Origin of the sequence: Pseudomonas sp. DCA-1 (assembly GCF_046523955.1) — a bacterium.
Lineage (GTDB): Bacteria > Pseudomonadota > Gammaproteobacteria > Pseudomonadales > Pseudomonadaceae > Aquipseudomonas > Aquipseudomonas putida_Y.
The window spans coordinates 3,745,842-3,972,253 of sequence record NZ_CP169881.1 but is presented as its reverse complement, the minus strand read 5'-3'; the positions used below and the strand labels follow the sequence as shown (position 1 = coordinate 3,972,253).

195 protein-coding genes, 1 tRNA gene and 4 pseudogenes (2 of these 200 cut by a window edge) are annotated in these 226,412 nt (G+C 62.8%); 115 read left to right on the top strand and 85 right to left on the bottom strand.

All coding sequences use genetic code 11. The features are described from left to right. The 5 genes from pepN to ACE4QZ_RS18645 all read left to right on the top strand — a co-directional run. A protein-coding gene (pepN, locus tag ACE4QZ_RS18665) for an aminopeptidase N (protein ID WP_021784066.1) crosses the window boundary here: on the top strand, positions 1-2,508 show its 3' portion. 150 nt of this gene lie to the left of the window's left edge; the window shows 2,508 of its 2,658 coding nt (coding positions 151-2,658); its start codon lies off the left edge, out of view; it ends in the stop codon at positions 2,506-2,508. A gap of 271 nt (positions 2,509-2,779) precedes the next feature. Further along, the gene (locus ACE4QZ_RS18660) at positions 2,780-3,820 is read left to right on the top strand and encodes a WD40/YVTN/BNR-like repeat-containing protein (protein ID WP_053870476.1); all 1,041 of its coding nucleotides are present in this window, start codon (positions 2,780-2,782) and stop codon (positions 3,818-3,820) included. After that, on the top strand, positions 3,817-6,216 hold the full coding sequence (locus ACE4QZ_RS18655) for an efflux RND transporter permease subunit (RefSeq protein ID WP_410480113.1): 2,400 nt from the start codon (positions 3,817-3,819) through the stop codon (positions 6,214-6,216). Before ACE4QZ_RS18660 ends, ACE4QZ_RS18655 begins: the two co-directional genes overlap by 4 nt. Before the next feature lie 65 nt (positions 6,217-6,281). Then, entirely contained in the window at positions 6,282-6,572 is a 291-nt protein-coding gene (locus ACE4QZ_RS18650; RefSeq protein WP_021784063.1) for a DUF5629 family protein, read from the top strand. Then, positions 6,538-7,668, top strand: a complete 1,131-nt coding sequence (locus ACE4QZ_RS18645) for a lactonase family protein (protein WP_223271112.1) — start codon at positions 6,538-6,540, stop codon at positions 7,666-7,668. Before ACE4QZ_RS18650 ends, ACE4QZ_RS18645 begins: the two co-directional genes overlap by 35 nt. 119 nt (positions 7,669-7,787) lie before the next feature. On the opposite strand, the gene ACE4QZ_RS18640 is transcribed toward ACE4QZ_RS18645, so the two are convergent. From ACE4QZ_RS18640 to ACE4QZ_RS18600, 9 genes are all read right to left on the bottom strand, one after another. Next, positions 7,788-8,381, bottom strand: a complete 594-nt coding sequence (locus tag ACE4QZ_RS18640; RefSeq protein WP_021784061.1) for a glutathione S-transferase — start codon at positions 8,379-8,381, stop codon at positions 7,788-7,790. Continuing rightward, the gene (locus ACE4QZ_RS18635; protein WP_410480112.1) at positions 8,378-12,022 is read right to left on the bottom strand and encodes an AAA family ATPase; all 3,645 of its coding nucleotides are present in this window, start codon (positions 12,020-12,022) and stop codon (positions 8,378-8,380) included. Before ACE4QZ_RS18635 ends, ACE4QZ_RS18640 begins: the two co-directional genes overlap by 4 nt. After that, a complete protein-coding gene (locus ACE4QZ_RS18630) occupies positions 12,019-13,257 on the bottom strand; it encodes an exonuclease SbcCD subunit D C-terminal domain-containing protein (protein ID WP_021784059.1) in 1,239 nt (412 codons plus the stop codon). The genes ACE4QZ_RS18635 and ACE4QZ_RS18630 overlap by 4 nt, the downstream gene beginning before the upstream one ends. Positions 13,258-13,665: 408 nt before the next feature. Next, positions 13,666-15,297 (bottom strand): BatD family protein, encoded by a 1,632-nt coding sequence (locus tag ACE4QZ_RS18625; protein WP_331245215.1) that lies wholly within the window; start codon positions 15,295-15,297, stop codon positions 13,666-13,668. Next, positions 15,294-17,009 carry a tetratricopeptide repeat protein gene (locus ACE4QZ_RS18620; RefSeq protein ID WP_274148055.1) on the bottom strand — a complete coding sequence of 572 codons (1,716 nt, stop codon included), beginning with the start codon at positions 17,007-17,009 and terminating at the stop codon, positions 15,294-15,296. Before ACE4QZ_RS18620 ends, ACE4QZ_RS18625 begins: the two co-directional genes overlap by 4 nt. Further along, the gene (locus tag ACE4QZ_RS18615) at positions 17,006-18,082 is read right to left on the bottom strand and encodes a vWA domain-containing protein (RefSeq protein WP_021784056.1); all 1,077 of its coding nucleotides are present in this window, start codon (positions 18,080-18,082) and stop codon (positions 17,006-17,008) included. Before ACE4QZ_RS18615 ends, ACE4QZ_RS18620 begins: the two co-directional genes overlap by 4 nt. Continuing rightward, complete coding sequence (locus tag ACE4QZ_RS18610; protein ID WP_003247240.1) at positions 18,075-18,569, bottom strand: DUF4381 domain-containing protein; 495 nt, start codon at positions 18,567-18,569, stop codon at positions 18,075-18,077. Before ACE4QZ_RS18610 ends, ACE4QZ_RS18615 begins: the two co-directional genes overlap by 8 nt. After that, positions 18,566-19,510: a DUF58 domain-containing protein gene (locus ACE4QZ_RS18605; protein ID WP_028698037.1), complete on the bottom strand. Its 945-nt coding sequence runs from the start codon at positions 19,508-19,510 to the stop codon at positions 18,566-18,568. The genes ACE4QZ_RS18610 and ACE4QZ_RS18605 overlap by 4 nt, the downstream gene beginning before the upstream one ends. Before the next feature lie 4 nt (positions 19,511-19,514). Continuing rightward, on the bottom strand, positions 19,515-20,474 hold the full coding sequence (locus ACE4QZ_RS18600) for an AAA family ATPase (protein WP_003247242.1): 960 nt from the start codon (positions 20,472-20,474) through the stop codon (positions 19,515-19,517). Between the two features lie 230 nt (positions 20,475-20,704). Between ACE4QZ_RS18600 and ACE4QZ_RS18595 the strand changes: the two genes are divergently transcribed. Continuing rightward, positions 20,705-22,012: a T6SS phospholipase effector Tle1-like catalytic domain-containing protein gene (locus ACE4QZ_RS18595; protein WP_021784054.1), complete on the top strand. Its 1,308-nt coding sequence runs from the start codon at positions 20,705-20,707 to the stop codon at positions 22,010-22,012. A 36-nt stretch (positions 22,013-22,048) separates the two neighbouring features. On the opposite strand, the gene ACE4QZ_RS18590 is transcribed toward ACE4QZ_RS18595, so the two are convergent. From ACE4QZ_RS18590 to ACE4QZ_RS18575, 4 genes are all read right to left on the bottom strand, one after another. Next, positions 22,049-23,266, bottom strand: a complete 1,218-nt coding sequence (locus tag ACE4QZ_RS18590) for an MFS transporter (protein ID WP_021784053.1) — start codon at positions 23,264-23,266, stop codon at positions 22,049-22,051. A gap of 60 nt (positions 23,267-23,326) precedes the next feature. Then, the gene (locus ACE4QZ_RS18585; RefSeq protein ID WP_274118705.1) at positions 23,327-24,541 is read right to left on the bottom strand and encodes a benzoate/H(+) symporter BenE family transporter; all 1,215 of its coding nucleotides are present in this window, start codon (positions 24,539-24,541) and stop codon (positions 23,327-23,329) included. Between the two features lie 149 nt (positions 24,542-24,690). Beyond that, complete coding sequence (locus ACE4QZ_RS18580; RefSeq protein WP_410480111.1) at positions 24,691-25,578, bottom strand: dihydrodipicolinate synthase family protein; 888 nt, start codon at positions 25,576-25,578, stop codon at positions 24,691-24,693. A gap of 44 nt (positions 25,579-25,622) precedes the next feature. Beyond that, on the bottom strand, positions 25,623-26,405 hold the full coding sequence (locus ACE4QZ_RS18575; RefSeq protein ID WP_021784050.1) for an aldolase: 783 nt from the start codon (positions 26,403-26,405) through the stop codon (positions 25,623-25,625). Positions 26,406-26,650: 245 nt separating this feature from the next. On the opposite strand from ACE4QZ_RS18575, the gene ACE4QZ_RS18570 reads away from it, so the two are divergent. The 3 genes from ACE4QZ_RS18570 to ACE4QZ_RS18560 all read left to right on the top strand — a co-directional run bounded on the left by ACE4QZ_RS18570 (position 26,651) and on the right by ACE4QZ_RS18560 (position 30,737). Next, positions 26,651-28,198, top strand: coding sequence for an AMP-binding protein (locus tag ACE4QZ_RS18570; RefSeq protein WP_103462813.1), 1,548 nt, complete (start codon positions 26,651-26,653; stop codon positions 28,196-28,198). A 14-nt stretch (positions 28,199-28,212) separates the two neighbouring features. Further along, entirely contained in the window at positions 28,213-29,379 is a 1,167-nt protein-coding gene (locus ACE4QZ_RS18565) for an acyl-CoA dehydrogenase family protein (RefSeq protein WP_021784048.1), read from the top strand. A 104-nt stretch (positions 29,380-29,483) separates the two neighbouring features. After that, the gene (locus ACE4QZ_RS18560) at positions 29,484-30,737 is read left to right on the top strand and encodes an MFS transporter (RefSeq protein WP_274118716.1); all 1,254 of its coding nucleotides are present in this window, start codon (positions 29,484-29,486) and stop codon (positions 30,735-30,737) included. 12 nt (positions 30,738-30,749) lie between these two features. Here the strand turns inward: ACE4QZ_RS18560 and ACE4QZ_RS18555 are convergent, their stop codons facing one another. Then, positions 30,750-31,694: a LysR family transcriptional regulator gene (locus ACE4QZ_RS18555; RefSeq protein WP_021784046.1), complete on the bottom strand. Its 945-nt coding sequence runs from the start codon at positions 31,692-31,694 to the stop codon at positions 30,750-30,752. A gap of 214 nt (positions 31,695-31,908) precedes the next feature. Between ACE4QZ_RS18555 and ACE4QZ_RS18550 the strand changes: the two genes are divergently transcribed. Genes ACE4QZ_RS18550 through ACE4QZ_RS18535 form a run of 4 tightly spaced genes read left to right on the top strand, consistent with a single transcriptional unit; the run spans position 31,909 to position 35,767 of the window. Further along, positions 31,909-33,762 (top strand): DUF1302 domain-containing protein, encoded by a 1,854-nt coding sequence (locus ACE4QZ_RS18550; RefSeq protein ID WP_021784045.1) that lies wholly within the window; start codon positions 31,909-31,911, stop codon positions 33,760-33,762. Positions 33,763-33,784: 22 nt separating this feature from the next. Beyond that, positions 33,785-35,095 carry a DUF1329 domain-containing protein gene (locus tag ACE4QZ_RS18545; protein ID WP_021784044.1) on the top strand — a complete coding sequence of 437 codons (1,311 nt, stop codon included), beginning with the start codon at positions 33,785-33,787 and terminating at the stop codon, positions 35,093-35,095. Beyond that, positions 35,095-35,481, top strand: a complete 387-nt coding sequence (locus ACE4QZ_RS18540) for a YidH family protein (RefSeq protein ID WP_021784043.1) — start codon at positions 35,095-35,097, stop codon at positions 35,479-35,481. Before ACE4QZ_RS18545 ends, ACE4QZ_RS18540 begins: the two co-directional genes overlap by 1 nt. After that, the gene (locus ACE4QZ_RS18535) at positions 35,474-35,767 is read left to right on the top strand and encodes a DUF202 domain-containing protein (RefSeq protein ID WP_021784042.1); all 294 of its coding nucleotides are present in this window, start codon (positions 35,474-35,476) and stop codon (positions 35,765-35,767) included. The genes ACE4QZ_RS18540 and ACE4QZ_RS18535 overlap by 8 nt, the downstream gene beginning before the upstream one ends. Positions 35,768-35,795: 28 nt before the next feature. Here ACE4QZ_RS18535 and ACE4QZ_RS18530 read toward each other — a convergent pair whose 3' ends face one another. Beyond that, positions 35,796-37,757, bottom strand: coding sequence for an alkyl/aryl-sulfatase (locus ACE4QZ_RS18530; protein WP_135192614.1), 1,962 nt, complete (start codon positions 37,755-37,757; stop codon positions 35,796-35,798). Between the two features lie 101 nt (positions 37,758-37,858). Next, positions 37,859-38,782: a LysR family transcriptional regulator gene (locus ACE4QZ_RS18525; RefSeq protein WP_103443919.1), complete on the bottom strand. Its 924-nt coding sequence runs from the start codon at positions 38,780-38,782 to the stop codon at positions 37,859-37,861. 84 nt (positions 38,783-38,866) lie between these two features. On the opposite strand from ACE4QZ_RS18525, the gene ACE4QZ_RS18520 reads away from it, so the two are divergent. From ACE4QZ_RS18520 to ACE4QZ_RS18500, 5 genes are read left to right on the top strand one after another with little or no spacing between them, the layout of a single operon-like run. Beyond that, on the top strand, positions 38,867-40,105 hold the full coding sequence (locus ACE4QZ_RS18520) for a 3-hydroxyacyl-CoA dehydrogenase (RefSeq protein WP_021784039.1): 1,239 nt from the start codon (positions 38,867-38,869) through the stop codon (positions 40,103-40,105). Beyond that, a complete protein-coding gene (locus tag ACE4QZ_RS18515) occupies positions 40,102-41,877 on the top strand; it encodes an acyl-CoA dehydrogenase C-terminal domain-containing protein (RefSeq protein WP_410480110.1) in 1,776 nt (591 codons plus the stop codon). The genes ACE4QZ_RS18520 and ACE4QZ_RS18515 overlap by 4 nt, the downstream gene beginning before the upstream one ends. 33 nt (positions 41,878-41,910) lie before the next feature. After that, the gene (locus tag ACE4QZ_RS18510; protein WP_021784037.1) at positions 41,911-43,074 is read left to right on the top strand and encodes an iron-containing alcohol dehydrogenase; all 1,164 of its coding nucleotides are present in this window, start codon (positions 41,911-41,913) and stop codon (positions 43,072-43,074) included. Continuing rightward, positions 43,074-43,526, top strand: coding sequence for an acyl-CoA thioesterase (locus ACE4QZ_RS18505; RefSeq protein WP_021784036.1), 453 nt, complete (start codon positions 43,074-43,076; stop codon positions 43,524-43,526). Before ACE4QZ_RS18510 ends, ACE4QZ_RS18505 begins: the two co-directional genes overlap by 1 nt. After that, positions 43,523-44,707 (top strand): acetyl-CoA C-acyltransferase, encoded by a 1,185-nt coding sequence (locus ACE4QZ_RS18500; RefSeq protein ID WP_021784035.1) that lies wholly within the window; start codon positions 43,523-43,525, stop codon positions 44,705-44,707. Before ACE4QZ_RS18505 ends, ACE4QZ_RS18500 begins: the two co-directional genes overlap by 4 nt. Before the next feature lie 79 nt (positions 44,708-44,786). Here ACE4QZ_RS18500 and mtlD read toward each other — a convergent pair whose 3' ends face one another. Continuing rightward, positions 44,787-46,910 carry a bifunctional mannitol-1-phosphate dehydrogenase/phosphatase gene (gene mtlD, locus ACE4QZ_RS18495; protein WP_021784034.1) on the bottom strand — a complete coding sequence of 708 codons (2,124 nt, stop codon included), beginning with the start codon at positions 46,908-46,910 and terminating at the stop codon, positions 44,787-44,789. 469 nt (positions 46,911-47,379) lie between these two features. On the opposite strand from mtlD, the gene ACE4QZ_RS18490 reads away from it, so the two are divergent. The 3 genes from ACE4QZ_RS18490 to tcuB all read left to right on the top strand — a co-directional run bounded on the left by ACE4QZ_RS18490 (position 47,380) and on the right by tcuB (position 51,057). Then, a complete protein-coding gene (locus ACE4QZ_RS18490; RefSeq protein WP_410480461.1) occupies positions 47,380-48,300 on the top strand; it encodes a LysR family transcriptional regulator in 921 nt (306 codons plus the stop codon). A gap of 143 nt (positions 48,301-48,443) precedes the next feature. After that, a complete protein-coding gene (gene tcuA, locus ACE4QZ_RS18485; RefSeq protein WP_021784032.1) occupies positions 48,444-49,898 on the top strand; it encodes an FAD-dependent tricarballylate dehydrogenase TcuA in 1,455 nt (484 codons plus the stop codon). Continuing rightward, positions 49,879-51,057: a tricarballylate utilization 4Fe-4S protein TcuB gene (tcuB, locus tag ACE4QZ_RS18480; RefSeq protein ID WP_021784031.1), complete on the top strand. Its 1,179-nt coding sequence runs from the start codon at positions 49,879-49,881 to the stop codon at positions 51,055-51,057. Before tcuA ends, tcuB begins: the two co-directional genes overlap by 20 nt. 57 nt (positions 51,058-51,114) lie before the next feature. Here tcuB and ACE4QZ_RS18475 read toward each other — a convergent pair whose 3' ends face one another. Beyond that, a complete protein-coding gene (locus ACE4QZ_RS18475) occupies positions 51,115-52,008 on the bottom strand; it encodes a LysR family transcriptional regulator (RefSeq protein ID WP_021784030.1) in 894 nt (297 codons plus the stop codon). A 146-nt stretch (positions 52,009-52,154) separates the two neighbouring features. Between ACE4QZ_RS18475 and ACE4QZ_RS18470 the strand changes: the two genes are divergently transcribed. The 4 genes from ACE4QZ_RS18470 (at position 52,155) to ACE4QZ_RS18455 (ending at position 57,355) form a co-directional block, all read left to right on the top strand. Further along, positions 52,155-53,234, top strand: coding sequence for a 4-oxalomesaconate tautomerase (locus tag ACE4QZ_RS18470; RefSeq protein ID WP_021784029.1), 1,080 nt, complete (start codon positions 52,155-52,157; stop codon positions 53,232-53,234). Positions 53,235-53,307: 73 nt separating this feature from the next. Next, on the top strand, positions 53,308-54,615 hold the full coding sequence (locus ACE4QZ_RS18465) for a dicarboxylate/amino acid:cation symporter (RefSeq protein WP_103443922.1): 1,308 nt from the start codon (positions 53,308-53,310) through the stop codon (positions 54,613-54,615). Between the two features lie 114 nt (positions 54,616-54,729). Further along, on the top strand, positions 54,730-56,034 hold the full coding sequence (locus ACE4QZ_RS18460) for a CitMHS family transporter (RefSeq protein WP_021784027.1): 1,305 nt from the start codon (positions 54,730-54,732) through the stop codon (positions 56,032-56,034). 67 nt (positions 56,035-56,101) lie between these two features. After that, the gene (locus ACE4QZ_RS18455) at positions 56,102-57,355 is read left to right on the top strand and encodes an OprD family porin (RefSeq protein WP_021784026.1); all 1,254 of its coding nucleotides are present in this window, start codon (positions 56,102-56,104) and stop codon (positions 57,353-57,355) included. Positions 57,356-57,407: 52 nt separating this feature from the next. Here ACE4QZ_RS18455 and ACE4QZ_RS18450 read toward each other — a convergent pair whose 3' ends face one another. From ACE4QZ_RS18450 to ACE4QZ_RS18430, 5 genes are all read right to left on the bottom strand, one after another. Continuing rightward, on the bottom strand, positions 57,408-57,656 hold the full coding sequence (locus ACE4QZ_RS18450) for a CsbD family protein (RefSeq protein WP_021784025.1): 249 nt from the start codon (positions 57,654-57,656) through the stop codon (positions 57,408-57,410). Positions 57,657-57,785: 129 nt separating this feature from the next. After that, positions 57,786-58,265 carry a redox-sensitive transcriptional activator SoxR gene (gene soxR, locus ACE4QZ_RS18445; RefSeq protein ID WP_028698043.1) on the bottom strand — a complete coding sequence of 160 codons (480 nt, stop codon included), beginning with the start codon at positions 58,263-58,265 and terminating at the stop codon, positions 57,786-57,788. Positions 58,266-58,397: 132 nt separating this feature from the next. Beyond that, complete coding sequence (locus ACE4QZ_RS18440; RefSeq protein WP_331245220.1) at positions 58,398-59,276, bottom strand: RHS repeat-associated core domain-containing protein; 879 nt, start codon at positions 59,274-59,276, stop codon at positions 58,398-58,400. 365 nt (positions 59,277-59,641) lie between these two features. Further along, positions 59,642-60,382: a GntR family transcriptional regulator gene (locus tag ACE4QZ_RS18435; RefSeq protein WP_021784022.1), complete on the bottom strand. Its 741-nt coding sequence runs from the start codon at positions 60,380-60,382 to the stop codon at positions 59,642-59,644. 687 nt (positions 60,383-61,069) lie between these two features. Beyond that, positions 61,070-62,065 carry an IS110 family transposase gene (locus ACE4QZ_RS18430; protein ID WP_410480109.1) on the bottom strand — a complete coding sequence of 332 codons (996 nt, stop codon included), beginning with the start codon at positions 62,063-62,065 and terminating at the stop codon, positions 61,070-61,072. 1,078 nt (positions 62,066-63,143) lie between these two features. On the opposite strand from ACE4QZ_RS18430, the gene ACE4QZ_RS18425 reads away from it, so the two are divergent. Further along, positions 63,144-64,067, top strand: a complete 924-nt coding sequence (locus ACE4QZ_RS18425; RefSeq protein WP_172402883.1) for a LysR family transcriptional regulator — start codon at positions 63,144-63,146, stop codon at positions 64,065-64,067. Here ACE4QZ_RS18425 and lysA read toward each other — a convergent pair. After that, positions 64,057-65,295: a diaminopimelate decarboxylase gene (gene lysA, locus ACE4QZ_RS18420; RefSeq protein WP_021785505.1), complete on the bottom strand. Its 1,239-nt coding sequence runs from the start codon at positions 65,293-65,295 to the stop codon at positions 64,057-64,059. The genes ACE4QZ_RS18425 and lysA overlap by 11 nt on opposite strands. 123 nt (positions 65,296-65,418) lie before the next feature. Here lysA and ACE4QZ_RS18415 point away from each other — a divergent pair, with 123 nt between their 5' ends. Further along, positions 65,419-66,324, top strand: a complete 906-nt coding sequence (locus tag ACE4QZ_RS18415) for a LysR family transcriptional regulator (RefSeq protein ID WP_021785504.1) — start codon at positions 65,419-65,421, stop codon at positions 66,322-66,324. 65 nt (positions 66,325-66,389) lie between these two features. Here ACE4QZ_RS18415 and ACE4QZ_RS18410 read toward each other — a convergent pair whose 3' ends face one another. After that, positions 66,390-66,743 (bottom strand): hypothetical protein, encoded by a 354-nt coding sequence (locus tag ACE4QZ_RS18410; protein ID WP_014591821.1) that lies wholly within the window; start codon positions 66,741-66,743, stop codon positions 66,390-66,392. A gap of 275 nt (positions 66,744-67,018) precedes the next feature. On the opposite strand from ACE4QZ_RS18410, the gene ACE4QZ_RS18405 reads away from it, so the two are divergent. After that, positions 67,019-71,884, top strand: coding sequence for an NAD-glutamate dehydrogenase (locus ACE4QZ_RS18405; protein WP_021785503.1), 4,866 nt, complete (start codon positions 67,019-67,021; stop codon positions 71,882-71,884). A gap of 114 nt (positions 71,885-71,998) precedes the next feature. Here ACE4QZ_RS18405 and ACE4QZ_RS18400 read toward each other — a convergent pair whose 3' ends face one another. After that, positions 71,999-72,817, bottom strand: coding sequence for a pyruvate, water dikinase regulatory protein (locus tag ACE4QZ_RS18400; RefSeq protein ID WP_021785502.1), 819 nt, complete (start codon positions 72,815-72,817; stop codon positions 71,999-72,001). 191 nt (positions 72,818-73,008) lie between these two features. On the opposite strand from ACE4QZ_RS18400, the gene ppsA reads away from it, so the two are divergent. The 8 genes from ppsA (at position 73,009) to ACE4QZ_RS18360 (ending at position 81,212) form a co-directional block, all read left to right on the top strand. Beyond that, positions 73,009-75,384 carry a phosphoenolpyruvate synthase gene (gene ppsA, locus ACE4QZ_RS18395; protein WP_410480108.1) on the top strand — a complete coding sequence of 792 codons (2,376 nt, stop codon included), beginning with the start codon at positions 73,009-73,011 and terminating at the stop codon, positions 75,382-75,384. Between the two features lie 102 nt (positions 75,385-75,486). Beyond that, positions 75,487-76,479 (top strand): alpha/beta fold hydrolase, encoded by a 993-nt coding sequence (locus tag ACE4QZ_RS18390; RefSeq protein WP_031322849.1) that lies wholly within the window; start codon positions 75,487-75,489, stop codon positions 76,477-76,479. Between the two features lie 205 nt (positions 76,480-76,684). After that, positions 76,685-77,176 (top strand): ribonuclease E activity regulator RraA, encoded by a 492-nt coding sequence (rraA, locus tag ACE4QZ_RS18385; protein ID WP_021785500.1) that lies wholly within the window; start codon positions 76,685-76,687, stop codon positions 77,174-77,176. Positions 77,177-77,203: 27 nt separating this feature from the next. Beyond that, on the top strand, positions 77,204-78,199 hold the full coding sequence (locus ACE4QZ_RS18380; RefSeq protein WP_021785499.1) for a zinc transporter ZntB: 996 nt from the start codon (positions 77,204-77,206) through the stop codon (positions 78,197-78,199). Positions 78,200-78,286: 87 nt separating this feature from the next. Then, positions 78,287-78,559, top strand: a complete 273-nt coding sequence (locus tag ACE4QZ_RS18375) for a hypothetical protein (RefSeq protein ID WP_028697557.1) — start codon at positions 78,287-78,289, stop codon at positions 78,557-78,559. 2 nt (positions 78,560-78,561) lie between these two features. Further along, a complete protein-coding gene (locus ACE4QZ_RS18370) occupies positions 78,562-79,386 on the top strand; it encodes a mechanosensitive ion channel family protein (protein ID WP_003248659.1) in 825 nt (274 codons plus the stop codon). A gap of 113 nt (positions 79,387-79,499) precedes the next feature. Further along, a complete protein-coding gene (gene sigX, locus ACE4QZ_RS18365) occupies positions 79,500-80,066 on the top strand; it encodes an RNA polymerase sigma factor SigX (RefSeq protein WP_003248665.1) in 567 nt (188 codons plus the stop codon). Between the two features lie 111 nt (positions 80,067-80,177). Next, positions 80,178-81,212 (top strand): OmpA family protein, encoded by a 1,035-nt coding sequence (locus ACE4QZ_RS18360; RefSeq protein ID WP_003248667.1) that lies wholly within the window; start codon positions 80,178-80,180, stop codon positions 81,210-81,212. 86 nt (positions 81,213-81,298) lie between these two features. On the opposite strand, the gene cobA is transcribed toward ACE4QZ_RS18360, so the two are convergent. The 5 genes from cobA to ACE4QZ_RS18335 all read right to left on the bottom strand — a co-directional run bounded on the left by cobA (position 81,299) and on the right by ACE4QZ_RS18335 (position 87,387). Then, on the bottom strand, positions 81,299-82,039 hold the full coding sequence (gene cobA / locus ACE4QZ_RS18355) for a uroporphyrinogen-III C-methyltransferase (protein ID WP_021785497.1): 741 nt from the start codon (positions 82,037-82,039) through the stop codon (positions 81,299-81,301). A gap of 27 nt (positions 82,040-82,066) precedes the next feature. Beyond that, positions 82,067-83,737, bottom strand: a complete 1,671-nt coding sequence (locus ACE4QZ_RS18350) for a bifunctional protein-serine/threonine kinase/phosphatase (RefSeq protein WP_021785496.1) — start codon at positions 83,735-83,737, stop codon at positions 82,067-82,069. A gap of 9 nt (positions 83,738-83,746) precedes the next feature. Further along, positions 83,747-84,958: a nitrate/nitrite transporter gene (locus ACE4QZ_RS18345; protein ID WP_410480107.1), complete on the bottom strand. Its 1,212-nt coding sequence runs from the start codon at positions 84,956-84,958 to the stop codon at positions 83,747-83,749. Between the two features lie 623 nt (positions 84,959-85,581). After that, complete coding sequence (locus ACE4QZ_RS18340; protein ID WP_003248677.1) at positions 85,582-86,157, bottom strand: ANTAR domain-containing response regulator; 576 nt, start codon at positions 86,155-86,157, stop codon at positions 85,582-85,584. 15 nt (positions 86,158-86,172) lie between these two features. Beyond that, positions 86,173-87,387: a CmpA/NrtA family ABC transporter substrate-binding protein gene (locus tag ACE4QZ_RS18335; RefSeq protein ID WP_103443925.1), complete on the bottom strand. Its 1,215-nt coding sequence runs from the start codon at positions 87,385-87,387 to the stop codon at positions 86,173-86,175. 137 nt (positions 87,388-87,524) lie between these two features. Between ACE4QZ_RS18335 and ACE4QZ_RS18330 the strand changes: the two genes are divergently transcribed. After that, positions 87,525-88,547: a quinone-dependent dihydroorotate dehydrogenase gene (locus ACE4QZ_RS18330; RefSeq protein ID WP_021785461.1), complete on the top strand. Its 1,023-nt coding sequence runs from the start codon at positions 87,525-87,527 to the stop codon at positions 88,545-88,547. Positions 88,548-88,689: 142 nt separating this feature from the next. Here ACE4QZ_RS18330 and rmf read toward each other — a convergent pair whose 3' ends face one another. After that, positions 88,690-88,905, bottom strand: a complete 216-nt coding sequence (gene rmf / locus ACE4QZ_RS18325; RefSeq protein ID WP_003248687.1) for a ribosome modulation factor — start codon at positions 88,903-88,905, stop codon at positions 88,690-88,692. Between the two features lie 561 nt (positions 88,906-89,466). Here rmf and rlmKL point away from each other — a divergent pair. Next, complete coding sequence (rlmKL, locus tag ACE4QZ_RS18320) at positions 89,467-91,659, top strand: bifunctional 23S rRNA (guanine(2069)-N(7))-methyltransferase RlmK/23S rRNA (guanine(2445)-N(2))-methyltransferase RlmL (protein ID WP_021785460.1); 2,193 nt, start codon at positions 89,467-89,469, stop codon at positions 91,657-91,659. 94 nt (positions 91,660-91,753) lie between these two features. Further along, entirely contained in the window at positions 91,754-94,144 is a 2,391-nt protein-coding gene (locus ACE4QZ_RS18315; protein WP_410480106.1) for a diguanylate cyclase, read from the top strand. Positions 94,145-94,248: 104 nt separating this feature from the next. On the opposite strand, the gene dacB is transcribed toward ACE4QZ_RS18315, so the two are convergent. The 8 genes from dacB to ACE4QZ_RS18275 form a co-directional block, all read right to left on the bottom strand. After that, complete coding sequence (gene dacB, locus ACE4QZ_RS18310; protein WP_021785459.1) at positions 94,249-95,703, bottom strand: D-alanyl-D-alanine carboxypeptidase/D-alanyl-D-alanine-endopeptidase; 1,455 nt, start codon at positions 95,701-95,703, stop codon at positions 94,249-94,251. A gap of 202 nt (positions 95,704-95,905) precedes the next feature. Next, positions 95,906-96,250 carry a YggL family protein gene (locus tag ACE4QZ_RS18305; RefSeq protein WP_021785458.1) on the bottom strand — a complete coding sequence of 115 codons (345 nt, stop codon included), beginning with the start codon at positions 96,248-96,250 and terminating at the stop codon, positions 95,906-95,908. 41 nt (positions 96,251-96,291) lie between these two features. Beyond that, positions 96,292-99,924, bottom strand: a complete 3,633-nt coding sequence (locus ACE4QZ_RS18300; RefSeq protein ID WP_021785457.1) for an ATP-binding protein — start codon at positions 99,922-99,924, stop codon at positions 96,292-96,294. Between the two features lie 8 nt (positions 99,925-99,932). Further along, positions 99,933-100,550 carry a response regulator transcription factor gene (locus tag ACE4QZ_RS18295; RefSeq protein ID WP_021785456.1) on the bottom strand — a complete coding sequence of 206 codons (618 nt, stop codon included), beginning with the start codon at positions 100,548-100,550 and terminating at the stop codon, positions 99,933-99,935. 282 nt (positions 100,551-100,832) lie between these two features. After that, entirely contained in the window at positions 100,833-102,164 is a 1,332-nt protein-coding gene (locus tag ACE4QZ_RS18290) for a deoxyguanosinetriphosphate triphosphohydrolase (RefSeq protein ID WP_021785455.1), read from the bottom strand. Between the two features lie 75 nt (positions 102,165-102,239). Beyond that, positions 102,240-102,569 (bottom strand): hypothetical protein, encoded by a 330-nt coding sequence (locus ACE4QZ_RS18285; protein WP_003248704.1) that lies wholly within the window; start codon positions 102,567-102,569, stop codon positions 102,240-102,242. Next, complete coding sequence (locus tag ACE4QZ_RS18280; protein ID WP_021785454.1) at positions 102,566-102,940, bottom strand: phage holin family protein; 375 nt, start codon at positions 102,938-102,940, stop codon at positions 102,566-102,568. Before ACE4QZ_RS18280 ends, ACE4QZ_RS18285 begins: the two co-directional genes overlap by 4 nt. Positions 102,941-102,949: 9 nt before the next feature. Then, positions 102,950-103,264, bottom strand: coding sequence for a YqjD family protein (locus ACE4QZ_RS18275; RefSeq protein WP_021785453.1), 315 nt, complete (start codon positions 103,262-103,264; stop codon positions 102,950-102,952). Between the two features lie 312 nt (positions 103,265-103,576). Between ACE4QZ_RS18275 and ACE4QZ_RS18270 the strand changes: the two genes are divergently transcribed. The 5 genes from ACE4QZ_RS18270 to ACE4QZ_RS18250 all read left to right on the top strand — a co-directional run bounded on the left by ACE4QZ_RS18270 (position 103,577) and on the right by ACE4QZ_RS18250 (position 107,109). Beyond that, positions 103,577-104,785 carry an ammonium transporter gene (locus ACE4QZ_RS18270; protein WP_021785452.1) on the top strand — a complete coding sequence of 403 codons (1,209 nt, stop codon included), beginning with the start codon at positions 103,577-103,579 and terminating at the stop codon, positions 104,783-104,785. A gap of 234 nt (positions 104,786-105,019) precedes the next feature. Next, positions 105,020-105,259, top strand: a complete 240-nt coding sequence (locus ACE4QZ_RS18265; protein WP_010953106.1) for a glutaredoxin family protein — start codon at positions 105,020-105,022, stop codon at positions 105,257-105,259. A 108-nt stretch (positions 105,260-105,367) separates the two neighbouring features. Further along, entirely contained in the window at positions 105,368-105,799 is a 432-nt protein-coding gene (locus ACE4QZ_RS18260; RefSeq protein ID WP_021785451.1) for a D-Ala-D-Ala carboxypeptidase family metallohydrolase, read from the top strand. A gap of 65 nt (positions 105,800-105,864) precedes the next feature. Further along, positions 105,865-106,173, top strand: coding sequence for a transcriptional regulator (locus ACE4QZ_RS18255; RefSeq protein WP_103443928.1), 309 nt, complete (start codon positions 105,865-105,867; stop codon positions 106,171-106,173). Positions 106,174-106,224: 51 nt separating this feature from the next. Continuing rightward, positions 106,225-107,109 carry a pseudouridine synthase gene (locus tag ACE4QZ_RS18250; protein ID WP_021785449.1) on the top strand — a complete coding sequence of 295 codons (885 nt, stop codon included), beginning with the start codon at positions 106,225-106,227 and terminating at the stop codon, positions 107,107-107,109. Positions 107,110-107,207: 98 nt separating this feature from the next. Here the strand turns inward: ACE4QZ_RS18250 and ACE4QZ_RS18245 are convergent, their stop codons facing one another. Both ACE4QZ_RS18245 and acnA read right to left on the bottom strand, forming a co-directional pair. Beyond that, complete coding sequence (locus ACE4QZ_RS18245) at positions 107,208-108,479, bottom strand: methyl-accepting chemotaxis protein (RefSeq protein ID WP_410480105.1); 1,272 nt, start codon at positions 108,477-108,479, stop codon at positions 107,208-107,210. 250 nt (positions 108,480-108,729) lie between these two features. Further along, the gene (acnA, locus tag ACE4QZ_RS18240; RefSeq protein ID WP_021785447.1) at positions 108,730-111,471 is read right to left on the bottom strand and encodes an aconitate hydratase AcnA; all 2,742 of its coding nucleotides are present in this window, start codon (positions 111,469-111,471) and stop codon (positions 108,730-108,732) included. Between the two features lie 224 nt (positions 111,472-111,695). Here acnA and rlmM point away from each other — a divergent pair, with 224 nt between their 5' ends. From rlmM to pdxB, 3 genes are all read left to right on the top strand, one after another. Further along, a complete protein-coding gene (rlmM, locus tag ACE4QZ_RS18235) occupies positions 111,696-112,760 on the top strand; it encodes a 23S rRNA (cytidine(2498)-2'-O)-methyltransferase RlmM (RefSeq protein ID WP_003248725.1) in 1,065 nt (354 codons plus the stop codon). A gap of 356 nt (positions 112,761-113,116) precedes the next feature. Further along, on the top strand, positions 113,117-113,359 hold the full coding sequence (gene tusA / locus ACE4QZ_RS18230) for a sulfurtransferase TusA (protein ID WP_003248727.1): 243 nt from the start codon (positions 113,117-113,119) through the stop codon (positions 113,357-113,359). Between the two features lie 60 nt (positions 113,360-113,419). Then, a complete protein-coding gene (gene pdxB, locus ACE4QZ_RS18225) occupies positions 113,420-114,562 on the top strand; it encodes a 4-phosphoerythronate dehydrogenase PdxB (RefSeq protein WP_410480104.1) in 1,143 nt (380 codons plus the stop codon). A gap of 114 nt (positions 114,563-114,676) precedes the next feature. Here the strand turns inward: pdxB and ACE4QZ_RS18220 are convergent, their stop codons facing one another. Next, a complete protein-coding gene (locus ACE4QZ_RS18220) occupies positions 114,677-114,850 on the bottom strand; it encodes a PA1571 family protein (RefSeq protein WP_003248731.1) in 174 nt (57 codons plus the stop codon). 210 nt (positions 114,851-115,060) lie between these two features. Here ACE4QZ_RS18220 and ACE4QZ_RS18215 point away from each other — a divergent pair, with 210 nt between their 5' ends. The 3 genes and pseudogenes from ACE4QZ_RS18215 (at position 115,061) to ACE4QZ_RS18205 (ending at position 118,612) form a co-directional block, all read left to right on the top strand. Further along, positions 115,061-116,824 carry an ABC transporter transmembrane domain-containing protein gene (locus ACE4QZ_RS18215; protein WP_410480103.1) on the top strand — a complete coding sequence of 588 codons (1,764 nt, stop codon included), beginning with the start codon at positions 115,061-115,063 and terminating at the stop codon, positions 116,822-116,824. Positions 116,825-116,944: 120 nt separating this feature from the next. After that, a pseudogene (locus tag ACE4QZ_RS18210) lies at positions 116,945-117,679 on the top strand (methyl-accepting chemotaxis protein); the annotation flags it as partial. A 165-nt stretch (positions 117,680-117,844) separates the two neighbouring features. Then, positions 117,845-118,612: a methyl-accepting chemotaxis protein gene (locus tag ACE4QZ_RS18205; RefSeq protein ID WP_373939451.1), complete on the top strand. Its 768-nt coding sequence runs from the start codon at positions 117,845-117,847 to the stop codon at positions 118,610-118,612. A 107-nt stretch (positions 118,613-118,719) separates the two neighbouring features. On the opposite strand, the gene ACE4QZ_RS18200 is transcribed toward ACE4QZ_RS18205, so the two are convergent. Both ACE4QZ_RS18200 and ACE4QZ_RS18195 read right to left on the bottom strand, forming a co-directional pair. Continuing rightward, positions 118,720-118,796 (bottom strand) — tRNA-Pro (locus tag ACE4QZ_RS18200). A gap of 80 nt (positions 118,797-118,876) precedes the next feature. After that, complete coding sequence (locus tag ACE4QZ_RS18195; RefSeq protein ID WP_003248738.1) at positions 118,877-119,098, bottom strand: YgdI/YgdR family lipoprotein; 222 nt, start codon at positions 119,096-119,098, stop codon at positions 118,877-118,879. 187 nt (positions 119,099-119,285) lie between these two features. Between ACE4QZ_RS18195 and moaB the strand changes: the two genes are divergently transcribed. Together moaB and glp are read left to right on the top strand one after the other, a co-directional pair. After that, positions 119,286-119,825: a molybdenum cofactor biosynthesis protein B gene (moaB, locus tag ACE4QZ_RS18190; RefSeq protein ID WP_103443931.1), complete on the top strand. Its 540-nt coding sequence runs from the start codon at positions 119,286-119,288 to the stop codon at positions 119,823-119,825. After that, complete coding sequence (gene glp, locus ACE4QZ_RS18185; RefSeq protein ID WP_021785441.1) at positions 119,809-121,035, top strand: gephyrin-like molybdotransferase Glp; 1,227 nt, start codon at positions 119,809-119,811, stop codon at positions 121,033-121,035. Before moaB ends, glp begins: the two co-directional genes overlap by 17 nt. On the opposite strand, the gene ACE4QZ_RS18180 is transcribed toward glp, so the two are convergent. Beyond that, positions 121,024-122,271: a glycosyltransferase family 4 protein gene (locus tag ACE4QZ_RS18180; RefSeq protein ID WP_274148093.1), complete on the bottom strand. Its 1,248-nt coding sequence runs from the start codon at positions 122,269-122,271 to the stop codon at positions 121,024-121,026. The two genes, glp and ACE4QZ_RS18180, sit on opposite strands and share 12 nt — an antisense overlap. Before the next feature lie 256 nt (positions 122,272-122,527). On the opposite strand from ACE4QZ_RS18180, the gene yegS reads away from it, so the two are divergent. Continuing rightward, positions 122,528-123,415: a lipid kinase YegS gene (gene yegS, locus ACE4QZ_RS18175; protein WP_274148094.1), complete on the top strand. Its 888-nt coding sequence runs from the start codon at positions 122,528-122,530 to the stop codon at positions 123,413-123,415. Here yegS and ACE4QZ_RS18170 read toward each other — a convergent pair. The 3 genes from ACE4QZ_RS18170 to ACE4QZ_RS18160 form a co-directional block, all read right to left on the bottom strand. Beyond that, positions 123,399-124,058 carry a response regulator gene (locus tag ACE4QZ_RS18170; RefSeq protein ID WP_021785438.1) on the bottom strand — a complete coding sequence of 220 codons (660 nt, stop codon included), beginning with the start codon at positions 124,056-124,058 and terminating at the stop codon, positions 123,399-123,401. The two genes, yegS and ACE4QZ_RS18170, sit on opposite strands and share 17 nt — an antisense overlap. Further along, on the bottom strand, positions 124,048-124,944 hold the full coding sequence (locus ACE4QZ_RS18165) for a sensor histidine kinase (protein WP_410480102.1): 897 nt from the start codon (positions 124,942-124,944) through the stop codon (positions 124,048-124,050). Before ACE4QZ_RS18165 ends, ACE4QZ_RS18170 begins: the two co-directional genes overlap by 11 nt. A 366-nt stretch (positions 124,945-125,310) precedes the next feature. Then, positions 125,311-125,820 (bottom strand): histidine kinase, encoded by a 510-nt coding sequence (locus tag ACE4QZ_RS18160; RefSeq protein ID WP_103443934.1) that lies wholly within the window; start codon positions 125,818-125,820, stop codon positions 125,311-125,313. A gap of 351 nt (positions 125,821-126,171) precedes the next feature. Between ACE4QZ_RS18160 and ACE4QZ_RS18155 the strand changes: the two genes are divergently transcribed. Together ACE4QZ_RS18155 and ACE4QZ_RS18150 are read left to right on the top strand one after the other, a co-directional pair. Beyond that, positions 126,172-127,107, top strand: a complete 936-nt coding sequence (locus ACE4QZ_RS18155; RefSeq protein ID WP_021785435.1) for a chemotaxis protein CheV — start codon at positions 126,172-126,174, stop codon at positions 127,105-127,107. A 55-nt stretch (positions 127,108-127,162) separates the two neighbouring features. Continuing rightward, positions 127,163-127,966 (top strand): MOSC domain-containing protein, encoded by an 804-nt coding sequence (locus ACE4QZ_RS18150; RefSeq protein WP_021785434.1) that lies wholly within the window; start codon positions 127,163-127,165, stop codon positions 127,964-127,966. A 111-nt stretch (positions 127,967-128,077) separates the two neighbouring features. Here ACE4QZ_RS18150 and ACE4QZ_RS18145 read toward each other — a convergent pair whose 3' ends face one another. Further along, positions 128,078-130,003 carry a transglycosylase SLT domain-containing protein gene (locus ACE4QZ_RS18145; RefSeq protein ID WP_135192527.1) on the bottom strand — a complete coding sequence of 642 codons (1,926 nt, stop codon included), beginning with the start codon at positions 130,001-130,003 and terminating at the stop codon, positions 128,078-128,080. Positions 130,004-130,223: 220 nt separating this feature from the next. On the opposite strand from ACE4QZ_RS18145, the gene ACE4QZ_RS18140 reads away from it, so the two are divergent. Continuing rightward, a complete protein-coding gene (locus tag ACE4QZ_RS18140) occupies positions 130,224-132,152 on the top strand; it encodes an ATP-binding cassette domain-containing protein (RefSeq protein WP_021785432.1) in 1,929 nt (642 codons plus the stop codon). 107 nt (positions 132,153-132,259) lie between these two features. Here the strand turns inward: ACE4QZ_RS18140 and ACE4QZ_RS18135 are convergent, their stop codons facing one another. Next, positions 132,260-132,700, bottom strand: a complete 441-nt coding sequence (locus ACE4QZ_RS18135) for a universal stress protein (protein WP_021785431.1) — start codon at positions 132,698-132,700, stop codon at positions 132,260-132,262. Between the two features lie 109 nt (positions 132,701-132,809). Between ACE4QZ_RS18135 and ACE4QZ_RS18130 the strand changes: the two genes are divergently transcribed. From ACE4QZ_RS18130 to ACE4QZ_RS18100, 7 genes are all read left to right on the top strand, one after another. Beyond that, positions 132,810-133,247: a hypothetical protein gene (locus tag ACE4QZ_RS18130; protein ID WP_021785430.1), complete on the top strand. Its 438-nt coding sequence runs from the start codon at positions 132,810-132,812 to the stop codon at positions 133,245-133,247. Positions 133,248-133,764: 517 nt separating this feature from the next. Further along, positions 133,765-135,912 (top strand): fatty acid oxidation complex subunit alpha FadB, encoded by a 2,148-nt coding sequence (gene fadB, locus ACE4QZ_RS18125; protein ID WP_410480101.1) that lies wholly within the window; start codon positions 133,765-133,767, stop codon positions 135,910-135,912. A 31-nt stretch (positions 135,913-135,943) separates the two neighbouring features. After that, positions 135,944-137,119 (top strand): acetyl-CoA C-acyltransferase FadA, encoded by a 1,176-nt coding sequence (fadA, locus tag ACE4QZ_RS18120; protein ID WP_010953128.1) that lies wholly within the window; start codon positions 135,944-135,946, stop codon positions 137,117-137,119. 76 nt (positions 137,120-137,195) lie between these two features. Further along, positions 137,196-137,447, top strand: a complete 252-nt coding sequence (locus ACE4QZ_RS18115) for a DUF1653 domain-containing protein (protein ID WP_021785428.1) — start codon at positions 137,196-137,198, stop codon at positions 137,445-137,447. Between the two features lie 100 nt (positions 137,448-137,547). Beyond that, complete coding sequence (topA, locus tag ACE4QZ_RS18110) at positions 137,548-140,157, top strand: type I DNA topoisomerase (protein WP_103443938.1); 2,610 nt, start codon at positions 137,548-137,550, stop codon at positions 140,155-140,157. Between the two features lie 187 nt (positions 140,158-140,344). Beyond that, positions 140,345-140,860 (top strand): DUF6586 family protein, encoded by a 516-nt coding sequence (locus tag ACE4QZ_RS18105; protein ID WP_410480100.1) that lies wholly within the window; start codon positions 140,345-140,347, stop codon positions 140,858-140,860. Positions 140,861-140,910: 50 nt separating this feature from the next. Next, positions 140,911-141,144: a hypothetical protein gene (locus ACE4QZ_RS18100; protein WP_003248777.1), complete on the top strand. Its 234-nt coding sequence runs from the start codon at positions 140,911-140,913 to the stop codon at positions 141,142-141,144. Between the two features lie 50 nt (positions 141,145-141,194). Here ACE4QZ_RS18100 and sulA read toward each other — a convergent pair whose 3' ends face one another. After that, complete coding sequence (gene sulA, locus ACE4QZ_RS18095) at positions 141,195-141,671, bottom strand: SOS-induced cell division inhibitor SulA (RefSeq protein WP_103462799.1); 477 nt, start codon at positions 141,669-141,671, stop codon at positions 141,195-141,197. A gap of 13 nt (positions 141,672-141,684) precedes the next feature. Then, positions 141,685-142,293 carry a transcriptional repressor LexA gene (gene lexA, locus ACE4QZ_RS18090; protein ID WP_010953131.1) on the bottom strand — a complete coding sequence of 203 codons (609 nt, stop codon included), beginning with the start codon at positions 142,291-142,293 and terminating at the stop codon, positions 141,685-141,687. A gap of 282 nt (positions 142,294-142,575) precedes the next feature. On the opposite strand from lexA, the gene ACE4QZ_RS18085 reads away from it, so the two are divergent. Together ACE4QZ_RS18085 and nagZ are read left to right on the top strand one after the other, a co-directional pair. Beyond that, positions 142,576-143,283, top strand: a complete 708-nt coding sequence (locus tag ACE4QZ_RS18085; RefSeq protein WP_021785423.1) for a TetR/AcrR family transcriptional regulator — start codon at positions 142,576-142,578, stop codon at positions 143,281-143,283. A 189-nt stretch (positions 143,284-143,472) separates the two neighbouring features. After that, positions 143,473-144,471: a beta-N-acetylhexosaminidase gene (gene nagZ / locus ACE4QZ_RS18080; protein WP_323600589.1), complete on the top strand. Its 999-nt coding sequence runs from the start codon at positions 143,473-143,475 to the stop codon at positions 144,469-144,471. A gap of 114 nt (positions 144,472-144,585) precedes the next feature. Here the strand turns inward: nagZ and ACE4QZ_RS18075 are convergent, their stop codons facing one another. Genes ACE4QZ_RS18075 through mfd form a run of 3 tightly spaced genes read right to left on the bottom strand, consistent with a single transcriptional unit; the run spans position 144,586 to position 151,939 of the window. Then, positions 144,586-147,903 (bottom strand): DEAD/DEAH box helicase, encoded by a 3,318-nt coding sequence (locus tag ACE4QZ_RS18075; protein ID WP_323600580.1) that lies wholly within the window; start codon positions 147,901-147,903, stop codon positions 144,586-144,588. A 4-nt stretch (positions 147,904-147,907) separates the two neighbouring features. Beyond that, entirely contained in the window at positions 147,908-148,480 is a 573-nt protein-coding gene (locus tag ACE4QZ_RS18070) for a CsiV family protein (protein WP_410480099.1), read from the bottom strand. Between the two features lie 9 nt (positions 148,481-148,489). Then, positions 148,490-151,939 carry a transcription-repair coupling factor gene (gene mfd, locus ACE4QZ_RS18065; protein WP_410480098.1) on the bottom strand — a complete coding sequence of 1,150 codons (3,450 nt, stop codon included), beginning with the start codon at positions 151,937-151,939 and terminating at the stop codon, positions 148,490-148,492. Between the two features lie 167 nt (positions 151,940-152,106). Here mfd and ACE4QZ_RS18060 point away from each other — a divergent pair, with 167 nt between their 5' ends. The 3 genes from ACE4QZ_RS18060 to sthA all read left to right on the top strand — a co-directional run bounded on the left by ACE4QZ_RS18060 (position 152,107) and on the right by sthA (position 156,347). Further along, on the top strand, positions 152,107-153,570 hold the full coding sequence (locus ACE4QZ_RS18060) for a glyceraldehyde-3-phosphate dehydrogenase (RefSeq protein ID WP_021785419.1): 1,464 nt from the start codon (positions 152,107-152,109) through the stop codon (positions 153,568-153,570). Positions 153,571-153,749: 179 nt separating this feature from the next. Continuing rightward, positions 153,750-154,748 (top strand): FAD:protein FMN transferase, encoded by a 999-nt coding sequence (locus ACE4QZ_RS18055; protein ID WP_031322837.1) that lies wholly within the window; start codon positions 153,750-153,752, stop codon positions 154,746-154,748. A gap of 204 nt (positions 154,749-154,952) precedes the next feature. Continuing rightward, positions 154,953-156,347: a Si-specific NAD(P)(+) transhydrogenase gene (sthA, locus tag ACE4QZ_RS18050; RefSeq protein WP_021785418.1), complete on the top strand. Its 1,395-nt coding sequence runs from the start codon at positions 154,953-154,955 to the stop codon at positions 156,345-156,347. Between the two features lie 48 nt (positions 156,348-156,395). Here sthA and ACE4QZ_RS18045 read toward each other — a convergent pair whose 3' ends face one another. Both ACE4QZ_RS18045 and ACE4QZ_RS18040 read right to left on the bottom strand, forming a co-directional pair. Then, on the bottom strand, positions 156,396-157,112 hold the full coding sequence (locus tag ACE4QZ_RS18045) for a glycerophosphodiester phosphodiesterase (protein ID WP_021785417.1): 717 nt from the start codon (positions 157,110-157,112) through the stop codon (positions 156,396-156,398). A 31-nt stretch (positions 157,113-157,143) separates the two neighbouring features. Next, positions 157,144-157,728 carry a PilZ domain-containing protein gene (locus tag ACE4QZ_RS18040; protein ID WP_021785416.1) on the bottom strand — a complete coding sequence of 195 codons (585 nt, stop codon included), beginning with the start codon at positions 157,726-157,728 and terminating at the stop codon, positions 157,144-157,146. A gap of 93 nt (positions 157,729-157,821) precedes the next feature. Here ACE4QZ_RS18040 and ACE4QZ_RS18035 point away from each other — a divergent pair, with 93 nt between their 5' ends. From ACE4QZ_RS18035 to ACE4QZ_RS18025, 3 genes are read left to right on the top strand one after another with little or no spacing between them, the layout of a single operon-like run. Then, positions 157,822-159,072, top strand: a complete 1,251-nt coding sequence (locus ACE4QZ_RS18035) for a lipoprotein-releasing ABC transporter permease subunit (RefSeq protein ID WP_021785415.1) — start codon at positions 157,822-157,824, stop codon at positions 159,070-159,072. 7 nt (positions 159,073-159,079) lie between these two features. Beyond that, the gene (gene lolD, locus ACE4QZ_RS18030) at positions 159,080-159,763 is read left to right on the top strand and encodes a lipoprotein-releasing ABC transporter ATP-binding protein LolD (RefSeq protein ID WP_172402812.1); all 684 of its coding nucleotides are present in this window, start codon (positions 159,080-159,082) and stop codon (positions 159,761-159,763) included. A gap of 60 nt (positions 159,764-159,823) precedes the next feature. Further along, positions 159,824-161,065 carry a lipoprotein-releasing ABC transporter permease subunit gene (locus ACE4QZ_RS18025; RefSeq protein ID WP_021785413.1) on the top strand — a complete coding sequence of 414 codons (1,242 nt, stop codon included), beginning with the start codon at positions 159,824-159,826 and terminating at the stop codon, positions 161,063-161,065. A gap of 39 nt (positions 161,066-161,104) precedes the next feature. Here ACE4QZ_RS18025 and cinS read toward each other — a convergent pair whose 3' ends face one another. Both cinS and cinR read right to left on the bottom strand, forming a co-directional pair. Next, on the bottom strand, positions 161,105-162,457 hold the full coding sequence (gene cinS / locus ACE4QZ_RS18020; protein WP_021785412.1) for a two-component system sensor histidine kinase CinS: 1,353 nt from the start codon (positions 162,455-162,457) through the stop codon (positions 161,105-161,107). Beyond that, positions 162,454-163,134, bottom strand: a complete 681-nt coding sequence (gene cinR, locus ACE4QZ_RS18015) for a two-component system response regulator CinR (RefSeq protein ID WP_014753919.1) — start codon at positions 163,132-163,134, stop codon at positions 162,454-162,456. Before cinR ends, cinS begins: the two co-directional genes overlap by 4 nt. Before the next feature lie 202 nt (positions 163,135-163,336). Between cinR and ACE4QZ_RS18010 the strand changes: the two genes are divergently transcribed. Together ACE4QZ_RS18010 and queF are read left to right on the top strand one after the other, a co-directional pair. Continuing rightward, a complete protein-coding gene (locus tag ACE4QZ_RS18010) occupies positions 163,337-163,864 on the top strand; it encodes a plastocyanin/azurin family copper-binding protein (protein ID WP_021785411.1) in 528 nt (175 codons plus the stop codon). Between the two features lie 68 nt (positions 163,865-163,932). Then, a complete protein-coding gene (queF, locus tag ACE4QZ_RS18005; RefSeq protein ID WP_021785410.1) occupies positions 163,933-164,763 on the top strand; it encodes an NADPH-dependent 7-cyano-7-deazaguanine reductase QueF in 831 nt (276 codons plus the stop codon). Positions 164,764-164,795: 32 nt separating this feature from the next. Here queF and ACE4QZ_RS18000 read toward each other — a convergent pair whose 3' ends face one another. Continuing rightward, a complete protein-coding gene (locus ACE4QZ_RS18000; protein WP_003248815.1) occupies positions 164,796-165,059 on the bottom strand; it encodes a DUF4404 family protein in 264 nt (87 codons plus the stop codon). A 122-nt stretch (positions 165,060-165,181) separates the two neighbouring features. Next, a complete protein-coding gene (locus ACE4QZ_RS17995; protein WP_021785409.1) occupies positions 165,182-165,745 on the bottom strand; it encodes a hypothetical protein in 564 nt (187 codons plus the stop codon). A gap of 201 nt (positions 165,746-165,946) precedes the next feature. On the opposite strand from ACE4QZ_RS17995, the gene ACE4QZ_RS17990 reads away from it, so the two are divergent. Beyond that, positions 165,947-166,654 (top strand): VacJ family lipoprotein, encoded by a 708-nt coding sequence (locus tag ACE4QZ_RS17990; RefSeq protein ID WP_021785408.1) that lies wholly within the window; start codon positions 165,947-165,949, stop codon positions 166,652-166,654. Between the two features lie 34 nt (positions 166,655-166,688). Here the strand turns inward: ACE4QZ_RS17990 and ACE4QZ_RS17985 are convergent, their stop codons facing one another. Beyond that, positions 166,689-166,988, bottom strand: coding sequence for a PilZ domain-containing protein (locus ACE4QZ_RS17985; RefSeq protein ID WP_021785407.1), 300 nt, complete (start codon positions 166,986-166,988; stop codon positions 166,689-166,691). A 271-nt stretch (positions 166,989-167,259) separates the two neighbouring features. Here ACE4QZ_RS17985 and rssB point away from each other — a divergent pair, with 271 nt between their 5' ends. Both rssB and rssC read left to right on the top strand, forming a co-directional pair. Then, complete coding sequence (rssB, locus tag ACE4QZ_RS17980) at positions 167,260-168,444, top strand: two-component system response regulator RssB (RefSeq protein ID WP_021785406.1); 1,185 nt, start codon at positions 167,260-167,262, stop codon at positions 168,442-168,444. After that, on the top strand, positions 168,441-168,923 hold the full coding sequence (rssC, locus tag ACE4QZ_RS17975) for an anti-sigma factor antagonist RssC (RefSeq protein ID WP_021785405.1): 483 nt from the start codon (positions 168,441-168,443) through the stop codon (positions 168,921-168,923). Before rssB ends, rssC begins: the two co-directional genes overlap by 4 nt. Before the next feature lie 75 nt (positions 168,924-168,998). Here rssC and ACE4QZ_RS17970 read toward each other — a convergent pair whose 3' ends face one another. The 3 genes from ACE4QZ_RS17970 to dusA all read right to left on the bottom strand — a co-directional run bounded on the left by ACE4QZ_RS17970 (position 168,999) and on the right by dusA (position 173,122). Then, the gene (locus ACE4QZ_RS17970; RefSeq protein WP_021785404.1) at positions 168,999-170,849 is read right to left on the bottom strand and encodes an alkaline phosphatase D family protein; all 1,851 of its coding nucleotides are present in this window, start codon (positions 170,847-170,849) and stop codon (positions 168,999-169,001) included. A gap of 179 nt (positions 170,850-171,028) precedes the next feature. After that, complete coding sequence (tal, locus tag ACE4QZ_RS17965) at positions 171,029-171,955, bottom strand: transaldolase (protein WP_021785403.1); 927 nt, start codon at positions 171,953-171,955, stop codon at positions 171,029-171,031. 156 nt (positions 171,956-172,111) lie between these two features. Then, entirely contained in the window at positions 172,112-173,122 is a 1,011-nt protein-coding gene (dusA, locus tag ACE4QZ_RS17960) for a tRNA dihydrouridine(20/20a) synthase DusA (protein ID WP_101196186.1), read from the bottom strand. Positions 173,123-173,216: 94 nt separating this feature from the next. Between dusA and ACE4QZ_RS17955 the strand changes: the two are divergent. Then, positions 173,217-173,494 (top strand): annotated as a pseudogene (locus ACE4QZ_RS17955) (site-specific integrase); the annotation flags it as partial. Positions 173,495-173,741: 247 nt separating this feature from the next. On the opposite strand, the gene ACE4QZ_RS17950 reads toward ACE4QZ_RS17955, so the two are convergent. Then, positions 173,742-174,653, bottom strand: coding sequence for a LysR substrate-binding domain-containing protein (locus ACE4QZ_RS17950; RefSeq protein WP_084850433.1), 912 nt, complete (start codon positions 174,651-174,653; stop codon positions 173,742-173,744). 134 nt (positions 174,654-174,787) lie between these two features. Here ACE4QZ_RS17950 and ACE4QZ_RS17945 point away from each other — a divergent pair, with 134 nt between their 5' ends. The 5 genes and pseudogenes from ACE4QZ_RS17945 to ACE4QZ_RS17925 all read left to right on the top strand — a co-directional run bounded on the left by ACE4QZ_RS17945 (position 174,788) and on the right by ACE4QZ_RS17925 (position 177,172). Further along, complete coding sequence (locus ACE4QZ_RS17945; RefSeq protein ID WP_021785394.1) at positions 174,788-175,087, top strand: hypothetical protein; 300 nt, start codon at positions 174,788-174,790, stop codon at positions 175,085-175,087. 28 nt (positions 175,088-175,115) lie between these two features. Further along, positions 175,116-175,724 carry a glutathione S-transferase gene (locus ACE4QZ_RS17940; protein ID WP_021785393.1) on the top strand — a complete coding sequence of 203 codons (609 nt, stop codon included), beginning with the start codon at positions 175,116-175,118 and terminating at the stop codon, positions 175,722-175,724. Positions 175,725-175,800: 76 nt separating this feature from the next. Further along, positions 175,801-176,430 carry a glutathione S-transferase family protein gene (locus ACE4QZ_RS17935; protein WP_021785392.1) on the top strand — a complete coding sequence of 210 codons (630 nt, stop codon included), beginning with the start codon at positions 175,801-175,803 and terminating at the stop codon, positions 176,428-176,430. 85 nt (positions 176,431-176,515) lie between these two features. Next, positions 176,516-176,641 (top strand): annotated as a pseudogene (locus ACE4QZ_RS17930) (site-specific integrase); the annotation flags it as partial. A 222-nt stretch (positions 176,642-176,863) separates the two neighbouring features. Next, positions 176,864-177,172: a chorismate mutase gene (locus tag ACE4QZ_RS17925; RefSeq protein WP_012053142.1), complete on the top strand. Its 309-nt coding sequence runs from the start codon at positions 176,864-176,866 to the stop codon at positions 177,170-177,172. A 45-nt stretch (positions 177,173-177,217) separates the two neighbouring features. Here the strand turns inward: ACE4QZ_RS17925 and ACE4QZ_RS17920 are convergent. After that, a pseudogene (locus tag ACE4QZ_RS17920) lies at positions 177,218-177,508 on the bottom strand (LysE family translocator); the annotation flags it as partial. Positions 177,509-177,730: 222 nt separating this feature from the next. Here ACE4QZ_RS17920 and ACE4QZ_RS17915 point away from each other — a divergent pair. Then, complete coding sequence (locus ACE4QZ_RS17915; protein ID WP_021785389.1) at positions 177,731-178,294, top strand: TetR/AcrR family transcriptional regulator; 564 nt, start codon at positions 177,731-177,733, stop codon at positions 178,292-178,294. Then, a complete protein-coding gene (locus tag ACE4QZ_RS17910) occupies positions 178,291-179,265 on the top strand; it encodes a DMT family transporter (protein WP_021785388.1) in 975 nt (324 codons plus the stop codon). The genes ACE4QZ_RS17915 and ACE4QZ_RS17910 overlap by 4 nt, the downstream gene beginning before the upstream one ends. A 74-nt stretch (positions 179,266-179,339) precedes the next feature. Here the strand turns inward: ACE4QZ_RS17910 and ACE4QZ_RS17905 are convergent, their stop codons facing one another. The 5 genes from ACE4QZ_RS17905 to ACE4QZ_RS17885 all read right to left on the bottom strand — a co-directional run bounded on the left by ACE4QZ_RS17905 (position 179,340) and on the right by ACE4QZ_RS17885 (position 182,675). Then, the gene (locus tag ACE4QZ_RS17905; RefSeq protein ID WP_084850432.1) at positions 179,340-180,179 is read right to left on the bottom strand and encodes a GyrI-like domain-containing protein; all 840 of its coding nucleotides are present in this window, start codon (positions 180,177-180,179) and stop codon (positions 179,340-179,342) included. 128 nt (positions 180,180-180,307) lie between these two features. Then, positions 180,308-180,697, bottom strand: a complete 390-nt coding sequence (locus tag ACE4QZ_RS17900) for a GFA family protein (RefSeq protein ID WP_080671174.1) — start codon at positions 180,695-180,697, stop codon at positions 180,308-180,310. An 81-nt stretch (positions 180,698-180,778) separates the two neighbouring features. After that, positions 180,779-181,483 carry an SDR family oxidoreductase gene (locus tag ACE4QZ_RS17895; RefSeq protein ID WP_021785386.1) on the bottom strand — a complete coding sequence of 235 codons (705 nt, stop codon included), beginning with the start codon at positions 181,481-181,483 and terminating at the stop codon, positions 180,779-180,781. A 99-nt stretch (positions 181,484-181,582) separates the two neighbouring features. Further along, the gene (locus ACE4QZ_RS17890) at positions 181,583-182,476 is read right to left on the bottom strand and encodes a LysR substrate-binding domain-containing protein (RefSeq protein WP_021785385.1); all 894 of its coding nucleotides are present in this window, start codon (positions 182,474-182,476) and stop codon (positions 181,583-181,585) included. 40 nt (positions 182,477-182,516) lie between these two features. Next, positions 182,517-182,675, bottom strand: a complete 159-nt coding sequence (locus tag ACE4QZ_RS17885; protein ID WP_157829277.1) for a hypothetical protein — start codon at positions 182,673-182,675, stop codon at positions 182,517-182,519. Positions 182,676-182,689: 14 nt separating this feature from the next. On the opposite strand from ACE4QZ_RS17885, the gene ACE4QZ_RS17880 reads away from it, so the two are divergent. The 10 genes from ACE4QZ_RS17880 (at position 182,690) to ACE4QZ_RS17835 (ending at position 193,785) form a co-directional block, all read left to right on the top strand. Continuing rightward, a complete protein-coding gene (locus ACE4QZ_RS17880) occupies positions 182,690-183,244 on the top strand; it encodes a helix-turn-helix domain-containing protein (RefSeq protein ID WP_021785384.1) in 555 nt (184 codons plus the stop codon). A gap of 27 nt (positions 183,245-183,271) precedes the next feature. Continuing rightward, entirely contained in the window at positions 183,272-184,618 is a 1,347-nt protein-coding gene (locus ACE4QZ_RS17875) for a glutamine synthetase family protein (RefSeq protein WP_021785383.1), read from the top strand. Between the two features lie 72 nt (positions 184,619-184,690). Beyond that, positions 184,691-185,464, top strand: a complete 774-nt coding sequence (locus ACE4QZ_RS17870) for a gamma-glutamyl-gamma-aminobutyrate hydrolase family protein (RefSeq protein ID WP_021785382.1) — start codon at positions 184,691-184,693, stop codon at positions 185,462-185,464. A gap of 69 nt (positions 185,465-185,533) precedes the next feature. Then, complete coding sequence (locus ACE4QZ_RS17865; protein WP_410480097.1) at positions 185,534-186,892, top strand: aspartate aminotransferase family protein; 1,359 nt, start codon at positions 185,534-185,536, stop codon at positions 186,890-186,892. A 183-nt stretch (positions 186,893-187,075) separates the two neighbouring features. After that, entirely contained in the window at positions 187,076-187,630 is a 555-nt protein-coding gene (locus ACE4QZ_RS17860) for a helix-turn-helix domain-containing protein (protein WP_010953167.1), read from the top strand. A gap of 123 nt (positions 187,631-187,753) precedes the next feature. Further along, on the top strand, positions 187,754-188,269 hold the full coding sequence (locus ACE4QZ_RS17855) for a ProQ/FinO family protein (RefSeq protein WP_021785380.1): 516 nt from the start codon (positions 187,754-187,756) through the stop codon (positions 188,267-188,269). A gap of 401 nt (positions 188,270-188,670) precedes the next feature. Further along, entirely contained in the window at positions 188,671-189,153 is a 483-nt protein-coding gene (locus ACE4QZ_RS17850) for a formate dehydrogenase subunit gamma (RefSeq protein ID WP_028697582.1), read from the top strand. After that, positions 189,147-190,706 (top strand): formate dehydrogenase beta subunit, encoded by a 1,560-nt coding sequence (locus ACE4QZ_RS17845; RefSeq protein WP_021785378.1) that lies wholly within the window; start codon positions 189,147-189,149, stop codon positions 190,704-190,706. The genes ACE4QZ_RS17850 and ACE4QZ_RS17845 overlap by 7 nt, the downstream gene beginning before the upstream one ends. Beyond that, the gene (gene fdhF, locus ACE4QZ_RS17840) at positions 190,703-193,585 is read left to right on the top strand and encodes a formate dehydrogenase subunit alpha (RefSeq protein ID WP_021785377.1); all 2,883 of its coding nucleotides are present in this window, start codon (positions 190,703-190,705) and stop codon (positions 193,583-193,585) included. The genes ACE4QZ_RS17845 and fdhF overlap by 4 nt, the downstream gene beginning before the upstream one ends. Continuing rightward, on the top strand, positions 193,582-193,785 hold the full coding sequence (locus tag ACE4QZ_RS17835; RefSeq protein WP_021785376.1) for a formate dehydrogenase subunit delta: 204 nt from the start codon (positions 193,582-193,584) through the stop codon (positions 193,783-193,785). The genes fdhF and ACE4QZ_RS17835 overlap by 4 nt, the downstream gene beginning before the upstream one ends. Before the next feature lie 114 nt (positions 193,786-193,899). Here the strand turns inward: ACE4QZ_RS17835 and ACE4QZ_RS17830 are convergent, their stop codons facing one another. Then, a complete protein-coding gene (locus tag ACE4QZ_RS17830; protein ID WP_021785375.1) occupies positions 193,900-194,763 on the bottom strand; it encodes a universal stress protein in 864 nt (287 codons plus the stop codon). Positions 194,764-194,917: 154 nt separating this feature from the next. Here ACE4QZ_RS17830 and ACE4QZ_RS17825 point away from each other — a divergent pair, with 154 nt between their 5' ends. Next, positions 194,918-195,535 carry a tRNA-(ms[2]io[6]A)-hydroxylase gene (locus ACE4QZ_RS17825; protein ID WP_021785374.1) on the top strand — a complete coding sequence of 206 codons (618 nt, stop codon included), beginning with the start codon at positions 194,918-194,920 and terminating at the stop codon, positions 195,533-195,535. Positions 195,536-195,557: 22 nt separating this feature from the next. Here ACE4QZ_RS17825 and ACE4QZ_RS17820 read toward each other — a convergent pair whose 3' ends face one another. Continuing rightward, entirely contained in the window at positions 195,558-195,878 is a 321-nt protein-coding gene (locus ACE4QZ_RS17820) for a YqjD family protein (protein WP_028697586.1), read from the bottom strand. A 127-nt stretch (positions 195,879-196,005) separates the two neighbouring features. Here ACE4QZ_RS17820 and ACE4QZ_RS17815 point away from each other — a divergent pair, with 127 nt between their 5' ends. Further along, complete coding sequence (locus tag ACE4QZ_RS17815) at positions 196,006-196,269, top strand: hypothetical protein (protein ID WP_003248880.1); 264 nt, start codon at positions 196,006-196,008, stop codon at positions 196,267-196,269. A 20-nt stretch (positions 196,270-196,289) separates the two neighbouring features. Here the strand turns inward: ACE4QZ_RS17815 and ACE4QZ_RS17810 are convergent, their stop codons facing one another. Next, positions 196,290-196,769, bottom strand: coding sequence for an LEA type 2 family protein (locus tag ACE4QZ_RS17810; RefSeq protein ID WP_021785372.1), 480 nt, complete (start codon positions 196,767-196,769; stop codon positions 196,290-196,292). A 131-nt stretch (positions 196,770-196,900) separates the two neighbouring features. On the opposite strand from ACE4QZ_RS17810, the gene ACE4QZ_RS17805 reads away from it, so the two are divergent. Both ACE4QZ_RS17805 and ACE4QZ_RS17800 read left to right on the top strand, forming a co-directional pair. Further along, complete coding sequence (locus tag ACE4QZ_RS17805) at positions 196,901-198,025, top strand: sigma-70 family RNA polymerase sigma factor (protein ID WP_028697587.1); 1,125 nt, start codon at positions 196,901-196,903, stop codon at positions 198,023-198,025. Between the two features lie 228 nt (positions 198,026-198,253). Continuing rightward, positions 198,254-200,680, top strand: coding sequence for a TonB-dependent receptor (locus ACE4QZ_RS17800; RefSeq protein ID WP_021785370.1), 2,427 nt, complete (start codon positions 198,254-198,256; stop codon positions 200,678-200,680). Between the two features lie 126 nt (positions 200,681-200,806). On the opposite strand, the gene ACE4QZ_RS17795 is transcribed toward ACE4QZ_RS17800, so the two are convergent. Further along, complete coding sequence (locus ACE4QZ_RS17795) at positions 200,807-201,697, bottom strand: LysR family transcriptional regulator (RefSeq protein WP_021785369.1); 891 nt, start codon at positions 201,695-201,697, stop codon at positions 200,807-200,809. Between the two features lie 102 nt (positions 201,698-201,799). Between ACE4QZ_RS17795 and ACE4QZ_RS17790 the strand changes: the two genes are divergently transcribed. From ACE4QZ_RS17790 to ACE4QZ_RS17765, 6 genes are all read left to right on the top strand, one after another. Continuing rightward, positions 201,800-202,879: an extracellular solute-binding protein gene (locus tag ACE4QZ_RS17790; RefSeq protein ID WP_021785368.1), complete on the top strand. Its 1,080-nt coding sequence runs from the start codon at positions 201,800-201,802 to the stop codon at positions 202,877-202,879. Positions 202,880-202,904: 25 nt separating this feature from the next. Beyond that, positions 202,905-203,870: an agmatinase gene (gene speB, locus ACE4QZ_RS17785; protein WP_021785367.1), complete on the top strand. Its 966-nt coding sequence runs from the start codon at positions 202,905-202,907 to the stop codon at positions 203,868-203,870. Between the two features lie 233 nt (positions 203,871-204,103). Further along, on the top strand, positions 204,104-204,421 hold the full coding sequence (locus ACE4QZ_RS17780) for a hypothetical protein (RefSeq protein WP_021785366.1): 318 nt from the start codon (positions 204,104-204,106) through the stop codon (positions 204,419-204,421). A gap of 22 nt (positions 204,422-204,443) precedes the next feature. Next, the gene (locus tag ACE4QZ_RS17775) at positions 204,444-205,589 is read left to right on the top strand and encodes a PQQ-dependent sugar dehydrogenase (protein ID WP_021785365.1); all 1,146 of its coding nucleotides are present in this window, start codon (positions 204,444-204,446) and stop codon (positions 205,587-205,589) included. Between the two features lie 42 nt (positions 205,590-205,631). After that, entirely contained in the window at positions 205,632-206,738 is a 1,107-nt protein-coding gene (gene zapE, locus ACE4QZ_RS17770; protein WP_021785364.1) for a cell division protein ZapE, read from the top strand. 13 nt (positions 206,739-206,751) lie between these two features. Further along, positions 206,752-207,333: a DinB family protein gene (locus tag ACE4QZ_RS17765; RefSeq protein WP_021785363.1), complete on the top strand. Its 582-nt coding sequence runs from the start codon at positions 206,752-206,754 to the stop codon at positions 207,331-207,333. A 75-nt stretch (positions 207,334-207,408) separates the two neighbouring features. Here ACE4QZ_RS17765 and ACE4QZ_RS17760 read toward each other — a convergent pair whose 3' ends face one another. The 6 genes from ACE4QZ_RS17760 to yegQ form a co-directional block, all read right to left on the bottom strand. Further along, positions 207,409-208,407 carry an alpha/beta fold hydrolase gene (locus ACE4QZ_RS17760; RefSeq protein WP_021785362.1) on the bottom strand — a complete coding sequence of 333 codons (999 nt, stop codon included), beginning with the start codon at positions 208,405-208,407 and terminating at the stop codon, positions 207,409-207,411. A 75-nt stretch (positions 208,408-208,482) separates the two neighbouring features. Continuing rightward, positions 208,483-208,920: a YqaA family protein gene (locus ACE4QZ_RS17755; RefSeq protein ID WP_003248912.1), complete on the bottom strand. Its 438-nt coding sequence runs from the start codon at positions 208,918-208,920 to the stop codon at positions 208,483-208,485. After that, positions 208,920-209,348: a DUF411 domain-containing protein gene (locus tag ACE4QZ_RS17750; protein WP_003248913.1), complete on the bottom strand. Its 429-nt coding sequence runs from the start codon at positions 209,346-209,348 to the stop codon at positions 208,920-208,922. The genes ACE4QZ_RS17755 and ACE4QZ_RS17750 overlap by 1 nt, the downstream gene beginning before the upstream one ends. A 14-nt stretch (positions 209,349-209,362) precedes the next feature. Then, positions 209,363-210,247: a copper resistance protein B gene (locus ACE4QZ_RS17745; RefSeq protein WP_021785361.1), complete on the bottom strand. Its 885-nt coding sequence runs from the start codon at positions 210,245-210,247 to the stop codon at positions 209,363-209,365. Continuing rightward, positions 210,240-211,961, bottom strand: coding sequence for a copper resistance system multicopper oxidase (locus tag ACE4QZ_RS17740; RefSeq protein ID WP_373604730.1), 1,722 nt, complete (start codon positions 211,959-211,961; stop codon positions 210,240-210,242). The genes ACE4QZ_RS17745 and ACE4QZ_RS17740 overlap by 8 nt, the downstream gene beginning before the upstream one ends. A gap of 81 nt (positions 211,962-212,042) precedes the next feature. Continuing rightward, a complete protein-coding gene (gene yegQ, locus ACE4QZ_RS17735) occupies positions 212,043-213,377 on the bottom strand; it encodes a tRNA 5-hydroxyuridine modification protein YegQ (RefSeq protein ID WP_021785359.1) in 1,335 nt (444 codons plus the stop codon). A 133-nt stretch (positions 213,378-213,510) separates the two neighbouring features. Here yegQ and ACE4QZ_RS17730 point away from each other — a divergent pair, with 133 nt between their 5' ends. After that, positions 213,511-214,575: an AI-2E family transporter gene (locus ACE4QZ_RS17730; RefSeq protein WP_021785358.1), complete on the top strand. Its 1,065-nt coding sequence runs from the start codon at positions 213,511-213,513 to the stop codon at positions 214,573-214,575. 77 nt (positions 214,576-214,652) lie between these two features. Here the strand turns inward: ACE4QZ_RS17730 and phnX are convergent, their stop codons facing one another. Together phnX and ACE4QZ_RS17720 are read right to left on the bottom strand one after the other, a co-directional pair. Further along, positions 214,653-215,480 carry a phosphonoacetaldehyde hydrolase gene (phnX, locus tag ACE4QZ_RS17725; RefSeq protein ID WP_003250077.1) on the bottom strand — a complete coding sequence of 276 codons (828 nt, stop codon included), beginning with the start codon at positions 215,478-215,480 and terminating at the stop codon, positions 214,653-214,655. Between the two features lie 34 nt (positions 215,481-215,514). Beyond that, entirely contained in the window at positions 215,515-216,621 is a 1,107-nt protein-coding gene (locus ACE4QZ_RS17720; protein WP_014591727.1) for a 2-aminoethylphosphonate--pyruvate transaminase, read from the bottom strand. Between the two features lie 112 nt (positions 216,622-216,733). On the opposite strand from ACE4QZ_RS17720, the gene ACE4QZ_RS17715 reads away from it, so the two are divergent. The 10 genes from ACE4QZ_RS17715 to ACE4QZ_RS17670 form a co-directional block, all read left to right on the top strand. After that, complete coding sequence (locus ACE4QZ_RS17715; RefSeq protein WP_021785357.1) at positions 216,734-217,597, top strand: LysR substrate-binding domain-containing protein; 864 nt, start codon at positions 216,734-216,736, stop codon at positions 217,595-217,597. 200 nt (positions 217,598-217,797) lie between these two features. Further along, entirely contained in the window at positions 217,798-218,820 is a 1,023-nt protein-coding gene (locus ACE4QZ_RS17710; protein ID WP_021785356.1) for an AraC family transcriptional regulator, read from the top strand. Positions 218,821-219,048: 228 nt separating this feature from the next. Then, positions 219,049-220,695 carry an acyl-CoA synthetase gene (locus ACE4QZ_RS17705; protein ID WP_021785355.1) on the top strand — a complete coding sequence of 549 codons (1,647 nt, stop codon included), beginning with the start codon at positions 219,049-219,051 and terminating at the stop codon, positions 220,693-220,695. Between the two features lie 13 nt (positions 220,696-220,708). Further along, complete coding sequence (locus ACE4QZ_RS17700) at positions 220,709-221,476, top strand: SDR family NAD(P)-dependent oxidoreductase (RefSeq protein WP_021785354.1); 768 nt, start codon at positions 220,709-220,711, stop codon at positions 221,474-221,476. A gap of 11 nt (positions 221,477-221,487) precedes the next feature. After that, positions 221,488-222,681, top strand: a complete 1,194-nt coding sequence (locus ACE4QZ_RS17695) for an acetyl-CoA C-acyltransferase (RefSeq protein WP_021785353.1) — start codon at positions 221,488-221,490, stop codon at positions 222,679-222,681. 8 nt (positions 222,682-222,689) lie between these two features. Then, on the top strand, positions 222,690-223,817 hold the full coding sequence (locus ACE4QZ_RS17690) for an acyl-CoA dehydrogenase (RefSeq protein ID WP_021785352.1): 1,128 nt from the start codon (positions 222,690-222,692) through the stop codon (positions 223,815-223,817). 13 nt (positions 223,818-223,830) lie between these two features. Beyond that, the gene (locus tag ACE4QZ_RS17685) at positions 223,831-224,604 is read left to right on the top strand and encodes an enoyl-CoA hydratase (protein ID WP_003250095.1); all 774 of its coding nucleotides are present in this window, start codon (positions 223,831-223,833) and stop codon (positions 224,602-224,604) included. A gap of 646 nt (positions 224,605-225,250) precedes the next feature. Beyond that, positions 225,251-225,442 (top strand): hypothetical protein, encoded by a 192-nt coding sequence (locus ACE4QZ_RS17680; RefSeq protein ID WP_181005322.1) that lies wholly within the window; start codon positions 225,251-225,253, stop codon positions 225,440-225,442. Positions 225,443-225,640: 198 nt separating this feature from the next. Then, positions 225,641-226,045 (top strand): TraR/DksA family transcriptional regulator, encoded by a 405-nt coding sequence (locus ACE4QZ_RS17675; RefSeq protein ID WP_003250099.1) that lies wholly within the window; start codon positions 225,641-225,643, stop codon positions 226,043-226,045. 178 nt (positions 226,046-226,223) lie between these two features. Next, a protein-coding gene (locus tag ACE4QZ_RS17670) for a hypothetical protein (protein ID WP_021783195.1) crosses the window boundary here: on the top strand, positions 226,224-226,412 show its 5' portion. It continues 6 nt past the right edge of the window; only the first 189 of its 195 coding nucleotides appear in the window; the start codon lies at positions 226,224-226,226; its stop codon lies off the right edge, out of view.

The following is a 226,412-nucleotide window of genomic DNA, read 5'->3' as shown; positions in this document are numbered from 1 at the left end:
GCCGGCCTGCCGCCACTGGAACTCGATGGCCAGCAGCTGGAACTGCTGCGCGCCTCGCTGGATGACCAGGAACTGCAGCCAGGCGACTACCAGCTCGATGCCGACAGCCTGACCGTGCAGCCCAAGGCCGAGCGCTTCACCCTGGACACCAGCGTGAAAATCCACCCGGAAAGCAACACCGCCCTGGAAGGGCTGTACAAGTCGGGCAAGATGTTCTGCACCCAGTGCGAGGCCGAGGGCTTCCGCAAGATCACCTACTACCTCGACCGCCCGGATGTGATGAGCACCTTCACCACCACGGTCATCGCCGAGCAGCATCGCTACCCGGTATTGCTGTCGAACGGCAACCCGATCGGCAGCGGGCCGGCCGAAGACGGCCGCCACTGGGCGACCTGGGAAGACCCGTTCATGAAGCCGGCCTACCTGTTCGCCCTGGTGGCCGGTGACCTGTGGTGCGTTGAAGACAGCTTCACCCGTCAGTCCGGCCGTGATGTGACCCTGCGCATCTACGTCGAGCCCGAGAACATCGACAAGTGCGACCACGCGATGGTCAGCCTGAAAAAGTCCATGCGCTGGGACGAAGAAGTCTATGGCCGCGAGTACGACCTGGACATCTTCATGATTGTTGCGGTCAACGACTTCAACATGGGCGCCATGGAAAACAAGGGCCTGAACATCTTCAACTCCAGCTGTGTGCTGGCCCGTGCCGAAACCGCCACCGATGCTGCGCACCAGCGCGTCGAAGGCGTGGTCGCCCACGAGTACTTCCACAACTGGTCGGGCAACCGCGTCACCTGCCGTGACTGGTTCCAGCTGTCGCTGAAGGAAGGCTTCACGGTATTCCGCGATGCCGAGTTCAGTGCCGACATGAACTCGCGCACGGTCAAGCGCATCGAAGACGTGGCCTACCTGCGCACCCACCAGTTCGCTGAAGACGCCGGCCCCATGGCCCACCCGGTGCGCCCGGACAGCTTCATCGAAATCTCCAACTTCTACACCCTGACCGTCTACGAGAAGGGCGCCGAAGTGGTGCGCATGGTCCGTACCCTGCTGGGTACCGAAGGCTTCCGTAAAGGCAGCGACCTGTACTTTGAACGTCATGACGGCCAGGCGGTAACCACCGACGACTTCATCAAGGCCATGGAGGACGCCAACGGCGTCGACTTCACCCAGTTCAAGCGCTGGTACAGCCAGGCTGGCACCCCGCGTCTGGAAGTCAGTGAGGCGTATGACGCCGCCGCGCAGACCTACAGCCTGACGTTCCGCCAGAGCTGCCCGCAGACCCCGGACAAGGCCGCGAAACTGCCGTTCGTGATCCCGGTGGAGCTGGGCCTGCTGGATGCCGCCGGCAATGACCTGCCGCTGCAGCTGGCTGGCGAGGACGCCGCTCAAGGGACCAGCCGCGTGCTGTCGGTGACCGAGGCCGAGCAAACCTTCACTTTCCAGGGCATCCAGGCCAAGCCGCTGCCATCGCTGCTGCGTGGCTTCAGCGCCCCGGTGAAGCTGAGCTTCCCGTATGACCGCGACCAGTTGATGTTCCTGATGCAGCACGACAGCGACGGCTTCAACCGCTGGGAAGCGGGCCAGCAGCTGTCGGTGCAGGTACTGCAGGAACTGATCGGCCAGCATCAACGCGGTGAAGCCCTGAAGCTCGACCAGCGCCTGATCACCGCCCTGGGCACTGTGCTGGGCAACGAATCGCTGGACCCGGCCATGGTGGCCGAAATGCTCTCGCTGCCAGGTGAGGCGTATCTTACCGAGATCAGCCAGGTGGCCGACGTCGACGCCATCCACGCCGCCCGCGAGTTCGCACGCCAGCAGATCGCCGAACACCTGTTCGACGCCCTGTGGGCGCGTTACCAGGCCAACCGCGAAGTGTCGCGCAGCACTGCCTATGTGGCCGAGGCCGAGCACTTTGCCCGCCGCAGCCTGCAGAACATCGCCCTGTCGTACCTGATGCAGAGTGGCAAGCAACAGGTGCTGGAGGCGACCCTGGAGCAGTTTGAGCACTGCGACAACATGACCGAGCGCCTTACCGCGCTGGCGGTACTGGTCAACTCGCCGTTCGAGGCCGAGCGCGCGAAAGCGCTGGAGGCGTTTGCCGAGCACTTCAAGGACAACCCGTTGGTCATGGACCAATGGTTCAGCGTGCAGGCGGCCAGCACGCTGCCGGGCGGGCTGGCGCGGGTCAAGGCATTGATGCAGCACCCGGCCTTCACCCTGAAGAACCCGAACAAGGTGCGTGCGCTGATCGGTGCCTTTGCCGGGCAGAACCTGGTCAACTTCCATGCTGCCGATGGCTCAGGGTATCGCTTCCTGGCGGACCTGGTGATCGAGCTGAATGCACTGAATCCGCAGATTGCATCGCGGCAACTGGCGCCGCTGACCCGCTGGCGCAAGTATGACGATGCGCGTCAGGCCCTCATGAAGGGCGAACTGGAGCGGATTCTGGCGTCTGGCGAGCTGTCCAGTGATGTGTATGAAGTGGTGAGCAAGAGCCTGGCGTAAGTCTGGTGAATTGGGGCTGCTGTGCAGCCCTTCGCGGGTGAACCCGCTCCTACAGGGGGATGCAACCTTTGTAGGAGCGGGTTTACCCGCGAAGGGCCGCCCAGCGGCCCCGGCTTTCCCCGGCCGACAACAAAACATAACACCCCGCCCGTTGTACTCCCGCAAACATCCCCGCTACGATCCCCTCAAGCTATTGCAGGCCTCTAGATCAGGCATTCGCAAGGCCTGCAATGCATTGACCCACCAAAAAGAACACAACAAGGGGGCAGTCATGAGGGAACAGTTACGTATGCCAGCCAGGCGTGGCGCCTGGCCATGGGCAGCCAGCGCGATGCTGGCACTGGCATTGGGGATGTGGGCCGACAGTGCCCAGGCCGCGGCAGCCGATGAATACTCCACCGAGTCGGCCAAGGCCAGTGAAAGCCTGTTGATCGACACCACCCATGCCGGCAAGCGCCTGGTGGTGGTTGGTGATCGCGGCCACATTCTGTTCTCCGACGACCAGGGCAGCACCTGGACCCAGGCCCGGGTACCCACCCGGCAATTGCTCACTGCCGTGTTTTTCCTCGACGACAAGCGTGGCTGGGCTGTCGGCCATGACGCACAGATCCTCACCAGCAGCGACGGCGGCGCTACCTGGAGCAAGCAGTTCGAAGACCTCGCCCGTGAAGCGCCCTTGCTCGATGTCACCTTCCTCGATGCCCGGCACGGCTTTGCCGTGGGGGCCTATGGCGCCTTGCTGGAAACCACTGATGGCGGGCAGCACTGGCAGGACGTGGCCGAGCGGCTGGACAACCCGGACCAGCTGCACCTGAACGGTATCGCCCAAGTGCGCGATGCCGGCCTGTTCATCGTGGGTGAGCAGGGTGGTATGTACCGCTCCGCCGACAGGGGCCAGACCTGGGTCAAGGTCCAGGGCCCTTACGAGGGCTCGCTGTTCGGCGTGATCGGCACCGCCAGGCCGCAGACCCTGCTGGCCTACGGCCTTCGCGGCAACCTGTTCCGCTCCAGCGACTTCGGTGACAGCTGGCAGCCGATCGAACTCAAGGCCGCGCGCGGTACGCTGGAGTTCGGCCTGGCAGGCGCTACGCTTGTCGATGATGGCACCCTGGTGCTGGTCGGCAATGGTGGCAGCGTGCTGCGCAGCACGGACGACGGCCAGACCTTCAGCGTGTACAACCGCGCCGACCGCCTGGCCCTGGCCGGCGTCAGTGGCTTGGCCAATGGCGGCCTGCTGCTGGTGGGGCAGGGTGGTGTGCATCTGGCCAGCGCCGAAGGGGCTGATCAGGCTGCCCGGGAGGTGCGTCCATGACCAGCAGGGAGAGCATTGCCATGCACTCGCATCACCAGGACAAGGCCACGCTGCTGGAACGCCTGATCTTCAACAACCGCCCAGTGGTCATCGCCCTGTGTGTGCTGGTCAGTATTTTCCTGTTCTGGCAGGCCACGCAGATTCGCCCGTCGACCAGCTTCGAGAAGATGATCCCGCTGCAGCACCCGTTCATCGAGCAGATGATGGAGCACCGCAACGACCTGGCCAACCTTGGCAACACCGTGCGCATTTCGGTGGAGGCGGTGAACGGTGACATCTTCGACAAGGACTACATGGAGACCCTGCGTCAGATCCATGATGAGGTGTTCTACATCCCCGGTGTCGATCGGGCCGGGTTGAAGTCACTGTGGAGCCCCAGCGTGCGCTGGAGCGAGGTCACCGAAGAGGGTTTTTCCGGTGGTGAGGTAATCCCCAACACCTACAACGGGTCGCAGGACAGCCTCGATACCCTGCGCGACAACGTGCTCAAGTCAGGCCAGGTGGGGCGCCTGGTAGGCAACAACTTCAAGTCCAGCATCATCGACGTGCCGCTGCTGGAGAGCTACCCCGACCCGCAGGACTCGGGCAAACAGGTGAAGCTGGACTACCAGCAGTTCTCTCACCTGCTGGAAGAGAAGATCCGCGACAAGTTCCAGGCACAGAACCCCAATGTAAAAATCCACATCGTCGGCTTTGCCAAGAAGGTCGGTGACCTGATCGATGGCCTGGTGATGGTGGCGATGTTCTTCGGCGTCGCCCTGGTGATCACCTTGGTGTTGTTGTACTGGTTCACCTGGTGCATCCGCAGCACTGTCGCCGTGCTCATTACCACACTGGTGGCGGTGGTCTGGCAGCTGGGGCTGATGCATGCGGTGGGCTTTGGCCTGGACCCGTACTCGATGCTGGTGCCGTTCCTGATCTTCGCCATCGGCATTTCCCACGGGGTGCAGAAGATCAACGGCATCGCCCTGCAGTCGAGTGACGCCGACAACGCCCTTACCGCTGCCCGGCGCACATTCCGTCAGTTGTTCCTGCCGGGCATGATCGCCATCCTTGCCGACGCAGTGGGCTTCATTACCCTGCTGATCATCGACATCGGGGTGATTCGCGAACTGGCCATCGGCGCCTCCATCGGCGTGGCGGTGATTGTGTTCACCAACCTGATCCTGTTGCCGGTGGCCATCTCCTATGTCGGCATCAGCAAGAAGGCCATCGAGCGCAGCAAGAAAGACGCGACCCGCGAGCACCCGTTCTGGCGCCTGTTGTCGAACTTCGCCAGTGCCAAGGTGGCGCCGGTGTCGGTGGTGCTGGCGCTGCTCGCCTTCGCCGGTGGCCTGTGGTACAGCCAGAACCTGAAGATCGGCGACCTCGACCAAGGGGCACCGGAGCTGCGCCCCGACTCGCGCTACAACCAGGACAACAACTTCATCATCAGCAACTACTCGACCAGTTCCGATGTGCTGGTGATCATGGTCAAGACGCCGTCGGAGATGTGCTCGGTCCACTCGACCATGGCGCCGATCGACGAGCTGATGTGGACCATGGAAAACACCCCTGGCGTGCAGTCGGCGATTTCCCTGGTCACCGTTTCCAAACAGGTGATCAAGGGCATGAACGAGGGCAGCCTGAAATGGGAAACCCTGTCGCGTAACCCGGACATCCTCAACAATTCCATCGCCCGGGCTGACGGCCTTTACAACGGCGACTGCTCATTGGCACCCGTGCTGGTGTTCCTCAATGACCACAAGGCTGAAACGCTGGAGCGCGTCACCGCCGTGGCCAAGGCGTTTGCCGACAGCCATGACAAGGAAGGCCTGCAGTTCCTGCTGGCGGCGGGCAACGCTGGCATCGAGGCCGCGACCAACGAGGTGATCAAGTCGGCCGAGCTGACCATCCTGATCCTGGTGTACATCTGCGTGGCCGTGATGTGCCTGATCACCTTCCGCTCGTTCGCCGCCACACTGTGCATCGTGCTGCCCCTGGTGCTGACCTCGGTGCTGGGCAACGCGCTGATGGCCTACATGGGCATCGGGGTGAAAGTGGCGACCTTGCCGGTGGTGGCGCTGGGTGTGGGCATTGGCGTGGACTATGGCATCTATATCTACAGCCGCCTGGAAAGCTTCCTGCGTGCGGGGTTGCCATTGCAGGAGGCGTATTACCAGACCCTGCGCTCGACCGGCAAGGCGGTGCTGTTCACCGGGCTGTGCCTGGCCATTGGGGTATGCACCTGGATTTTCTCGGCGATCAAGTTCCAGGCGGACATGGGCCTGATGCTGACCTTCATGCTGCTTTGGAACATGTTTGGTGCGCTGTGGCTGCTACCGGCATTGGCGCGGTTCCTGATCAAGCCCGAGAAGATGGTGGGCAAGGAGGGTGGGTCGATCTTTGCCCATTGATTGCAGGGGGGGCCGCGTTGCGGCCCCAAGGTTATACTGCCGACTCATTTCAGATTGGTACCCCTATGTCCCCCCTCGCTACCGCCCTGCAGTCCTGCGATATGCTTCTGATCGACGGCCTGCACGCCTTCGACTTCACCGCCGATGAAACCGGCCTCACTGTCGAATGCATGGACGGCCGCCAATTGCGTCGCTGGTCGTTCACCCCCGAGCAAGTCGCTGCCGCCATCGCCACCGGAGACGAGTGGCAACTCGACGATGCCAACGGCGCGCATCGACTAGTCTGTATGAGTGCCTTTCGCGCCCCGGATGATGACCAAGATGAACCGGACCTGGACGAACCTGCTGACCGCTAGCCTGATGAGCCTGACTATCCACGCCCACGCCTCGACGTTGCTGGTGGGCAGCTACACCGATGGCGCGAGCCAGGGTATCTACCGCTATCAGTTCGACGACAAGGCTGGCCGCATCGACCCCACGCCGCAACAAGTGGTCAAGAGCGTCAACCCTTCATGGCTTGTGCTGTCGGCCGACCAGCGCCAGCTGTTCGTGGTCAATGAAACCCCGGGTGGCCATGCCAGCAGTTTCAGCGTCAGCACCAAGGGCGAGCTCAAGCCGCTCAACCAGGTGGTCACCCACGGTGACGAACCGACTCACGCCAGCCTCAGTCGTGACCAGCGTTATCTGTTCGTGGCCAACTACGCGGTAAAGCCTGACCCTGGCGGCAGCCTGGTGGTCATCCCGGTGGCCAGGGACGGCAAGCTCAAAGCCGTGGTGCAACAGGCTCGGCACAAGGCGAGTGGCGTCAACCCCGAACGCCAGGCCGGTGCCCATGTGCACGCACTGGTGCTGTCGCCCAACGGCCAGCATGTGTATGCCTGCGACCTGGGCGCGGACAAGGTATTCATCTACCGCTATGACGGCGCCAGTGTGGACAAACCATTGAGCCCGGCAATCCCGGCCTCGGTGGCCTTGCCGCCAGGCAGTGGGCCCCGTCACCTGCTGTTCGACGCCAAGGGCCAGCATGCCTACCTGACGCTGGAAATGAGTGGCGAAGTGGTGATGTTCGATGTCGAGGATGCTGCTCTGCTTGAGCGTCAACGTCTGCCGCTGACCGAGCTGCAGGATGCAGCGGCCAAGGCAGCGGGAGGCCTGCACCTGTCGGCAGACGGCCGCTTCCTGTACGTGAGCAACCGTGGTACGGCGAATGAAATCCTGGTGTTTGCTGTTGGCAAGAATGACGGCCAGTTGACGTTCGTGCAGCGCCGCTCCGTGGAAGGCGACCATCCCCGCGAATTTGCCCTGGACCCTAGCGGCAAATTCCTTCTGGTGGCCAACCAGAAGAGCAACCAGATCGTGGTCATGCGCCGTGATCTCTTGACTGGCAAGTTGGGGGAAACCGTGCAGACCATGGCGCAGGACGCGCCTTCGGACCTGAAGTTCATCGAGTGATGATTTGTGAGGGTTCGGCGTTGGATTTTTAGCGCCTGGGATAGCGAGCGCCGCCCGCGCGGCGCTCGATCTCAAACCCTACATCAAACCCCCGCCAGGCGCTTGGCCGCCCCACACACTCACCTGGCCATGACGGCCTTGAACAGCTCCGAAGCCAGCCACCCCTCCAGCCAACTGCGCACCCGTGGATAAGCCGCCTCGGCGAACCACTGCGGTTCAACCCCGGCAAACTGGCGCATCAGCGGCAGCAACGCGGCATCGGCCAGGCTCGGGTGGTCGGCCAGCAGGTAAGCCCGCCCCACCAGCAGGCCTTCGAGCTCCGCCAGCCAGGCCTCGGCCTGCTGGCGGTAATGTTCGCGGGAATGCTCCGGGTAACGTTCGGCATACTTGTACAGGTTCACGTGCGCCTTGAACGTGGTGTCATTGCGCGCAATCAGCGTTTCAGCCTGCTGCGCAGCCGCAGGGTTGGCCTGTAGCCGCCAGTCCTGCGGGTCGTGTTGCGTCAGCGCCCAGCGCATGATGTCCAGGCTCTCTTCCAGCACCCCTGCACCGGTGTCCAGCACCGGTACCGTGCCCTTGGGCGACAAGGCCAGCAGTTCTGCCGGCTTGTTCTTCATCGCCACTTCGCAGATCTCCACTTCGCAGCCGGCATAGCGCAGGGCCAGGCGCGCGCGCATGGCCCACGGGCAGCGGCGGAACGAGTAGAGGATCACCCGCACACCTCCACGTCACTCAGGCCATTACCCTGGCGCCGTACCTGGATCTGTACCGGGATCCGCTCGTGCATTTCCTGTACGTGGGAAATCACCGCCACTTTGCGACCCTGGGCTTGCAAGCCGTCGAGGGCGTCCATTGCCAACTGCAGTGACTCGGGGTCGAGGCTGCCGAAGCCTTCGTCGATGAACAACGATTCGATACGCAGGGTGCTGGAAGCCATCGACGCGAGGCCCAAGGCCAGGGCCAGCGACACCAGGAAGGTTTCCCCGCCCGACAACGAGTGCACCGAACGCAGTTCGTCGCCCATCTCGGTGTCCAGCACCAGCAGGCCAAGGGCGCTGCCGCCGCGTTTCAGGCGGTAGCGGCGGGCCAGCTGACGTAGCTGGGCGTTGGCGTGGTGCAGCAGCAGGTCGAGGTTGTAACCCTGGGCGATCTTGCGGAACACATCGCCCGAGGCCGAACCGATCAGGGCATTGAGGCGGGCCCAGCGTTGCCACTGTTGGTGGGCCTGTTCGATTTCGGCCGCCAGCGCCTGGTGGGCTTGCTGCCGGCGCTGGTCGTCGGCCTGTTGCGCGCGCAATTCGGCGCAGTGCTGCTCATGGTTGGCCAGGCGCCCGCGCAGCTCGGTCAGGGCGTGCTCCAAGGCTTCGGCCGAGGTGTCCACGGTCATTTGTGCGGCGTGTTGTTGCAGGCGCTGCTCACGTTCCTGCAGCAGCACGCGGCCTTGTTCGATGGCCTTTTCGGCACTTTGGACGCGCTGACGCAGTTCATTCACCTGGGCGTCATCCATGGCCAGCAGGCGATCCAGCCCGGCGTCATCCAGTTCTGGATGCTCGCTGCGCCATTGTGCGATCTGGCCTTGCAGTTGCTGGCACTCGCTGTCCAGCGCCTGTTGCTGCTGGGCATTGCCCTTGAGTTCGCTGGCCAGTTGTACGCCTTGGGTGCGCAGTTCCTGCAGGCGTTGGGCGGTATCGGCGGCAAGGGCGCGGGCGTGTTCCAGCGCGCTGTCCATGTGCTGTTGCCAGGCTTCGGCGCTGGCATGCTCGCCGAGCAGTTCGCCGAGTGAGGCCAGGGCTTGTTGGCGTTGCTCCTCGAGGGCGGCCAGTGTCTGCTGCAACTGCTGCTGGCCTTGCACGCGCGCCTGCTGTTGGTCACGCAGCTTGTCCAGCTGGGTTTGGCGTGCTTGCTGTTCTTCCAGTTCGTCCTTGCGCTGTTCCAGTTGCTGCAGGCGCTGGGCAATCTGCTGGTCGAGGGCGAGGAAGGCATTGGCCGGGTCTTCGTTCAGGGCCTTGAGGGCTTCCTTGGGCAAGACGCCGGCCAGGTCGTCAAGGCCTTGCTGCAACTGTTGCTCATCGTTGGCCAGGGCCTGGTGCTGCTGCTCCAGATGGCGCTGGGCCTGCTGCTGGGCGTCGTGGGCCGCCTGCAATTGCTGGTTCAGGCGGGCGGCGTCTTTTTGCAGGGCTAACAGAGCGCTCTGGCGTTTCTCGTCCTGGCTGATTTCTTCATCCAGGCGACGCAGCTGGCTGTCGAGCCAGGCGCGACGGGCTTTGTCGTCCTGTGGGGCGAGGGCTGGCCACAGGCTGTGGGCCTGTACCTGGGCCACCAACGGTTGCAACTGTTCGCCCAGTTGCTGGTGTTGCTGCTGGAAGTCCTTGAGCTGGGCATTGACCACGCCCAGTTGGGTACGCAGCTCTACCAGCTTGCTGTTGAGCGTTTCGACCTGCTTCTGCGCGGCGTGCTCTTCGGTCTGGTCATGGCGACCCAGGCTCTGCAGCAATGCTTCTGGCTGATGGAACGGGTGTTCGGCGCTGCCACAGACCGGGCAGGGCTCGCCGTCACGCAGTTGGCCACGCAGTTCTTCGACGCTGGTGTTGCGTGCCAGACGTTGCCGTTCCAGCAGTTGACGGGTGAGCGTCAACGCCTGTTCGGCGGCCTCCAGTTCGGCCTTGGCGGCGGTGCCTTCGGTAATCAGTTGCTGGCGTTGCAGCATGGCCTGCTGCTGGCGGTCGCGCAGGGCGTCCAACTGCTGGCGCAGCTCCTGTTCACGGCCGTGCAGGCGTGACATTTCCTCTACGGCGCGCTGCTGTTTGCGGTTGTCCTGCAGCATGCCGCCGAGCAGGTCGATCTGTTCGGCCAGGGCCTGGGGCTCGGCCTTGGCTTCACGGAACAACAGGTCGTAGGCGTCGCGCTCGGCCTGCAAGTGTGCATTGGCCTGGCTAGCCTGGGCCTGCAGGCCGGGTAGCTCTTCTCGGCCCTTGGTCAGGCGGCCACCGATCAGCATCACCTGCTTCAGTTGCGGCAGGTAGGCGTGCCAGGCATTGGCCAGGCCCGCCAGGTGCTGGCTGTCGGCAAGCGCGGTGTCGATCTGCGCCAGTTGCTGAATGCTGCGCTGCTGGTTGTCTTCCAGCTGCTGCAGTTGCTGCTGGCCGTCAGCGACCTGCTGTTGCGCCTGCTGGCCGATGCTGCGCTGGGCGGCCAGCTCCTGGTCCAGGCGCGCCAGACTGTCCTGCGCGGCAAAAGCCTGGCGCAGGCGCGGCGCGTTCTCGCCGTGCTCGGCCTGGCGGTCGGCAAGCGCTTGGCGCGCAGTGTCCAGCGCCTGTTCGAGTTCGTGGGTGCGCACCTGCAGTTCGGCTTGCTGCTGTTGCTGTTCGGCCATTTTCGCGGCCACTGGCGCCAGCTGTGCGCTCAGGGCCTGTCGGCGGTGGAACTGGTGACGCTGTGGGGCCAGGCGCTCCAGGCGTGCCAGGTCCAGGCGTGGTTCGGCCAGCTGTTGCCAGTCCAGTTCGGCGGCCTGCAGCGTGGTACTGGCTTCGGCGTGTTGGGCCTGTAGCTGGCGTTGTTCATTCAGCCAGTTGCGTTGCTGCTCCAGCTGGCGCTCGCCGGCCTGGTCGGCCTTGAACTGCTGCTGCGCCTGCTCCAGGCGCTGGTCGAGCTCGGCACGGGCCTCGGCAGCCATTGGCAGCAGGTGGCTGGCGCGTTCTTTCAGGGCGTTGTGCGCCTCGCCGGCTTCACGCGCCTTGCTGAAGGCACGCTGGCCCAGGCGGGTGTAGATTGCGGTGTTGGTGAGTTTTTCCAGCAGCTCGCTGCGGTCTTTGTCGTCGGCCTTGAGGAACGCGCCGAACTCGCTCTGGGCCAGCATCACCGCACGGGTGAACTGTTCGAAATTCAGGCCCAGGCGGGCTTCTACCAGTTGCTTGTATTCGTTTTTGCCACTGCCGAGAACCTGCTCGCTGTCGAGGTCGTAGAAGCTCTGACGGCTGTGTTGCAGTTTGCCGTTGGCCTTGTCGCGGGCGCGGTTGGCTTCCCAGCGGGCGCGGTAGCGGCGGCCGTCGATACCGACAAAGTCGACCTCGGCAAAACCGCTGCCGGTGCCGCGGCGCAGCAGGTTGCGCGGGTCGGAAGTGGGTATTTCGCCGTCGGCATCTGGCACCTTGGCCTCACGGCCAATGTCATTGAGGCGCGGCACGGTGCCGAACAGCGCCAGGCACAGGGCGTCAAGCAGGGTGCTCTTGCCGGCGCCGGTTGGCCCGGTGATGGCGAACAGGCCAGCGCTGGCCAACGGTTCTGCGGTGAAATCGATGTCGATCGGGCCGGCCAGCGATGCCAGGTTCTTCAGGCGGATGGCGAGAATCTTCATGGCTGTTCCTCTTCCTGTTGCACGTCCTGCAACAGCAGGGCGAAGTCGGCCAGCGCCTGCTCGTCGGCCGGGTTGCCGTAGGCTTGCTCCCAGGCGCGGCTGAACAGGTCTTGCGGGGTCATCTGGGCCAGCTCGACAAAGGCCAGGTCATCGTCTTCGGCGTTGTTGCGGCCAGCGTATTCGGCGCTGATGCGGATCAACCGTACCGCCTTGCCTTCAAGCGCGGTTTCGATCTGCTGGCGCAGGTCGGGCTGCGGCTCATCCAGAATTACCCGCACCTCCAGCCAGGGCTGACGGTTGGGGTCTTCGAGCAGGTCGACCACCGGCAGGTCGGCCAGTTGCTGCAGCAGTTCGCCCAGCGGTGCCGGGCCCACCCGTTGCAGGGCCACGGCGCGTGGTACGGGGCGTGGCTCGACGCTGACCAGGCCGTTGCCGTCCAACTCCACTTCCAGGACCTGGTGCGGGTAGTTGATTTCGGCGAACGACAGCGGGATTGGCGAGCCGCTGTAGCGGATGCGTTCTTCGCGGTTGACCTTCTGCGGCTTGTGCAGGTGGCCCAGGGCGACATAGCTGATGGCTTTGTCGAACAGTTTGGCCGGCAGCGCCTCGGCGTTACCGATGATCAGGCTGCGCTCGGAGTCTTCCGACACCGCACCACCGGCCATGTGCGCGTGGCTGATGGCAATTAGCGCCTGGTCTTTCTTGCGCTTCTTCTGCGCGGCGGCGATCAGTTGCTGGTGCACCTGTGTGATGCCTTGCAGGTAGTCGTCACCCAACTGCGGGCCGGTCACTTCGGCCGGGCGCAGGAACGGCAGGGCCAGGCACCAGGCGGCCACCTTGCCACGGCCGTTGGTAAGCGGAATCAACAGGCGCTCGGCATCCAGCTGGCCCTCGTCCAGCCAGTGCACACGGCCCAGTGCATGGGTGCGCAGGCGGCGCATGAGCGCGGCGGGCAGCTCGATGCGCGAACCGGAGTCGTGGTTGCCGGCGATCATCACGATGTCCAGCTTGGGCTGTTGCTCGTGGGCCTGGACGATGAAGTCGTAGAGGCGTTCCTGGGCTTTGACCGGCGGGTTGACGGTGTCGAAGATGTCGCCCGCAATCAGCAGCGCATCCGGCTGTCGCAGGTGTAGCTGGCCGAGCAGCCAGTCGAGGAAGCAGGCGTGTTCGAAATCGCGTTCCTGGCCGTGCAGGCTTTGGCCCAGGTGCCAGTCGGAGGTATGAAACAGACGCATGGATGACCTGTTGGTGTCGAGTCGGGCAAGCGGGGAAAGGGCGGTATGGTAACCCAAGCGGGGTTCGGGGGGCAGGGCGAGGGATTGGGGGAGGGCGAGGGATTGGGGGCACAAGGTGTTCGCCATGAAAATTTCAGCGCCTGTGAGATCGAGCGCCGCCCGCGCGGCGCATCGCGAGCTGCGCTCGCTCCTACGTTTGTTTCGGGCCAGTTATTTCTGTGAAATTTGCGCGCGTACGCCTTGGCGCATAGCTCGATATCGCGTCCTACAAACACGGCGGTCGCGCGCGCCTGTCACAGGCGTTACTGGCCAAAAACAAACGTAGGAGCGAGCGCAGCTCGCGATGCGCCGCGCGGGCGGCGCTCGATCTCACAGGCGCTGAAAACCCTATGGCGAACACCTGCTGGCTTACTTGGGATAAAGCGGCGGCAGGCTGCCGTTTTCGCCCGTCGGCAGCAATACCTGCTCAGCCGGCGGAATGGTACCAATCGCCCGCCACAAGTCTTCACCCTGCCAATACTGCCCGCTCTCGCTGTACAACGCCCCGTTCAAACCATCCAGCGCATCCGACAACGGCACGAAGCGCGCCGCCATCTCGGCCAGGGTTTCCGGTTGCTGCCGGGCCCAGGCATCCAGCGCCTGGCGCGTAGCCTGGGGGTCGTTGGCCTGGCATGCGCGCTTGAGGTCGTCCAGCAAGGTGCGTGGGCTTGGCCCGTTCTGCGCGGCGCGCAGCACCGCTGGCCGCGAGCGGGCGCGCCACCACAGGGCGAAGCCCAGCACGGTGGTCAGGGCGAACACCAGTGTGGACAGCTGCCACGGCCACAGCAGGGTGCTGGCGCTGCTGTTGTCGCCCACCGGGGTGTCGGCGCTCAGTGCCGGGTTGTCCTGTACGTTCAGCGTGCGCGCCGGCAGGCTGCTGTGCTCCAGGTGATCTTCGCGGGTGTTCCACCAGGCCACTTCCAGCGCCGGCAAGGCCAGCGTGCCGCTGTGGGTCGGCACCAGGGCCTCGCGCTCTTCGCGGTTGGCGGTCATGCCCCGTTCGCTGATTTCGTTGCGCAACAACGGTTGGTCAGGGTAGCGGCGCAGGCCGATGATCTCTGTGGCCGGCAGCGGTGGCAGTTGGGTGCTGGACAAGCCTTCGGCACGCAAGGTGATGTTGCGCGTCAGCGAGTCGCCAATCTGTACCTGCTGGCTGCCGGGGTCGGGGCTCCAGTGCTCTTCCAGGGTCAGGCTGCTGGTTGGCAACCACGGCAAGCCAGCCGGCCAGGCTGCGGGAATCGGCCGTACATTGAGGCGCAAGGGCAGCGAGCTGACCTGTACCTGATGGCCGGCGCGGGCCGTACCATTGGCCTGCGCTGCTTCGTCGTTGCTGGCGGCTGCCGTGGCGGTGAAAGTCAGCGGCGGGATGTCGAGGGTACCGCTTTGCTGGGCATACACCGCATAGCGGGTTTCGATCACGCCATGACGCACGCCGTTGATTTCCTTTTCATACGTGCGCGACTCGCCCAGCGGCTCGACCTTGGCGTTCTCCAGTTGCAGGGGGCTGAGGCTGCTGTCGTCGTACAGCGCTACTGAGTGGTAGATGCGCACCGTCAGCACGGATTGGGCCTGGACATAGACGTCGTGGTTGTCGAGGGTCGCTTCGATGAATACCTGAGCGTTTTCCTGGCGACTGGCATCGGCCTGCAGCACTTGCAGTTCGATGGCCTGGCTGTGCGACTGGCCCAGTTGCAGCTCGGGTATGCGCAGGCTACCGCTGCGCCGTGGCAGCAGGGTGATGATCCAGCGGGTGCTGGCGCGGGTTTCGCCGTCGAGGGTGTGCAGGCTGTTCAGCTGGCGCGTACCGCGCACTTCGAAGTCACCTTCCAGGGCGCGCAGGTCGGGCTTGCCGAACTGGGTGACGTCCTGGCTTTCCAGGGTCAGTTCCAGGCTTTCGCCCGCCTCCAGGCGGGTGCGGTCGACGCTGGCCTGCAGCAGCGGTTCGGCGTGGGCCAGCACGGCCCACAGCAGGGTGAGGAGCAAGACGCCGAAGCGACTCATCGTGATTTTTCCTGATGCAATTGCTGTTCATACCAGAATTTGCGTCGCAGCAGCTCTGCCGGGTTGTCGGGGATCTCCCGCAGCCATTGCTCCAGGGCTTGGCGCTGTTCGCCGTCGAGGTTGGTCGATACCGGGCGCTGGGGCGGCTGGATGACGCTGTCGTCGCCCCCGGCCTGGTTGCCGGGTGCTGCCTGGCTGTTGCTGCTTTCGCCGGGTTGTTCGGGGCTGGCCTGTTGGTCGTTGCCGGGTGTGCCTTGGGCCTGGTTGCTGGCCGAGCTGCTGTTGCCTTCGGTTTCGCTGCCGGGCGTGTCTTGGGTATCGCTGCCGGGTGGCTGTTCCTCGGCCTTGGCTTCACGTTGCTGCAGCAGTTGCTGCACCAGCGCCTGGTTGTCCAGTGCGGCCTGCAGGTCGGGCTGGCGCTCCAGGGCTTGTTCGTAGGCATCCAGGGCGGCTTCCAGCTCGCCACCATGGGCCAGGGCATTGCCTCGATTGTAGTGGGCTGCTGCTGTATCGCCTTGGGAAAATGCCTCGGCGGCACCGGCATAGTCGCCGGCCTGGTACAGGGCCATGCCGCGCCATTGCGGGTTCTGGAAGTGACGTGCAGCGCTGGCCGGACGGTTTTGCTCCAGCAGCTTCTGGCCTTGCTGATCAGGGCGCAGCCACAGGTCGTTGAACTCAAAAGCCTGGGCAGGCTGCGGCAAGGCCAGCAGCAGCGGCAGGCAGAACAGCCAGCCGCGCCGGCCGGCGCAGGCGGCCAGCAGCAACAATGGAATCAGCAGCCAGTAACCTTGGTCGGCCCAGCTATCCAGTTGCAGGGTCTGGCCGTCATTGCGCCCGCTCCGCGGGTTGTCGAACAGGCCCAGGCCACGCAGGTCGAGGTCGTCGATGCGGGCATGCCGGTAGCGCCCGCCCGTGCTGCGGATAAAGCCCTTCAGGCTGGCGCTGTCCAGGCGAGGCAAAAGGATGCCGCCCTGGTCGTCTTTAAGGTATTCGCCATTGGCCTGGCGCACAGGGGCGCCTTCGCGGCTGCCGATGCCCAGCATCAGCAGGCTGGGGCCCTGGCGACCTAGGGCCTGGGTGATGCCCTGCCGTTCGGCGGCGCTGAGCGCCGAGCCTACCAGCAGCAGGCGGCCTTGGCCGAGGCCGCTCTGGGCCAAAAGCGCCAGGCCTTTTTGCACGGCCAGGTCGGCACGCTGGCCGGGTTTTGGCATGATCGACGGGTCGATGGCCTCGAGCAAATTGCGGGTGGTGGCCAGATCGTCAGACAGCGGCACGACGGTGTGCGCGGAGCCGGCATACACCACCAGGGCTGTCTGGCTGTCGCGGCGGTGTTCAAGCAGGTCGAGGATCTTGCGTCGAGCCTGTTCCAGGCGGTTGGGCGGGCTGTCCTCGGCGAGCATTTGCGGGGTCAGTTCGAGCAGGATCACCAGTGGGTCGGCCGGGCGCTGATGGCTTTCTTCCAGGCGCTGCCAGCTGGGCCCGAGTAGCGCCAGGATCACCAGTAACCAGGCAAGGCCCAGCGCCACCCACGGCAGTTTGCTGGTGCTGCCGCTGCCGCCACCCAGCAGCACGCCATGGAAGGCGGGCGGCAGAATCATCTGCCAGCGTCCGGCGCGTTTGCGCCGGTGCCACAGCTTGTACAGCAGCCAGCCGAGCACCGGCACCGCCAGCAGCCAGAGCGGACGCAGCCATTGGGGCCACAAATCGATCATCGCCGCCTCCTTAAACGCAGGCGCTTCAAGCGTTGGCGCCATTCCGGGTGCGGCTGCAGGAAGCGCGGCTTGCGCAGCACGCGTTGCAACAGGTTGTCGGGCCACTGCACGGCCACCACCAGCAGCACGCTGAGCAGCAGCGCCAGCGCCAGGGGCCAGGCGTACAGGGCCTGGGCTGTGCGCGCCTGGGTCGGTTGCTGGGCCACGGGCTCCAGTTGGTCGAGGGTATCGCCGATAGCGTCCAGTTCGGCGCCGTCATGGGCGCGGAAGTAGGCACCGTGGGTGATGTCGGCAATCTCCTTTAGCGCGGCTTCGTCCAGGTCCAGGCTCGGGTTGAGGCCGAGCAGGCCTGGGGTGCCATTGGCTTCGGGGTTGGCGCCGATACCGATGGTGTAGATACGCACGCCTTCCTGGGCCGCCAGGCGGGCGGCTGTCAGCGGGTGAATCTGCCCGCCGTTGTTGGCACCGTCGGTGATCAGCACCAGCACCCGGCTTTGTGCGGGGCGTTCGCGCAGGCGTTTGACCGCCAGGCCAATGGCGTCGCCGATGGCGGTGTTCTTGCCCGCGATGCCGATCTGCGCCTCGATGAGGAAGGTGCGCACGGTGCGCCGGTCAAAGGTGAGCGGCGCTTGCAGATAGGCCTGGCTGCCGAACAGGATCAGGCCCACGCGGTCGCCTTCACGGTCTTGCAGGAAGTCGCCCATCAGCGCCTTGACCAGGTCCAGGCGGCTGATGTCCTCGTTCTTCCACTGCATGTCGGGGAAGTCCATCGACCCGGACACATCCACCGCCACCAGCAGGTCGCGGCCGCTGGCGGCGATCGGCACCGGCTCGCCCAGCCATTGCGGGCGAGCAGCGGCGCACAGCAGCAACAGCCAGATGACGACGAACGGTGCCTGCTGGCGCCAGGTGGGCAGGTTGAGCCGCGCGCGGCGCCCGGCCAGGCCTTCCAGCTCGTTGAGGAAGCCCACCTTGAGCACCGGTTCCCCGCTGTCGGCTGCGGGCAGCAGCAGGCGCGCCAGCCATGGCAGCGGCAACAGGGCGAAGACCCACGGCCATGCCAGTTCAAACATGCTTGCGGATCCAGGTTTCGACGGCTTGGCTGAGCCCGGCGATGGCCTTGTCATCGAGCTTGCACTCGGGTTTATAGGCGCCTTCGACCAGTACCATCCAGCGGGTCAGGCCGGCGGCCGGGCAGCGGTTGTCGAGAAAGGCCAGCCACTGGCGGCCGTTGAGGGTGTGGCTGTTGGCGCCTGGGTAGTGGTTGCGGCACAGGCGTTTGAGCAGAGCGTTGATCTGTTGCAGCCAGGCGCCAGCCGGGGCACCGTCATACGGACGTGGCAGGCGGGCCAGCTCGGCCAAGGCCTCCAGGCGCACCGGGTCCAGGGGTTGTTCGGCGCGCACGATGCGGCGTTTGCCCGGGCGCCAGCGGCGCAGCCGCCACAAGCCCCAGCCCAGTAGCGGCAGGACGGCCAGCAGCAGCCACCAGCCCGGTGCGGGAGGCCACAGGCTGACCGGTGCCGGGGCGATCAGTGGGTGCAACTGGTCAAGCGGGTTCATGACGCGCTCCGTGGCCGCTGGGCGCTCAGGTACTCGCGCAGTTGTTCGACCATTTCGCTTTGCGTGCTCAGTGGCATCAGTACCACCCTCAGCTTTTGCGCCATCAGCTCCCAGCGCTCGATACGGGCTTCTGCCTGCTGGCGGTAGGCCTGGCGCAGGTTGGCGTCGAGGGTGTCGAGCTCCAGCTGGGCGCTGCGCTGAGCGAAGCGCAGCAGGCCGGCGGCGGGCAACGCGTGGTCGAGCGGGTCGGATACTGGCAGCAACAGCAGGTCGCAATGCCGTGAAAGCATGGCCAGGTGCTGTTCCACCTGGGCGCTGAGCGAGCGCTCATCGCAGATCACGATGGCCAGGCTGCCGGGGCGCAGCACTTCGCGGGCGCGGCGCAGGGCCAGGCCGAGGCTGTCGGCCCCCGGTACGGCTTCGGTGTGCAGTGACTGGTTGACCTTTGCCAAGCGGTTGAGCAGTTGCAGCAGGCTCTGTTTGCTGCGCCGGGGTTTGACTTCGTGGTGTTCGTTGTCGCCGAACACCAGGCCGCCGATGCGGTCGTTGTGGCCCAGTGCTGCCCAGCCGAACAGCGCCGCCGCCTGGGCCGCCAGTACGGACTTGAACATCAGCCCCGAGCCGAAGAAAAGCCGTTGGCTTTGTTCGACGAGGATGAAGATCGGCCGCTCGCGTTCTTCGTGGAACAGCTTGGTGTGCGGCTCCTGGGTACGCGCAGTGACACGCCAGTCGATGTTGCGCACATCATCGCCGGCCTGGTAGACGCGCACCTGGTCGAAGTCGACGCCGCGCCCACGTAGCCTGGAATGGTGCAGGCCCACCAGCGGGCTGCGTTGGCCAGGCTTGGAAAACAGCTGGATTTCGCGCACGCGGTGGCGCATGTCGATCAGCTCGGCAAGGCCAATGCGGATGCCATGTTCGGCCAGTTGCGCAGTGGGCATGGGGTCAGGCAACGGCGACGACGTCGAGGATGCGCTGGACCACGCGGTCCTGGTCGATCCCTGCCGCCTCGGCCTCGAAGGAGAGGATGATACGGTGGCGCAGTACGTCGAACAGCACTGCCTGGATGTCTTCGGGGCTGACAAAGTCGCGCCCGGCCAGCCAGGCGTGGGCACGCGCGCAGCGGTCCAGCGAGATGGAGCCGCGCGGGCTGGCGCCATAGGCGATCCAGTCAGCCAGCTCGGTGTCGAACTTGGCCGGGGTGCGGGTGGCCATGACCAACTGCACCAGGTATTCCTCCACTGCGTCGGCCATGTACAGGCCAAGGATTTCCTTGCGCGCGGCGAAGATGGCCTGCTGGCTGACCCGGCGCTCAGGCTTGGTCTCGCCGCCCAGGGCTTCACCCCGGGCTTGCGCCAGGATACGCCGCTCTACGGCGGCGTCGGGGAAGCCGATTTTTACATGCATCAGGAAGCGGTCGAGCTGGGCTTCGGGTAGCGGGTAGGTGCCTTCCTGCTCGATCGGGTTCTGCGTGGCCATGACCAGAAACAGCGGCGACAGGTCGTAGGTGCTGCGGCCCACACTGACCTGGCGCTCGGCCATGGCTTCGAGCAGCGCCGACTGTACCTTGGCCGGTGCGCGGTTGATTTCGTCGGCCAGCACCAGGTTATGGAAGATCGGCCCCTGCTGGAACACGAAGCTGCCGGTTTCCGGGCGGTAAATCTCCGTGCCGGTGATGTCGGCCGGGAGCAGGTCGGGGGTGAACTGGATGCGGTGGAACTGCGCTTCGATGCCTTCTGCGAGTTCTTTGATGGCTTTGGTCTTGGCCAGGCCCGGTGCCCCTTCGACCAGCATGTGGCCGTCAGCCAGCAGCACGATCAATAGCCGTTCGACCAGTTTTTCCTGGCCTAGGATCTGGGTAGAAAGAAAAGTGCGCAGCGCGATCAGCGCTTCACGGTGTTCCATCGGCGACGGTTCCTGGTAGGGGGCCTGAGGCGGCTTGAGGCAGCAGCCTTGGCAAGGGGGATACTTTAATCTATCCGAGGGGGCGGCGACCAATGGCGGCGGGTAAATTTATCGTTGCAGTCGGGCCTGCGGGCAAAGAAATGTCCTACGTATGGCTGGCGATTGCCTGATGTTCCGTGACGGCGTGCTGGCGCCTGCTTGTGCTTTTCGGACAAGCAGAAGGCACGACGATGAAAATGAGCAGCGGCAGCACGCCAAACCTTACGCCGGTCAACCTGCGTTTTGGCGTGTTCTTCGATGGCACTGGTAACAACCAGCACAATGCCACGGCGGTGGGCGATCAGGGTGAAAAGGGCGGCAGCTATGGCAACGCCTTGAGCAACGTGGCCCTGTTGCATGCGTTGTATCCGTCTGATGCGGCCAATGCCGACGGGCCGCAGGCGTTCTTGAAGCGCTATGTGGAAGGCGTGGGCACGCTGGCGGGTGAAGCCGACCATGTCTACGCTTCGGCCACCGGGCATGGGCGCACGGGGGCCGAGGCGCGGGTCGCCGAGGCGTTGCAGGGGATGGCCGAGCAACTGCAGGCATGGCGCCGGACGCATCCGCAGGCAAAGCTGGAGCGGATCGAGTTCGATCTTTTCGGTTTCAGCCGAGGCGCTGCGGCGGTGCGGCATCTGGCCAACCTGTTGCACGAGGGCGCGGGTGGGCTGTTGTCGGTGGCGTGCGAAACCTCGATCAACTTTATCGGCCTGTTCGACACCGTGGCGGCGATCATCGCGCCCTTACAGGGTGACTTCGACCCGGCAGACGGCCGCCACGGTGGCTTGCGCCTGGGCCTGGGTGCGGGTATTGCCCGGCACGTGGTGCAACTGGTGGCTGAGGACGAGCGGCGGCATAACTTCCCGCTGGTGCGCAGTGGCCACGATATCCTGCTGCCGGGCGTGCACTCGAATATTGGTGGTGGTTACCCTGAGAGCCTCCTGGAGCAGGTGCTGCTGTGCAAGCCGCAGTCCCAGCGGGTGCCCGCAGGCATGTGCGTCGAGCAGTGCCGCGTACATGCCAAGGTGAGTGCCTTGCTGGCTTCGGCGTTTGCCGACATGGGCGAACCCAGGCCGCGAGTGATGACCTGGGAGGAGCCGATTGCCGGCGGGCGGCGGGACGAGGCGCAAAAGCAGGTCTATGCGGCGGTGTACCGGGAGCGGCAAGTGGCGGGGCACTTGTCCCGGGTGTACTTGAGCGTGATGCGGGCGTTGGCGGTGCGCGCTGGTGTGCCGTTTGCGCCGTTGGGGGCGCAGGCTGAGCATCGGCTGCCGGAGGAGTTGTTGGGCATCAGCCGCAAATTGCATGCCTTTGCCTTGGGAGAAACTGGGCAGGTGGGGTTGAGCGAGGAAGAACAGCGGCTGTTGCGCGACAAATACGTGCATGCGTCAGCGAACTGGAATGCACTGAAGGGCTTGCGCAACAGTGTGCTGGATGTGCTGTTCGTCAATCGACCGGGAGCAGGCGGGCGAGTGGCGCATGCCAACCCGGTGCAATGAATGATTGTTCGTGGCCCGGCAATGTTGCACCGGGTCCTACTGGGCGCGCGCCAAGTGTTCTGTCGCGCGTCTCCTGGCTGAATACGTCTCCTGTGCCAGGGTCAGCAGCACTGTCAGCAGCATGAACACCACCGATGCGATGAAAATCCCGTTGGGCATGCGCTGATCGAGCATCCAGCCGAACGCCACCGGCCCGATGGCGCCACCGATGTTGAACCCGGTCGACACCAGGCCGAAGGTTTTGCCCTCGGCCCCGGGTGGCGCCGCCGCCTTGACCAGCATGTCCCGTGATGGGGCGATGACCCCGGTGAGCAAGCCAATGGCGCCCAGTACGGCCACCAATGCCCAGCCCTGCAGCAGCCCCAGCGCCACCAGAGCGGTCAGCGCAGCCGCCAGCGCGAAGGCCAGTGCCGCCACCAGGCCATGGCGCCGGGTACGGTCGGCCAAAGCGCCTCCGCACAGCACGCCGGCTGCGCTGCTCAGCAGGAAAGCGGTGAGCGCGGCGTTGGCCCAGGCCAGTGTCAGGCCTTGGCCCTGGACCAGGGCGGCTACGGAGAACTTCTCAATGGCGCTGGTGCTCAGGTTGAGCAGGATGAACAGCACCGTCAGCACGCCGATCATGGGGGTGAGCAAGCGTACGCGGCCTGTTGCTGCGGCCGGGCCTGCGTCTTGTTTGTTGGCAGGCCTGGCGACCCGGTAAACGCCACTGCCTGGTATCGATATCAGCAGCAGCGCGGCTACCCCGAATACCGCGCCCGCCGCCAGGGCTGCCCGCGTGCCGAGCGCCGCGGCGATGCCGAGAAATACGGCTGGGGTAACGGCCGAACCGAGGAAACCGGCAAAGGTATGAATAGAGAACGACCGCCCCAGGCGTGCGGGCTCGATGCCGTTGGCCAGCAGCGCATAGTCGCCCGGGTGATACACACCATTGGCCAGGCCAGCCATGGCCATCGCCACCAGCAATACCGCGTAACCGGGGCTGGCCGCCAGCAGCACAAAGCTGAGGCTGCCCAACAGCAGCCCGGCCTTGAGCATTTTACGTGCACCATAGTGGTCCACAGCGTAACCCAGCGGGGCCTGCACCAGCGCGGAGACGATGTTGAACACTGCCAGGGCTACGCCCAGCTCTACGAAGCCCACGCCCAGCAGGCCGGGCAGCACCGGCAGCAGCGCCGGGATCAGCATGATGTGCACATGGCTGACGAAGTGCACGGCAGCAATTTGGGTCAGCAGCTTGGGGCCAGGGTGGAGCATGTCGATAACCTGTTGAGTAGAGTGCGCCATTGGCGCACTGCAAGGTGGTGGAAAGCCCGCTTAGTGGGAGGTGCCCCTCAAACCGGGCAGGCGGCCGTTCAGTACAACATGGGCCAGCAGACCAATGACCAGGCCCCAGAAAGCCCCGCCAATGCCGAACAGGCTGATGTTGGCCGCCGCCGCCAGGAAGGTGATCAGTGCTGACTCGCGTGAACGGGCATCGGCCATGGCGCTGGCCAGGCTGGCGCCGATGGTGCCCAGCAGGGCCAGGCCCGCCAGGGTGGTGATAAAGGTGCCCGGCAAGGCCATGAAGACACTCGCCAGGGTGACCCCGAACACCCCGACGAGGATGTAGCAGACACCGGCAGCGATACCCGCCACCCAGCGTTTGTCCGGGTTTTCATGGGCTTCCTTGCCAGTACAGATGGCTGCGGTGATGGCGGCGATGTTGAACGCGTGTGAACCGAAGGGCGCCATCAGCAACGAGCCGATGCCCGTGACGGCGACAATCGGGTTGGCGCTGGTCTTGAAACCATCGTTGCGCAGCACCAGCATGCCGGGCATGTACTGGCCGGTGAGGGTGATCAGGAACAACGGCAGGGCCACGCTGAGGGCCGCGTTGAGGGAGAAGGTGGGCGCGGTGAAAACCGGTGAGGCGAATTCCAGACGCAACGTGGTCAGGCCCACTTGCCCCTGCAGCAACAAATACCCCAGGCCCAGCAGCAGTATGGCGACCACGGCGTAACGGGCGGTGAAGCGTTTGAAGGCCACATAGGCTGCAATCAGCAGTCCGGCGAGGGCAGGGTCGACCGACAGGCTGGCAAAGGCACCGATGCCGAACTGCAGCAGGATGCCGGCCAGCAGGCCGGCGGCAATGCCGCCGGGCACGACGCGCACCAGCCGCTCGAAGCACCCGCTCAGCCCCAGCACCACGAAGCCGGCGGCCGACAGCAGGTAGGCACCTATGGCCTCGCTGTAGGGCACGCTGGCCAGGGCGGTGACCAGGAACGCGGCGGCAGGCGTGGACCAGGCTGTGATGACCGGTTCGCGGCTGTACCAGGACAATGCCAGGCCGCTGAGGCCGACGCCGATCGACACCGCCCAGACCCACGATGACGTCAGCTCCGGGCTCAGCCCGGCCACTTTGGCCGCCTGGAACACCAGGATGAACGTGCCGCCGTAGTTGACGATCACCGAAACGAGTCCGGCAATCACCGGGTGAAGGATGTCTGTCAGCCTCAGTGGGGTTGCAGCGCTTTGTGCAGGCGCGTCCATGGTTGCCTCTGGTAATGGTCAGATCAGGTGCAGCCTTGTACTGCGAAGGGGTAATCCGACTGCAGCGTCATTGGCCCTTTCACCGCACAAGGCTGTTCCTGAAGAAAAAGGCTGCCCGACAGCGACAGGCTGCCGGGCAGGTTTGTGCGTCAGTTGGTCAGCGCCACCAGCAGACTTTTCAGGTGGTTGCTGCCTTGCGCATCCAGCGGCTGCAGGGGCAGGCGTGGGGCGCCGACATCCTGGCCGAGCATTTTCAGACCGGCCTTGATGGTGGTCGGCAGGCCGCGGCGGGTGATGTATTCCAGCAGTTCGTACTGGCGATAGAACAACGCACGGGCTTCGGCCAGATCGCCTTGTTGTACGGCGTCCCACAGCGCCAGGTTGAGTGCCGGGATCAGGTTGGGCGCGGCGGTACACCAGCCAGTGGCACCGGCCACCAAGGCTTCCAGGGTCAGCGGGTTGCAACCGTTGTAGAACGCCACCTGCCCATCTGTAGCCGTGAACAGGCGGTGCATGCGCTGGATGTCACCGGTGCTTTCCTTGACCATGGTCACATTGGGCACCTCGCCGAGGATACGCAGGATCAGTTCCACCGACAGGTCGGTGCCGCTGGTACCCGGGTTGTTGTAGAGCATGATCGGAATGTCGATGGCGGCACCGACCGCCTTGTAGTGGGCGACCACCTCGGCTTCGGTGAGCTTCCAGTAGGAGATGGGCAGCACCATCACCGCCGTGGCGCCGCAGGCCTGTGCCAGGCGGGCACGCTGCACGGTGCGGGCGGTGGTCAGGTCGGAGACGCTGACCACGCTGGGTACGCGGTCGGCAATGCGTGCCTGGCTGAAGCGCACCACGGTTTCCCATTCGCTATCGGACAGGTAAGCCCCTTCGCCGGTGCTGCCCAATGGCGCGATGGCGTGCACGCCGTCTGCGATCAGGCTATCGATGGACGTGCCCAGGGCATCCAGGTCGAGTGTGCCGTCTGCCGTGAAGGGAGTGATGGTGTAGCCGATAACGCCGCGAATTACAGATGTAGACATGACCAGGCACCTTTGCCGTTGTTGAGGAAAGAGTACAGCTTCGATCAGCCCAGGCAGTCGCCATGGGCACGCAAGGCGCGGCGCGCGTAGTAGCTGAAGGCGGCGCCGTGACGTTTGGGGGTGGAAATCCAGTCGTGGGCTTCTTTGCCCAGGGCTTCGGGGATGGGGCGGATGTCACCGGCGCCCATGGCCAGCAGTTGCATCTTGGCTGCGCGCTCGAACAGCAGGGCGAGCACGCAGGCTTCCTCGATCGAACGGCCAGCGATCAGCAGGCCGTGATGGGAAAGCAGGATTGCGCGCTTGTCGCCAATCGCCTTCGCGATGATTTCGCCTTCTTCGTTGCCCACCGGCACACCGGGCCATTCCTTGAGGAATGCACAGTCGTCGAACAGTGGGCACAGGTCCATGTGCGAGATGGCCAGCGGAACTTCCAGCATCGACAAGGCGGCGCTGTGCAGCGGGTGGGTGTGAATGATGCAGTTGACGTCGGGGCGGGCGCGGTACAGCCAGCTGTGGAAGCGGTTGGCCGGGTTGGCCATGCCACGGCCTTGCAGCACCGTCAGGTCTTCGTCCACCACCAGCAGGTTGGAGGCGGCGATTTCGTCGAAGCCAAGCCCCAGTTGCTGGGTGTAGTAGGTGCCAGGTTCCTGCGCGCGCGCAGTGATCTGCCCGGCCAGGCCAGAGTCGTGGCCGCCGTCGAACAGGATACGGCAGGTGAGGGCGAGCTTTTGTCGCGCGGTGTAGGTGTTGTCGGCCAGCGCCGTCAGCATCTGTTGCTGGGCGAGTTTGACAAGCTGGTCCTTGGGGGTGTGCATGGTGGTCGTCATGGGCGGTACCTGCAAGGGGAAGAGTGTATGGATGACTGATCGGCGCGAAGGCGACGCCAGGACACGGTGTTGATCATAATGACACAAAGTGTCATATGCAAGCGATGTGTCATCCTTGGCTCAGGTCGTCAAAGCACCCGTGCCAGCGCAATCTGTTATGGCGTGCATACGTAACTGGTATTACTTGCCCCGGCTTCCCGCTGTTTAGCATCGACCTGGTCTTAACCGTCGACGAGAACAACAACGTGAACCTTGGAACCCTATCCAGTCGAAGTGCAAGATACTGGCCTGAACGTCTGGCGGTGATCGACCGCCATACCCGGCTGACCTTCGCTCAGCTCGAACAGCGGGCCAACCAGCTGGCCTCGGCCTTGCTGGCACAGGGCATCGCCATGGGCGAGCATGTGGCCATCCTGGCGCCCAACCGCGCCGAACTGGTGGAAGCAGAAGTGGCGTTCTACAAGGCCGGCCTGGTCAAGGTACCGGTCAATGCGCGTCTGGCACCGGATGAGGTGATTCAGGTGCTCAACGACGCCTGCAGTGTCGCGCTGATCGCCGATGCGCAACTCGCCCAGGCGTTGCTGGCCCGCAGGCACGAGATACCTTCGGTACGCTTGATCGTGACCTTGGGTGAGCGGGGCGGTGACATCACCTATGCCGCACTGCTGGCCCAAGGCAGTAGCCAGCCAATCAGCTGCGACCTGCCTGACGATGCCCTTGCCGTTTTGCATTACACCTCTGGCAGCTCTGGTGTGCTCAAGGCTGCGATGCTCAGCGTGGGCAACCGCAAGGCGCTTATCCGCAAGAGCCTCGCCAGCCCGACCCGTCGCGCCGCCCCGGGCGATGTCATGGCCCACGTTGGCCCTATCACCCATGCCAGCGGCATGCAGCTGATGCCGCTGCTGGCGGTCGGTGCCTGCAACCTGCTGCTGGAGCGCTACGACGACCAGCTGTTGCTCGAGACCATCCAGCGCGAAGGCGTGACCCGGTTGTTCCTGGTGCCTGCAATGATCAATCGCCTGGTCAACTTCCCCGATGTCGAGCGTTACGACCTGAGCAGCTTGCGCCTGGTGATGTACGGTGCCGCGCCGATGGCGCCAGCGCTGGTGAAACGGGCTATCGAGGTATTCGGGCCGATCCTGGCCCAAGGTTACGGTGCTGGCGAGACCTGCTCGCTGGTAACGGTCCTGACCGAACAGGACCATCTGTGCGAGGGCGGTGACTACCGGCGCCTGGCCTCGTGCGGGCGTTGCTACTTCGAAACCGACCTGCGCGTGGTTAATGACCACTTCCAGGACGTCCAGCCGGGAGAGGTGGGCGAAATCGTAGTCAAGGGGCCGGACATCATGCAGGGCTACTGGCGTGCACCCCACCTCACTGCCGAGGTGATGCGCGACGGCTACTACCTGACTGGCGACCTGGCCACGGTGGATGAGCAAGGGTATGTGTTCATCGTCGACCGCAAGAAAGAAATGATCATTTCCGGTGGCTTCAACATTTACCCCAGCGAGGTCGAGCAGGTGCTCTACAGCATGCCGCAGGTGTTCGAGGCGGCGGTGGTGGGGGTGCCTGACGAGCAATGGGGCGAAGCGGTGCGGGCGGTGATCGTGCTCAAGCCGGGCATGGCGTTGCAGGAGCAGGACGTCATTGAACACTGCGCCCAGGCCCTGGCCGGTTTCAAGAAACCACGTGCGGTGGACTTCGTCAGCGAGCTGCCGAAAAACCCCAACGGCAAGGTGGTACGCCGGCTGATCCGTGACGCCTACTGGCAAAACAGCGAACGCCGTATCTGACACGAGGAACGACCATGTATCAGCCAAGCGAAAAGGCCCAGCAGATCATCGAGGCCATCAGTGGCTTCGTTCGCAACGAAATCCTGCCCCTGGAACAGCAAGCCGGTCTCAGCTGGGCAGAGCCGCACCCGCGGGCGGTGCTGCAGCAGGTATGGCAGCGCTCGTGCGAGCAGGGCTTCTACAACATCATGCTGCCCGAGGCGATAGGTGGCGCCGGGTTGAGCGTTTCAGACCTGTGTGCGGTCAAGGAAGCGACGGTGCTCACCGGCTCCATGCTGGCGCCGCATATTCTCGGTGAGCTTTCCGGGCCGCCCCGTATCGGCCATCTGTTCAAGGTGGCGAGCCCGACCCAGATCGAGGCGTTCCTGCAGCCGGTGTGCCGTGCCGAAAAGGCCGTGTGCTTCGCCCTGACTGAAAGCGAGGCCGGCTCTGATGCAACGGCGATCAAGACCTCCGCACGGCGGGAGGGTGAACACTATGTGCTGAACGGCACCAAGCGTTACATTTCAGGTGCGCCCTATGCCGACATCGCCGTGCTGCTTGCGGTGACGGATCCCGGGCGCGGTGCCCAAGGGATTTCGGCGTTCTTCATCGACCTGAGCGCACCGGGGGTAAGGGTTGAGAGCGATTATTCGGTCATGTCCGGCGGTGGTGCGCATGGTGACATCATCCTTGAGGACGTAAGGGTGCCGGCGGCCAACCGCATTGGTGAGCAAGGGCAGGGTTTCAAGCTGGCGATGGGGCGCATCACCCTCAACCGTCTGCTGCATTGCCCCACCTTGCTGGGGCTGGCCGGCCTGGCACTGAACCTCTCGATCGACTATGCCCGCACGCGCAAGCAGTTCGGCCAGCCTATCGCCATGTTCCAGTCGATCAATCACATGATCGCCGACATGGCCACCGAGCTGCATGCTGCACGCAGCATGGTCTACGCCACGGCAGCGGTGAATGACGCCGGCGGCAATATCCGCACCCAGGCCCCGATGTGCAAGCTGTTCGTTTCGGAGACGGCCTTCCGCATCGCCGATCGTGCCGTGCAGATACACGGCGGTGCCGGGCTGCTGCGTGGCAACCCGGTGGAGTGGATATTCCGTGCGACACGTATGATGCGCATCCTCACCGGAACCAGCGAGATCCAGCGCAACACCATCGCCAAGGGCGTGCTCATGCCTGAGCAATGACGCGGTATGCCCGGCCCGTGGCGGCCGGGCTCTCCAGACAAGAACAATAACGAGAGATCATCATGACTCATACTGACACCCCCGCGCGTGCAGGCACGGCCTGGATGATTGCGGTACTGCTGGCGCTGTTGATGCTGGTGAACTTCCTGGACAAGGTGGTCATCGGCCTGGTGGCGGTGCCGATGTCCAGGGAACTGGGCTTGTCCCCTGCCGAGTTCGGCCTGGTAGGGGGCGCACTGCACTGGTTCTTCGCCATCTCGGCGGTGATAGGTGGCTTCATGGCCAATCGCCGGCCAACCCGCACCCTGTTGCTGGGCATGGGCGCGTTCTGGGCGCTTATCCAGTTGCCCATGTTGTTCGTCAGCTCGCTGTGGGCGATCGTCGCCTGCCGGGTGCTGCTGGGTATTGGTGAGGGGCCGGCCTCACCGGTGGCTACACATGCCTTGTACAAGTGGTTCCCCAACGACCGTCGCAACCTTCCCGTCGCGCTGTTGCATACCGGCAGTGCGCTGGGGCTGCTGGTAGCGGGTGCCATGATCCCATGGATCAGTGTGCACTACGGTTGGCGCATGAACTTCATCGTGTTGGCGGTGATCGGCGCGGTGTGGTGTGTGCTGTGGTGGTGGCTGGGCAGCGAGGGCAACCTCGACCGCATTCGCCCGGGCCAGCTTGAAGAAGGGCAGGGCTCTGTTCCCTATCGTCGTCTGCTTGGTGACCGCACGGTACTGGGCAACTACTTGTGCCACTTCGCCGCCAACTGGTCCCTTGCGTTGACCTTGACCTGGGTACCGAGCTACCTGGAAACCGGGCTGGGGATCGACCCGATCATGACCGGCCAGGTGTTCGTTCTGTTCGTGGTGGTTACCACGCCGCTGAGCCTGTTCATGGCTTGGCTGTCGCAGCGAATGATGCGTGCCGGGTTGGCCACACGCTGGTCGCGCGGTGCGTTCGTTTCAGTGTGCCTGATCGCCAGCGGGCTACTGTCGGCGGCCTTGTTTCTGCCCGGTCTGAGCAACGCCGAGCGGATCGTCAGCCTCACTTTCAGCGGCGGGCTGGCGCTGGTGATGTATTCCGTGGGGCCTGCCATGCTGGCGGAGTTCACGCCCAGCGGGCAGCGCGGCGGCATTCTGGCGATCGGCAACGGTATCGCCTCGTTGGCCGGGCTGTCGGCACCGGTGGTCACCGGTTTGCTGGTGCAGGGCGCCGGGGCCGGGCACACGGCAGGGTTTGGCCAGGGTTTTCTGGTGTGCGGCGCGGTGCTGGTGATTGCCGGGCTGATCGGGCTGGCCTGGATGGACCCGCAGAAAACCCGGCAACGTCTGGTGCAGGTGGGCACGGCTGCGCCAGCCCAAGCGTGATGTGCACAGCGCTCAGAGGCTCTGCTCCGCCAGGGCCTCGCGCTCGATCAGGGTGCCTTTCCAGCGCTCGCTGCGCACCGCATCCACCAGCAGTGCGCGCACCAGGTCGCGCATGCAGGCGGCGGCGAACGACAGCGGCTTGTGCTGCGAGTAGGCCAAGGCGATGGTGCGGGTGATGCGTGGTTCCACTATCAGCCGCGCACAGGCAGGCGCGGCCAAATCCAGCAGCGGTGGCCAGTTGCTGATGGTGGCCGCCAGGCCAGCACGGACCAGGCTGGTGATACCGGGGGCCGACTGCTGTTCGTAGCTTGAGTCCAGTGTCACACCGGTCTCCATGGCAGCCTGCTCGATGCGCCTGCGCAAGTGCAGGCTGCGGGGTGGCATTACCAGGCGGCTCGCTGCGGCCTCAGCCAAGGTGATGGGCGACTCGTCAGGGCCGTTCCCAGGTAGGCCGACCCAGTACAGGTCTTCGGAAAACACAGGTTCGGCGACCACATGGGCAAGCTCTTCGGCGTTGGGCACCACGCCGAAATCCACTTTGCCCAGCTCGATCGCCTGGCCACCTTCGCGGCTCAGGCCATCCCATACGGTGAGCTTGATACCAGGGAAGCGTGCCTGGGCCTGGGTAATGATGGCCGGCAACAACAGTGCCGAGGCAGTGGCGGGAATCGAGATGGCCACGTGCCCCTTGGGGTTGCCGCGGCTGGACTTCAGCTCGTCCTTCACCGAATCGAGTTGCTGCACGACCGATCGGGCCACTTCGTACAACTGCCGCCCGGCATCGGTCAATTCGATACCGTCATGCTGGCGCGCCAGCAGTTGCATTTCCAGTTCGCTCTCCAGCAGGCCTATCTGTCGGCTCAAGGCGGGTTGGGCGATGAACGCCTGACGTGCGGCATTGGAAAAACTGCCGGCTTCGACAATGGCAATCAAATAACGCAGCTGTTTCAAAGTCATCGTGATTCTCAGGCTATGCCGAAGTGATATGGCAACCATCGGGAGACGCTATTTGTTCAGCCCCGGTGGCCTACTTAGTATCGGTAAGCAGCAAAACGAGGATAACAGAAACGTTCGAATAATTACCCAAGCCCTTTCCTACAGGCCTTTGCGCGGTATTTCAGCACTAACTCGCAACTCACTCTCGAATAAACACAATAAGAGGTTAAGAGTGATGGCATCTCGTATTTACGGTCGCTCGGGACCGTTGTCGGTACTTGCCTCATCAGTACTTTTTTCTGCGTCTGCCTGTGCCGCTCAGTTTCACTGGGGTGAACTAGAGGGGCAGTTCGACTCGGCGCTTTCCTTTGGTACCAGCATTGCGACTGCCAACCCTGACCCGGCCCTGCACCTCAGCGCCAACAGCGATGACGGCCGCCTGAACTTTGCCTCCGGCGACGTGTTTTCGGCGGTGTTCAAAGGTACCCATGACCTGGAGCTCAAGCACGACAACCTGGGGGTGTTCCTGCGCGGTACCTACTGGTACGACACTGCCCTGCGCGATCACGACCAGCGCTTCAAGCAGGTCGAGGACAACAACCGCAAGCGTTCGGCCAAGACCGCAGGTAGCCAACTGCTCGACGCCTTCGGTTATTACCTGTACGACATCGATGGCCAGCCAGGTTCGGTCAGGCTGGGCAAGCAGGTGGTCAACTGGGGGGAGAGTACCTTCATCCAGGGCGGACTGAACGTCATCAACCCCTTCAACCTGGCGGCCTTGCGCCGCCCCGGCTCGGAAGTGAAGGACGCGCTGGTGCCGGTGAACCTGTTCTACTTCACCCAGAACCTCACCGAAGCGCTGTCGGTCGACGGTTTCTATCAGCTGGATTGGGAACAGACCCAGCTGGACAACTGCGGCACGTTCTTTTCGAACAACGATTTTTTGCCCGATGGGTGTGATGGCCTGGACGTGGGCGCCAAATTACTCGGCAACCCCACAGCCGTGGCCGGGCTTGCGCCGTTTGGTGTAAACCTCACCAGCGAAGGCGTGCGCATACCCCGTGGCAGCGACCAGGATGCCCGCAACAGCGGGCAGTGGGGCGTTTCGCTGCGATGGTACGTGGCGGCGCTGGACACCGAGTTTGGCGCCTACGCGGCGAACTACCACAGCCGCACGCCTTACCTGGGTACGGTCAGCAGCCCGTATTTCGACAACCGCCGTTTTGCCCCGCAGCTGTGCGCCAACCTCGGTATCGGGTCTGCAGGCTGTGCTGCTTTCCTGGGCACCAGTGCAGGCCAGTCGCTGGTCGGCGCGCTACGCCTGGGCAGCTCGCAGTACCGGGTGCAATACCCCGAGGACATTCGCCTGTACGGCCTTTCGTTCTCCACCACCCTGCGCACCGGCACGGCGCTGCAGGGGGAGCTGAGCTACCGACCGAACATGCCCATGCAACTCAACGGCACCGACATCATCCAGTCGTTGTTGAACGTCGATGGCCGCTCGCCATTGCTGGGCGACGGCCTGCGGCCAGACAGCGCCAGTACGCTGTTCGACGGCTACCGCCGCAAGGAGGTGACCCAGTTGCAGGTAACCGCTGTTCACGCTTTCAGCCAGGTGATGGGTGCCAACCAGTTGCTGCTGATAGGCGAGGCGGGCGCCACCTATGTCGGCGGTCTGGAGGGTGCCTATGGCCCCCGTTATGGGCGTTCGGGCACGTTCAACAGTGGCGAACTGGCGGACAACAGTGTGTGCGTGGCCATTTCCAAAACCCCTGAGCATTGCAACGACGAAGGCTTCATGACCCCGTTCTCCTGGGGCTACCGGCTGCGCGCCACCTGGGCCTACCCCAATGTGATTGCCGGTTTCGACCTGCGGCCGAACCTGTCCTGGGCACATGACGTGCACGGCACCGGCCCGGTGGAGGGATCGGCCTTCAGCGAAGGCTCCAGGGCCATCAGCGTGGGGTTGGATGCGACGCTTGCCAGCACCTACAGCCTGAGCGTGTCGTACACCGATTTTATCGACGGCGACTATGGCACTCGCGGCGACCGGGACTTCATCTCGCTTAGCGTGGGCGTCACTTTCTGAGGGCATGACAATGAAAATGCGCATGGTGATGATCGGCCTGTTCTGGGCGAGCGGCGCGCTGGCGGCAGCCGGCCTGCCCGACAACCTGACCCCGGTGGGGGCCGAGCGTGCTGCCAGCCCCGACGGGCGCATCCCCGCCTGGCAAGGTGGGTTGAGTACGGCCCAGCAACGCCTGGGCGACAACGGCACGCCGCTGGACCCGTTTGCCGATGAGCAGCCTCTGTACCGGATCACGGCCGCCAACTACCGGCAGTACCGAAGTCAGCTTACCGACGGCCAGGTGGCCTTGCTCAAACGCTTCCCAGCCAGCCTGAGCTTGCCGGTGTATCCGACCCACCGTAGTGTTGCGGTACCCGACGCAGTCGCGGCATCGGCAGCCCGCAACGCCGAGCAGGCGCAGCTGGATGACCAGGGCAACAGCGTGCGAGGTTTCACGGGTGTCATCGCCTTTCCACGGCCAACCAACGGCCTGGAGGTGATCTGGAACCACCTGACCCGGCATCGCAACATCAGCTACAGCCTGAGCTCCGACAGCGTCACACCGCTGAAGAATGGCCGCTTCGTACTGATGAGTGCGCGTCAGGAAGTGGCCCGGCCCGAAGGTTTGGCCAACCTGGGGGCGGGCAATGTACTTTATTACTTCACCTACCGCATGACGGCGCCCTCGCGGCTTGCCGGCGATGCGATGGTGGTGCATGAGACACTGGACCAGGTCGCCGAACCGCGTTTGTCCTGGGTGTACAGCGCCAGCCAGCGGCGGGTACGACGGGCGCCGAACATCGCCTATGACACCACTGGCCCTGGCACCGCCGGCCTGCGGACCGCCGACAGTCGCGACATGTTCAATGGCGCGCCTGACCGGTATGACTGGAAGCTGCTGGGCAAGCAGACGCTGCACGTGCCCTACAACTGTTACCGCCTGGCATCGCCCGAGCTGCGCTATGCGGACCTGATCAAGCCAGGCCACATCGACCCGGCACCGACCCGCTACGAGCTGCACCGGGTATGGGTCGTGGAGGCGACGTTGAAGCCCGGGGCGCAGCATATCTATGCCAAGCGCCGGTTCTACCTGGATGAAGACACCTGGGCCATTCTCGAAACAGACAGCTACGACGCGCGTGGCGAGCTGTGGCGCACCTCACAGGCCCATGGTTTCTTTCACCCCGGCGGCCAGGTGGCGGTCAACGCCATGGAGATCACCTACGACCTCAAGAGCGGCCGCTACCATGCATCGGGCTTGATCAACGAGCAGCGTCGGCCCTTTGCCTTCAATGTGCGCACCAGCCTTTCGTACTTCTCGCCCGGCGCCCTGCGCAGCTTTGGTGTGCGCTGATGGGCGTGCCTGAACCACGGCCTGACTGGTCGCGGCGGCTGTTGGGCCAGGGTGAAGCGCCTGATCCGCGCTTCACCCTGGCCAACGAACGTACTTTCCTGGCCTGGGTCCGCACCGCGCTGGCGCTGCTGGGTGGCGCGATCGCCATTGAAACCTTCGCCGGCCACGTCCTCGAGACACCCCTGCGGCTGTGGCTGGTCGCTGGCCTGATGCTGCTGAGCGCATTGCTGAGCGCTGGCGCCTGCCTGCGCTGGCTGCGGGTAGAGCGGGCATTGCGTCATCGACGTCCGCTGCCGTTGCCGGCACTGGTGCCCTTGTTGGCGCTGGGCTGTCTGGTCGCGGTACTGCTGGCAGGTCTCGTCCTGTGGCCACGCTGGCATGGGTGATCCGGGCCTGCAGGCAGAACGCACCGAGCTGGCCTGGCGGCGCACTGTGCTGGCGCTGGTGGCGGTGGCGGCGTTGGCCTGTCGTCAAGGCGATGTGTACGTGCTGGCATTGGCGGGCGTGGCCGTGCTGGCGCTGCTATCCCGCCAGCGGCGGCGTTATGAACGAGGCCTGGCGATGTTGCAGGCCGAACGCGGCCAGCCTGCGCCGTGGGCAGTGCTGGCACTGGGTAGCGTGGTGTGGCTGATGGCATTGGCGGGCTTGTGCCGGTTGGCGAAGGGCGGCTGAGCACAGTGCCGGTGCCGCCCGCTGCCGCTCAGGGCGTGACGATATTGAAGCGTGAATCAGCCTCTTCCAGCCCGCCCAGCAATTGCAGGAACTTCACCCGCTCGCCTTTGATGTCGATTGCCCCTGCTGTGGCTTCCTTGAGAAAGCCTGTCTGTTTGAGGGCAATGCGGTCCAGCGTCTGTTTGCGCATGGTGACCTCTACATCGGCCTTGGCGTGGCGCGCCAGGTCGCGGTGGGTAAGGACGCCGTTGCGCAGGGTGAGAGCGTAGTCTTCGTCCAGGTCGGAAAACCGCCAGTTTACGGTCAGGTCGCTATCGGCGGCCTTGTAGGCATTCACCCGAACGCTCAGGTAGTCAAAAAACAGGCTGGGTGTCAGGGCCCGCACCATGTCATCGGTGTTGCCGCCGCTACCCGCACCGGCGGCAACGCCTGAGCGCAATTCCTGCGCGCCACTGAGGTAGGCATTGCGCCAGGTGGCGTTCTCACTCTGGTAACCCAGTTGCTCCAGCGCGTCGGCCTGCAGTTCGCGGGCCTCGGTGTTGTCCGGCTCGGCGAATACCAGGTGGTTGACCAATTGCGCCACCCATCGATAGTCGCCCTTGGCGAAGGCCTGGCGGGCCTGGGTCAGCACCTGATCGGCCCCCCCCATCGCCGCCACGTAACGCTTGCCGGCCGCTTGCGGTGGCAATGGGTCGAGGTTGGCCGGGTTGCCGTCGTAGAACCCCATGTAGCGTTGATAGACGGCCCTGACGTTATGGCTGAGCGAGCCGTAGTAGTCGCGGCTGTACCATTTGCTTGCCAGACGCGGCGGTAGACTGGCCAGGGTCTGGGCAATTTCCATGGGTGTCTGGCCCTGATTGATCAGGCGCAAGGTCTGGCTGTCGATGAAGGCATACATATCGCGCTGGTCGGCCAGGTAGTCGCGGATGGCCGCACCGCCCCAAGTGGGCCAGTGATGCTGGGCGAACACCACCTCGGCCTGCTCGCCGTAGCGCACCAGCGATTGGTCCAGGTAATGGGCCCACACTTTCGGATCGCGCACCAGTGCCCCGCGCAGCGTCAGTACGTTGTGCTGCACATGGGTGGCGTTCTCGGCCATGCACAGTGCCCTGAGCGCCGGGAAATAGATGTTCATTTCCGCCGGCGCCTCGGTGCCCGGGGTCAGCTGGAACTCCACCTCCACGCCGCTCAGGGTCATGCGTTGCAGCGGTTGGCTGATTTCGAGCGTCGGCGCGATGAGGCTGACAGTGGCATTGGCCGGCACGCCCTTGCCCAGTCCGGCATCCACCTGGCCTCGCGGCCCACGGGGCAGGGGCGCGCCGTACATGTACTGGGCGCGGCGTTTCATGGCCGGTCCGGCCAGCACGTTTTCACCGATGGCATGCTCGAAGAACCCCTCGGGCGCGATGACCTGTACTTTGCCAGCCTTGACGTCCGCCTCGTTGATCACCCCGCGCACGCCGCCGAAATGGTCGACGTGCGGGTGGGTGTAGATCACCGTGGTCACCGGCTTGCGCGGGCGGTGCTTGAAGTACAGTTCGAGGCCCGCCTTGGCCGTCTCCACGGCAAGCAGCGGGTCGAGCACAATCAGCCCGTCCGGCCCCTCGACGATGGTCATGTTGGCCAGGTCCAGACCGCGAAGCTGGTAGATGCCCTCGGTGACCTTGAACAGCCCGGCGATGTTGTTCAACTGAGCGACGCGCCACAAGCTCGGGTTTACCGTGGCAGGGGATTGCGCCGGTTCCAGAAAAGCATACTGGGCCAGGTTCCACACGGTCTTGCCATCGGCTGTCGCGACTGGCCCGTCGAACCGCTCGACCAGCCCACGCCTGGCTGTTTCGTAATCGACGCGATCCTCGAAGGATAACCGTTTCAGCCACTGCTGGTTGCTGGCCAGGGTGGCCGCGGTGGCATCCTTGGCCGCTGTTGCGGCCAGGCTCGGAAGGGGGGCCAGCAGGGCAAGCGCCAGCATCGACAGTGAAAAGCGCATGGGATTTCCTTGTTGTTCTTGAGGCAGAACACTCTAGGGGAGGGGCTTGCGCACCAGCCAATACCAGAGCGGCATGGCCGCTATCGCGTTTCCTGATGGCTTCAGGCGGGGGGGAGCGTGAGGATCTGTTCGACCAGCCAGGCCAGGGCGGGGTCGTGCTGACGGTGGCTCAGGTGTACCAGTTCAAGTTCGAAAGGCTCCAGGGCAAAAGGCAGTTCGTGCACCGCCAAAGGCAGCAGATGCGCGAACTGCTGGGCCAGTTGCCGCGGCAGCACCACGCACATTTCGGTGGCTGCGGCCAGATGCGCGGCCTGCAGGTAGTTGGGCGTGGTATAGGCGATTTGCCGGGTCAGGCCTTGCTCGGCCAGCCACTGGTCGACCATGCCTCGGGTCTGGCCGCCGTGCACCCAGATGTGCCGCAAGCCCAGGAACGCATCGAGGTCCAGTGCCTGGCCCGGCGCCAGGTGCGGGTGCTGCTGGCGCAGCGCGATCTGCAGGGTTTCACGGCGCCAGGGGTGGCGGGTGAAGCGCGCTGGCACCTCGTCGAAGCGGCCCAGTACCAGGTCGAGGTCGCCCCGGTCCAGCGCCTCGGCCGGCAGGTTGGGGGCCAGGTGCACCACGTCGATGCGCAAGTTGGGTGCCAGTAGTTGCAACCGCGCCAGGAGCGGCGGCATGCAAAGCTGTTCGACGAAATCGGTGAGGGCGATGCGCAGTTGGCGATGGCTGCGCTGTGGCTCGAAGCCATCGCCGGTGCCCAGTGTCTGCTCGATCTGCTGTAACGCAGCACGTATCGGCCCCTCCAGTGCCAAGGCGCGTGGCGTCGGGCGCATGCGCCGGCCCACGCGGACCAGCAGCGGGTCACCCAGCTGGTCACGCAGGCGCGCCAGGGCATTGCTCACGGTCGGCTGGGTCAGGGCCAGACGCTCGGCGGCGCGGGATACGTTCTGTTCACGCAGCAACATATCGAAGACGCGCAGCAGGTTCAGGTCGAAGTTCGAAATATTCATGCCGAAAATATATGGCATACGAAATGGAAATTTCAAAAATACCTTCGGCCTGCTTAGGGTGATCACAGTCCTCATACCTACAAGAAAGCAGGAGCGTTGCGCGTGAATACTCCCTTCCCGATCAATCAGGTGGCTGTGATAGGTGCAGGCACCATGGGCCGCGGCATCGTCATCAGCCTGGCCAACGCCGGGCTGTCGGTGCTGTGGCTGGACTGCAACGCGGCAGCGCTCGAAGCAGGGCTGGGCATGGTCAGCCAAGCCTGGGCCCAGCAGGTGGACAAGCAGCGCATCACCCAGGCCCAGGCCGAAGCCTGCCTGGCGCGTGTGCAGGTCGTGGACGGCTATCCGGCGTTGGCGGAGGCCGACCTGGTGATTGAAGCGGTGTATGAAAACCTGGCGCTCAAGCAGGAAATCTTCCGTGCACTGGATGCACACCTCAAGCCACGTGCGATCCTGGCCAGCAACACCTCGGCACTGGACATCGACGCGATTGCCGCCGTCACCCAGCGACCGTCCCAGGTCCTTGGGCTGCATTTCTTCAGCCCCGCGCATGTCATGAAGCTGCTCGAAATCGTGCGTGGGGCGCACACTGATCAGAAGGTACTCGAGGCCGCCAAAGCGCTGGGCGAGCGCATGGGCAAGGTGGCGATAGTGGCAGGCAACTGTCCAGGGTTCATTGGCAATCGCATGTTGCGCAGCTATGTGGGCGAAGCACGCAAGTTGCTGCTTGAAGGGGCTTTGCCACACCAGGTGGATGCGGTACTGCAGCAGTTTGGCTTCGCCATGGGGCCCTTCCGCATGTACGACGTGGTGGGCATCGACCTGGAGTGGCGCGCCCGGCAGCTGGCCGGGCAAGGCATGCACGACCCGCTGGTGCAGGTCGATAACGCGCTGTGCGAACTCGGCCGCCTCGGGCAGAAAACCGCGCAAGGCTATTACCGCTATGCACCCGGCAGCCGACAGGCCGAGCATGACCCGCAGGTCGACGCTCTGGTGCTGCAGGTGTCCCAGAAGCTTGGCTATCGACGCCGGGGTATCAGTGCCGAGGAAATCCTCGAGCGCTGCCTGCTGGCACTGGTCAACGAAGGGGCGAAGGTTCTCCAGGAAGGTATCGCCGCCAGCAGCGCCGACATCGACCGGGTCTGGCTTCACGGCTATGGCTTTCCGGCTGCCACTGGCGGGCCCATGCGCTGGGCCGACGAGCAGGGGGCGCCGTTTATCCTGGCACGGCTGGAATACCTGCAGGGCGTGCTTGGCGAGCATTGGCGCCCGGCAGGGTTGTTCTATTCGCTGGTGGCCGGTGGCAAGCGTTTCGAACCGCGTGGGGAGGTTCGGGCATGAACTACCAGGCGCCCCTTCGCGACATGCGTTTCGTGCTGCATGAACTGTTCGATCTGGCCGGACATTGCCAGCAGCTAGGTATCGAACTGGACCGCGACACCCTCGACGGTATCCTTGAGGAGGCCGCACGTTTCACAGGCCAAATCATCGCACCGCTCAATCGCAACAGTGACGAACAGGGCTGCCAGTGGGTTGGCGGCGAGGTCACCACCCCGGACGGCATGCGGGAGGCCTATCGGCAATACGTCGAACATGGCTGGGCCAGTATGACCGGGCCGCAGGCCTATGGTGGACAGGGGCTGCCGCAAATGGCAGCGGCCAGCTTCCATGAAATGCTGATGGCAGCGTCGTTGTCGTTCCGCATCTACTCCGGCCTGACCGAGGGCGCGGTCCTGGCGTTGCATCGCCATGGCAGCGAGGCACTCAAGCAGGCCTACCTGAGCCGGATGGTCAGTGGCGAGTGGGCCGGTACCATGTGCCTGACCGAGCCGCAGGCCGGCACCGACCTGGCTTTGCTGCGTACCCGCGCCCAGCCGGAAGCGGACGGCAGCTACCGCATTACCGGCAGCAAGATATTCATCAGCGGTGGCGAGCAGGACCTGACCGACAACATCGTTCATCTGGTACTCGCGCGCCTGCCTGATGCGCCGGCCGGTGTCAGGGGCATCAGCCTGTTCCTGGTGCCCAAGCTGCTGCCCGGTGGCGAGCGCAATGCGCTGTGCTGCGGGGCGCTGGAGCACAAGATGGGCATCAAGGGTGCTTCGACCTGCGTGATGAATTTCGACGGTGCCCAAGGCTGGCTGGTGGGGGAGGCCAACCAAGGCCTGGCCTGCATGTTCACCATGATGAACGATGCCCGCTTCCAGGTCGGCCTGCAGGGGCTTGGTATTGCCGAGGCTGCTTTTCAGGGGGGGCTGGCCTATGCCCGGGAGCGTCTGCAGTCGCGCTCGCTTGCCGGGCCGGTGGCAGCGGAAAAGCCTGCCGATCCGATTATCGTCCATCCAGACGTGCGGCGCATGCTGTTGACCCAGAAGACCCTTACCGAGGGTTGTCGCATGCTGGGCATCTACACCGCTCGGCAACTGGACCTGGAGCACGCTGCGAAAAGTGCACCGGCGCGCCAGGCGGCAGCCCGGCGGGCGGCGTTGCTGATCCCTATCGTCAAGGCGTTCTTCACCGACGTCGGTCAGGAGGTCGCCAGCCTTGGGGTGCAGTTGTATGGCGGCCACGGCTACATCCGCGAGTGGGGCATGGAGCAGTTGATGCGCGATAGCCGCATCACCCAGCTTTATGAAGGCACCAACGGCATACAGGCCCTTGACCTGATACGCCGCAAGCTACTGGGGGACGGCGGGGTCGAGCTCAATCTGCTGATCGACGAAATGGTGCTGCACGTCGGGGCTGCCAATGCGCTCGGCGGCCTGCAGGCCATGGCGACGTCCGTGGGGCAACGTTTGGAGGAGTGGCGCGCCTTGTCTGCCCATGTGGTCGAGGCCTGTCAACGCGACCCCCAGGAGTCAGGGGCAGTGTCGGTTGATTTTCTTGCCTACTCGGCCTACGTGCTGTTGGCGGCGATGTGGTTGCAAGCGGCTGTGCATGCTCAAGCAACGCTTGCCGCCGGCAGCACGGAAACAGCCTTCTACAGGGCCAAGCTTCACGCTGCGACGTTCTACTGGCGGCGGCTGCTGCCCCGCGCCACCGCTCATCGCGAGGCCCTGCTGGGCGGCGCGGATTGTCTGATGGCGCTACCAGAGAGCGATTTCGCGTTCTAGCGCACGGCAAACCACATTGACAAGGAGAGTGTGATGCAGCCTTTCAGCTTTGCCACCACTGCGCAGATCCTCTGCGAAGCCGGCGCGGTGCAGCGCCTTGCAGGTCTGTGCCGTGAGCGCGGGGCCAAGCGTGTTTTGATCGTCAGTGACCCGGGTATCGCCCGCCTTGGCATGCTTGATGACCTGCTGCCGGGGTTCACGGCAGCCAAGGTCGGCGTGGCGATCTTCAGTGAGGTTACGGCCGACCCTAGCGAAGCATGCGTGCTGGCGGCCGTCCAGCGCGCCCGGCATATTGGTGCCGACCTGGTGGTAGGGTTCGGCGGCGGCAGTTCGATGGATGTGGCCAAGCTGGTTGCACTGCTGGCCCACCGCGACTGTTCACAGCCGATCGCCGAGCTGTATGGCATTGACAAGGCCAAGGGCCGCCGGCTTCCGTTGATCCAGGTGCCCACCACGGCAGGTACCGGTTCGGAGGTGACACCGATCGCCATCGTCACCACCGGTGCTACCACCAAAATGGGCATTGTTTCGCCGCTGCTGTTGCCGGACCTGGCAGTGCTCGACGCCGTCTGTACCCTCGGCCTGCCATCGGCGGTCACTGCTGCTACCGGTATCGACGCCATGGTGCATGCCATCGAAGCCTATACCAGCCGCCTCAAACGTAACCCGCTGTCCAGCCTGCTGGCCCGTGAGGCGCTGCGGCTGCTGGCGGATAACCTTGACCAGGCTGTGCACAACGGCGGCAACCTGCAGGCCCGCCAGGCCATGCTGCTGGGGGCATGCCTGGCCGGCCAGGCCTTTGCCAATGCACCGGTGGCGGCGGTGCATGCCCTGGCCTATCCGCTGGGTGGGCATTTTCATATTCCCCATGGCCTGGCCAACGCGCTGGTGTTGCCGCATGTGCTGCGCTTCAACCTGCCGGTGGCGGCAGTGGACTACGCCGAGCTGGCCGTGCCGCTGCTGGGGGCCCGTTTGCAGCCGGGCGATCAGCGCCAGCAGGCAGAACAATTCGTGGCCGAGCTGGCTGCGCTAAGTAGCCGCTGCGGGTTACCTGACCGCCTGCGCGACGCTGATGTACCGGGTCATCGGCTTGGCCAGCTGGCCGAAGACGCGATGCAACAGCAACGCCTTTTGGTCAATAACCCGCGTGAAGTCACCCAGGCCGATGCGCTGGCCATCTATGAGGCAGCCTACTGATGAACCACCTCCGGCGACGTGAACACTATCGGCACTACACGCCCATAACCACTCGGTGGCACGACAACGATGTCTATGGCCACGTGAACAACGTGGTCTATTACAGCTTTTTCGACAGCGCCGTGAACCGCCTGCTGGTGCAGGAGGGTGGGTTGGATATCGACCAGGGGAGGGTGATCGCGCTGGTGGTCAGCTCCGCCTGCGACTACCAGGCGCCGGTGGCCTTCCCGCATGACATCGAAGTGGGCCTTGCGGTGAGCCGGTTGGGTAACACCTCAGTGCACTATCAGTTGGCGGTGTTCCTCGCCGGCCAGCCACTGGCCTGTGCCACCGGCCGCTTCGTCCATGTATTCGTCGACCGCGAAGGGCGGCGTCCGGTACCGGTGCCTGACTGCCTGCGGCATGTGTTGAGCGAACTGCAGCCCCTATCCCCTGAGGAACAGCCATCATGAAAGATGCCGTGATCGTCGCCACTGCTCGCACCCCTATCGGCAAAGCCATGCGTGGCGCCTTCAACGACCTGAAAACCCCCAGCATGACGGCTGTCGCTATCCGCGCCGCAGTAGAACGTGCTGGCATCGAACCGGCGCAGGTCGATGACCTGGTGCTGGGGACTGCCATGCAGAGCGGCACTGCCGCGATCAACCCGGGGCGGCTGTCGGCGCTGGCCGCCGGCCTGCCCCAATCGGTCAGCGGTCAGACCGTCGACCGCCAGTGCGCTTCAGGCCTGATGGCCATTGCCACGGCGGCGAAGCAGATAATGGTTGATGGCATGCAGGTGACCATTGGCGCAGGCCAGGAGCAGATCAGCCTGGTGCAGCAGGTGCACAACCAGCTGGCCAGTGAGGCTTACGACCCCGCAGTGCTGCGCCTGAGCGAGCACGCCTACATGCCGATGTTGCAAACGGCCGAACGGGTGGCCCGGCGTTATGGCATAAGCCGCGAAGCGCAGGATGCCTACGCCCTGCAGTCTCAGCAGCGCACGGCAGCGGCGCAGGCGGCAGGGCTGTTCGCCGCTGAAATCGTGCCGGTGATCGCACGCAAGAAGGTGGTGGACAAGCTGACAGGTGTTGTCAGCCATGAAGAGGTGCGCCTGACCCAGGACGAAGGGAACCGACCGGCGACGACCCTGGCCGACCTTCAGGGGCTCAAGCCCGTGGTCGAAGGCGGTTGTGTCACGGCCGGTAATGCCAGTCAGTTGTCCGATGGCGCCAGTGCCTGCGTGCTGATGGACGGTGCGCTGGCGGCGCGCTCGGGTACTGCAGCCCTGGGGCTTTACCGCGGTATCGCTGTAGCTGGCCTTGCCCCCGAGGAAATGGGCATCGGCCCGGTATTGGCGGTGCCCAAGCTACTGCGCCAGCAGGGCCTGACGGTAGACGATATCGGGCTATGGGAGCTGAACGAGGCGTTCGCCTGCCAGGTGCTGTATTGCGCCCAGCAGTTGCAGATCGACCCGGCGAAGCTGAACGTCAATGGCGGCGCCATTGCTATCGGCCACCCCTATGGCATGAGCGGCGCGCGGATGGTCGGCCATGCCTTGCTGGAGGGCAAGCGACGTAAGGTGAAGTACGTGGTCGTGACAATGTGCGTGGGCGGCGGCATGGGCGCAGCAGGCCTGTTCGAAGTGCTTTAGGCCGGTACCCAAGGCCAGCCCATGGCGCTGACCGGGACGCAGGCGCAGCCAGCGTCCACAGTGTCCCGGCCAGGGCTGGTTATGAGCCTACAGCAATCGCGTGACGCGAAGCCGGCTGCGGCAATTGGCGGAAACCTTCACTGATGGCAGCGATCAGTTCCGCGTCCTTGACGGGGCACAACCCGGGGAACGGTTTGTTGGCATGGGTAAGCACGGCTTCGACGCTTTCCTGGTTGTCGAGGTAAACCCGCCTGATTGCCTGGCTTTCCAGGTCTTTGCTGTCGCTGCCGTTCAGGGCGTGGTGAATGGCGAGCCCTGCGCCAAACGCCAGGGCCGGGGTTGCAATACCGTGCTTGCGGGCAAGGTCGATGCTGCTGAGGATGCGTTCATTGCGTTGCAGCTTGCGCAAGGGGTCGCGGCCTACCCGGGCGCACGGGTCTTTGAACGAGGTTTTGCAGCGTTCGAGGAATGCCTCGGCAAAGCGGCTGACCACCTCGGCCATCTGTGGGTATTCGGCCACCAGTGCGGGCGCGACCTCCTGGCGAATCAGGCGCTCGGCCAGTTCACTCACCCGCGCATCGCCCATGCCCTGGCCGACCCAGGCATGGCCCAGCAGGCTGGCGTACCAGGCCACGATGGCGTGCGGGCCGTTCCACAGGCGGTTCTTGATGATCTGGATCTGGGCAATGTCTGGCACTGTCTTCACCTGGCGCAGGCGTTCGAGCAAATCGCTGCCGCGCTCGGCGTAAAGCGGCATGTCGGCTTCGCTGTTGAACAGCACCAGATGCAGCTGGCTCATGGCGCTGCTGGGCTGCGCAAAGGGCCTGAAGTGGCCGATCAGCCGTTCGTACTCTGGTAGCGGCGCTGAAGGTTTGCGCGTGCTTGCAGGCTCGTCTTCCAGGCTGTTCTGGAACATCTGCGACTTGATGCGCAGTTGCCGTACCAGTGCGTCATTGCCCAGTTTGGACACGATGCGGCTGACCACCGTTTCGGCGAAATGGGTCTTTTGCATAACCTGCTCGCTGATCGCAGGCGGGCACAGTAACGCCAGCTCGGCTTGCACGTGACGACGCACGAACGCCGCACCGCCAACCTTGTTCAGCACGATCAGCAGAGTCAGCTCGCGGCCTCGGCGCTCGAAGCGTTGCAGCAGGCCTTGGGCGATCACCCTGGCCTGGCTTCTGATGGCCTGCTCGGGCAGGCTCAGGCCGATGATTTCGGCAGTGGTGTACATGCTGATGACCGCGTCGTCATCGTCCATGTCGATCATGCGCACGTTGTCGATGGTCTGGTCGAACGACGTGGCGCCGTAGCGTACGCTGTAGCGGCCAAAGGCGCTGACGCTTTCGCGCAGCATGCGTGAGCGGGTTGCGGCAATGATTTCACGCGGTCGGGTGTAGCCGTCCCAATGGGAAAATACCTGTGTCAGGTAACCGCCGCCGATGGCGCCGAAACCATGAATGCCCACGCTGAACTGGTTCATCGAGGCCGGGAACGGCTCACTCAATGCAGGCATGCCCAGGTCGGGTACGCACTCGCTCAGGTCGGCGAGAAATTCATGCATGCTGCGGTAGGCTTTGAGCGCGCCCGCCTTGATTTCCGGCGCAGGCGGCTTGATGTCCTCGATCAGGATCGCCTGCCCTTCGGCGCGCATCGCCGACAGCATGCCGTTTTCCGAGTCCTCGACCATGAAGCACTGGTCTGGCTCGCAATTGAGCGCGCGGGCGGCTTTCAGGAAAATCTCGGGGTGTGGTTTGCCTTGGCTGACTTCATCGCCACAAACGGTGATGTCGAAGTACTTCAGCACGTTGGCGTTGATCAGGTATTCCTCGGCGATGGCACGGCGGCTGGAGGTGGCCACCGCCATGGTCAGGCCCGACTTGCGCAGGCGCTCCAGCACCTCCAGCAGGCCGGCCTTGATCGGTACGCCGTGATTGCGCACGTACTCCAGTTCAAGTTCATCGGCGCGTTGGCGGATTTCGGCGTACGGGAAGTCGTCGCCGTTATGCGCCTTGGCAAGGGCCTCGGCCTTCTTTGCGCTCAGGCCCAGCGAGCCAATCAGGGTGTGCTCGCTCAGCGCTTTGCCGAAGATTTCCAGAGACGCTTGTTTGAGTGTCTTGAAGCGCAGGCGCTCGGTGTCGAAGAGGGTGCCATCCATGTCGAAGATGGCGCTGAAAATGTGTTTACCGTGAAAGAAAAGCATTGGCTGTTGCCCCTTGTCGTTGCGTCAGGCACTCCGCCTGCAACAGGCGAGTACGGTGTGTGAGCTGCAGAGGAGGCAGTCAGGTCGGGGGCACACGTTTGACAGCGGGACGCTCAGGGGTGACACAGAGGTAAGGCGGGGCGGAGCGGGGGGTGCAGAGAAGGTTGGCAACCTTCGAGGCGAGGCGGGTGGCGCGTTTGGCCTTGAGGTCACGCCCACTGGCTGCGGTCGGTTTCGCAGGCAGTGGGCGCAAATAGCGATGGATACGTGTGATTCCAAGCATGAGGTGCTTTGCTTCCTTTTCGTCATGGGTGATCCCTTTTTAGCCTTGCACGTATGCGCAACCCGATGCAAGGACAAGGCTGTCGTTACCGAGCCGAGCAATGACTCGAGCTGTCAGCAAGGCTCCCCCATGACCTTGCCGTTCCTGCGTACAATGCGGGCAAGGCAGGGGCATCGAGAGGTCAATGTGGAGTTACGCCAGTTTCGCTACTTTTTAAGTGTGTTGGAGCACGGCAGCCTTGGCAGGGCCGCGCTCGAGCTTGGCGTGGGCGCCTCCGCCCTGAGTCAGCAACTGTCGAAGCTGGAAAACGAGCTCAGCACCCGGCTGTTGACGCGCTCGAGTACCGGCGTCGTCCCGACGGCGGCTGGTCTGGCGTTCGAGTACCATGCCCGGCTGGCGCTGCGTCAGGCCGAACACGCCATGCTTGCCGCGCAGAGTGGACGCATGAGCGGGTATGTAAGTGTCGGCCTTGCCCCGACTACGGCATCGGTCCTGGGCCTTGCCCTTATCGACCGCATGCGCCAGCGCTATCCGGACATCCACTTGCACCTGGTGGAAATGCTGTCGGGCTATCTGGTCAGTCAGCTTAACGCCCGGCACCTGGACCTGGCTGTGTTGTTCCAGCCCGACGCGGGGGCGCGCCTGGATGTGCGTCCGCTTTTGCAGGAACGGCTGTTCGCGCTGGTTCCGCTGGCATTGGTGCAAAGTGGCTGGGGCGAATCGCTGACGTTGCAGCAGATCGCGACGTTGCCGCTGGTGATGCCGAGCAGTCAGCATGGCTTGCGCGCCACGTTACAGGCAATCCTGGCCAGGGCGGGGCTGGAAGCCAACATCGTCATGGAGGTCGATGGCCTGTCATTGCTCTTGGATTGCGTAGCGGCGGGCCACGCCGCCACCCTGCAGCCCGGTGCGGCAGTAGCCCGGGCAACGCAAGCAGGCATGCGCGTATTCGCCATCGACGATGCCCAGGCGCAGCGCCGCAATCTGGTGGTGAGCCTGAGTGAGGATGAGCTTTCGCCTGCTGCGCTTGCGACCCGGGTCGTGTTGCATGAGGTCGCGCGCGAGCGGGCTGCCTGCGGCCAATGGCCCGGGGCGCGCCTGCTCTGAGGCCGCCTGGGCGCCATCAGCCTTTAGAAAAACTGAACACCTACCTTCGGTAATCGCGTTTCGTCACCTGCCAGGTCTCACTAGAGTCCGTGGTCCGCGAGGAGCACCCCGAACGTTCTGGCTCCTCGAGACCTGGAGGCAAAATGATCGATGTGCTTGTCATTGGCGGCGGGAATGCTGCCCTTTGCTCGGCGCTGATGGCCCGCGAGGCGGGGGCCAGTGTGCTGCTGCTGGAGGCCGCGCCGCGTGAATGGCGTGGTGGCAACTCTCAACACACTCGCAACCTGCGATGCATGCACGATGCGCCGCAGGATGTACTGGTTGACGCGTACCCGGAAGAGGAATTCTGGCAAGACCTGCTCAAGGTCACGGGCGGGCAAACCGACGAGAAACTGGCGCGGCTGGTGATCAGGGCTTCGGCCAATTGCCGGGACTGGATGCGGCACCATGGCGTGCATTTTCAGCCGTCGCTCTCTGGCGCGTTGCACACGGCGCGCACCAACGCCTTTTTCATGGGCGGTGGCAAGGCACTGGTCAATGCCTATTTCCGTAGTGCCGAGCGGTTGGGTGTTGAGGTTCGCTATGACACGCCAGTGTGCGATATCGAGCTGGACGGCGACCGTTTCGTTGCGGCCCATGTACCGGCGCGTGATGTCGCAGGGCGCCGCTTGCCGGCCGAACGCATCCAGGCGCGAGCCTGTGTGCTGGCGGCTGGAGGCTTCGAGTCGAACAGAAGCTGGTTGCGCGAGGCGTGGGGGCAGAACGAACGCGGTGAGTGGCCAGCGGACAATTTTCTGGTCCGTGGCACCCGCTTCAACGACGGTGTACTGCTGCGACGGATGATCGATCTGGGGGCCGATACTATCGGTGACCCGACCCAGGCGCACATGGTAGCCATAGACGCCCGCGCGCCCTTGTACGACGGCGGTATCTGCACGCGTATCGATTGCGTTTCGCTGGGTGTGGTGGTCAACCGTGAAGGCTTGCGCTTCTATGATGAAGGGGAGGACTTCTGGCCCAAGCGCTATGCGATCTGGGGCAGGTTGGTAGCCCATCAGCCGGGGCAGGTGGGGTTCTCCATCATCGACCAGAAAGCGTTGGGGCGGTTCATGCCGCCGGTTTTCGGGGGTATCACGGCCAATACCCTGGAAGAACTGGCGCAGCTTCTGGGCCTTCCGGTAGCGACCTTCCTTGACACGGTTCACGCCTACAACCGGGCGTGTCAGGCGGGCAGCTTCGATCATACCCGGCTGGACAACTGCCACACGCAAGGCGTGACACCGGTCAAGAGCCACTGGGCACGACCGATCGATACGCCACCATTCTATGGCTATCCGTTGCGTCCAGGGGTGACTTTCACCTACCTGGGGCTACGCACGGATGAGACCGCTGCCGTTCATTTCGCTGGCCGGCGCAGCCCGAACCTGTTCGTTGCGGGCGAAATGATGGCGGGCAACGTGCTGGGCAAGGGCTACACCGCTGGCGTCGGCATGTCCATAGGCACCGCCTTCGGCCGTATCGCCGGCACCCATTCCGCGGCTGCTGCTGCACGTATTTCATCCCCAAACGAGGCCTGTCATGACCGCGCAATTGCCTGAACCCCACACGTATGACCCGGCGGGCCGGGCCGAACTGATTCCGGTATTGAACATGGATGAAACGGAAGTCGACCGGCAGATGCGCATCTGCAATGCCTGTCGCTACTGCGAAGGCTTCTGCGCCGTGTTTCCGGCCATGACCCGAAGGCTGACATTTGCCAAGGCGGATATCCATTACCTGGCCAACCTGTGCCATAACTGCGGCGCCTGCTTGCATGCCTGCCAGTATGCCGCGCCTCATGAGTTTGCTGTCAACGTGCCTCAGGCCATGGCCAAGGTCCGTGGCCAGACGTACGCTGACTATGCCTGGCCGGCCGCGTTCGGCCGTCTTTACCGGCACAATGGCACCTATGTGGTCACTGCGCTGGCGATTGCCTTGTCGCTGTTCTTGCTACTGGCCTTGCAGGTCAACGGAACCCTGTTGCCTGGTCGCCTGGGCGGCGACTTCTATGCGGTTTTTCCACACAACATGCTGGCGCTGTTGTTCGGCAGTGTCTTTTGCCTGAGCGGTGTCGCGCTGGCGGTGGCGATAAGGCGGTTCTGGCGCAGCATTTCGCCGGCCGAACCTCAGGCTCCGCCTGTTGACGGGGCAATCCTTGAAGCTTCAACAGCTGTGCTGACCTTGAAGTACCTCGACGGAGGGCATGGCCAGGGCTGTAACAACGAGGATGATCGCTACACCCTGTGGCGGCGCCGTTTCCACCACTTGACCTTCTACGGATTCTTGCTGTGCTTCGCGGCTACCTTGGTCGCCACGGCATATCACTACGTACTCGACCTTCAGGCGCCTTACCCCGTGCTGAGCCTGCCTGTGCTGCTGGGCACGGTCGGGGGGATCGGCCTGGTCATTGGCCCCGCCGGGCTGCTTGTGCTGAACCTGCGCCGAGCGCCGGAACAGGGCGACCCCAGGCAGCGGCCAATGGACAGGGCCTTCATCCTGCTCCTGCTGTTGATCAGTCTCTCCGGGCTCGCCCTGTTGGGCCTGAGGGATACCGGGGCCATGGCGGTGCTGTTGGCCGTTCACCTGGGCACGGTCATGGCGCTGTTCATCACGTTGCCTTACGGCAAGTTCGCCCACGGCCTGTTCCGCAGCGCAGCGCTGCTGAAGTTCGCGCTTGAAAAGCGCCGCCCCGACACACTCGGCCTGGGCAGCGACTGATTGATGGGCGCGGCAGCAGCACAGGGTGGATGTCGGCGGTCTGACGGGCACGCCCAGTCAACGATTGGGCCATTTCTCCAGCAGGATCGACACGAATTTTTCAGCTGCAGGCGAAAGCGAGGCGCCGCGTCGGTAAACCAGGCCGAGTGTTCGGGTGACCTGGGGTTCGATCAACGGAACACTGACCAGGGTCGGATGGTCGGCGTTGGGCATGGCCAGGCTGGGCATGGCCGATACCCCCAGGCCGGCCTCCACCATGCCGAGCGAGGTCGAGAGGTGTTGTACCTCGTAAAACCACTTGGGGCGCAAGTTGAGCCCGGATAGCGCGTGGTCGAGCAGCATGCGATTGCCGCTCAGTCGGCCTACGCCGATCAGGCGGTAATCGGCAAGCTCGGTCCAGGTGACGGCGTCACGGCCTGCCAGTTTGTGGTCGCGCCGGCAGGCCAGGACGAAGTGTTCCTGCACCAGCGAGACGAACTCGATGTCCGGGTGTTGCCCGCTCATCATGTTGATGCCGAAGTCAGCCTCACCCCGCAGCACCGCTTCAAGCCCGTCGTTGGCGCTTAGATCGAGCAGGCGAATACGGATTTTCGGGTACTGCTCGTTGTAGTCGCGGATCACCGACGGCAGGAAGTAGAACGCTGCCGTGGGGATGCAGGCAAGGGTGACCTGGCCGGTTTGTCGTTCTGCCAGTTCGCGGATGCTGAGAATGGAGTCTTCGAAGTCGTCCAGTAACCGTCTGGCTTTGGGCAAAAAGTCGCGCCCGACGCTGGTCAGGCTGACGCGACGGGTGGTGCGCTCGAGCAAGGAGGTACCTAGGCCTTCCTCCAGCTTCTTTATGCGCCGGCTTAGCGCTGGCTGGGAGAGATGCAGTGCTTCGGCAGCTTCGTGGAAGCTGCCGAGTTCGGCGATTTTCACGAAAGATCGGATGTCTTGAAGCTCATATTCCATATAAAAGCCTTGGCCCGTTCAAAGAGGAATTATTTTGTGAAAGGCAATAATCGCTACGATATTTGCATTGGATTGATTTATCCATCCCTGTCACTCTTTTGCCCACAGCATCAATGATGTCCATTGATCAACAAGAGTGCGAAATCATGCAACGAATTCCTTGCGTACTCATGCGCGGCGGTACCTCCAAAGGGCCGTTCTTTCACGCCTGGGACCTGCCTGCCAATGTGGTCGAGCGCGACGAGTTGCTGATCAACCTCATGGGCTCTGGCCATGAGCTGGAAATCGACGGTATCGGTGGCGGCAGCCCGCAGACCAGCAAGGTGGCAATCATCAGCCCGTCACTGCACGCCGACGCTGACGTCGACTACCTGTTCGTGCAGGTCATGGTCGCACAGCGCCGGGTCGATACGGCCCCCAACTGCGGCAACATGCTGTGTGCTGTTGGGCCATTCGCCATCGAACAGGGGTTGGTAAAAGGCCAGGAAGGCAAGACCTTGGTGCGCATTCGCAACCTGAACACCGGCACTTTCGTCAATTCGCTGGTCGAAACGCCCGGCGGGATCGTGCGCTACGAAGGCCGCACGGCGATCGATGGGGTTCCGGGCACTGCCGCCCCGGTGCACCTGACCTTCCTCGACGCGGTCGGCAGCAAGACCGGCAAGCTGTTCCCCACGGGCAAGGCCCAGGACGTGATTGATGGCGTGCCGGTGACCTGCATCGACATGGCCATGCCGATGATGGTGGTAGAGGCTAGCCAATTGGGGGTCAGTGGCTCGGAAACCCCTGCTCAGCTGGACGCCGACAGCGCGCTGCTCAAACGCCTGGAAGCGTTGCGGCTGAAGGCCGGAAAGGCCATGGGCCTGGGCGATGTCAGTGGCATGGTCATCCCCAAGCCAGTGCTGGTGTCCAAGCCGCGCTACGACGGCACGCTGCAGGTTCGCTATTTCATGCCGCACAACTGCCATCGTGCCTTGGCGATCACTGGCGCGGTGGGGCTGGCGACTGCCTGCGTCAGCCCTGGCACCGTGATTGCCGACCTGTTGGGCGAAGGTGCACAGCAACTGGCCGAGGTCCGCCTGGAGCATCCAAGTGGCGGCATCGATGTTGCGCTGACGCGCAGCGGTGCCGATGGCAAGACGATCCAGGCTTCGGTGGTGCGAACCGCCCGGCGGCTCTTCTCAGGGTTCGTCTACGCCCCTACATTCCGCAGGTTGGCCGGGTAGCTCCAGGCGCTGATCCAGACCTGCACATTCGTAACAAGCGCATCCGCACAATTTCAACAATGGGTGATGCCTCATGAGACTCGCCAAATCGCTGTATTTCCAGATTCTCTGCGCCGTCCTGCTGGGCGTGGTGGTCGGACACTTCTGGGCGCAACAGGCCGTGGCCCTCAAGCCGCTGGGTGATGCGTTCATCAAACTGATCAAGATGATGATCGCGCCGGTGGTGTTCTGCACCATCGTCACCGGCATCGCCGGCATGACTGACAAACGTTCCCTGGGACGCTTGATGAGCAAGACCCTGCTGCTGTTCCTGGGCCTGACGATGGTCAGCCTGGTGATCGGACTGGCAGCGGTCTATCTGTTCAAGCCAGGTGTCGGCATGAACATCGATCCCGCTACCCTGAGTACGGCGGGCCTGAGCCAGTACACCGCCTCGGCTGCCAAGCTGAGCGTGGTGGACTTCTTCATGCACATCATCCCGGACACCTTCATCGGTGCCTTCAACAAGGGTGAGGTCTTGCCGGTCCTGTTCATCGCCGTACTCAGCGGTTTCGCCCTCTCGTCGATGGGCGAAAAGGGCAAGCCGGTACTGGACGTGCTGGAGTCGGCTTCGACCATGGTGTTCCGCATCTTCGGCTACCTGATGCGCTTTGCCCCGGTCGGCGCTTTCGGCGCACTGGCATTCACCGTTGGCCAGTACGGCATTACGTCCCTTGGCTCGCTGGCCAAGCTGGTGGGGACGTTGTACATCGCCTGCGCGTTCTTCGTGCTGGTGGTGCTCGGTGGCATCTGCCGGGCCCATGGCTTCAGCCTGTGGAAGCTGCTGCGCTATTTCCGCGAAGAGTTCCTTGTGGTGCTGGGGACTTCTTCAACCGAGCCGGTGCTGCCGCGAATGCTCGAGAAACTCGAGAAGCTTGGGTGCAAAAAAGGCGTGGTTGGCCTGGTGCTGCCCACTGGCTACTCGTTCAACCTGGACGGTACTGCCATCTATCTGTCGTTGGCAGCCGTGTTCATCGCGCAGGCCTGCAACATCGACCTGAGCCTGGGCCAGGTGGTCACCATGCTGGCGATCATGCTGCTGTCCTCCAAGGGCGCGGCAGGCGTTACCGGCAGCGGTTTCGTGGCCTTGGCCTCGACTCTTACTGTGATCCACGACATTCCCCTGGCCGGCCTGGCCCTGTTGATCGGGGTCGACCGCTTCATGTCGGAGGCCCGTGCGCTGACGAGTCTTGCCAGCAATGCAGTGGCTACGGTGGTGGTTTCGCTGTCGGAAAATGCCTGTGACCGCCAGACACTGCACAGCCGCCTGAACGGCGAGCCGGTGGTCAGCCCCGTCGCTGAAACAGCCGACTGGGTCGCCGAACCGCGCCGCCACGGCTGAGCCCCGACACCCTCTAGCTTTTCACAGGCCCCCATCAGGCGTTGCCGGGTGGGGGTCAGGGGGCCGTCTGCGCTGCAGGTGGCCACATAGACAATAAAAACAAGAGAACAAACCATGCTCGCACTTCTGGGCCTGATCATGGTGGTGACCTTCACCTACCTGATCATGAGTAAACGCCTGTCCCCGATCGTCGCGCTGACCATCGTGCCGATTGTTTTCGCCCTTATTGGCGGTTTCGCGCCAGACCTGGGCAAGATGATGCTCGATGGGCTGAAAATGGTCGCACCGTCTGCCGCGCTGCTGCTGTTCGCCATCCTGTTCTTCGGCCTGATGATCGACGCCGGCCTGTTCGACCCGTTGATCCGCAAGATTCTCAAGCGGGTGAATGGCGACCCGATAAAGATCGCTATCGGCACCGCCCTGCTGTCGCTGCTGGTTGCGCTGGACGGTGATGGCACCACGACTTACATGATTACCTGTGCCGCCATGCTGCCGCTTTACAAGCGCATCGGCATGAACCCGATGATCCTGGCTACCGTATCGATGCTGTCATTGAGCATCATGAGCGGCATGAGCCCGTGGGGCGGCCCCGCCACCCGCGCCATTGCCGCGCTTGGTCTGGATGCGACCGAGTACTTCATTCCGATGTTGCCCACCGTCATCGGCGGGGCGGTGTGGGTCGTATTCACCGCTTATCTGCTTGGCCGTGCAGAGCGTCGGCGTATCGGCAATATTGCCCTGGAGTCTGGTGGAGGCAACTGCTACATCAAGGAAATCCTTGGCGACAACCCGCACAAGCGCCCGCGCCTGGCCTATGTGAACCTAGTGTTGGTGATTGTCGTCATGACTGCGCTGGTGCTGGGGCTGATGCACGCAGCCGTCCTGTTCATGATCGGTTTCGTCGCCGCGCTGATGATCAACTACCCGCAGCTGAATGTGCAGAAAGAACGCATTCTCGCCCATTCGGGTAACGCCATGACCGTGGTGCTGCTGGTATTCGCCGCAGGCATATTTGCCGGTATTTTCTCGGGCACCAAGATGGTTGACGCACTGGCGCAGACCCTGGTGGACTGGATTCCGGCAGCCTGGAGCCACTGGTTCCCGTTGGTGGTGGCGCTGACCAGCATGCCGCTGACTTTCGTGCTGTCCAACGACGCCTACTACTTCGGCGTTGTGCCGATCCTGGCGAACGCCGCTGCCGCGTATGGTATCGACCCGGTGGAAATTGCCCGCGCCTCGGTGCTGGGGCAGCCTGTGCACCTGATGAGCCCGCTGGTGGCCTCCACCTTGCTGCTGGTGGGCATGGTCGACCGGGATATCGGCGACTTCCAGAAGGCCACGGTGAAATGGGCCGTGCTCACCTCGCTGGTGATCACAGCACTGGCGTTGCTCACGGGTGCCTTGTCCTTCTTCGTTTAGGCATTATCGGGCGCCGCCAGGCGCCCCGACCTCCGCTCACTCCGAAAACAACAATAGAGTACCGATCATGTCCCGAGTTGTGTTCCGTGGGGCCACCTTAGGCCTGCTTTGCGGCTGGCTGCCTGTTGCCGGCGCTTCCGGTTTTGTCGATGACAGCAAGCTCAAGCTGCAGTTGCGCAACGTGTATTTCAACGAGAATTTCCGTGACGAGCAGGGTATGAGTGCCCGCGCTGCCGCCACGGCCAAAAGCGAACGGGTGGAATGGGCTCAGGGCTTTCTGCTCGACTACCAGTCAGGTTTCACCCAAGGTACTTTGGGCGTGGGGCTCGATGCACTGGGCCTGCTGGGCGTACGCCTTGATTCCGGGCGCGGGCGCAGCGGTACCGGGCTGTTGCCGGTGCACGACGATGGCCGTGCGGCGGATGAGTTCGCCAGTGCCGGGGTCACGGCCAAAGCCCGCCTGGGCAGCACCGTGGTCAAGCACGGCACCTTGCTGCCCAAGACACCGGTGCTGGTCTACAACGATGCGCGGGTGCTGCCACAGACCTATCAGGGCACTCAGCTGACCAGCACGGATATCGACGGGCTGACCCTGACGGCCGGGCACCTTGACCGTTTCAAGCAGCGTGACTCGTCCAACAGCACTGGCATTTATCTGGATGGCTATGGGGGCGGCAAGTCGGGTGACTTCAGCTTTGCCGGTGCCGACTATGCCGTCAGCAAACAACTGCGCCTGAGTGTGTACCATGGCCAGCTGGAGCACTTCTATCGCCAGGATTTTGCCGGGCTGGTGCATGACCTGCCGCTGGCTGGCGGGGTTCTGACCACGGACCTGCGCTACTTCAAAAGCCGCGACAGCGGGGCGGCCTATGGCGGCGGCATCGACAACCAGATGTTCAGTGGCCAGGTGGCGTATGCGCATTCCGGCCATACCCTGGGGGCCGGTTATCAGGTGCTCGATGGAGATGCCGGTTTGCCGTATATCAGCGGTGCGACCGTTTATTCGTTCAGCAACGTCGGCATCGGCAAGTTCATCGAGGAGGAAGAGAAAACCTGGATGGCCAGCTACGCCTACAACTTCGCGGCCGCCGGCGTGCCGGGGCTGACCTTCATGACGCGCTACCTGAGTGGCGACAATGGCCGCTCAGGTGGCGAGGGCATCAAAGAATGGGAGCGTGACGCCGAGATTGCCTACGTGGTGCAGGGCGGGCCAATGAAAGGTCTGGGCGTGAAACTGCGCAACTATGTCTATCGTTCGGATTTCGCTCGCGGGCGCGACAGCAACCGCTTGTACCTTACCTACGATATCGCCATCTGGTGATGGCGCGGGCCGGGTCACATACCCGGCCCAGGCCTTGCTTGCGGTGCCCCGCTCAGCGGCGCAGCAGGCGAGAGACCACGAGTGTGACAGCGGCTGTGATGGCCATTGCGGCGAAAGGCTTTTCCTTGACGAATGAAGACACCGTGTCCAGCGTGTCACCATAGGACTTGGTCAACTGACCTGCGGCCTGACGCCCATCGCCTTCGGCCTCCAGCGCCGGATCTTCGACCAGTCGGCCTACAGCGCTCTGCGCCTTGCCTGCGAGGTTTTCAGCAACACCTTCGATCTGTTCACGTTTCATGATGTTTGTGTTCCTTCCTGTGAGCGACTGAGTGTCAACAACACAGGCTTAGGGCGGTGGCGCGTCGCAATGGTTCCAACGCAAGCAAGGTCGAAGACAAGCAGGCGGGCTTATCGAGCATTTTGACCGTTACGTACTGGGCAAGTCTGCAGCCTGGCGGGCCTTTTTCTCGAGTATCCGCGCCCCGGTTCCTTCCTTGGCCAGCACATCTTCGGGGTTGCGCAGCGGGCAGTCTTCAAGCGACAGGCAACCGCAGCCAATGCAGTTGTCCAGGCTGTCGCGCAGTGCCTCCAGTGTGCGAATGCGGGCATTCAGGTCTTCGCGCCAGGCCGTGGACATCTCGCTCCATTGTGCTGCCGTGAGCTTGCTGTTGGGGGCATAACGGCTGAGTGCCTGTTTGATTTCCTCAAGCGCAATACCCGTGCGCTGGGCCACCTTGATGATCGCCAGGGTACGCAGCACCAGCGAGGGATAGCGGCGCTGGTTGCCTGCTGTGCGGACGCTGGCGATCAGCCCTTTGGTTTCGTAGAAGTGCAGCGCAGACACCGCCACGCCGCTGCGCTTGGCCACTTCACCCACTGTGAGCATCCGTGTGTTGTCCGCTGCCATACGAGTCGACCTAAAGTTAAGTTGAGCTTTTATAAGCCGGCCCGGTCGGCGCCGCAACCGTTTTTCCGGGTCATCGGGGTATTGCATGAAGGCATTCGCCTTTGGCCCATCATCTTTCAGCCGTTGGGCACGCTACCCAAAGCCACGGCGCACAGTTCTCACCTCATAGCCCAACCCTTCCAGGTAGGCTTTTACGAGCGCCGTGCGCCAGTGCTCAGGCTGATAGTGGCCGGACCAGTCGTCGACAGTGAATACCCCATTCTTATAGGCGATATAACCTGCAGCGCTGACGTTGTTGCTGGCATTGAAATTCCACATTTCAGCGCCGCTGGCGTGAGTATTCAAGAGGGGGTCAGTAGAGGCGCCGAAGACGATCAGGGTGGTTTCGTCTCCTTCATTTATGAGTGTGTATTTGTAAATGAGTGATGGACTGATTTTTTGGGCGTTATTTTTGTTGTTGATGATATGGATGTCTACGATGTCCTCGCTTATTAATTTTTTGGCATTCTTGAGTTCGGTTTGAAGGTGTTTGGCTTGGTTGTTCGAAAGCAGGTGTGCCGTATTGGAGGGTTTGAATTGTTTTCTATAATTCCTGCCTATCTGAATGGCTGCCTGGAAAAATTTATTGATTGCATTTTTTCCGCTAGGGTCTTGTGCGTTGATAGGGTCGTTCAGGCAGTAGGCATAGGCATTGATGCCGCCTTTGAGGAAAGGGCTCTGGTTGTCTGGGCTGATGAATCGCATCAAGCGTGGGATGAATATTCGGTACCCATTTCCGAGTGCATAGCCTTCCAGCGCAGAAGCGTAAAATTCACCATTGAACCCCACCGCTCCGGTCAGTTCCGCTTCGGTGTTTCGAAACCCATAGGGTGTATAGTTTCCTGACTGACCTTTTGTTGGGCCCGTGGGTGTTCGAGCGGCGCCATGTTGGTCATGGGCCTGGCTTTCCGAACAGGCTGCAATGGCCGGATCGTGTTTTTTGCGTGATGTCGAAGTTTTATGCGTTGACATATCTCTGAGATCCGTCAGATCTGGCACTTGGCATCAGTGTGTTATGAAGTGCACAGGCTTAAGCTGATAAAAGTATCAGGTCATTCAGGCTGCAACACTTCAGGGGATACGCGTTTCGCTGCCGGTAGATAGAGGCTCGCCACTGTAGCCTCACATTCCGATCGGCTGCTTTTCGGCGTTTCGATAGCCATAGGGCAAGTAGTTGCTTGGCATGCGTTTTGATATATGCGTAGAGCCAGTATCTGTAGGCATGGTCTTGATGAGCCCGAACTGAACGAGGTATGAGTGTGCCTCACCTGTCACAGGTTCGACACTGATAAAACTGTCAGGTGATTGCAGTTTAACAATGTCGTAATTTTCTCACTTTACCCCTTCAGTATCTGGTCGCGGCGCATCTGGGTGACCAAGGTAAAGCGGTCATCCGGGTGCACGGTCTCGGAAACCGCCATCAAATCACCATTCTCCTCGCGGTAATGGCGGATGATGTTCAACCCCGGCGAGCCTGCTTCGGCCTTCAGCGCCTTGGCCATTTCCGCTGTCAGCAAAACCGCGCGCACTTGCTGGTCGACCACTGCGATTGACCGGCCATAGTGCTGTTCGATCAACCCGGCAATCAGCCGGTCAGGGTGCTCGCGGGCCAGGTCGATGACCTCGGTATAGTCGCGCGGCGCATACACGTCGGTCCAGCACAGCGGCGCGGCAGGGTGCTGCCGGTCGACGCGGATGCTCGACACGCAGAAGTAATGCTCCCCCGGCACCAGCCCCAGCCGCGCCGCCTCGTTCAGGTCGGCGACAAAGTGGCGCACGCTCTGGATTTCCCGCTGCTGGGTGTCTGCCAGGTGCGCCAGGTCAGCCACGCAGGCCGACGATTGCGAATAGCCGCCGCGCGGGCTGCTGGCCTCCACGCGAGTGCCCACCCGCTTGCGCCGCGACACCAGCCCTTGGGTGAGCAACTGGTTGATAGCGGCACGCACCGTGTGCCGGCTCACATTATAAAGGTCGCACAGCTCGAATTCGGTCGGCAGCAGGCTGCCCACCGGGTAGCGGCCGCTGGCAATGGCTTGCATCAAGTCCTTTGCCACGGTGGAGTAGCGCGTTGGGTTCATACCTTTGCTCTGGCTCGCCTATTTCATCGGTTGACAGTGTAACAGCGGCCGAATGCCGAACGTTCCAGCCTGTCGAGCAGGGCCACCCAGGGGCTTGCCAGAACCTGTTTGGCGCCTGGGAGATCGAGCGCCGCCCGCGCGGCGCATCGCGAGCTGCGCTCGCTCCTACGTTTGTTTCTGGCCAGTGACGCCTGTGACAGGCGCGCGCGACCGCCGTGTTTGTACGACGCGATATCGAGCCCTGCGCCAAGGCGTACGCGCGCAAATCCCACAGGAATGATTGGCCCGAAACAAACGTAGGAGCGAGCGCAGCTCGCGATGCGCCGCGCGGGCGGCGCTCGATCTCCCAGGCGACGCACCTCTACCGCCATACAGGCGGCGCTCGGTCTCCCAGGCGACGCACCTCTACCGCCATACCTTCAAGGCCACACCGCCTGGCATGACGTTGCGCAATGGCCGGGTGTGTTTGCCGTGGGTTTTAGGGGGTGGCAGAAATCGAGCGCCGCCCGCGCGGCGCATCGCGAGCTATGCTCGCTCCTACGTTTGTTTCTGGCCAGTAACGCCTGTGACAGGCGCGCGCGACCGCCTTGTTTGTACGACGCAATATCGTGCCAAGCGCCAAGGCGTTCGCGCACAAATCCCACAGGAATGACTGGCCCGAAACAAACGTAGATACTCTGTTGGCGGTCAAGCTTTTCCGAGGTGTTCAGAGCTGAAAAGCTTCACCGTATCAAATGGCACATCCCCACGCATGCATGCCCAGATGCCTGTCAGATACTTGCGCATGACAGCAGCGATAGCCTGCATTTTTTTCTTGCCCCTACTGACCAGGGATTCGTAAAAAGCCTTCGCATAAGGGTCGCAGCGCACTGCGGTCAAGGCAGGCATGTACATGGCTGCCCGCAGATAAGCATTCCCGCTTTTGCCGAGCCGACCGGGCTTGTCAATGCTCGTCCCCGACTGTGTCTGCCGAACATCCAGCCCCGCGTGACGAGCTACCTGCGAGGACTTGAGCATTTGAGGAAGGGTGGTCAGCTCAGCCAATGCAGCAAGTGCTGAGACTTCTCCTATTCCTGGGCCTGCGAGCAGCTGCTTGTACTGCCGAGTAAGCGTCGGACACTGGGCGACCATCTCGCGGCCAGCCTTACGAAAGCGTTCAATTCGATTATCCAGTGAAGCAATGGCTTCTTCTTGATCTTCGATCAGCATCGACACGGTCGTAGAGGTCGCCTGCAGCGCATGGAGTTCGTTCTTCGCCCTGGTACGGTGTCCCACCAAACGGTTGATGTGCCGGCCCAGAGCCCTCAGCTCAAGCTGCACAGGGCTTGGAGGCGTCCACAAGCGCGGTGTCATACGCTCGCCGTACTCGGACAGCAACTGAGCATCTATTGCATCGGTCTTGCTATTCGCCAGCATCAGTTTGGCGAAATTGTGAAAGCTCTTGGGGTTGATCACTGAAACAGGGAGGTCAGCCGCATGTAGCTCAAGAGCCAAGTCTAGGTAATAGATTCCGGTCGCCTCCATCACGATCGACTTGGGCTTGAGTGCCAGCAGCTTTTTCACCGCAGCCTTACGGCCTGCAGGGGTTTGAGCGATATCCCACTGTCCGGCCGGACGCCCATCTTTACGTACCCCGACGATCGAAGTGCGTGAGCCGATATCGAGGCCAACACAGACACTCATTCTTCCCTCTCCCCAGCGAATTAGGTAACAATGGCCTCCGGTTCCCCGACCTCGAACTTCATGCTGCTGCAACCTTGTAATGCGAAGTCCGACTTGTCGGCTTCTCGATACTCTTCGCAGTGGGCAATGAGGCGGGGGGCCTCTCTACGTACAAGGTCAGGGGCAATCCCTGCCTTTAGGAGCGATCGGCCTCCCCGGAAGTGCTTCTTCAGCCTGGCGAGAATAACCTCTCCCGCCAGGCTAAGGACAACATACAAGGAGCGAGCGCAGCTCGCGATGCGCCGCGCGGGCGGCGCTCGATCTCCCAGGCGACGCACCTCTACCGCCATACAGGCGGCGCTCGATCTCCCGGGCGACGCACCTCTACCGCCATACAGGCGGCGCTCGATCTCCCAGGCGACGCACCTCTACCGCCATACCTTCAAGGCCACACCGCCTGGCATGACGTTGCGCAATGGCCGGGTGTGTTTGCCGTGGGTTTTAGGGGGTGGCAGAAATCGAGCGCCGCCCGCGCGGCGCATCGCGAGCTGCGCTCGCTCCTACGTTTGTTTCTGGCCAATAACGCCTGTGGCAGACGCGCGCGACCGTTTTGTTTGTACGACGCAATATCGCGCCAAGCGCCAAAGCGTTCGCGCGCAAATCCCCCAGGAATAACTGGCCCGAAACAAACGTAGGAGCGAGCGCAGCTCGCGATGCGCCGCGCGGGCGGCGCTCGATCTCACAGGCGACGCACCTCTACCGCCATACAGGCGGCGCTCGATCTCCCAGGCGCCAAACAGGTTCTGGCAAGCCCCCTGCTGGCCCTGACCCGATCCCCCCGCCGACCACCCAACCCGCCATTCATCGCACTGCGCGAATGGCGGCCAAAAAGTGTCGGCATCATGAATGACCGCTTCGCGAGTCAACGCCTGGGCGGTGCACGGCAGGGGCGCGGAAGAGAAGAGAGCCGAAGATCACCCCGGTCGCTCAGTACGGGGCGATGGCGATTGCGTAGCGTGCAGTGCAGGTTTCGATTCGGCTAGGATGCTTGTTGATGCTGAAATTGAACCCACACAACAAGCACGGCCCGAGAGCACCCATGAACCGCAACGAACTGCGCAAAGCCGATATCAACCTGATGGTGGTGTTCGAAGCGCTGATGCAGGAACGCAACCTCACCCGCGCCGCGGAGAAGCTGTTCGTCGCCCAGCCCACGGTCAGCGCGGCGCTGGCCAGGTTGCGTACGATGTTCAATGACCCGTTGCTGGTTCGTGTGGGCAACCGCATGGAGCCCTCGGCCAGGGCCGAAGAGGTGATCAAGTACCTCACGCCAGCCTTGGATGCGATGTCCGTGGCACTCAGCATGACCCATGATTTCGACCCGCTGACCAGCAAGATGACCTTCCGCATTGGCTTGTCCGATGATGTCGAGTCGGGCCTGTTGCCGCCGCTGTTGCGGGCGCTGCGGGTGGAGGCGCCAAACGTGGTGGTGGTCGTGCAGCATGTGGACTACTGGCGCATTCCGGACCTGCTGGCGGCGGGCGACGTGACGGTGGGTATCAGCCAGACCAAGGGCCTGCCCGCCAATGCCAAACGCAAGGTGCTACGCACCATGCAGGCCAGGGTAGTGCGGGCCGACAAGTCCACCACGCCGCTTTCTCTGGATGAGTTTTGCCAACGCCCGCATGTCCAGGTTTCGCCGACCGCCAACACCCAGGGTGTGGTCGACGACTGGTTGAAAGACATCGGCCGTGAACGCAAGGTGGTGTTGTCGGTGCCGCAGTTCAGTTCGCTACCGGCGATTCTGGCCGGTACCGACCTGCTGGCCTGCTGCCCGGACTATGCCGCACAGGGTATGGAACGCTGGGGCAACCTGCAGGCCGAGACGCTGCCGTTCGAGACTGCTGCACTGGAGCTGGCCATGGTCTGGTTGAGCACCACTGACAGCGACCCGGCCGAGCGTTGGCTGCGTAGTCGCCTGGAGCACTACATGGGCGGACTACGGGAAGCGGTCACGGGATGATGTCGGTCTCCAGGCTCAGCAGGTCCTGCACCGTCTGCCGCCGGCGGATCATCCGCAACACCCCGCCCTCGATCAGAAACTCCGGCAGCAGCGGCCGGCTGTTGTAGTTCGACGACATCGACGCGCCATAGGCGCCGGCATCGTGAATCACCAGCAGGTCGCCCACCTGTGCCTGAGGCAGGTCCTGCGGGGTCAGTTCCTGGTCATTCTGAGTGAACACGTCACCCGATTCACACAACGGCCCGGCCACCACGGTCGGTTGCCGTGGGCGGTCCACCGGCTGGCCGTTGGCATCAAGCAGGGTCATGCCGTGGTAGGCGCCGTACATCGCCGGGCGCATCAGGTCGTTGAAGCCGGCGTCGATCATGACGAAGGTATTGCGGCCCACTTGCTTGACGGCGCGCACTTCGGCCACGAGGTAGCCCGACTCGGCCACCAGGAAACGCCCTGGCTCGATTTCCATGCGCACGGGGTGGCCAAGCATCGCTTCGACTTCCTTGCGCGCTACCGCCCAGGTCTGCGCATAGCGCTGCAGGTCGACCGGTTTGTCGGTGCTGCGGTAAGGGGTGGAAAGCCCGCCGCCAATGGAGAACGCCTCGATGTCCACGCCCAGGCGGCCGATCAGTTCGATCATCGAGCGGGCCACCTGTTCCAGGTGCTGGTAGTCCACCCCGGAGCCAATATGCATGTGCACGCCCACCAGGTGCAGGCCATGGGCCTTGATGCACGCCAGCGCCTCGTCCAGCTCTTCATGCCAGATGCCGTGCTTGCTGTTTTCGCCGCCGGTGTTGGTCTTGCGGCTGTGGCCATGGCCGAAGCCCGGGTTGATGCGGATCCACACGCGGTGGCCGGGCGAGCGTTCACCCAGTTGGCGCAGCATGTCGATGGAGCCTGCGTTGACTTCGATCTTCGAGGCCACCACTCGCTCCAGGGTGGGGCGGTCCAGTGCGTCACAGGTCAGCACCACGCCGGCAGGGTCACCGTCAACGCTCGCGCCGGCGGCGAAGGCCCGCTCCATCTCACCCAGCGACACTGCATCCAGCACCAGACCATGGGCGCGCATCAGGCGCAGCACATGCACGTTCGGGTTGGCTTTCTGGGCGAAACGTACAGTGTCGAATACGCTCAGTTGCTCGACACGATCGGCGATGGTGCGGGTGTCGTATGCCCATAGCGGCGAGCCGTGCTGGCGAACCGCCTCGGCCAGGAGGGTGAAGGGTGCGGTCATGGTGGCGTTACTCGTTTAAGGAAGGCCACGAGGATGCGCCAAAGGGTGAATTCAGAAAAATAGCTATTCTTCTGCCAGCTATTCATATCTGATATACCAATTGTCGACTCTCCGGGTATTGCCGTGAAACTGTCCGTTCGCCACATCGAAGTGTTCCGCGCCATTATGGCGGCCGGTAGCGTCACAGGGGCGGCGCGCCTGTTGTTCACCTCGCAGCCCACCGTCAGCCGCGAACTGGCGCGGCTGGAGCAGGTGACTGGCCTGAACCTGTTCGAACGTGAGGGAGGGCGTCTGGTGGCCACAGCCCAGGCGTTGCTGCTGATCGAGGAGGTCGAGCGCGCCTACGTCGGGCTGGAGCGGATCGATCGCTTTGCCCAGGCCATCCGCAACTTCGAGCAGGGCCGGCTGGCCATCACCTGCTTGCCGCTGTTCTCGCAAACCTTGTTGCCCAAGGCTTGCCAGCGCTTTCACCAGCAGCACAGCGGCGTGAGCGTGAGCATTCTGGCGCAGGAGTCGCCTTTGCTGGAGGAGTCACTGGTTGCCCAGCAGCATGACCTTGGCCTGACTGAAGTCGAACAGATACCACGTGGCGCGTATGGTGAATTGCTGTTCAGTGCCAACATGGTGTGCGTGTTGCCCGAGCATCACCCGCTGCAAGTGAAGGCTGAACTGGAGCTGAGTGATTTCCATGAGGTCGATTTCATCAACCTGGCCAGTCTGGATACCTACCGCCAGCGTCTGGATCAGCACTTTCGTGCGGCCGGGGTCAACCGCCGCACGGTGATCGAAACCACCAGTGCAGCTTCGGTGTGCGCCATGGTCAGGCAAGGCCTGGGGGTGGCGATCATCAACCCGCTGAGCGGGCTGGAGGCGGCGCAAGGCGGGTTGCCGATCCGCCGGTTACGGGTGTCGGTGCCGTATCAGGTGATGCTGATACGCCCGGACCATCGGCCGGCATCGGCAGCGGTGGAGCCGTTTTGCGAGGCGTTGCGGGTGCAGGCGCAAGAAATGCAGGCAGCATTGGGCTAGGGCTTTGCGGGGCACTCAGATTCCATGCCATCCCCGCAGTGCCTGCTTCGCGGGTAAACCCGCTCCTACAGCTCGCAGACCAAGGTTCCAGTACCGGCGAGGATGTTTTCAAGGGTTTCCTTCACTTCATCCATGTCACTCAACTCGCTGGTCAGGTTGATCTCCAGCACTTCATCCCCCTTCAGCGCGTCCCGGTCACCGGCCGCCACTTCAATCAGCAGGCGCTTGGCGCTCAGGGTCACTTTAAGACCATCCAGCGTCGACGGCTCATCATCCAGGGTCAGGTCGACGGTGTCCTCGTCCGGGTAGCGGGTAAGCAGGAACATCTGACCTTTGTCGCTGTGGCAACACAGGGTCGCCATGTTGTCTTCCTCGTCATCGCAAGGGGTGGCGAACAGCAGGGCGGTGTTGATTTGCATGAGCAGGCTCGAATCAAAGGAAACGGAAGGGGATTCTGACAGTCTTGCGTACAGGCATAAACGTAAAGTTACCCCCCCTTGACCGAAATTGTCGCAGCGCTGCAAGCGTAGATGACCGATCAGTCGTTAAGCTTCGGCGAGCCCTGGGCGTGCCTGCGCACGTTCAACGTCTGGTTTTTTACCGTCCGCCATGCCACGGGTTGGCTATCGTTGATCCGTACACGGCGCACGCAGCGACGCTTCAATTATTACAAAGCCCAAGCGGAGTACCACAGATGGCGTTCTTCACCGCAGCCAGCAAAGCCGACTTCCAGCATCAACTGCAAGCGGCCCTGGCGCAGCACATCAGCGAGCAGTCCCTGCCACAAGTGGCGCTGTTCGCCGAGCAGTTCTTCGGCATCATCTCTCTGGACGAACTCACCCAACGCAGGCTTTCCGACCTGGCCGGCTGCACCCTGTCAGCCTGGCGCATCATCGAGCGTTTCGACCCCGAATATCCGCAAGTACGGGTGTACAACCCTGATTACGAACGCAATGGCTGGCAGTCGACCCATACCGTGGTCGAAGTGCTGCACCACGACCTGCCGTTCCTGGTCGATTCGGTGCGCACCGAGCTCAACCGCCGTGGCTACAGCATCCACACCCTGCAAACCACCGTGCTCAGCGTGCGCCGTGGCGCCAAAGGCGAGCTGTTGGAACTGCTGCCCAAGGGTACCCAGGGCGAGGGCGTGTGCTACGAGTCACTGATGTATCTGGAGATCGACCGCTGCGCCAATGCCGCCGAGCTGACAGTGCTGACCCGCGAAATCGAGCAGGTGCTGGCCGAGGTACGGGTGGTGGTGGCCGACTTCGAACCGATGAAGGCCAAACTGCGTGACGTGGTGGCGCAGGTAGAACAGACCGCCTTTGGCCCTGCCCAAAACGAAAAGAGCGAAGTCAAGGCCTTCCTCGAGTGGCTGCTGGATAACCACTTCACCTTCCTGGGCTATGAAGAATTCACCGTCAAGGGCGACGCCGATGGCGGCCAGATGGTCTACGACGAGCAGTCGTTCCTCGGCTTGCCACGCCGCCTGCGCGTGGGCCTGACCGCAGAAGAGCTGCGCATCGAAGACTACGCTGTGGCCTACCTCAACGAGCCGCTGCTGCTGTCGTTCGCCAAGGCCGCACTGCCCAGCCGCGTGCACCGCCCGGCCTATCCGGACTACGTGTCGATCCGTCAGCTGGACGCCGACGGCAAGGTCATCAAGGAGCACCGCTTCATGGGGCTGTACACCTCGTCGGTGTATGGCGAAAGCGTGCATGCCATTCCGTACATCCGCGTGAAGGTGGCCGAAGTCGAGCGCCGTTCGGGCTTCGATCCCAAGGCTCACCTGGGCAAGGAACTGGCCCAGGTGCTGGAAGTGCTGCCGCGTGACGACCTGTTCCAGACGCCGATCGACGAGCTGTTCAGCACGGTCATGGCAATCGTGCAAATCCAGGAGCGCAACAAGATCCGCGTGTTCCTGCGCAAAGACCCGTACGGCCGCTTCTGCTACTGCCTGGCCTACGTCCCGCGGGAAATCTACTCCACCGAAGTGCGGCAGAAGATCCAGCAGGTGCTGATGGAGCGCCTGAAGGCCAGCGACTGCGAGTTCTGGACCTTCTTCTCCGAATCGGTTCTGGCCCGTGTGCAACTGATTCTGCGGGTCGACCCCAAGAACCGCATCGACATCGACCCGCAGCAGCTGGAGCGCGAAGTCATCCAGGCCTGCCGCTCGTGGCATGACGATTACTCGGCACTGGTGGTGGAGAACTTCGGCGAAGCCCAGGGCACCAACATCCTCGCCGATTTCCCCAAAGGCTTCCCGGCCGGGTACCGCGAGCGCTTCGCCGCGCACTCGGCGGTAGTCGACCTGCAGCATGTGCTGAGCCTGTCGGAAAGCAAGCCGCTGGCAATGAGCTTCTATCAGCCGTTGACCCAGGTTGGCGAGCGCACCCTGCACTGCAAGCTGTACCACGCCGACACCCCGCTGGCGCTGTCCGATGTGCTGCCGATTCTGGAAAACCTTGGCCTGCGCGTGCTCGGCGAGTTCCCGTATCGCCTGCGCCATGCCAATGGCCGCGAATACTGGATCCACGACTTCGCCTTCACCTACAGCGAAGGCCTGAGCCTGGACATCCAGCAGCTCAACGACACCCTGCAGGACGCCTTCATCCACATCGTCCGTGGTGACGCCGAGAACGACGCTTTCAACCGCCTGGTACTGACTGCCGGCCTGCCATGGCGCGACGTGGCATTGCTGCGCGCTTACGCCCGTTACCTGAAGCAGATTCGCCTGGGCTTTGACCTGGGTTACATCGCCAGCACCCTGAACAACCACACCGATATCGCTCGCGAGCTGACCCGGTTGTTCAAGACCCGCTTCTACCTGGCGCGCAAGCTCACCCAGGACGACCTTGACGACAAGCAGCAGCGCCTGGAGCAGGCCATTCTGGCTGCGCTGGACGACGTGCAGGTGCTCAACGAAGACCGCATCCTGCGGCGCTATCTGGACCTGATCAAGGCCACCCTGCGTACCAACTTCTACCAGCCCGATGCAAACGGCCAGAACAAGTCGTACTTCAGCTTCAAGTTCAACCCCAAGCTGATCCCCGAACTGCCCAAGCCGGTGCCAAAGTTCGAGATATTCGTCTATTCGCCACGCGTCGAGGGCGTGCACCTGCGCTTTGGCAACGTCGCCCGTGGCGGCTTGCGCTGGTCCGACCGCGAAGAAGACTTCCGCACCGAAGTGCTGGGCCTGGTCAAAGCCCAGCAAGTGAAAAACTCGGTCATCGTGCCGGTCGGCGCCAAGGGCGGCTTCCTGCCGCGCCGTCTGCCGATTGGCGGCAGCCGTGACGAGATTGCTGCCGAAGGCGTGGCGTGCTACCGCATCTTCATTTCCGGCCTGCTCGACATCACCGACAACCTCAAGGACGGTGGCGTGGTACCGCCGGCCAACGTGGTGCGCCATGATGATGACGACCCGTACCTTGTGGTAGCGGCGGACAAAGGTACTGCGACCTTCTCCGACATCGCCAACGGCATCGCGATCGACTACGGTTTCTGGCTGGGCGATGCTTTTGCTTCCGGCGGCTCGGCCGGTTACGACCACAAGAAGATGGGCATTACCGCGCGCGGTGCCTGGGTGGGCGTGCAGCGCCACTTCCGCGAGCGCGGCATCAACGTGCAGGAAGACCCGATCACCGTCATTGGTGTGGGCGATATGGCCGGCGACGTGTTCGGCAATGGCCTGCTGATGTCCGACAAGCTGCAACTGGTGGCAGCGTTCAACCACCTGCATATCTTCATCGACCCCAACCCGGAGCCCGCTTCCAGCTTCGCTGAACGCAAGCGCCTGTTCGACCTGCCGCGCTCGGCCTGGAGCGACTACGACACCAGCATCATGTCCGAAGGCGGCGGGATCTTCCCGCGCAGTGCCAAGAGCATCGCCATCAGTGCGCAGATGAAGGAACGCTTCGCCATCGAAGCCGACCGACTGACCCCGACCGAGCTGCTTAACGCGCTGCTCAAGGCCCCGGTGGACTTGCTGTGGAACGGCGGTATCGGTACCTACGTGAAGGCCAGCACTGAAAGCCACGCCGATGTCGGCGACAAGGCCAACGATGCGCTGCGGGTCAACGGTAACGAACTGCGCTGCAAGGTAGTGGGCGAGGGCGGCAACCTGGGCATGACCCAGCTCGGCCGCGTCGAGTTCGGCCTGAACGGCGGCGCCACCAACACCGACTTCATCGACAACGCCGGCGGCGTGGATTGCTCCGACCACGAGGTCAACATCAAGATCCTGCTCAACGAAGTGGTGCAGGGTGGCGACATGACCGAGAAGCAGCGCAACCAGCTGCTGGGCAGCATGACTGACGAAGTGGCCGGGCTGGTGCTGGGCAACAACTACAAGCAGACCCAGGCGCTGTCGCTGGCCGCCCGCCGCGCCCGCGAGCGGATTGCCGAGTACAAGCGCCTGATGGCCGACCTTGAGGCGCGGGGCAAACTTGACCGCGCCATCGAATTCCTGCCGTCCGAGGAACAGTTGGCCGAACGCCTGGCTGCCGGCCATGGGCTGACCCGCGCCGAGCTGTCGGTGCTGATCTCGTACAGCAAGATCGACCTCAAGGAGCAACTGCTCAAGTCGCTGGTGCCGGACGACGACTACCTGACCCGTGACATGGATACCGCTTTCCCGCCGTCCCTGGTCAGCAAGTTTGCCGAGGCCATGCGTCGCCACCGCCTGAAACGGGAAATTGTCAGCACCCAGATCGCCAACGACCTGGTCAACAACATGGGTATCACCTTCGTCCAGCGCCTGAAGGAGTCGACCGGCATGAGCCCGGCCAACGTGGCCGGGGCCTATGTGATCGTGCGCGACATCTTCCACCTGCCGCACTGGTTCCGCCAGATCGAGGCGCTGGACTATCAGGTGCCCGCAGAAATCCAGCTCACCCTGATGGACGAGCTGATGCGTCTCGGCCGCCGTGCCACCCGCTGGTTCCTGCGTAGCCGCCGCAACGAACAGGACGCCGGGCGTGATACCGCGCACTTCGGGCCGAAGATCGCGCAGTTGGGGCTGAAACTTGATGAACTGCTCGAAGGCCCCACCCGCGAACGCTGGATGGTGCGCTACCAGGGCTTTGTCGAGGCCGGTGTGCCGGAGTTGCTGGCGCGTATGGTGGCGGGTACCAGCCACTTGTACACCCTGCTGCCGATCATTGAAGCGGCCGACGTTACCGGCCATGAGCCGGCGCAGGTGGCCAAGGCGTTCTTCGCCGTGGGCAGCGCGCTGGACCTGACCTGGTACCTGCAGGAAATCAGCAACCTGCCGGTGGAAAACAACTGGCAGGCGCTGGCCCGCGAGGCATTCCGCGACGATATCGACTTGCAGCAGCGGGCGATCACCATTTCGGTCCTGCAGATGGCCGATGCACCGGAAGACATGGATGCCCGCGTGGCACTGTGGGCAGAGCAGCACCGGGGAATGGTGGAGCGCTGGCGCGCCATGCTCGACGACCTGCGCAATGCCACGGGTACTGACTATGCGATGTACGCGGTGGCCAACCGCGAGCTGGTCGATCTGGCCATGAGCGGGCAGGCGGCGGCGGTGCCGTCCTGAGCCTTGTAGTCAGGTAAAACAAAGCCCCGGCAGTGATGCCGGGGCTTTTTTGTATGCCTGGGCTGGCCCTTTCGCGGGTGAACCCGCTCCTACAGGGGGCGGGCCCGGACAGGTTTACTTGAACCGTCTCTCCACACCTTTCTCGACCAGGATCTTCGCCGAAATCTCTTCCACCGAAAAATGCGTGGAATTGATGTTGGGGATGTTCTCCCTGCGGAACAGGCTTTCCACCTCACGTACTTCGAACTCGCACTGGGCAAAGCTGGAATAGCGGCTGTTGGGCTTGCGCTCGTGGCGGATGGCGGTGAGACGGTCGGGGTCGATGGTCAGGCCAAACAGCTTGTTGTGGTGCTTTTTCAGCACCGCCGGCAGCTGCAGGCGCTCCATGTCGTCTTCGGTCAGCGGGTAGTTGGCGGCACGGATGCCGAACTGCATGGCCATGTATAGGCAGGTTGGGGTCTTGCCGCAACGCGACACCCCAACCAGAATCAGATCGGCTTTGTCGTAGTAGTGGGTGCGTGCACCATCGTCGTTATCCAGGGCGAAATTCACCGCCTCGATGCGCTCCATGTAGTTGGAATTGCCGCCGATCGAGTGGGATTTGCCCACGGAATACGACGAATGGGCGATCAATTCCTGCTCGAGCGGGGATAAAAACGAAGAAAAGATGTCGATCATGAAGCCATTCGATGTCGCCAGGATCTCGCGGATGTCCTGGTTGACGATGGTATCGAAGATGATCGGGCGAACCCCGTCCCGCTCGGCCGCCGCGTTGATTTGCTGGACCATGGCTCGCGCTTTGTCCGGCGAATCGATGTAAGGACGGGTGAATTTGTTGAAGGGAATGCTCTCGAATTGCGCGAGCAGACTCTGGCCCAGGGTTTCGGCAGTGATACCCGTGCCGTCGGAGATGAAGAACGCGGTTCGTTTCATTTGCGATCTGGGCCTTAAGCTGATGACGATTCTTGGATATGATAAGTTCGGTTTGCCGAATGCGGCTGTCGACATTCTGCCACATTTGCAGAGCCTATTTTCCAGGTACAGGCCACAAACGCCCGGCCAAGTCAAAGAAGACAGGCGGGCGCCTTTTGAGCTTTTCCAACACAGTTAGTGGAGAGATCACCTTGGTAGAGTACGTAGTTTCCCTCGATAAGCTCGGCGTCCATGATGTGGAGCATGTGGGGGGCAAGAACGCATCCCTGGGCGAGATGATCAGCAACCTTGCCGGTGCTGGTGTATCGGTGCCGGGCGGCTTTGCCACTACGGCGCAGGCGTACCGCGATTTTCTCGAACAGAGTGGTCTGAACGACAGGATTCACGCTGCGCTCGACGCGCTGGACGTGGACGACATCAATGCCCTGACCAAGACTGGCGTGCAGATTCGCCAGTGGGTCATGGAGGCCGAATTCCCGCCACGACTGGATTCGGAAATCCGTACGGCCTTCGCCGAAATGGCCGCCGGCAACGACAACATGGCCGTTGCCGTGCGTTCCTCGGCCACTGCCGAGGACCTGCCGGACGCCTCCTTCGCCGGCCAGCAGGAAACCTTCCTCAACATCCGCGGCGTCGATAACGTGATCCGCGCGGCCAAGGAAGTGTTCGCGTCGCTGTTCAACGACCGCGCCATCGCCTACCGCGTGCACCAGGGCTTCGATCACAAGCTGGTAGCCCTGTCTGCCGGTGTGCAGCGCATGGTCCGCTCCGAAACCGGCACTGCCGGTGTCATGTTCACCCTCGACACCGAGTCGGGCTTCCGCGATGTGGTATTCATCACTGGCGCCTATGGCCTGGGCGAAACCGTGGTGCAGGGTGCGGTCAACCCTGACGAATTCTACGTGCACAAGAACACCCTGCAGGCCGGGCGCCCGGCCATCCTGCGCCGCAATCTGGGCAGCAAGGCGATCAAGATGGTCTATGGCGACGAAGCCAAGGCCGGCCGTTCGGTCAAGACCGTCGAAGTCGACCGCGCCGAGCGTGCTCGCTTCTGCCTGACCGATGCCGAGGTCAGCGAGCTGGCCAAGCAGGCCATGATCATCGAGCAGCACTACCAGCGCCCGATGGACATCGAGTGGGCCAAGGACGGTGACGACGGCAAGCTGTACATCGTCCAGGCTCGCCCTGAAACGGTGAAGAGCCGTTCCAGCGCCAACGTCATGGAACGCTACCTGCTCAAAGAGAAAGGCACCGTGCTGGTCGAAGGCCGTGCCATTGGCCAGCGTATCGGCGCCGGCAAGGTTCGTGTCATCAACGACGTATCGGAAATGGACAAGGTCCAGCCGGGCGACGTGCTGGTCTCCGACATGACCGACCCTGACTGGGAGCCGGTGATGAAGCGCGCCAGCGCCATCGTCACCAACCGCGGTGGCCGTACCTGCCACGCGGCGATCATCGCCCGTGAGCTGGGTATCCCGGCGGTTGTCGGTTGCGGCAACGCTACCCAGGTACTGAAAGACGGCCAGGGCGTGACCGTTTCCTGTGCCGAAGGCGATACCGGCTTCATCTTCGAAGGCGAACTGGGCTTTGACATCAAGCAGAACTCGGTCGATGCCATGCCGGAACTGCCGTTCAAGATCATGATGAACGTCGGCAACCCGGACCGCGCCTTCGACTTCGCCCAGCTGCCCAACGCCGGTGTCGGTCTGGCACGCCTGGAGTTCATCATCAACCGCATGATCGGCGTGCACCCCAAGGCGCTGCTGAACTATGCGGGCCTGCCTGCAGACCTGAAAGAAAGCGTCGACAAGCGCATTGCCGGCTACAACGATCCGGTCGGCTTCTACGTCGAGAAGCTGGTAGAAGGCATCAGCACCCTGGCGGCGGCCTTCTACCCGAAAAAGGTCATCGTGCGCCTGTCGGACTTCAAGTCCAACGAGTACGCCAACCTGATCGGCGGCAAGCTGTACGAGCCGGAAGAAGAAAACCCGATGCTGGGCTTCCGTGGTGCTTCGCGTTACATCAGCGAATCGTTCCGTGACTGCTTCGAGCTCGAGTGCCGCGCACTGAAGCGTGTGCGCAACGAGATGGGCCTGACCAACGTCGAGATCATGGTGCCGTTCGTACGCACCTTGGGCGAAGCCAGCCAGGTTGTCGACCTGCTCGCCGAAAATGGCCTGGCCCGCGGCGACAACGGCCTGCGCGTGATCATGATGTGCGAACTGCCGTCCAACGCCATCCTCGCCGAAGAGTTCCTGGAATACTTCGACGGCTTCTCGATCGGCTCCAACGACCTGACCCAGTTGACCCTGGGCCTGGACCGTGACTCGGGCATCATTGCCCACCTGTTCGACGAGCGAAATCCTGCGGTGAAGAAGCTGCTGGCCAACGCCATTGCCGCGTGCAACAAGGCCGGCAAGTACATCGGTATCTGCGGCCAAGGCCCTTCGGACCATCCGGACCTTGCCAAGTGGCTGATGGAACAGGGCATCGAAAGTGTGTCGCTGAACCCGGACTCGGTACTCGAAACCTGGTTCTTCCTCGCCGAAGGCCAAGGCGCGGCCTGATGCAGTGAAACGCGGGAGGACGTCTGGCGTCCTCCTGCCTGGTTTTTTCCAGGGCGAGCTCCAGCAATGGATCCCGCCCTTTTTTGTGCACCAAGCAACCTTATGCAAAGCAGCAGCACTTTATTCCCCGTGGCCCTGCTCAGTGCCGAGCGCCGCGGCGATCTCAGCGAAGACGTGTATCGGATCAAGGCCGGTAACGGCCCGGATCCCAGCGTCGAGATCGCCATCACCCGTCTGGGGCTGGCCGATCAGGCCCAGGCCCAAGGCGTGCCGGTCATTCTCCTGCATGGCAGTTTCTCCAATCGGCGCTTCTGGTATTCGCCCAAAGGGGTTGGCCTGGGCGCCTATCTTGCGCGCGCCGGTTTCGATGTATGGATTCCGGAAATGCGTGGCCATGGCCTGTCGCCGCGTAACCTGGACTGGAAGCACAACAGCGTTGCCGCCTACGCCCGTGATGACCTGCCGTTGATCAACGCGTTCGTGCGCGAGCAGTCGGGCCAGGCGCCGCACTGGGCCGGCCATTCCCTGGGTGGCACCACCCTGGTAGCAGCGCTGGGGGGTGGTTTCCTGGCCGCCGAGCAGGTGGCCAGCGTGGCGCTGTTCGGCACCCAGATCAGCCGTGTCTATTGGCCGTTGAAAGTGCCACCGCTGGCTTGGGGGGCCAAGCTCGTGCTCAAGCGTTGGGGGCAGATATCCGGGCCACGCTTCAAGCGTGGGCCTGAAGACGAGCCGATAGGCCTGGCCCTGGAGAGCATGCGCTGGCACGGCCTGTTCGGGCGCTTTGGCGACAAGAAGCACGATTGGTGGGCGGGGCTGGCAGAGGTGGATGTGCCGCTGCTGGCGGTGGCCGGCGCTGGGGACTTCCAGGATCCGGTGTGGGCCTGTCGCAAGCTGTTCGAGCAGTTGGGCGGCGAGCGCAAGCAGTTCCTGCGGCTGGGTCGTGAAGAAGGTTTCGAGGCCTTCGGGCATGTCGACATGCTGGTGAGCAAGGCCGCGCAGGTGCAGGTGTGGCCGCTGGTGGAGCGCTGGCTGCGCAACCCGCTGCTGCCGGTGCATGCGTCCACTGTCGTTGCGGAACCTGTGCCTGCCAGCTGAGTTTGCTGTACCTGTCATGGCCTCTTCGCGGGTGAACCCGCTCCTACACCGGATAACGGCGCGTTCCTGTGCAGGAGCGGGTCACGCGTGGAAGGGCCGAGACAGGATGAATACAAATGACTGCCCGGTCCCGGATGACTGCGACAGCCTCCAAGGTGTAGCCTTGGCCGATACCCGCTTTCGTTGTGACTGACAGGAGCTTCCCATGCAGCATTACGTAACGCCCGACCTGTGTGACGCCTACCCGGACCTGGTACAAGTGCTGGAGCCGATGTTCAGCAATTTCGGTGGCCGCGATTCGTTCGGTGGCCAGATCGTCACCATCAAGTGTTTCGAGGACAATTCGCTGGTCAAGGAGCAGGTTGAACTCGACGGCAAGGGCAAAGTACTGGTGGTCGATGGCGGGGGGTCGCTGCGGCGTGCGCTACTTGGCGACATGCTCGCCGAAAAAGCCGCAAAAAACGGTTGGGAAGGCTTGGTGATCTACGGCTGTGTGCGTGATGTCGATGTGTTGATCCAGACCGATGTCGGCGTGCAGGCCCTGGCCAGTCACCCGATGAAGACCGACAAGCGCGGTATCGGCGATCTCAACGTTGCGGTGACCTTCGCCGGGGTAACCTTCCGCCCGGGCGAGTATGTATATGCCGACAACAATGGCGTGCTGGTTTCGCCGAGCCCGCTGAAAATGCCGGAGTAATGCGCCGCGCGCGCTGATGGAGCTTGGATGTTAGAGGAAGACAACGCGCAGTGGGGGCTGGTGCATGCCCTGGTGCTCGATGGCAAAGGCGGCGCGCGCTCGATTGCCCGTACCGAACTGGATGACCTGCAGCTGCAACCGGAGCAAAGCCTGTGGCTGCACTGGGACCGCAGCCATCCGCAAACCCGTACCTGGCTGTTGCACGACAGCGGCCTGAGCGAGTTCGCCTGCGAACTGCTGCTGGAAGAAAACACCCGGCCGCGCCTGCTGCCCTTGGCGGACGAACAGCTGTTGCTGTTCCTGCGGGGGGTCAACCTCAATCCGGGCGCCGAGCCCGAAGACATGGTTTCGGTACGCATTTTCGCCGAGGCGCAGCGGGTTATCTCGTTGCGCCTGAGGCCTTTGCGCGCCAGCGATGAAATTCTCCAGCTGCTGGAACAGGGCAGGGGACCGAAATCGGCCTCAGAGCTGTTGCTGTTGATGGGCGAACTGCTGACCGAAAAGGTCCAGGGCCTGGTCAGCGACCTGGCCGAGCTGGTCGACCTGGAGGAAGAAAAGGTCGAATCCGACGAGCGGTATACCCCGGAGCAGGGCAGCCTGCAGCAGATCCGCCGCCGTGCCGCTGGCTTGCGCCGCTTTCTCGCCCCGCAACGGGAAATCTACGCGCAGTTGTCGCGCAGTAAATGGAGCTGGTTCGCCAATGCCGACGCCGATTACTGGAATGAACTCAACAACAGCCTGATCCGCTACCTCGAAGAGCTGGAACTGGCCCGTGAACGCGCTGCGCTGGTGCTGGAAAGCGAAGACCGGCGGCGCAGCGAGCGGATGAACCGCACCATGTACCGCTTTGGCATCATTACCTGCATCTTCCTGCCCATGAGCTTTGTCACCGGGCTGCTGGGCATCAATGTCGGCGGCATCCCCGGGGCGGAAAACCCTCTGGGCTTCCTGTTCGCCTGCATTGTCGTGCTGGGGTTGGCCGTGGGGCAGTGGTGGCTGTTCCGGCGGTTGCGGTGGGTATAGCTGTGCAATTTGAAACATTCGTCCCAACGGGATGTGTGACCCGTTGCCCGGCCATCTCGTCTCTTGCTGACACTGCGCGAGGTGCCCATGCACGATCCGTTTGAAGAATCCCTGCGTGACCTGCTCAAGGCGTCACCCTCCGGCAATGACCGGGACGACCGGGACGACGCCGCTTGCCTGGGTCGCGTGCTGAAAACCGCCAACCGCCAGGTTGGCGCGGGTGATCTGTTCAGCCTGCTTGGTCGCTGGTGCCAGGCGCTGCTGATTGCCGTGAACAATGGCTCGGCGCACGTTGCGCCGGTGCGTCGACACTCTTCCCGCAACGCTGCCAGCGGCAGCAAAGCAGATAAGGCCGATTGAATATGGAACTCGATCTCTGGACCCAGAGCCTGGTCACCGCGATGACTGCCCTTTGGACCAAGGTAGCGAACTTCATCCCCAACCTGTTCGGCGCGCTGGTCGTGGTGCTGCTCGGTTTCGTGGTGGCCAAGCTGCTCGACACGCTGCTGTCCAAACTGTTGGCCAAATTTGGCCTGGACCGCCTGATGGCCGGCACCGGCCTCACCAAGATGCTCGGCCGGGGCGGTATCCAGGTGCCGATCTCGACCCTGATCGGCAAGATCGTCTACTGGTTCGTGCTGCTCATCTTCCTGGTCTCGGCTGCTGAATCGCTGGGCCTGGAGCGGGTTTCGGCGACCCTCGACATGCTCGCCCTGTACTTGCCCAAGGTGTTCGGCGCGGCCCTGGTGCTGCTGGCCGGCGTGCTGCTGGCGCAGGTGGCCAACGGCCTGGTGCGTGGCGCTGCCGAAGGTATCGGCCTGGAATACTCGGCGGGCCTGGGGCGTATCACCCAAGGCCTTGTGATCATCATCAGCATCTCGGTGGCCATCAGCCAGCTGGAAGTGAAAACCGACCTGCTGAACCACGTTATCGTTATCGGGCTGATTACCGTTGGTCTGGCTGTTGCCTTGGCCATGGGCCTTGGCAGTCGCGAAATCGCCGGGCAAATCCTGGCCGGCATATACGTGCGCGAGCTATACCAAGTGGGCCAGCAGGTGCGGATTGGAGAGGTCGAAGGGCATATCGAGGAAATCGGTACGGTGAAGACGACGCTGCTGACCGATGATGGCGAATTGGTGTCGCTGTCCAATCGCGAGCTGCTTGAACAGCGCGTCAATAGCCGCTAACCGCACAAAAGCTGTTAATGTATGCCGCCGCGAAATTCGACCCACGGGGTCGCGCGGCGACATTGACCTGACTGTCGGCCAGATCCGTTTTGAATAAAGTTCATTCGCCGCCCATGCGCTATGACCCCCGCGAGCTCACAGACGAAGAGTTGGTGGCGCGTTCGCATGAGGAGCTGTACCACGTTACCCGCGCCTATGAGGAGCTCATGCGGCGCTACCAGCGGACCCTGTTCAACGTCTGTGCGCGTTATCTGGGGAACGACCGTGACGCGGACGATGTCTGTCAGGAAGTGATGCTGAAAGTGCTGTACGGGCTGAAAAACTTCGAGGGTAAGTCGAAGTTCAAGACCTGGCTCTACAGCATCACCTACAACGAGTGCATTACCCAGTACCGCAAGGAGCGCCGCAAACGTCGGTTGATGGATGCCTTGAGTCTGGACCCTGTTGAAGAGGCGTCCGAAGACAAGGCTCCGAAACCGGAAGAAAAAGGCGGGCTGGATAAGTGGCTTGTGCATGTGAACCCGATTGACCGTGAAATTCTGGTGCTTCGTTTTGTCGCAGAGCTGGAGTTTCAGGAAATTGCCGACATCATGCACATGGGCCTGAGCGCCACGAAAATGCGATACAAGCGTGCGCTAGACAAGCTTCGGGAGAAATTTGCCGGCCTTGATGAAACTTAGTGGCGTGCAAATATCTCTAACGAACCGGTGAGTTCTGCTAGACTCGCCGTCGAGTTGTCCCTCTTGTTTGTGGTGGGACTGCTTAACTATCACCAGATGGGGATTTAACGGATGAAATTGAAAAACACCTTGGGCTTGGCCATTGGTTCGCTTGTAGCCGCCACTTCGATTGGCGCTATGGCACAAGGTCAAGGCGCCGTCGAGACTGAAATCTTCTACAAGAAAGAATTCTTCGACAGCCAGCGCGACTTCAAGAACGACGGCAACCTGTTCGGCGGCTCGATCGGTTACTTCCTGACCGACGACGTTGAGCTGCGTCTGGGCTACGACGAAGTACACAACGCTCGTGGCGAAGACGGCAAGAACATCAAGGGCTCGAACACTGCCCTGGACGCCGTTTACCACTTCAACAACCCGTACGACGCCATCCGTCCGTACGTTTCCGCTGGTTTCTCGCACCAGTCGCTGGGCCAGACCGGCCGTGGCGGTCGTGACCACTCCACCTTCGCCAACGTTGGCGCTGGCGCCAAGTGGTACATCACCGACATGTTCTATGCCCGTGCCGGCGTAGAAGCTCAGTACAACATCGACCAGGGCGACACCGAGTGGGCCCCGAGCGTTGGTGTTGGCCTGAACTTCGGCGGTAGCCCGAAGCAAGCTGAAGCTGCTCCTGCTCCAGTTGCTGAAGTCTGCTCCGACTCCGACAACGACGGCGTGTGCGACAACGTCGACAAGTGCCCAGACACCCCGGCCAACGTTACTGTTGACGCCGACGGCTGCCCGGCTGTTGCCGAAGTCGTTCGCGTTGAGCTGGACGTCAAGTTCGACTTCGACAAGTCGGTCGTCAAGCCTAACAGCTACGGCGACATCAAAAACCTGGCTGACTTCATGAAGCAGTACCCACAAACCACCACCGTGGTTGAAGGTCACACTGACTCCGTGGGTCCAGACGCTTACAACCAGAAGCTGTCCGAGCGTCGTGCCAACGCCGTCAAGCAAGTCCTGACCCAGCAGTACGGCGTAGAATCCAGCCGTGTTGACTCGGTTGGCTACGGCGAAACCCGTCCGGTTGCTGACAACGCCACCGAAGAAGGCCGTGCTATCAACCGTCGCGTTGAAGCTCAGGTAGAAGCCCAGGCCAAGTAATTGGTTTGAAGCTTCATGAAAAACCCGGCCTCGGCCGGGTTTTTCTTTGCCTGGGGTTTAACCGGCCTCGAAGGCTGCTCCTGCAGTCAGCCTGCGATTGCGATCCGCCCCACAGCCTGCTGCTCCCCAACCACCTCCCCAATCACCAAAATTGCCGGGCTACGCAAGCCAAACCCCCGTGCAGCTTCCACCATTCCCTGCACATCGCTTCTGCACTCCCGCTGTTGCGGCAGCGAGGCATTTTCGATCATCGCCACCGGCATTTCCGGCGCCATACCCCCCGCCAGCAATCCCTGGCGCACCTGTTCCAGCCGCGCCACCCCCATGTAGACCACCAGTGTTGTCCCGCCCTGAGCCAAGGCTGCCCAGTTCAGCTCGCTATCGTCCTGGGTGTGCGCCGTCACCAGCGTCACCCCTCGGCTCACGCCCCGTGAAGTCAGGGGGATCCCGCACTGCGTGGCCCCGGCCAGGCCGGCGGTGATGCCATTGATCACCTCCACTTCGATGCCATGGCCCTGCAGCCACAGTGCCTCCTCACCGCCACGGCCAAAGATGCAAGGGTCGCCGCCCTTGAGCCGCACCACGCAACGGCCCTGTCGCGCGTGGCGCAGCATCAGGCGCTGGATGAACGCTTGCGGTGTAGAGCGGCAGCCGCCGCGCTTGCCCACGGTCATTACGCGGGCCTGCGGGCAATGCTCGAGCACTGCCGGGTTGACGAGGTCGTCGACCATGACCACGGCGGCTTGCTGCAACGCACGCACTGCCTTGAGGGTGAGCAGTTCAGGGTCACCAGGGCCGGCACCGACCAGCCATACTTTTGCATTCATCAGGGTTTCCTCATCGGCAAGGTGCGTTCAGCCCTTGAGCAGGGTGAACAGCAGTATCAGATTGATCAGCAATGACAACAGGGCCAGGGTGCGCCACACCTTCAGCGGCTCGCGTTCCAGCAGCGGCCGGGGCCGGCTGGGCAGTTCCTGGCGATCGCCGCGCTCGAGCAGCAGCAACCAGTGTTCGGCGGTTTCGAAGCGCTGCGCCGGGTCGCTCGCCACGGCCTGCAGCAGGTTGTGCTGGAGCCATTCCGGCAGGTCGGGTCGGTAGCGCGCGGCGTTGACCGGCTGGCCGAAGCGCGGGCGCTGGAAGGCCTCAACCTCGCCGTACGGGTAGTGTCCGGTCAGCAGGTGGTACAGGGTCACGCCTACTGCATACAAGTCCTGACGCGGGCTGGGCGCGTGGCCATCGAATGCTTCCGGGGCGATGTACGAGGGCGTGCCGGGTAGCTCGTGCAGCGGGTCTTCGGACAGGCCCGGGCAATAGGCCAGGCCGAAGTCCAGCAGGCGCAGCTGCCCATCGCGGCCCAGGTGCAGGTTGTCTGGCTTGATATCGCGGTGCAGCAAGTTGCGCCGATGCAGCACGCCTACTGCCTGCAGCAGTTGCCGGGCGACCTCCAGCCATTGCGGCAGGGGCAGCGGGCCTTGTTCGGCCAGCAACGCCGCCAGGTTTTGGCCGGGATATTCGCGCATCACGTAGTACAGGTGCTGGCGCTGACTGGCGGTGTGTAGCTCGGGGAAGTGCCGGCCGGCGATGCGGCGCAGAAACCACTCTTCCAGCAACAGCCCTTGTGCCGCCCCCGGTTCCTGTTCGCGTGCCGTGGGCAGGGTCTTGAGCAGCCAAGGCTGGTTCTGGCTATCGCGTACTTTGTACAGCAAGGACTGGCGGCTGTGCGCATGCAGTGTTTCGACCTGCCAGCCGTCGATCACCTGGCCCTCGCGCAGCAGGCCGGGCACAGGCCACTGTTGCAGTTGTGCCAGGGTATCGCCCAGGTTGGCCGTGCCCAGTTGCTCGACTTGCACCAGCAAGGCGCTGGCGTTGTCCTTGCTGCCATTGAGGTGGGCACTGGTGACCAGGGTGTCGGCGGCCAGTTGCAGGTCGGTTTGCTCGCGCAGCACGGCCTGGATGTGCTGTTCGCCCAGGCTGGCCCAGACCCCGTCGCTGAGCAGCAGAAAGCACTCGCCCGGTTGCAGCTCGCCCTCCAGGTAATCCACCAGCAGGTGCTGGTCCAGGCCCAGTGCCCGTTTCAGTACATGCTGCATGCCCGGTTGGTCCCATACATGGTCTTCGCTCAGGCATTGCAGGTTCCCCTCGTGCCAGCGGTACACCCGACAGTCGCCGACATGGGCCAGGGTAAAGCGCCTGCCGCGCAACACCAGCGCGCTAAGTGTGGTCAGCAACGGCTGGCCGCTGCCTTGGGCGCGCAACCAGCGGTTTTGCGCCAGCAGCAGGCGGTCGAGGGCCTGGGCCACGCTCCAGGTGGCCGGGGTGGCGTAGTAATCCAAGGCCAGGGCCTGCAGGCTGGCGCGCGCCGCCAGGCCGCCGTCGGCACATTGGCTGACGCCGTCGGCCAGGGCGAACAGGTAGCCTTTGCTGGCGGCCAGCTCTGGTGCCGGCGTGACCAGGCGCAGGGCGTCCTGGTTTTCCGCGCGAGGCCCGGTGGCGCTGGCCTGGGCGAAGCTCAGTTGCAGACTCATCGGCGTGCCTCAGACCCGCGCTGCAGTGACTGCAGTCGAGCCCCAGGTGGTGCGCCAGCGCTGTTTCACACCGTGCAGGCCGAACCAGGCCAGCAGGCCCAGGCTGGCGAACAGCCATAGCCCCAGCTGGTAATCGCCCGTGTGCTGCTTGATGGTGCCCAGCCCGGCCGCCAACAGGAAGCCGCCGATGCCACCGGCCATCCCGATCAGGCCGGTCATTACCCCGATCTCTTGGCGGAAGCGTTGTGGCACCAGTTGGAAGACTGCGCCATTGCCGGCCCCCAGGCCGAGCATGGCGCTGACGAACAGCGCCAGTGCGGCCGCGGCAGAGGGCAGGTTGAAACCGACTGCGGCAATGCAGATGGCGGCCACGCTGTACATGCCCAGGAGGGTGCGGATGCCGCCAAAACGGTCAGCCAGGGCGCCTCCGAGCGGGCGCATCAGGCTGCCGGCGAACACGCAAGCGGCGGTGTAGTAGCCGGCGGTAACCGGGTTCAGGCCGTATTGGTCGCTGAAGTAGCCGGGCAGGGCGCTGGCCAGGCCGATGAAGCCGCCGAAGGTAACGCTGTAGAAGAACATGAACCACCAGCTGTCACGGTCGCCCAGTGCCTTGAGGTAGTCGGCCATGGCTTTCGGCTTGGGCCGTTGCGGAGCATTGCGCGCCAGCAGGGCGAACACCACCAGGGCCAGTGACAGCGGGATCAGGGCAAAGCCGAATACATTGTTCCAGCCAAAGCCTGCTGCCAGTGCCGGTGCCAGCAAGGCTGCGAACACCGTGCCGGAGTTGCCGGCGCCGGCGATGCCCATGGCCTTGCCTTGGTGCTGTGGCGGGTACCACTGCGAAGCCAGCGGCAGCGAGACGGCGAAGGACGCACCGGCAAAGCCCAGGAATACACCTAGCAGCAGTGCCTGTTCATAGCTGTGCACGCCAAGGTACCAGGCTGCAGCCAGGGCGAGGATAACCACCAACTGGCCGATCAGGCCGGCAGTCTTGGGCGACAGGCGATCGACCAGAACGCCCATGGCAAAACGCAGGAGCGCCCCGGCCAGGATCGGTGTGGCGACCATCAGGCCCCGTTGTTGTGCGCTCAGTTGCAGGTCGGCAGCAATCTGCACCGCCAGCGGGCCCAGCAGGTACCAGACCATGAAGCTGAGGTCGAAGTACAGAAACGCGGCGAACAGCGTGGGCACATGCCCGGATTTCCAGAAGCTGGTACTCATCGAACACCTCACTCGGTAGTGCAACGGAACGAAAAAGACGCCGCTACCCGCTCCACGGGCGTGGAGGGGAGAGCGACGTCTTTGTCGGGATTCAAGTGGGGTAACCGCCGTTGGCTACCGGTGAGATTTGTTCAGCAAGAGATGGGCCAACTGTTGGTAGGGTTTGTCTTAAGGTCTTCAGCGCCTGTTAAATCGAGCGCCGCCCGCGCGGCGCATCGCGAGCTGCGCTCGCTCCTACGTTTGTTTTTGGCCAGTAACGCCTGTTACAGGCGCGCGCGACCGCCTTGTTTGTACGGTGCGATCTTGCGCCATACGCCAAAGCGTTCGCGCGCAAATGGCACAGAAATAATTGGCCCGAAACAAACGTAGGAGCGAGCGCAGCTCGCGATGCGCCGCGCGGGCGGCGCTCGATCTGCGTTTGTTTTTGGCCAGTAACGCCTGTTACAGGCGCGCGCGACCGCCTTGTTTGTACGGTGCGATCTTGCGCCATACGCCAAAGCGTTCGCGCGCAAATGGCACAGAAATAATTGGCCCGAAACAAGCGTAGGAGCGAGCGCAGCTCGCGATGCGCCGCGCGGGCGGCGCTCGATCTGCCAGGCGCCAAAAATCTCACGCCCAGCGCATCAGCCGAGCATCTCATGCATGGCAATGATCTGTTCGGCCACCTGGATCAGCTTCTGCTGCCGGCTCATGGCCTGGCGACGCATGAGGGTATAGGCCTGCTCTTCGTTGCAATCCTTCATCTTCATCAGCAAACCCTTGGCCTGCTCGATGCGCTTGCGTTCGGCCAATTGCTGGTCGCGCGCAAGCAACTGCGCCTTGAGTGCCTGGTCGCTTTCGAAGCGGGCCATGGCCACATCCAGGATCGGCTGCAGCCGCGCAGCATGGATGCCCTCGACAATATAGGCGCTGACCCCTGCCTGAATGGCCTGGCGCATCATCCCGGGGTCGTGCTCGTCGGTGAACAACACGATGGGCCGCGGCTGGTCACGGCTGACCAGCACTACCTGTTCCATCACGTCACGGTCTGGTGAGTCGGTATCGATCAGCACTACGTCCGGGCGCACCGTTTCGACGCAGGCGGGCAGGTCGATGGTCAGGTCCGGGGCTTCAATGATTTCGAAGCCGGCCTCACTCAATGCCGCCCGGAGACGACCTAGCTTGCTCTGGGTGTCGTCGATCAGCAGGATGCGCAACATGTTCGTCCTCCCCCCTCACACGCCGACACGGGCATCGGGCAGGTCGCCCAAGGCATGCAAGCTGAAACTTCGGGCATAGCCGAAGGGGTCGCTGCCGTCCCAGCGGGAGCCATCGATCAGCAGGCTGCTGCGCATCGGCTGGCCCGGGCAAGCGATGCCCAGGCTCTGTGCGGCCTCGCTGTACAACTGCAGTTGCTGGACCTGCCGGGCCACGCCGAGGTAGTCGGGGTCTTCGCGCAGCAGGCCCCAACGGCGGAACTGGGTCATGAACCACATACCGTCGGACAGATAGGGCAAGTTGGCCCGCCCTTGGTCGAACAGGCGCAGGGCATGCGGGTCTTGCCATTGGTTGCCCAGGCCGTCCTCATAGTGGCCGAGCAGGCGAGGGGCTATGCTGTCCAGCGGGGTGTCCAGGTAGGTGCTTGCGCTCAGCAGTTGCGCGGTGCTGCGGCGGTTTTCCGGGCTTTGCTCGATGAACCGGCTGGCGGTGAGGATCGCCTTGATCAGCGCGCGGGCGCTGTTGGGGTATTGCTCGGCAAAGGCGCGCGCGCAGGCCAGGACCTTTTCCGGGTGATCCGGCCAGATCGACTGGCTGGTGGCCAGGGTGAAGCCTTGGCCTTTGGCCACGGCGTCGGCGGCCCAGGGTTCACCGACGCAGAAGCCGTCAATGCGCCCGGCCTGGAGGTGTGCAGCCATTTGCGCCGGTGGCACCACGACGCTGTCGACGTCGCGCAGCGGGTGGATGCCCTGGCTGGCCAGCCAGTAATACAGCCACATGGCGTGGGTGCCAGTGGGGAATGTCTGGGCGAACGTCAGGCGTGCGCCATGCTGGTGCACCAGGCGCGCCAGCGCCTCAGGGTTGGTCACGCCCTTGCGCTGCAGGGCAGGGGACAGGTTGATAGCCTGGGCGTTCTGGTTCAGCCCCATGAGCACGGCCATGTCGCTGGCAGGTACGCCGCCAATGCCCAGGTGCACGGCGTAGACCAGGCCATACAGGCAATGCGCGGCGTCCAGCTCGCCGCTGACCAGCTTGTCGCGTAGCCCGGCCCACGAGCCCTGGCGCTTGAGGTTGAGGGTAAGGCCGTGCTGCTGGGCGAAGCCCTGGGTGGCGGCGACCACCACCGAAGCGCAGTCGGTCAGGGCCATGTAGCCGATGTTCAGGCTGGTTTTTTCCGGCGCATCGCTGCCGTTGACCCAGGCCAGGGGCGTTGCTCGGGGTACAGTGTTCACAAGAGTCCTCGCCCTTACTGATAAGGCTGTGGGCTGAACGGGTGCAACCGATGTGCCAAGCGCTCCACGATTTGCTGTCCTGTCAGCCCCTCGCTGGCTATAATCGCCCCCTCACTCACCCTGAGCCTTGCCCGCCCATGTATACCCTGGCCCGCCAGCTGCTGTTCAAGCTTTCCCCGGAAACTTCCCACGACCTGTCCCTGGACCTGATCGGCGCCGGTGGCCGTATGGGCCTCAACGGCATGCTGTGCAAGCAACCGGCGTCATTGCCGGTTTCGGTCATGGGCTTGAACTTCGCCAACCCGGTGGGCCTGGCTGCTGGCCTTGACAAGAACGGCGCGGCCATCGACGGCTTCGCCCAGTTGGGCTTCGGGTTTGTCGAAATCGGCACTGTCACCCCGCGTCCGCAGCCAGGCAACCCCAAGCCGCGGTTGTTCCGCCTGCCGGAAGCCACGGCCATCATCAATCGCATGGGCTTCAACAACCTGGGCGTTGATCACCTGCTCGAGCGCGTACGCGCGTCGCGCTACAAGGGGGTGCTGGGCATCAACATCGGCAAGAACTTCGACACACCGGTCGAGCGTGCCGTCGATGACTACCTGATCTGCCTGGACAAGGTCTACACCGCCGCCAGCTACATCACGGTCAATGTCAGCTCGCCGAATACCCCGGGCCTGCGCAGCCTGCAGTTTGGGGACTCGCTCAAGCAGTTGCTCGACGCCCTGGCCGAGCGCCGCGAGCAACTGGCCGGCACACACGGCAAGCGCGTGCCGCTGGCAATCAAGATTGCGCCGGACATGAGCGACGAAGAAACGGCGCTGGTGGCCGCCGCGCTGATGGAGTCGGGCATGGATGCGGTGATCGCCACCAACACCACGCTGGGCCGTGAAGGTGTCGAAGCATTGCCATACGGTGGCGAGGCGGGCGGCCTGTCGGGCGCGCCGGTGCTGGAAAAGAGCACCCATATCGTCAAGGTGCTGGCAGGTGAGCTGGGCGGCAAGTTGCCGATCATCGCCGCCGGTGGCATTACCGAAGGCCGCCATGCTGCTGAAAAGATCGCGGCCGGGGCGAGCCTGGTGCAGATTTACTCGGGCTTCATTTACAAGGGGCCGGCGCTGATTCGCGAAGCGGTAGATGCTATCGCGGCAATGCCGCGCTGACCTGACAGGCCCATTCGAGGGGGCGTGGGTACGGCTGATGAGGTTTGCCAAGGCATAAAAAAGGGCCCCTTCAAGGGGCCCCTGGGCCTTCGCCCGCCGCCCGGATGGGGCGTGCATGGTAAATCGAATTCAGTGTCCTCGTTCAGCCAACGGCGTGATTTTCGTTGAGTCTATGGATGCCAGCGGTGCCAGTCATTCCGTCCCAGTTATCACCGCGACCTTCACGCCAGCCGTTGATCCAGGCTTGGCGAACAGAAGGAAGATTGAAGGGGCAAAGTTCGCGGGATTTGCCGGTGACCCCGTATTGGTAACCACGTGAATATGCTCTTTCCAACGGATCACGCTTAAGTCTTCTCATAGGGTGTTGCCCTCACTTGTTGACTGTAATGTCCCGTCGGCCTCTCCGAGGCCGGGCAGAGTCGTTCTGCCGGTTTGCGCTCGCTGCCGGCGTGGCGAGCTGAAAGTGCCGCCTCGTTGCGAAGTGGCCTGAGACCAGTTCTATCGAATGCGAGTCACGGTGTGAATGACCGTTTTGTCATAAGCACGTAACCTTTCCAAGGGTCAGGGGATAAGTAAATAAATGCGACTCAACCTTGTTTGGTGTTCAGCCCCGTAATGATCGGGTTTTGCCGTTCTTTGACGTCATTTCGCCAGCGTTGTTTGCGGATGACAGAAATAATTTGAAATGCGACGAAGGGTCACATCGGCCCGCAGGTCGCCAGAATTTCTCGTACTGCCTGATGATCTAAGCTGTCTTTGCCACTGGGCCAGGCACGGATCGGTCAGGCGGCCCGGCTTTTCTGCTGCACTTTGTGTGCGCAGAGGGCCACCCGCACGCCTGCTGGAAAGGTGTACGGGCAAACATCGCGGGGCGATGCGTCGCCCCGTCAGTCAAATAGCCCAAGGCGCTGGAATACTCATGTCGGACCGTTTCGAACTTTACCTCACCTGTCCCAAAGGCCTTGAAAGCCTGCTCGCCGAAGAGGCCAAAGGCCTCGGCCTTGACGAGGTGCGCGAGCACACCTCGGCCATTCGCGGCGCCGCCGACATGGAAACTGCTTACCGCCTGTGTGTCTGGTCGCGGCTGGCCAACCGCGTATTGCTGGTGCTCAAGCGCTTCTCGATGAAGAACGCCGACGACCTTTACGACGGTGTGCACGCGGTCGACTGGGCCGACCACCTGGCAGCCGACGGCACCCTGGCTGTGGAGTTCAGCGGCCATGGCTCAGGCATCGACAATACCCATTTCGGTGCGCTGAAGGTCAAGGATGCGATCGTCGACAAGCTGCGTAACCGCGAAGGCCTGCGCCCGTCCGTGGAAAAGATCGACCCTGACGTGCGTGTGCACCTGCGCCTGGACCGTGGCGAGGCCATTCTGTCCCTCGACCTGTCCGGGCACAGCCTGCACCAGCGTGGCTACCGCCTGCAGCAAGGCGCCGCGCCACTGAAGGAAAACCTGGCGGCAGCGGTGTTGATCCGTGCTGGCTGGCCGCGTATTGCTGCCGAAGGTGGTGCGCTGGCCGACCCGATGTGCGGTGTGGGTACCTTCCTGGTCGAGGCAGCCATGATCGCCGCCGATATCGCCCCTAACCTCAAGCGCGAACGCTGGGGCTTCAGTGCCTGGCTCGGCCATGTGCCGGCGCTGTGGCGCAAGGTGCATGACGAAGCGCAGGCGCGCGCGCAGGCCGGCCTGGCCAAGCCACCATTGTGGATCCGTGGCTACGAGGCTGACCCGCGGCTGATCCAGCCGGGCCGCAACAACGTCGAGCGTGCCGGCCTGGGCGACTGGGTAAAGATCTACCAGGGCGAAGTCAGCACCTTCGAGCCACGTCCGGACCAGAACCAGAAAGGTCTGGTCATCAGCAACCCGCCCTACGGCGAGCGTCTGGGTGACGAAGCCAGCCTGCTGTACCTCTACCAGAATCTGGGCGAGCGCCTGCGCCAGGCCTGCATGGGCTGGGAAGCAGCGGTATTCACCGGCGCGCCGCAACTGGGCAAGCGCATGGGCATTCGTAGCCACAAGCAGTACGCGTTCTGGAACGGCGCATTGCCATGCAAGCTGTTGCTGTTCAAGGTGCAGCCTGACCAGTTCGTCACGGGTGAACGTCGCGAAGCGCAGCCTGAAGGCACCGAAACCCGTCAGCAGGCGCCGCAGGCCAGCGAGCCAGCGCGGCTGTCGGAAGGCGCGCAGATGTTCGCCAACCGCCTGCAAAAGAACCTCAAGCAACTGGGCAAGTGGGCCCGTCGCGAGCAGATCGACTGCTACCGCCTGTACGATGCCGACATGCCCGAATATGCCCTGGCGGTCGACCTGTACCAGGACTGGGTACACGTGCAGGAATACGCCGCGCCACGTTCGGTCGACCCGGACAAGGCTCAGGCGCGCCTGCTCGATGCACTAGCGGCCATCCCGCAGGCGCTGGGTATTTCGCCGCAGCGTGTAGTGCTCAAGCGTCGCGAGCGGCAGAGCGGCACGCGCCAGTACGAACGTCAGGCCACTGAGGGCCGCTTCCAGGAGGTGAGCGAAGGTGGCGTCAAGCTGCTGGTCAACCTCACCGACTACCTGGATACCGGCCTGTTCCTTGACCACCGCCCGATGCGTATGCGCATCCAGCGCGAGGCTGCCGGCAAGCGCTTCCTCAACCTGTTCTGCTACACCGCCACGGCCACTGTGCACGCGGCCAAGGGCGGTGCGCGCAGCACCACCAGCGTCGACTTGTCGAAGACCTACCTGGACTGGGCCCGGCGTAACCTGGCGCTCAATGGCTATTCCGAGCGCAATCGCCTGGAACAGAGCGATGTAATGGCCTGGCTGGAAGGCAACCGTGACAGCTACGACCTGATCTTCATCGACCCGCCAACCTTCTCCAACTCCAAGCGCATGGAAGGCGTATTCGACGTGCAGCGTGATCATGTGCAGCTGCTGGACCTGGCCATGGCCCGCCTGGCGCCGGGTGGCGTGCTGTATTTCTCCAACAACTTCCGCAAGTTCCAGCTGGACGAGCACCTGATGGCGCGTTACGTGGTGGAAGAAATCAGCGCCCAGACCCTGGACCCGGACTTCGCCCGAAATAACCGTATCCATCGCGCCTGGCGTTTGCAGCTTCGGTAAGGCGACGAGGTACATTGCGCGGCTAATGGCCAATAGCTATAACTGAGGTCAGGGCAAGATAATCCGCAGGACGCTGACGTGACGAGATGGGTGTATGTCAAAGGGTGGCGTGCGTGCGCGGTTACTTGGCTTGTGCACAGAGAGGGTGTCTGCCTGGGCGATGGCGCTGATCGCACTGGTGGCCGGCGGCTTGTTGACCGCTGCCCTGGCATTTGCCGCGCACACCTTCTACAAGCAGCAGCTGCGCCAGCGCTTCGAGCTGCTGGCCAGCGAGCGCTTCAGCCGTATTGCCGAGCGCTTTGACGAGCAGCAGCAGCGCCTGGACGGGCTGCGACGGTTTTTCAGCTTTTCCAGCGAAATCACCCTGCGCGAATTCGACGGCTATGCCCGGCCACTGCTGCAACGCACCCTGGCCTATGCCTGGGCGCCGCGCGTCGAGGCTGGGCAACGCGCCGAATTCGAGCGCCTGGCCAGTGCCCATACCGGCCCAGGCTATGTGATTCGTGACCTGGATGCGCAAGGCCAGTGGCGCCCGGCGTCGCAGCGCGACCATTACTTCCCGGTGCTCTATACCCAGTCGGGCGATCGGCCCGGGTTGCCTTATGGCCTGGACCTCGCGGGTCAAAGCGGGCCCCAGGCAGCCCTGGCGCGGGCGCTGGGGCCGGGCAGCATGGCGGTGTCCGAGCCATTGACCCTGTTCGATACCCACTCGGCAGAGCCCGGCCTGCTGATGGTGGCACCGGTATTTTCCGATGCCGACCCCCGTGGTGCGGCCGCGGGCTATGTGATGGCCTTGCTGAGCATGCGCGAGCTGGTCAGCGAGGGGCGGCCGGTAGCGGCCGATGACAACCTTGTGGTGCACATCACGGACCCGTCTGGGTTACAAGGCCCTGTCCTGATGTTCGATTCACAAAATCCAGTCGCGCCCCTGGCGCTGGCCAGCAACCCGGTGTTGCGCCTGGCCGATCACCATTTCCAGCTGAATATTCAACCGAGCCAGGCGTTCGTGCAGGCGAACCGCACCTCGGCAGTGCTGGCGGTCGGTTTGCTGGGCGGGTTGTTGAGCCTGTTGCTCAGCGTGCTGCTCTACAGCCTGTTAAGCCAGCGTCAGCGCGCCCTGGCCCTGGTTGCACAGCGTACAGCCGAACTGCAGGTCAGCGAGCAGTCGTTGCGTGGCACCCACAACCAACTGCGCAGTGTGCTGGACGCCGCGACCCAGGTGGCGATCATCGCCACCAACCTCAAAGGGGTGGTCAGCACGTTCAACGCCGGCGCCGAACGCATGCTCGGTTACGCAGCCAGCGAAGCGATCGGCCGGTTGCGCCTTGACGACCTGGTACTGCCGGAGGAACTGAACCTGCGTGCCCAGGCCTTGAGCTTGCGCTTTGGCCGCGCCATTGCTGGCGGCCAGGCGATGTTCGCGGAAACGGTGCAGGCGCACGGGGCCGAGCCTGGTGAGTGGACCTTGCTACGAGCCGATGGCAGCCAGTTGGTCGCCAACATGCTGGTGACTGCCATGCTCGACGAACAGGGGTTGTGGGTTGGCTACCTGGCCATCTGCATTGATGTTACCGAGCGGCGCCGGGTGCATGAGGCGTTGGCAGCGCGTGACCGGTTGCTGGAAAAGCTCAGCGCCGAAGTGCCGGGCGGCATCTACCAATATCGCCTGGATGCCAACGGCCATTCTTGCTTTCCATACGCCAGCATGGGCCTGTATGACATCTATGAGGTCGACCTGCTGCAGTTGCGTGAGGATGCCGCGGCGGTGTTCGAACGTATCCACCCCGATGACCTGGAGCGCGTGCGCCGCTCGGTGCGCTATTCGGCCGAACACCTGTCACCCTGGCGCGAGGAGTATCGGGTCTGCCTGCCACGGGCCGGGCTGCGCTGGGTGCGTGGCGAGGCGACGCCGGAAGTGGGCGAGCAGGGCTGTACCCTGTGGCATGGCTACCTGACGGACATCTCCGACCTGAAGGGCGTGGAAGAAGAGTTGCGGGCGCTGTCGGTCACCGACTCGCTGACCGGTATCCATAACCGTCGCTACTTCCAGGAGCGGCTCAAGATCGAACTGGAACGGGCCCAGCGCGATGGTTTGGCACTGTCGGTGATCATGCTCGATATTGATCACTTCAAGCGCATCAACGACCGCTTCGGCCATGCCGTCGGCGACCGGGTGCTGCGCAGCCTGTGCCAGCGCATCGGTCAGCGTTTAAGGCGTACCGATGTGTTCTGCCGCTTGGGCGGGGAAGAGTTCATGGTGCTATGCCCGGGCAGCGATGTCGACCAGGCGCGGCTGCTGGCGCTGGAGTTGTGGCAAGGGGTGCGCAATGTGCCGGTGGAAGGCGTGGGCCAGGTGACCGCGAGCTTTGGTGTGGCGCAGTGGCGGTTGGGCGAGGGCGCCGATGCCTTGCTGTTGCGCGCCGATGCCGGCGTGTATGCGGCCAAGCAGGCCGGGCGGGACCGGGTGGAGGGGGAGCCGCTATAAAACCGCGCGCGCGGTCGGCGTAGGGGCCGCTTTGCGGCCCTTGCTCGACCCAAGGCCGCGCCTGCGTCGAGCGCGGGAGCCGGCCCGGGTGATGGCAGGTGGAGTCAGTTGGCCGCTGTGCTGCCAGCCAGCTTCGGCTGGCGATACAGGTCAAGCAGCACCTGGTCCAGCACCTGCGAGGCACCCCACGGTTTGGGGTCGTTGAGGATCGCCGCCACCGCCCAGGTATGGCCGTTGCTGTCGCGGCTGAAGCCGGCAATCGCCCGTACAGTGTTCAGTGTGCCGGTCTTGATGTGCCCTTCACCGGTCATCGCGGTGCGCTTGAGACGCTTGCGCATGGTGCCGTCCATGCCCACCAGCGGCATCGAGCTCATGAACTCGGCGGCGTAAGGGCTCTTCCAGGCGGCTTTGAGCATCTCGGCCATTTCCCGGGTACTGACCCGTTCGGCACGCGACAGGCCAGAGCCGTTTTCCATCACCAGGTGCGGCGCGGTAATGCCCTTTTTCGCCAGCCATTGGCGTACCACGCGCTGGGCAGCACGGGCGTCGTCACCGTCGGCATCGGTGCGGAACTGCGCGCCAAGGCTCAGGAACAGCTGCTGGGCCATGGTGTTGTTGCTGTACTTGTTGATGTCGCGGATCACTTCCACCAGGTCGGGCGAGAAGGCGCGGGCCAGCAGGCGAGCGCTCTTGGGCACATTCTCGATGCGGTCGCCACCCTGGATGTTGCCGCCCAGTTCGCTCCAGATGGCGCGTACGGCACCGGCGGCGTAGGTTGGGTGGTCGAGCAGCGACAGATAGGTTTGCGAGTTGCAGCCGTCACCCAGTTGGCCGCTGACCGTTACACTGATGCCGTCGGCCTGAGGCACCGGGTTGTAGCGTACATCACCGGTGCATTTCTTCGAGGCTACCGGCTTGACCTGGTTGTCGATGCGGATGCGGGCAATCGGCGGCTCGACTGCGACGGTGACCTTGCCACCATCATTACGGGCCACGAAGCGCAGGGCCTTGAGGTTGACCAGCAGTGAGTCGGGCTTGACCAGGAACGGCTTGTTTTCATCGCCGCCGTCATCGTTGAACTGCGGCAGGTTGGGTTGCACGAAGTGGCTGCGGTCCAGCACCAGGTCACCGGTGACGGTGCGCACGCCATTGGCGCGCAGGTCACGCATCAGCAGCCACAGCTTTTCCATGTTCAGTTTGGGGTCACCGCCACCTTTAAGGTAGAGGTTACCGTTAAGCACGCCGTTGCTCAGGGTGCCGTCAGTGTAGAACTCGGTTTTCCACTGGAAGGTCGGGCCAAGCAGTTCGAGGGCGGCGTAGGTGGTGACCAGTTTCATGGTCGACGCCGGGTTCACCGACACATCAGCATTGAACACGGTCGGGGTGCCGGGGCCGTCAAGCGGCAGCATCACCAGCGACAGCGCTGTGTCCTGCAGCTTGTTGGCCTTGAGCGCCTGCTGCACTTTGGCAGGCAGGGTGGTATTGACGGCGGCGTGGCTGGGCAAGGCAAGCGGCAACAGCAGGCCGGCAAGAATGAGGGGTCGAAGCGTTTTGATCATAGTGAGCGAATACCCTGCGGCGAGGGAAAAGGGCTTTGGGGCTGTAAGAGATGATGGCCCCACGACGTAAACAGTACGCATTATGCCCCAAGCGCAGCCGCGATGCGTCACGTTCGACGGAAAAGCAACGCCAATAAAAAAGGCCACCCGAGTGGGGTGGCCTTTTCAGCAATGAACCTTTTCAGCCCGAAGCTGACAAGTATCACTCAGCCTTGTTGATCGGCTTTTCCGGGTACCAGGCGTCCAGCAGCGGGCTGACTTCGATCTTGGTCAGTTCGCCACGGCCTTTGAGCCAGGCTTCAACAGCAGCGCGCTGTTCTTCGCTGACCGAGCCGCGTTTGACCGAGCACACCAGGCCGAAATCGTCACCGCCTACATAATCCAGGCCGTTGGCGTCCATGGCTTCTTCCAGGAACGCGTCGAGGAAAGCATCGATTGCCTGGTCATCCAGATCTTCCTTGAATTCCAGGTTCAGCTCGAAGCCCAATTCCTGAAACTCGTCGACACACAGCTTCTTGCGCAGACGACGGGAGCGGTTTGTGGCCATGAAACAATCCTCTTAGGTAATAACGCCGCGCAGTCTACCAGTTAACACGCCTGGCTGCCTGCCTGAGTAACTGTGCTTGTGGTCAATTCCCTGGCCAGTGCACGGTCCACTCGGCGCATATGTCGTGCCAGTGCCTGGCGCCGCAGGCGCACCTGGGCAGTGGTCAAACCGCTGGCCTCGAGGGCTTCACAGGCCGCCATCAAGTCAGGGGCTTCCAGCATGCGCGCTGCGCTGAGCACCTTGTGGGCCTGCTCGGCAATGGCGCGGCTATCAAGCTGCGGGTGCAGCGCCATCAGGCTGGCCAGGTCGACCTGAAGGCTCTGTTGCAAGGCCTCCAGGAAGCGCTGGCGGTCGACCGGGTCAGGCCCGACCACGGCGGCCAGGCCGTCCAGTTGATACAGCTTGCGTCGGGGGCGTTGCTGGCGGCGCGGGCAAATGCCAGCCAGGCGCTGGCTGAGGGTGCTCAGGCTGATGGGCTTGAGCAGGCAGTCGTCCATGCCGGCGTTCAGGCATTTGCGGCGTACCTCCGGCTGTGCGTTGGCGGTATAGCCGAGTATGGTGCAGCGTGGCCGCCTGGTATGGCGTTCTTCGGCGCGCACGGCAGTCGCCAACTGGTAACCGTTCATGTGCGGCATGTTGCAGTCGAGTACCAGTACATCGAAGTCGCCTGCCCGCCAGGCGGCCAGGCCCTCCCGCCCATCGCGGGCGCTGGCGTGTTCCAGGCCCAGGTAGCCAAGTTGTTGCGCCATCAGTTGCAGGTTGGCCGGGTGGTCATCAATGACCAGCACGTTCAGCCGTGGGTCGGGCACGTCGAGCTGCTCGGGCAAAGGTGTCGGCTGCGCTGCGGCATCAACCCGTTGCAACGGCATTTTCAGGCGCACCTGGGTACCGACATCCTCTAGGCTCTTCATGGACAGGCTGCCGCCCATCATTTCGCACAGGTTGCGGCAGATGGCCAGGCCCAGCCCGGTACCTGCGCGGGCGCCCTGGCTGTGCGGGTTGGCCTGGATAAACGGGTTGAACAGGCGCTGCAGGTCGTCGGGGTGGATGCCGATGCCACTGTCGCGCACCTCCAGCTCCAGTACCGCTGGTGTGCTGGTACCGTCATCCAGCAGGGCGACGCAGATGCGTACCTGACCGTGCTCGGTGAACTTGATGGCGTTGCTCACCAGGTTGGAGAGCACCTGCTTGAAGCGCAGCGGGTCAAGCAGGACATGGCAGCGTGCGGCCGGAGCGATCTGCACCTCCAGGGCCAGGCCTTTCTGCCGCGCCTGGCCATCGAACATGCGCCCCACCGATTCGACCAGCGCCGCCAGGTCGACCACCTCCGGGGCCAGGGACAAGTGCCCGGACTCGATGCGTACGATGTCCAGAATGTCACCGATCAGGCCTAGCAGGTCTTTGGCCGAATGGTGCGCCAGTTCCAGCGCGCTGCGGTCCACCCGGCCCTGGTCGGCGCGCTTGACCGCCAGTTCCAGCATGCCGATCACGGCGTTCATCGGGGTGCGGATTTCGTGGCTGATGGTCGCCAGGAACGTGCTCTTGGCGCGGTTGGCATCGTCGGCCTGCTGCTTGGCCTGGCGCAGCTCCATGACCAGTTGGCGGCGTTCGCTGATGTCGATCCAGCCGCCGATGATCCCCTGCACCTCACCCAGGGAGTCGCGGTACGGCAAGATCCAGTGGTAGATGGTCAGGTCCCGGCCCTTGATCCGTAATGGACGGTCCTTGATCAGCGGCGAGCCCGCAGCCATGACTTTCTGATAATCAGCCTGGATCTGCAGAGCTTGCTCGGAATCGGCAAACAGGCTGTCGTTCAGTTTTTTGCCGATCACCTGGTCGGAGCGGGCCTGCACGGCTTCAAGGTAGCTGTAGTTGCAGCTTTTCAGGCAACCCTCGCGGTCACGCACATACATGGGGTGGGGTGTACCATTGAGCAGGGCGCGCATGAATGCCAGCTGGTCATTCAGCGCGCGTTCGGCGTGCTGGCGCTGGCGAATTTGCAGGCGCAGGCGGGCATTCCAGAGCAAGGCCAGCAACAGAAGCACGGCGGTGGCCAGCACTACCTGCAGGGCAAGGCGGCTGTAGCCTTTGGCGTTGTCGTCCTCATGCCTGCCAAAGCCGCGCCAGCGGTTGTTGATTACCCCCAGCTCCTCCGGTGAGATGCTCAGCAAAGCCTTGTCGAGGATAGACAGCAGCGCCTGTGACGGGCCAGTGGTGGCCATGGCGAAGTTGGCGGGTTCGCTGCCGACCGAGGTGCGGATGACCAGTTCAGGGTTGCTGGCCAAGGCGTGGTTGGCGTCGATCAGGGTGGTGATCACCGCGTCGACGGCCCCACTGTTGAGCAACGCCATGGAGTAGAACGCGCTTTCGGTTTCGACCCAGCTTATTTTGGGGTAGTCCCGGGACAGCATGGCGTTCAGGGTGCTGTAGCGGGTAATGGCGATGCGGTGCCCCTGCAACTGCTCCAGTGAGCTAAGTGTGTTGTTGCCCTTGCGGTTTACCAGCACATAGGCGCTTTCGAGGTAAGGGCGGCTGATTTGCAGGTCGTCCCCTGCTTTCCCGGCGCTGGCCAGTGCGGCGATGACATCAGCCCGGCCATCCTTGAGGCGAGCGACCATGTCGGCAAGGCCACTGGCGCGCTGCACTTCGAAACGCAACCCGGTGCGCAGGCGAATGAGCTCCAGCAGGTCGGCGGTGATGCCTCGGAAATGCCCCGAATCATCGAAATAGGACAGTGGTGCAGCCGCGTCATCTGCCGCCACGCGCATCACCGGGTGCTTCTGCAGCCACTGCTGCTCGGCCTCGCTCAACTGCAGTTGGCGATCGCTCAGCAGCAGGTCGCTGCCAGCGCTCCAGCGTTTGAAGATACTGGAGCGTATGGCCGGGCTCTGCCTGTCCAGGATGGTGTTCACCAGGTCCAGCAGCAAGGTATCTTGCTGACGCAACGCAAAGCTGAAGCCGATGGCCTCGTGTTTGCCGAAGTTGGCCATGCGCAGGCCGGGCAGATGGCCGCGGTTGAGCTGGTAGTGCGTGGAGATGGTGTCGCCGATGAACACGTCGGCCTGGCCGAACGCGACGGCATTCAATGCCTGGCTGGAAGAACTGAAGGCCAGCAGCTCGGCCTTGGGGTAGGCGCTGAGGACTTCCTGTCTGGGCAAATAGTGGTAAAGCATGCTCAGGCGCATGCCGGCAAGGTCCATGTCCAGCGCCCGGTTTTCGTCTTCACGCGTTACCAGTACGGGTTGATCGACGGCATAGGGCTGCGACAGTGCCAGGCCGTCACTGGCCGCTTCGTAGCCATTGGCGCTGCCCAGCAGGTCGATATCGCCGTGCCTGAGCGCCTCTACCGCCGCCTGCCGGCTGGAGAAACGCAGTACCCTCACCGGCAACTGCAAGGCCTTGCCGATCAGGCTTGCATATTCGGCAGTCAGGCCCTGGTAGTCGTTGCCGCCACCGGTGATGTCGAACGGCGGATAGTCGGGTGCCGACGTACCCAGCACCAGTTCCTGGCGGCCTTCGAGCCATTGTCGTTGTTCGGGCGTGAGCACGGGCTGGACCGGTCGGGCCGATGAGCGTGCGATCAACGTAAAGGACGCGGCTTCGCGATGGACAGCCTGTGTCGCGCCGCTGAACAGCAGCAGGGCGAGCAGCAGGCGATTGATGGCTCGGGCCATGACCACGTTCAGACCAGCGCGTTGCGCTTGGCCATCTCGATCAGGTCGACCAGCGTATTGACTTGCAGTTTGTGCATCAGGCGCTTCTTGTAGGTACTGACAGTCTTGCTGCTGAGGAACATGCCCTTGGCAATTTCCTTGTTGCTGCGGCCTTGGGCGAAGAGTTGAAGTACCATCAGTTCGCGGTCATTGACCTGTCGGAAAAGTTGCAGGTCACTGTCGGTCGTCTGGTTGTTTTTTATTGCCTGGCTGGGGAAATAGTTATAACCGGCCAGTACGGCCTTGATTGCACTGAGCAGTTCACTCAGGTCTTCCTGCTTGCAGACATAACCTGCTGCGCCTGAGTGCATGCAACGTACGGCAAACAAGGCCGGGGACTGTGCAGTCAATACCAGAACCTTCAAGGGCAGGGCCATGGTCTGGAAGCGGGCCAGCACCTCCAGGCCGTCTAGCTTGGGGATGCTGATGTCGAGAATGACCAGGTCGGGGTTGCTCTCGCGGATCATCTGCATGGCGTCTACGCCGTTGTCCGACTCGCCGACAATCTTGTAATTCTGGTTTTCCAACAGCATACGGACGGCCAGGCGAATTACCGGATGGTCGTCAACGATAAATATGGAGTGCATGTTCGATTTCCCTGCGATCGATTGAGGGTGACAGAGGGCACCTTATCGCAGTTGGAAGTCGTCGGGCGTGCGGGGAATGGCTGTTAGGCCTATATGGGAAACGGCTTACAAGATAAAACAAAATGGGCTACGGATTAGGTGTGCTTAACTCGATGTCAAAGCGATTTTGGTAACTTTTCATTAGTTTATATTCGTGCCGTTTAGTCTGGCTCCTGTTGATGTAGGAAGTTTCCTGCAAGCGTGGTGCAGCGCCAGGCCGAGCCCGCGCTGCACGGACGCGGTTCAGGTCGGGCTGGAGCGCCCGGTCATCTCCCGGGCCATTTCGCTGGCATAGCTGTCGGTCATGCCGGCAATGAAGTCGATCATGCGCAGGAAGGCGCTGTGCAACGAGGCATGCGGGTCTGGCGCATTGTTGCCGATCAGGTCCAGCACCCTGCGACTCTTGAACGATGGCGTGCGTCCACCGTGCTGTTCGAGGGCCGCCCCGCAGAACGTGTTCAACAGAATCTCCAGGGTGGTATAGGCGCCGATTTCGTGCAGGGTCTTGCGCTTGTCCTGGAAGATCTTGTTGCGTGCCATGTCCTTGGCTTGCAGTACGCAGCGTTTGGCTGGGCCATGCATGTGTTCCACCAGGTCGCCCGCCAGTTGCCCGGCCAACAACGCCTGCTGCTGCTCGACGAAGGCATGGGCGGCGGCGTTGGTCAGGTGTTCGATGGCCTTGCCACGCAGGATTGCCAGCTTGCGCCGGCGGGAGTCGCTTGGGCCGAGCTGGCGGTAGGTTTCTGGCAGGTCATCGCCGACCAGGTCGAGCAACAGCCCTTCGACTTCTGTGTATTGCAGCAGCTCCATTTCCAGGCCGTCTTCCAGGTCGATCAGCGCGTAGCAGATGTCATCGGCAGCCTCCATCAGATACACCAGCGGGTGGCGCGCCCAGCGCTGGTGTTCCAGCTGCGGCAGGCCGAGCTTGCGGGCGATCTGTTCAAGCAGCGGCAGTTCGCTCTGATAGCTGCCGAACTTGTGCTTCTTGTAACCCAGGGCGTCGGCATGGCGGGCGCTCCAAGGGTATTTAAGGTAGGTGCCGAGGGTGGCATAGGTCAGCCGCGTCCCCCCATCGAACTGGTGGTATTCCAGTTGGGTGAGCACGCGAAAGCCTTGGGCATTGCCTTCGAAGTTTAGAAAGTCGGCCCGCTCGTCATCGCTCATGTCGTCCAGCCAGCCACGCCCGGCGGCCTGCTGGAACCAATGGCGAATGGCGTCCTCGCCGGAGTGACCGAATGGCGGGTTGCCGATGTCGTGGGCCAGGCAGGCTGACTGCACGATCATCCCCAGGTCACTGGGGGCGCACCAGTCCGGCAGGTTGTCGCGCAGGGTTTCGCCGACGCGCATGCCCAGCGAGCGGCCGACGCAGCTGACTTCCAGCGAATGAGTCAGGCGCGTATGGATATGGTCGTTGCTCGACACCGGGTGCACCTGGGTCTTGCGGCCGAGGCGGCGAAAGGCACCGGAGAAAATGATGCGGTCATGGTCTTTGTGGAAGGGGCTGCGCCCGAGTTCATCGGCGCTGTACAGGGCTTTGCCCAGCCGTTCGCGGGTAAGCAAGGTGTGCCAGTCCAAGGCGCGTACTCCTTTAGTTTGAAGGCAGCAGCATACCCCGCAGCAAGGGCATTGTGCTGCCGGGTCGCGCGCAGGTCAGGGGCGGCGGCCGCCTTGCAGGTAGAGGCGCACCAGCGGCAGCAGGGTGCTGCCCAAGCGCACCAGGCGGGTCAGGTTGCCGCTGCGTACGCCCTTGCCGGTGAGAAAGCCCAGCGCCACCACGGCGCCGATGCCCCACAGTGGCGCATGCTTGATACCCAGGCCTTCATGTAGTGAGCTGCCCATACCGCGCACGCGGCGCAGCGGTTCAAGCAACTGCCCGGACTCATGGCGGATTTCCTGGCGGTGCATCTCCATGCGCAGGCGCAGCAGCGCCTTGCGCAGTTCACGCGGGTTACGCGTGTTTGGCAGTTCTGGCAGGCTCATGGCAACAGGCGCTCCCTGTCCTTGGCAAGTTCTTCGAGGGTGGCGCCGAAAGGCGATGATTCGTCGAACACCGCCGCCTTCAGGCGCATGGCACAGTACAGTGCGGCAATGCCATAGAACACGCACAGGCCAATGATACCGGCCAGTCGATAGCTGTCCCACAGCAGCACCAGCAGTAGCCCGGACAGTGCGGTCAGCAGCAGCAGGGCGAACACCAGCGCCAGGCCGGCGAACAGCAGCAGGCTCAAAGTGCGGCCTTTCTGCTCCTGCAGCTCGATACCGAACAGCTCGATGTGACTGTGCAGCAGCCCCAGCATGGCCGCACCCAGGCGCTTGCCCGAAGCGCCGGCGCCGTTGGCGTCATTCTCCATGGGTTCCCCTTAGCGCCGGTTGGCCAGCAGACCGATCAACAGGCCGACGCCGGCCGCGATGCCGATCGCCTGCCACGGGTTTTCCTGCACGTACTGCTCGGCGCTGCCCAGCGCCGCCTGACCCCGTTCACGTACCGAGTCCTGGGTCAGTTGCAGGGTTTCGCGGGCCTGGGCCAGGCGCTCGTGAATCTGCTCGCGCAATTCGTCGGCCTGGTCGCCGGCCAGGTTGGCGGTGTCGGCCAGCAGCTTCTCGGTGTCGCGCACCAAGGCCTGGAAGTCAGCCATCAATATCTCTTGTGCATTCTTTGCCGATTTGCTGGCCATGGGTCTCTCCCTGTCGATGAGTGTTGGTAGTTCGAGTGACAGCACGCATGGAAGGTTCAAGTGCGGCTGCTGGTATGGGCCTTGCTAAGTTTTTGCCACGTTGCGGAGCGCCTGTGACCGGTTTTGCGCCGTTTCAGGGCGCCGGCGCAGCGAATACCGATAAACCTTAACCCAATCCACGACAAACCCAAGAAAAAACCACGCAGGCTTCACCCCGCTCACGTGAACAGGGTAGGGGCTGGCACCGATTCGGTGCAGGGATGCAGGTTCTTGAACTGTCCTGGTGCCTTTTTCAGCAGGTCTGCCTATTTCATGGAAAACATGCACAGCGCTATGGACTCTCTGGTCCACGGTTCCAACACCCTGTTCATTCTCATGGGCGCCATCTTGGTGCTGGCCATGCATGCCGGCTTTGCGTTTCTTGAAGTGGGCACGGTGCGCCACAAGAACCAGGTCAACGCCTTGTCGAAGATCCTCAGCGACTTTGCCATCTCGGCGCTGGTCTACTTCTTTATAGGCTACTGGATCGCTTATGGGGTCAACTTCTTCCAGCCGGCAGCGACGCTGGCTGTCGACCATGGCTATGCACTGGTCAAGTGCTTCTTCCTGCTGACCTTTGCGGCGGCGATTCCGGCGATCATTTCCGGGGGCATCGCCGAGCGGGCGCGATTCGTGCCGCAGTTGTGCGCCACGGCATTGATCGTGGCGTTCGTCTATCCGTTCTTCGAGGGTGTGGTGTGGAACGGCAACCTGGGCGTGCAGGCTTGGCTGCAGGCTCGCTTCGGCGCCCCGTTCCATGACTTTGCCGGGTCCGTGGTGGTACACGCCATGGGGGGCTGGCTGGCGCTGGCGGCGGTGCTGCTGCTGGGCGCGCGCCGTGGGCGCTACCGCGAGGGCCGCTTGGTGGCGTTCGCGCCGTCGAGCATTCCCTTTCTGGCGTTGGGCTCGTGGATCCTCATCATCGGCTGGTTCGGCTTCAACGTCATGAGTGCCCAAACCTTGCAGGGTGTCAGTGGCCTGGTGGCGATCAACTCGCTGATGGCCATGGTGGGTGGCACCCTGTCAGCGTTGCTGGCCGGGCGCAACGACCCCGGCTTCCTGCATAACGGTCCGCTGGCCGGGCTGGTTGCGATTTGCGCAGGTTCCGATCTGATGCACCCGGTTGGAGCGCTGGTCACCGGCCTGGTGGCGGGGGCGCTCTTTGTCTGGACTTTCACCGCAGCGCAAAATCGCTGGAAAATCGACGACGTCCTGGGTGTGTGGCCATTGCACGGCCTGTGTGGCGTGTGGGGGGGCATCGCCTGTGGCGTGTTCGGCCAGGTGGCGTTGGGCGGCATGGGCGGTGTCAGCCTGGTCAGCCAGCTGCTGGGCAGCCTGATGGGGGTGCTGGTGGCTTTGGCCGGTGGCTTTGCCGTGTATGGAGCAATCCGTGCGCTGCATGGCCTGCGCTTGAGCCATGAGCAGGAGTTCCAGGGCGCGGACCTGTCGCTGCACCGGATCGGTGCTACCAGCCAGGATTGAGCCAGGTCAGGTGCAGGGTGGGCGTGGCGGGCCTAGTGTGGTGTTTTGCAAATACGGCCAATAACTCGCGAGCGATTGTTGCGCTCAGGCAAGGCGTCGCGACGAGTCGTAGCCCAGCTACGGCGAGGAGCGACAACGCCGCATGAGCGCAAAAAGCGCCGCGAGTTATGGTCGTTATTTGTGAAACACCACACTAGAATAGGCTGTTGTGTACGCCAACCCGGGACCTGCCCCATGCTGCCTGAATGTCAACTGTTCGGTACCCTCGGCTGCCACCTGTGCGAAGTGGCCGAGGCCGTGTTGATGCCCCTCGTCGATCATGGCCTGCTGGTAGAGCTGGTCGACATCGCCGAGAGCGAGCCTTTGTTCGAGCGTTATGGCCTGATCATTCCGGTGCTGCGGCGCTGTGACAACGGCGCCGAGCTGCACTGGCCCTTCGATACCGAACAAGTGGTGGCCTTTCTTGGGCAATGATGGCTGCAGAGGAGTTGCAACCCTGCTCCATGATTTGTGAAGCGAGCTGATGATCTGTTGCAGGCGCACCGTCGCCGGTAACCTTCTCCATCATCGGAATAGCTCGCCATGCTGATCACTCCACATTTCACCTTCGATGAAATGACCGTTTCCCAGCTCGCCGCCCGGGACGGGTTCGATAATGCACCGCCCCTCGAAGCCAGGGCCAACCTGCAATTGCTGTGCTGTGCGCTGGAGCAGGTACGTGCATTGTTCGACGCGCCCATCATCATCAGCAGCGGGTATCGCAGTGAAAGGGTCAACCGGTTGATCGGTGGCGCCTCCGACAGCCAGCACGTACAAGGGCTGGCGGCGGACTTCACGGTGATCGAGGTCAGCCCGCGCGAGACTGTCCGGCGAATCAGCGAAAGTGCGGTGCCCTTCGATCAGTTGATCCTGGAATTCGACAAATGGGTGCATCTGTCGGTGACGCGCGGCACGCCGCGCAGGCAGGTGCTGACCCTGCGCAAAGGCAGCGGCTACCTGGCGGGGCTGCAATGAAGCGCATTGACGGCAGCAAGGGGATGTTCGTATGCTGTATATAAATACAGTATCGAGGTGAAGCCATGCTCAATGTCGAGCAACTCAAGTACAGCGTCAACCGCATGCCCGTGGAACGGGTGGCTGACGCCGTTCTGGAACTGCGCCTCGAAGGCCTGGTAACCGGCGACTGCACGCCGTTCGGCAAAGTCCACTTCAATACCTGCTTCGCCGAGATCGAGGCCTTGTTCCAGCGGGCCGGTTACCACCGCGGGTTGGATGTGGTGGGCTATCAGGGGTTGCTCTATGCCCTCTATGACCCTGGCCGCTGGGAGCCGGTACAGGTACTGCGCTGGCTGAAGGAGCGCTGCGAGGCGATGGCCCGGGCTGGTTGAGGGCACGGGCTTGGGCGATAATGCGCGGCCATCAATGTCCCGAGCCCAGCCATGACCACGCCTTTCGACCCCGCCCGCCAGCAAGCCAGTACGGTGTGCTTGCCACCTGGTAACTGGGTGACCGTGCTCGATTGCTTGTGTGATCACTTCAAGGCTATTGACCGCGCCCAGTGGCTTGACCGCTTTGCCCGTGGCCGGGTGCTGGATGCCGAGGGGCAGGCAGTTGCCGCCGACCTGCCTTACAAGCGTGGCATGCGTTTGCATTACTTCCGTGAGGTGCCGAACGAACGGCCGATCCCGGTGCAGGAGGTGGTGCTGCATGTGGACGAGCACCTGGTGGTGGCCGATAAACCGCATTTTCTGCCGGTGACGCCGACCGGTGAATATGTCGAGCAGACTTTGTTGCGCCGCCTGATCCGTCGCCTGGACAACCCGCACCTGGTGCCGTTGCACCGTATTGACCGGCACACCGCCGGGCTTGTGCTGTTTTCTGCCAACCCGCACAGCCGCAGCGCTTACCAGCGGCTGTTCCCCGAGCGGCGTATCGACAAGCGTTACCAGGCCATTGCCGCTGCCATGCCGCAGCATGTGTTCCCGCTGGTGCACAAAAGCCGCCTGGTGCATGGCGAGCCATTTTTCCGCATGCATGAGGTGGAGGGTGATGCCAACAGTGAAACGCTGGCCGAGGTGCTGGAGAAGAACGGTGAGCAATGGCGCTATGGGCTGTCGCCAGTGACCGGCAAGACCCATCAATTGCGTGTTCACATGGCGGCTTTGGGTGCAGGGATCAGCAATGACCCGTTCTATCCGCAATTGCTCAATGAAGAGGATGACTACCAGCGGCCGCTGAAACTGCTGGCGCAAAGCCTGCGTTTCGAGGACCCGCTGAGCGGGGAAGAGCGCTACTTCGAGAGCCGCTTGCGGTTGGACTGGTGACACAGCAAGCGGGCTTACGCGGTCCTTGAGCGGGCTTGCCCGCGAACACCGGCAAAGCCGGTGCCCACCCACAGCGGTGGCGCGGCAAGCCGTGAGCTTCAGCGGTTGAAACGCTCCACCAGCGAATACTGGCTGCCCGCAGTGCTGGTCAATTCCTCGCTCAGCAGTGCCGAGTGCTGCGCCTGTTCGGCGGTCTGGTCGGCCAGTTCGGCAATGGTGCTGATGTTGCGGCTGATCTCGTCAGCCACTGCGGTCTGCTCCTCGGTTGCAGCAGCAATCTGGGTAGCCATGTCGGTGATATTGGCTACCGCTTCGCTGATGCCTACCAGCGCCTCGTCGGCCTGCATTACCCGATCAACGCCTTCCTGTGCCTGGCGGTGGCCGGTTTCCATGGTCAGCACTGCGTTGCTGGCGGTTTGTTGCAGCTTGGCGATCAGGCCGTGGATCTGCCCGGTGGATTCGGCGGTGCGCTGCACATGGTTGGCCACTTCCTGGGTGGTGGCAGCCATCTGGTTTACCGCAGCGGCGACTTGTTCGGTCTCCACCCGCTGGCGCTCCAGCCCCGAAGAGCTCTTGTGCGCCAAGGCATCGGACTGCCGTGCCTGGTCGCTCAGGTGCTCGGCACTGTCTTGTAGGCGTGTCAGGCAGGTTTTCATGCGTGCGTCCTGGCTGAGCATGGCCATTTCCAGGCGCGCCTGCACGCCACGGCTGTCGGTGTACATCTGCGCGATCAGTGGGTCGGAAGTGGTTTGCTCGGCCAGGCGCAGCAGGCGCTTGAGGCCGCGTTGCTGCCAGCTCAGGCCAAGCAGGCCCAGTGGTACCGAAAGCCCTGCGGCCAAGGCAAAGCCCCAGGAATGACCCAGCCAGTTGCCAATCAGGAAGCCCACCTGGCTGATCAGGATGAACGGTAGCCAGTCCTGCAGCACCGGCAGCCACTTGTCGCGGCGCGGTACCGGCGGCTTGCCTTGGTTGATGCGCTGGTACAGAGCCTCGGCGCGGCGGATCTGCTCGGCGGTGGGCTTGACTCGCACCGACTCGAAGCCAACGACCTGGTTGTTATCGAAGATGGGGGTGACATAGGCGTTGACCCAGTAATGGTCGCCGGACTTGCAGCGGTTCTTGACGATACCCATCCACGGCTGGCCCTGCTTGAGGGTTTGCCACATATGGGCAAACACGGCAGGCGGTACGTCGGGGTGGCGCACCAGGTTGTGCGGTGCGCCAGTCAGCTCCTCGCGGGTGAAACCACTGATTTCGATAAAGGCATCGTTGCAGTAGGTCACCACACCCTTGGCGTTGGTAGTGGAGATCAACCGCTGCTGGGCAGGGAAAGTCCGTTCTCTCTGGGTAATCGGCTGGTTGTTACGCATGGGTGATAGTCCGCAGGGCTTTCGACAGGTATCGGCAAGCCGCTGGTTTTATTGAATGGATATTTGGTTCATTGATTGCCATCAATGACGGGTGAGTCAGATGATGACCGAATGGGTGGCCAAGGGCCAGCCCTGTCGCGAGGGACTTGGACGCATACGGCTGTGGGGCACCGGCGCCCATGTGACCAAGCGCCGCCCGCGCGGCGCTCGGTTTAGAAAACGGCACAAATCCTGTGCCAGGCTATCCGTCTCAGCCAGCGATCATCTGGCGCAATACATAATGCAGAATCCCCCCCGCCTTGAAGTACTCCACCTCGTTCAGGGTATCAATCCGGCATAGCACCTCGATCTGTTCCTGCTGGCCATCTTCGCGGGTAATGCGCAAGGGCAGGCTCATGCCGGGGTGGAGATGTGCACCGTCCAGCCCCAGTACATCGATCTGCTCCTTGCCGGTCAGCCCCAACTGTTTGCGGTTGTGCCCCGCCTTGAACTGCAGCGGTAACACGCCCATGCCCACCAGGTTGGAGCGGTGGATACGCTCGAAGCTTTCCGCCAGCACGGCCTTGACCCCCAGCAGGTTGGTACCCTTGGCTGCCCAGTCGCGGCTCGAACCGGTGCCGTACTCCTGGCCGGCAATCACCACCAGCGGGGTGCCTTCCTGCTGGTAACGCATGGCTGCGTCGTAGATCGACAGCTTCTCGCCAGTGGGCACATGCAAGGTGTTACCGCCTTCTTCTCCTGCCAGCATTTCGTTGCGGATACGGATGTTGGCGAAGGTGCCGCGCATCATCACTTCATGGTTGCCGCGCCGCGAACCGTAGGAGTTGAAATCGTGTGGCTCCACACCCTGTTCCCGTAGGTAGCGCCCGGCCGGGCTGTCGGTCTTGATGTTGCCGGCGGGGGAAATGTGGTCAGTGGTCACGGAGTCGCCCAACAGCGCCAGCACCCGTGCGCCGTGAATATTGGCAATTTGTGGTGGCGGCCCGCCGATGCCGTCGAAAAACGGTGGGTGCTGAATGTAGGTGGAGTCAGCCTTCCACACGTAAGTGGCGGCCTGTGGCACCTCGATGGCCTGCCACTGCGCATCACCGGCAAACACTTCGGCGTATTCCTTGTGGAACATCGCCGTATCGACCTTGGCCACAGCCTCGGCAATTTCCTGCTGACTCGGCCAGATATCACGCAGGTAGACCGGTTGGCCGTCCTTGCCTGAGCCTAGCGGGTCGCGCGTCAGGTCCAGGCGCACGCTGCCGGCCAGGGCGTAGGCCACCACCAGCGGGGGCGAGGCCAGCCAGTTGGTCTTGACCAACGGGTGCACGCGGCCTTCGAAGTTGCGGTTGCCCGACAGCACCGAGGCCACGGTGAGGTCGGCGCTGCCAATAGCTTTCTCGATCGCCTCGTCCAGCGGGCCGGAGTTGCCGATGCAGGTGGTGCAGCCATAACCGACCAGATCAAAACCCAACTGGTCGAGGTAAGACGTGAGCCCGGCTGCCTTGAAGTAGTCGGTGACCACCTTGGAGCCCGGCGCCAGCGAGCTCTTGACCCAGGGTTTGCGTTGCAGGCCTTTTTCCAGTGCTTTTTTCGCCACCAGCCCGGCAGCCATCATCACGCTGGGGTTGGACGTGTTGGTGCATGAGGTGATCGCGGCAATCACCACGGCTCCATCGCGCAGGGTGTGGGTCTGGCCCTGATGGCTGTAGTCGATCGCGCCGGTCTGGTCGGCGTTGCCCACCGCCACACCGCCGCCGCCCTCGCTTTCCAGGCGGCCAACTTCTTTGGCCAGCGGTTTGGGCTGCAGCTCGATGAAGTGGTCGAAGGCTTGGCTGACCTGGCCCAGTGCTACGCGGTCCTGTGGCCGCTTGGGCCCGGCCAGGCTGGCTTCGACCTCGTCCATGTCCAGTGCCAGCGTGTCGCTGAATGACGGTTCATGGCCGGGCAGGCGCCACATGCCCTGCGCCTTGCAGTACTGCTCCACCAGCTGCACGGTCGCTTCGGGGCGGCCCGAAAGGCGCAGATAGTCCAGGGTGACCTGGTCGACCGGGAAAAAGCCACAGGTGGCGCCGTATTCCGGTGCCATGTTGGCAATGGTCGCGCGGTCGGCCAGGGGCAGCTCGGCCAGGCCGTCGCCATAGAATTCAACGAACTTGCCCACCACGCCTTTCTTGCGCAGCATCTGCGTCACGGTCAGCACCAGGTCAGTGGCAGTGATGCCCTCTCGCAGCTTGCCGGTCAGCTTGAAGCCGATTACCTCGGGGATCAGCATCGATACCGGCTGGCCGAGCATGGCCGCTTCCGCTTCGATGCCGCCGACACCCCAGCCAAGTACGCCCAGGCCGTTGATCATGGTGGTGTGCGAGTCTGTGCCCACCAAGGTATCGGGGAAGGCATAGGTGCGGCCATCAGCCTCACGGGTCCACACCGTGCGGCCCAGGTATTCCAGGTTGACCTGGTGGCAAATGCCGGTGCCCGGGGGTACTACGCGGAAATTGTCGAACGCGCTCTGGCCCCAACGCAGAAAGGCATAGCGCTCACCATTGCGCTGCATTTCGATGTCGACGTTTTCGGCAAAGGCTTGCGGCGTGCCGTAGCGGTCGACCATTACCGAGTGGTCGATCACCAGGTCGACCGGTGACAGCGGGTTGATCCGTTGTGGGTCGCCACCAGCCTTGGCCATGGCGGCGCGCATGGCCGCCAGGTCGACCACGGCAGGTACGCCGGTGAAGTCCTGCATCAGCACCCGCGCCGGGCGGTACTGGATCTCGCGGTCGGAGCGCCGTTCGCCAAGCCATTGGGCAATGGCGCGCAAGTCGTCGCCAGTGACGGTTGTGCCGTCCTCCCAGCGCAGCAGATTTTCCAGCAGCACTTTCAGCGACATGGGTAGGCGCTGCAGGTCACCCAGCTGGCGGGCGGCCTCAGTGAGGCTGAAGTAGTGGTAGGTCTGGTCGCCGACCTTGAGGGGCTTGAGGGTGTTCAGGCTATCGAGCGAGGGCATTGCCAACTCCTTCTGCACCGGTGCCCGGCAAATATTCACGGTTTGCCGGCAGCACCGCTCTGTATCGGTCCGCACGGTACGGACCTGGCTGAGTGGTCAGGTTAGACCGGTTTAGGCTACCTGACCCTTTTCTGGACCGGCGGGGCGTGTCGCAGGTTCCGAACTTCCTTTATCATCGCCGCCCTGCCGGCGCCTGTGGTGCGCCAGCCGTAGTGGAGTGAGAGATGAATACCCTGTTCATGCATTGCCGGCCCGGTTTCGAGGGCGAGGTTTGCGCCGAGATCAGCGAACATGCCGCCCGCCTGGGTGTTGCCGGCTATGCCAAAGGCAAGCCGCAAAGTGCCAGTGCCGAGTTTGTCTGTAGCGAGGAGGGCGGTGCCGAGCGCTTGATGGGGGAACTGCGTTTCAACCAGCTGATTTTCCCGCGGCAGTGGGCACGTGGCGGTTACGTCGAACTGCCGGAAAGTGACCGCATCAGTGTGCTGCTGGCACAGTTGGCCGACTTCCCGGTGTTCGGCAGCCTTTGGCTGGAGGTGCTGGACAGCAACGAAGGCAAGGAATTGTCCACCTTTTGCCGAAAGTTCGAAGTGCCGTTGCGCAAGGCCCTGGAGAAGGCCGGCCGCCTGGTCGATGACCCTGGCCGCCCACGTTTGCTACTGACCTTCATCAGCGGCCGGCGGGTATTTGTCGGCGTTGCATCGGCCAGCAACAGCGCCTTGTGGCCCATGGGCATCCCGCGCCTGAAGTTCCCTCGCGAGGCGCCCAGCCGTTCGACACTCAAGCTGGAAGAAGCCTGGCACCAGTTCATTCCGCGTGAGCAGTGGGAGCAGCGCCTGGGTGATGACATGACCGGCGTCGACCTGGGAGCCTCGCCGGGTGGCTGGACCTACCAGCTGGTGCGCCGCGGCATGCTGGTGACAGCCATCGACAACGGGCCGATGGCCGAAAGCCTGATGGACACCGGCCTGGTCCAGCACTTGATGGCCGATGGGTTTACCTGGCAGCCGAAGCAGCCGGTAGACTGGATGGTGTGCGATATCGTCGAGAAGCCGGCGCGTACCACCTCGCTGATCGAAACCTGGCTGGGTGAAGGGCTGTGCCGCGAGGCAGTGGTCAACCTGAAGTTGCCGATGAAGCAGCGTTATGCCGAAGTACGGCGCTTGCTCGATCGTATGGAGGCGACATTCAAGGCACGCAAGATCAAGGTGTCGATCGCCTGCAAGCAGCTGTACCACGACCGCGAGGAAGTGACTTGCCACCTGAGGCGGCTCGATTTGAAACCGCGCTGAGCGTTTCAGGTGGATGGTTTGCATTTGCTGTTTGCATTGAGATCGAGCGCCGCCCGCGCGGCGCATCGCGAGCTTCGCTCGCTCCTACGTTTGTTTCGGGCCAATTATTTCTGTGCCATTTGCGCGCGAACGCTTTGGCGCTTGGCGCGATATTGCGTCGTACAAACAAAACGGTCGCGCGCGCCTGTAACAGGCGTTACTGGCCAGAAACAAACGTAGGAGCGAGCGAAGCTCGCGATGCGCCGCGCGGGCGGCGCTCGATCTCAATATTCACACAATGCTGAAGGCATGCGTCTAAGCCCCCTTGGACCGCACCGCGCTATGCGCGACAATAGCGATCATTTTCGGAGCCCCCCATGACCGATTTCACCCCCGACGCCATCCTCGATGCCACCGGCCTGAACTGCCCGGAACCGGTGATGATGCTGCACCAGCACGTACGCAACCTGGCCGCCGGCGGCCTGCTCAAGGTCATCGCCACTGACCCGTCGACCCGCCGCGACATCCCCAAGTTCTGCAACTTCCTCGGCCACGAGCTGCTGCAGCAGCAAGAGGACGCCGGCACTTTCCTGTACTGGATCCGCAAGAAAGCCGACTGAATCGCTCTGGAACAGGCCCGGCGTTGCGCCTACACTGCTCTCCCCAGACAGGAGAGCACCATGCTGATAGTTGCCGACGAGAACATCCCGCTGCTCGATGCCTTCTTCCAGGGGTTCGGTGAAATTCGCCGCTACCCCGGCCGAAGCCTCGATGCTGCCAGCGTCAAGGACGCCGATATCCTGCTGGTACGCTCGGTGACCAAGGTCGACCGTCAGTTGCTCGAAGGCAGCCGTGTACGCTTTGTCGGCACTTGCACCATTGGTACTGATCATCTGGACCTGGACTACTTTGCAGAGGCCGGTATCCGCTGGAGCAGCGCGCCTGGCTGTAACGCCCGCGGCGTGGTCGATTACGTGCTGGGCAGCCTGCTGACCCTGGCCGAGCTGGATGGCGTGGCATTGCCTGAGCGCGTGTATGGCGTTGTGGGCGCGGGTGAAGTGGGTGGCCGTCTGGTGCGGGTGCTGCACGGCCTGGGCTGGAAGGTGCTGGTGTGCGACCCGTTGCGTCAGGCCGCCGAGGGCGGCGACTACGTCAGCCTCGAAACCATCCTGCAGCAGTGCGATGTGATCAGCTTGCATACCCCATTGCAACGCGGCGGCGAGTACCCGACCTGGCACCTGCTGGGGCAGGCGCAGCTGGCACAGTTGCGCCCAGGTGCCTGGCTGGTAAACGCCAGCCGTGGCCCGGTGGTGGACAACGTGGCCCTGCGCGAGCTGCTGCTGGACCGCGAAGACGTGCACGCAGTGCTGGATGTGTGGGAAGGGGAGCCGCAGGTCGACCTGCAGTTGGCCGACCTGTGCACACTGGCTACGCCGCACATTGCCGGCTATAGCCTCGATGGCCGCCAGCGTGGTACGGCGCAGATCTACCAGGCGCTGTGCCGCTTCCTGGGTGTGGACGAGCAGGTGCGACTGGCCGAGCTGCTGCCAAGGCCACCGTTGGCGCAGATCGATCTGGATGCCAGCACCGACCTGTCCTGGGCCTTGGCCACCCTGTGTCGCGCCGTGTATGACCCGCGCCGCGATGATGCCGATTTCCGCCGTAGCCTGAGCGATGATCCGCAGCAACAGCGAGCGGCGTTCGACCAGTTGCGCAAGCAATACCCGCCAAGGCGCGAGATCGAGGGGCTGGCCGTGCGCTTGCACGGGGAGGCGCCGCAGTTGGCGCAGTTGGTCAGTGCCCTGGGTGGGGTGTTGGTCTAAGCAAACCTTGTCGTGACCTTGCAGGTATGTACGGTTATCTGTGGGGGTGGTCAAGCCCACTGGCTGGGCAGATAAAAACCCGGCGCAAGCGCCGGGTTGCAAAGAATTCGCCGATCAACCTTTGCGTACGCGCTCGACACGGCTTTCTTCCAGGGCCTTGCAGGCCTGCTGGATCATCTGCTCGGTGATCGGCACTTCGCGCCCTTTGGCGTCGATGATCGAACCGCATACTTGCGGTTGCGGGGAGGTCTGGGGCTTCTGGTTATCACTGCCATGCTGCAAGCTCATGCACTGTCTCCTCTTCAGGTTCAAGCTCAGGGTAGCCCTGCGCCGTGACTGGCCTGTGACAGCTTCTGGGTCACGGCAGCAACAGTCCAGCAGAAAGCCTGTGAAAGCTCCATAAGCTGTTTAGATCGATGCGTTATAGCAACCTTCATGCAGTCTCCCGACCGGGATGAGTGGTAGGCTGCCGCTTCCCCACCCTTTGTGGTCGTCGCCATGCCCGAATCGGTTTCCCCGCGCCAACGCCGCGCCTTGCGCCTGGCTTGGCAGTTCGTTCGCCCTTATCGCCGGCAGGTGCTGCTGGCATTGCTGGCGCTGGTAGTCACAGCTGGCATCACCCTGTCGATGGGCCAAGGCATCCGCCTGCTGGTGGATCAAGGTTTCATGACCCGCTCCGCGCACCAGCTCAATCAGACCATCGGGCTGTTCCTGCTGCTGGTGCTGGCGCTGGCGGTGGGTACCTTCAGCCGTTTTTACCTGGTGTCGTGGATTGGCGAGCGCTGTGTGGCCGATATCCGTCGTGCCGTCTTCGACCACCTGATCGGCCTGCACCCAGGTTTTTTCGAAGACAACCGCAGCTCCGAGATCCAGTCGCGGCTGACAGCGGACACCACCTTGCTGCAATCCGTGATCGGTTCATCGCTGTCGATGTTCCTGCGCAACGCGCTGATGGTCATTGGTGGTGTGGCATTGCTGTTCATTACCAACCCCAAGCTCACCAGCATCGTGGTGGTAACGTTGCCGCTGGTGCTGGCACCGATCCTGTTGTTCGGCCGTCGGGTGCGTAGCCTGTCGCGGCAGAGCCAGGACAGGGTCGCGGATGTGGGCAGCTACGTGGCTGAGACGCTGGGGCAGATCAAGACCGTGCAGGCCTACAACCACCAGGCGCACGACCGCGAACTGTTCGCCGATACGGTCGAAGCAGCGTTCACGGTTGCCCGCAAGCGGATTGCCCAGCGTGCCTGGCTGATTACCCTGGTGATCGTGTTGGTGTTGGGGGCGGTGGGGGTGATGCTGTGGGTCGGCGGCATGGATGTGATCGCCGGGCGCATATCCGCAGGCGAGCTGGCTGCATTCGTGTTCTACAGCCTGATCGTCGGCAGCGCCTTCGGTACCCTCAGTGAGGTGATCGGCGAACTGCAGCGGGCCGCGGGTGCTGCCGAGCGCACTGCCGAATTGTTGGCCGCGCGAAGTGCCATCCTGCCGCCTGCCGTGGCGCAGGTGCTGCCACAGCAGCGGGCCAGTGGGCGTATCGAGTTGCAGCAGGTGGTGTTTGCTTATCCTTCACGGCCCACAGTGGCGGCTGTTGACGGCCTGAGCCTGACCATCGAGCCTGGGCAGACCGTCGCCCTGGTAGGCCCTTCCGGGGCAGGCAAGTCGACCCTGTTCGATTTGTTGCTGCGCTTTTACGACCCTCAGCAAGGCCGCATCCTGCTTGATGGCCAGCCGGTTACCGAGCTTGATCCCGACCAGCTGCGCCGGCAGTTCGCCCTGGTGGCGCAGAACCCCTCGTTGTTCCGTGGCACGGTGGAGGCCAACATTCGGTATGGCCGGCCCGAGGCGACCTTGGCTGAAGTCGAAGCAGCAGCCCGCGGCGCCCATGCCGACGAATTCATACGGCAATTGCCCCAAGGCTACCAGACACAACTGGGGGAGGGCGGCATAGGCCTTTCCGGCGGGCAGCGTCAGCGCTTGGCGATCGCCCGGGCCTTGCTGGTCGATGCGCCGATCCTGTTGCTGGACGAAGCCACCAGTGCCCTCGATGCACAAAGCGAATACTTGATCCAGCAAGCGCTGCCCAGGCTGATGGCCGGCCGTACCACGCTGGTGATCGCCCATCGCCTGGCCACAGTGCAGCACGCCGAGCGCATCGCGGTCATCGACCAGGGTCGGCTGGTGGCGGTGGGCACCCACCGTCAGTTGATCGAGGACAGCCCGCTGTATGCACGGCTGGCAGCGCTGCAGTTCACCACCGGTTAGCGTGTCGCGGCCTTGTAACATTTCTGTAGTAATTGCCTGAGAGTATTTGTCTCAACTGTTGCGTAAGTGCTCGACCTGGCTGCCATTGCGTGATGGCAGCTTTTTTTTGGCCTGCCAGTAATGAGGCTGTACAGCGGCCTCAGCCTACTCCCTCTGGTTCCGAGACCCTCGATGTTGCGTAAATCCCTCAGAGTGCAAATTCTTTCGCTGCTCGGCGGCAGTGTGCTGGCGATGCTGCTGATCGCCCTGGTGTGTTTCCAGTTCCTGTCGTCCAGCGTGCGTGGCTACGCCGAGCTGGTCGACGGGCCGCTGCGGGCCTCGCAATTGATTGACGAAGCCAACCTGCAGTTCAAGATACAGGTGCAGGAATGGAAAAACGTGCTACTGCGCGGGCGCCAGCCAGCGGAGATGGACAAGTACTGGCAGCAGTTCCAGGCCCGCGAACAGCAAGTACAACAACTGCTCGGGCAATTGATCGACAATAGCGATGCCACGCTCAAGGCGTCGCTGCAGCAATTGCGCGACAGCCACCGCCAGTTGGGCCAGGCCTATGCGCAAGGCCGCCAGGCCTTCCTTGCGGCAGGCGGCGATCCGGGAGCGGGAGACCGGGCGGTCAAAGGCGTGGATCGTGCCGCCAGTGAGCAGATGAGCGAACTGGTCGAGCAGCTGCGCGCCGATGCCCGTCAGCGTGCAGACAGCATCAATGCCAGTGCCGAGCGCACGGTATGGTTGGGCCTGCTGGTGATGCTGGCTTCTGCGGTGCTGGTGGGGCTGCTCAGCCTGTGGCTGGTCAACCGTAGCCTGATCGAGCCGATCCGTCAGTTGATCGAGTACGTCGCGCAGCTCAGCCAGGGCTGCTTTGCTGCCAGGGTCGAAAGCCGTCGGGAGGATGAGTTGGGGCGCCTGGCGCGGGCAGCCAACACCCTGCGTGACTTCCTTGCCGACACCGTCGGCCGGCTGCAGGACAACGCTCAGGAGCTGGAAGGTGCCAGCGGCCAGTTGCGCAATATTGCCGGTGACATGGCCCGCGGTACTCATGACCAGTTCCAGCGTACCGACCAGGTGGCCACGGCCATGCACGAAATGTCCGCCACTGCCCAAGAGGTCGCTCGCCACGCCGCCGAGGCTGCCCGTGCGGCCGATGACGCCGACCACAGCGCCCAGGCGGGCGAGCAGGTGATGCAGCAGACCATCGACATCATCGGGTTGGTCAACCGCGAAATTGCCGGCACGGCGTCGGTAATTCGCGATCTGGAGCATGACAGCACACGTATAGGCAAAGTGCTGGAAGTGATCCGTGGCATTGCTGAACAGACCAACCTGCTGGCGCTTAACGCAGCCATCGAAGCAGCCCGTGCTGGCGAAGCCGGGCGTGGTTTTGCGGTAGTCGCTGATGAAGTGCGTAGCCTGGCCCAGCGCACGGCAGCGTCGATTGCAGAGATTCACCAGATCATCGAAGCGGTACAGTCGGGGGCTGTGGAGGCGGTCAAGGCCATCGAAAGCGGCCAGCAACGTAGCCAGGAAGGGGCTGAGCAGGTCGAGCAGGCCGGGCAGATGCTGCAACGCATTACCCTGGCGGTGGAGGCGATCCGCGACATGAACCGGCAGATCGCCACGGCGGCAGAGGAGCAGACCAGCGTAGCCGAAGATATCTCGCGCAACCTGATCGAAATTACCCGCATTGCCACAGCCAATCAGGAAGCGGTGCAGCATACGGAGCAGGCGGGGCAGCGCCTGCATGGTTTGTCAGGGCAGTTGGGCGAAGTCACCTCCCGCCTGAGCGCTTGACTCGGTCTGCAGTGGTTGCAGGTGCCCACAGCGGCTGAACCCGCGCACGGAGGCATTTTTCGCACACAACAAAAAGCCCGCACATGGCGGGCTTTTTGATAAGGATCTGGTCGGAGAGACAGGATTCGAACCTGCGGCCTTCTCGTCCCGAACGAGACGCGCTACCTGGCTGCGCTACACTCCGATGACCAAAATCCTACTGCATCCCGTTTTTGCCCGCAAGCCCTTGTTGTTTAAAGGGCCATGGCCTGAACGGGGCCTTGGTCAGAGCTCTTTGACGGTGCGGATCTGGTCCTTGTTCAAGCGCGTGCGCTTGCCGTCGAGTTGCTCGAATTCATAGAAGCCAGAGTCTTCGTCGTAGGACGGTTTGTCGGTTGCCTGGATCTCCCGGCCATCGTTCAGGGTAATGACGGTTGGAGTCGAGCAGCCGGCGAGGGCGCCCAAGCCCAAGGCGAGCAGGAAGGCGGGTAGGGTCCGTTTGATCATCGTGTTTCTCCAAGTGCGATGGTGCTAGATGACATTTATGACGCAGGACGTTAGTGCAAGTTCACTCCAAGTGCAGCATAGCGACTAATTCGTCCCCTTGATCCAGGGCAAGGCCGATGGGGGCAACGCCGGAAAAGGTGCGCTGTGATATAACTGCGTCCATCTCATCCTGTTGTGACGGACACCCATGAAAGCCAAGGCAGATACCCCCTTCGTGGCGCTGAACATCGCCGTGCTCACGGTCAGCGACACCCGTACCCTCGACACTGACACCTCTGGCCAGATGTTCGTCGACCGCCTGAGCGCCGCCGGTCATCGCCTTGCCGAGCGTGTGCTGCTCAAGGATGACCTGTACAAGATCCGAGCCCAGGTAGCCGCATGGATCGCCGATGACAGCGTGCAAGTGGTGCTGATTACGGGCGGTACCGGGTTTACTGGCCGCGACAGCACCCCCGAGGCGGTGGCCTGCCTGCTGGACAAGCAAGTGGACGGTTTTGGCGAGCTGTTCCGGCAGATTTCAGTGGCCGACATTGGCACCTCCACCGTGCAGTCGCGTGCCCTGGCCGGGCTGGCCAACGGCACTCTGGTGTGCTGCCTGCCGGGCTCGACCAACGCTGTGCGCACCGGTTGGGATGGCATCCTGGCCGAGCAGCTTGATGCCCGTCATCGTCCGTGCAACTTCGTGCCGCACCTGAAGCAGGCAGCGGCCTGTGACAGCCGTGGCTGAGGTCAGCCAGGCCCGGCCGCTGATGCCGGTGGAACAGGCGCTGGAGCAACTGCTGGCGCTTGCCGAAGCTGCACCGATTGGCGAGATCGAAAACCTGCCGCTGGCCGAAGCCGAAGGCCGCGTGCTGGCCACCGACCTGGTGGCCTCGCTCGACCTGCCGCCTTGGCCGAACAGCGCCATGGACGGTTATGCCTTGCGCCTGGCTGACTGGCAGGGCCAGCCGCTGCCGGTCAGCCAGCGTATTTTCGCCGGCCATGCGCCCCAACCGCTGCAACCGGGTACCTGCGCACGGATCTTCACCGGTGCGCCTGTGCCGGAGGGGGCCGACTGCGTCGAGATGCAGGAAAACACCGAAGTACTCGAAGATGGCCGGGTGCGCTTTCTCGAAACGTTGCGCACCGAGCAGAACATACGGCCTCAAGGCCAGGAAACCCGCAAAGGCGAGCAGGTGATGAGCGCCGGCACCCGCCTCGGGCCGATCGAACTGGGCCTGGCGGCGACCTTGGGGCATGGCCGCCTGGACGTGGTACGCAAGGTGAAAGTGGCGGTGCTGTCGACCGGCGACGAACTGGTCGAGCCTGGCCTGCCGCTGGGGCCCGGGCAGATCTACAACAGCAACCGAAGGCTGCTGGTCAGCTGGTTGCAGCGGCTGGGTTGCGAAGTGGTCGATGCCGGCATCCTGCCGGATGACCTGGCGCGCACTCGCACCTGCCTGGCGTCACTGGGTGACGTAGACCTGATTCTGTCCACCGGAGGCGTCTCGGTGGGGGAAGCCGACTACCTCGGTGCTGCCCTGCGCGAGGCCGGCGAACTGGCGTTGTGGAAGCTGGCGATCAAACCGGGCAAGCCGCTGACCTTCGGCCACTTTCAGGGTGTGCCGGTGATCGGCCTGCCGGGCAACCCGGCCTCGACCTTGGTCACCTTTGGTCTGTTGACCAGGCCCTACCTGCTGCGTCGTCAGGGTGTAGTTGACGTGACGCCGCTGCGGTTCGACATGCCCGCTGGGTTTGACTGGCCCAAGCCGGGTACGCGCCGCGAATACCTGCGCGCGCGCATCGAACAGGGCCGAGTGCGCATCTACAAGAACCAGAGCTCGGGTGTGCTGCGCAGCGCAGCCTGGGCCGAGGGGTTGGTGGAAGTGCGTGAAGGCAGCACGCCGAAGCAGGGCGACAGCGTGCCATTCATTCCCTTCAGCGAGCTACTTGGCTGAGCGGCCCAGCCAGGCACTGTCCAGCGGCGCGGCCTCGGCCGGTGCCGCCTGGGTCAGGCGTATGTGCACATTCTCCAGTTGCTGGGCGGCCACGCTCCAGTCGTGGCGCTGGCGGGCAAACTGACGCCCGGCAGCACTCAACTGGCTCATGCGCCAGGGCTGATTGAGCAGTTGGGTGATCAGCAGTGCCAGCAGGTCACCGTCGTCACTGCCCAGGTAGTGCTCGCCGTTGTTCACGGTCAGGCCTGAAACGCCCTTGTCGGTGGTGATCACGGGTAAGCCGGCGGCCATCGCTTCGAGGATTTTCACCTTCGAGCCACCTGCATAGCGCAGGGGGGCGAAGAATAACGCTGAACATCGTTGCAGTTCACGCAGGTCGGGGCGGTAGCCGAACCATTCAATGCGTGGGTCGTTCCAGTGAAGTTTCCAGTTGGCCGGCATGGCATGCCCGGCAATAGCCAGACGCACCGCCGGGTTGCTCATCCACACCTTCGGCATGATGTCGTCCAGTGCCCATTCGATGGCCTCCAGATTGGCGCCATATTCGAAATTGCCGACGAACAACAGGCGCTGGCTGTGCACCGCAGGTTGCACTTGCTGGTAGAAATCACAATCCACGCCGTTGACCACCACATTCACCGGGCGCCCGCTGATCTGCGCGATCAGTTCGGCATCGTGGGCGCAGACCGCCACCAGTTCGGTGGGCTGGCGTAGCACTCGGTGCTCCCAGCGCCGGTAGCGCCAGCGGTCGAAGGCGTTGAGCGGGCGCAACCATAGCGGCAGGCGGTCGTGGCAGGCACCGCCCATTACCGACTCTAGGTTGTGCTCGGTCAGCATGAAGGGCAGCCCGCGAGCCAGCAGGGCTTTTTCGAACGGCTGGAAGCTGTAACTGTGCTCGATCTGGATCACGTCCCAGGGTTCGTCCAGCAATTGCTCGAACCGGTGCCGCAGGCGAGGTGCCAGGCCATTGATGATTGCCCGCATGGGGTAGTCGATGATGGGTGAAGCCAGCAGGTTGAGTGGGCTGTGCAGCGGCCTGCGGGGTAGCACGATCAGGCGTTCGAGGAGTGGCTCCAGGGCCTCACGTGCTGCATCGCTGAGAGGGATTTTCGACTGCACCAGCAGGGTGATTCGGTGGCCGCGCTGCGCCAGTGCGCGCAGCAGATGGTATTGCCGGGTTTTGTGGCCGCTGGTGGTCGGCCAAGGCAGGTAGGGCAGTGTCCAGAGAATGCGCATGACCCGAAGTCCTCGCGAAAGGCTGCAGATAGCAAAACGCGCCCGTTGACAGCAGTGGGGGAGCCACTGCCGGGCGCGTCCATGGCAATAGGGGTATCTGCTGAGCATAGCCGGGATTGCCAAGTGTGGAAAAAATGACCGGCGACGTGATCAGTTGCAGGCGTGGCGCCGGTCCAATGTTTTTTCCAGGCCATGCAACGATCCGGGCAGGCCAGTGGTCGAGATAGGGGGTGGTCCATTTTACGGAGACGCGCACATGCAAGGGCGCAAGGCAATGCTGGTGCTGCACGGCAAGCAGGCGATGAACGAAGACGTCCGCAGCGCCGTGAGCGACCTGCGCGATAGCGGCTGGGTGCTGGATGTACGGGTGACCTGGGAGGCGGGCGATGCCCAACGGCTGGTCGCCGAGGCACTGGCGGCGGGTTACAGCCATATCGTCGCCGGTGGCGGGGACGGCACATTGCGTGATGTGGCCGAGGCCATGGGATTGGCCGCTACCAAAGCCAGTCTGACCTTGTTGCCACTGGGTACTGCCAACGATTTTGCCAAGGCCGCTGGCATCCCCCTGGAGCCGGCGTCGGCGCTGGCCTTGCTGAATGTCGCGCCACAACCCATAGACCTGGGGCAGGCTGGCGATCAGCTGTTCCTCAACATGGCCACGGGTGGCTTTGGCAGCCAGGTCACCGCCAATACCTCCGAGGACCTCAAGAAAGTGCTGGGTGCTGCCGCCTACCTGTTCACCGGGCTGTCCCGCTTCAGTGAGCTTCAGGCGGCTTCGGTGGAGCTACAGGGGCCGGGCTTTCATTGGCAAGGGGATTTGCTGGCGTTGGGTATCGGCAATGGCCGCCAGGCCGGTGGCGGGCAGGTGCTGTGCCCCGAAGCCAGGATCAACGACGGCTTGCTTGACGTCGCCATTCTGCCGGCACCGCAGGAGATGGTAGGGGCTCTGCGTGACCTGTTGGGCGGTGACGGCCTGTTTGTTCGTGCCAGGCTGCCATGGGTCGAGATCAAGAGTTCGCAAGGGTTGGACATCAACCTCGATGGCGAGCCGTTGCAGGCTGCCAATCTGCGCTTTCAGGCGAGGTCGGCGGCGTTGTTCCTGCACCTGCCGGCCGGGTCGCCGTTGCTCAGTCATCCAGGCTGATGATTTTTTCGCGTACCGCAAACAGCACCAGGCCGGCCACGTCGTGAATCTGCAGGCGCTTCATGATTTGTGACCGGTGAGTTTCCACGGTCTTGATCGACAGGCCCAGGCCCGCAGCGATTTCCCGCGTGGACTTGCCGCGCACGATCAGGCGCAGGATTTCAAGCTGGCGTGAAGTCAAATTATGCCGTTCGCCAGCGCTTTGCTTGCCTTGTTTGGTGTGCCTCAGCGCCTGGTTGATAACGGTGTGGGCGATGGCCGGGCTGAGGTAGCGCTCACCTCGGCATACAGCCCCCAGCGCCTGTTCCAGCTCGGTGGTGCTGGTGTCCTTGAGCAAGTAGCCGTGGGCGCCGCTCTCCAGGGCCCGCATGATCAGGTCCGGGTCAGTGTGCATTGACAGGATCAGCACTTTGCAGCTACTACCGCTGGCCCGCAGCTGGGTGAGGGCGTCCAGGCCGCTGGTCGAACGCATGGAGATGTCCAGCAAGATGATGTCGGGCGTCAGTGTGCGCACCTGGTCGAGTAGCTGATTGCCGTCGTCGGCTTCGCCGACCACCTCATAGCCGGGGATGTCGCCGACCAGCGCGCGCACCCCGGCGCGGATCAGTGAGTGGTCATCTACCAGCAGTAGTCTACAGGTCATGGTTGGTAATACTCCTGGCGCGTTGCTGGGTGCGCGGGGACCACGGGAACATCGCTTCGATCTGCGTGCCTCGGCCAGGCTGACTGGTGATGTCGAGGCTGCCCTGCAGCGCGATTACCCGCTCCTGCATGCCGGACAGGCCGCGCTGACCGGCCTCTGCCGGGTGCCGGGCAGGGACGAAACCACGACCATCGTCGTGGATCGACAACGCCAGCCCCTCAGGGGTGCGTTGCAGACGGATGACCAGGTTATGTGCCTGGGCGTGGCGCAGCATGTTGGTCACTGCCTCCTGGGTAATACGGAACACTGCCATGGCCACGGCTTCGTCGATGCCGCCCAGGCGCTGGTTGCACGCCAGGCTCCAGTGCACGCCGCTGCTGGCCAGGGTGCGTACCAGGTGCGCGCGCAGGCTGTCTTCCAGACCAAGGCTGGCCAACTGCCGGGGGTTGAGCAGTGCGGAGACATTGCGCACATTACCGAGGGTGTCATCCAGTGTGCTGCGCAGGGCGTCGCAGTGCCCCTGCAATTCGTCGGGCATGCGCCGCTGCAGCCACTGCAGTTGCAGCTTGGCAGCGGTGAGCAGTTGACCGATGTCGTCGTGCAGTTCCCGGCCCAGATGCTGACGCTCGTCCTCTTGCACTTTGAGCATGCGCTCGGCCAGCTCAGCCGGGCGCAGGTGGATCGACCTGGCGCCCAGGCCCAGTTGCACAGCAGCACCCAGCGTGGCGACCAACTGCAGCACCAGCAGGGTGGCCGGGATTGTCTGATTGGCCAGGTACAGCGCCATGTTGGCAACCAGTGAGGCCACGCAAAGTCCGACCGTTGCCCAACGCAGCACGGCGGCGCGGGAGCAGCAACGCAAAAAGGTCTTCAAGCGTGGGAACATAGGTAGGGAGGCCACTGAAGTATTGCTGATGGAGGCCTTGCACAATGCTGCTCAGAGGCTTTGGCGCAGTACTTTCGTTGTTTTTTTGAATACGTATTCTTGCCACCTTTGTTCCGATAGCAAGCGTTTGTGGGGGCGCATATTACCACTTTGCATTGCATCGGTCGCGGCCAGGTAGTCCGTTGAAACGCCTGCTGCTCGGGCCCTTTCGAGTAGCAAAGTGCCACCCTTTAATCGCGCAGTACCCACTTGTGCTGTAACTTGTGCGGCAATGATTCGGCGGCATGCACCGAAAACCTGAAGAACTTTCCAAGTTCGACCATGGTCGGGTTTCAATAAAGTTGCTTAGTTGCACTTTGAGTCAGGTTAATGCGTGCGATTAGAGCGGCTGGGGCGGGTGCCGGTTGCCACGTCACTGTGCGGGTGAATGCACGGGCTGCCTGCTTCGTCGCAGGACGCGCAGGCTGGCGCAAAGGGGGGTTGTACGACCTTGGCCAATTCTCCCAGCAGCACCAGTTGCTCGCCGATGTCCAGGTTCAGCCGCCCTGTACGGCTATCGACCAGTTCCAACTGCCAGGCCAGCAAGGTCAGGCACGCCCCTATCGCGGGTAGGGCTTCCCGCTGCAGGCAACCACCGTGGCAGGCTGGGGCAAGCAGCTGTTGCAGGGCGGTGGTGTAGTGGGCAACTTCACGCAGGCCCAAGCGCGTAGCTTGACGGGCGATAGTGTCGAGGGCGCTGCTCAGGCAACTGCAGGCATCCGGGTCATTGTCTATCAGCTCCAGATGCTGCAGGCATTCCTGAGCCTGGGTCAGCAGTACCTGGGCATCCAGCAGGAAGCCCTGCAGGGCGTCATCGAACGATAAGGCAGTGTCCATCATCAAGTCCCCGCGCGTGGGGTAGGCGCGGAGGGCGGGCACGCCGAAACGATAGCTAGCAAAAGCCTGACTCCATTCATGCAATGAGAATGGCGTCACATTAATGGCTAAAGGATATCGCGAACATCAGGTTGCACCCGATTGCTGCTAAGGGTTTCCCTGATCAAGGGCTAGGGTAGGGAACTTTTGTCGTGTCCCTGATTTGCCCTGGCGTGTCGGCAGTAAAGCATGATGGTAAAGTGATATCAATTATCCGCGCGGCATTTTCCCGCAAGGGTCAAGGTGTGCGTGAAGCCGCCGATACAGGGTAGATGATTTCACCTTTTACGACTCAAGCCTGGGGGCTTTCCAATGGCTGGCATTCTCGACACGGTAGACCAACGCACGCAACTGGTGGGTGAGAACCGCCTGGAAATTCTGATGTTTCGCCTGGCCGGTCGCCAGCTGTTCGCGATCAACGTGTTCAAGGTGCAGGAAGTACTGCAACTGCCCAAGCTGACCCTGATGCCCCAGCGCCACGCCTATGTCTGCGGTGTGGTCAACCTGCGCGGGCAGACCCTGCCGGTGATCGACCTGTCCCAGGCGATCGGTATGCGCCCGCTACAGCCGGGGCCGGACAGCACCATCATCGTCACCGAATACAACCGCTCGGTGCAGGCCTTCCTGGTGGGCGGTGTAGACCGCATCGTCAACTTGAACTGGGAGTCGATCATGCCGCCGCCTTCCAGTGCCGGTCGCCAGCATTACCTGACTGCCATCACCAAGGTCGATGAAAAGCTGGTGGAAGTGATCGACGTGGAGAAAGTGCTGGCCGAAATCGTGCCCTACAACGCCCGGGTTTCTGGCGACAAGCTCGCCGACCCAGTGCTGGCCCGGGCCCGCGGCCGGGAGGTGCTGCTGGTGGACGACTCCAGTGTGGCCTTGGCGCAATTGCGCGACACCCTGTCCCAGCTGGGCATGAAGCTGCATGTGGCCAGTGATGGCCTGAAGGCGCTGCGCATGCTCAAGGGCTGGGCGGATGCCGGCGAGGACGTGTGCGAGAAGCTGCTGATGGTGTTCACCGATGCAGAAATGCCGGAAATGGACGGCTATCGGCTGACCACCGAGATCCGCAGCGATGCCCGCCTGCGCCAGCTCTATGTGGTGCTGCACACTTCGCTGTCGGGCAGTTTCAACGAATCCATGGTGAAGAAGGTGGGCTGTGACAACTTCCTTTCCAAGTTCCAGCCTGATCGCCTTGTCGATGTGGTCAAGCAGCGCCTGTTGCTGGATACCACCGCTGCGTGAACGTTGTGCCGGCCAGGTATAAGCTTGGCTTTTGGCATGACGCGAGGCAGCAAGGATGTTTCTCAGTGAGTTGTATCGATACCCGGTGAAGTCGGGGCAGGCGCAAAGCCTGAAGGCATCACCGGTGGGGTTGCTGGGGCTGCAAGGCGACCGGCGCTGGATGGTGGTCGAGGAAGAAAACGGACGCTTCCTGACCCAGCGTGCCTGGCCACAACTTGGCCAGATCTGCGCACACGCTGACGACAGCGGCCAGTTGCTGCTGCAAGCCCCTGGGCAGCCGCCGTTGCGGGTGCCTGTACCGCCTGCCGATGACGCCCTGCGCGGCGTGACGATCTGGCGCGATACCTTGCGCGTGCCGGACGCTGGCGATGCCGCGGCAGCCTGGTTGAGCGAGTTGCTGGGCAAGGCCGTACGCCTGGTGCATTGCCCCGAGCAGCGTGCGCGTTACCTGCCCAATGGTTACGGATTCAACAGTGACCGTGCGGCGTTTCCGGATGGCTTCCCCTTGCTGCTGATCGGGCAGGGCTCGCTGGATGAGCTTAACCGGCGTATTGGTCGGCCCATGTCGATGCTGCGCTTTCGGCCCAACCTGGTGGTGCAGGGCGCGGAGCCGTTTGCCGAGGATGGCTGGAAGCGGATTCGCATCGGCAGCTTGGCGTTTCGCGTGCTAAAGCCCAGTGTGCGGTGCATCTTCACCACCATCGATCCAGCCACCGGGGAGCGCAGCGCTGACCGTGAGCCAATGGCTACGCTGAAGACTTTCCGCGAAAAAGAAGGCGACGTGCTGTTCGGCCAGAACCTGGCGGTGGATGGCAGTGGGTGGCTGGAGGTGGGGATGGAAGTAGAAATCCTGGAATAGGTGTGTTGCCTGTACCGGCCTCTTCGCGGGTGAACCCGCTCCTACAACGACCGCGTAACCCTTGTAGGAGCGGGTTCACCCGCGAAGAGGCCGGTACAGGCTCAACAGCAATCACATGTCATCGAAATACCGTTCATGCCAATCCACCAATGGCTGCGGTGAATTCAGCTTTTGCCCGTAGATCACCGAATACGACAGCACGTTCTGCACGTACTGGCGTGTTTCGTCGAACGGGATCGACTCTACCCACACATCGAAGCTCAGATGCTTGGCGCCTTTGAGCCACTGGCGCACACGCCCGGGCCCGGCGTTGTAGGCTGCCGAAGCCAGCACCCGGTTGCCGTTGAACTGGCTGTGTACCTGGCTCAGGTAGGCTGCACCCAGCTGGATGTTCTTGTCCGGATTCAGTACTTGCGCCGGAGAGGCCAGCGGGATACTGAACTTGCGTGCGGTTTCCTTGGCCGTGGCCGGCATCAGCTGCATCAGGCCGCTGGCGCCCACGGGTGAGCGTGCGTCCTCCATGAAGGCGCTTTCCTGGCGAGTGATGGCGAATACCCAGCTCGAATGCAGGCCGCGAACTTTGGCTTCGCGCACCAGCGTGTCGCGGTGGGCCATGGGGAAGCGGATGTCCAGGTCGTCCCAGTAACGGGCCTGGCTGATGGTGCGGATGGCCGGGAAGTACCAGCGCAGCTCATAGGCCAGGCGTGCCTGTGCGACCATTTCGTCACGGGTGAAGTGGCGGCTGACGTGGTACCACTCACGGCGGCCATCAACGATCTGGCCGCGGGCGTGGAATTCCAGTGCGCGCTGGATACCGGGCGTGTTGCGCACCTTCTTGACCAGTTGCGGGCTCAGTAGCAGCGGCTTGTTGTTCATCTGGTACGGTGTCTGTGCCCGGTCGGCGGCGAGGAAGCCATAGAAGTCACGCTCACGCGCTGCGGTCTTGTAAAGCAGCGGGATCTGCGGGTTGTTTGGCTGTGCCAGTTCCAGGCTGCGAGCCTGCCAGTACTTCCAGCGGCTGGTGCTGGCCAGGTCCTGGGGAAGGCGCTTGGTCAACTCGTAGGCGTCCTCCCAGCGGCCCAGGCGCAGCAGCAGCCGAAGGCGCCATTCGCTGACGGTGTTGTCACGCAGCTCGGGGTCGTAGCGGGTCATCAGGTCGAGGGCGCGTGGGTCGTAGCGGCGTGCGAGGGTCAGGCCGATTTCGCGGGCGATGGCCACCTTTTCGTCACGCGAGAAGTGCATGCGCTGGGCGTAATCGTCGAGCAGTGCCATCGCCCGCTCCGGGTTCTGCCGGGCCAGGCGACGAAGGCCGAGGCTGACCACGTCGGACATGGCCTCGTTGATCGGGGTAAAGCGCGACGGCTGGTTGAGCAGCTCAGGCTTCTGCGCGACGTCGACCAGCAGGCGCCCCTGTGAGCGGAGGGTGGTCAGCGTCTTGGCCAGTGTGTTGGCCAGGCCGTAGTTGCGCGCCTGGGCTGCCAGCTTGGTGCGTGCCCAGCGCTTGGCCTCGGTCAGCTGGCCTTCGGCTGCCCACATGCCGAACAGCGTGTCACAGGCGGCAGGTTGCGATTTGCCGACGTTCCACAGCTTGTCGGCGGTGGCGTAACCTTCGGCGCGCAAACCGTGGCTGAGCTGGTATTGGCCGTTGAGGCAGTCCAGTTCGGTGAAATTGAGCTTGGGGTCGTAGTACTTGACGAAGGTATCCCACTCGCCGCGTTCGGCCAGCCAGCGCAACCAGCGCAGCTTCATCCAGTTGGCCTGGGGCAGGTCGCCGTGCTTGGCAAGGAAACCTTCGATTTCCTGGTTGCTGGCGGTTTTCAGGCGGGCTGTGAGTTCGTCGTAGGCCAGGTAGGGCGTCAGCGGATAGTCGCTCAAGGCCTGGGCATAGCGCAGGTAGGGGCCTTTGTCGCCTTTTGCCAGCGCGCGCTTGGCCTCGTCATAGTACTGGCGTTGCAGGGTCAGGTCGGTGGCCTGTGCCGCGCAGGTGGCAGCGGTAAGCAGCAGGCAGGATGCGATATGTAGCAGGCGGCTGCGCATGATACGTCCGGGCAGTTGAACCATGGGAAGTGTCGGCGGAGCCAGCACTGTTGAAAGCTATTGCCTTAGCTTAGCCGTTTGCCGGCAGTGGGTGAAAGCGCTGTGCGTGTATCGGGATATTAAGTTCGACCAGATGTCGCCAGGCGCTCACCGGTTGGCCTGGCGGATGCCGTCGGGGGCCAAGTCAGGTAGAATGCGCGCCCGATTTATGGAGACGAACATGACCCTGCTCAAATTCAGCGATGTGTCCCTCGCATTCGGCGCCATGCCGCTGCTGGACAAAGTGTCCTGGCAGATCGCTCGTGGCGAGCGGGTGTGCATCATCGGCCGCAACGGCACCGGCAAGTCGAGCATGCTGCGCCTGGTCAAGGGCGAGCAGAAGGGCGACGACGGCGAAATCTGGCGTGCCCCGGGCCTGAAGATCGGTGAGCTGCCGCAGGAGCTGCCGGTGGCCGACGAGCGCACAGTGTTCGACGTGGTAGCCGCTGGCCTGGACGGCGTGGGCGAGTTGCTGGCGCAGTTCCACCACCTGAGCATGAACATCCAGGGCGATGAAGACCTGGAAAAGCTCATGCACGTCCAGCACGAGCTGGAGGCCCGCGACGGCTGGCGCCTGCAGCAGGTGGTGGAAAGCACGCTCAGTCGCCTGCAGTTGCCGGCCGACAAGACCCTGGCCGAGCTGTCCGGTGGCTGGCGCCGCCGCGTGCTGCTGGCCCAGGCGCTGGTGTCCGAGCCCGACCTGCTGCTGCTCGACGAACCGACCAACCACCTGGACATCGGTGCCATCGCCTGGCTCGAAGAGGCCCTGCGTGGCTTCAACGGCGCGGTATTGTTCATCACCCACGACCGTTCGTTCCTGCAGAACCTGGCCACCCGCATTCTCGAGCTGGACCGCGGCGGCCTGATCGACTGGAACGGCGACTACGCCAGCTTCCTGGTGCACAAGGAGGCCGCACTGGCCGCCGAGGAAACCGCCAACGCGCTGTTCGACAAGCGCCTGGCCCAGGAAGAAGTGTGGATTCGCCAGGGTATCAAGGCCCGGCGTACCCGCAACGAAGGCCGTGTGCGTGCACTGAAGGCCTTGCGTGTGGAGCGTGGCGAGCGCCGCGAACGACAGGGCAAGGCCAACATCCAGATCGAAGCAGCGGACAAATCCGGCAAGCAGGTAATGGTGCTGGAAAATGTCAGCTTCCATCACCCGGACGGGCCTCTGCTGGTCAAGGACTTTTCCATGGTCTTGCAACGGCAGGACCGCATCGGTCTGCTGGGCGCAAACGGCACCGGCAAGACCACTTTGCTCAAGATGATGCTGGGCGACCTTGAGCCCACTGCGGGCAAAGTGGAGCGCGGTACCAAGCTCGAGGTGGCTTATTTCGACCAGATGCGCCACCAGCTCGACCTGGAAAAGACCGTGATCGACAACCTGGCCGAGGGCCGTGATTTCATCGAGATCGATGGCCAGAACCGCCACGTGCTGAGCTACCTGGGCGACTTCCTGTTCAGCCCCCAGCGTGCGCGCACGCCGGTCAAGGCGCTGTCGGGTGGTGAGCGTGCGCGGCTGCTGCTGGCCAAGCTGTTCAGCAAGCCGGCCAACCTGCTGGTGCTCGACGAACCGACCAACGACCTGGACGTGGAAACCCTCGAGCTGCTGGAGGAGGTGCTGTCCAACTACAAAGGTACCGTGCTGATGGTCAGCCACGACCGGGCCTTCCTCGACAACGTCGTCACCAGCACGCTGGTGTTCGAAGGCGAGGGCAAGGTGCGTGAGTATGTGGGCGGCTACGAGGACTGGATTCGCCAGGGCGGCTCGCCGAAGCTGCTGGGTGTGACCGAGAGCAAGGGCGGCAAATCCGCGCTCAACAGCGCGGTGGTGGAGAAGGTCGAGGCCAAGCCTGAACCTGTTGTTGCGGCGGTGGTGGAAGAGCCTTCGAAGAAGAAGCTCAGCTACAAGCTGCAGCGTGAGCTGGAGATGCTGCCGGGGCAGATCGACGAGCTGGAACAGCGTATGGCCGAGGCTCAGGAAGAAGTGAATGCGGCGGGTTTCTATCAGCGGCCGATTGCAGAAACTTCGGCGGTGTTGGCACAGATCGAGAAGCTGCAGGGCGAACTGGATGCACTGGTAGAGCGCTGGGCTGAGTTGGAAGGCTGATTGGCGTTAGCCTGTTTCGGCCTCTTCGCGGGTAAACCCGCTCCTACAGGGATCGCCACACCCTTGCAGGCGCGGGTTTGCCCGCGAAGAGGCCGGTTCAGGTCAAATCAATCCTTCTTCAGCAAGCGCACCGCCAGCACGTCACACGGCGCACCGTGCAGTACATCGTTGGCCGTGGAGCCCAGCAGCAATGCCAGGCCGTGACGGCCATGGCTGCCGACCACAATCAGGTCGCAGTTCTGGTCCTTGGCCAGCTGGTGGATTTCCTGGCGCGGTTGGCCGTAGGTCAGGTGCGAGTCGCCGCGGTTGATTTCCGGGTATTTGTTGAACAGGCGGTCCATGCGCTCCTTGGCCTGGTCGAATTGCTGCTGTTGCAACTGCGACAGGTCCATCGGTACGTCACCACCGAAAGCCATGGCCATCGGTTCGACGATGTGCACCAGGGATACCTTGGCTTTCGAAGGTTCTGCCAGCGCCATGGCGCGCTTGATCACCGGGTCGCACTCTTCGGTCAGGTCGACGGCGACCAACAAATGTTCGTATTTCATGAGCGGTACTCCTGACAATCGCGATAGAAGAAGTATGGTCGCTTTAGGGCGGGTCTACCGTGAAAATGGCTAACCAGCTCATTTGCAACGCTTTATGGGAACTACTGATATGACGGTATTGCTGGTGGTGTCAATCCTTGCGCTGATTCTCAGCCCGCTTTCCTGGCTGCGCAGTTCGCGCAAGCAGAGCGAGCAGATGAAGTTGCGCCTGGAGGCACGGCGCATGGGTCTGGCCATGCAATTGGCGCCGCAGCAGTGGCCGCACTGGCTGGAAAAGGAGCCGCCAAGCCCCTGCCCGCAGTATCACCGGGCCCGGCGCCGTGGGCATGAGGACAGCTTCAGTTTCTGGCAGGTCAGCCCCGGGGTGTGGTGGAATCAGTGGCGTGAACCCTGTGAAGACCCACGCTTCATGGGCGCCTTGTCGCGTTTGCCGGCGAGTGTGTACAAGGTAGAGGCCGATGCGCGGATGATTGCCTTGTACTGGACCGAGCGCGGCGATACTGCTGTATTGCAGGATGTTGCCCATGCTCTCGAAACCTTGGCCTGACAGGTAACCACACATCCTGGGGTGACACCAACCCCGCTCCCACAACGACAAAGCGGCGGCTCGGCATGACCCTGAAGGGGTGGGGTGCCAAGTCGCCGCTTTGCGTTCTGCTGCGCAGAAAAGGCCAGGCAGGCCGGGTATTCATTCAAGCAAGAGCCAGTGTAGTCGCCCTGGCTCGCCGCGCAAGCGCAAAGCACTCCAGCCAATACGTGTGGTCAATCGCTGACATGAATGACCGGCGATCACTGTCATCATGTTTTGTACCCGAACGATAGAAAATGACTGGAAAGTCGCGTTTTCGCCGTGCTCGTGAGCATTTGACAACGCCCATCTTTTCGGAGAATGTGTGCACACCCAAATCAAACGGGCGTATGAATTGAGCGTTTGTATGTCATGACGCCAAGCCATACTTCCGACTAGCGCGCTGACGGGTGTGCCTGGGGCAGGGCAGCTAGGCCTGCTTCTGCTGCAGCGATCGGCGTGTACAGTTCAGCTTCCATATCGTGGAGATCAGTTGATGATTTACGAAGGTAAAGCCATCACGGTTAAGGCTCTTGAAAGTGGCATCGTCGAGCTCAAGTTCGACCTCAAGGGTGAGTCCGTCAACAAGTTCAACCGCCTTACCCTGAACGAGCTGCGCCAGGCCGTCGATGCCATCCAGGCCGATGCCTCGGTCAAGGGCGTGATCGTCAGCAGTGGCAAGGACGTGTTCATCGTCGGCGCCGACATCACCGAGTTCGTCGACAACTTCAAGCTGCCTGAGGCCGAACTGGTCGCTGGCAACCTGGAAGCCAATCGCATCTTCAACGCCTTCGAAGACCTCGAAGTGCCGACCGTTGCCGCCATCAACGGCATCGCGCTGGGCGGCGGCCTGGAAATGTGCCTGGCGGCCGACTACCGGATCATGTCCTCCAGCGCCAAGATCGGCCTGCCGGAAGTCAAGCTGGGTATCTACCCGGGCTTTGGCGGTACCGTGCGCCTGCCACGCCTGATCGGCTCGGACAACGCCATCGAGTGGATCGCCGCCGGCAAGGAAAACCGTGCCGAAGACGCCCTGAAAGTGGGGGCTGTCGACGCCGTGGTCGCCCCTGAGCTGCTGATGGCCGGTGCCCTCGACCTGATCAAGCGTGCCATCAGTGGCGAGCTGGACTACAAGGCCAAGCGCCAGCCGAAGCTGGAGAAGCTCAAGCTCAATGCCATCGAGCAGATGATGGCCTTCGAGACTGCCAAGGGCTTCGTCGCAGGCCAGGCCGGCCCCAACTACCCGGCCCCGGTCGAAGCGATCAAGAGCATCCAGAAAGCCGCCAACTTCGGTCGCGACAAGGCCCTGGAAGTCGAAGCCGCAGGCTTTGCCAAGCTGGCCAAGACCTCGGTCGCCGAGAGCCTGATCGGCTTGTTCCTCAACGATCAGGAACTCAAGCGCAAGGCCAAGGCGCATGACGAGATCGCCCACGACGTGAAGCAGGCCGCCGTGCTCGGCGCCGGCATCATGGGCGGCGGTATTGCCTACCAGTCGGCGGTCAAAGGTACGCCGATCCTGATGAAGGACATCCGCGAGGAAGCCATTCAGCTGGGTCTGAACGAGGCCTCCAAGCTGCTTGGCAACCGCGTCGAAAAGGGTCGCCTGACCGCGGCCAAGATGGCCGAGGCGCTCAACGCCATTCGCCCGACCCTGTCCTATGGCGACTTCGCCAATGTCGACATCGTCGTCGAGGCTGTGGTCGAGAACCCGAAGGTCAAGCAAGCGGTGCTGGCGGAAGTGGAAGGCCAGGTGAAGGACGATGCCATCCTCGCTTCCAACACCTCCACCATTTCCATCAACCTGCTGGCCAAGGCGCTCAAGCGCCCGGAAAACTTCGTCGGCATGCACTTCTTCAACCCGGTGCACATGATGCCGCTGGTTGAAGTGATCCGTGGTGAGAAGTCCAGTGAAGTGGCGGTTGCCACCACCGTGGCCTACGCCAAGAAAATGGGCAAGAACCCGATCGTGGTCAACGACTGCCCGGGCTTTTTGGTCAACCGCGTGCTGTTCCCGTACTTCGGCGGCTTCGCCAGGCTGGTCAGCGCCGGTGTCGATTTTGTGCGTATCGACAAGGTCATGGAAAAGTTCGGCTGGCCGATGGGCCCGGCCTACCTGATGGACGTGGTCGGCATCGACACCGGTCACCATGGCCGCGATGTGATGGCCGAAGGTTTCCCGGACCGCATGAAGGACGAGCGTCGCTCGGCCGTTGACGCGCTGTACGAGGCCAACCGCCTGGGCCAGAAGAACGGCAAGGGCTTCTATGCCTACGAAACCGACAAGCGCGGCAAGCCGAAGAAGGTCTTCGATGCCACCGTGCTGGACGTGCTCAAGCCTATCGTGTTCGAGCAGCGTGAAGTGACCGATGAAGACATCATCAACTGGATGATGGTCCCGCTGTGCCTGGAGACTGTGCGCTGCCTGGAAGACGGCATCGTCGAAACCGCTGCCGAAGCCGACATGGGCCTGGTCTATGGCATTGGTTTCCCTCCCTTCCGCGGTGGTGCGCTGCGTTACATCGACTCGATCGGTGTGGCCGAATTCGTTGCCCTGGCCGATCAGTACGCCGACCTGGGGCCGCTGTACCACCCGACCGCCAAGCTGCGTGAAATGGCCAAGAACGGCCAGCGCTTCTTCAACTGAGCGGTCAACGAGCTAGAGCGAGAGATTTGATATGAGCCTGAATCCAAGAGACGTGGTGATTGTCGACTTCGGTCGCACGCCAATGGGCCGCTCCAAGGGTGGCATGCACCGCAATACCCGCGCTGAAGACATGTCGGCGCACCTGATCAGCAAACTGCTGGAACGCAACGGCAAGGTCGACCCGAAAGAAGTCGAGGACGTGATCTGGGGCTGCGTCAACCAGACCCTGGAGCAGGGTTGGAACATCGCCCGCATGGCCTCGCTGATGACCCCGATCCCGCACACCTCTGCGGCGCAGACCGTCAGCCGCCTGTGCGGTTCGTCGATGAGCGCCCTGCACACGGCTGCCCAGGCAATCATGACCGGTAACGGTGATGTGTTCGTGGTAGGTGGCGTGGAGCACATGGGCCACGTCAGCATGATGCATGGCGTCGACCCCAACCCGCACCTGTCCTTGCATGCCGCCAAGGCTTCCGGGATGATGGGCCTGACTGCGGAAATGCTCGGCAAGATGCACGGCATCACCCGTGAGCAGCAGGACCTGTTCGGCTTGCGTTCGCACCAGCTGGCCCACAAGGCCACTGTCGAAGGCAAGTTCAAGGATGAGATCATCCCGATGCAGGGCTATGACGAGAACGGCTTCCTGAAGGTGTTCGATTTCGACGAAACCATTCGCCCGGAAACTACCCTCGAAGGCCTGGCATCGCTCAAGCCTGCGTTCAACCCGAAAGGCGGTACTGTCACTGCCGGTACCTCGTCGCAGATTACCGACGGCGCATCGTGCATGATCGTGATGTCCGGCCAGCGTGCGATGGACCTGGGTATCCAGCCATTGGCGGTCATCCGCTCGATGGCGGTGGCGGGTGTCGACCCGGCGATCATGGGTTACGGCCCGGTGCCATCGACCCAGAAAGCCCTCAAGCGTGCCGGCCTGACCATGGCTGACATCGACTTCATCGAGCTCAATGAAGCCTTCGCTGCACAGGCCCTGCCAGTGCTGAAAGACTTGAAAGTGCTCGACAAGATGGATGAGAAGGTTAACCTGCACGGCGGCGCGATTGCCTTGGGCCACCCGTTCGGTTGCTCCGGGGCGCGGATTTCCGGCACCCTGCTCAACGTCATGAAGCAAAATGGCGGTACTCTGGGTGTTGCGACCATGTGCGTCGGCCTGGGCCAAGGTATCACCACTGTCTTCGAACGCGTCTGATCGCGTAGCGGGACAGCAACCGGGGCCTTGTGCCCCGGTTTTGTTTTTTTCAGGTTTTATTCAGGAGGTGTGCAACATGCAGATACAACCAGGCGTCTACCGGCATTACAAAGGGCCTGAGTACCGTGTCTTCAGTGTTGCGCGGCACTCCGAAACCGAAGAGTGGATGGTGTTCTACCAATGCCTGTATGGTGATTACAGCTTCTGGGTACGCCCCCTTTCGATGTTCGAGGAGTCCGTAGAAGTTGACGGCGAGCAGGTGCCACGCTTTGCTTTGGTCAAGGCCGAAGAGGGGCTGCCCGGGTTGCTGGGCAAGTCGCACGACTGATCGTCCGAGCTTGACCTCACACTTTTGCCACTATATATAGCGGTGCCGCGTCTGGCACTTGGCGCGTTTTTTATCTTCAGATTCAGGAATACTCCGATCCATGGGCAAATCGCTGGTCATTGTGGAATCCCCGGCCAAGGCCAAGACCATCAACAAGTACCTGGGCAACCAGTACGTGGTGAAGTCGAGTATCGGCCATATCCGAGACCTCCCCACCAGCGGTTCGGCCAGCGCGAGCAAAGAGCCGGCCGCCAAGCGTGGCAAGGCTGCGGGTGAGGCGCCGGCGCTTTCGCCGAAAGAAAAGGCCCGCCGCCAGCTGGTGGCGCGCATGGGCGTCGACCCCGACCATGGCTGGAAGGCCAAGTACGAGATCCTGCCTGGCAAGGAAAAGGTGATCGAAGAGCTGCGCCGCCTGGCCAAGGATGCCGACACCATCTATCTCGCAACCGACTTGGACCGCGAAGGGGAAGCCATTGCCTGGCACCTGCGCGAGGCCATCGGGGGTGACGACACCCGCTACAAGCGCGTGGTGTTCAACGAAATTACCAAGAAGGCCATTCAGGAGGCCTTCTCGCAGCCGGGCGAGCTGGACATCGACCGGGTCAACGCCCAACAGGCGCGGCGTTTCCTCGACCGCGTGGTCGGTTACATGGTTTCGCCATTGCTGTGGGCCAAGATTGCTCGCGGCCTGTCCGCTGGCCGTGTGCAGTCGGTAGCGGTAAAGCTGGTGGTGGAGCGTGAGCGTGAGATCCGCGCGTTCATCCCGGAAGAGTACTGGGAAATCCACGCCGACCTCGGCACCGCCAAGAACGCCAAGGTGCGTTTCGAGGTGGCGCGCGAGAAGGGCGAGGCCTTCAAGCCGCTGAACGAAGCCCAGGCCATGGCGGCGCTGGATAAGCTCAAGGCTTCCAGCTACAGCGTGGTCAAGCGCGAAGACCGTCCGACCAGCAGCAAGCCATCGGCCCCATTCATTACTTCCACCTTGCAGCAAGCGGCCAGTAACCGCCTGGGCTTCGGTGTGAAGAAAACCATGATGATGGCCCAGCGCTTGTACGAAGCCGGTTACATCACCTACATGCGTACCGACTCGACCAACCTGTCGGCTGACGCCCTGGATATGGCACGCAGCTACATCGAGCGGGAGTTCGGCAAGCAGTACCTGCCGGAGGCGCCACTGGTTTACGGCAGCAAGGAGGGCGCCCAGGAGGCGCACGAAGCGATTCGACCTTCTGACGTGAATACCCATCCGACCAAGCTCAGTGGCATGGAGCGTGATGCTGAGCGCCTGTACGAGCTGATCTGGCGCCAGTTCCTGGCTTGCCAGATGCCGCCAGCGCAGTACCTGTCCACCAGCGTCACCGTCGCTGCTGGCGATTTCGAGCTGCGTGCCAAGGGCCGCATCCTCAAGTTCGACGGCTACACCCGTGTGCTGCCCCAGCAGAGCAAGCCGGGCGAAGACGACGTGCTGCCAGAAATGGTTCAGGGCGAAGCGCTTAAACTGATTCAGATCGACCCGAGCCAGCACTTCACCAAGCCACCGGCGCGCTTCACCGAAGCCAGCCTGGTCAAGGAAATGGAAAAGCGCGGCATTGGTCGCCCATCGACCTACGCGGCGATCATTTCCACCATCCAGGACCGTGGCTATGTGACGCTGCACAACCGCCGCTTCTACTCCGAGAAGATGGGCGACATCGTCACCGAGCGCCTGTCGGAGAGCTTCTCCAACCTGATGGACTACGGCTTTACCGCCGTCATGGAAGAGAACCTCGACGACGTGGCCCAGGGCGAGCGTGACTGGAAGAACGTGCTCGACGAGTTCTACGGCGACTTCAGCAAAAAGCTGCAGACTGCCGAGTCCAGCGAAGACGGCATGCGCGCCAACCAGCCGACCATGACCAACATTCCGTGCAAGGAATGTGGCCGGCCGATGATGATTCGCACCGCCTCTACAGGCGTGTTCCTGGGTTGCTCTGGCTACAGCCTGCCGCCGAAAGAGCGCTGCAAGGCTACCGTCAACCTGGTGCCGGGCGACGAGATTGCTGCTGACGACGAGGGCGAGTCGGAATCGCGCGTACTGCTGGGCAAGCACCGTTGCCCGATCTGCGCCACGGCGATGGACGCCTACCTGCTGGATGAGAAGCACAAGCTGCACATCTGCGGTAACAACCCGGATTGTGTAGGTTACGAGATCGAGGAAGGCAACTACCGCATCAAGGGCTACGAAGGGCCGAGCCTGGAGTGCGACAAGTGCGGTAGCGAGATGCAATTGAAGACTGGCCGTTTCGGCAAGTTCTTCGGCTGCACCAACCCGGCGTGCAAGAACACCCGCAAGCTGCTCAAGAGCGGCGAGGCGGCGCCGCCGAAGATGGACAAGGTAGACATGCCGGAGCTCAAGTGCGAGAAGGTCGACGATACCTACGTGCTGCGCGACGGTGCTTCGGGGCTGTTCCTGGCAGCCAGCCAGTTCCCCAAGAACCGCGAAACCCGTGCGCCGCTGGTGCTGGAGATTGTGCCGCACAAGCATGAGATCGACCCGAAGTACCACTTCCTGTGCGATGCACCGCAGAAAGACCCGGATGGCCGCCCGGCGGTGATCCGCTATAGCCGCAAGACCAAGGAGCAGTACGTACAGTCCGAGGTCGATGGCAAGCCGACCGGTTGGAAGGCGTTCTACGACGGCAATGCCTGGAAGGTTGAAGACAAGCGCTGATCCATCGGTGCTGTAATGTGGGGCCGCTTTGCGCCCTTCGCGGGCCTGCCCGCTCCCACAGGTATCGCGCCGCCCTTGAATGTGGCGCTGTACTGGTGGGAGCGGGCAAGCCCGCGAAGGGCGCAAAGCGGCCCCAATCATTTATGATGCAGATATCCGCCTTGTAGCCTTATGGGAGGGCACTGAAATGGCCCAGGAACTCTACACCCGCACCAACCAGAGACTGTTCTTCGCCGGCCTCGCCCTCGAGTCCATGGCCAAGGCTGAACAAAGCCAGGCCATGAATGCCCAGGGCTTGGTTCAGGCTGAACGCGAGTCGGCGCTGTTCCACCTGTATGGTGCTCTGTTGGGGCTGTGCCATGAAATCGGGGGCTTCTACCGCCTTCCGGTTGTCGCAACGGTGGAGCAGGCCCTGGCCGACGATGCCCTTAACGGTATAACCATCCCCGAAGTGGCCGAGTTGCTGGAACTGGCCCGCCAGCGGGAAACCTGGCTGGCGCAAATGCTCGGTGCTTATGCCGATTTGTTCCGACCACCGGTCGCCAGAAAAGCGCCGAAAACCGACGTTACCCAGCCCCTGATTCAAGCCGTCAATCTTGATGAGCCTGAGCATCCAGCGCTGTCGCGTGCCGAGCTGGAAGGCTGGCGAAATGACCTCAAAAGTCTGGTGAGACGTTTCCGTGACGCGTTGAGTGAGTGCTGATAGCCGCAACGGCTGGTACAATAATCGCCTTTCGCGGAGAACTGCCATTTATGTCTACGTCTTTTCTGGAAATTGTCGAGTTGCCTGATGGCCGCATCGAACTTCGTCGCGCCGAGGATGAGGGCTCTCTGGTAACCCTGGATTTCTCGGAAGACGCCAAGGTGTTCCTGCAGGGTCAGCATGTGGAAGTGGCCAAGGCCATGCTCAGTGTGGGCGTGCAGATGGCCGGTCGCCTGATGGATGGCGAGCTTGAGCGTGATGAAGGGCCGCGTGTGCTGCACTGAGTGTGCAGCAGCGTATCAGGCTATTTGAAGTGACAGGCAAAGCCTGAACATCAGCCGAGGCGGATGTTCAGGCTTTGTGCGTTTCCGGCACTGGCTGCACGTAGCAGTTGCTGGCGTGCAGTGGCGTTGACGTTGCCCAGCCAGCTCACCACGGTGTGGCTGAGGCCCAGGCGCAAGGCCTCACAGGCCAGCTGCAGCGCGCTTTGATTGCTGCGGGGTTGCAGCAGCAGAATACGTTCACGGTTGAGCCCGGCATCGCGCAGCCAGGCCTGGGTCAGGCTTGGCGGCGGGGCGATCAGGGTCAGCCAGCGGGCCTCGTCCTCTTCGCTCAGCTCGCGCAGCACCGGTGCCAGCAGGCTTTGGCAGTGGCCAGGGGTGCCGCGCAGCGACAGTTCGCTGAACAGTTCGGGCTGGCTGCTCTTGCGCGCTGGCTCCCTGGCTTTCAGGCCTGGCAGTACGGGCTGTGCGAGGAATGCTTCGAACAGGGGCAACTGGGCTTGCTCGGGTGCGTGAATGAACTGCTGCATGACGCCTCCTGGATCAGCGGCGAATGACGCCGACGCTCAAGCCCTCGATCACCAGTTCCTGTTCTTTCAGGTCGACTTCGATGGGGGCGAATTCGGGGTTTTCGGCAAGCAGCCAGACTTTGCTGCCTTCGCGCTTGAAGCGCTTGACGGTGACTTCGTCGCCGATGCGCGCCACCACGATCTGGCCGTTGCGGGCCTCACGGCAGGTGTGCACAGCCAGCAGGTCACCGTCGAAGATGCCGACGTCCTTCATGCTCATGCCGTGTACGCGCAGCAAATAGTCGGCTTGGGGGTGGAAGAAGGCAGGGTTGATGTTGCAGGATTGCTCGATGTGCTGTTCGGCAAGAATCGGCGCACCGGCAGCTACCCGGCCGATGATGGGCAGGCCGGCTTCTTCGGCCTTGGCTTCCAGGCCAGGGATGCGGATGCCGCGGGAAGCGCCCGGCGTCATTTCGATCGCGCCCTTGCGGGCAAGCGCCTTGAGGTGCTCCTCGGCGGCATTGGGCGACTTGAAGCCCAGCTCCTGAGCAATCTCCGCGCGGGTGGGCGGGAAGCCGTTGTCTTCCAGGCAGCGCTTGATGAACGCGAGAATTTCGGCTTGGCGTGGCGTCAGTTTCAACATGGTAAGCGCTCTGTCTTTTTGTACAGTGACTGGGATTATATACAGTGTCGGGCCCGCTGCAAGCTCCAAGCTGCAAGAAAGGGCGAAACGGCAGTCCATCCGATCTCAGTCACCCCAGAAGCGATTTCGTGATATCCGGCCGGTGTTGCTGTTATTTGATGCTTGCAGCTTCCAGCTTGCGCCTTTTAAATGGCGACCGCCCAGTCACCGAGCCTTGACAGACGCAGGGCTGAAACGTATGTTTCAAACACCTGTTTGTCTGGCGGAGTAGTCGGAGTAGTCATGGCCCAATCGGAAACCGTTGAACGCATTCTCGATGCTGCCGAGCAGCTGTTCGCGGAAAGGGGGTTCGCCGAAACCTCGTTGCGGCTGATTACCAGCAAGGCCGGGGTCAACCTGGCGGCAGTCAACTATCATTTCGGCTCCAAGAAGGCGCTGATCCAGGCTGTTTTCTCGCGTTTCCTTGGCCCGTTCTGCGCCAGTCTCGAGCGTGAACTGGAGCGGCGCCAGGCCAAGCCGGAGCACAAGCCCAGCCTCGAAGAACTGCTGGAAATGCTCGTAGAGCAGGCGTTGGCCGTGCAGCCGCGTAGCAACAACGACCTGTCGATCTTCATGCGCCTGCTGGGTCTGGCGTTCAGCCAGAGCCAGGGTCACCTGCGGCGTTATCTGGAAGACATGTACGGCAAGGTGTTCCGCCGCTACATGCTGCTTGTGAACGAGGCTGCGCCACGCATTCCGCCACTGGAACTGTTCTGGCGTGTGCACTTCATGCTGGGTGCCGCGGCCTTCAGCATGTCCGGTATCAAGGCCTTGCGGGCGATTGCCGAGACCGACTTCGGCATCAACACTTCGATCGAGCAGGTGATGCGCCTGATGGTGCCGTTCCTGGCGGCAGGCATGCGCGCTGACAGCGGTGTGACCGACGAGGCGATGGCCACTGCGCAGCTGCGCCCGCGAACAAAGACCAGCTCGGCTACCGCCAAGGCCTGAAGGCTGGGCGTGGCAGGGCGCTTCCGCTAAGCTAGCGCCCATGCCCGATCTCGATCTACTTCACATTTCCCTCGCTGACCAGTGCTCTCATGGCTTCGCCTGTGGCCAGCGGCGCGTGCCTGTGGGTGTCTGCTGCCCCCAATTGGGCCTCTCTCTGTCTTCAATGAAGGATTACCCATGACTGTCAGCCTGCAAGGCTCCCTGATGGTGGATATCGCCGGTAAATGGCTGACCGCCGAAGACCGTCAATTGCTGCGCCAGCCCGAAGTGGCTGGCCTGATCATCTTTGCCCGCAATATCGACAGCCCGCGCCAGGTGCGCGAACTGTGCGCGTCCATCCGCGCCATTCGCCCCGAACTGATCCTGGCAGTGGACCAGGAGGGTGGTCGCGTACAACGACTGCGCCAGGGCTTTGTGCGCCTGCCGGCCATGCGTGCGCTGGCCGATAACGACAATGCTGAATACCTGGCTGAGCAGTGCGGCTGGCTGATGGCGACCGAGGTACTGGCAGTTGGTCTGGACCTCAGCTTTGCTCCGGTGCTCGACCTGGACCACCAGCGTAGCGCCGTGGTGGGCAGCCGCGCGTTCGAGGGTGACCCGCTGCGTGCAACGCGACTGGCCGGCGCGTTCATCCGTGGCATGAATGCGGCGGGTATGGCCGCTTGTGGCAAGCATTTCCCGGGGCATGGTTGGGCCGAAGCCGATTCGCACGTGGCTATCCCCACCGATGAGCGCAGCCTGGAACAACTGCGCCAGGCCGACCTGGTGCCGTTTACCCGCCTGAGTGGGCAGCTTGCGGCAGTGATGCCGGCGCATGTCATTTACCCGCAGGTCGATAACCAGCCAGCCGGCTTCTCGCGGCGTTGGCTACAGGACATCTTGCGTGGCGAGCTGGGCTTTGACGGGGTGATCTTCAGTGATGACCTGTCGATGGCCGGTGCGCATGTGGTGGGCGACGCGGCCAGCCGTATCGAGGCGGCGCTGAGCGCCGGTTGTGACATGGGCCTGGTGTGCAATGACCGGGCGGCGGCGGAGCTGGCGCTGGGTGCGGCGCAGCGCATGAAGGTCAAGCCGTCGCCGCGGATTGCGCGGATGCGCGGGCAAGGTTTTGCACGAACCGATTATCGCCAGCAGCCGCGCTGGCTGGAGGCGCTGGGGGCGTTGAAGGAAGCTCAGTTGGTCGATTGATTGCGCTGGCCTCTTCGCTCCCACAGTTACCGCATCGCCATCTGGGGCAGTGCAGTGCCTGTAGGAGCGGGCTTGCCCGCGAAGAGGCCCGCGCGGGCTGTATCCGTTTTCGATCTATCGCCCGCGTTTTCCGGGCAATGGCGCAAACAGGGCCTCGATTTCTTCATCGCCAAGCCGCCACTGCCCAGCCTGCCCGCCGTCTAGCAGGCTGGCGGCCAATGCTGCCTTTTCCTGCTGCAGCAGCTGGATCTTCTCCTCCACCGTGCCCCGGGTAATCAGCTTGAACACGAACACCGGCTTGTCCTGACCGATGCGGTAGGCTCGGTCAGTAGCTTGGTTTTCGCTGGCCGGGTTCCACCAGGGGTCGAAGTGGATCACGGTGTCCGCCGCCGTCAGGTTCAAGCCTACGCCCCCCGCCTTCAGGCTGATCAGGAACACTTCGCTGTTACCTTGCTGGAACTGCTGCACTGGCGTGCGACGGTCGCGAGTGTCACCGGTCAGCAGGCTGTAGCGGATCTTGCGCTTCTCGAGCTCCTGCTCGATCAGCGCCAGCATTGAGGTGAACTGTGAGAACAACAACACCCGGCGCCCTTCGCTGAGCAGTTCTTCGAGCATTTCCAGCAGCGCACCCAGCTTGCCCTTGTCGGCCTGGTTGCCTTTGCTTTCCACCCCCTTGACCAGGCGCAGGTCGCAGCACACCTGGCGCAGCTTGAGCAACGCATCGAGGATCACGATCTGGCTGCGTGCGGCGCCATTGCGGGCGATTTCGTCGCGGACTTTCTGGTCCATGGCTACTCGCACGGCCTCGTAGGTATCGCGCTGGGCGTCACTGAGCTCGACCCAGTGCACCATCTCGGTCTTGGCCGGCAGCTCTGTGGCCACCTGCTCTTTGGTGCGGCGCAGCAGGAACGGCCGGATGCGGCTGGCCAGGTGGGCCATGCGCTCGCTGTCACCGTGACGTTCGATCGGGTTGCGGTAATCCTGGTTGAAGCGCTTCAGGTCGCCCAGCCAGCCGGGCATCAGAAAGTGGAAGATCGACCACAGTTCGCCCAGGTTGTTTTCCATCGGCGTGCCGGTCAGGCACAGGCGCTGGCCGGCCTGTAGCTCGCAGACGGCGAGGGCGGCCTTGCTGCTGCTGCTCTTGATGTTTTGCGCCTCGTCCAGTATCAGCATGTGCCAGGCCTGGGGGCGCAACTGTTCGAGGTCGCGTGGTATCAGGGCGTAAGTGGTCAGGACCAGGTCGTACTCATGGAGCTTGGTGAAGTGCTTGCTGCGCCCCGGCCCATGCAGGGCCAGTACGCGCAGGCCGGGCGCGAAGCGCTGGGCTTCGTCCAGCCAGTTGGGTATGAGGCTGGTTGGCATGACCGCCAGGGCCGGTGTACTCAGGCGGCCGGATTGCTTCTCCAGCAGCAGATGGGCCAGGGCCTGCAGGGTCTTGCCCAGGCCCATGTCGTCGCCGAGGATGCCGCCGGTACCCATTTCGCGCAAGGCCTGCAGCCAGTTCAGGCCTTGCTGCTGATAGGGGCGCAAGCTGGCCTGCAACCCGGTGGGCGGTTCTACCTGCAGGTCGCGGGCATCGCGCAGGCGGCGGCCCAGATCGCGTACATGCTCGCCACCTTCCCAGTGCAGGGGCAGGCCTTCGATTTCGTTCAGGCGCGCGGCGTCGGCGCGCTCCATGCGCAGGGACGGGCCTGCCGTGTCCTCGTGCAAGTAGAGCTCGCCCAGGGTGCCCATGACTGCCTTGATGCGGCCGTAGGGCAGGGCGACGCGCAAGGCGGGGGCATCGGGGCGGCCGCGGTTGAGGTCGATCAGCAGGTGCTCATCGTCACTGCGCCGGGCCAGTTCGCTAGGGCGTAGCAGCTCCGGGCTGCTGCGCAGCAGGTGCAATACGATCGGCAGCAGGCTGTGGCGTTGGCCATCGACCACAATGCCTAGTTCCAGGTCGAACCATTCATGGCCGGGCGCTTCGTCGATGGTTGCATACCAGTCGTCCACCTCCTGAAGGTTGAAGGCGAAGTCGCGGTGAATGTCGATGTCCCAGCCGGCTTCGCGCAGGCGCGGCAGGCCTTCGCGGGCAAAGCGCAACCAGGCTTCGTCGTCTGGCAATTGATGCATTTCGCCGGCGCTGTCGGGTAGTGCCTTGCTCTGCCGTGTGGCAGGTTTGAAGCCGAAATCGCGCAGCATCTGGCGCAATGCCTGCTCGGCTTGAGTCTGGCGGCGAATGCGCTGGCTGGTGCTGCCTGCCAGGCGGGTCAGTGGCTTTTCATCGGTGCCGCTGGCCTGCAAGCCGTCATAATCGAACGCCAATGCGGCGCGATGTTGCATCTGCCGTTGCATGCGACCGGTTTTCGGCATGTAGGCGGTGTATTCGAGGCTGCCGAGAGCAAGAAGGGGCTTTGGCTGGATGTTATCGAGCAACTGCTCCTGCACTTGCGTCGGGGTCGGCACCTTGTGGCTGAGGGCATTGAGCTTGTGGCTCAGGGGGACGACCAGGTGTTCCGGTACATCGGGTGCGATAGTCAACTGCACGGCGACATGCGGATCCAGGCTGTGCTCGACTTTGCCCACTTCACGGGTCGGCAGGTTCAGGTAGTAAAGCGGCAGCAGCGGGATGACGCGGCGCAGCATTTCTTCGCCGCTGTACCACCGCCCCCGGTAGTTTCCGTTGTCCAGGCGTACCCAGCGAAACTCGGCATGGCGCACCGGGCCTTCATGAAGCGGGGGGAAGTCGGTATCGAAGAACATTCGCCCGGTTTCGAGGGCGCGCTGGAACAACTCGCCACCTTCGTGGCCCTTCAGTTTGTAACCGCGATCTTGGCCGCCGCCCTGATTCAGGGCCGAGAGCAGGCGCAGAATGCGGATGTCTTCGTCTGTTACGAAGCGCGGTGGTTCGTAGAGAAAGTCGTAAAGTGACTGGACGCGGCTGAAGCGGATGCCGTCTTCCGTTCGCGTGCCTTTGCGGACAAGCAGGGCGCAGCCAGCATCATCGGTGAGCTGCAACTGATAGCACACCATGCGCCCGCGTTTGTCTTCGGTCGCGTCAGTTTTGGGTGGGGCCTGCTCCAGGCCGCTCAACCAGTGCTGCAGTTCGGCGGACAGGGTGCCCGGGTTGGCTTGCATGCCCCCGCTACTGGAAAAGCGGTCGCTCACGCAGAAGAGTACAGCGGCGCAATGCTTGCAGTTTTGCCGTACCGGGCAATCGCATTCACCGCGCACATGGCAGCGGCCGCCCGCAACGTGCAGCTCGATGCGTTGCCGGTAGTGGTTGTTGCCGCTCCCCTGGCAATTGGCGGTGATGGTCTGCCCATACACGCCTTCCAGTTCGGCCCTGCCTTCCTCGGCATACCGCTCACCGCGCTGCAGGGCAGCTTTGCTGAACGATTGAATCCAGTTCGGATAAGCGTTCACCATCTCGGCGGCATCGTGCTTCATTGGCCTACTGCCCCATCATCTCCGGGTCCATCACCGGCATTTTCGGCGTACCCGGTGGTGTCACCTTCAGCAGTACCGCCAGGTGCCCGCCGTCGAGAAAGGTCAGCTGGCCGCCCTTGACGTTGCTGTTGCTTTGCCTGAACTGCTCGCTTTGCAGCACGTTGCCGTTGCCATCCAGCTGGTTGACCCAGAAGTTGGCCTCGACGGTGATGAAGCGACCTTCAGCGATGCTCAGGTTGCCTTCGATAGGGAAGTGCCCGAACTGTTCGGTGCCTTCGTCCACGGCGATGCGGCTGGGTTCGCTGCCCACCTGCTGCTGCCAGGCCTTGTGCATCAGCACGGTGTAGTCGGCGGTGGCTTCCAGGCGGGTGGCTTCATCTTCCAGTGCTGGGCGGCGCTCGGCGTCCTTGGTCAGGCGTGGGGCGCCAGCGCTCCAGTCTTCGGGGGCGAACGGGCTGGTGAAGGCGGGCACGCTGTTCTGCCGCACCAGAATCATTTCTACCTGATACAGGCCTTCGGCGAAGGCAGCCGGGGCGAACAGCGCCAGCAGCAGGGTCAGGCAACGGATGGCACGCATGGGTCTTCCTTAGGCAGGCTGTGGGGTCAGGCGCTCGAACAGCGCCTCCAGGGTATTGAAACGTTCGTCGGGGCGTTCCATCGGTACCAGGAAGCGGAACTGGGTAGCGCCTTCGAACTTGTAACGTTTGGGCTGACCCTGGATCAGCTTGATCAGGGTCAACGGGTCGACCGGGGTTTCGGCTTCGAACTCGAGCTTGCCACCGTTGGGCCCCGCATCGACTTTCTTGATCCCGAGCTTTTCCGCGTGCAGCTTGAGCGACGTCAGGCGCATCAGGTTCTTGGTCGGCTCTGGCAACAGGCCGAAGCGGTCGATCATCTCGACCTGCAAGTCCTTGAGGCCTTCTTCGTCGGCAGCCGAGGCAATGCGTTTGTACAGGATCAGACGCGCATGCACGTCAGGCAGGTAGTCTTCGGGGATCAGTGCCGGCAGGCGCAGGTTGATCTCCGGGCCGCCGCCCAGTGGTTGCTCAAGGTTCGGCTGGGTACCTTTACGGATTGCCTTGACCGCGCGCTCGAGCATTTCCATGTACAGGGTGAAGCCCACCGCCTGGATCTGCCCGCTCTGGCCTTCGCCCAGCAGCTCGCCGGCCCCGCGGATTTCCAGGTCGTTGGTGGCCAGCACGAAGCCTGCGCCAAGGTCTTGTGTGTTGGCGATCGCCTCCAGGCGCTTTTCGGCGTCGGCGCTGACCTTCTGACGGGTAGGTGTGAGCAGGTAGGCGTAAGCCTGGTGGTGGCTACGGCCAACCCGGCCACGCAACTGGTGCAGCTGGGCCAGGCCGAACTTGTCGGCGCGCTCGATGACGATGGTGTTGGCGCTGGGCACGTCGATACCGGTTTCGATAATGGTCGAGGCCACCAGCACGTTGAAGCGCTTGTGGTAGAAATCGCTCATCACCTGTTCCAGCTCGCGTTCGCGCATTTGCCCGTGGCCGATGCCGATGCGTGCCTCGGGCACCAGTTCGGCAAGGTCGGCGGCGCATTTTTCGATGGTTTTCACATCGTTGTGCAGGTAGTACACCTGGCCACCGCGCAACAGTTCGCGCAGCAGCGCCTCCTTGACCGTGCTCTTGTTCTGCTCCATGACGAAGGTGCGCACAGACAGGCGGCGTGCTGGCGGCGTGGCGATGATTGACAGGTCGCGCATGCCCGCCACAGCCATGTTCAGCGTGCGCGGAATCGGCGTGGCGGTCAGGGTGAGGATGTCGACCTCGCTGCGCAGCGCCTTCAGCTGTTCTTTCTGGCGTACGCCAAAGCGGTGCTCTTCATCGATGATGGCCAGGCCCAGGTCTTTGAAGCGCACGTCGTCCTGCAGCAGCTTGTGGGTGCCGATGAGGATGTCGATCTTGCCTTCGGCAAGGTCCGCGGCGGCGGCGGCCACTTCCTTGGCCGACTTGAAGCGGCTCATCACTTCCACGGTCACGGGCCAGTCGGCAAAGCGGTCGCGGAAACTGTTGTAATGCTGCTGGGCAAGCAGGGTGGTGGGCACCAGTACAGCCACCTGGCGGCCACTGTGCACGGCGATGAACGCCGCGCGCATGGCCACTTCGGTCTTGCCGAAGCCCACGTCGCCACAGACCAGGCGGTCCATTGGCTTGGGTGCCAGCATATCGGCTCGCACGGCCTCGATTGCAGCCTGCTGGTCCGGGGTTTCCTCGAACGGGAAGCCGGCGCTGAAGGTGGCGTAGTCGGCGGACGGGTCGGCAAACGCATAGCCCTTGCGCGCGGCGCGGCGAGCATAGATGTCGAGCAGTTCGGCGGCCACGTCGCGGACCTGTTCGGCGGCCTTGCGCTTGGCTTTCTGCCAGGCCTCCGAACCCAGCCGGTGCAGCGGTGCCAGGGCGTCGTCGCTGCCGGTGTAGCGGGCGATCAGGTGCAGGTTGGCCACCGGCACATACAACTTGGCGTTCTCGGCGTATTCCAGCGTCAGGAATTCGGCGGCCTGGCCGTCGATTTCCAGGGTGGCCAGGCCCAGGTAGCGGCCGACACCATGGTCGATGTGCACCACCGGCGCGCCTTCGCGCAGCTCGGTGAGGTTCTTGATGACCGCGTCGTTGGCGGTTTCGCCGCGCTTGTCACGGCGCCGACGCTGCATCACCCGCTGGCCGAACAGTGGGCTTTCGGCAATCAGGGCCAGGCCCGGGTCGTCCAGCAGCAGGCCGTCGTCCAGCGGGGCGATGGTGATCGCCAGGCGCTCGGCACCGGTTATGAAATCGTCCCAGCCATCGACGGTATGCGGGCGCAGCTTCAGCCGTTCGAGCAGCTCCAGCAGCACTTCACGGCGGCCCGCTGATTCGGCTGTGAACAGTACGCGGCCGGGGAACTGGTCGAGGAAGTTGGCCAGCTCGGCCAGCGGCTGGTTGGCCTTGGCCTCGATGGCCAGGTTGGGCAGGGCGCGCGCCGGGAAGCGCTCGCGGCCCACCCCAGGGTCGAGCTCTTCGCTGCTGACCACTACCCGGGGCCACTGCTTGAGCCGGGCGAAGCAATCTTCCACCGGCATGAACAGCTCGGCCGGCGGCAACAGCGGCCGGCTGAGGTCGCCGCGGCGGTCTTCATAACGCCCGCGCACGTCGTTCCAGAAGTGCTCGGCGGCCTGTTCCACGCCGGGGAGCGAGAACACCTGGGTGTCGGTCGGCAGGTAGTCGAACAGGGTTGAGGTGTCTTCGAAGAACAGCGGCAGGTAGTACTCGATACCGGCGGGGATGATGCCGCTGGCCAGGTCCTGGAAGATTGCACTGCGGCGGAAGTCGACGTCGAAGCGCTCGCGAAAGCGTGCCTTGAAGCGGGTCACTTCTTCCTTCTGCATCGGGAATTCGCGTGCTGGCAGCAGGCGCACCGAATCCACCTTGTCGATCGAGCGCTGGGTCTCGGGGTCGAAGGTGCGCAGCGTCTCGATCTCGTTATCGAACAGGTCGATGCGGTAGGGCAGCTTGCTGCCCATCGGGAACAGGTCGATCAGCGCGCCGCGCACGGCGAACTCGCCATGCTCGTAGACGGTGTCGACGCAACGATAACCGCTGGCTTCCAGGCGCGTGCGCATCTGCTCTACGGCGATGGTCTGGCCCACATCCAGCACCAGGCTGCTGCCCAGCAGAAAGCGTGTGGGCGCCAGGCGGTGCAGGGCGGTGGTGATCGGCACCACTAGGATGCCGTGGCTCAGCTCCGGCAGGCGGTACAGGCTGGCGATGCGCTGGGAGATGATGTCCTGGTGCGGCGAGAACAGGTCGTAGGGCAGGGTTTCCCAATCGGGGAACGGCAGCACTGGCAGGCCCGGGGCAAAGAAGCGCAGCTCCTGCTCCAGACGGTCGGCGGCCTGGCTGTCGGCCGTCAGCAGCAGGGTGAAGCGGCCAGCGCTGCTGGCAGCCTCGGCGATGGCAAGGCTGAGGGCGGCACCGGGCAAGTTGCCCCAGGTTTGTTTGCCGGCCGTGGCCGACATTTGCGGTAGGCGCAGAACTGACACGGGAGATTGCACTCCAAGCGTTGCGGCAAAGAGACCGATTGTACCGGTGACGGTGCCGGCTGTCAGGCTCGAAAGGGCATGAGCGCTGGCTTGCGTCACTGCGACAGGCGCTCATTGCCGGTTCCGCGTCGGGGCGTCATAATGTAGCCCCTTTTTTCTGTCCCTACATGTGGAAGGTTCCCGTGACTCAGAAGCCCGACCAGTGTCTTGGTGAGTGGATTGATCGTGAAGCCCTGGCTGAAGCGATGATCCCGCTTATCGGTCAGCTCTACCGCAATAACAACGTGGTGAGCTCGATTTATGGCCGCAGCCTGATCAACCGTTCGGTTATCTCGATCCTCAAGGCGCACCGCTTTGCGCGCCACCGCCAAACCGACGAAACCGAACTGTCCGTCCACGAGACATTCCCCCTGCTCAAAGCCATGAGCGAGCTGAAACTGGGCGCCGCATCGGTCGACCTGGGCAAGCTGGCCAACAAGTTCAAGCAGGAAGGCAATGGCCGCACTGCCGAGCAGTTCGTCCGTGAAGAGCTGGCTGACGTGGTTGGCCAGCAGAACGCTTCGGCGCGTAAAGGCACCGACGTTGTTCTGTACGGTTTCGGTCGCATCGGCCGCCTGCTGGCGCGCATCCTGATCGAGAAAACCGGTGGTGGTGACGGCCTGCGTCTGCGTGCCATCGTCGTGCGCAAAGGCGCCGAAAACGACCTGGTCAAGCGTGCCAGCCTGCTGCGCCGTGACTCGGTGCATGGTCCGTTCGATGGCACCATCACCATCGACGAAGCCAACAACACCATCACCGCCAACGGCAACCTGATCCAGGTTATCTACGCCAAGAACCCGAGCGAAGTCGACTACACCCAGTACGGCATCGACAATGCGCTTGTTGTTGACAACACCGGTGTATGGCGTGACGCCGACGGCCTGGGCCAGCACCTGGCCTGCCCTGGTGCTGCCCGCGTGATCCTCACCGCACCTGGCAAGGGCGCGCTGAAGAACATCGTGCACGGTATCAACCACGGTGACATCACTGCCGATGACAAGATCATCTCGGCGGCCTCCTGCACCACCAATGCCATCGTGCCGGTGCTCAAGGCCATCAACGATCAGTACGGCATCGTCAACGGCCACGTCGAAACCGTTCACTCGTTCACCAACGACCAGAACCTGATCGACAACTTCCATAAGGGCAGCCGCCGTGGCCGTGCCGCGCCGCTGAACATGGTAATCACCGAAACCGGCGCCGCCACCGCCGCTGCCAAGGCACTGCCAGTGCTGAAGGGCAAGCTGACCGGCAACGCCATTCGTGTCCCGACGCCGAACGTTTCGATGGCCATCCTGAACCTGAATCTGGAAAAGGCCACCACCCGCGACGAGATCAACGAGTACCTGCGCCAGACCGCCATGCACTCGGAACTTCACAAGCAGATCGACTACGTGGCTTCGCAGGAAGTGGTTTCGACCGACTTCGTGGGCTCGCGCCATGCCGGTGTGGTTGACGCAGAGGCGACCATCGCCAACGACAACCGCGTTGTTCTGTACGTCTGGTACGACAACGAGTTCGGTTATAGCTGCCAGGTGGTTCGTGTGATGGAAGACATGGCCGGTGTGAACCCGCCAGCGTTTCCACGCTGATTCGCTTGTAAGGCAATGAAAAAACGGGAACCTTCGGGTTCCCGTTTTTTTTATTCTGAATGTGTGTTGTCAGTGCTGGCCCTTTCGCGGGTAAACCCGCTCCTACAGGATTATCGCTGCCCCTGTAGGAGCGGGTTTACCCGCGAAGAGGCCAGCACCGGCAACCGAGAAACCCTACTGTGCGCACAGCCCTACTGTTCATTCTGCTGCTACTCACCGCCTGCAACCAGGGCCCCACCCTGGAGCGTCTGGGTGGCCCGACCATGGGCAGCAGCTACAGCATCCAGTACGTCCGCGAGCCTGGTGGCCCGGTGCCGGCCCAGGTGCAGAGGGCGGTTGAAACCATCCTGCATGACATCGACCACCACTACTCGACCTACCGCGGCGATTCCATCGTCAGCCAGTTCAACCGGTTACCCGCCGGTGAGTGCCTGGCCCTGCCGCCCGATATGCTCGAATTGGTCAGCCTCGGCCAGCACCTTGCCGAGCAGAGCGATGGCGCTTTCGATCTCACGGTAGAGCCTTTGCTCGACCTGTGGGGCTTCGGCCCTCAGGCCCGTCACGAGCAGGTGCCCGAACCACAGGCACTGGCCCAGGTGCGCCGGCGTGTGGGCTACCAGCACCTGCGCATCAAGGGGCGCGCCCTGTGCAAGGATGCCCCGGTGCAGCTCGACCTCAACAGCATCGTCGCCGGCCATGCTGTCGACGTGATCGCTGCGCGCCTGCAGGCCATGGGTGTCAGCAGCTTTGTCGCCGAGGTCACTGGCGAGTTGAAGGCAGTTGGCCGCAAGCCTGACGGCAGCCCTTGGCGCATTGCCCTGGAACTGCCTCGCGAAGACCGGCAGGTCGCCCGCCAGATCATCCCGGTCAATAGCCTTTCAGTATCAACCTCGGGTGACTATCGGCACTATTTCGAGCAGAATGGCCGGCGCTATTCGCACACCTTCGATGCCCGCCTCGGGCGCCCGGTCGAGCATGACCTGGCGGCCGTTACGGTGCTGGACGCCTCAGCACTGCAGGCCGACGGCTATTCGACGCTGCTGCTCATCCTGGGTCCGCAGCGAGGCTGGGATTTTGCCGTGGCGCATGACCTGGCTGCGGTTTTGGTGACTCGAGCAGAGGGAGGCTTCGTCTCCCGATCTACGCCCGCGTTCGAACGGGCAGTGAAAGGCCAGTGAAAGCACAAGCAGGGATGATTGCCGCCAGGGAATGGGTGAAGCATATGTAGTGCGGGCAAAATTGGCCTACGACGCGACCAAGGGTTAATGTGCGCGGCGTTCCGGGTTGATTAGACTGCACCCGAATTTTCTCATGGCGCCCCGGCGGCATGATCGTGCCCCGCAAGCGACCGTGGCTTGCGGGCCAGTTCTGAAGGAGTACGCATGGCTGTCTACAACTACGACGTAGTGGTGCTGGGTTCCGGCCCGGCCGGTGAAGGCGCGGCAATGAACGCCGCCAAAGCAGGGCGCAAGGTAGCGATGGTCGATGACCGTCGCCAGGTTGGTGGCAACTGCACCCACCTGGGCACCATTCCGTCCAAGGCACTGCGTCACTCGGTGCGGCAGATCATGCAGTTCAACACCAACCCGATGTTTCGTGCCATCGGCGAGCCACGCTGGTTCTCGTTCCCGGACGTGCTGAAAAGCGCCGAGAAGGTCATCGCCAAGCAGGTGGCATCGCGCACCGGCTACTATGCCCGCAACCGCGTCGACGTGTTCTTCGGCACCGGCAGCTTCGCCGACGAGCAGACCGTGGAAGTGGTGTGCCCCAACGGCGTGGTCGAGAAGCTCAACGCCAAGCACATCATCATTGCAACCGGCTCGCGCCCTTACCGCCCGGCCGACATCGACTTCCACCATCCGCGGGTTTACGACAGCGACACCATCCTCAGCCTCAGCCATACCCCGCGCAAGCTGATCGTGTACGGTGCCGGCGTAATCGGTTGCGAATACGCTTCGATCTTCAGTGGCCTGGGCGTATTGGTCGAGCTGGTCGACAACCGCGGCCAACTGCTGAGCTTCCTCGACTCGGAAATTTCCCAGGCGCTGAGCTACCACTTCAGCAACAACAACATCACAGTGCGTCACAACGAAGACTACGAGCGCGTCGAAGGCCTGGACAACGGGGTGATCCTGCACCTCAAGTCGGGCAAGAAGATCAAGGCGGACGCCTTGCTCTGGTGCAACGGCCGTACCGGCAACACCGACAAGCTGGGCCTGGAAAACATCGGCATCAAGGTGAACAGCCGCGGCCAGATCGAGGTCGACGAGGCCTACCGCACCGCCGTGCCGAACATCTACGGTGCCGGTGACGTGATTGGCTGGCCAAGCTTGGCCAGTGCGGCCCATGACCAGGGCCGGTCGGCCGCTGGCAGCATTGTCGACAATGGCAGCTGGCGCTTCGTCAACGACGTGCCGACCGGTATCTACACCATTCCGGAGATCAGCTCGATCGGCAAGAACGAGCAGGAACTGACCCAGGCCAAAGTGCCGTACGAAGTGGGCAAGGCCTTCTTCAAAGGCATGGCGCGTGCGCAGATCGCCGGCGAGCCGCAGGGCATGCTGAAGATCCTGTTCCACCGCGAAACCCTGGAAATCCTCGGTGTGCATTGCTTTGGCTATCAGGCTTCGGAAATTGTCCACATTGGCCAGGCGATCATGAACCAGCCAGGTGAGCACAACAACCTGAAGTACTTCGTCAACACCACGTTCAACTACCCGACCATGGCCGAAGCCTATCGGGTAGCTGCCTATGACGGCCTGAACCGGCTTTTTTGAGCGGCTCCGACCGGTGGCCTGAGCCGGTCGGAGAGACCGATTTCAACCCTACCCGAGGGTGGTCTTGGCCAAACCGGGAAAGTCTGTAATCAGGCTGTCCACACCAAAGTCAGCCAGCCGGCGCATCAGTGCCGGCTCGTTGACCGTCCACACCGACACATGCAAACCCTGGCCCTGTGCTTTGAGCAGGCGCTCGGGGGTGCACAGTGTCCAGTTCAATGCCAGCAGCTCGCAGCCATAGTTATGTGCCACCTTCAGCGGGTCGAGCCAGGCGTATTCGGCCACCAGCCCGCGTTTCACGTCCGGCACCAGTTCCAGGGCGGCGCCCAGTACCTCGCGTGAACTGGAGGTGATGGTCACCTTGTCCAGCAAGCCATATTGCTGGGCCAGTTCACGGATCGCCAGGACAGTGGTGGCCGCGCGGGTGCGCGAGGCGCTTTTCACTTCCAGCTGCCAGTGCTCGAACGGGCATTTTTCGAACAGCTCTTCCAGCTTCGGGATCGGGCAGGGCTGCACATGGCCCGGGCCGCCTTTGCGGGCATCGATCTTGACCAGGTCGGCGGCCGGGTGCTCGACCACTTTGCCGCGACGGCCAGTGGTGCGCTTGAGGGTGGCGTCGTGGATGACCATCAGTTCGTTGTCGGCTGACAGGTGCAGGTCCAGCTCGCAGCGGGTCACGCCATGGGACAGGCATTGCTGAAAGCTTTTCAGGGTGTTCTCGGGTGCTTCGCCCTTGGCGCCGCGATGGCCGTAGATCAGGGTCACGTTCGTTCCTTCAAATCAGGGGGAAATTGGCTCAGGAGGCAGGGTCGTTCAGTTCCAGCTGCTGGCGCCGTTGCTGTTGCTGGCGCTGCAGGATGTAACGGGCCAGCAGTTGTCGTTGGGCGTCGGTCATGTCGATGAACTCGGTGCCGACCTCGAAGCCGCCTTCCGGGCGTGGGTCGCAATGGCTGACCTTGCCGCGCAGCAGCAGGCCATGGGCACGCGGCATCAGCACCATTTTCACCTTCACTCGTGTACCCGGGTCAATCCGTGTGGCTTGGACGGATTCGATGCCGCCTTCGGAAATGACCACCGGTACTGGCTCGCCGACCTCGCCAAGCAGGGTTTGCGCAACCACCGCGCTAAGCAAGTCGAGGCGCTTGTTCTGTGCCCGCAGGAAGGCGGCGAGCGTGCGGTCCTTGTCGCTCAGCTGGCGCAACAGGTGTTGCGACTCGAAGTCGGACAAGTGCAGTTCGCTGAGCAGGTTGAACAGCGGTGAATCATCTTGCAACACATCTGGCTCGAGGGCTTCGGCCGCGCTAAGGGGGTTTATTTGAAGTGCGATCCGATCTTCGATGCGGTAGTATTCGCGGCGATCTTCTTCGTCTAATGTCGTCATGGCGAACCCAAGGTAGCGGCGGTGGTCCGAGTGTAAAGCCGCCGTAGGCGCCTCGCCACAAGGACGTTCCCTTTCATCCGAACAAGCCCCGACATGTTCAGACCTCTTTTCGCATTCATCGGCACGCGTTATACCCGTGCCAAACGTCGCAATCACTTCGTCTCGTTCATTTCCCTGACCTCGATGATCGGCCTCGCCCTGGGCGTGGTGGTGATGATCGTGGTGCTGTCGGTGATGAACGGTTTCGATCACGAGATGCGCACCCGCGTGTTGGGCATGATTCCCCATGCCACGCTGGAGAGCGGCCAACCCATTGCCGACTGGCAGGCCCTTGCCCAACAAGTAAAGCAGAATCCGCAGGTGGTAGCGGTTGCGCCGTTCACCCAGATGCAGGGCCTGCTGACCCATGATGGCAAGGTGCAGAAGGTGCTGCTCAACGGCATCGACCCCGCTCGCGAGCGCGAGGTGTCAATCATTGACAACTTCGTCCTGCAAGGCCGCCTGGACCAGTTGGCGCCGGGCGAGTGGGGCATCATGATCGGCGACAAGGCAGCGGCCAAGCTGGGCGTTGCCATCGGCGACAAGCTCACCTTCGTCGCCCCCGAGGTCAGCGTGACCCCTGCCGGCATGTTCCCGCGCATGAAGCGCTTTACCGTGGTTGGCACTTTCCACGTTGGCGCGGGCGAGATCGACGGCTACCTGGGCCTGACCAACATCAGCGACCTGTCCCGCCTGCACCGCTGGAAGCCCGACCAGGTCCAGGGCCTGCGCCTGAAGTTCGACGACCTGTTCCAGGCGCCGCGCGTAGCCTGGAGCATCGCCCAGCAGCTGGGCGACCAGGAATTCTATAGCCGTGACTGGACCCGTACCCACGGCAACCTGTACCAGGCGATCCGTATGGAAAAGGCCATGATCGGCCTGCTGTTGCTGCTGATCGTGGCGGTGGCAGCGTTCAACATCATTTCCACCCTGGTGATGGTGGTCAACGACAAGCGCGGCGACATCGCCATCCTGCGCACCCTGGGCGCCACGCCCGGGCAGATCATGCTCATCTTCATGGTCCAGGGCACGGTGATCGGGGTGATCGGTACCCTGATCGGCGCCGTGGTCGGGATCTTCGCGGCGCTGAACGTGAGCGCCGCGATCGCCGGCATCGAGAAACTGATCGGGCACAAGTTCCTCAACGCCGACGTGTACTTCATCGATTACCTGCCGTCGCAGATCCTGGCCCAGGACGTGTACATGGTCTGCGGTGCGGCACTGGTCCTGAGTTTCTTCGCCACCCTGTATCCGGCCTGGCGTGCGGCCCGCACCCAGCCTGCAGAGGCGCTACGTTATGAGTGAGTCGCGCATGAGTGATAAAGCCGTTCTGAGTTGCCGCAACCTGGGCAAGTCCTACGACGAGGGCCCGGAGTCGGTGCAGGTGCTGTCCGGGCTCAACCTGGAGCTGCAAGCCGGTGAGCGGGTCGCCATCGTCGGCAGTTCCGGCTCAGGCAAGAGTACCTTGCTCAACCTGCTGGGCGGCCTCGACCGGCCGACCCAGGGCAGCGTATGGCTGGCGGGCGAAGAGCTGTCGGCACTGGGCGAGCGTGCCCGTGGCCTGCTGCGCAACCGTGAGTTGGGCTTTGTCTACCAGTTTCACCACCTGCTGCCGGAATTCACCGCCATCGAGAACGTGTGCATGCCGCTGCTGATCGGCCGAACGCCCATCCCCGAGGCCCGGGAGCGTGCCGAGGCGCTGCTCAAGCGGGTAGGCCTGGGCCACCGCTTGAACCACAAGCCGGCCGAGCTGTCCGGCGGTGAGCGCCAGCGCGTGGCGATTGCCCGGGCGCTGGTCAACCGCCCCGGCCTGGTGATGCTCGACGAGCCGACCGGCAACCTCGACCACCATACCGCCCAAGGCATCCAGGAGCTGATGCAGGAGCTGTCCGGTGCCTCGCGCACGGCATTCCTGGTGGTCACCCACGACCTCAACCTGGCGCGGCAGATGGACCGCGTGTTGAAGCTCGACGATGGCCACCTGGTGGCAATCTGATCGACTGTCGGGGTGGCAAGTGCTGCCCCGTTTTCCTGTTTTCATTGGGTGATTTCGTACATGTTCAGACCCTTGCCCATCTTTATCGGTGCGCGCTACACCCGAGCCAAGCGTCGCAACCACTTCATTTCGTTCATCTCGATGACTTCGATGATCGGCCTGTCGCTGGGCGTGCTGGCGATGATCGTGGTGCTGTCGGTGATGAACGGCTTCCAGCGCGAAATGAGCTCGCGCATTCTCGGCCTGGTGCCGCATGCCGCCATCCTGGGTGTGCAGCCGCTGGACGATTGGCACAAGGTGGCCGACGCAGCCACGAAGAATCCGGCGGTGATGGCTGTGGCGCCGATTACCGAGATGGAAGGCATGCTGTCATACAAGGGCGCCATGCAGCCGATCCAGGTGGGGGGTATCGACCCGGCCGAGGAGGGCAAGGTTTCCATCGTTGGCCAGCACATTGTCCAGGGCCGCCTGCAGGACTTGCAGCCAGGTGAGTTTGGCGTGGTCATCGGCGAGCTGACCGCACGGCGCTTCCGCCTGAACACCGGCGACAAGCTGACCTTGATCGTGCCGGAAATCAGCAAGGAACCGGGTGGCATCACCCCGCGCATGCAGCGCCTCACCGTGGTCGGCATCTTCAAGGTCGGCGCCGAGCTGGATGGCTCGCAGGCCTATATCCATGTCGCTGATGCTGCCGAGATGCAACGCTGGGCGCCGGGCCAGGTGCAAGGTGTGCGCCTGAAGCTGCACGACCTGTATGCCGCTCCGCAGGTGTCCAAGGCGATTGCCGCCGGGCTTGGCGACGCCTACCGCGCCGATGACTGGTCGCATACCCAGGGCAGCCTGTTCAGCGCCATGAAGATGGAAAAGACCATGATCGGTCTGCTGCTGATGATGATCATCGCGGTGGCGGCGTTCAATATCATCGCCACCCTGGTGATGGTGGTGAACGACAAGGGGCCGGACATTGCCATCCTGCGTACCTTGGGCGCCACGCCGGCGCAGATCATGGGCACGTTCATGGTCCAGGGCAGCCTGATCGGCATTGTCGGCACGCTGATTGGTGGCGTATTGGGCGTGATTGCGGCGTTCAATGTCAGCCAGATTGTCGGTTGGCTGGAGCGGGTTAGCGGGCAGCACATCTTCACGTCGGATGTGTATTTCGTCAGCAGCTTGCCGTCGCAATTACAGTGGGGGGATGTGGCGATCATCTGCACCGCCGGCCTGGTGATGAGTTTCCTGGCGACCATTTACCCGGCCTACCGGGCGTCGCAGGTGCAGCCGGCGATTGGCCTGGCGGTTTGATGTTTGCCTGAGATCCTGGGGGCGTCAAGCGCCCCAGGGTTACCGAGCTTGAGTGAAGTCGATCACGAATCGGGTCCACCCACCGTCGCACTCCGCCCGTATGCATCCGCCATGGGCCTGCACGATCGACCGGGTAATCGCCAGGCCCAGCCCCGCATGCTCGCTGCTGCCTTCCCGCCGAGCCGGGTCCACCCGGTAAAACCGGTCGAACAGCCGTGGTAGCGCCGTCGGGTCGATAGCCAGCCCGGTATTGGCCACGTTGATCGTCGGCCCCGGCCCCAGGGTCACCTTTATCTGTCCTCCTGCCGGGGTGAAGCGCATGGCGTTGTCCAGCAGGTTGAACAGCGCCCGGCGCAGCATGTGCTGGTCACCCAGCAGCACGGCTTCACCCTCGCGCAGCATCTGCACGTCGCTGTCTTCGGCCAGTGGCGCGTAGTATTCCAGCAGCGCATCCACCTCGTCATGCAGCGCCAAAGGCGCGTGCCCCGGTACCAGCAGGCCGTGGTCGGCCTTGGCCAGAAACAGCATGTCGTTGATCATCTGCGCCATCCATTGCAGCTCTTCCAGATTGCCATGCAGCGCCTCGCGGTATTCTTCGAGGCTGCGTGGGCGGGTGAGGGTGACCTGGGTGTGGGTCAGCAGGTTGGACAGCGGCGTACGTAACTCGTGGGCGATATCGGCCGAAAACGCTGACAGGCGCTGGAAGGCATCGTCCAGGCGCTGCAGCATCGCGTTCATGCTGCTGGCCAGCTCGGCCAGTTCTTCGGGCATCTGCGCCACCGGCAGACGGGTGGTGAGGGAGCGCGCTGACACGCTGGCGGCCACCTGGCCCATCTGCCGCAATGGGCGCAGGCCGCTGCGGGCGGCCCAGGCACCCAGTAGTGCGGTGGTTAGCGCCGACAGGCCGACCGTCAGCCAGATCAGCCGTTGCATGCCTTGGAGGAAGTGCTGATGGTGGGTGATGTCGAGGTACAGGGTCAGTTGCGGCGACTGCATGGTGCCCGGCGTCAGGGGTACGGACAGGCTGCGGTAGTCGATGCCTTGTGTATGCAGGGTGGTCAGCCCGGTGTTCAGTGCTGCTTGCGGCAGCCCGCTGCGGCTTTCGAACCAGGTGGCGCCATTGCTGGCGCTGATACGCAGGGCCAGGTCGGCCTGGTGGCTCAGTTCATCTTGCAGGGCAGGCAGGCGAGCCAGAAGCTCATCAGTCGTGCTGACGCCAGCCAGTTGCGTACGGAACAATGACAGGCGCGAGTCCAGCAGTTGTTGGTCGAGCTCGATGAAGTGCTGCGCGCTGGCCCGGCTGAATAACAGGCCGGCGCCCAGCGAGACGGTGGCGGTGCAGGCGGCGAACAGCAGGGCCAGGCGGCTGCCGAGGGAAATCCGGCGCATCACTCGGTGCGCTCTTCAAGTACGTAACCCATGCCGCGTACGGTGTGGATCAGCTTGTTGGGGTGCGGGTCGTCGATCTTCAGGCGCAGGCGGCGGATAGCCACTTCGATCACGTTGGTGTCGCTGTCGAAGTTCATGTCCCACACTTGCGAGGCGATCAGCGATTTTGGCAGCACCTCGCCCTGGCGGCGCAGCAGCAGTTCAAGGAGTGAAAACTCCTTGGCGGTCAGGTCGATGCGCTGCCCGGCGCGCTCGGCGCGGCGGCGAATCAGGTCCAGGCGCAGGTCGGCCAGGCTTAAGGTAGTGTCCTGGCTCGGGCTGGTGCCACGGCGCAGCAGGCTGCGTACCCGGGCCAGCAGTTCGGAAAAGGCGAATGGCTTGACCAGATAATCGTCGGCGCCCAGTTCCAGACCATGCACGCGATCCTCGACGGCGTCGCGGGCGGTCAGGAACAGCACCGGCGTATCCAGGCCAGCCTGGCGCACGGCCTGAAGGATCTGCCAGCCGTCGCGGCCGGGCAGCATCACGTCGAGGATCAGCAGGTCGTGGTCGCCGGTCAGGGCGAGGAACTGGCCGGTTTCGCCATCGGTAGCCAACTCGGTGGCAAAGCCGGCCTCGCTCAGGCCTTGGCTCAGGTACTGGCCGGTGCGGGCCTGGTCTTCGACGATCAGCAGTTTCATGCACTGTCCATAATCTGAAAGTTAGCGTAGCCAATGGGCGTTGTTTTACCCTGCTAGCACAGGGGCAATGTGATGGCTGAAATGATACGTGACGATGTGCCCGCTCGCCCAAGCTGACAAAGTTGTAATGTGCCTGTCAGGTAGCTGCCAGTCGCCCCCGGCTAATGTGGCTTCATCCCGATTGTGTAACCCCGGAGTCATCATGAAACACCTGTTCATTGCCGCCACCCTTGCTTTGGGCAGCTTGCCGGCTTTTGCTGGCCAGGCGCAGACCTTCGCCTTCGGCGAGCCTGCCCCGGCGGCCCAGGCCACCCGTACGGTCAACGTGGTGCTCAAGGACATCGCCTTCGAGCCAAAAAGCCTGCAGGTAAAAGCCGGCGAGACGGTGCGCTTCGTGCTGGTCAACGAGGGCAAGCTGCCTCACGAATTCAATCTGGGCGACAAGGCCATGCATGCCGAACACCAGAAGGAAATGGTCGCCATGCAAGGCAAGATGTTCACCGAGGCCATGAACCACGACGGCATGGAGCACGGCAAGATGATGAACCACGGCCAAATGATGGGCCACGGTGACGGCCATGGTCACGGGGGTGGCAACACTGTGATGGTCATGCCCGGCCAGCGCGCCGAGCTGACCTGGACCTTCCGCCAATCGGCGCCCATCGAGTTTGCCTGTAACGTGCCGGGGCATTACCAGGCGGGTATGGTCGGGACATTGACCATTGAGTGACTGGCCCTGCAAGGTGGGGTGCAAAACCGGTAGACTAGAGGCAATTTCGAACCTCTAGGTCAGTTTCCATGCATCCCGCTGCCGAACATTCCCCGCTGGGCAAGTCCAGCGAATACATCGCCACCTACTCCCCGGAACAGCTGTTCCCGATCCCGCGTACTGCCAAGTGGGCCGAGCTGGGCGTTACTGCACAGACCTTGCCTTGGCAGGGGGTGGATTACTGGAACTGCTTCGAGCTGAGCTGGCTGCTGCCTTCGGGCAAGCCGGTGGTGGCGATCGGCGAGTTCGCCATCCCGGCTGATTCGCCAAACATCATTGAGTCCAAGTCATTCAAGCTGTACCTCAACTCGCTGAACCAGACGGTGTTCGCCTCGCTGGGCGAGTTGCAGGCATGCCTGCAAAAAGACCTGTCCGCCGCTGCCGGCAAGCCGGTGGGGGTGAAGGTTCGCACGTTGGCCGAGGTTGAAGCCCAGGGTGTGGTGGCTTTACCGGGGCAGTGCATCGATGCACTGGACGTGGCCATCAGCAACTACGAGCAGCCGCAGCCAGAACTGTTGCGCTGCAACCCGGAGCGGGTGGTGGAAGAAACCCTGCACAGCCATCTGCTGAAGTCCAACTGCCCGGTCACCGGCCAGCCGGATTGGGGTAGCGTGGTGGTCGAGTACAAGGGCAGGGCGCTGGACCACGCCAGCCTGCTGACCTATCTGATCAGCTTCCGCCAGCATGCCGACTTCCATGAGCAGTGTGTGGAACGGATTTACCTGGACTTGAAGAATCTGCTGCAGCCGGAGCACCTGACGGTCTATGCGCGCTATGTGCGCCGCGGTGGGCTGGACATTAACCCGTACCGCAGCACCGGGGCGATCAGCCCGGATAACAAGCGCCTGGTTCGGCAGTAATACAGGGGGCCGCTTTGCGGCCCCCCGCTATTTCAGATCCCCATGCTGTGCAGCGAGTTGGCTATGCTGCGCAGGGTGGCTGTGAGGTCGGGGTGGTCGGCCTCGAAGCGTTCGATCGCAAGGTTCACGCCGTCCACCAGGTTGTTGTCTGGCGTGGCTTCCTCAAGTTTCAGTTGCGCCTCGATCTGGCGCGCCTCTTCGTGCAGGGCGGCCAGCTCTTCTTCCGAAAGCGGTACGTTGCGGTCCAGTTGCTCGCGCAAGCTGTTCAGGCGCTCTTGCAATTCGCGGGCAGGCATTGGCTATTCTCCATCAATGGCTTGGCAAGCCATGGACCTCGGCGACGTGGCAAAGGTTCTGGCCTGCCTTCAGGGTAATCTACCTGCTGCCGATTTGCATGATCCGCGTCAAGGGTGCTGTATCAGGGTTTTTCACCCTTGCGTCGGCGCTGGGCGATGTCCTGCAGGCAGGTGTCCAGCGCTTCCAGATGGTCGATCACCGAGTGCACGCCAAGGCTGAACAGCGCCAGCGTCGCCTTGCTGCGCGCCAGGTCCTGCTCTTGCGGGCTCATGGCTTGCCATTGCGCAGAAGTGCGGTCGCATAGCGGGCTGCAGGCGGCCAGGCCTACCGTCCACAGGCCGGCGTTAAGGCCAGACTGCAGCAGGCGTGGGTCGCCGCTGACCAATACGCAGCCATCCAGGCGTTCGCTATCCAGCGCCATCAGTGCCTGCCAGCAAGCGTTTGGCGCTGGCCAGTGCACACCATTGACTGAATGCCCTGGCAGCCATTCGGGTAGTACATGGGCCAGGTGCTCGCTTTGCGTGGTATTGAGGTCATCCAGCCAGATGCACGGCACTTGGCGCTGACGCAGGCTGGCAAGGGTGGCCAGGGCGCCGGGGGCGGGTGAGGGAGCGCCATTGGCGGCCTGCACCAGGCAGCCGCGCAAGCCGAACAGTACAGCAGTGAAGGCGGGCGCAGTGTCCATGGCAACTTCCCCCAAATGGTTCGAAGGCTATGCGTTGATTGTTACCGTCCTGTGACAACGGCCTCTGTGCAACAGTTGTTCACAAAATATTGAGCAAAAATGTGTAAGGCTGTTTATCAGCCCGCAAGTCTCTATACTGCCGCCTTGATAGCAGCGCGAACTGTTGCGCTTGCGGCCGAGAAATTCGATGGAGAAACACCTATGCGTAGGATCGGTGCCAGTGTGATCGAACGAGTCACCCAGGCCTGTGTCTGCGCCAGCATGCTGCTGGCGCCCGTGGCTGCCACTCAGGCCGCCACCGAGGAAGATCCCTGGGAAGCGGTCAACCGCCCGATCTTCCGCTTCAACGATACCCTCGACACCTATGCCCTCAAACCATTGGCCAAGGGCTACCAGGCGGTCACTCCACAGTTCCTCGAAGATGGCATCCACAACATCTTTCGCAACCTGGGTGACGTGACCAACCTGGCCAACGACTTGCTGCAGCTCAAGCCGCATGCGGCAGGCGTGGATACGGCGCGGTTGATCGTCAACACCACCTTCGGCCTGGGTGGCTTCTTCGATGTGGGTACCAAGATGGGCCTGCAGCGCAATGACGAAGACTTTGGCCAGACCTTGGGCTACTGGGGTGTGCCGAGCGGGCCGTATGTGGTCATCCCGCTGCTGGGCCCAAGCACCGTGCGTGACGGCGTGGCCAAGTATCCGGACACCTACACCAAACCCTATCGCTACATCGACCACGTGCCTACGCGCAACTCGATCTTCGCGCTGGACGTGATCGACACCCGCGCCAGCCTGCTCTCGGCCGAAAAGCTGATTCAGGGTGACAAGTACATCTTCATTCGTAACGCCTACCTGCAGAACCGCGAGTTCAAGGTGAAGGATGGCGAGGTCGAAGACGACTTCTGATCTGTGAACCTGGGGCCGCAATGCGGCCCCTTGTTCAATGCATGGCCAGAATCCGCAGCCCGAACTTCTGCTGCCCGCCCGGCTGGTCGGCAATCCACACCACTTCGGTGCTGGCGTGCAATCCCTTCAGTGCCGGATGGTCGGAGTCGATCCGCACCTCTATGCGATCACCCACCAAAAAATGCTGCGGCGCCTGTACCTGCATGCCGCCGCTGGACAGGTCCAGGCACACCGCCGCAATCACCTGGCCTTCGTGCAAAAGGCTGATCTCGGTGTCGATGCGCATACGAATGAAGTCGCGTTTCTCGCTGTGGCTGGAGGGCGTGTGAGGCATGCTGCATCCTTCCCGTCGGGTTGCGCTGGTCGACTTTCTTATAACTCCCGGTGATTTGCCCTGTAAAGAGCAGCGAGGTCGACCCCTGCATGCTTGAAACCCCTGCCGGATGGGAGTACCGTCTGCGCCTTACAAGGTACCTCTGAACAGTTGCCGGGCAGGTGTTCTTGTCCTACAACTCAAGTAGAGTGTGACCATAAAGAATTCCCGTAGCTGGCCGTCTGCCTTGCCGACACCGCTGCACCAACCTAAATCGGCGCCGTTCGCCCACATGCAGAAAACCAGTGCAACGCTGCTGATCATCGATGACGACGACGTGGTCCGTGCTAGCCTCGCCGCCTACCTTGAAGACAGTGGTTTCAGCGTCCTCCAGGCCGGTAATGGCCAGCAGGGGCTTCAGGTCTTCGAAGAACACCAGCCCGACCTCGTGATCTGCGATCTGCGCATGCCGCAGATGGGCGGCCTCGAACTGATCCGTCAGGTCAGCGAGCGTGCGCCGCAGTTGCCGGTGATCGTGGTGTCCGGTGCCGGCGTCATGAGTGATGCGGTGGAAGCGTTGCGCCTGGGCGCCGCCGACTACCTCATCAAGCCGCTGGAAGACCTGGCCGTACTCGAGCATTCGGTGCGCCGCGCCCTCGACCGCTCGCGCCTTGTGCTGGAAAACCAGCGCTACCGCGACAAGCTCGAAGCCGCCAACCGCGAACTGGAGGCCAGCCTGCACCTGCTGCAGGAGGACCAGACCGCCGGTCGCCAGGTGCAGATGAACATGTTGCCGGAAAGCCCCTGGGTAGCCGGCGAGTTTGCTTTCGAGCATCAGATCATCCCGTCGCTGTATCTGTCGGGTGACTTTGCCGATTACTTCCGCGTGGACGAACGGCGTATCGCCTTCTACCTCGCCGATGTTTCCGGGCACGGTGCATCATCAGCGTTCGTCACCGTCCTGCTGAAGTTCATGACCACGCGGCTGTTGTTCGAATTCAAACGTGGCGGCAAGATGCGCGAGTTCAAACCTTCGCAGGTGCTTAGCCATATCAACCGTGGGTTGATCAACTGCAAGCTGGGCAAGCATGTGACGATGGTGGGCGGGGTGATTGACGAAGACACCGGCCTGCTGACCTACGCCGTTGGCGGCCATCTACCGCTGCCGGTGCTGTACACCCCCGAGCACACCCGCTACCTGGAAGGCCGTGGCCTGCCGGTAGGGCTGTTCGATGAGGCCACCTACCAGGACCTGGTGGTGGAACTGCCCCCGCAGTTCAGCCTCAGCCTGATGTCCGATGGCATTCTGGACCTTTTGCCGGGTGATACGCTCAAAGATAAAGAAGCCGCCTTGCCGGAGATCGTCAAGGCAGCAGGTGGCAGTCTGGATGGGCTGCGTCAACGATTTGGATTGGCTACGCTTGGGGAGATGCCGGATGATATCGCCCTATTGGTGTTGAGCAGGAACCTTCAATGAGTACCGGTAGAATTCAGTTCGCCGAGCAGAGCGGTACCTTCGTACTGAAATTCGTTGGTGAAGTGCGCCTGACCCTGTGTTCGGCGCTGGATGCGACGATCGAGAAGATTTTCACTGCGCTGAACTTCTCGGCGATTGTCATCGACCTGACTGAAACCGAGAGTATCGACAGCACCACGCTGGGCCTTCTGGCAAAGCTGTCGATCCTGTCGCGGCAGAAGGTGGGTCTGCTGCCGACTGTGGTGACTACCAATCCAGACATTTCACGGTTATTGCAGTCGATGGGCTTCGATCAGGTGTTCAACATCGTCGATCGGCCGATTCCCTGCCCCGAATGCCTGACCGACCTGCCGTCGCAGGACCAGAGTGAAGAGGTGGTGCGTTCCAAGGTGCTGGAGGCGCACAAGATCCTCATGGGCCTGAATGACTCCAACCGCGAAGCCTTCCATGACCTGGTCAATGCGCTGGAGCGGGGCTGATCTATAGCCTGTGCCGGCCCATCTGCGGGTTTGCCCGCGAAAGGGCCAGTAAAGGCAGCCGATTTTTCGCTTTATCTATTTTCTGCCAACGAACTCAGTCGCTTCATTCCCGCCTGCATCCAGCTGATACACCCGCGCCGGCCGCCCCTGTTCATCAAAGAACACCTGTCCCAGCCCCGCACCATTCCACAACCGTTCCCCCGCCTTGCTATGGTTCGGCGTGCGCGGCACCACTTCCATCTCCCGGCGCTTGGTAAACCAATTCAGTGGTGAACGCGGCGCGTACAACCAGCGGTTGAGCCGGTCGAGTACATCCAGCAAACGCCGAGGGAACTCGTTCTTGATCCCGCTACTGGTCACCTGCCACAAGTGCGGGCTGCGCTGGCGGTGGCGAATCAGCACCTCATACACGAACGAGTAATGCACATCCCCCGACAGCACCACGTAGTGCCCCGGTGTGCGCGAGTGGCGGAAGATATTGAGGATGACCTGTGCTGCACCGCGGTGGGCCATCCAGTTCTCGGCATCCACCAGCAGCGGGTAGCCCAGCCAGCTGAACACCTTCTGCACCGTTTCAATCAGCTTCACCCCGAAAATCGGCGCAGGTGACACGATAACCGCCGAGGGATGATCGAGCAGTGCTTGCTGCAATTCACTCAGCGCTTCCCAGTCCAGCAGGCCGGACGGCTTGGCCAGGTTGCTTTCGCTGCGCCAGCGCCGCGTACGGGTGTCCAGGACCAGCAGTGGTGGTTCTGTAGGCAGGCTGAACTGCCAACCCTGGAAGCGCAGCAGCTCGCCAATCAGCTCATCCTGGTTCTGGCGGGTCAGCACCTGGCACTGTTTGATCAGCGGATTGCAATCGTCCGGGTTGTTGCCCCAGGCCTGGCAGAGCAGGTAGCCGAGCAAGGCGTTGCCAATGATCCTTCGCGAAAATGGGTGGCCGTAGGCCGTTTCCTCCCACTGCGCCGAGAGGTTCCAGTCGTCGGTGATGTCGTGGTCGTCGAAGATCATCAGGCAGGGCAGGTGGGCCATCACCCGTGCCACCTGACCTAGATTGTCGGCAAACCCCTGAATCAGCGGCAGCTCATGCCGGTATCGGGCTTGATGCTCGTCGCTGAGCCCGCTGGGGATGCCCAGGTCCACCAGCTGCCAAGGCACCGGCGACCACACCAACAGGTACATGGCCATGACTTCGGCCAAGGTCACCAGATGGTTGTCGGCGTTGCTGGACGAGAAGATCGGCTTGCGCTTGCCGCCGAAAAAGCGCTCGCGCAGGGTGTCGTTGCGCTCCAGCGCCGGCAGCAGGTCGGCGCGGTGGTAGTAGCTGGCCGGGTGCTGGTACAGCGCCTGGCTGTCGGCTACCACCGCACCCTCCAGTTGCTCGTCGAACAGGCCCAGGCGCGAGATCAGGCTATGAATGGCGCGCAACATGGGGCCAGCAACATCGTCGGCGTAAACCTGGTCGCCCGTCATCAATAGCACGGCGGGGCGGTCTTCGGGCCTCTTGCACGCCTGCAGCAGGCGGTCGGCGCACAGCAGGCCATCGGCCGCAGGGTGGTGCGGCTTGCGGCAGGAGCCGTGCAGCAAGTGGTCGAGGCGCTCATGCAGCACCAGGCTCGGGCGTGGGTTGCCGGGGTAGAGCAGGTGTGGGGCCCAGTCGGCGATACCCTGGCCGTTGATCAGCAGGTCGTAGTCGAGCAGCTGGTTGCAGGGCAGGGGGCTGGCGAATTGGATGTCCAGCAGGTGAACGTAGGCATGCCGGCCAATCGGCACCACCTGGCAATCGACTTGGGCCTCGCTTGCCAGGCAGACGAACTCGGGCTGCAGCGGTTGGGTAGTGACCAGCCAGACGGCCAGACGCTGGGGTTCCAGGCGGCGCAGTACCGGGCCGGCGAGAACGAGGGGCAACGGGTTAGGGGAGGTCATCGACAGCTCGGGTGGCTATGGCGGCCTGTTCGCGGGCAAGCCCGCCCTCACCTCGATCGGTGTAGGAGCGGGCTTGCCCGCGAACAGGCCCGAGAATTCAATACACAACTAAGGCGTGGCAAACAAAACGGGCGGAAAATACTGAGCTCTTCCCGCCCGTCGGGCAAACCCGAACTGTATCAGGCCTTTTCAGCCATCAACTTCTCCAGCTTTTCCTGGTCCCGCGCAAACTGGCGGATACCTTCGGCCAGTTTCTCGGTGCCCATGGCGTCTTCGTTCATCGCCCAGCGGAACTGGCTTTCGTTCAGGTGCTGCTTGGCTTCACCGGCGTTGCCCGGTTTCAGCACCTGCGGCAACTCACCTTGGTCATCACTGAGCTGCTGCAGCAGCTCGGGGCTGATGGTCAGGCGGTCGCAGCCGGCCAGTTGTTCGATCTGGCCGATATTGCGGAAGCTGGCACCCATGACCACGGTGTTGTAACCATTGGCCTTGTAGTAGTTGTAGATGCGCGTGACCGACTGCACGCCCGGGTCCTCGGCGCCCACGTATTCCTGGCCGGTGCTCTTCTTGTACCAGTCGTAGATACGGCCCACGAACGGCGAAATCAAAAACACCCCGGCATCGGCGCAAGCCTGGGCCTGGGCGAAGGAGAACAGCAGGGTCAGGTTGGTCTGGATGCCTTCTTTCTCCAGCTTCTCGGCGGCGCGAATGCCTTCCCAGGTGGAGGCCAGCTTGATCAGCACACGCTCTTTTGGCACTCCGGCCGCCTCGTACAGCGCAATCAGCTGACGAGCCTTGTTCAGCAGCGCTGGCTCATCGAACGACAGGCGTGCATCCACCTCGGTGGAGATACGCCCCGGGATGACCTTGAGAATGCCCGAGCCCACGGCCACCGCAAACTTGTCGCAGGCCAGGTCGACATCACCCTTGGCGTCGGCCTTCACCTGTTTCAGCAGGTCGGCGTAGCCCGGGATGGCAGCAGCCTTTAACAGCAGCGACGGGTTGGTGGTGGCATCGACCGGCTTCAGGCGGGTGATGGCGTCCAGGTCCCCGGTGTCGGCGACCACGGTGGTGAACTGCTTGAGTTGTTCCAGCTTGGAGGTCATGGGCGTGCTCTGTCCTGTGCATTTACTCGACATTACCCGAGCCCCGGCAGCCGCTCAAGGGCCGCCGAAACCCTGCGGACCCGCTGGTCCGCACAGGGCTGTAGGAAAGGTGAAGATTCGAGTCGCAAGCAAGCCCGAGGTTCCCTCCCTCTGAGGTCATCGCCCCTGCAACAACTCCACGGCCTGGTCAAACACCGCCAAGGGTTCAGCCGCCTTGTGAATGTCAGCCGACAGCAGCTGGCGGAAGCGCCGCGCCCCTTTGAATCCTTGGGCCAGCCCCAGAATATGCCGGGTAACGTGGTGCATCGCACCGCCGCTTTCCATATGCGCCACGATGTAAGGCCGCAGTTGCGCCAATGCCTCGCTACGGCTGACCACCGGCGCATCGCTGCCAAACAGTTGCTGGTCCACCTCGGCCAGCAGATAAGGGTTGTGATACGCCTCGCGCCCCAGCATCACGCCATCGAAGGTTTCAAGGTGTGCCTGGCATTCGTCCAGGGTCTTGATCCCGCCGTTGAGCACGATCTCCAGGTCCGGGAAGTCCCTCTTCAACTGCGCTGCGATGTCATAGCGCAGCGGCGGGATCTCGCGGTTCTCTTTCGGCGACAGCCCTTCCAGAATCGCGATGCGTGCATGCACGGTAAAACTCCGGCAGCCGGCCTCACGCACCTGGCCGACGAAGTCGCTCAGTTCGGCGTAGCTGTCACGGCCGTTGATACCAATGCGGTGCTTCACCGTGACAGGCGTCGATACGGCATCACGCATGGCCTTCACGCAGTCGGCCACCAGCGCCGGGTGAGCCATCAGGCACGCGCCGATCATGTTGTTCTGCACCCGGTCGCTCGGGCAGCCAACGTTGAGGTTGACCTCATCGTAGCCCGCCTCTTCAGCCAGGCGCGCACAAGCGGCCAGGTCGGCCGGCACACTGCCGCCCAGTTGCAGGGCCAACGGGTGCTCAGAAGCATCGTGGCGCAGGAAACGGTGGGCGTCGTTGTGCAGCAGGGCGCCGGTGGTGACCATTTCGGTGTAGAGCAGGGTTTGCCGGGAGAGCAGGCGCAGGAAGAACCGGCAATGTCTGTCTGTCCAGTCCATCATCGGTGCAACGCTGAAGCGGCGTGACGGCTCAGGGCACGTGGTTTGTGGCTTTGAAGCTAATTCTAGGGGCATTCTGGTCTACGCATTTATGTACCACTTTTCGGGTTTTTTGGTGAGACAGTGGTGCGATGTAGCACCGCCATTCACGCTTGTACCCCCGGAAATCATGGTAACAATCAGAGCAAGGAAAAAGGCCGATGGAACGGTCAGCTATACCGTCCAGATCCGCCTCAAGAAAAAGGTGTCCTAGTCTACCAAGAAGCCCAGACGTTCGCCCGTAAGCAGGCAGCGCAGGCTTGGGCGAAGCGACGAGAGACAGAGTTGGCAGAGCATGGTGCCATCGAGCGGGCCAACCGTGGATGGCACGCAATCAAGGCCATGATTGATCGCTACCTGTTGGAAGCCGAGAAAGCCCGGCCGCTGGGTAGGACGAAGCGGCAGACCCGCCTGGTTTGTACGACGCGATACCCAGCCATGCGCCAAGACGTTCGCGTGCAAAATCCTCAGGAACAATTGGCCCGAAAAAACGTAGGAGCGAGCGCCAGCTCGCGATGCGCCGCGCGGGCGGCGCTCGGTCTGATAACCACCAAAAACCTCATGACGAACACCTTAAGGCCCCCACCGAACCCAATGCCATGACCGTCCGCTCCGGGTCGGTTAGCAGCCCCTTGGCAAGGGCAACAATCGGCCATCATCGGACCGTCTTGCTGCCATGATCCAGTTTGTTCAGATATTCAGCGACCTCATGTGTCAGCCAACTTGAGAACACCTGCTGCTTTGTTTCTGAACGCTCGCGGTTGGGTAATACCAGCCAATACGGGTAGGGATAGGGAGCGATCACGGGGGAGAGTTGCACCAACTCCCCTCGTTGGATCGCGTCGTGCACAAGGCTGCGGCGCTCCAGGGCGATCCCCTGGCCTAAGCGCACGGCTTGAAGCACCAGGTTGGAGTCGTTGCTGCACAGGCCGATGCGTGGGACTTCCCTATCCAGCCCGGCCGCTTGACACCACGGTTGCCATGATTCCATGTTGAAAACAATGTTGCTGCTGATGATCTCTTCAGGGGTCTGTGGTAGCACCCCGCCGTTGAAGTGCGGAGCGGCAACCACCAACGTCTCGTCATGAAAGAGCAGATGCTGCTCCACCCCGTCCCAGTCGCCCTTGCCCATGCGGATCCCTACGTCGACAGATTCCCGCGTCAGGTCCGATAGCGCCAGATTGGCCTGTAGCCGGACGCTGATATGCGGCTGTAATTGCTGGAAACGTGGCAAGCGGGGCAACAACCAGCTGAATCCGAACGAAGGGAGAACGGCGACCACCAGTTCCGTTGACTTGGGTTGCGTCTTGATCAGTCGCGTGGCTTCGGCGATTCCGCCCAAGCATTCGCGGATCTGCAAGGCATACAGTCGTCCGTCCTCACTGACCCGCAGACCCCGTCCCTCACGGACGAACAGGGTGACGCCGATCATCTCTTCCAACACCTTGATCTGCTGGCTGATGGCCGAATGGGTGACATGCAGTTCTTTGGCGGCTGCGGTGACGCGCCCCAGCCTTGCAACCGATTCGAAGCAGCGTAGGCAGGTGATTGGAGGAATATTCGACATGTAAGTATTTCTTACAAATAGTGGAAAAAAAAACTGATTTATAAGTGGCAAGGCTCTCATTAATGTAAGTGACGGTAAAGTCTTCGACTGGCAAGAGGACTGGAGCCATAGACGGTGCGTGGGGAGCACGGCAAATGACAACGGGTAATCCTGACTGTGAAGACCACCAGTGGTTGCAGATTTCATTGACCAGCGCGCAATGGGTTTCGGTGCGGTTTACTCACGACATCTACACGCGTGCGGTGAGCGGCAAGCATTGGATCAGCGCGGACGGTGTCGACTTCGCGATTGGCCCCGGCGAGTGCGTGAAATTGTCTGTCGGGCTAGCGCTGATTGATGGGGAAGGTCTTCTGCAACTGGAGCCAGTCAGGGCACAGAAGCAGCACCCGGCGTATCCGTTCCCCTGCTGTTCAAACGCCAGACAACGGCATTAGAGATCAACATCAATCAAGGAAACTATCGATGAAACTCATTGGGATGCTGGATTCACCTTACGTTCGCCGGGTAGCTATATCCCTGGACCTTCTAGGCATCGAGTTCGAACATGCCCCACTGTCGGTGTTCAGCACATTCGAAGAGTTTTCGAGGATCAATCCGGTGGTCAAAGCGCCGACTCTGCTGCTCGATGACGGCTCCGTACTGATGGACTCGACGCTGATCATCGATTATTTCGAGACCCTCAGCTCACCCGGGAGCAAGCTATTGCCAAGTCAACCGCAGGCGCTGGCCAGAGCTTTGAGTACATTGGGGCTGGCGCTGGCGGCATGCGAGAAGACCGTCCAGATCGTCTATGAACACAATCTTCGACCGGCGGAAAAGCTTCATCAGCCCTGGGTCGAACGCGTCACCCGGCAGTTGCTGGCGGCGTGCGCGGAGTTGGACAAACAATTGGCGGCACAAGCGTCGCATGGGGTGCGCCCAGACCAGGTTGAGGTCACTTGTGCGGTAGCCTGGTCGTTCATGCAGTTGATGCTTCCCGATGTAGTCAAGGCCAGCGATTTCCCGGCCATCAATGCCCATGCGGCCCGCCTGGAACAGACCGATCTGTTCAAGCGTTATCCGATTGCCTGAGCCCTGGCGGAACGGGCCGGGCTCAACCGCGCCGATTGCCCCTCCCGCCACTGATTGGTTTTTGCGAGCCGTATCCATGTACACACTTTATTTCGCGCCGACGGCCAATGGTCACAAGATCCTGATCATGCTAGAGGCGCTTGGCGTGCCTTACCGGATCCGTCGGATAAACCTGGCGCAGGGTGAACAACACCAGCCGGACTTCGCCCGCCTGACAATCCACCGAAAGATCCCGTTGTTGCTCGATCACGATCAGGCGCTGATCCTGCCCGAGTCCGGAGCTATCCTTCAATATCTGGCGGAAAAGCACTTGCGATTCCTACCGTGCGTAGGGCCTGAGCGCTATGCGGTGCTCCACTGGCTGGCCTGGCAAATCAGCAGCCTGGGGCCGATGGCCGGGCAGAACTATCACTTCATTCATCAAGAGGCCGAAGGCAACGAGTACGCAAGATCGCGCTATCAGGAACAAACCGTCCATTTGTTCAACACAGTGGAAAAGGCTTTGGCCGGACGCGATTTCATTGCTCGGATGTACTCGATTGCCGACATGGCCATCTATCCCTGGCTGCGCATCCACGCTCAATTGCAGGTGGATATCCAGACATTGCCCAATGTGGCCGGTTATCTGAAGCGAATGGCGGCCCGTGAAGAAGTGCTGACCGCCTATGCCAAGGGGGCAAGGTCAACATCGACGCTCCCGGGATGATGCATCGGGAGTCTCCCTGAAATAGCCCAGACCGGACAAATAGCCGGAATGGCCTCCGCCAATCATGCTCGTACCACCGGGAATCATGGCAACGATCAGAGCAAGGAAAAAGGCCGATTGGACGTTTATCTATCCCGTCCAGATCCACCTCAAGAAAAAGGATGTCCTGGTCTACCAAGAGCCCCAAACCTTCGCCCGCCAGCAGGCTGCTTGAGCCTGTGCGAAAGATGGTTCGTGTGGAGGATCTGCATTTTCGCGATCTGCGCCACGCAGGCGTGAGTTGGTTATTCGAAATGGATTGGGATATCCCTGCGGCGTTACACCCTCTGAGGCGTGTGAAGCGAACCTGGCATAGCAGCTACACTGCACGACCCGATCACCCACGACAGCCTGCTTCAATCCAGCGCAGGCTCATGAAAAGGAAGTCAAGCAAATGGATGTACCTTGCACCTCTCTGGACGAAGTCCGTCAACGGATTGATGAAATCGACCGCAGCCTCGTTTCGCTTCTCGCCAAACGTGGAAGGCTCGTAACGCAAGCAGCAGGCTTCAAGAAAACCACCGATGATGTGCGTGCGCCTGCCCGGGTCGAGCAAGTGATCAAGAAGGTTCGTGAGATGGCTGACGAAACCGGTGCCTCGGCTGAGGTGGTGGAGCAGGTCTATCGGGCGATGATTTCGGCCTTCATCGCTGAGGAACTGAACACCCATGCGAAGCTGGCCGACGAGGCTTCTGCATCGTGATGAAGTGCGGGGCTCATATGCAGCCCCGCCGCCTTTTCCTGCTTGCTATCTCTGGCTCAACGCCGCAATCGAAACGCCAGACGCGACGAAGGTGAGGCCTGCGCCCACGTTCAGCCCATTCATCAGCCGTGGCCGCCGGTACAGGTAGCGAGACAGCCCCGTGGCGAAAATGCCCATCAAGGCAAACCCCAATGCAGTGAGTGCAGCGAGCCACAGGCCGTAAACCATCATCTGCACACTGACCGACCCGCGTGCGGGGTCGACGAATTGGGGAATGAACGCCAGCACGAACAAACCTGGCTTGGGGTTGAGCGCAGCCGAAAGCAGACCGGTCATAGGCGAACCACACGTTCATGGGAAACACGGCTCTCTCCTTAAGCCTGATGAAGCATCCCTCCTGACGGTGGAATCAGCCCCGGCGCTGCCAAAAATGCCGAAGGCCTAGTTTTTACTGCTGCAGTCTATGTCGTAGCGGCCATGCTTCAGGTCGTATCTGGATGCACCTGAATCTTACCGGTCAGTATAGTCAACTCCGTGCCTTTGCCGGAGTGCCTTGAATTGGACAATACCCGTGAGCGCTTGATTGATGCCGCGATGAAGCTGTTTCTCTCGCAAGGTTTATACGTGACGGGGGTAACGGCCATTGCCGCGATGGCGGGCGTTACCAAAATGACGCTCTACAGCCATTTCCCCTCCAAGGATGCGCTGATAGTGGCGTGCCTTGAGGAGCGTGACCGACGCTGGCGTGAAGAGGTAGCGCGCACCCTGGCTGGGCATCCTGAGCCGGTCAGTGGCATGCTCGCTTTTTTCGATTTGTATGAACGCTTTCTTTTGAAAGATAGCGAGCGGGGGTGCCTGTTCGTTAACAGTGCGGCTGAATTCCCCCAGTTCAGCCACCCCGTGCATTTGGCAGTGAGCCGGCATAAGCAAGGGATACGCGAAAACCTTGCTGCCTTGGCCATGAGCGCCGGTATAAACGACCCTGACGCAGTTGCCCAAGGGTTGTTTATCTTGCTGGAGGGCAGTTTTGTCAGCGGTGCGATGGGCCAGGACATGCGGGTTTTCGACACTGCCCGGCAAATAGCTCATTGCTGGATCCAACGGCAGGGGCACAGCGTATGACCCTGGGCTTGTTAGCGGCCATTGCCGCCACTTTTTCCTGGTCGCTGCTCTATATCTTTCCGGGGCTGGTCGGCGACTACAGCCTTTTTGACCTGGCGGTGGTGAGCTATGCCTTTGCCGGGTTAGGTAGCCTGCTGGTGCTGTTCGCTTACCGCAGCGAAGTGCGGCAATTGCGACTGAATGACTGGGCCTGTGCCGCACTGCTGGGCTTCTTGGGATACATTGGCTACTTCTTCCTGATCACCACTGCGGTTTTGGCAGCCGGGCCGGTGATCCCCCCGGTGATGATGGGGTCAGTACCGATCGTGCTCGCGATTGCCGGCAACATGCGCAGCGCCAGCGTGCCTTGGCGCGCCATTGCCGGGCCACTGCTGGTGGCGGCCCTAGGCATCAGCCTGGTCAATCTGAGCGTGTTTGATGCTAGCCGTGCGGCGGTAGTGCTCCCGACCGCGTCGTTACTGCTTGGGCTGTTTGCATCGTTGCTGGCAATCGCATTCTGGACCGGTTTTGGCCTGTTGAATGAAAGTGCGTTGGCTCGGCGCCCAAGCATGTCTCCCATGTTGTGGTCAGCCATGTTGATCTTCATGTGCAGCGTCGAAATGCTGGCGTTCATTCCGGTTGGGCTGCACTTGAAACTGTCTCATTTCGCTAGCCATCCGAGCGGTTTGGCAGGTACTCAGGCGCTGATCGTCTGTGGGCTGATTCAGGGGTTGGGGGCCACCCTTGCAGGTGCCTGGGCATGGTCAATCGCAACGCGGCGTCTTCCGCTGGCGCTGAGCGGGCAATTGATCGCCAGCGGGACCATTTATGCAACTACGATGGGCCTGCTCATCAACCAACGCTGGCCGTCTCCTATGGAGGCGCTTGGTACAGCCTTGTTGTTCGTAGGGGTGGTGTGGGCTATCCACGCCTTTTATCGCAAGCAAACACGCCTCCAGACGCATGGCGAGGCATCCAGGGTACGTATCTGATCCCCGGCCCGGTTGCCCGGCCATGCGCCTGGGCCGGCCAAGTTGGCTACGCCCGCTACCCATGGCCCAGCCGTCTACTTCAGCGGCACGTAGATGTCCGTTTGCCATTGCTCCAGTGGTGTTTCCGGATAGACGCTCAGGTAATGAAAGAACAACGGATGATCACGCAGTTCTTCGTTGCTCGATGGCAGCCAGTCACGATAAAGCGGGTAGATGGTTTCGCCAATGTAGTCAGGCGAGCCGGTATGTCGAATCACGGCACAACGCCCTGCCGGTATAACCCGTTCATGCACGCCGAAATCGTTGGGCTGCACCGCCTCGTCTATCTCGCCGCACACGGCAAAGCGAAAGGCGTGGGCCGGGGTGGTGTCGGGGTTGTCGTAGGGGATACCGAAAGTACGGCTGCTGGTCACAGGCGACTGGCCGCTTTGCATGCGCCATTGGCGAAAACGCGCGACGCTTTCGCTGACCAGACCGGACGGCCCCTGGTGTTCGAGCGCGGCCACGCGGGTTTGGGCGAAATGCACGATACGGATCTGCATGGTGATACTCCTGGAACGGTGAGGAACATTGAATACCGCACTCCAGGCCTGCCAGTTCGGCGCCTTGGCGAACGCGCTCGGCGCCATGCCGAAGGCGCGCCTGAACGCTCTGGCAAAGGCTTCGGGGCTTTCGAACCCGGCGCCGAATGCGGCCTCCAGTATGGGCGTCGCGGGCGAGGCGACCAGTTGATGTGCTGCGCGTCGAAGTCTCATCAGTTGCACATACCGTGAAACCGGAACGCCCATGTAGGCCGTGAACTGCCGATGGAAGTGAAACGTCGAGAAGTTGGCGATGCGGCTCAAGGCATTCACCGACAGGTCACCTTCGAGGTGGCTGTCGATGTAGGCAAGCACGGTTTCGAACCGTTTCATGTAGCTCGGGTTGTGCTGTGAGTCAGTCAACGAACGGAATCTCTGGAAGGTGCGGTAAGCGCTAGCATCCGTTGTTCAGGCACTGAGGTGCCTAGCCGTGATTGCTCTATTGGTCCTGCGCTGGGTGATCAGTCAGGGTTGCAGGGAGAGTACCAAGGGGCAGCGGCGTCGACGTGAACATGTTTCTGCTTCCTGGGCAGGAACGGCGTATCAAGCGTTCCCAGCGCTATCGAAATCCAGTCGGCAAACTCACCCTGGGCGCGTGACCAGAACAAGGTCGAGCCGCACTCCGTGCAGAACTCGCGCGTAACCGTCGGTGATGAAGAGAAGGCCTTGATGCTGGCAGCGCCGCGCAGTATTCGCAGCATACCGCGCGGAATGCTGCCGTACGAAGCGAATGCGGCGCCGTGACTTTTGCGGCACCGGCTGCAGTGGCAGTGGCTCACTGCCTTGGGTGGGGTGAGTAGCAGGTAAGAGACTGCTGCGCACAAGCAGCTTCCTTGGTATGTCTCTGTCATTGGCGCTTCCGTGCAGGTGGGAAAGCGCCAGCGTAAACGCCTTGGCCTGCTCAGTCGACTGGTCTGCGGGCCGACAGACAATCAAACGCTATGTGTCACGCCGCCATCGACCTTGATGTTCTGCCCGGTGATGTAGGCAGCGCCTTCGCTGGCGAGAAACGCGATGGTGGCGGCAATTTCTTCGCGGGTGCCATAGCGTTTGAGCGGCACGCTGTCGCGGCGCTGTTCGGTGGCTGGCAGGCTGTCGATCCAGCCGGGGAGGACGTTGTTGATCCTCACGTTGTCCCCCGCGAATTGGTCGGCGAAGATTTTGGTGAATGCGGCCAGGCCCGAGCGGAACACTGCAGACGTCGGGAACAGCTCAATCGGCTCGAACGCCCAGGCGGTGGAAATGTTGATGATCACGCCCCCTTTCTGGCGCTGCATGTAGGGCGTTACCAGGCGCGTCGGGCGGATGACATTGAGCAGATAGGTGTCCATGCCCTTGTGCCAGTCTTCGTCGCTGATTTCCAGGATTGGCGCGCGCGGACCATGGCCGGCGCTATTGACTAGCACGTCGATGCGCCCCCACTTTTCCACCACGGCATCGACCAGGCGTTTTAGGTCCTCAACCGACTGGTTGCTACCTGTTACACCCACACCGCCAAGCTCGGCAGCCAGTGCTTCGCCCTTGCCCGAGGAGGAAAGGATGCCAACCTTGAACCCGTCAGCGGCCAGGCGCTGTGCCGCTGCCGCGCCTATGCCACTGCCACCTGCTGTGATGATCGCAACTTTTTCTACTGACATGCTGCCTCCGTAACGCGAATGGATGATTGCCTGGAAGCACTAAAATTAGCAGTAGAAGTGGCGGCGAGGGAGACAGTTAAACTTTACTGATGCAGTAGATTAACTATTGCCGGTTTGTTGCTTGAACCAGCGCCGGACAATGCCTAGCGAATCCGGCTGCTGCATCTTTCGTGGCCACACAAGATAGAACGCCTTATCGAGCCTGAGCTGCTGAGCGAAGACCTGGGTCAACCTGCCCGTGACGATGTCATCACTGACGAACGCCAGGCTTGCCAAAGCAATACCCTGACCACTGATGGCCGCATCGATGGCCAATGAGGTCTGATTGAACCGCAGGTTTTTGGCAGTCGCTTGCCCGTGCTGCGGGAACAGTTGTGCGAGGTACCGAGGCCAGAAATCATGGGCATCGTGAAGCAGGGTGAACGCTTGAAGCTGCTCGAAGCTGGCGGGGGCTTTGCCGGCTTCGAACAGCGTTGGGCTGGCCACGGCGACGATACGCTCGTCCATCAACAGTTCGCTGTTCAAACCCGCACCGAAGTCGGGCTTGCCATAGCGGACTGCGATATCCACGCCGTCAGTATTGAAGTGGGACAGCCGATCGGTGGCCAGTACACGTAAATCGATGTCCGGATGGCTTTGCGCAAAGTTGCCCAGCCGGGGAATGAGCCATTTGGAGGCAAAGGTCGGTGTCACGCTGACCGTCAGGTGAGACGCCTGTGGCCGCAGCAGGCGGGTTGCCTCATCGATCATCGCCAAGGCACTGCGAATGCTGCCGCTGTAGCCCAGGCCCGCATCGGTCAGTGTCAGGCCCCGGGGCAGGCGCTCGAACAAACGAAGGTCCAGGCTCGCTTCCAGCCCGCGTATCTGTTGTGCCACTGCCGCCTGGGTCACCCCCAGTTCTTCGGCGGCCAGGCGGAAGTTGAGGTGGCGGGCAACCACTTCGAACACACGTAGCGCATTGAGCGAGGGCAAATCAGGGAAACCGTTTGGCATGGCGATGGACGTGGTCGGGCTGGAGGATTAAACCACGAGGCTACTCGCCGAGCGCCTGTAAAGAAACCCGCGCCACCACAGCCAATCCGCCACGCTGCGCAGCAAGCCCTGTGCTGGCGGCTGCACATTTCCATCGTTTGGCTTGACGCGTGAAAATTTTCATGTAAATTTTCATGAAAAATAAGTCTAAAAATTTCACGGCAGTCCGAAACGATGAAGATGCACGAAGAGGTTGAAGCCCTCGCGATCCTTATTCACGACCTGCGCAAATTCAAGAACCTGACCTTGGGTGAACTGGCCGGGCGCATCAACCGTTCGGTGGGTTTTCTCTCCCAGGTCGAGCGCGGCGTTTCGCGCCCGACCGTGGCAGACCTCACCGCTATCAGCGAAGCGCTCGGCGTATCAACCGCGTACTTCTACAACCTGAGCAAGCCCCGCAGCATTGGCTGGGTCACGCGCCCTAACGAGCGGCGCACGCTGTACCTGGAATCGGGCATCACCGACGTGCTGGCTTCGCCGACCATCACAGGCGCCTTCGCCATGCTCGACAGCCATCTCGAGCCGGGCGCCACCAGTGGGGAAGCGTACTTGAGCGACCGTTCCGAGCAGGGCTGTTTCGTGCTCGAGGGCGAACTCACGGTGTGGCTGGACCAGGGCGATGCCGTGACCCTGCAGGCCAACGACTGCTTCCAGCTGCAACCCCATGCGCCGTTCCGTTACGCCAACCTGACGGACAAAGCCACCCGTGTGCTCTGGGTCTTCAATTGAATTCGTTCACCTCACAAGGATAAGAAGATGAGTGTCATCTTTCCGGATCTGCTGGCTGAAGTGCGCTCGTTCCGAGCAGAACACCCGGCAATTCGCTATGTCGACCTGATTGCCCTGGACATTCCCGGGCACTTCTACGGCAAGCGCTACCCCATGGACATGCTGGAAAAAGTCGCAGCCGGTGCGCCACTGAAGCTGCCGCAGAACTGCGTGCTGCTGGGTACCCAGGGCGGCCTTTACCCGATTGGGGACTATTGCTTCGCCGATGGCGACCCGGATGCCGCCCGGCGCCTGGTGCCGGGTACGCTGAAGCCGGTGCGCTGGGAAAAGGAAGTGATCGCCCAGATGCTGATCACGTCCGACGGCACCGCAAAGCCGATCGAGTTCGAGCCCCGTGAAGTGCTGGCGCGTGTGCTTCAGCGTCTGGCCAAACGTGGCATCCGCCCGGTGGTGGCATTCGAACTGGAGTTCTACCTGTTCGACCGCAAGCTTGATAACGGCCTGCCACAGTATCCACGCGACACGGCAACCGGGGATGAAGACGATCAGCCGAACATGCACATCGAGCGGCTGTCGCGCTTCTCGTCGGTCCTGCACGAGATGGTCGACGGCGCCAACGAGCAGGGCGTGCCGGCGAACGTCATCACCGCAGAGCTGGGCCCAGGCCAGTTCGAGATCAACTTCTCGCACAGCGACGATGCCCTCAGTGCGGCGGACTGGTCGGCACTGTTCTGCCGCAGTACCCGCGGTATCGCGATGAAGCACGGTTACCGTGCCAGCTTCATGAGCAAGCCCTACCTGGACGCGCCAGGCAGCGGCATGCATGTGCACGTCAGCCTGTACGACGCTGCCGGCAATAACCTCCTGGCGGGAAGTGAACAGCGCAAGCTGCGCCATGCGGTGGCAGGCTGCCTGGAACTGCTGCCGCACTGCATGCCGATCTTTGCCCCCAACCACAATGCATACCGACGTTATGGCGCCATGGTCAACGCGGCGAGCAAGGCCAGCTGGGGGTTCGAAGACCGTGACGCGTGCATCCGCATCCCCGAGTCCGACCCGCGCAACCTGCGCATCGAGCACCGTCTAGCTGGCGCCGACGCCAACCCGTATCTGGTACTGGCGGCCATTTTGACCGGGATGGAGCATGGCCTGGACCGCGGCGTGGAGCCCATCGCCCCGCTGAACGACAACCGCCAGAGCGGCATCGACTTCCCCAAGGATGCCCTCAGCGCCTTGGCCGCCATGCGTCACCACCCAGTGGTCAACGAAGGCCTGGGCAGCGAGTTCGTGATGGTCTATTGCGAAAACAAATACCAGGAGCAGCTGGACTTCATGCACCACATCGATGCCCGCGAATACCGCTGGTTCCTGTAGGTGCAGCGACGCTGCACGCTCCCTTTCTACCGTTTCAATACAACGCGCAATATGGATTTGCCGGAGGAAGATATGCCACGTGTGCCCGTGATTGGCATTACCGCATGCACCAGCATGATTGGGCTGCATGCAACCCAGACCATCAGCGAAAAGTACGCGCGCGCGGCAGCCAAGGCAGCGTGTGGGCTGCCCATCGTCATTCCCAGCCTCGGTGAGCTGATGGACAGCGCCGATATTCTCGATGTGGTGGATGGGCTGATCTTCACCGGTTCGCCGTCCAACATCGAGCCGCACCACTACAACGGCCCGGCCAGTGCTGCGGGCACCCATCACGACCCTCTGCGCGATGCCACCACGTTGCCGCTGATGCGCGCGGCCATCGCCGCCGGCGTACCGATACTCGGCATTTGCCGTGGCTTCCAGGAAATGAACGTGGCGCTGGGTGGCACCCTGCACCAGAAGGTCCACGAGACCGGCATGTTCATGGACCACCGCGAAGGCAAGGATGAGCCCCTCGACAAGCAATATGGGCCGCGCCACACGCTTCATGTAGAGCCTGGCGGCATGCTCGACCGCATGGGCTTGCCGGCGATATTCGACGTCAATTCCATCCACGGCCAAGGCATCGACGTATTGGCCCCCGGGCTGAGGGTGGAAGCGCTGGCGCCCGATGGCCTGGTGGAAGCGGTTTCGGTCGAAAACAGCAAGGGTTTTGCCCTGGCCGTGCAATGGCACCCCGAGTTCCAGGTCATGGATAACCCACATTACCTGGCCATCTTCCAGTCCTTTGGCAAGGCCTGCCGGCATCGCTCGGTCCTGCGTCAGAGGCTGTTGCTGTCTGCCTGAGCAGCGACCTTTCCCACCTGTAAAAAGTACCCTCGCAGCATGGCTGCGAAACTTGATGGAGTGAAGTCAATGAGTGAACAGAATTCGCAGACCCTTGCCTGGCAAACCATGAGCCGCGACCATCACCTGGCCCCGTTCAGTGATGTCAGGCAACTGGCCGAGAAAGGCCCGCGCATCATCACCTCGGCCAAGGGCGTGTACCTGTGGGACAGCGAGGGCAACAAGATTCTCGATGGCATGGCCGGCCTGTGGTGCGTGGCAGTCGGGTATGGCCGCGATGAGCTGGCCGAGGTCGCCAGCCAGCAGATGAAGCAGCTGCCTTACTACAACCTGTTCTTCCAGACCGCGCACCCGCCTGCGCTGGAGCTGGCCAAGGCCATCGCCGAGGTGGCCCCGCAAGGCATGAACCGCGTGTTCTTCACTGGCTCCGGCTCCGAAGGCAACGACACCGTGGTGCGCATGGTCCGCCATTACTGGGCGCTGAAGGGCCAGAAGAACAAGAAGGTCATTATTGGCCGTATCAACGGCTACCACGGCTCTACCGTGGCGGGCGCAGCGTTGGGTGGCATGAGTGGCATGCACCAGCAGGGCGGGGTGATCCCGGATGTCGTGCACATCCCGCAGCCATACTGGTTCGGCGAAGGCGGCGACATGACCGAGGCCGACTTCGGCGTGTGGGCGGCCGAGCAATTGGAGAAGAAGATCCTCGAAATTGGCGTGGACAACGTTGCCGCTTTCATCGCCGAGCCGATCCAGGGCGCTGGTGGCGTGATCATTCCGCCGCAGACGTACTGGCCGAAGATCAAGGAAATCCTGGCCAGGTACGACATCCTCTTCGTCGCCGACGAAGTGATCTGCGGGTTCGGCCGTACCGGTGAGTGGTTCGGCACCGATTACTACGACCTCAAGCCTGACCTGATGACCATCGCCAAGGGCCTGACCTCCGGCTACATCCCCATGGGTGGGGTAATCGTGCGTGACGAGGTGGCCAAGGTCATCAGCGAAGGCGGCGACTTCAACCACGGTTTTACCTATTCCGGCCACCCGGTGGCGGCAGCGGTGGGCCTGGAGAACCTGCGGATCCTGCGCGACGAGCAGATCATCCAGCAGGTGCACGATAAAACCGCGCCTCATCTGCAGCAACGCCTGCGCGAACTGGCCGACCACCCGCTGGTAGGCGAAGTGCGCGGCCTGGGTATGCTCGGGGCGATCGAGTTGGTGAAAGACAAGGCCACCCGGGCCCGTCATGAAGGCAAAGGTGTCGGCATGATCTGTCGCCAGCACTGCTTCGACAACGGCCTGATCATGCGCGCGGTGGGCGACACCATGATCATCGCGCCACCGCTGGTGATCAGTGTCGAAGAGATCGACGAGCTGGTGGAGAAAGCCCGCAAGTGCCTGGACCTGACCTATGAGGCTGTTCGGTAAGGGCAGAACGCTTGGTTAGCTGTTCTCAGCACCTGTGAGATCGAGCGCCGCCCGCGCGGTGCTCGATCGGTGCCTCAATCGTACATCTCGCCTCCGGCACCTCCCGCAAAGCATTTTGCTTTGTGAAATGAATCCTGTACTTTTCCGGGCATCCATTTCCCGTCTGAAAGTCGCGATTCAACCATGAAAGTGCACGAAGAAATCGAAGGCCTGGCAGTACTGATTCGCGACCTGCGCAAGTTCAAGGGCCTGACACTGGGCGAGCTTGCACAGCGCATCGGCCGTTCGGTGGGCTTTCTGTCCCAGGTCGAACGCGGCGTATCACGCCCGACCGTGGCCGACCTCACAGCCATCAGCGAAGAGCTCGGTGTTTCGACAGCCTACTTCTACAAGCTGGACAAACCCCGCGAGCTCGACTGGGTCACCCGCCCGCACGAGCGTCGCACGCTGCACCTGGCGGGTGGCATCACCGATGTGCTGGCATCGCCCTCGATAACGGGCGCGTTCTCCATGCTCGATAGCCATTTGCAGCCGGGGGCCAGCAGTGGCGAGGAGTACCTGGACGACAGCTCGGAGCAGGGCTGCTTCGTGCTCGAAGGCGAACTGACCGTGTGGTTGGGCGATGCTGAGCCGGTCACGCTGCACGCCAATGACAGTTTTCAGCTGCAACCTCACGCCCGTTTTCGTTACGCCAACCTGACCGACAAGCCCACACGCGTGCTTTGGGTGTTCAGCTGAAGGCCGTCGTACAGGCATGTGCGTTGTGCCTCGGCTAGCCGGGAAAGTTGGCCTGCAAGCAATGTGCTGGCTGCATGGGGTATCCTTGCACCACGCAATCAACTTCGAAGCAGTGAATGAACAATGGGTTTTGAACAACTAGCTGAGCTACGAGACCGCCTGCGGGCGGAAAAAGGGCAGGTAAAGGCCGATAGCGCGAAACCGCCCAAGCGCAAGTCGCCCCCGCAGGCGAAGCCGCGCGAGATGGACCCGGCGGTGGCAGCGATCTGGCCACTGCAGAAGCATTTTCCCTTGGCTTTCCCGGTCAACCCGGCCCCCAAGGTGCCGCTCAAGGAGGGCATTTTCAAGGATGCCGAGCAACACCTGGAGCTGCTTGGGCTGACCCGCGAACAGCTCAAACTGGGCATTTCGACCTGGTGCCGTGGCGCTCGATACTGGGCGAGCATGGTGGAGAATGCACCGCGCCTTGACCTCAACGGTCAGGCTGCAGGTACCGTGACCGCCGCTCAGGCGCTGCATGCCAAGCAGCAAGCTGCGCGGCAACGCAGCCAGGACCGACGCAATCGTGCGAAGTCAAAGGCCCAGGCCCAGGCTCCGGCCCCCGCCGCCGACACCGAGGCGGTGCAGTCTACCGACTGAATTCAGTCGCGCTTTGCCCCCCGGCCATGCCGGATGGCAGCCCATTGCCGGGGCTGCCGTCTGGCTGGCCCGGCAGTGGGCCAGGTCCGGTTTCGAGGGCCTGGTGCATGCAACGATGGTTTCAAGACCCACCTGATCGGCAAGCCGCGGCAGATGATGCCGGGGCGCAAACACGTGCGTCGGTTTCAGAATGCGCCTGGTCGCTCGTATGCAACCCCTCGGCGCTACAAGTGCCATGCTAGCAGGATGCCCAAGGATCAGTGCGCGCAGACGTGCGGCCGTGGGCGAGGAGGCCGCCAGTCCCACGCAACTGTGACGTGGACGGTGCGCCGCAGCAGAACACGCCGGAAACCTGCCCTTTCAAAAACTCAGGCAGGGTCCGTGATGCCGAGGTCCGCTGTATGCCTGATGAATTGCTCCACCTGCCTGTGATCCAGCGCATTCTGGACCGCGACAAGGATACCCCAGGTGCCCTGTTGCCGATCCTGCATGCCGTACAGCACGAGATTGGTTACATCCCTGATGCCTCGGTCCCCGAGATCGCCCATGCACTCAACCTCAGCCTGGCTGAAGTGCGTGGGGTTATCAGTTTCTATCATGACTTCCGCACCGCGCCGCCCGCTCGCCACACCCTGCGCCTGTGCCTTGCCGAGTCGTGCCAGAGCCGTGGCGCCGAAGCCCTGGCCGCGCAATTGCGTGAACAGTTGGCACTGGACGACCATGGTACCAGCGCCGACGGGGCCATCAGCCTGCGCCCGGTGTATTGCCTGGGTGCCTGTGCCTGCTCGCCAGCGCTGGAGCTGGACGGCCAGGTGCACGCGCGCCTCACCCCTGAGCGCCTGCGGGACTTGGTCAACGGTTGCCAGGAGGACTCAGCATGCTGAAGCTGTATATTCCCTGTGATTCGGTTGCCCGCGCCGTGGGTGCCGACCAGGTTGCCGAGGCCCTGCTGCGCGAGGCCGAGCGCCGCCAGTTGCCGCTGGACATCCAGCGCACCAGCTCGCGCGGGCTTTACTGGCTGGAGCCGCTGATCGAGTGCGACAGTGCGCAAGGGCGCCTGGGTTTCGGTCCGGTTACGCCACACGATGCGCCGTCATTGCTTGATGCCCTGGCGGGCGAACCCGGTGGCCACTCGTTGGCATTGGGGCCGGTCGAAGAAATACCCTATCTCAAGACCCAGCAACGCCTGCTGTTCGCTCGCGCTGGCATCACTCGGCCACTGTCGCTGGACGACTATCGTGCCAACGGCGGGTTCGCGGGCCTCGAGGCCGCCGTGGCGCTGGACGGTGCCGAAGTGGTTGCCGCAGTACTCGATTCCGGGCTGCGTGGCCGTGGTGGTGCGGCGTTCCCGGCCGGCATCAAGTGGCGCACCGTGCGAGACGCTGGTGCCGGGCAGAAGTACGTGGTGTGCAACGCCGACGAGGGTGACTCGGGCACGTTCGCTGATCGCATGCTGATGGAGGGCGACCCCTTCCTGCTGATCGAGGGCATGATCATTGCCGGCCTCGCCGTAGGTGCCGACAAGGGCTACATCTATGTGCGCTCGGAGTATCCCGACGCCATCCGGGTACTTGACCAGGCCTTCGCCATCGCGCGTGAAGCTGGCTACCTGGGGGCTGACGTCGCCGGCAGCGGCCAGGCGTTCGACCTGGAAGTGCGGGTGGGCGCCGGCGCCTATATTTGCGGCGAAGAAACCGCGCTGCTCGAATCCATCGAAGGCAAGCGTGGCATCGTCCGCGCCAAGCCACCGCTGCCTGCGCTGCAAGGGCTGTTCGGCCTGCCGACGCTGGTGCACAACGTGCTTACCCTGGCGTCGGTGCCCATCATTCTGGCCAAGGGTGCAGCGTTCTATCGCGATTTCGGCATGGGCCGCTCGCTGGGCACCATGCCGTTCCAGCTGGCCGGCAACATCCGCCAGGGTGGTCTGGTAGAGCGCGCGTTCGGCCTGACCCTGCGCGAGCTGGTGGAAGGCTATGGCGGTGGCACAGCCAGTGGCCGGCCGCTGAAGGCCGCGCAGGTCGGTGGCCCGCTTGGTGCCTGGGTACCCCCCAGCCATTTCGATACCCCATTGGACTATGAAGCGTTTGCCGCCGTGGGCGCGATGCTCGGCCACGGCGGTGTCGTGGTGGCCGACGATACGCTGAACATGGCCAGCATGGCGCGTTTCGCCCTGCAGTTCTGTGCCGAAGAGTCCTGCGGCAAGTGCACCCCGTGCCGCATCGGCTCCACCCGGGGCATGGAAGTGGTCGACCGGCTGATCGCCACCAGCGACATCACCGAGCGTCACGACCAGGCGCTGTTGCTGCGTGACCTGTGCGACACCCTGCAGTACGGCTCGCTGTGCGCCATGGGCGGTATGACTGCCTATCCGGTGGCCAGCGCGCTCAAGTACTTCCCCGCCGATTTTGGGCTGACCACCACGGAGGCCGCACAGTGATCAATTTCTTCGACCCCGCTTCTGATAAAAGCAGCGACCTCGGCACCCCGGCCCGCGAAAGCGACGTGCAGGTCAGCCTGAGCATCGACGGCCGCGCCATCAGCGTGCCTGCTGGCACCTCGGTCATGCGCGCCGCCGCCATGCTGGGCACCAGTATCCCCAAGCTGTGCGCCACCGACAGCCTCGAAGCCTTCGGCTCCTGCCGCATGTGCATGGTGGAAATCGAAGGCATGCGCGGCTACCCGGCATCCTGCACCACGCCAGTCAGTGAAGGCATGGTGGTGCGCACCGAAACCCCGCGCCTGGCCGGCCTGCGTCGCAACGTGATGGAGCTGTACATTTCCGACCACCCGCTGGACTGCCTGACCTGTTCGGCCAACGGCAACTGCGAGCTGCAGACCGTGGCCGGCCAGGTGGGCCTGCGTGAGGTGCGCTACGGCTATGACGGCGCCAACCACCTGGACGAGAAAAAAGACGTTTCCAACCCGTATTTCGACTACGAGCCAAGCAAGTGCATCGTCTGCAGCCGCTGTGTGCGCGCCTGCGAAGACATCCAGGGTACGTTTGCCCTGACCATCACCGGGCGTGGTTTCGAATCGCGGGTGGCGGCAGCGGGGGGCGAAAACTTCCTTGCTTCCGAATGCGTGTCGTGCGGCGCCTGCGTGCAGGCCTGTCCAACCGCGACCCTGACGGAAAAGAGCCTGGTGCAGCTGGGCCAGCCTGAGCGTTCGGTCATTACCACCTGCGCCTACTGCGGCGTTGGCTGCTCGTTCCGCGCCGAAATCAAGGGTGACCAGCTGGTGCGCATGGTCCCGGACAAGAACGGTGGCGCCAACCACGGCCATGCCTGCGTCAAGGGCCGCTTTGCCTGGGGCTACGCCACCCACCCGGACCGCATCACCAAACCGATGATCCGCAAGCGCCTGGAAGACCCGTGGCAGGAAGTCAGCTGGGACGAGGCCGTGACCTACGCCGCCAGCGAGTTCCGCCGCATTCAGCTCAAGTACGGGCGCGACTCCATCGGCGGCATCACCTCCAGTCGTTGTACCAACGAAGAAGCCTACCTGGTGCAGAAACTGGTGCGCACGGCGTTTGGCAACAACAACGTCGACACCTGCGCACGGGTGTGTCATTCGCCCACCGGTTATGGCCTGAAGCAGACCCTGGGTGAGTCGGCTGGCACACAAAGCTTCGACTCGGTGATGCAGGCCGACGTTGTGCTGGTGATCGGCGCCAACCCCACTGACGCCCACCCGGTATTCGGCTCGCAACTCAAGCGCCGCCTGCGTCAGGGGGCGCGGCTGATCGTGATCGACCCACGGCGCATCGACCTGGTCGACTCGCCGCACGCCCGCGCCGACCTGCACCTGCAACTGCGCCCGGGCACCAACGTGGTCATGCTCAACGCCCTGGCCCACGTGATCGTCACCGAGGGCCTGCTGGCCCAGCGCTTCATCGATGCCCGCTGCGAAACCGAAGACTTCGCCCGTTGGCGCGACTTCGTCAGCCTGCCAGAGAACGCCCCCGAGGTGCTCGGCCCGGTTTGTGGCGTGCCTGCTGAGCAGATCCGCGCTGCGGCCAGGCTGTATGCCACCGGCGGCAACGCGGCCATCTACTACGGCCTGGGCGTGACCGAGCACAGCCAAGGCAGTACCGCAGTGATGGGCATTGCCAACCTGGCCATGGCCACCGGCAACATCGGCCGTGAAGGGGTAGGGGTGAACCCGCTGCGCGGGCAGAACAACGTGCAGGGCTCGTGCGACATGGGCTCGTTCCCCCACGAACTGCCCGGCTACCGGCATGTCTCCAACGAGGGCGTGCGTGCCGAGTTCGAACAGGCCTGGGGCGTGACCTTGCAGCCCGACCCGGGTCTGCGCATTCCCAACATGTTCGAAGCGGCACTGGATGGCAGCTTCAAGGCGCTGTACTGCCAGGGTGAGGACATCGCCCAGAGCGACCCCAACACCCAGCACGTCACGGCGGCCTTGCTCGCCATGGAGTGCGTGGTGGTGCAGGACATCTTCCTCAACGAAACTGCCAAGTTCGCCCATGTGTTCCTGCCGGGCAGTTCGTTCCTGGAAAAGGACGGCACCTTCACCAACGCCGAGCGGCGTATTTCGCGGGTGCGCAAGGTCATGGAGCCGCTGGCAGGCAAGGCCGACTGGGAAGCTACCGTGGCCCTGGCCAACGCCTTGGGCTACCCGATGAACTACCGCCATCCTTCCGAGATCATGGACGAGATCGCCCGCCTGACGCCGACCTTCCGTCGTGTCAGCTACGCTGAAATCGACCGCCACGGCAGCCTGCAGTGGCCGTGCAACGACGCCGCGCCAGACGGCACGCCGACCATGCACATCGACCAGTTCGTGCGTGGCAAGGGCCGTTTCATGCTCACCGGCTACGTGCCCACCGACGAAAAGGTCAACAACCGCTACCCGTTGCTGCTGACCACCGGGCGCATTCTTAGCCAGTACAACGTTGGTGCCCAGACCCGGCGTACCGGCAACGTCGCCTGGCATGACGCCGACCGCCTGGAGATCCACCCGACCGATGCTGAAAGCCGTGGCATCCAAGATGGTGACTGGGTCGGTATCGGCAGCCGCGCCGGGCAGACTGTGCTGCGTGCCAAGGTCAGTGCGCGCGTGGCGCCGGGGGTGGTGTACACCACCTTCCACTTCCCGGAGTCGGGGGCCAACGTGATCACCACCGACAACTCCGACTGGGCCACCAACTGCCCCGAGTACAAGGTGACGGCAGTGGAAGTGGTGAAAGTGTTCCAGCCATCGCAATGGCAAAAGCGCTATCAGGACTTCAGTGATGAACAGCAGCGCCTGCTGAAAGAGCGCCGTACTGCGGAGAAAGCCGAGGTTCGCCGATGAGCAGCGAAAACCTGGTCAAGATGGCCAACCAGATCGCCCATTACTTCGACAGCGAGCCAGACCGGGCGCTGGCGGTGCAAGGGGTGCGGCAGCATATGAAGAGCTTCTGGACGCCGGCGATGCTCCGGCAGTTGGCAGAGTGGAACGAGGCTCACGCGGGGGAGGGGCTTGACCCAAAAGTGCGGGAGGCGTTGGTCTAGATTCCCGGGCGGCAACGGAACCTTGGGGGCGGGTTTGCCTGCGAATGTGGCGTTGAAATCAATGACGCATTCGCGGGTGAACCCGCTCCTACAAGGGGCCTGCCTGTTGCATACTCAGCCGCGGGCCAGCTCCGCCAGGTGGGCGATGGCTTCCTCGCTCTTGAGCACCAGCACATCGCCCTCCAGCGCATCCAGCACCACTTCCGAGGTATTACCGATCAACGCCCCGGAAATCCCTGTGCGGCACACCGTACCTATCACTGTCACCACTGCATCGAGCTTCTGTTCGGTATGTGGAATCAACACATCCGCCGGCCCTTCGGCCACGTGCAGGCACTCATCGCTGATGCCGTATTCGGCCTGGAACGCCTTGCACGCTTCACGGTAGCGTTTTTCGATCGTATCGCTCAGCTGGTAGGCCGGGTCCGACGCTGACAGCATCGGCGACGGGTGGGCACTGATGACATGCAGTTCTCCCTTGGCCAGTTTGGCAATCTCGAAGCCATGGTCGATGATGCTGGCATGCAGGCGGCGGTGGTCTTCGTCCTGGTTGCCCACGTCCACCGCCGCCAGGATCTTGCCCCCGGTCCACGGCCGCTCGCTCTTGACCATCAGCACGGCACATGGGCATTGGCGCAGCAGCTTCCAGTCGCTGGGGGTGAGCAGGGCTTTTTTCAGTGGGTTGTCCGGACGGTGGTCCTTGATCACCAGTTCACAGCCTTCGGCCTGCTGTACATAGATGATGGTGTCGTGCAGGTTGTCGCGCCAGCCCTCTTCATGGGTGACATTGTCGTAGCCGTCATCATGCAACTGGCTGCTCAGCAGGCTCAGCAGCGCGCTGTGATCATGCCGTTTGTCGCACATCAGCAAATGCAGGCGTGCGCCAGTAATGCCAGCGATCAGCTTGGCCCGCGTAAGCGCGCGGCTGTGGGCGTGCGCGGGGTCGAGGACGACGAGGATGCTGCGGACGGCTTGCATGGGCGTTAACTCCCTTCGATGATGGCGACCAATGCCTGACTATAGTCGGCGCTTCCCCCTCCAGCGCTTGATGTACATCAAGCATAGTCACTGGCATCGCCAGCCGCCGCCGGTATAATCGCCGGCCCTGCCTGTTCTGTGTGGTTGCACGCTTATGTCCCTGATCCCCGAAATCGACGCCTTTCTTGGCTGCCCGACGCCAGACGCCTGGATCGAAGCGGCGCTCGCCGACCAGGAAACCCTGCTGATCGACCACAAGAACTGCGAGTTCAAGGCCGCCAGCACGGCCCTGAGCCTGATAGCCAAGTACAACACTCACCTTGATCTGATCAACATGATGTCGCGCCTGGCCCGCGAGGAGCTGGTGCATCACGAACAGGTGTTACGCCTCATGAAGCGTCGCGGTGTGCCGTTGCGCCCGGTGTCGGCGGGGCGTTATGCGTCGGGGTTGCGCCGGCTGGTGCGCGCCCACGAGCCGGTCAAGCTGGTGGATACGCTGGTGGTGGGGGCGTTCATCGAGGCGCGCAGTTGCGAACGTTTTGCCGCGCTGGTGCCGCATCTGGATGAGGAGCTGAGCCGCTTCTACCACGGGCTGCTGAAAAGCGAGGCGCGCCACTACCAGGGTTATCTGAAACTGGCGCACAACTACGGTGATGAGGCGGACATTGCCCGCCGCGTCGAGCTGGTACGCGCTGCGGAAATGGAGCTGATCCAGTCACCAGACCAGGAGCTGCGCTTTCACAGCGGCATCCCGCAGGCTTTGGCCGCCTGATGTGCACCAGGCGGCGCAGGCTTTAATTGCGCCGGCCCAGTAGCAGGCCCACCACCAGCCCGAGGCCGGCGGAAATGGCGACGGTCTGCCAGGGGTGGCCGCCGATGTAGTCCTGAGTGGCGTCCACCACCGGTTGCGCCTTGCTGCGCACGTTGCTGGCCGCCTGGCGTGCCTGGCGCAGCTTCAGGCTTACCTGGGCGCGCAGTGTCTCTGCTTCTTCGCCGACCAGGGCGGCACTGTCGTTCAGCAGTTTTTCCGATTCTTCTATCAGCGATTGCAGTTCGCTGAATACCTGGTCCTTGATCTGATCGCTGTCTGCCAGCGTGGCGTTTTTCCGGGCCATGAACTCGTCCTCGTCAATGGGGGTGTGAACAATGGATGCCACCACGTCGGTAAAGTTGCGGCGGCTTTCCGATGATGGGTTGCCTGGGTGTAAGATAGCGGCCATTTTCAAACCTGCAGGTAACTTCATGAGTTTCAATCTGGCCAACATGAGCTTCGAGGAACGGGCGCAGATCGAGGCAGAGAAGGCCCGGCTGTTCGAGATGTGGCAGAACAACCTGGGCAAAGCCAAGGGCGAAGCCGCCCGGCTGATTGCTGAAAAGCCACGGCGCAAGGGCAAATGGGCCGAGTGGGTGCGCGCTGAACTGGACGGCATGACCCCGCCTGAATACGCCAGCATGGTACGCAGCGAAGTCAACAAGCTGATGGCCGCAGCCAGCGCCAACCGCTGAGCGCACCCGCCCGGCGCTTATCAGTAGGTGCCCTTGGGCAGGTCCAGCTTGCCTTCATCGGTAAAACGCACGGTCCCCAGCGGCCCGCCGGCCAGTTTGCCGCGCAGCTTGTAGGGCAGCCCCTGCAGCGAGTCCAGTTTGCCTAGCCCATAGGCCTGGCGCAGGAAGGAAAACGCCGTGATGCTGACCGGCACCACGATTACTGCTTCGTCGTAACGGCCAATGTGCCCCTGCTGGTCGCTGACCCCGGCGGCCAGCGGCTGGCCGTTCACTTCCAGGTTCAAGGCGATGCCGTTGTAATCGATCGGTGCCTCATTGGGGTTCTGCACCCGCATTTTCACAGCCATGCGCAGTTCCAGCTCTTGCCCGGGCAGTGGTTCAATGCCGATCACGCTGATGTTCACCGGGTCACGTGGCTGGAACAGCGCACAGGCCGCCAGGCCACAGGCCAGCAGCAGGACCAGGAACAGACGGGTATAGCGGTACAGACGGGCAGTCATGGGCTGTGACCTTGCCGGAGTGGAGCTGGCAGTGTGGCAAATGCGCGTCGACGTTGAAAGTATCGGTTGATATGAAAGATACTGTTTCTCATTAACGCCCGATAACCTCTCTTACTGGCTGTTCCCCAATCATGCTGACTTCACCCATGTCGGGCCTGCTGGCAAGTTTCCAGGAGCACTACGACGACCTGCTGCAGTTTCTGACGCGGCGCATGAGCGACCGCCAGCGCGCGGCCGACGTGGCGCAGGAAACCTACCTGAAGCTGGTGAACATCGACGAGCAGGCAGTGCCGGTGTTGCACGCGCGCAGTTTCATCTTCCGCGTGGCCGGCAACCTGGCAATTGACGCCTTGCGCCGTGAGCAACGCATCGCTGCCAGCCACGACGACAGCGACGGAGCCTGTGAGGTGGCCTGCCCGGCACCGGCACCCGAGGCGGCGTTGCTGGCCCGCGAGCGCTTGCAGATTCTTGACCAGGCGCTGTTGCAGTTGCCCGACAATGCCCGCCAGGCGCTGTTGCTCAACCGTGTCGAGGGCCTGACCCAGAAGCAGGTCGCTCAACGCCTGGGGGTTTCCGAGAGCATGGTGGCAAAGTACATCGGCCAGGCTCTGCGCCATTGCCGCGGCCGGCTGAAGCAGGCGGGTGTGGCAGCATCGGTGGTGTTGCTGGTCGCCGCCGTGGCGGGTTGGCAGCAAGCCCCGATGCTGCTGGCGGATTACCACACCGCCGTGGGCGAACGGCAGATCATTACCCTGGCAGATGGCACACGGGTGACGCTGAACAGCGCCAGCGCCTTGAGCGTGGCGTTCAGCGAGCATGAGCGGCGTGTGGTGCTCGATGCGGGTGAGGCACTGTTCGAGACCGCTGATGATTCACGGCCGTTTGTGGTCGAAACGGCCGGTGCGCGGGTGCAGGGCAATGCTGCCACCTTCAGCGTGCAGCGCGATGGCCACGTCGTGTTGGCTCGCGGTGAAGCCAAGGTGGGTGAACATGAACTGGCGGTGGCGGCCGATGCCGTCACGCAGATGGCCTGGCAGCGGGGCAAGCTGATCTTCAACGGCAAGCCGCTGGGGCAGGTGCTGATGGAGCTTGAACGATACCGGCATGGGCGCATTGTGTTGTCCGACAGCAAGCTGGCTGCGATGGAGGTGAGCGGGGTGTTCGACCTGGATGAACCTGAGGCTCTGTTGCGGACGTTGGAGCAGCGATATGGCCTGAAGGTGACCTACCTGCCATGGTTGGCCGTGGTGCATTGATGAGCTTGTGCCGTCCTCTTAGCGGGCTTGCCCGTTCCTGCACAGGTCGCACGATATTCAGGCGGGCGCATTCGTTGTAGGAGCGGGCTTGCCCGCGAAGAGGCCGGACAGAAATAAAAATATTTTTCATTTGGCACTGCAAGTTCCTGCAAGCCAGATCGTCGTAGTGAGACTGATCAGCAACTCATTCTCATTTACGACTTGTCAGGAAGCTCATTCGTGCCTCTGATGCTCAAGCCCTTGCACCGCCGTTGCGGTCCACTTCACCATGCCTTGATGTCTTGCAGTGCCTTGGCCCTGTTGCTTGGCCCCCTGCACGCTGGGGCTGCGACAACTGCCGAACAGACCCAGATGCAGGCCCGCCAGGTCCAGCTCAACCTGCCCGCCCAGCCGCTGGACCAGGCGCTGACCACCTTCGCCGACCAGGCCGGCCTGCACCTGCTGTACACCACAGGCGATGTCGCCGGCCAGGTCAGCCCGCCGTTGCAGGGCAACTACAGTGTCGAGCAGGCCCTGCAGCAGTTGCTGGCCGGCAGTGGCATGAGCTGGCAGTTCAGCGAGGCTCGCACCATCACGCTGAGCAAGGCCGCGGCCGCGCCGCAGGCGGTCAACCTCAAGCCGATCGAAGTCAGCGTAGCCTCGCGCACCAGCACCGCAATCAGCGAAATCCCCGGAACCGTCTGGGTAGTGGACCAGCAGCAATTGCGTGAGCAGATCGACAGCGGCGTCAGCCTGAAGGAAGCCATCGGCAAGCTGGTGCCGGGCCTTGACCTGGCGCCGGAAGGGCGCACCAATTACGGCCAGAACATGCGCGGGCGCAACGTGCTGGTGATGATCGATGGGGTCAGCCAGAACAGCTCACGCGGCCTGTCGCGCCAGTTCGACAGCATTTCGCCGTTCAACGTCGAGCGCGTCGAAGTGCTGTCTGGCGCCAGCGCCATCTACGGCGGTGGTGCCACCGGCGGCATCATCAACATCGTGACCAAGAAGGGCGAACCCGGCCCGGCGCGCTTCGAGACCCAGTTGGGGGCCAGCAGCGGTTTCAACAACAGCGACGACCTGGCTACGCGCTTCGCCCAGTCGGTCAGCGGCGGCAACGAGCGGGTCAATGCCCGGTTGGGGGTTTCCGGTGAGCAGAACGAAGCCTTCTACGATGGTGCTGGCGACCAGATCTTCATCGACAACACCCAGACCGACCTGCAGTACAACCGCACCATCGACGTACTCGGTACCTTGGGCCTGCAGCTGAACGACCAGCAGAGCCTCGACCTGTTGGCCCAGTACTACGACTCGGGCAACCACGGCAGCACGGGTATCTACTTCCCCAACCTGAACTACAACGCGCCATCCGACCTGGAAGACGCCGAGCTGCGCAGCGGTTATTCATCGGACCTGGAGCCGCGCACGCGGCGCCTGCTGCTCAATGCCAATTACCACCACACCGACGTGCTGGGCCAGGACTTCTACCTGCAGGCTTCGTACCGCAAGGAAGACGACAACTTCTACCCGTTCCCGTACTACAACCGTGCCACACCCACCGGCTCGCGCGGGGTGTACTTTGCCGCCTCGCAGCAGAACTTCGAGGTCACCAGCCTCAAGGGCCTGTTTGCCAAGCAGTGGGATACGCTGAAGCTGACCTACGGCGTTGACCTGGACCGCGAGCGCTTCAACGCCGAGCAGACCACCTTCAACGCCCAGACTTCGTCCGAGTCGGGTGGCCTGGAGCTGGAAAAGGACAGCAAGGCCGCACGCTACCCCAGCTACCGGGTGGATGGGGTGTCGGTATATGCCCAGCTGGACTGGCATCCCACTGACAACCTGACGTTGTCCGGTGGCGCCCGGCGCCAGCAGATGGACGTGGACGTCAGTGACTTCAAGGGTGTGCCGGGCGGCAGTAACGACTATCAGGTCAACCTGTTCAACGTTGGTGCCATCTACGACTTCAAGAACGGCCACCAGGTGTGGAGCAACTATGGCGAAGGCTTCGACCTGCCTGACCCGGCCAAGTACTACGGCAAGCCGGGCCTGAGTGTGGCCGATAACCCGTTGGCCGGTATCAAGAGCCGCCAGGTGGAATTGGGCTGGCGCTATGCCGACCTGGACTGGGATGCACAGGCAGCGCTGTACTACATCTGGTCGGACAAGATCATCAACGTCGATTCGCAAACGCTGACCATTGACGTGGAAGATCAGAAAAGCCGCGACTTCGGCTTTGAAGGGGCACTGACCCGGCACTTCCAGACCGGCTGGGAAGCTGGCGGCACATTGCACATGACACGCTCCGAGGAAGAGGCCGCCGACGGCGGCTGGATCAAGCGCGATGCCCGATACGCTTCGTTGTCCAAGGCCACCGCGTTCGTCGGCTGGAAGGCCGATGGCCGCAGTGCACGGTTGCAGGCCAACCATGCCTTCAGCCTGAAGGACGATGCCGATCACGAGATTGACGGCTACACCACCTTCGACCTGCTGGGCAGCCAGGACACCGGTTTCGGCACCTTCAGCGCCGGTATCCAGAACCTGCTGGACAAGCAGTACAGCACGGTATGGGGACAGCGCGCGACGTTGTTCTATTCGCCGACCTACGGGCCGGCGTATCTGTATGACTACCAGGGGCGCGGGCGTACCTACACGCTGAGCTGGAGCATGACTTACTGATGGTGGTGGCCTGAACGGGCCTGTTCGCGGGTAAACCCGCTCCTACACGACGGCCCGTGCCCAGCCACCGACAGGTGTCCACCACCGATCCGGTGTAGGAGCGGGTTTACCCGCGAAGGGACCGATTCAGGCAAACGCCGCCAGCAAATCCTGCGCAAATACATGGGCTGCCTCGCCAACCCCCTGTGCCCGGTGCCGGGCCAGGGTGAACGGCACCCCAAAATCAAGCTCAGGGTCCAGCGCCCATAACAGCCCCTCGGCCTCCCAGCCCTGTGCACAGTGGCATGGCAAGTAGCCAATATGCCGTCCCGACAGAATGAACGTCAGCACGCTTTCGATCTGCTCCGCCACTGCCGTACTGCGTCTGCTCTGGAACGGTTCGCCCCCTTTGAGAAAACGGTACGGATGGCGCACCTGGTCCATGTCCAGCAACCGCTCAAGCCCAACATCCGTTTCGCCGTACAGCACATGCCCCTTGCCGCAATACAGCCGCTGTCGCTCGGCGAACAAGGGCTGGTAATCAAAGGCCGCCTGGTTGCCGGAAAAGTAGCTGATGGCATAGTCCAGCCGCTGCTCCAGCAACAGCCGTTCCAGTTCCGCCGGCGGTGCACTGACTAGCTCCAGTTGCACCGATTCCTCTCGCCTGCGAAATGCCGCAATGGCCGCCGCCAGTTTCAGGCTCACCGCCTTGTCCTGATTTTCCGCCATGCCGATGCGCACAGTTCCCAGCAGCCGCCCGGCAACGCCGTTGGCCTGCTGGCGAAACTGCTCGATGTTCAGCAGTAGCCCACGCGCCGCGTCCAAAAGCAGTTCACCTTTTTCCGTCAGGCGAAAACCACCTTTGCCGCGGCTGCACAGGCGGTAACCCAAGCGTGCCTCCAGTTGGGCCATGCGCTGGCTGATGGTGGGCTGGCTCAGGCCCAGCACGCCTTGAGCGGCGCTGAAGCCACCTGCCTCGACTACAGTGACGAACAGCCGCAGCAAGTGCAGGTCGGGATCATGGACTTGTCCGAGCATTACATTGCTCCTGATGAATGTCAGCTTTGCAAACTTGCCATTGGTGCAATGTAACCCGGCTGGCATGCTCGCGGCATCCACCCATTTACCGAGGTGTCCGCCATGCGTCGATCGTTGTGCCTTTTGTCTCTGGTTCTGGCCCTGCCGCTGCAGGCCGAAGAAAAGGTCGTCAACCTCTACAGCTGGGCCGATTACGTCGCCCCGCAAACCCTGCAACGCTTCGAACGGGAAACCGGCTACAAGGTGCGTTACGACACCTTTGACACCCCCGAGGTACTGGAAACCAAGCTGCTGACTGGTGGTAGCGGCTATGACGTGGTGGTGCCGTCATCCACCGTGCTGGCCCGGGCGCTCAAGGCCAATGCCCTGCAACCGCTGGACGCTCAGGCCATGCCTGGCTACGGCAACCTCGACAAGGACCTGCTGGGCAAACTGGCCGAGGTTGACCCCGGCAACCGCCATGCTGTGCCGTACACCTGGGGCACGCTGGGCCTGGGGGTAAATGTGGAGGCGGTACGCCAGCGCCTTGGTGATGTACCGCTGGATAGCCTCGACCTGTTGTTCAAGCCCGAGTACGCCACCCGCCTGAAGGGTTGCGGCATCGCCATACCTGACTCGCCCCAGGAGGTGATCGGCGTAGCCCTGAACTACCTGGGCAAGGACCCTTACAGCCAGAACAAGGGTGACCTGGCTGCCGCGCAGAACCTGCTCAGCCAGTTGCAGCCGTCGATCAGCTACGTCGCCAATGGCCGGCAGATCAACGACCTGGCCAATGGCAGCGTGTGCCTGGCGCTGACCTACAACGGCGATGCCGCGATGGCCGCCGACCAGGCCCGCCGTGCCGGCAAGCCGTTCGAGGTGATCTACCGCATCCCCCGCGAAGGCACGCTGGTATGGCAGGACAACCTGGTCATCCCCAAGGACGCCCCACACCCCGAGGCCGCCCGGGCGTTCATCGCCTTCATGCTCAAGCCTGAGTCGGTGGCAGCGCTGACCAACACGCTGTTCTTCGCCAACGCCAACCAGGCTGCCACACCGCTGGTGGACGAAGCGGTGCGCAACGACCCGGATATCTATCCGTCGGCCGAGGTGCGTCAGCGCCTGTATGCCGACCGCAGCATGGCCCTGGCCGACCTGCGCCAACGCAACCGTCTGTGGACCGCCTTCCGCAGCCGGCAGTAGCCCATGACAATCAAGGAGCCCGACCGTGGACCAAGCCGCAAGCAACGACCAGGCAATTACCCGCGATAGCCTGTATGGGACCGCCGCAGAAAGCACCTACGCCGGTGTTGTCAGTTTTTCCCGCCGCCGCTACAGCCGCGATTTGCGCGGTGTGGATGTGGTGGTCAGCGGTGTGCCATTCGACACGGCCACCAGTAACCGCCCCGGCGCGCGTTTCGGCCCGCGGGCGATTCGTGCGGCCTCGGTTCAGCAGGCCTGGGCCCGCCACTGGCCGTGGGCGTTCGACCCGTTCGACCACCTGGCGGTGATCGACTATGGTGACTGCCCCTTCGACAGCGGCACGCCGCAGTCGGTACCGGACAGCATCGAGGCCCATGCCGAGCATATTCTGCAGGCGGGGTGCGCCATGCTCACCCTCGGTGGCGACCACTTCATCAGCTACCCGCTGCTCAAGGCTCACGCCCGCCGCCATGGCCCGCTGGCGCTCATTCATTTCGATGCGCACAGTGACACCTGGCCAGACGAGGCGGGCAAGCGCATCGATCACGGCACCATGTTCTGGCATGCCGCCCGCGAAGGCCTGGTTGACCCGGCCCACTCGGTACAGATTGGCCTGCGCACGACCAATGACGACAGCCAGGGCTTTGCCATTCTCGACGCCAGGCAAGTGCACCGCCAGGGCACAGAGGCGGTGATTGCGGCGATTCGCCAGCGGGTGGGCGAGCGGCCGGTGTACCTGACCTTCGACATTGACTGCCTCGATCCGGCCTACGCACCCGGTACCGGAACGCCTGTGTGTGGCGGGCTGAGCACGGTGCAGGCGCTGGAGATTCTGGGTGGGCTGCGTGGCATCAACCTGGTAGGCATGGACTTGGTGGAAGTGGCGCCAGCCTATGACCATGCCGATATCACTGCTTTGGCCGGGGCAACCTTGGCCATGGAGATGCTGTGCCTGTATGCGGCGCGGCACAAGGTGGACAACGGCCAGTAGATTTTGCGGCCATTCGCGGGCAAGCCCGCTCCCACACGTGTCTCACAGGGCCAGAAATCTGTGGGTGACCGTGGGAGCGGGCGCGCCCGCGAATGGCTGCAAAGCAGCCCTCCGAGGCCCATACTGAAACATCAGGAATCATCTCCACCCGCATTCACACTTTTGCCGCGAACCCCTCGCGCCTTAGGCTATCAAACCCACCAGGCGCGGCATTTTCGTACAGGAGGTGAAGCATGACCCCGACATTGCCCATCCTGGCCCTCGGCCTGGCCTTGTGCCTGCCCGCGCACGCGGCGGCGCAGCAGCCCGTGCAACGTGCTGCCGGCAACAATAACCCTTACAACAGCCCGATCCAGCGGGTCAACCCGAACAGCCGTCAAGGCAGCATGCCGGCTGCGCCACCGGTACGTGGCCCGTCCACCGACCCGTACCAGCGCCCACCCACCCTGGACAACCGTGGCATCGGCAACGGCGACAACCTGCGCCGTCAGCAGCAAACCCCGAACCTGGAACCCACCCGGCCACCCCGTGACAACCCACGTGCGCCGTAAAACCACTTGAAAGGAATCCGGCATGCTTCGAGCACCCTGGCTGGCCACCCTGGCTGCTGCCGCGCTACTGCCCTTGTGGGCGCATGCGGCGGCCGAACAGCGATTTCCCAGCGAAGAAGGTACCTTGATCGTCAGCACGCTTGCCGATGGCCTACGCAACCCTTGGGCCCTGGCCTTCCTGCCCGGCGGCAAGGACATGCTGGTGACCGAGCGGGCGGGCAACCTGCGGCTGGTCAATGCCGAAGGCAAGGTTGGCCCGTCGATCAGTGGTGTACCCAAGGTCTGGGCCGAAGGCCAGGGTGGCTTGCTGGATGTGGCGCTGTCACCGGAGTTCGGCAAGGACCGCACCGTTTACCTGTCCTACGCCGAGGAGGGTAGTGACGGCAAGGCCGGTACTGCGGTCGGCCGCGGGCAGCTGTCCGAGGACCGCGCCCGGCTGGAGAATTTCACCGTGATTTTCCGCCAGCAGCCCAAGTTGTCGGTGGGTAACCACTTCGGCTCGCGGCTGGTGTTCGACCGCGACGGCTACCTGTTCATCGCCCTGGGCGAGAACAACCAACGCCCCACTGCTCAGGACCTGGACAAGTTGCAAGGCAAGGTCGTGCGTATTCTGCCGGACGGCGAAGTGCCCAAAGACAACCCCTTCGTCGGCAAGGGCAACGTGCGCCCGGAGATCTGGTCGTACGGCCACCGTAATCAGCAAGGCGCCGCCCTCAACCCCTGGACCGGCCAGCTGTGGACCCACGAGCACGGCCCGCGCGGTGGTGATGAAATCAACATCCCAAAGCCTGGCAAGAACTATGGCTGGCCGATGGCGACCCACGGCATCAACTATTCGCTGCTGCCAATTCCCGAGGCCAAGGGCAAGCATGTGGACGGCATGATCGACCCGCACCATGTCTGGGAAAAGTCACCGGGTATCAGCGGCATGGCGTTCTACGACAGCCCGAGGTTCAAGGCCTGGGACCACAATCTATTCATCGGTGCGTTGGCCACTCAGGAATTGATCCGCTTGCAACTGGACGGCGACAAGGTGGTGCACGAAGAGCGGTTGCTCGGTGACCTGAACGCGCGTATCCGTGATGTGCGGGTGGGGCCGGATGGTTACCTGTATGTCCTGACCGATGACAAGGACGGCGCGCTGCTCAAGGTAGGCCTGGCCGACTGACGCGCGCCTGCACCGAGGGTGACAGTCGGGTAGAATGCGGCCATGGCCATCGACCCCCAATCCCTCTACCAGCAAGCCCTGAGCACTCGGGGCTACGTTGCTGATCCCGCCCAGGCCCGCGTCGTCGAGGCCTTGCAAGGCTGCTTCCAGTCCCTCGAGCAGGGCCGCCCCACCCAGGGCCTCTACCTCTGGGGCCCGGTCGGGCGCGGCAAGACGTGGCTGATGGACCAGTTCCACCAGTGTCTGCGCATACCGAGCCGGCGCCAGCACTTCCACCACTTCATGGCCTGGGTGCATCAGCGCCTGTTTCAGCTCAACGGTACCGCCGACCCGCTGCTGGCCCTGGCGGCGGAGCTGGCGCGGCAAATCCGCGTGCTGTGCTTCGATGAACTGTTCGTCAACGACATCGGTGATGCGATCATCCTCGGCCGCCTGTTTCAGGTACTGTTCGATCAGGGCGTGGTGATTGTTGCCACTTCCAACCAGCCGCCCGAGCAGCTCTACCGCGATGGCTTCAACCGCGAGCGGTTCCTGCCGGCCATCGCCGCCATTGGTCGTCACATGCAGGTACTGCCGGTAGCGGGCGAGCAGGATCACCGCCTGCACCCCGGTGAAGCGCGGCAGCGCTATTGGGTAGCCGAGGCAGGGCAGGTCAGCCAGTTGGCCGAGGTGTTCCGCCAGCTCAGCCCCGAAGACGCCGGCACCGATCAGCCCTTGGTTATTGGCTCAAGGCACATTCACGTCGTGCGGCGTAGTGAGCAGGCTATCTGGTGTCGTTTCACCGATCTGTGCGATCAACCCCTGGCCGCCATGGAGTTCATGGCCTTGTGCGACCGTTTTCCCTCGATTCTGGTATCCGGCATTCCGGCGCTGGGCGGGGAACAGCGGGCGGGGCGTATTGCCCGTGGTACCGAAGATGGCGCGGCGAGGGTAGTGGCGGGCGACCGTGAACTGCCTGCGCTGTCGCCCAAGGACGATGCGGTTCGCCGCTTCATTGCCCTGGTCGACGAATGCTATGACCGCCGGGTGGCGTTGTACCTGGAGGCACAGGTGCCGCTCGATGCCCTCTACACTCAAGGGTATCTGGCGTTCCCGTATCAGCGCACCCTGAGCCGGCTACGGGAGATGCAACTGCAACGCTTCGCCTGAAAAGGAGCCGACCATGCAGCCGTTATCGCATCATCTGCTGACCCAGGCCTATAACAATGGCTGGGCCAACCACCGCCTGTACAAGGCCTGCCTGCAACTGACCCAGGACGAGTTCGTCGCCCCGCGTTGCAGCTTCTTCCCGTCGATCAAGGCCACCCTCAACCACTTGCTGACGGTGGATTGGTTTTACCTGCATATGCTGGAGTGCGAGCAGCGCGGCGAGCAGCCCGATACAGACGGCGAACGTTTTTTCGACCCGGAACAGCCGTTTGCCACCTGTACCGACCTGCATGCCGAGCAGGCCCAGGCTGACCACCGTTTGATCGCCTACTGCCGGGGGCTGAGTGATGGCGACCTAGGCCGCTATGTGAGCGTCGTGCGGCCTGATCGGGTGCAGCGCGAGCAGCGGCTGCGTTTGCTGGCGCATCTGTTCGAACATCAGGTGCATCACCGTGGGCAGGTGCACGCGATGCTCAGTGATACCGCGGTCAGGCCACCTCAGCTGGATGAGTTTTTCTGCGAGGAAGAGGCCGAATTGCGGGCGGGCGACTTTGCCGAGCTGGGCTGGACAGAAGCGCTGGTCTGGAACGTGTAGAGGAACCCTGTGGTAGCAGCGGGATTGCGCAAAGTTCCAAAGCCTGCGCGCTCCCACAGGGGACCAATCATTGGCTCACTTGCCCAGCCATTCGATCAGGGTGCGATTGAACCGCACCGGTTCCTCGATTTGTGGCGCATGCCCCATGCCTTCGAAGGTGATCAGCTCACCTTTGGGTATCAGCTTGGCCACCTGCGGCCCTAGCTCGGCATATTTGCCCAGCTTGGCCTTCACTTCCGACGGCGCGATATCGCTGCCGATGGCCGTGGTGTCCTTGTCGCCGATCAGCAGCAGGGTTGGCATCTGCAGGTGCTTGAACTCGTAGTACACCGGCTGGGTAAAGATCATGTCGTAGATCAGTGCCGAGTTCCACGCCACCGCTTCATGCCCGGGCCCTTTGTTCAGGCCCACCAGCATCTGCACCCAGCGTTCGTATTCAGGCTTCCAGCGCCCGACGTAATAGGTTTTGCGTTCATAGGCGCGTACGCCTCCGGCGTCCAGCTTGAGCTCGCGGGCATACCACTGGTCCACGGTGCGGTAGGGCACGCCCAGGGCTTTCCAGTCCTCCAGACCGATCGGGTTGACCATTGCCAGGCGTTCCACCTGCTGTGGGTACATCAGCGCATAGCGGGTGGCGAGCATGCCGCCGGTGGAGTGGCCGAGCACAATGGTTTGCTTTACACCCAGCTGTTCGAGCAGGGCATGGGTGTTGTCGGCCAGTTGCTGAAAGCTGTACTGGTAATGCGCCGGTTTGCTTGACGTACAGAAGCCGACCTGGTCGGGCGCGATGACCCGGTAGCCGGCCTTGCTCAAGGCGTCGATGGTGGTTTCCCAGGTGGCGGCGCAGAAGTTCTTGCCGTGCATCAGCACCACGTTGTGGCCGTTGGCCTCGCCCTGGGCGGGCACGTCCATGTAGCCCATCTGCAGGGCCTGGCCCTGGGACTTGAAGTCGAAATGCTTGAGGGGGTGCGGGTAGCTGAAGCCTTCGAGCTGGGGGCCGTAGGTAGGCGACTCGGCAGCGATGGCCGAACTGCCGGCAAGGCAGGCCAGGGCCAGGGCGGTTGCGCGCAGCATGGGGGCACTCCGTGTTGGGCCAGGTAGGAAGGGGCGACTGTAGCAGGCAGTGGACCACGCGAAACCTGAAAGGTGTTACCAGGCGTGAAACCAGCCCAGGGTAATCATCGCAAGCACTGCATAGCGGCCAGCCTTGGCCAGGGTCACCAGCAACAGGAAGCGCCAGAACGGCTCACGCATGATCCCGGCGATCAGCGTCAGCGGGTCGCCGATCACCGGCATCCAGCTGAGCAGCAGCGACCATTGCCCCCAGCGTTGGTAGCGCTGCTGCGCACGCGCCAGCTGGGCAGCGCTGAAAGGAAACCAGCGTTTGTCGCGCAGGTGCTCGATGGCCCGGCCCAGCAGCCAGTTGACCACCGAGCCGAGCACGTTGCCCAGGGTGGCTACCAGCAGCAGGATCGCCCATGCCTCGGGCTGGCGCAGCAACAGACCGACCAGCACGGCCTCTGATTGCAGCGGAAGCAGGGTGGCGGCACCAAAGGCGCTGAGAAACAGCGCCCCCAGGCTGAGCATCAGTAGTTGGCGACCACGGTGTCCTGGCCATCCTGGGTCACCCCGATGACCTGGTAGGCATCCTTGTGGTCGCCCATTTCCATGCCGGGCGAGCCCATGGGCATGCCTGGCACGGCCAGGCCCTTGAGGTCGTTGCGCTTGGCCAGCAGGCGCACCTGCTCGGCCGGCACGTGGCCTTCGACGAACTTGCCGTCGATCACCCCGGTGTGGCACGACGCCAGGCGCGGCGCCACGCCCAGGCGTTGCTTGACGGCGCTCATGTTTGGCTCGACGTGGTCGTTGACGGTAAAACCGTTGTCACGCAGGTGGCTGATCCAGGCCTTGCAGCAGCCGCAGTTGGGGTCGCGGTAGACGTCGATGGTCTCGGCGGCCTGGGCCAGGCCGGTGACGGCCAGCAGGCTCAGGGTCAGCAGGTGTTTGCGCAGCATGGTGAAGCACTCCTTTAAAAACGCAGGCGGATACCGGCGACCAGGCGGGTCTGGCCCAGGTCTTCGCCGTCTTCGCGGGCCTGGTTGGCACGCGAGCCGTGCAGGCGGTTGAAACTGAGCCCGACGTAGGGGGCGAAGCCGCGCGTGATCTCGTAGCGCAGGCGCAGGCCCACCTCGCTGTCGGCCAGCCCCGCGCCTTGTTCGCGCCCGGCATCGTTGCGCCCGTAGAGGTTGGCCTCCAGGGTCGGCTCCAGTATCCAGCGGTTGGTCAGCAGCATAGCGTAAGCGGCTTCCAGGCGCAGCGCGGTCTGTTGCCGCTCGCCTGCATAGGCGGTGGCTTGCAGCTCCAGGCCGTACAACGGTGTGCCCTGGATGCCGAAGGCGGCCCAGGTTTGGCCACTGGCAGGCTTGAAGTCCTGGCGTACACCGGCCACCAGTTCCCACCACGGGCTCACGGCATGGCCCCACAGCGCCTGCAGCTCGGCCTTGTGGGTATTGCCCTGTTCGCGTTCGCCTTCGGTGCGCAGCCACAAGCGGTCGATATCGCCGCCGACCCAGGCGGTGGCGTTCCAGTTCAGGGCGCTGCTGCTCTCGAAGTTCTGGTATTCGAGCTTGTCCACGATCACTGCCCAGTTCAGCGCCCGGTCATGCACTGGGTGCCCTGGCAATGGCGGGAAGGCGGCGCGGCGGTCGGCGTCGGTGATGACAGGCAGGGGTGTGCGAGGCTGGCTGAGGAAAGGCTGGCCATGGCCCATGCTTTCATGGTTCATGGGCATGGCCTGATGGCCCATCTGGCCGTGGTTCGCGTGTTCGAAACCCGCGGCCATCGCCCGTTCACTGGCGAGCAAGGTCAGTAGCGTCACGCCTGCCACGATGCTGCGGTTGCGGGTGTCATTCATCGACGCGTACCTCGCGGAGCATGCCGCTCTCCATGTGGTAGAGCAAGTGGCAGTGGTAGGCCCAGCGGCCCAGCGCGTCGGCGGTCACCCGGTAGGTGCGTCGGCTGCCGGGCGGGATGTCGACGGTGTGCTTGCGCACCAGGAACTGGCCATGCTCGTCTTCCAGGTCGCTCCACATGCCGTGCAGGTGGATGGGGTGGGTCATCATGGTGTCGTTGACCAGGGTGATACGCACGCGCTCACCGTAGGTCAGCCGCAGCGGTTCGGCGTCGCTGAACTTGATACCGTCGAACGACCAGGCGAAGCGCTCCATATGGCCGGTCAGGTGCAGCTCGATGTCACGCGATGGCGGGCGGCCGTCCGGGTCGGGGTAGGGGCTGCGCAGGTCGGCGTAGGTCAGCACGCGGCGACCATTGTCACGCAGGCCTATGCCAGGGTCGGCCAGGTTGGGACGCGGTGCCATGCTCTGCATGTCCACCAGCGGGTTGCCGGTTTCACTGACCGGGTGTTGCTGCATGGCCGACATGGCGGCGTGGCCCATGCCGGCCATGTTGCCGTGGTTCATGCCGGGCGGGTTACTGTGGTCCATGCCCGCCATGGCATCCATACCGCCGTGGCCCATGTCCTCCATGCTCAGCACTGGGCGTGGGTCGGGGGCAGGCACCGGTGCCTGCAGCCCGGCCGCACGGGCCAGGGTGCCGCGGGCGAAGCCGGTGCGGTCCATGCTTTGGGCGAACAGGGTGTAGGCGGGTTGGTCACCCACGGTCACCAGCACGTCGTAGGTCTCTGCCACGGCAATGCGCACTTCATCCACGCTCACCGGGGTCACCGGCAAGCCGTCGGCGGCGATCACCGTCAGCTTCAGCCCGGGGATGCGGAAGTCGAAATAGGTCATGGCTGAGGCGTTGATCAGCCGCAGGCGCACGGTTTCGCCTGGCTGGAACAGGCAGGTGAAGTTGCCTTGTGGTGGTTGGCCGTTGAGCAGGTAGGTGTAGGTGGCGGCGCTGATATCCGCGAGGTCGGTTGGGCTCATGCGCATGCGCGCCCAGGCCGTGCGTTCGGCGACGGTGGGGCTCCAGCCGTTTTCGGCCACGTCATCGATGAAGTCGCCAACCGTGCGCTTGTGGAAGTTGTACGCGTCGGACTGCTTCTTCAGCGTCGCCATCAGCTGCTCCGGCGCCTGGTCTGACCAGTCGCTGAACAGCAGCACATGATCGCGCTGGTAGCGGTGCGTTTCGGGCTCGCGTGGCTCGATCACGATCGCCCCGTATACCCCGGCTTGCTCCTGCAGCCCCGAATGGCTGTGGTACCAGTAGGTGCCGCTCTGGCGCAGGGTGAACTGGTACAGGTAGTCGCCGCCGGGCTCGATGCCAGCGAAGCTCAGGCCAGGCACGCCGTCCATGTTGGCCGGCAGGATGATGCCGTGCCAGTGGATCGAGGTGTCCTGCGCCAGTCGGTTGCGCACGCGCAAGGTCACGGTGTCACCTTCGCGCCAGCGCAGCAGTGGGCCGGGCAGGCTGTTGTTGACGGTCAGTGCGGTACGCGGCCGGCCTGTGATGTTGACCGGGGTCTGGCCAATGAACAGCTCGAAATGCTGGCCGGCCAGGTCTCGGCCTTCGGCGGCCTGGGCCAGCGGGCGCCACAGCCCCAAGCCCGCCAGCGTGCTGGCGGCGCCCAGGCCTTTGACAAACGTACGGCGGGAGGGGTTGCGCAACATGGCGTGGCCTCATGCAGAAGAGCCACGATGTTCGCTGCCGCCGGCTGTCAGGTAGCTGAGGTGCACATTACAGTGTTGTCAGCTTGCTGCTTCGTCGATGCGGAGGTCGCGCATCAGCAGGCCGTAGTCGAGGGCAACCTGTTCCGGAATCGGCAGGTACACCACATGGCCATCGCCCGGTGCGACCTCGATGGCGTGCTGCTGGCGGTTGTGCAGGCGGTGCAGGTCGAAGTGGTAGTTACCGCGCGGGGTCATCAGCTCCAGATGGTCGCCCACGGCGAAGCGGTTCTTCACCTTGACCTCGGCGAGGCCGTCGATACGCACGCCGGTCAGCTCGCCAACGAATTGCTGGCGTTCGGACACCGAGTTGCCCCGCTGGTAGTTCTGGTACTCGTCGTGCACGTGGCGGCGCAGGAAACCTTCGGTGTAACCGCGTTGTGCCAAGGATTCGAGGTTACCCATCAGGGCGCGGTCGAATGGCCGCCCGGCCACCGCGTCGTCGATCGCCTGGCGATACGACTGCACCGCACGGGCACAGTAGAAGTGCGATTTGGTGCGACCCTCGATCTTCAGCGAATGCACACCCATCAAGGCCAGGCGCTCGACGTGCTGGATGGCGCGCAGGTCCTTGGCGTTCATGATGTAGGTGCCGTGTTCATCCTCGAACGCCGGCATTTCAGTGCCGGGGCGGTTGCTTTCCTGCAGCAGGAACACCTGGTCGGTGGGGGCACCCAGGCCCAGGGTGGGCTGCACTTGGCGCACGATGTCACCGGTGGCGTTCTCGGTGGCTGGTGTGGCGTCGTATTTCCAGCGGCAGGCATTGGTGCAGGTGCCCTGGTTGGCGTCACGCTTGTTGAGGTAGCCCGACAGCAGGCAACGGCCGGAATAGGCCATGCACAGGGCGCCGTGCACGAACACTTCCAGTTCCATGCCCGGCACCTGCTGGCGGATTTCCTCGATTTCGTCCAGCGACAGCTCTCGCGACAGGATCACCCGGCTCAGGCCAAGTTGCTGCCAAAACTGCACGCTCGCCCAGTTGACGGTGTTGGCCTGCACCGACAGGTGCACCGGCATCTGCGGGAAGTGCTGGCGCACCAGCATGATCAGGCCGGGGTCGGACATGATCAGCGCGTCCGGCGCCATCTCGATCACGGGTGCCAGGTCTTTGAGGAAGGTCTTGAGCTTGGCATTGTGCGGGGCGATGTTGACCACCACGTAGAAGCGCTTGCCCAAGGCGTGCGCCTCCTCGATCCCCAGTGCCAGGTTGGCGTGATCGAACTCGTTGTTGCGCACCCGCAAGCTGTAACGCGGCTGGCCGGCGTAGACCGCATCGGCGCCGTAGGCAAACGCGTAGCGCATGGTCTTTAGAGTGCCGGCGGGGGCCAGCAGTTCGGGCTTGGCAGTAGGGTTCATGTGCGCACCGGGGCAAAAAGGCGGCGATGCTAGGGGCGATGGACAAGGTGCGTATTGATTTGCGTCAAGAGAGCGCGGCACTTTTGTCCAGGTGCGGTGCACTAATCACTCATAAGCCATGTGAGGAACTGCGATGAACGAAACCGCGCTACAGAACAAAGCCCTGGCAGTACTTTTGGCGCTGGTGACCATTGCCTTCTTCTGGATTCTCCTGCCGTATTACGGCGCAATCTTCTGGGCGGTGATCCTCGGTATCCTGTTCGCCCCGCTGCAGCGTCATTTGCTGATCCGCAGCGGGCGGCGGCGTAACCTTGCCGCGGTCACATCCACACTGGTGTGCCTGCTTGTGGCGATCCTGCCGGTAATCATCACCAGCGCCCTGCTGGTACAAGAAGGCGCCACGCTGTACCAGCGCATCGAAAGCGGGCAACTGGACATCGCCGGTTACGTCGAGCGCGGCAAGGACATGCTCCCGGCATTCGCCCAGCGTGGCCTGGACAACATGGGCATGGGTAACCTCGACGGGTTGCGTGACAAGATCACCAAGTGGGCAACCCAGGGTAGCCAGGTATTGGCCAGCCAGGCATTCAGCTTTGGCCAGGGCACATTCGAGTTCCTGATCAGTTTCGGCATCATGCTGTACCTGCTGTTCTTTTTCCTGCGTGATGGCCCGGAAGTCGCGCGCCGGGTGCGCATGGCCGTGCCGCTGCCCGAGCACCAGAAGCGTCGTTTGCAGTTGAAATTCAATCGTGTGGTGAGGGCGACGGTGAAGGGCAACGTGCTGGTGGCCATTACCCAAGGTGCATTGGGTGGCTTTATTTTCTGGGTGCTGGATATCCCGAGTGCATTGGTGTGGGCGGTGCTGATGGCGTTTCTGTCGCTGCTGCCGGCGGTGGGCGCGGGCATCATCTGGGCGCCGGTGGCGGCGTATTTCCTGCTGACCGGGGCGATACTGCCAGGGGTGGTGCTTACTGCATTCGGGGTGCTGGTGATCGGCCTGGTGGATAATGTGTTGCGGCCCATCCTGGTGGGCAAGGATACCCGCATGCCGGACTACCTGATCCTGGTGTCGACCCTTGGCGGGCTGGCGGTGTTCGGCCTCAACGGCTTTGTGATCGGCCCGTTGATCGCGGCGCTGTTCGTCTCCAGCTGGGCGATCTTTGCCGCGACCAAACCGCAGGTGCAATTGCCGCAATAGCGTTCAAACCTGAGGGTAGTCGGGTGTGGAGCGGCCCTGTTTCGCAAAAGGGCCGCTTCCACAGAGAAACCGCAGGGTCAGAAGGCTTGCGGCATCTCGCCCTTGGCCAGGCGCCGGTTGATGTCGGCAATCACTTCGGGCAGATCGTTGATGGTGTCGATCAGGTAGTGCGGGCGGGAGCCGGCAAACAGTGCATGGATACGCTGGCGCTCGCTTTCCAGTTTTTCGGCACTCAGCGCCCGGAAGCCTTCCCAGGTCAGGCCTAGGGCATTGCCCGAACAGACCAGTGCCACGGTCCACATGCCGGCACGGCGGCCTTCAAGAATGCCTGGCACGGTGTCGTCCACCTTCACGCAGGCCGCCACATCGTCAATCCCCAGCGCAATCACGTTGGCCAAGGCCTGGGCCGGCCATGGGCGGCCGTTCGGGGTTTCATCTGTGGCCACCACGTGGTCGGCCACATAGCCGTTCTGCGCCGCCAGTTCAACCACCTTGTCCATCACCACTTTCGGGTAGCCCGAGCACGAACCGATCTTCAGGCCGTCCTGGCGTAGACCGGTGAGGGTGTCCAGCGCACCGGGGATCAGAGCCGAGTGCACAGCGATCTTCTCGATCTGCAGCGGCATGAAGCGGTTGTAGATGGCGGTAACGTCATCATCGGTCGGGGTACGGCCGAACACCTTGCGGTAGCGCTCGGCAATTTCCGGTACGTCGCACAGGGTGCGGATATGGTCCCATTTGCCCATGCCCATCGGGCCTCGGGCTTCCTCGATGGACACCTGCACGTCGAACTCGGCAAAGGCCTCGACAAAGATCTGGGTGGGGGCGAATGAGCCGAAATCGACCACGGTACCAGCCCAGTCGAGGATGGCGGCTTGCAATTGGGTGGGGTTGTTGTAGTTCATGTGCGCAAATTCCTGAGTTCGGGTGGGCAAAGCGTCAGATGTCCAGCACTTCCATTTCCCGCAGCACGTCGGCCACAGCATTCACGGCGGCCTGCATGCCGTCCGCCCCGACCACACCGATACAGCCGACGCGGAAGGTTTCGACCTGAGTCAACTTGCCCGGGTAGAGAATGAAACCCTTGGCCTTGACCCGCTCGTAGAAGTCCTTGAACTGGTAGCGGGCATCGGTGGGGGCGTGGAAGGTGACGATGATCGGCGCCTGGATTTCGGCGGGCAGAAAACTGCGCAGGCCGATGGCTGCCATGCCGTCGAGCAGCGTCTTGCAGTTGTCTGCGTAGCGCTGGTGGCGGGCCGGAAGGCCACCTTCCTCGTTGTATTGCTGCAGCGCTTCATGCAGGGCCGCGACCACGTGGGTAGGCGGGGTGAAGCGCCATTGCCCGGTCTTGGCCATGTAGGCGTGCTGGTCGTGCAGGTCCATGGCCAGCGAGTGGGCATTGCCTTCGGCGGCCGCCAGGGCGTTCTTTTCGGCGAAGACGAAGCCCATGCCGGGTACGCCTTCCAGGCACTTGCCGGAGGCTGCGATCAGCGCTTCGAAGGGGATTTCGCGGGCATCGATCGGCAATGCTCCGAACGAGCTCATGGCATCGATGATCAGGCGCTTGCCATGGCGTTTGATCACCTGGGCGATCTCGGGGAGCGGGTTGAGAATGCCGGTGCTGGTTTCGCAGTGGATCAGCGCCACATGGGTGATGGCCGGGTCTTCGGCCAGCAGCCGGTCGACGTCGGCGGCGGTGGTCGGCTGGTCTTCGGCCGTTTCGAAGGTGCTGTAGGTGCGGCCCAGCACTTTGCAGATCTTTGCCAGGCGCTGGCCGTACGCGCCGTTGATCAGTACCAGAACCTTGCCATCGCGTGGCACCAAGGTGCCGATGGCCGCTTCCACGGCGAAGGTGCCGCTGCCTTGCAGGGGAACGCAGTGGTGGCTGCTGGCGCCGTCGATGATGGCCAGCAGTTGTTCGCAAACGCTGGCAGTCAGTTGGTTGAAGTCACGGTCCCAGGAGCCCCAGTCCACCAGCATGGCTTGGCGGGTGCGGATTGATGTGGTCAAGGGACCTGGGGTCAGCAGAATCGGGGCGTTGCTCATTCCGTTATTCCTCACAAGCGGTGGGCTGAAACTACGGGGCCTAGGTTGCAATTCGCGTTGTCATCAATCAAATTGTTTGTTGTTATCCCAGCTATAAGTCAGGCCGATAAATATGAACCTGTTCCAGCTACGCGCTTTCGACGCCGTGGCCCGTGAGGGCAGCTTTACCCGTGCTGCCGAGCGCCTGTTCATCAGCCAGCCGGCGGTGACCGGGCACGTCAAGGCCCTGGAAGAGCACTACCAGATCACCTTGCTGCGGCGTACCGCACGGCGCGTGGAACTGACCGAGGAGGGCACGCGCCTGGCGGCCATCACCCGCGCCATGTTCGGCCTGGCCGAAGAGGCGCAGGCCATGCTCGAGGCCAACCGCCAACTGCTGACCGGGCGCCTGGAGGTAGCCGCCGACGGCCCGCACCGGGTCATGCCGATGCTGGCGCTGTTGCGTGAGCGGTACCCTGGCGTCACCGTCAACTTGCGCCTGGGCAATGCACAGGAGACGTTGGCTGCGCTGCTTGGCGAGCATGCCGACGTGGCGGTGCTGACCGAAATCGAGCCGCGCAAGGGGCTGCATCTGCAAACGCTCTGTGAGTCGCGCCTGTGTGCGTTGTTACCTGTGGGGCATGCCTGGGCCACCGAGCGGGAGGACTTGCCGTTGGCCGCGCTGCACCAGCAGATCATGGTGCTGCGCGAACCCAGTTCCACCACCCGGCGCACCTTCGACAAGGCCTGCTTCAAGGCGGGCGTGCAACCGCGTGTATTGCTGGAACTGGACAGCCGGGAGGCGGTAACCGAGGCAGTGGCCTCGCAACTGGGGATTGGCGTTGTTTCTTCCACTGAAGTGGCCAATGATCCCCGTGTGGTGGCACGACCATTGGCCGGTGAGGGTCTTGTCAACCAACACGTGATCGGCTGCCTGGAGCGCCGTCGCGAACTGCGCCTGATTCAGGCGTTCCTGAGTCTGGCCGCGGGGCTATGATGGCTGTTTGCTGCGGGGCACCCTAGGCTCTGTATGAAAAGCCTTGATACTCGGTGATGCTGCGTTGAAAACAGCCTCGGAATGCTCATTTACAACCCGTAAACTCCGCTTCCTCGGCTGTTTTCGCCTTGCCTGACCTTCGTCTCAAGGCTTTTCATACAGACCCTAATATGGCCGGCAATCAGCCGACAGGACCGTCGATGAGCGACAAAGACACCATTTCCATGCAACTGGTGCGCGAAGCGCTGTTGCAGACCTGCCCTGCCGGTGAGCCTGACAGTGGCTTGCTGGCCAGGGCGGGTATTGCCGTTGAACAACTGCACCTGCCAGAGGCAAGGGTCAGTGCCGAATCCTATGCCCGCCTGTGGCGCTTGCTGGCCCGGCGCTGCAACGACGAGTTTTTCGCGATGGACCCGCGCGGTTTGTGCAGTGGCAGCCTGGCTTTCATGTGCCGTGCCAGCATGGGCCAACCGACCCTGGGCGCAGGCCTGGAAACCTCGCTGGCATTTCTGTCGCTGATGCTTCAAGACATGCAGCCCAGCCTGGTGCGCCAGGAAGGCCTGGCCGAAATTGTCATCAATGAGCCGCGTGACGAACCGCGCCGGGCGTTTACCTATTTCACGTTCTGGATGATCGTGCATGGCGTGGCTTGCTGGCTGGCCGGGCGGCGCATCCCGATTCTGAGCATCGATCTGCGTTGTGCCGAACCGCCTTTTTGCGACGACTACCGGGTCATGTTTTCGGAGAGCCTGCATTTTGAGCGTCCACGCACACGCATGATCATTGCTTCGCAATGCCTCGACTTGCCCCTGCGCCGCAGCGAGGAGGAACTGCAGCGTTTTCTGGCCGAAGCGCCGGGCAATATCCTGGTCAAGTACCGTGACCCGGCCAGCCTCGGGCGGCGTATCCGCACCGACCTGTTGCGCCTGGCCCCTGAGCAATGGCCCGATGCTGACAGCCTGGCCCGGCAGCTGTGCCTGTCGCCATCGACCCTGCGGCGGCGCCTGGCAGAAGAGGGGCAGAACTACCAGGGCCTGAAGGACAGCGTACGACGGGAGCTGGCGATCGCCTGGCTCAGCCAGGAAGACGTGGCCATGGGCGAGCTTGCCGAGCGTTTGGGGTTTGCCGACAGCAGCTCGTTCTATAAGGCATTTCGCAAGTGGTTCGGCTGCAACCCGGGGCATTATCGGGCATTGATCCAGGCGCGAGGGGCAGGGCACTGAAGGGCCATCGCTTGCGGCGGCAGGCATGACACGGCGTCCATGTCGAGCGCCTGGTCGGGCGCTCACCCAGTCCTACCTGCGGGCAGCCGAGCGCGCAGAGGGGTGATGAGCGGCGGCCAAACCAGTCATCCAGATTGACAGCTTTGGCCATTGCCGCCGCGCATGAGCGGCGCGAACATCGTCGGACCGATGCTTCAACTCCAAAAACAAGAAACCAGGAGTCCGATGATGCGCGATTACGCCGAGGCCGCTCGTGCGTTTGACCATGCCCAGGCCGCAGTGGCGGCATTGCATGGCAGCCTTGAGGCCCTTAATGCCTGTGTCGAATGTTGTGACCGGCATGCCGGTGACGGCAAGCTGGCGCTGATACATGAAGATCGCGATGGTAACAGCGCGCGCTATAGCTTCGATCAGCTTCAGGTGCAGGCTGCACGGTTCGCCAATGTGCTAAGGGCGCAGGGGGTGGGCGTTGGAGACCGGGTTGCCGGCTTGATGCCGCGCACCCCCGAACTGCTGGTGACCATCCTTGCTACCTGGCGCCTTGGGGCGGTTTATCAGCCCTTGTTCACGGCGTTCGGCCCCAAGGCCATCGAGCACCGGCTTGAGCAATCCCACGCCCGAGTGGTGGTCACCGATAGCCAGAACCGCGCCAAGCTGGACGAGGTGCACGCCTGCCCGACCATCATCACCGTCAAGGCCCGCAGTGGTGAACTGGACTTCCAGCAATGCCTGGAAAGCGCAGCGGATGTCTGCGAGCCGGTGATGCGCTCAGGCAACGATCCGTTCCTGCTGATGTTCACTTCTGGAACCACTGGCCCGGCAAAACCCCTGGAAGTGCCACTGCGCGCGATTGTCGCGTTTCAGGGCTACATGCGTGATGCCATCGAGCTGCTGCCTGAGGACAACTTCTGGAACCTGGCCGACCCGGGTTGGGCTTACGGTTTGTATTACGCCGTGACCGGTCCGTTGTCGCTGGGGCATGCCACCACGTTCTACGATGGCCCGTTCAGTGTCGAAAGCTGCGCCCGGGTGATCGACAAGCTGGGCATTACCAACCTGGCCGGCTCGCCCACTGCGTATCGCTTGCTGATTGCGGCGGGCAAAGATTTTTCGGCACCGATCAAGGGCCGCCTGCGAGTGGTCAGCAGTGCGGGCGAACCGCTTAACCCCGAGGTGATCCGCTGGTTCGCCGACGAGCTGGGCGTGACCATTCACGATCACTACGGCCAGACCGAACTGGGCATGGTGCTGTGCAACCACCATGGCCTGCAGCATCCGGTGCACCTGGGTTCTGCCGGCTATGCCATCCCCGGCCACCGCATCGTGGTGCTGGACGAGCAGGGCAACGAGCTGCCAGCCGGCCAGCCAGGCATCCTCGCCGTTGACCGTGAGCAGTCGCCGCTGTGCTGGTTCGGTGGTTACCACGGCCTGCCGACCAAAGCCTTCGTCGGCAAGTACTACCTCAGCGGCGACACTGTCGAGCTGAACCCGGATGGCAGCATCAGCTTCGTTGGCCGTAGCGACGACGTGATCACCACCTCCGGTTACCGGGTGGGTCCGTTCGATGTGGAAAGCGCGTTGATCGAGCACCCGGCGGTGATCGAGGCAGCGGTGATCGGCAAGCCAGACCCAGAGCGCACCGAACTGATCAAGGCGTTCGTGGTATTGGCCAGCGGCTACGCCGGCAGCGTCGAGCTGGAAGAAACCTTGCGCCAGCACGTGCGCCAGCGTCTCTACGCGCATGCCTACCCCAGGGAAATCGAATTCGTCAGCGAGCTGCCCAAGACCCCGAGCGGCAAGCTGCAACGCTTCATCCTGCGCAACCAGGAAGTCGCCAAACAACAAGCGCAACAGGCCACCCCTGTCAGCGTCTGAAAGGAAAGAACTCATGCACATCGCCAATAAACATTTCATCGTCAGCGGCGCCGCTTCCGGGCTGGGTGCCGCTACTGCACAGATGCTGGTCGAGGCTGGTGCCAAGGTCATGCTGGTCGACCTCAATGCCCCGGCTGTCGAAGCCAAGGCTCGCGAGCTGGGCGACAACGCCCGTTTCGCCGTGGCTGATATCAGTGACGAGCAGGCGGCCCAGTCGGCTGTCGATGCAGCTGTCAGCGCCTTTGGCAGCCTGCATGGGTTGGTCAATTGTGCTGGCATCGTCGGTGCCGAGAAGGTGCTGGGCAAGCAGGGCCCACATGGCCTGGCCAGCTTCGCCAAGGTCATCAACGTCAACCTGATCGGCAGCTTCAACCTGTTGCGTCTGGCTGCAGCGGCCATGGCCGAAGGGGCTGCCGATGAGAGCGGCGAGCGCGGGGTCATCATCAACACGGCCTCCATTGCCGCCTATGACGGCCAGATTGGTCAGGCCGCCTACGCCGCGTCCAAGGGTGCCATTGCCAGCCTGACCTTGCCGGCCGCGCGCGAACTGGCGCGCTTCGGCATCCGCGTGATGACCATCGCTCCGGGCATCTTTGAAACCCCCATGATGGCCGGCATGAGCGAAGAGGTACGTGCTTCTCTGGCTGCCGGTGTGCCATTCCCGCCCCGCTTGGGTCGCCCGCAGGAATACGCTGCGCTGGCCCGCCACATCATCGAGAACAGCATGCTCAACGGTGAGGTCATCCGCCTCGACGGTGCGCTGCGCATGGCTGCCAAGTAAGGAGAACGAACATGCCCCTCGCCAATGACCCCATCGTTATCGTCAGCGCCGTACGCACGCCCATGGGCGGGCTGCAGGGCGACCTCAAAAGCCTGACTGCGCCGCAACTGGGCAGCGCTGCCATCCGTGGTGCCGTGGAACGTGCCGGCATCGATGCCGCTTGTGTCGAGCAGGTACTGTTCGGCTGCGTGCTGCCAGCCGGCCAGGGCCAGGCGCCGGCACGCCAGGCCGCGCTGGGCGCGGGGCTGGACAAGCACACCACCTGCACCACCCTGAACAAAATGTGCGGCTCGGGGATGCAAGCTGCGATCATGGCCCATGACCTGCTGCTGGCCGGCACCGCAGACGTGGTAGTGGCGGGTGGCATGGAAAGCATGACCAACGCGCCGTACCTGCTGGACAAAGCCCGTGGTGGCTACCGCATGGGCCACGGCAAGATCATCGACCACATGTTCATGGACGGCCTCGAAGACGCCTACGACAAAGGCCGCCTGATGGGCACCTTTGCCGAGGACTGTGCCCAGGCCAATGCCTTCAGCCGCGAAGCCCAGGACCAGTTCGCCATCGCCTCGCTCACCCGAGCGCAGGACGCCATCAGCAGCGGCCGTTTTGCCGCCGAGATCGTGCCGGTGGAAGTCACCGAGGGCAAGGAAAAGCGTGTCATCAAGGATGACGAGCAGCCGCCCAAGGCGCGCCTGGACAAGATTGCGCAGCTCAAACCGGCGTTTCGTGAAGGCGGCACCGTGACGGCGGCCAACGCCAGTTCGATTTCCGACGGCGCTGCGGCGCTGGTACTGATGCGTCGCTCCGAGGCCGACAAACGTGGCCTCAAGCCATTGGCCGTCATCCACGGTCACGCCGCCTTTGCCGACACCCCGGCGTTGTTCCCGACCGCCCCGATCGGCGCGATCGACAAACTGATGAAACGCACCGGCTGGAACCTGGCCGAGGTCGACTTGTTCGAGATCAACGAGGCCTTCGCCGTGGTCACCCTGGCGGCCATGAAACACCTCGATCTGCCACACGACAAGGTCAATATTCACGGCGGCGCCTGCGCCCTCGGGCACCCGATCGGCGCTTCTGGCGCACGTATTCTGGTCACCCTGTTGTCGGCCTTGCGCCAGAACAATCTGCACCGGGGTGTGGCGGCCATCTGCATCGGCGGTGGCGAGGCCACGGCCATGGCTGTTGAATGCCTGTACTGAGGTGAACCATGCTGGTAAATGACGAGCAACAACAGATCGCCGACGCGGTACGCGCCTTCGCCCAGGAGCGCCTGAGACCGTTTGCCGAGCAATGGGACAAGGAACATCGCTTCCCGAAAGAGGCCATCGACGAAATGGCCGAACTGGGCCTGTTCGGCATGCTGGTGCCGGAGCAGTGGGGCGGTAGCGACACCGGCTATGTGGCCTATGCCATGGCCCTGGAGGAAATCGCTGCGGGCGATGGCGCCTGCTCGACCATCATGAGCGTGCACAACTCGGTGGGTTGCGTGCCGATCCTGCGCTTCGGCAACGAGCAGCAGAAAGAGCAGTTCCTCACCCCGCTGGCGACAGGTGCGATGCTCGGTGCTTTCGCCCTGACCGAGCCGCAGGCTGGCTCCGATGCCAGCAGCCTGAAGACCCGAGCACGCCTGGAGGGCGACCACTATGTGCTCAATGGCAGCAAGCAGTTCATTACCTCGGGGCAGAACGCCGGGGTAGTGATCGTGTTTGCAGTCACCGACCCGGAGGCTGGCAAGCGTGGCATCAGCGCCTTCATCGTGCCGACCGACTCGCCGGGCTACCAGGTAGCACGGGTCGAGGACAAACTCGGCCAGCACGCCTCCGACACCTGCCAGATCGTTTTCGACGATGTGCGCGTGCCAGTGGCCAACCGGTTGGGGGCGGAGGGTGAAGGCTACAAGATCGCCCTGGCCAACCTTGAGGGCGGCCGTATCGGCATCGCCTCGCAAGCGGTGGGTATGGCCCGCGCGGCGTTCGAAGTGGCGCGCGACTACGCCAACGAGCGCCAGAGCTTTGGCAAACCGTTGATCCAGCACCAGGCCGTGGCCTTTCGCCTGGCCGACATGGCGACGAAGATTTCCGTGGCCCGGCAGATGGTATTGCACGCCGCCGCCCTTCGTGATGCGGGGCGCCCGGCGCTGGTGGAAGCATCGATGGCCAAGCTGTTTGCCTCGGAAATGGCCGAAAAGGTCTGTTCGGATGCCTTGCAGACCCTGGGCGGTTATGGCTATCTGAGTGACTTCCCGCTGGAGCGGATCTATCGCGACGTTCGGGTTTGCCAGATCTACGAAGGCACCAGCGACATTCAGCGCATGGTCATTGCGCGCAATCTTTGAAGGAGCAGACTGCATGGCATTCGAAACCATCCTGTTGGACATCCACGGCAAGGTTGGCCTGATCACCCTCAACCGCCCGCAGGCGCTCAATGCGCTTAACGCGCAGATTGTCGGCGAGATCAACCAGGCCCTGGACCAGCTCGAGCGCGACCCGAACATCGGCTGCGTGGTGCTGACAGGCTCGGCCAAAGCCTTTGCCGCTGGCGCTGACATCAAGGAAATGGCCGAGCTGCAATACCCGCAGATCTACGTCGACGACCTGTTCAGCGACGCCGATCGCATTGCCAATCGCCGTAAGCCGATCATTGCTGCCGTGTCCGGGTTTGCCTTGGGCGGCGGCTGCGAGCTGGCGATGATGTGCGACTTTATCCTCGCTGCCGACAACGCCAAGTTTGGTCAACCGGAAATCAACCTGGGTGTGCTGCCGGGCATGGGCGGCACCCAGCGCCTGACGCGTGCGGTGGGCAAGGCCAAGGCCATGGAGCTTTGCCTGACCGGCCGCCTGATGGGGGCGGAAGAGGCCGAGCGTGCAGGTTTGGTGGCGCGGATCGTGCCGCAGGCAGAACTGGTGGAAGAGGCGCTGAAGGTGGCGGCGACCATTGCCAGCAAGTCGATTCCGGTGAGCATGATGGTCAAGGAGAGCGTCAACCGAGCGTTTGAAGTCACCCTCAGCGAGGGGGTACGCTTTGAGCGTCGGGTCTTCCATGCGGCTTTCTCCACCGAAGACCAGAAAGAAGGCATGGCCGCATTCATCGCCAAGCGCGAGGCACAGTTCAAGGACCGTTGATCAGACTCGGTTCGTTGCCGTTGCCGTTGCCGTTGCCGTTGCCGTTGCCGTTGCTTTTGCTTTTGCTTCTAAGCGCGCGATAGTTCAGGCGACGCAGATTGCGACTTCAGGAGGCCGAGCGCAGGGCTTGCGGAGGGAGGTGACGGGCATGGATGCCCGTCAAGCGCTGGGCCCCAGGATGGGGCCTGCAGCGCGGTCCTCCCGGGAGCAAGCCCGGAGCGAGGGAACCCCGGAGCGTAGCGCAGGGGCCGGATGATGGGAGCGCAGCGTTTTTTGGTTACTTTTTGTCGCGTTTGACAAAAAGTGACCCGCCGTAAGGGCGGAAAGGTGACTATGCGCCACCTTCGTGAATGAATACCTACTCGATGTGGATGCCCACATCCAAGAAGCAAGAAGCAAGAAGCAAGAGGCGAACTCGTCTGTTTTGACTCAGCGAACAGGCCGTTTGCGATGGCGACGCTGACTCACCTTTTCGCCCTTACGGCGAGTCACTTTTTGTCAAACGCGACAAAAAGTAACCAAAAAACGCTGCGCTCCCATCATCCGGCCCCTGCGCTGCGCTCCGGGGTCCCCTCACTCCGGCCTTGCTCCCGGCAGGACCGCGCCGAAGGCCCCATCCTGGGGCCTCAGCGCTTGACGGGCATCCATGCCCGTCACCTGCCTCCGCAAGGCCTGCGTTCGGCCTCCTGAAGTCGCGAAGATCAAGATCAAGATCAAGATCAAGATCAAGATCAAGATCAACGGCAACGGCAACGGCAACGGCAACGGCAACGGCAACGGCAACGGCAGGCGGATGGGCCCTACCGGAATCACAGTTTGCTACTGGCCCTGCAGCTGAGCAGGGGTGCCGACCGGCGGATTGTCAGCAGCGGAAGCAAATTCGCACCCATTTGCAGTTGCTCCACGCCGCTTGGCGCCTTAGACTGCCGCCCCCTGTAAAAGAGTGCCGGTTGGCGCTTGAAGAATTCCGCTGTCGATGCATAGGCATCGGCGGCACATGAATCGCCCAAATGCACATTTTTTCATAGAGAAATCGATGACCAAGGAACAGTTGCTGGCCATGTCGGCCGATGACTACATGAACGCCGACCAGCTTGCTTTCTTTACTGAGCTGCTGCAGGCGATGAAAGTCGAAACCCATGAACGCATCGAGCTCAGCCGCACCACCATCGAAGGCCTGGACACCCCGTCAGACCCTGCCGACGTGGCTTCGGTCGAAGAAGAACGTAGCTGGCTGGTAAATGCCATCGACCGCGACCAGCGCCTGCTGCCACAGCTGGAAATGGCCCTGGACCGTATTGCCGACGAAAGCTTCGGCTGGTGCGATGACAGTGGTGAGCCCATCGGCCTGAAGCGCTTGCTGATCAGCCCGACCACCAAGTACTGCATCGAAGCCCAGGAGCGCCACGAGCAGCTCGATCGCCACCAGCGCCAGGTATAAATCCGCGCGCGGTGCAAAGCCCCTCGGAGCAATCCCTGGGGCTTTTTGCGTTTCTCGTCGATACCGTTTTTGTTGCGCCGTAAGAAACACTGCTGTACCGGGATGCGCTGTTTCCGCGCCACTGTCAGGCGTATCATGGCTTTATCGTTAGGGTGCTAATTAAGTTCCGGAGGGAATGATGAATAGCCGAGTCGATGTGGCTGTAATGATAGGGTCGGGCGTGCCGGCCACCTTCCAGGCGCTGGGCAAGCGCATTTGCTGGGTGGTGCTGGTCAATGGCGAGCGCCGCGGCACCGCCTTCGCCACGCGCGAGGAAGCGCTTGAGTGTCAGGCTGCCTGGCAGCAGCAACTGAAGAAAGGGCTGGCT

What these genes read in the sequence shown, in the direction of transcription:
- lysA (WP_021785505.1), bottom strand. Translation starts at nt 65,295, where the DNA reads ATGACCGCACCCTTCACCCTCCTGGCCGAGGCGGTTCGCCAGCACGGC.
- ACE4QZ_RS18180 (WP_274148093.1), bottom strand. Translation starts at nt 122,271, where the DNA reads ATGCGCATTCTCTGGACACTGCCCTACCTGCCTTGGCCGACCACCAGC.
- ACE4QZ_RS17865 (WP_410480097.1), top strand. Translation starts at nt 185,534, where the DNA reads ATGAGTGAACAGAATTCGCAGACCCTTGCCTGGCAAACCATGAGCCGC.
- sulA (WP_103462799.1), bottom strand. Translation starts at nt 141,671, where the DNA reads ATGCAGCAGTTCATTCACGCACCCGAGCAAGCCCAGTTGCCCCTGTTC.
- ACE4QZ_RS18195 (WP_003248738.1), bottom strand. Translation starts at nt 119,098, where the DNA reads ATGATCAAACGGACCCTACCCGCCTTCCTGCTCGCCTTGGGCTTGGGC.
- ACE4QZ_RS17675 (WP_003250099.1), top strand. Translation starts at nt 225,641, where the DNA reads ATGACCAAGGAACAGTTGCTGGCCATGTCGGCCGATGACTACATGAAC.
- ACE4QZ_RS17700 (WP_021785354.1), top strand. Translation starts at nt 220,709, where the DNA reads ATGCACATCGCCAATAAACATTTCATCGTCAGCGGCGCCGCTTCCGGG.
- ACE4QZ_RS17780 (WP_021785366.1), top strand. Translation starts at nt 204,104, where the DNA reads ATGACCCCGACATTGCCCATCCTGGCCCTCGGCCTGGCCTTGTGCCTG.
- ACE4QZ_RS18585 (WP_274118705.1), bottom strand. Translation starts at nt 24,541, where the DNA reads ATGGACGCGCCTGCACAAAGCGCTGCAACCCCACTGAGGCTGACAGAC.
- phnX (WP_003250077.1), bottom strand. Translation starts at nt 215,480, where the DNA reads ATGAACTACAACAACCCCACCCAATTGCAAGCCGCCATCCTCGACTGG.
- tal (WP_021785403.1), bottom strand. Translation starts at nt 171,955, where the DNA reads ATGACCTCCAAGCTGGAACAACTCAAGCAGTTCACCACCGTGGTCGCC.
- ACE4QZ_RS17970 (WP_021785404.1), bottom strand. Translation starts at nt 170,849, where the DNA reads ATGACCTCCCCTAACCCGTTGCCCCTCGTTCTCGCCGGCCCGGTACTG.
- ACE4QZ_RS17815 (WP_003248880.1), top strand. Translation starts at nt 196,006, where the DNA reads ATGAGTTTCAATCTGGCCAACATGAGCTTCGAGGAACGGGCGCAGATC.
- cinR (WP_014753919.1), bottom strand. Translation starts at nt 163,134, where the DNA reads ATGAAACTGCTGATCGTCGAAGACCAGGCCCGCACCGGCCAGTACCTG.
- ACE4QZ_RS18410 (WP_014591821.1), bottom strand. Translation starts at nt 66,743, where the DNA reads ATGCAAATCAACACCGCCCTGCTGTTCGCCACCCCTTGCGATGACGAG.
- lolD (WP_172402812.1), top strand. Translation starts at nt 159,080, where the DNA reads ATGAGTGATAAAGCCGTTCTGAGTTGCCGCAACCTGGGCAAGTCCTAC.
- rssB (WP_021785406.1), top strand. Translation starts at nt 167,260, where the DNA reads ATGCAGAAAACCAGTGCAACGCTGCTGATCATCGATGACGACGACGTG.
- mtlD (WP_021784034.1), bottom strand. Translation starts at nt 46,910, where the DNA reads ATGCTTTTCTTTCACGGTAAACACATTTTCAGCGCCATCTTCGACATG.
- ACE4QZ_RS18145 (WP_135192527.1), bottom strand. Translation starts at nt 130,003, where the DNA reads ATGCGCAGCCGCCTGCTACATATCGCATCCTGCCTGCTGCTTACCGCT.
- ACE4QZ_RS17890 (WP_021785385.1), bottom strand. Translation starts at nt 182,476, where the DNA reads ATGCCAAACGGTTTCCCTGATTTGCCCTCGCTCAATGCGCTACGTGTG.
- ACE4QZ_RS18505 (WP_021784036.1), top strand. Translation starts at nt 43,074, where the DNA reads ATGAACCACCTCCGGCGACGTGAACACTATCGGCACTACACGCCCATA.
- ACE4QZ_RS18600 (WP_003247242.1), bottom strand. Translation starts at nt 20,474, where the DNA reads ATGGAACACCGTGAAGCGCTGATCGCGCTGCGCACTTTTCTTTCTACC.
- ACE4QZ_RS18165 (WP_410480102.1), bottom strand. Translation starts at nt 124,944, where the DNA reads ATGTTCCCACGCTTGAAGACCTTTTTGCGTTGCTGCTCCCGCGCCGCC.
- ACE4QZ_RS18160 (WP_103443934.1), bottom strand. Translation starts at nt 125,820, where the DNA reads ATGGACACTGCCTTATCGTTCGATGACGCCCTGCAGGGCTTCCTGCTG.
- ACE4QZ_RS17830 (WP_021785375.1), bottom strand. Translation starts at nt 194,763, where the DNA reads ATGCAAGCCGTCCGCAGCATCCTCGTCGTCCTCGACCCCGCGCACGCC.
- ACE4QZ_RS18115 (WP_021785428.1), top strand. Translation starts at nt 137,196, where the DNA reads ATGCAGATACAACCAGGCGTCTACCGGCATTACAAAGGGCCTGAGTAC.
- ACE4QZ_RS17745 (WP_021785361.1), bottom strand. Translation starts at nt 210,247, where the DNA reads ATGAATGACACCCGCAACCGCAGCATCGTGGCAGGCGTGACGCTACTG.
- ACE4QZ_RS17925 (WP_012053142.1), top strand. Translation starts at nt 176,864, where the DNA reads ATGGATGTACCTTGCACCTCTCTGGACGAAGTCCGTCAACGGATTGAT.
- ACE4QZ_RS17845 (WP_021785378.1), top strand. Translation starts at nt 189,147, where the DNA reads ATGCTGAAGCTGTATATTCCCTGTGATTCGGTTGCCCGCGCCGTGGGT.
- ACE4QZ_RS17950 (WP_084850433.1), bottom strand. Translation starts at nt 174,653, where the DNA reads ATGTCGAATATTCCTCCAATCACCTGCCTACGCTGCTTCGAATCGGTT.
- ACE4QZ_RS18220 (WP_003248731.1), bottom strand. Translation starts at nt 114,850, where the DNA reads ATGAGCTTGCAGCATGGCAGTGATAACCAGAAGCCCCAGACCTCCCCG.
- ACE4QZ_RS18645 (WP_223271112.1), top strand. Translation starts at nt 6,538, where the DNA reads ATGAACCGGACCTGGACGAACCTGCTGACCGCTAGCCTGATGAGCCTG.
- ACE4QZ_RS18540 (WP_021784043.1), top strand. Translation starts at nt 35,095, where the DNA reads ATGGGCGTGCCTGAACCACGGCCTGACTGGTCGCGGCGGCTGTTGGGC.
- rlmKL (WP_021785460.1), top strand. Translation starts at nt 89,467, where the DNA reads ATGTCGGACCGTTTCGAACTTTACCTCACCTGTCCCAAAGGCCTTGAA.
- ACE4QZ_RS18525 (WP_103443919.1), bottom strand. Translation starts at nt 38,782, where the DNA reads ATGCCATATATTTTCGGCATGAATATTTCGAACTTCGACCTGAACCTG.
- sthA (WP_021785418.1), top strand. Translation starts at nt 154,953, where the DNA reads ATGGCTGTCTACAACTACGACGTAGTGGTGCTGGGTTCCGGCCCGGCC.
- ACE4QZ_RS17800 (WP_021785370.1), top strand. Translation starts at nt 198,254, where the DNA reads ATGCTCAAGCCCTTGCACCGCCGTTGCGGTCCACTTCACCATGCCTTG.
- sigX (WP_003248665.1), top strand. Translation starts at nt 79,500, where the DNA reads ATGCGCTATGACCCCCGCGAGCTCACAGACGAAGAGTTGGTGGCGCGT.
- yegS (WP_274148094.1), top strand. Translation starts at nt 122,528, where the DNA reads ATGCAAGGGCGCAAGGCAATGCTGGTGCTGCACGGCAAGCAGGCGATG.
- ACE4QZ_RS18555 (WP_021784046.1), bottom strand. Translation starts at nt 31,694, where the DNA reads ATGACTTTGAAACAGCTGCGTTATTTGATTGCCATTGTCGAAGCCGGC.
- rlmM (WP_003248725.1), top strand. Translation starts at nt 111,696, where the DNA reads ATGAATACCCTGTTCATGCATTGCCGGCCCGGTTTCGAGGGCGAGGTT.
- ACE4QZ_RS18285 (WP_003248704.1), bottom strand. Translation starts at nt 102,569, where the DNA reads ATGAGCCTGCCAGAACTGCCAAACACGCGTAACCCGCGTGAACTGCGC.
- ACE4QZ_RS17995 (WP_021785409.1), bottom strand. Translation starts at nt 165,745, where the DNA reads ATGGACACTGCGCCCGCCTTCACTGCTGTACTGTTCGGCTTGCGCGGC.
- ACE4QZ_RS18635 (WP_410480112.1), bottom strand. Translation starts at nt 12,022, where the DNA reads ATGAAGATTCTCGCCATCCGCCTGAAGAACCTGGCATCGCTGGCCGGC.
- ACE4QZ_RS17855 (WP_021785380.1), top strand. Translation starts at nt 187,754, where the DNA reads ATGGGTTTTGAACAACTAGCTGAGCTACGAGACCGCCTGCGGGCGGAA.
- ACE4QZ_RS18455 (WP_021784026.1), top strand. Translation starts at nt 56,102, where the DNA reads ATGTCCCGAGTTGTGTTCCGTGGGGCCACCTTAGGCCTGCTTTGCGGC.
- rraA (WP_021785500.1), top strand. Translation starts at nt 76,685, where the DNA reads ATGCAGCATTACGTAACGCCCGACCTGTGTGACGCCTACCCGGACCTG.
- ACE4QZ_RS17790 (WP_021785368.1), top strand. Translation starts at nt 201,800, where the DNA reads ATGCGTCGATCGTTGTGCCTTTTGTCTCTGGTTCTGGCCCTGCCGCTG.
- ACE4QZ_RS18140 (WP_021785432.1), top strand. Translation starts at nt 130,224, where the DNA reads ATGACCCTGCTCAAATTCAGCGATGTGTCCCTCGCATTCGGCGCCATG.
- fadA (WP_010953128.1), top strand. Translation starts at nt 135,944, where the DNA reads ATGAGCCTGAATCCAAGAGACGTGGTGATTGTCGACTTCGGTCGCACG.
- ACE4QZ_RS17690 (WP_021785352.1), top strand. Translation starts at nt 222,690, where the DNA reads ATGCTGGTAAATGACGAGCAACAACAGATCGCCGACGCGGTACGCGCC.
- acnA (WP_021785447.1), bottom strand. Translation starts at nt 111,471, where the DNA reads ATGCCCTCGCTCGATAGCCTGAACACCCTCAAGCCCCTCAAGGTCGGC.
- ACE4QZ_RS18465 (WP_103443922.1), top strand. Translation starts at nt 53,308, where the DNA reads ATGAGACTCGCCAAATCGCTGTATTTCCAGATTCTCTGCGCCGTCCTG.
- ACE4QZ_RS18270 (WP_021785452.1), top strand. Translation starts at nt 103,577, where the DNA reads ATGGAAAACATGCACAGCGCTATGGACTCTCTGGTCCACGGTTCCAAC.
- tusA (WP_003248727.1), top strand. Translation starts at nt 113,117, where the DNA reads ATGACCGATTTCACCCCCGACGCCATCCTCGATGCCACCGGCCTGAAC.
- ACE4QZ_RS18085 (WP_021785423.1), top strand. Translation starts at nt 142,576, where the DNA reads ATGGCCCAATCGGAAACCGTTGAACGCATTCTCGATGCTGCCGAGCAG.
- ACE4QZ_RS18375 (WP_028697557.1), top strand. Translation starts at nt 78,287, where the DNA reads ATGCACGATCCGTTTGAAGAATCCCTGCGTGACCTGCTCAAGGCGTCA.
- tcuA (WP_021784032.1), top strand. Translation starts at nt 48,444, where the DNA reads ATGATCGATGTGCTTGTCATTGGCGGCGGGAATGCTGCCCTTTGCTCG.
- ACE4QZ_RS18340 (WP_003248677.1), bottom strand. Translation starts at nt 86,157, where the DNA reads ATGTTGCGCATCCTGCTGATCGACGACACCCAGAGCAAGCTAGGTCGT.
- ACE4QZ_RS17875 (WP_021785383.1), top strand. Translation starts at nt 183,272, where the DNA reads ATGAGTGTCATCTTTCCGGATCTGCTGGCTGAAGTGCGCTCGTTCCGA.
- ACE4QZ_RS18155 (WP_021785435.1), top strand. Translation starts at nt 126,172, where the DNA reads ATGGCTGGCATTCTCGACACGGTAGACCAACGCACGCAACTGGTGGGT.
- ACE4QZ_RS18605 (WP_028698037.1), bottom strand. Translation starts at nt 19,510, where the DNA reads ATGCCCACTGCGCAACTGGCCGAACATGGCATCCGCATTGGCCTTGCC.
- ACE4QZ_RS18405 (WP_021785503.1), top strand. Translation starts at nt 67,019, where the DNA reads ATGGCGTTCTTCACCGCAGCCAGCAAAGCCGACTTCCAGCATCAACTG.
- ACE4QZ_RS18295 (WP_021785456.1), bottom strand. Translation starts at nt 100,550, where the DNA reads ATGCACTCCATATTTATCGTTGACGACCATCCGGTAATTCGCCTGGCC.
- ACE4QZ_RS18280 (WP_021785454.1), bottom strand. Translation starts at nt 102,940, where the DNA reads ATGGAGAATGACGCCAACGGCGCCGGCGCTTCGGGCAAGCGCCTGGGT.
- ACE4QZ_RS18250 (WP_021785449.1), top strand. Translation starts at nt 106,225, where the DNA reads ATGACCACGCCTTTCGACCCCGCCCGCCAGCAAGCCAGTACGGTGTGC.
- ACE4QZ_RS17775 (WP_021785365.1), top strand. Translation starts at nt 204,444, where the DNA reads ATGCTTCGAGCACCCTGGCTGGCCACCCTGGCTGCTGCCGCGCTACTG.
- ACE4QZ_RS18595 (WP_021784054.1), top strand. Translation starts at nt 20,705, where the DNA reads ATGAAAATGAGCAGCGGCAGCACGCCAAACCTTACGCCGGTCAACCTG.
- ACE4QZ_RS17940 (WP_021785393.1), top strand. Translation starts at nt 175,116, where the DNA reads ATGAAACTCATTGGGATGCTGGATTCACCTTACGTTCGCCGGGTAGCT.
- ACE4QZ_RS18060 (WP_021785419.1), top strand. Translation starts at nt 152,107, where the DNA reads ATGTGGAAGGTTCCCGTGACTCAGAAGCCCGACCAGTGTCTTGGTGAG.
- queF (WP_021785410.1), top strand. Translation starts at nt 163,933, where the DNA reads ATGCATCCCGCTGCCGAACATTCCCCGCTGGGCAAGTCCAGCGAATAC.
- yegQ (WP_021785359.1), bottom strand. Translation starts at nt 213,377, where the DNA reads ATGAACCCTACTGCCAAGCCCGAACTGCTGGCCCCCGCCGGCACTCTA.
- ACE4QZ_RS17695 (WP_021785353.1), top strand. Translation starts at nt 221,488, where the DNA reads ATGCCCCTCGCCAATGACCCCATCGTTATCGTCAGCGCCGTACGCACG.
- ACE4QZ_RS18390 (WP_031322849.1), top strand. Translation starts at nt 75,487, where the DNA reads ATGCAAAGCAGCAGCACTTTATTCCCCGTGGCCCTGCTCAGTGCCGAG.
- ACE4QZ_RS18440 (WP_331245220.1), bottom strand. Translation starts at nt 59,276, where the DNA reads ATGTCAACGCATAAAACTTCGACATCACGCAAAAAACACGATCCGGCC.
- ACE4QZ_RS18550 (WP_021784045.1), top strand. Translation starts at nt 31,909, where the DNA reads ATGGCATCTCGTATTTACGGTCGCTCGGGACCGTTGTCGGTACTTGCC.
- ACE4QZ_RS18105 (WP_410480100.1), top strand. Translation starts at nt 140,345, where the DNA reads ATGGCCCAGGAACTCTACACCCGCACCAACCAGAGACTGTTCTTCGCC.
- ACE4QZ_RS18255 (WP_103443928.1), top strand. Translation starts at nt 105,865, where the DNA reads ATGCTCAATGTCGAGCAACTCAAGTACAGCGTCAACCGCATGCCCGTG.
- moaB (WP_103443931.1), top strand. Translation starts at nt 119,286, where the DNA reads ATGAAAGCCAAGGCAGATACCCCCTTCGTGGCGCTGAACATCGCCGTG.
- ACE4QZ_RS17880 (WP_021785384.1), top strand. Translation starts at nt 182,690, where the DNA reads ATGAAGATGCACGAAGAGGTTGAAGCCCTCGCGATCCTTATTCACGAC.
- tcuB (WP_021784031.1), top strand. Translation starts at nt 49,879, where the DNA reads ATGACCGCGCAATTGCCTGAACCCCACACGTATGACCCGGCGGGCCGG.
- ACE4QZ_RS18450 (WP_021784025.1), bottom strand. Translation starts at nt 57,656, where the DNA reads ATGAAACGTGAACAGATCGAAGGTGTTGCTGAAAACCTCGCAGGCAAG.
- topA (WP_103443938.1), top strand. Translation starts at nt 137,548, where the DNA reads ATGGGCAAATCGCTGGTCATTGTGGAATCCCCGGCCAAGGCCAAGACC.
- ACE4QZ_RS17910 (WP_021785388.1), top strand. Translation starts at nt 178,291, where the DNA reads ATGACCCTGGGCTTGTTAGCGGCCATTGCCGCCACTTTTTCCTGGTCG.
- ACE4QZ_RS18000 (WP_003248815.1), bottom strand. Translation starts at nt 165,059, where the DNA reads ATGCCTGCCCGCGAATTGCAAGAGCGCCTGAACAGCTTGCGCGAGCAA.
- ACE4QZ_RS17990 (WP_021785408.1), top strand. Translation starts at nt 165,947, where the DNA reads ATGCGTAGGATCGGTGCCAGTGTGATCGAACGAGTCACCCAGGCCTGT.
- ACE4QZ_RS18040 (WP_021785416.1), bottom strand. Translation starts at nt 157,728, where the DNA reads ATGACGACATTAGACGAAGAAGATCGCCGCGAATACTACCGCATCGAA.
- ACE4QZ_RS18350 (WP_021785496.1), bottom strand. Translation starts at nt 83,737, where the DNA reads ATGAGTCTGCAACTGAGCTTCGCCCAGGCCAGCGCCACCGGGCCTCGC.
- ACE4QZ_RS17805 (WP_028697587.1), top strand. Translation starts at nt 196,901, where the DNA reads ATGCTGACTTCACCCATGTCGGGCCTGCTGGCAAGTTTCCAGGAGCAC.
- ACE4QZ_RS17705 (WP_021785355.1), top strand. Translation starts at nt 219,049, where the DNA reads ATGCGCGATTACGCCGAGGCCGCTCGTGCGTTTGACCATGCCCAGGCC.
- rssC (WP_021785405.1), top strand. Translation starts at nt 168,441, where the DNA reads ATGAGTACCGGTAGAATTCAGTTCGCCGAGCAGAGCGGTACCTTCGTA.
- ACE4QZ_RS18615 (WP_021784056.1), bottom strand. Translation starts at nt 18,082, where the DNA reads ATGTTTGAACTGGCATGGCCGTGGGTCTTCGCCCTGTTGCCGCTGCCA.
- ACE4QZ_RS18470 (WP_021784029.1), top strand. Translation starts at nt 52,155, where the DNA reads ATGCAACGAATTCCTTGCGTACTCATGCGCGGCGGTACCTCCAAAGGG.
- ACE4QZ_RS18630 (WP_021784059.1), bottom strand. Translation starts at nt 13,257, where the DNA reads ATGCGTCTGTTTCATACCTCCGACTGGCACCTGGGCCAAAGCCTGCAC.
- ACE4QZ_RS17935 (WP_021785392.1), top strand. Translation starts at nt 175,801, where the DNA reads ATGTACACACTTTATTTCGCGCCGACGGCCAATGGTCACAAGATCCTG.
- soxR (WP_028698043.1), bottom strand. Translation starts at nt 58,265, where the DNA reads ATGGCAGCGGACAACACACGGATGCTCACAGTGGGTGAAGTGGCCAAG.
- lexA (WP_010953131.1), bottom strand. Translation starts at nt 142,293, where the DNA reads ATGTTGAAACTGACGCCACGCCAAGCCGAAATTCTCGCGTTCATCAAG.
- ACE4QZ_RS17895 (WP_021785386.1), bottom strand. Translation starts at nt 181,483, where the DNA reads ATGTCAGTAGAAAAAGTTGCGATCATCACAGCAGGTGGCAGTGGCATA.
- ACE4QZ_RS18575 (WP_021784050.1), bottom strand. Translation starts at nt 26,405, where the DNA reads ATGACGACCACCATGCACACCCCCAAGGACCAGCTTGTCAAACTCGCC.
- ACE4QZ_RS18590 (WP_021784053.1), bottom strand. Translation starts at nt 23,266, where the DNA reads ATGCTCCACCCTGGCCCCAAGCTGCTGACCCAAATTGCTGCCGTGCAC.
- ACE4QZ_RS18620 (WP_274148055.1), bottom strand. Translation starts at nt 17,009, where the DNA reads ATGATCGATTTGTGGCCCCAATGGCTGCGTCCGCTCTGGCTGCTGGCG.
- ACE4QZ_RS18205 (WP_373939451.1), top strand. Translation starts at nt 117,845, where the DNA reads ATGGCCCGCGGTACTCATGACCAGTTCCAGCGTACCGACCAGGTGGCC.
- ACE4QZ_RS18330 (WP_021785461.1), top strand. Translation starts at nt 87,525, where the DNA reads ATGTATACCCTGGCCCGCCAGCTGCTGTTCAAGCTTTCCCCGGAAACT.
- ACE4QZ_RS18275 (WP_021785453.1), bottom strand. Translation starts at nt 103,264, where the DNA reads ATGGCCAGCAAATCGGCAAAGAATGCACAAGAGATATTGATGGCTGAC.
- ACE4QZ_RS17985 (WP_021785407.1), bottom strand. Translation starts at nt 166,988, where the DNA reads ATGCCTCACACGCCCTCCAGCCACAGCGAGAAACGCGACTTCATTCGT.
- ACE4QZ_RS18565 (WP_021784048.1), top strand. Translation starts at nt 28,213, where the DNA reads ATGTATCAGCCAAGCGAAAAGGCCCAGCAGATCATCGAGGCCATCAGT.
- ACE4QZ_RS18010 (WP_021785411.1), top strand. Translation starts at nt 163,337, where the DNA reads ATGAAACACCTGTTCATTGCCGCCACCCTTGCTTTGGGCAGCTTGCCG.
- ACE4QZ_RS18500 (WP_021784035.1), top strand. Translation starts at nt 43,523, where the DNA reads ATGAAAGATGCCGTGATCGTCGCCACTGCTCGCACCCCTATCGGCAAA.
- ACE4QZ_RS17900 (WP_080671174.1), bottom strand. Translation starts at nt 180,697, where the DNA reads ATGACAGAGACATACCAAGGAAGCTGCTTGTGCGCAGCAGTCTCTTAC.
- ACE4QZ_RS18215 (WP_410480103.1), top strand. Translation starts at nt 115,061, where the DNA reads ATGCCCGAATCGGTTTCCCCGCGCCAACGCCGCGCCTTGCGCCTGGCT.
- ACE4QZ_RS17760 (WP_021785362.1), bottom strand. Translation starts at nt 208,407, where the DNA reads ATGCTGCGCGCAACCGCCCTGGCCCTGGCCTGCCTTGCCGGCAGTTCG.
- dacB (WP_021785459.1), bottom strand. Translation starts at nt 95,703, where the DNA reads ATGATCAAAACGCTTCGACCCCTCATTCTTGCCGGCCTGCTGTTGCCG.
- ACE4QZ_RS18300 (WP_021785457.1), bottom strand. Translation starts at nt 99,924, where the DNA reads ATGGCCCGAGCCATCAATCGCCTGCTGCTCGCCCTGCTGCTGTTCAGC.
- ACE4QZ_RS18315 (WP_410480106.1), top strand. Translation starts at nt 91,754, where the DNA reads ATGTCAAAGGGTGGCGTGCGTGCGCGGTTACTTGGCTTGTGCACAGAG.
- ACE4QZ_RS17820 (WP_028697586.1), bottom strand. Translation starts at nt 195,878, where the DNA reads ATGGCCCGGAAAAACGCCACGCTGGCAGACAGCGATCAGATCAAGGAC.
- ACE4QZ_RS18245 (WP_410480105.1), bottom strand. Translation starts at nt 108,479, where the DNA reads ATGCGTAACAACCAGCCGATTACCCAGAGAGAACGGACTTTCCCTGCC.
- ACE4QZ_RS18345 (WP_410480107.1), bottom strand. Translation starts at nt 84,958, where the DNA reads ATGAGTACCAGCTTCTGGAAATCCGGGCATGTGCCCACGCTGTTCGCC.
- ACE4QZ_RS17720 (WP_014591727.1), bottom strand. Translation starts at nt 216,621, where the DNA reads ATGAGCAACGCCCCGATTCTGCTGACCCCAGGTCCCTTGACCACATCA.
- ACE4QZ_RS18170 (WP_021785438.1), bottom strand. Translation starts at nt 124,058, where the DNA reads ATGACCTGTAGACTACTGCTGGTAGATGACCACTCACTGATCCGCGCC.
- ACE4QZ_RS17715 (WP_021785357.1), top strand. Translation starts at nt 216,734, where the DNA reads ATGAACCTGTTCCAGCTACGCGCTTTCGACGCCGTGGCCCGTGAGGGC.
- ACE4QZ_RS18070 (WP_410480099.1), bottom strand. Translation starts at nt 148,480, where the DNA reads ATGCGTGCCATCCGTTGCCTGACCCTGCTGCTGGCGCTGTTCGCCCCG.
- ACE4QZ_RS18560 (WP_274118716.1), top strand. Translation starts at nt 29,484, where the DNA reads ATGATTGCGGTACTGCTGGCGCTGTTGATGCTGGTGAACTTCCTGGAC.
- dusA (WP_101196186.1), bottom strand. Translation starts at nt 173,122, where the DNA reads ATGCCCCTAGAATTAGCTTCAAAGCCACAAACCACGTGCCCTGAGCCG.
- ACE4QZ_RS18530 (WP_135192614.1), bottom strand. Translation starts at nt 37,757, where the DNA reads ATGCGCTTTTCACTGTCGATGCTGGCGCTTGCCCTGCTGGCCCCCCTT.
- ACE4QZ_RS17905 (WP_084850432.1), bottom strand. Translation starts at nt 180,179, where the DNA reads ATGAAACGGTTCGAAACCGTGCTTGCCTACATCGACAGCCACCTCGAA.
- ACE4QZ_RS17810 (WP_021785372.1), bottom strand. Translation starts at nt 196,769, where the DNA reads ATGACTGCCCGTCTGTACCGCTATACCCGTCTGTTCCTGGTCCTGCTG.
- ACE4QZ_RS18625 (WP_331245215.1), bottom strand. Translation starts at nt 15,297, where the DNA reads ATGAGTCGCTTCGGCGTCTTGCTCCTCACCCTGCTGTGGGCCGTGCTG.
- ACE4QZ_RS17750 (WP_003248913.1), bottom strand. Translation starts at nt 209,348, where the DNA reads ATGCTGCGCAAACACCTGCTGACCCTGAGCCTGCTGGCCGTCACCGGC.
- ACE4QZ_RS18460 (WP_021784027.1), top strand. Translation starts at nt 54,730, where the DNA reads ATGCTCGCACTTCTGGGCCTGATCATGGTGGTGACCTTCACCTACCTG.
- ACE4QZ_RS18360 (WP_003248667.1), top strand. Translation starts at nt 80,178, where the DNA reads ATGAAATTGAAAAACACCTTGGGCTTGGCCATTGGTTCGCTTGTAGCC.
- ACE4QZ_RS18655 (WP_410480113.1), top strand. Translation starts at nt 3,817, where the DNA reads ATGACCAGCAGGGAGAGCATTGCCATGCACTCGCATCACCAGGACAAG.
- ACE4QZ_RS18545 (WP_021784044.1), top strand. Translation starts at nt 33,785, where the DNA reads ATGGTGATGATCGGCCTGTTCTGGGCGAGCGGCGCGCTGGCGGCAGCC.
- ACE4QZ_RS18515 (WP_410480110.1), top strand. Translation starts at nt 40,102, where the DNA reads ATGAACTACCAGGCGCCCCTTCGCGACATGCGTTTCGTGCTGCATGAA.
- ACE4QZ_RS17825 (WP_021785374.1), top strand. Translation starts at nt 194,918, where the DNA reads ATGTCCCTGATCCCCGAAATCGACGCCTTTCTTGGCTGCCCGACGCCA.
- ACE4QZ_RS18305 (WP_021785458.1), bottom strand. Translation starts at nt 96,250, where the DNA reads ATGGCCACAAACCGCTCCCGTCGTCTGCGCAAGAAGCTGTGTGTCGAC.
- ACE4QZ_RS18475 (WP_021784030.1), bottom strand. Translation starts at nt 52,008, where the DNA reads ATGGAATATGAGCTTCAAGACATCCGATCTTTCGTGAAAATCGCCGAA.
- ACE4QZ_RS17765 (WP_021785363.1), top strand. Translation starts at nt 206,752, where the DNA reads ATGCAGCCGTTATCGCATCATCTGCTGACCCAGGCCTATAACAATGGC.
- ACE4QZ_RS18650 (WP_021784063.1), top strand. Translation starts at nt 6,282, where the DNA reads ATGTCCCCCCTCGCTACCGCCCTGCAGTCCTGCGATATGCTTCTGATC.
- ACE4QZ_RS18660 (WP_053870476.1), top strand. Translation starts at nt 2,780, where the DNA reads ATGAGGGAACAGTTACGTATGCCAGCCAGGCGTGGCGCCTGGCCATGG.
- ACE4QZ_RS17730 (WP_021785358.1), top strand. Translation starts at nt 213,511, where the DNA reads ATGAACGAAACCGCGCTACAGAACAAAGCCCTGGCAGTACTTTTGGCG.
- rmf (WP_003248687.1), bottom strand. Translation starts at nt 88,905, where the DNA reads ATGAGAAGACTTAAGCGTGATCCGTTGGAAAGAGCATATTCACGTGGT.
- ACE4QZ_RS18370 (WP_003248659.1), top strand. Translation starts at nt 78,562, where the DNA reads ATGGAACTCGATCTCTGGACCCAGAGCCTGGTCACCGCGATGACTGCC.
- ACE4QZ_RS17835 (WP_021785376.1), top strand. Translation starts at nt 193,582, where the DNA reads ATGAGCAGCGAAAACCTGGTCAAGATGGCCAACCAGATCGCCCATTAC.
- ACE4QZ_RS18025 (WP_021785413.1), top strand. Translation starts at nt 159,824, where the DNA reads ATGTTCAGACCCTTGCCCATCTTTATCGGTGCGCGCTACACCCGAGCC.
- ACE4QZ_RS18075 (WP_323600580.1), bottom strand. Translation starts at nt 147,903, where the DNA reads ATGAAGCACGATGCCGCCGAGATGGTGAACGCTTATCCGAACTGGATT.
- ACE4QZ_RS17870 (WP_021785382.1), top strand. Translation starts at nt 184,691, where the DNA reads ATGCCACGTGTGCCCGTGATTGGCATTACCGCATGCACCAGCATGATT.
- ACE4QZ_RS17945 (WP_021785394.1), top strand. Translation starts at nt 174,788, where the DNA reads ATGACAACGGGTAATCCTGACTGTGAAGACCACCAGTGGTTGCAGATT.
- ACE4QZ_RS18430 (WP_410480109.1), bottom strand. Translation starts at nt 62,065, where the DNA reads ATGAGTGTCTGTGTTGGCCTCGATATCGGCTCACGCACTTCGATCGTC.
- ACE4QZ_RS18035 (WP_021785415.1), top strand. Translation starts at nt 157,822, where the DNA reads ATGTTCAGACCTCTTTTCGCATTCATCGGCACGCGTTATACCCGTGCC.
- ACE4QZ_RS18260 (WP_021785451.1), top strand. Translation starts at nt 105,368, where the DNA reads ATGCTGATCACTCCACATTTCACCTTCGATGAAATGACCGTTTCCCAG.
- ACE4QZ_RS18535 (WP_021784042.1), top strand. Translation starts at nt 35,474, where the DNA reads ATGGGTGATCCGGGCCTGCAGGCAGAACGCACCGAGCTGGCCTGGCGG.
- ACE4QZ_RS17850 (WP_028697582.1), top strand. Translation starts at nt 188,671, where the DNA reads ATGCCTGATGAATTGCTCCACCTGCCTGTGATCCAGCGCATTCTGGAC.
- ACE4QZ_RS17795 (WP_021785369.1), bottom strand. Translation starts at nt 201,697, where the DNA reads ATGCTCGGACAAGTCCATGATCCCGACCTGCACTTGCTGCGGCTGTTC.
- ACE4QZ_RS17710 (WP_021785356.1), top strand. Translation starts at nt 217,798, where the DNA reads ATGAGCGACAAAGACACCATTTCCATGCAACTGGTGCGCGAAGCGCTG.
- ACE4QZ_RS18580 (WP_410480111.1), bottom strand. Translation starts at nt 25,578, where the DNA reads ATGTCTACATCTGTAATTCGCGGCGTTATCGGCTACACCATCACTCCC.
- ACE4QZ_RS18610 (WP_003247240.1), bottom strand. Translation starts at nt 18,569, where the DNA reads ATGAACCCGCTTGACCAGTTGCACCCACTGATCGCCCCGGCACCGGTC.
- ACE4QZ_RS18100 (WP_003248777.1), top strand. Translation starts at nt 140,911, where the DNA reads ATGTCTACGTCTTTTCTGGAAATTGTCGAGTTGCCTGATGGCCGCATC.
- ACE4QZ_RS18265 (WP_010953106.1), top strand. Translation starts at nt 105,020, where the DNA reads ATGCTGCCTGAATGTCAACTGTTCGGTACCCTCGGCTGCCACCTGTGC.
- fadB (WP_410480101.1), top strand. Translation starts at nt 133,765, where the DNA reads ATGATTTACGAAGGTAAAGCCATCACGGTTAAGGCTCTTGAAAGTGGC.
- pdxB (WP_410480104.1), top strand. Translation starts at nt 113,420, where the DNA reads ATGCTGATAGTTGCCGACGAGAACATCCCGCTGCTCGATGCCTTCTTC.
- ACE4QZ_RS18510 (WP_021784037.1), top strand. Translation starts at nt 41,911, where the DNA reads ATGCAGCCTTTCAGCTTTGCCACCACTGCGCAGATCCTCTGCGAAGCC.
- ACE4QZ_RS18425 (WP_172402883.1), top strand. Translation starts at nt 63,144, where the DNA reads ATGAACCGCAACGAACTGCGCAAAGCCGATATCAACCTGATGGTGGTG.
- zapE (WP_021785364.1), top strand. Translation starts at nt 205,632, where the DNA reads ATGGCCATCGACCCCCAATCCCTCTACCAGCAAGCCCTGAGCACTCGG.
- cobA (WP_021785497.1), bottom strand. Translation starts at nt 82,039, where the DNA reads ATGAATGCAAAAGTATGGCTGGTCGGTGCCGGCCCTGGTGACCCTGAA.
- ACE4QZ_RS17755 (WP_003248912.1), bottom strand. Translation starts at nt 208,920, where the DNA reads ATGCTCAGCCTGGGGGCGCTGTTTCTCAGCGCCTTTGGTGCCGCCACC.
- ACE4QZ_RS17685 (WP_003250095.1), top strand. Translation starts at nt 223,831, where the DNA reads ATGGCATTCGAAACCATCCTGTTGGACATCCACGGCAAGGTTGGCCTG.
- ACE4QZ_RS18380 (WP_021785499.1), top strand. Translation starts at nt 77,204, where the DNA reads ATGTTAGAGGAAGACAACGCGCAGTGGGGGCTGGTGCATGCCCTGGTG.
- ACE4QZ_RS18130 (WP_021785430.1), top strand. Translation starts at nt 132,810, where the DNA reads ATGACGGTATTGCTGGTGGTGTCAATCCTTGCGCTGATTCTCAGCCCG.
- ACE4QZ_RS17680 (WP_181005322.1), top strand. Translation starts at nt 225,251, where the DNA reads ATGCCCGTCACCTGCCTCCGCAAGGCCTGCGTTCGGCCTCCTGAAGTC.
- ACE4QZ_RS18135 (WP_021785431.1), bottom strand. Translation starts at nt 132,700, where the DNA reads ATGAAATACGAACATTTGTTGGTCGCCGTCGACCTGACCGAAGAGTGC.
- ACE4QZ_RS18150 (WP_021785434.1), top strand. Translation starts at nt 127,163, where the DNA reads ATGTTTCTCAGTGAGTTGTATCGATACCCGGTGAAGTCGGGGCAGGCG.
- ACE4QZ_RS17860 (WP_010953167.1), top strand. Translation starts at nt 187,076, where the DNA reads ATGAAAGTGCACGAAGAAATCGAAGGCCTGGCAGTACTGATTCGCGAC.
- ACE4QZ_RS18435 (WP_021784022.1), bottom strand. Translation starts at nt 60,382, where the DNA reads ATGAACCCAACGCGCTACTCCACCGTGGCAAAGGACTTGATGCAAGCC.
- ACE4QZ_RS18400 (WP_021785502.1), bottom strand. Translation starts at nt 72,817, where the DNA reads ATGAAACGAACCGCGTTCTTCATCTCCGACGGCACGGGTATCACTGCC.